This is a genomic window from Agrobacterium sp. 33MFTa1.1, from assembly GCF_004328495.1.
Classification (GTDB): Bacteria; Pseudomonadota; Alphaproteobacteria; order Rhizobiales; family Rhizobiaceae; genus Agrobacterium; species Agrobacterium pusense.
In genome coordinates this window covers 1385001-1614869 of record NZ_CP036359.1, presented here as the reverse complement: position 1 = coordinate 1614869, position 229869 = coordinate 1385001, and the positions used below count along the sequence as shown (strand labels likewise).

The following is a 229869-nucleotide window of genomic DNA, read 5'->3' as shown; positions in this document are numbered from 1 at the left end:
CAGAAGCGTGATCCACGCCAGCGCCAACGTGACCACGGAGTAGTAGGGCCAGTCGATGACGCGATCTCGATCGAGCCACCAGATCCAGAAATAGGCGAGCGTCACCAGCCAGCCACCGATGCCAAGCAGGTAGGCAAGGCGGTTCCAGCCTGTAAAGATCGGCAGCATCCGCAACACGCCTGCAGCGGCGCGGGGGGATGCGACGGAGGGCGTGGAGCGCATCGTCATGACAGCACCTCCAGTCCAAAACCGGGACCGGCCGTGCGGATGATAGTGTCTATATCGGAGCGCCTGGGCGCAAAGCCGAGCGTCTGCCTTGCGCGTTCTATATCGGCAAAGAGCGCCGGAGGGTCTCCTGCGCGCCGTGCGCCAAAATGAACAGGGACTTCCTGCCCCGTCACGCGATGGATTGCCCGAATGATGTCACCGACCGATGTGCCGTGACCAGAGCCGAGATTGACACGCAACGTCTCGCCGCCATCGGCAAGATAGTTGACGGCGGCGACATGGGCATCGGCCAGGTCACTGACATGGATATAATCGCGAATGCAGGTACCGTCACTGGTATCGTAATCGGCACCGAACACATCGAGTTGCGGCAGCCTTGCGGCAGCGGCCATCAGCGCACGGGGAATCAGATGCGTCTCCGGTTCATGACGTTCGCAAAGCTCGCCATCCGGGTCCGCACCGGCGGCATTGAAATAACGCAGTGCAACGAAACGCAGACCATAGGCCGCGGCATAATCGTCTAGCGCCATCTCGAAGATCAGCTTGGTGCGGCCGTAAGGATTGACCGGCGTCTGTGCCGTCTCCTCACTGATGGGCAGTTGCGGCGGCACGCCATAGGTGGCGCAACTGGACGAAAACACCAGTCCGCCGATATTCTGGTCAAGACAGGCGTCCAGCAGCGAAAGACTGCCGCCGACATTGTTGCGGTAGTATTTGCGTGGATCCTCGACGGACTCGCCGACATAAGCGTTGGCGGCACAATGAATAACGAAGGCTGGCGAGAATTCCTGGAGCGTGGCTTTCAGGAGACCACGATCCAGAATGTCGCCTTCGATAAAGGGACCCCAGCGGACCGAATCCGCGTGACCGGTCGATAGATTGTCATAAGCTATGGGCTTGAAGCCGGATTGCGCCAGCGCCTTGCAGATGTGGCTGCCTATGAATCCGGCCCCGCCCGTGACGAGGATTGTGCGGGGCATCTCATACGGCCTCCGCCACTTTCCGGCCCGCCAGCAACGCATCGAAATAGACGATCGTTCTTTCAAGGCCGATTTCGAGCGGTACACGCGGCTGCCATTTCAGCAGCTCGTTTGCCCGCGAAATATCCGGACGACGCTGCTGCGGATCATCGATCGCGGCAGGCAGATGGACGATGCGCGAGCGAGAACCTGTCATCCGGATAACAATGTCGGCCAGCTGCCGCACGGGAATTTCTGTGGGATTACCGAGATTGATCGGCCCGGTGCAGTCTTTCGGTTTGGCCGAGAAGCGCAGGAAGCCATCGATCAGGTCATCGACATAGCAGAAAGAACGGGTCTGGCTGCCATCACCGTAAATGGTGATGTCGTCCCCCTTCAGCGCCTGAACGATGAAGTTCGAAACCACACGGCCGTCGTCAGGGCGCATACGCGGCCCGTAAGTGTTGAAAATGCGTCCGACCTTGATATCGACACCGAAAGTGCGGTGATAATCGAAAAACAGCGTTTCGGCGCTGCGTTTCCCTTCATCGTAGCAGGCGCGCGGCCCGATTGTATTTACATTGCCGAAATAGGTTTCCGGTTGCGGATTGACGTGGGGATCGCCATAGACTTCCGAGGTCGAGGACTGCACCACGGTAGCACCGCATCTGCGCGCGACTTCCAGCACATTGACTGCGCCGAGTACATTGGTGAGAAGGGTACCGACGGGATCGCGCTGATAATCAGGCGGCGAAGCCGGAGAGGCAAAGTTGAAGATCAGCGAAACATCGATGTCATAGGGTTTGCGCACATCGTGCTCGACCATCAGAAACCGCTTATTGTTCCGCAAATGCTCCACATTCGCGGTACGGCCGGTCGAAAGATCATCGAGACAGATCACCTCGTGACCGCTGCTCAGCAACCGCTCGCAGAGATGGGAGCCCAGGAAACCGGCGCCACCATTAACGAGTACCCGTTGCCCGGGTTTCCAATCTGAGTAAATGGTAACGCCGTTATCATGTTCGTTGGGAACGAAATTACGCATAACACACACCTCCCCACGGTGAATCAGCACAGCCGATTCAACTAAGTGAATTAAACTCTCCATTTGACGCTAACTGAATATCATCCCTCTATTTTTTCTTCTTCCTGAGGTTTTAATATTCACATCCGATAAATTTCCACTTTCATGATAAGCGCAGGCAAAAACAGGTCAACTTCAATTTATCGAAATATTACAATTGATTACCCAAAATTACTCAAAATAGCCCTTTGATTTAATACTTTTTAACTACGCCTCCATTATGCCTTTCTTATTGAGCATTAGCGCAAGCTTCGCTCAACCAGTCGGGGCTATCCTGGTTTTGTAAGGCTCGGTCCACCGGGAACAAAACCGCCCGGCGAGATGCGACAGACAGTCGATTTCAGGGGACACACATGATGAATGAAATGCCTTATTTCCGTGGCGGCAAAACAGTCCGTCAATGTCGTCTTGCACTCGTTGCCGGCGCACTTTTGACTTTCACTTTCGCGACCGCTTCATGCTCCGTCGTCGAAGACGCCGTTCTCACGACCGCATCGGCCAGCCCGACTACGATCAAGAGCCGCGTCACGCCGGCGAAGGCGGCCTATGGCTATCAAAAAACCGGCAACGCAGCCGTTACGCTTGTTGCAGATGCTTCGGACACTCCGACAGTATCGCGACCTTCCTACTCGGGCTCTTCTCCCTACATCTGCTCGCCGAGCGGATTTGGGCAAAAGTCCCGCTGCTTCCTGAGGCCCTGAGCCTCCTGCATAACGTCCGGGCTGCCTCTGGCAGCTCGACGCTCAGTTCTTCCAGCCGGAGAACGTCGCGCCTTCATCCTTGTTGAAGAAACGCGACGCCGCCTCCGTGCGGTTGCGAACGTTCATCTTCTTGTAGATGTTGCGAACGTGGACCTTCACCGTGTTCTCGGACAGATGAAGCCGGTCGGCAATGATTTTGTTCTGCGTACCCTTGCATAACAGGTCGAGGATTTGCACCTCCCGCGTCGTCAGCGTCGCCATGTCGCTCCTGCTCTCGGCAAGGGCGTCGGCACGGTTGGCGATGACAGGGCTGTTCTGCACGCTTTTACCACCGACTGCGGTGGGATAGGGCGTAAGCTTGCCTAGAAGGGCCGCCGGGAAATGCTCCCCGCCCTTCATGAGCAGGTCGACCGCCGCCATGAAGACGTCGAGCCGGAGATTAAGCGGCAGCACACCATCGATGATGCGCATTCCCACCAGCCGCTTCAGTGGCTCTTCAATTTTGTCGATCGTCTCCACGACGAGCGCAATCGGCGCTTTAGGATGTTTTTCACGGATCGCCGACAATACACTATTAAGCCGCTCACCCGCCAGGCGATAGGGCAATACGAGCCGGACGTCGGCGCCGTAATCATCATCAATCGTTGCTGACGATGTCACGCTTACCACGGAGAATGTAGGGAACTTTTTGCCCAACGCCTCCATGAGGCACTCGGAAAACAGGTCCGGATCCGCTACGATCAATAAAGTTCCATTTATATGTGTAACGGCGTTTTTTTGTTTTGCCGCATAATCTGACGTTCCCATGAACATTGACGCCTCCCTCAAGCGCTTACGCATTACTTTCTTTTGGTTGCGCAGTCTGTCATCCGCCCGGCGACTTACCCCTTAAAACTTGGAGGCGATTCTCCGCTTCATGTCATGTCAACTATTATTAATAACCCGTTAATTCGTACACGCTAATACGAAAAGCTGTGTAAATAAATGGCCCAAACGGGTTATTTTTTACAATTGACATACAAAATAGGTTAAGCCGGATCAGAATCAGTGATCCCGGAACCTGCGTAAAAACAAATATATCGGAAAAGCTTTCGTGCTGGTTTTGCGTTCCGACGAAATGTAACTTCCAGTTGATATCGCTCAACATAGCTCGCCTGCTGCACATGCCAAAGCCTGTGCCTTTTCGGGATGGGGACCTCTCTCTACCGAAATAAACCATGTTTCACGAAACAGCCGCTCTGCCCTGCCGAAGCGGCGTTTTTTTCGAGAATGAACCGGCGAACGATGCGCAGGACAACCGCTTGCGACGTATATATCCGGGTGGAACGCCGATAGGTTTAGCCCAAATTGATATCTAGGAAGCGCAATTTTTCTGCGGCACAGTCTAACCGTCGCTGAACGGCGGCTGATGGAAAGACACTCCCGGCCTTGACGTGTGTTTGAGAGCGCCGGACCCTTTTCAAGAAAACATGCAAGCGAAAAGACGAAGCCACCGCGCTCCCCTGCTGGAGCGAGGAACGGATTTGTGCGCCCTTTTTTACCGAGTAGCGCACAAGGGCTGAACAAAAAGAGCCCGTCCACGGGCCAATACCGAACCGCAGATGATGCGTAACCGAGTCCATCTGCAAAACATCAATCTTCATGCTATCCGGAGCAAGCGCGAAAAAATCCCATTTGAGATGAGAGGGATTTCGAAAGCTGCTCCGAGCTTTTTCGGAGGAAATCGAAATGGGTTATGATCACAAATCCGCTGGCAGCGACGACGATATCACCAAGATCGGCGCGCTTTCCGATGGTTTTGCCAACACGTCTACCAATGACGCCAAGGTGGAAGACAGCAACGTCGGCACCGCGAACGGTGAAAACCGCAACAACGACAATAGCGATAACAGCACCAATGTGGATGTTGATGCCAAGATCGATGTTGCAGTCGGCAATGGTGACAATCGCGATAACGACTATGACTGGAGCTATGACAGCAAGTCGTACAGCGATAACGACACGACGACCAAGACGAGCACCGAAACCAGCACCGAAATCAAGACCGATTACGACTGGAGCTATGAAAGCAAGTCGTACAGCGACAACGACACCAACGTGAAGACGATTACGGATACGGACAACAAGACGTTCTCCTATTCCGACAACGACACCTCCACCAAGGTCTCGACAACCACCGACAGCTTCAACTCCTCGGACAGTTTCTACAAGTCGGATGACGACTTCGGCAACATCACGGGCGTCAAGGATGTCGGCAATCTCGGCATCGCCGGCGGAGACCTCACCTTCAATCTGGGTGACGACTTCTCCTTTACCCTGGATGTCGACAGCATCCTCAACGACTCGCTCAACGGTGACGGCAACGACACGGGCTTCAGCCTCGTGCAGGCCAACCACCTGGCGGATCAGGATGAGGCTTACGACATCAAGATGCAGAACGGTGGCGCCGAAAACCACCTGAGCGCCAATGCAGGCGACGCCTATGGCGCAGAAGGCATCGACGGCAAGGGATGGGATCTCAAGGCCGGCGACGACGCAGCAGGCACCAGCACGGCCGACGCATCGGCAATCCTTGCAAATTCCGGCTTCCATCTGGAGCTGGTGCAGGGCGCCAACATGCTCTCCAATGCCGTTGACGTCACGGTCACAGGGGGCAACTCCAGTGTCTCGGACGTCGGTGAGGATCACTCCTGACAACCATCTCTTGACGAAAAGAGCTGCACCGGCGTCCGCCGGTGCAGTTTGCGGTTCATAGACAGGCCCGGCGACAAAGAAGCACCGCTTCAAGACGTGTGCCGCCCGACATCTGTGACGTACCGCAATGATCGGGGAGGGACCTCCAATGCATATTGACAAGATTTCAGACATGATCGCGCATTTCATCGGCCTGTTCGACACGATGGCCGAAGAAGCGCGTCTGCGAAACAACTATAGTGAAGGCCCCGCACGTTCCGGGCCTGAGCAACTGCCGGAAGAGGAAGCGGCAAGGCTGCTCGACAAGAACTATGACGTTGCACTTCAGGACTACGATCCTGGCGTCAAGTACCATGCAGGCTATTACGACTTCGATTATCTCCCGCCGCATTTCGCACGCACGGTCGAACATGACATGCAGCAGTTTGCGAATTCGATACCGGTCGATATTTCCGCTGCGAATTTCCGCTTTCCAGGTCGCCTTTCCTTCGAGGACGAACGTGAGCTGGTAATTCATACCGGCCCAGGCTCGGTTGTCGCCCATATCGCGCAGGTGAATATTCTTCAGGACGATGATTATCTGAATATGACGGACGGCCCCAACGTGGCCCGCAACACCAGCTTCGTCACTGAACGTACAGTCGAATTCTACAACGAAGCGTCCGTCTTCACCCCTTTTTCCGGTTTCCAGCGCACCGACAGCTATGATGCGCTGCAGGCTCTCGCCAAGACCGCGCATGATTATATCGAGCACGCCCGAGACAACGACGTTACCTCACTCGGGACCGGCGCAGATCAGGATTTCGTCCTGGCCGGCAACGACATCAATGGTCTTTATATCAATGGCGTTGCCGCCGCTGAGAAGCCGGCGCTGGACGACTACATGCCGGATCGCGGCATTGCCAAGCCTCCGGAAGAACCGGAACGAAGTGACGTTGCGCTGCATGAAGAAAGTCCCGCCGGCAACAGTCTCGATGTGGCCGCAGGCGCCAATGTCGTCGCCAACGTCGCCACATTGGTCAACACCGCCGTCATGACCTCCGTCACCGCCGTAATGGGTGACTACCACCAGATCGATGCGATCACCCAGGCCTATATCTATAGCGACAGGGACGAAATCGCTTCCGTTTTCACCCGTTCCGAGGATCAGGCCGACACGGCCGCCTATAACATCGCCAACTTCGAACGCAGCGTTTTCCCCGGCGCGGAAAATACGGCGACGGAGAGCCCTGAAACCGGCGAAATGCCGATTTTCCCCACCGCGTGGCGCGTCAGCGTATTGGAGGGTGACGTTTCCTTCGTGCATTGGATCGAACAATACCAGTTCGTCAGCGACAACGACACGATGATGATCACGACATCCGGTGCGAGCGTCAGTCTTTTGACAGGGGGAAATGCCGCACTCAATATTGCGAATTTCCTCGGCATCGGAATGCAGTATGACCTCATCATCGTTGGCGGCAATGTGCTGGACATGAACCTCATCAGCCAGATCGCCGTGCTTTACGACAATGACTGGGCCCGCGCCAATCCCGATGCACCGGGAGGCGCCACTATTCAATCCGGCAACAATCTCCTTTGGAATGATGCCTCCATCTATAACGTCGGGTCCAACGACCGTTTCGAAACGATGCCCGACTACATGGCGCAGACGGTGTCCGCGATCAATGAGCGCGATCCGAACATGCCGGATGCACTTGCGCATGACAGCAATTTTGCCGGCTATCAGGGACTGAACGTGCTCTACATCACCGGCAATCTCTACGATGTCAGCATCATCAAGCAGGTGAGTGTGCTCGGCGATTCCGACGACGTTACCCAGGCCGCTGCCAAGGTGCTCGAAAACAACGAGAATACCGACGTCCATATCGATACCGGCAGCAATGCCGTCATCAATCTCGCGCAGATCATTGATTACGACAGCTTCGGTTCCACCACCTATGTTGCCGGCGGCGTTTATTCCGACGCCATTCTGATACAGGGCGGCATCATCGAAAACGATACGTCGCAGCCGGCGCAACCGGGCCAACTTGCCAACGAGGTCATCGCCTTTCTTCACGACGATCCCGCCACCATCGAAAACGAATCCGACGGCGTCATCAATGCCGGGCACGACCTGTCGTGGTCCAATGCTCACTCATCCGACGTCATGCAAGCGGTCACCGCGTAGGTTTTGCCGGCGGTAGTTCCGCCTGCGTAACCGCAAAAGCCGCAAGATCACCGAGGGGACCGATAAAAATGGATCATATTTCAAGAAGAACGATTGCGGATGGACGCTCGCTGGATTTACCGCTGGATCAGGACGCGGAAGACAGCAAGCTGACAGACGCCTGTATCTCAGCCATCAATGAAGCCGTAGAGAACCTTCGCCAGTTGTCGGGTGCGGAACAGATCGCTAGGGCAACCCCGCCCTCTCCGGAGGTGGCCCCACCGCCCTCGCCTACGACTCCGCAATCCGGCACATTGCGGGATATGCCAGCGGGAAACCCCGCACCACAGCAGGAGCCACACCCCGCGTCGCGACCTGCCCCCAAAGCCAAGATCGACAATGCAGAACTGAAGAGCGCGCCCGACCTCCCCTTCGTCAAGACTATCGACAACAATGACGGTCCGATCCGTGAAACCGAACGCCGCCCGGCGACGGGCGGTGGCGGCGATGGCAAGGAGCCAACGGGCAATGGCGGCGGTGGCGGCGGCGGTGGCAGCAGCCAGAGCGGCTTTCATAAACGCAGCGAACCCATCAATTTCGCTGCAAGCCTTGCCAAGGGTATCGCCGCGGTACGCCGCAACATGATTGTGGTGATGCTGTTCACCGTCGCCATCAACGTCCTGCTTCTCGCCATACCCCTTTATCTGTTTCAGATTTCGGACCGCGTGCTGACGAGCCGCTCGATGGATACGCTCGTGATGCTGACGGTCGCGGTTCTCGGAGCGGTACTGCTGCAGGCTTTCATGGATGCCATCCGCCGCTTCATCCTGATGCGTACCGCTGTGGAGCTCGAGGTCCAGCTCGGCGCTCCCATCCTGTCTGCCGCCGCACGAGCCTCCCTGCATGGCAGCGGCAAGGATTACCAGATATTGCAGGATTTACAGCAATTGCGCTCATTCCTCACCTCGGGAACCCTTATCGCTTTTCTCGATGCGCCGCTGATGCCGCTCTTCATCGTGGTGGTTTATCTGGTCCATCCGCATCTCGGTATTATCATCATGGTCTGCTGCGCCGTGCTGTTCACCATCGCCTGGCTGAACCAGCGCTTCACCGCACGGCAATTCTCCGAAGCCTCGGGTTATCTGAGCCGCGCCAATTTCCATCTCGATTCCATGTCGCGCAATTCGCAGATCATCAACGCGCTCGCCATGATCCCCGAAGCGGTAAAAATGTGGGGCCGCGAAACGGCGGGCTCGCTGAAATCGCATGTGGCCGCACAGGATCGAAACATCATGTTCTCTGGCGTGTCCAAGGCCGCGCGTATGATCACACAGGTTGCGCTTCTCGGCTGGGGCGCGCATCTTTCGCTCTCCGGCGAGCTGACAGGCGGGATGGTGATTGCGGCCTCCATCGTCTCGGGCCGTGCGCTCGCGCCCATTGAAGGAGCGATCGAGGGCTGGCACCAGTTCAACAAATCGGCCGCCTCCTATGGCCGCATCAAGCAGCTCCTCATCAGCTCACCGCTCAATTTCCCGCGCCTGCGCCTTCCCAATCCGGAAGGACGCCTGGATGTTGAGCGCATTCTCTTCGTACCGCCGCCGCAGAAGAAAGTGATCCTGAACGGTATCTCTTTTTCGCTGAAAAAGGGTGAATCGCTTGCCATCATCGGCAATTCCGGCTCCGGCAAGACGACACTTGGCAAAATGCTGGTCGGCTCCATCCTGCCTACATCGGGCAATGTCCGTCTCGATCTCATGGACCTGCGCAACTGGGACCAGCGGCAGTTCGGGGAAAGCATCGGTTATCTGCCGCAGGACGTGCAATTGTTCCCGGGCACCATCAAAGCCAATATCTGCCGCATGCGCGACGATATAGAGGACAGGCAAATCTATGAGGCCGCAGTTCTGGCCGACGTTCACGAGTTGATTGCCGGTTTCCCGCAGGGTTATGAAACCGTGGTCGCCGCCGATGGCGCACCACTTTCCGGCGGGCAGAAACAGCGTATCGCACTTGCTCGGGCCTTCTTCGGCGACCCCAAATTCGTGGTACTGGACGAACCGAACTCAAATCTCGACACCCAGGGTGAGCAGGCCCTGGCCAAGGCTCTGCTGCACGCCAAAAGACAGGGCATCACCACTGTCACAATCACCCAGCGGCCGGCGCTTCTGCAATGCGTCGACAAGATCATGGTGCTGAAGGACGGGTCGGTCGCCATGTTCGGCGAAAGGATGGACGTGCTGAAAGCGCTCTCCGGCAATGGCCGCCAGGCCAGCCAGTCCCCGCAGATCGAGGGTTGAGGATCGTCATGTTCAGGAAAAAGAACGCCATTGCCGAAGTCAAACCACAGGGTCAGCTGGAATGGTACAGCGAGGTACCGCGCTCAATCCGCCTGCACAGCTCGATCGGTCTTGCCGTGCTGCTCGCCTCCTTCGGCGGGTTCGGCTACTGGGCTGGCACCGCGCCGCTCTCCTCCGCCATCATCGCCCAGGGCAGCTTCGTCGCCACCGGCAATAACAAGGTCGTGCAGCATCTGGAAGGTGGCATCATCAAGGAGATGATGGTCAGCGAAGGCGACACGGTCAAGGTAGGCGACGTGCTGCTCACACTCGACAAGACGACGGCGCTCGCCAACGAACGCATGTTGCAGCTGCGGCGGCTTCGGCTTGAGACCATCGTCACGCGCCTGCGCGCCGAAGCGCAGGGCGCAAAGAGCTTCAAGGTGCCAGACATCGTCATGAAGGAAGCCGGCGATCCGGATATCAACGCCATCATCCAGAGCCAGAACATCGTGTTCCATAGCAAACTCATCAAGCTCGAAGAGCAGTTGAACCTGATCGAGAAGAACATCAGGTCGCTGGAGTTTCGTTATGCGGGTTATGACGGGCAGAAGCAGTCCTTTGACCGGCAACTCGCGCTTCTCACACAGGAACGCGATTCCAAGGATAGGCTGGCCAAGGATGGTGTCATCCGCAAGACCGACATGCTGGCGCTGGAGCGCGCCATTGCCGATGCGATGGGAGACATTGCCCGTCTGAGCGGCGAAATGAACCAGAGCGAAGCGGAAATCGCCAAATTCAAGCAGGAAGCGATCATTGCAGTCAACGCCAACAAGCAGGCGGCGCTTGACGCGCTGGAGACGGCGGAGTCCGATCTTGACAGCGTGCGCGAACAGGTCCGTGGGGCCGCCGAAGTGCTGGAGCGCACCGTCATCCGCTCCCCCGTCAACGGAACTGTCGTGCGCGCTTATTATCACACGCCCGGCGGCGTCATCACGACAGGCAAGCCGATCATGGAAATCCTGCCAGCCCATGTTCCGCTGATCCTCGAGGCGCAGGTGCTCAGAACCTCGATTGACCAGCTGCACGAGGGCCAGACGGCAGCGATCCGTCTTTCAGCGCTCAACCGCCGCACCACGCCGGTCCTGAACGGCAAGGTTTTTTATGTTTCCGCCGACAGCATCGAGGAGAACGCCGGTCTGCAGGTCAAGGATGTTTATATCGTGCGCGTGCAGGTGCCCGATGAGGAAATCGCCAAGGTCCATAATTTCCACCCGGTGCCGGGCATGCCGGCCGACGTATTGATCCAGACTTCGGAGCGTACTTTCTTCGAATATCTGACCAAGCCGATCGCTGACAGCATGTCCCGTGCTTTCAAGGAAAGATGAAGAAATATCAGTAACCTACCCTGTCTTTTCCGCGGCAGTCGGCATATGATGTCGAAGGATGTTTTGTCGGGGCAGGAGAAGCGTCATGGCGGCGATGTCGGATGTATTGCTGCTGGTCGGCAGGCTGAACTATGTGTGGACCAACACCGAGAGCCTGATGATCTATCTGATCGTCCACCTTTTGAAAGTGGACAAGGAGGCTGCCATCGTTGTGTTCCTCACCCTCAACACCACGCGGGCGCGCATGGATCTCATCGAACGCCTGGCAAAGCTTCCCTCCACCGACGCGAAGGACCGGAAGACTGTCCTCTCCATCATGGCGCGGCTGAAGAGGGAAGCGAAGACGCGCAACAAATACAATCACTGCATCTATTCTTTTGACGAAAAGGGCGATATCGCCAGCACCCAGCTGATGCGTCTGGTGGAAGATGACAGCCAGGTCCGCTACGGCAAGGTCGAGCGCATGGACGAAAAGGAAATCGGCCAGCTCGAAAAATCAATCGCCGACATTGTCGAGGTCAGTAAGGACATGTGGAGCTTCATTCACGCCAGTCCACATGTCTCGGCGGATTATCTCTAGGGTCTGGTCTGCAGCCTCATGCCGATCGCGGGGTGAGTCTCACCGTTCCGCGCCGCCTTTACCGGAAGGCAAAGTTTTCCGGCCGCGAAATAAAGCAGGAACGAACCGATCTGATAGGGGAAGATGATGTCAATCTCCACGAAGGATCGCACCACGAACAGCGCGCAAATCGCAAAAAGGATAACGCCCTGCGGGTCGCTTCGACGCATCAGCACCGATCTCAGATGCCCCAGCAGCGTGCCGTAAAGCACCATGCCCAACAGGATCATGCCGACAAAGCCGTTTTCCACCACTGTCTCGATATAGGTATTGTGGAAATGGAAGCCGCTGCGGCCGGTGATGAAGAAGTCGTTCCACAACCGTTCGGCATCGGCAAACCCTGCGACCCAGAATCCCTGATAGCCGACCCCCAGGATCGGAGCCTGCTTTGCAGCCTCTATGCCCTGCTGCCAGAGATAGGTTCGGCCGGTCAGCGTCGAATCCTTGCCGAAGACACCGAGAATGGCATCTAACAGACCGAATTGCAGCGAAGCCACCGCAAGCAGTGCTCCGAGACCGCCGAGAGCAAAAAACATCATTTTACGGTTTGCGGGCGAAAGCATCCCGATCGGGATAAAACCGATGATGAGGGCGACAACGGCCGCGGTGGTGATGGCGGAGGTGGCAGATTGGGATGCGATGAGACTATAGGCCGACAAGAGTCCCGTCACGCCTGCAATCGGCAGCCAGATGCCCCTTTGCTTCAGTACCAGCACAGACGAGGCAGCAAAAATGACGCCCAGCGACGCATAGAAACCGAGCTGGTTTTTGGATGAGAAGGCACCGACGAAACTGTAGGTCCCATCAAGCGCGTCAAAAAGATAGATGCCGAACAGAAGCGAATAGAGCAGGACGACGCCTATGCCAATCAGAGCGCCCCGCGTCAGGGTGCGGATTGAAATCACGCGCATGGCAACCAGCGCGCAGACGATATGGGTAAGGTATTGAATGGAGGCGCGCATGGTTACAGACACCGCCTCCGACCAGAAGCTGGACAGGACGGTAAGAATGCTGAAGGCGAAAATCCACAGGTAACGTGGATAATTGCCGAGCACGCGCCGGTAGTCGACCGCCACTAACGGCAACCACATGCCATAATAGGCCAGAACCGAGACTTGCCCGAAACGCGACGAATAGGCGAAGACGAAGAATGACAGCGCAACGGCCGTCATTCCATAAATCTCATTGCGTTCGGGATCGATCAGCGCCGACTTGGCGATCCGCATTGAAACCTCACTGCATCAGGATTTTGGAAGAGACCTTGATGACGTCGCCGGGCTGAAGCAAGGCATTTTCATCGACTTTCAACTCCTTCGGCTTGCCGTTTTCTTCACGCACCACGACATAGCTTATCGTCGCGGACTTACCCGATGGATCGAAGCGGATCGCCTCGGCCGATTGCGCCAGTGCCTCCGACATCAGTTCGCGACTGGTGGTCAGCTGCAGATTGAGCTTGTCGAGTTCCGCTTCCGTATCCTGCAACTCCTTGGAGCGCTGCGCCACCCAGTCGTTGCGCAGGTTGATCTCGTCCTGGGTTGCCTTGTTGATATCCTGTTTTGCGCGCAGCGACTGCGTGTCGATATCGAGGAGGGTGGATTCCACCTCGGCCGCACGTTCTTCTGCCGAAATGCGCCGCTGCGACAAGGCAAGGCCTTGCTCGTTCAGCCTGTTGACGCGGTCGCGGTCTTCATTGGCGAGTTGAAGCTGCCGGTTCTGCGTTTCGGACTTTTTCTTCAGGGATTCGACTTCGCTCTGCAAAAGCGCGTGCAAGTCCGTCAGCGCTTTGAGCTGAAGTGTATAACGCTCGGTCCGCGATTTCATCAGCGCGCTTTCGCTGGCGAGAAGCGTGTCGATCTCGGCGATCTTTTCCATCTCCGGCGTCTTGGTAATCGTCTGATCGCCCTTTACCTCGGCGATCAACCGCGCCTGGCGGGCAAGCAGCCTTGCCCGCTGGTTATCATAGACCGCGGCGTCACCACGTGCATTGATGAAGTCGCGGGCAAAACGCTGTCCGGCGTCGGACCTCCGCAAGCCGCCTGCAAGACTGACAGCCTTCAGCACCGTAATGTTGGGGGCATAGGGATATTCACCCGGTGTCTGCACATCGCCACTCAGAAAGATCGGCCGGAACTGGGCGATCTCCACGGAGGCCGAAGGCAGGTTGCGGAGGGCGAACTTGCTCTGAAGCTGAGCACCGATCTGGTCGCTCACCTCGGAAGGCGTCTTGCCTGCGACGTCGAGCTGACCGATGAAGGGCAAGGACAGCGTACCGGAGGGCCCGACGGAATAGTCGCCGTTGATGACATCCCAGTTGCGGATGCTGCCGTCGGCCGGTTGCCATTCGGCAACGCGGATACGCAGCTTGTCCGCGGTACCGAGCTTATATTGAGCGCCATCCGCAGCCATTGCGGAAAGCGGCGCGGAAAAAGCGACGGTAGCAGCAAGAACGAGGGCCACAAACGGGCGGTGGGCGGCGGAAAAGCCGTTCATCGGGAAACTCCCTGTTAGCGGATCGCCATACAGGCGATCAGGCCGTCGCGCGACCGGCAAGGCGGCGCCGCAAGAAGCGGCCGGTATGATTAGCACCAATGACGCACCCGAAGACCGGACTTGGGATCCCGGTCAGGGTGCGTGTCGAAGCGAAGATCGATATAGCCGAACTCAATATCGGTTTTCAGTAGCTTCCGCGTGACAAGCACACGGCGGGAATGGTCTTGACGATGATGAATACATCCTGCCGCATCGACCAGTTCTGGACATATTGTGTGTCGAAGGCAACGCGGGTCTTGTAAGACACGTCGTTACGGCCGCTGATCTGCCACAGGCCGGTCAGACCCGGGCGGGTGCTGAGATAATAGGCGGCAGCGCTTTCATAGTAGCTCAGCTCCTCGTCCACGACGGGACGCGGACCAACCACACTCATTTCACCACGAAGGATGTTAATGAGCTGCGGCAATTCATCAAGGGAGAGCTTGCGCAGCACGGCGCCAACGGCCGTAACACGCGGATCGTTCTTGAGCTTGCGGGTAGCCCGCCATTCCTCGGCGGCCTCCGGATTGGCGGCAAGATATTGCCGCAGGATCTCATCGCCGTTCATCGCCATCGTCCTGAATTTCAGGCAATGGAAATAGCGGCCATTATGTCCCACACGACGGTGACCATAAAAGATCGGACCGGGGTCGGACATCTTCACCAGAACGGCGATCAGCAGGAATATCGGGCTGAAGATGAGCAGCGCAAGAGCAGCCGATGTCATATCGAAGCTGCGTTTTGCGATGCCCCCGATAGGGAAACTGACATCGAAATCTTCGGAGCTGCTGAGTGTCTGTTCAGCCGATTGGGTCGCGGACTTCATAGAGAGAACTCCATTTATGTTTTGCGATTGGTCGGTGCCCGGAGGCGCGTCTTTCCGTCTAAAGGAGATAACAAGTCTGTGTTCGGAATTTGATGCTAATGGATTTTTTGTAAGGCACTTTGCCCATAACCGTCTATGCGATTTCTTGCGTGAGCGGCCGATCAACGTCCGGGCAATATTAACAGTTGCATAAAAAAGCAACAAATGTGCTGGACGCCATGTCTTGAGAGCATGGGTGACGCCGTCGCATGTATTGGTTTTTGTGCAAGCGATCGCCTTTTCTTATGTGTTTCTTATAACTTGGCGAGATGAGACAGGAACGTTAAGAACAGCGCGGCATATAACAGACTATTAAATTTTTTTGCGGCGCAGCAAGATTGTGGCAATGCATATAAAATTTGACATATTGGCTGGGATTTTTTGCCCCCTACCTGCACCTCGCCAAGAAAAAGCGATAGAAAAATCGCTAAAAGGCGGCAAAGGCGGCAAAAGAGTGGCGAGAAACTGCATTATTGTCATGGCAGCCACGCAAAAACCGCATAGCTGACGGCCTCTTTTTTTGAACGCAGTCCTTCGAGCCTGTCCTGGAGGTGGTTCCAGGCCCTAATTTGGGGAATCAGAAGGTCGGCGGTGTGCAGGCGCTGATGACCTCACAGGCCACCGGTCCGACGCAGCGGAAGCGATGTGGCCTTCGACTTTCGAAATAATAGGCATCACCCGGGCCGAGCACTCGCCTCTCCTCGTCCACCGTCACCTCCAGTCGCCCTGAAAGGATAATGCCGCCTTCTTCGCCATCATGGACCAAGGGCACCTTGCCGGTATCGGCGCCGGGCTGGTAGCACTCTTTCAGTATCTGCAGGCTACGGCCGAAGACATTCTCGCCCACCTGGCGAAACGAGATCGGGCCCTTGCCAATTTCAACCAGCTCGTCCGCCCGGTAAAAAGCCTTACGGCTCGTCTCGGGCTCAAAGGCGAAAAATTCGGCCAACCCTATCGGTATGCCATCCAGAATGCGTTTCAGCGCGCCCACGGAGGGGTTCGAGGTGTTCGATTCGATCAGGGAAATCGTAGAATTAGTGACACCAGCACGCCTTGCCAGTTCCCGTTGGGAAATATTGTGGCGCAGCCGCAGATGGCGCAAACGTCCCCCTATATCCACCGACATCCCGTCGCCCCCGTTGCCGTTGTTCGAAATATCGAAAACCCGTCTTCACGCTTACAGTATTTTCAATCACTTCGCCACATGGAGAAAAGGGCTTGTTCGGTGAAGAAAATAGCTTTCAATCGTCGGCCATGAACAGGAGAACCGTGATGGACAACCCGAGCCGATCTAATTCCACATCGCTTGACAGCTACTGGATGCCTTTTACCGCCAACCGGCAGTTCAAAGCCAATCCCCGTCTGCTGGCGAGCGCCGAAGGCATGTATTACACCAGCAATGATGGCCGTCAGGTTCTCGACGGAACGGCTGGCCTCTGGTGCGTTAATGCCGGCCACGGACGCCAGCAGATTGCCTCCGCAGTGAAGCACCAGCTTTCCATTATGGATTACGCACCTTCATTCCAGATGGGTCACCCGGTCGCATTCGAATTTGCCGAACGGCTGGCGGAAATCGCCCCCGGCCCGGAAGGCGGCAAACTGGACCGCGTCTTCTACACTGGTTCGGGATCGGAATCGGTCGATACGGCGCTGAAAATCGCGATCGCCTATCAGCGCGCCATCGGCCAGGGAACGCGCAGCCGCCTCATCGGCCGCGAACGTGGGTATCACGGTGTCGGTTTCGGCGGCATTTCCGTGGGCGGCCTCGTCAACAACCGCCGCGTCTTCCCGCAAATCCCCGCCGACCATCTGCGTCACACCCACGATCTTACGAAGAACAGCTTCGTTAAGGGCCAGCCAGAGCACGGCGCCGAGCTCGCGGACGATCTGGAACGGTTGGTCGCCCTGCACGGTGCGGAAACCATCGCCGCCTGCATCGTGGAACCCGTGGCGGGCTCCACCGGTGTCCTCGTGCCACCGAAAGGCTATCTGGAACGCCTGCGCACCATCTGCGACAAGCACGGCATTCTGCTGATCTTCGATGAGGTCATCACCGGTTTCGGACGCATGGGCTCATCCTTCGCCAGCAATTACTTCGGCGTGACGCCCGATATCGTCACCACGGCGAAGGGGCTCACAAATGGAGCTATCCCCATGGGCGCGGTATTCACCAGCCGCGAGGTTCATGATGCCTTGATGCATGGCCCCGAAAGCCAGATAGAACTGTTCCATGGCTATACCTATTCCGGCCATCCTGTCGCCTGCGCCGCAGGCATCGCAACGCTGGACATCTATCGCGACGAGGGCCTCTTCACCCGCGCCTCCGAATTGCAAGACGCCTGGCACGATGCCATTCATTCGCTCAAGGGTTCGCCCAACGTCATCGACATCCGCACCATCGGTTTCATCGCCGGCATAGAACTCCAGCCGCGCGACGGCGCGATCGGCGCCCGTGCCTATGATGTCTTTGTGGATTGCTTCGAACGTGGCCTGCTCATTCGCGTCACCGGCGACATCATTGCTCTTTCGCCGCCGCTGATCGCCGAAAAATCCCATTTCGACGACATCGTTTCCATTCTCGGCGACGCGCTGAAAAGAGCAGAATAACTGCATCTATCAAGAAGGCTGCAATCTAAATTGCAGCCTTTTTCACTTTTCTACCAGTAACATGGAAAGTTCCTGAATCGAGCGCAGGCCGCCCTCGCCCGTGGGACGCTCATATGTGCCCTGTCAGATGACCATGCGGCCGGGACCGGCGCTTGAGCTTGGCCAGGCGGCTGGCGATGGACGCGCCTTTTCGACAAGGGGCTCTCTTTTCAGATCGTTCTGCTAGCGCCACGCCGGCGAAGCGTATCGGCAACCGTATGGATATGCGCAGCGCCAATACCGCAACAGCCGCCGATCAGGGTGGCGCCTGCATCTGCCCAGGAGCAGGCGAAGCGGGAATAGACATCATCCGTCAGATCCGCTCTCGTGCCGTGCAGCCCCTCATTGGCGGCGGAGTCGCCCTGTTCGCCTTCGAAGGCATTGGCATAGACGCCAATATCCAGAGCAACACCCTTTTCCTTGAAGACGGCGGATGCGGTTTCCACGGCAGCCCTCATCACTTCCGGCTTGCTGCAGTTGAAGAGCAGCGCTGCGGCACCTGATCCGGCGGCCCATTCGGCGGCGGAGCGCACGGTCTCGCCGGAACGCAGCTTCGGCTCCGCACCGTTCACTTGAGCAGGTTCGTCGTTCAGCGTGAAGGAAATCCAAAAAGGCTTGCCCGTCTCGGCCACCGCCTGCCGCACCGCCTCACCCTCAGCGATAAGGCTCAGGGTCTCTCCAAGCCAGACATCCACATGTGGCTGAAGATTTTCGACCAGCACCTTCAGATAGTCCTGAACGCGAGAGGGATCGAAATTTTCTGGCTCGTAGGAACCAAAGATCGGAGGAAGCGAGCCGGCCACGGTCACGTTACGTTTCGAAGCCTCCGCCGCTTCACGCGCCAGGCGACCGGAAAGGGCGATCAGTGAAGCACCTTCTTTGTCGAATCGGTATTCGCCGATATGAAAAGGGACCAGCGCATAGGAATTGGTGGTCACCACATCCGCGCCGGCCTCGATGAATTCCGCATGCACCTGGCGGACGATGTCCGGGGCGTTGATGAGCGCGAGCGCCGACCACTCGGGCTGCTTCAGCTCAGCGCCCAGCCGCTGCAATTCACGGCTCATGCCACCGTCCAGAATACGAATATCGCTCATGAGAACTCCTTGATAGCTATCGGCGCACCGGCACCTGCGCCTCGATTAAACCGAAGCAGCGGGCAATGATGGCGGTGAGGATGAGATAAAAAATCGTCACGACGAAAAGCGGCTCGTAGACCAGCAGCGTGTCCTGCCGCACCTTGTAGGCGACGGCATAAAGATCCATGACTGTCACCGTGAACGCAAGCGGCGTGGCTTTCAGCTGCATCACCACTTCACCCGCGATCGTCGGGAGCGCCGCGCGGATCGCACGCGGCAGCCAGATGCGACGCGCCAGCGTGAAGCGGCTCATGCCGAAGGCCCTACCCGCCTCGAGTTCGCCTTTTGGAACGCCCAGCAACGCACCACGAAGAACTTCGGCTTCATAGGCTGCGTAGTTCAGCGTGAAGCTGACCGCCGCAAAAAAGAAACCTTCGCGCAGCACCGGCCACAGAAAGCTTTGCCGCAGCCCCGGCACCATGGGCAAGAGCGACCCCACGCCGTAATAGAGCAGCCAGAGCTGTATCAGCAGCGGCGTGCCCCGAAAAAAGGTGCAATAACCACGCGCGAGAAGCCGGGTCATTCGGCCGCCGCTGACCTGCGCGAAGGCAAGTCCGATGGCGAGAACGAAACCGCAGCAGACGGAGATCACGAGCAGGGCGATCGTCTGCCATGCGCCGGAGAGAAGAAGCGGCCAGTATTTCCCGACCCAGGAAAAATCCATCGCCAATCTCCCTCACGCCAGACTGGGCTGACCACGGCGCACGTGCCGTTCGATCTGCCTGAAGATGAAATTGGAGACGAGGGTGATCGCCAGATACATCAGGGCCGCAGCCATGAAGAACAGGAAATACTGCTTGGTACTTGCACCGGCGAGCCGGGTCGCGAGCGCCAGTTCCTGATACCCCACAACGGCGACAAGCGCACTGTCCTTGGTGACGGCGAGCCACAGGTTGGAAAGCCCCGGCAGGGCATTGGGCAAAAGCGCCGGCAAAACGACACGACGAAACCGCAGGAGGGGAGACATGCCGAAAGCCCTTGCCGCTTCGATCTGGCCGTTGGGGATCGCCATTATCGCCCCGCGCAGCACTTCCGTCATGTAGGCGCCCTGCACGAAGCCCAGAACCGCCACTGCTGCTATGAAGCCGTTGACCTCGAGCACCGGCAATCCGGCCAGCTGCAGCAGGCGATTGAGCCCGTCGGTTCCGGCATAATAAAGCCCGACAATCAGGATCAGTTCCGGCACGGAGCGGATGAGCGTGGTGTAGAGATTGAGGACGGTTTCGAGCACGCGGTTGCCCGAAAGCTTGCCCAAGGCGCCCAACATGCCGATGACGATGCCGATGAGATAGGCCCCGGCCGAGATGGCAAGCGTCGCTGCAGCACCCGTCAACAGGGTACCACCCCATCCCGGAGGATAGGGCGACAGAAGCTGCAACATTGTATCCAGGCTTGCCATCTGCCGAACCCGACCCGGATTACTTCGCGCCGTAGATATCGAAGCTGAAGTACTTCCTGGTGATCTCATCATATTTGCCGCTGGCGCGGACGGCGGCGATGGCGGCGTTCAGCTTCTGCTTCAGTTCGGTGTCGTCCTTGCGCACGCCACCCGAAACGCCAAGTCCGAGGATTTCCGGGTCGTCAGCAACATTGCCGGCATCCGCGCAGCAATCCTTGCCGGCATCGCTTTTCAGAAAAGTGTCGAGAACAAGTGAGTCACCAAAGACGTAATCGATACGACCCGCAGCCAGATCCTGAAACGCCTCATCCAGCGTCTGGTAGGTTTTTTCGTCGGCTACATCCTTGAAATATTTTGCATAATAGGCAGACTGAATGGTGGCGACCTGGATACCGATGGTCTTGCCTTTCACGTCTTCAGCCGTTGCCCCCGGCTTTCCGTCCTTGGCCCCGATCAGCTTGCTCGGGGTATTGTAATATTTGTCGGTGAAGCCAATCACCTTCTGGCGCTCCTGCGTGTTGGACATGGAAGACCAGATCACATCGAATTTCTTGCTCTCAAGCGCGGGAATGAGACCGTCCCAGGATAGCGCGACGATGGAGCATTTCTCCTTCATCTCGGCGCAGACGGCATCCATCAGGTCGATTTCCCAGCCCTGCCACTTGCCGCTGGCGTCCTGCGCGAAGAAAGGCGGATAGCTTTCGTTCATGACGCCGAAGCGGACGTCTGCGCTGGCGGAGAGAGCGGACAGTGCGAAAGCCGCACCGGCCAGCATTGAGGCGAAGAATTTCATTTAAATCTCCTGTTACGAAAAAATCAGCTCGCGAGCGCGCCGGTGAATTCCCGGCACCTTGCACTCAGAGGATTGCCGAAGACCCGTTCCGGCGGTCCTTCTTCTTCCACGCGGCCTTGATGCAGAAACATGACATGGCTCGACACATCGCGCGCAAAACGCATCTCATGTGTCACCAGAAGCATGGTGCGGCCTTCCTCGGCGAGATCACGGATCACCTTCAACACCTCGCCGACCAGCTCCGGGTCCAGCGCCGAGGTGGGTTCGTCGAACAACATCACCGCCGGCTCCACGCAGAGCGCGCGGGCTATGGCTGCCCTCTGCTGCTGACCGCCGGACAAGAACGCCGGATAAGTATCCTTCTTCGCGTAAAGCCCGACCTTTTGCAGCAGCGCTTCAGCCTTCTCGATGGCTTCCGCACGTTTCACGCCCATCACATGCACCGGGGCTTCTATGATGTTCTCAAGTACAGTGCGGTGGGCCCATAGATTGAAATTCTGAAAGACCATGCCAAGACCGGTGCGCAAACGCTCCACCTGGCGCCAGCTCTGCGGCATGGCCTTGCCGTCCCGACCGTACTTCACGACCACTTCCTCGCCATTCACGATCACGCGGCCACGATCCGGAACTTCGAGAAAATTGACGCATCTGAGGAAGGTGCTCTTGCCGGAGCCTGAGGAGCCAATGACGGAAATGACGTCCCCTTTGTGCGCCTTGAGCGAAATACCTTTCAGAACCTCGTGAGAACCAAAGCTCTTGTGGATATCGTCAACCGCCAATGCGCAGGGAACGTCAGTAGTCATCAAAGGGTCCGGGTCATGTCAATAGCTGCGCACATCTAGCAAAATGCGCGTTTTCTGACGCGGAAATAACCGCTCTATTGCATCTCGGAAAGGAAAAAACATTCCTGCCAACGGAAAAGAAAGAAAATTGCGATCAACTGCCGATATCCGGCCACCGTTCTCCGCACAGCCTTACGGCGCAATCGGAGAGATATCACTGCGGAAATACCGCTATTGCGGGGATGCGCCGCGTCCTTCGGCCACGTCAACCGGCGGCGCCTGATTTTGCTGATCTCCTTTCACACCAAACTCGCATAACGCCAACCGGCGCATCGTCGCGAGCAACTCGAGGTCGATGGCTGCGCCATCATCCTTCAGCAGAGAATCCTGAAGAGTTTTGCGTATCGTCTTTTCCACGAGTTTGGCCTGCAACGTCTCATCTAATGTGAAACGGGCGGCCCACCGAACCAGAATTCGTCGTAGCAGACACTATTCGAAATTTGACGGATACAACATATGTGCATCTCCGCAAAAAGCAGGCGGGAGCACATAGTAACCCTCAGTTACCACCGCCTACGAATTCGGTTGGTGGCAATGTATGAACCATAGCATCATTCGGATGGAAGTCGACCCGTGAATTCTGGCCCGTACAGAGTGCCCGCCTCGCATGGACATCATCCCGAGGCGATGCGTCAACTCCTGCAACCGGCAAAGCCGTTCAAGCGGGCTTTTCTTTCGCCCCGAGGAACATTTCTTGCCCATCACGGTTGGTGGTGCCTCAACCATCAGGAGGCTCAACAATGAAGACCATTCTTTCCCTCGCGTTCGCGCTCGTCGCCGGAACTGCTTTGGCGCAATCCGCGACGGAATCCACTGGCGTCAATTCCGCACTCGGCGTCGCGCCAAAAACCGAGGATTTCATCTTGCAGGCCTCGGCAAGCGATATCTTCGAAATTGAATCAAGCAAACTCGCCCTCACCAAAGGAAACGAGGAAACCAAAGCCTTTGCGCAGCAAATGATCACCGAGCATGAGAAAACCAGTTCGGAACTGAAAACCCTGTTATCCGGCGGCAAGGTGAACGGGACACCGGTCACCGCTCTGACAGATGATCACAAGGAAGAGGTAGACGACCTCGCAAAACTCGACGGCAACGAGTTCAACGAAGAATATATCGATGACCAGGTCGATGCGCATGAAGACGCCGTTGATCTTTTCAAGCGCTACGCCGAAGGCGGCGATAATCCGGAGCTGAAGGCGTGGGCGGCAAAAACACTACCGGCGCTCCAGCATCATCTGGAAATGGCCCAGGGCCTCGACAAAAACTAACGATAAATGGCTGCTGGTGATCTTTGTGTGATGGAGAAGCTGGCGCGACACGGCTAGGCTCGCACCCAGACGTGCGAGTTGATCAGGCGGCGCGCCGGCGAAATTCTTCAGGCCGGATGCCGGCAGCAGAACTTCATAATCCTCCGCGCGTTCATCGCAAGAAGGACGGCTGAAAAATGAACGATGCGAACACCCGAAACTACACTATCGAACAGATTCAGGAAGTATATGCGTTGAGCTTGGTGCAGGCGGCAGAACTGTTTGAACGGTTTGCAGGTGATAAGGCGGCCATCGACAGAATGATGAAGCGCTGTCCGCACAGGGAGGATAAAGAACAACGCTAGGTGCCGACGCTTATCGGCGCAGCGAAAATTCGTGTTTCCGATCTTGATCCGGGGCGCCGCCGCCCCAATATTTTTCAGGCTTCTTGATCTGGTTGTTTAAGATTGGAGGTAAAGATGAACAGCCCGGAAGTTTTGTTTAGAGCACCTGTTCGGGTGCGCATGCAATGCGGCCTTGAGAGATCGTTTCTCAGCGTTTACGACGCCCTGGATTTTCTGGAAAACGAATGGCCGCTTCGCCGTGGTGAACGCTATAAGCGGGCCGTGCAAAAATGCCGCGCCGCGCTGTCCAGGCTCGAAGCCGCGGAAGTGGCACGGGAAGCATTCATCTCCGCCTGCCTTGAGGCGAGCATGCCTCTGGTTATGGCCGGTCCGGTCCATTTAGATGAAATGTTGCCCATGAGCCGCGCAGTCGGCTAGAGGGCTGTGCCAGAACACATTTCCTGGCTAAGTCCCGCTGTTCCGGCGGGGCACCGGTAGCGTGCTGCGTCGTTTACCTGCGAGGTGCAACGCCATGAATGATACCGACAGCGGACCGCCCGACGCGGTTGGCCGCCGTTGCCGGCGGCCCACATCTCTTGGGTCAGTAGGTCTGCATCGGCTGTGACAAACCGTCACCGACCGCGCCGTTGCCATATTGCGCGACAGGCACGCCTTCCTGACCAATCGGCACACCCTGCTGTGCGGGACCGAGCGCTGTCACCACAATCGGCGTCCCATCGGGCACGCGATTGTAGAGATCGACTATGTCCTGGTTCAGCAGGCGAACGCAGCCCGAAGACACGGATTTGCCAATTGTCCACCATTCGGGCGAGCCGTGCAGACGATAGATCGTGTCCTTACCATCCTTGAAGATATAAAGTGCACGCGCACCAAGCGGATTCTTGAGACCCGGCTCCATGCCGCCATTGCGGCTGCTATAAGGCTCCAGCTCCGGCTGACGGGCGATCATTTCGTCTGGCGGTGTCCAGCGCGGCCATTGCCGCTTGTACTGGATGACGCCGCGGCCCGACCACTCGAAGCCTGCGCGGCCAAGCCCCACGCCGTAACGCATTGCCTGCCCGTTTTCATAGGTCAGATAAAGGAAATGGTTGGCAGTATCGACCACGATCACGCCGGGGCGCTCGCCGGTAGGGTTCGCCACCATCTGCCGCAGGAACTGGCGCGGAATGCGCTTATAGGGAATTTCCGGCAGCGGGAACTGCTCGTCCGGTTTAGGGCCGTACATCAGCGCATACATCGGATCTTCCGCGGGAGCGGCCGGCCTCGCGGTTTCACGTGCCGTGGTGTTGCAACCCGCAAGTCCGGCAAGTGCCAAACCGCCTGCTCCAAGCAGGAAACCCCGCCGGGTCGTCATCGTCTCGTTCAATTGAAAAACCTCATTTACGTCATCTCACACTGGCAAAGGGATCTGCCAGCGCCGCCTCGGGGCGGCTTATAGGGTACTTCGTGCCGGAAACCTGCGATGCCATTGCCTTGGCGCCGCTCGATTTCAGTATTGCCCGGAAGCTCGGATGCATGCCGCCGTCTACATACGCGCTGAGGGGGGCGGAAGTTCCCTCGCTCATCGCCGCGGCAAGTTTTTGTTGCTCCTCGGCCAGCCTCGATGCCACCAGCGGGTCATTCTGGTTGACGGCCGGCGGGCAGGCTGCCAGCGGATCGGCAGGCTCGCCTTCGGCAAATTCACTATTGAAGACATAACGGCGGCCGCAGACGGAGACCTTGGGCTGGCGCCGCGTCACCTCGAAATAATCGTAACCTTCCTTCAGCGTCTTCCAGAAGGGCATGTTGGGATCGTTCCGGTGAGCCACCATGTTCCTTGCGGTCATGCGGAAGGGATAGGCCTGGACCTGGAAGCGGTCCTGCCCACCCTGCAGCGCACGCGCGACAATGGCATAGATCTCACCCACCTGCGCGTCTGTCATCGCGTAGCAGCCGGAAGACGAACAGGCGCCGTGCACCATCAGCGCCTCGCCGGTATAGCCGAGCGCGGATTCCAGCCGGTTGGGGTAACCGAGATTGAATGAGACGTAATATTGCGAATTCGGGTTCAACATGCCGGCCGACACATGATAAAAACCCTCCGGCGCCTGACGGTCCCCCGTTTTCATCTTCGGCCCGAGTTTTCCGGACCAGCGACACATGGGATATGTCTTCAGCAACGCATAATTGCCGGTCTTGTCGATCTTCCAGACCTCGAGCTCGCTCTCCTGCTTGAAGATGCGAACGAGAACCGGACTTTCCGGACGCATGCTTTTGGCTGACATCTGCGCCATCATCTTGGACGACAGCTTCGGCGGGTCTTTTTTCACGCTGTCGAGACCCATTGAGGTGCACGCGGCAAGGCTACCGCCGATCGCGATGACCGCAGCCACTCTTGCCCCCGTCTTGAACTTTTGCCTCAACCCCGCCACCGCGAAGTTCAGCACAGCCTGCATACCCATGGATATTGCTGCCCGCCTGATTTGCCCGCCTTTTCGGCAGACGCTTAACTATCGAAGGTGGCCACAACACGGCAACCTCATCCATGGACAAAGTCTCGTGAACAGACGTTACCCTTTCGTTAATCATAGGGACACAAGCCCGTGATGGTCTCCGGGCATGACGCCGGAGAAGCATCTAGCGGAGAAGCCCCTGGCCGCCATCGATCCAGACCGGTGTGCCGGTCACGTGGCGGGACGCATCGGAGGCGAGAAAACCGATCAGCTCGGCGACATCCTCGCTCGTTCCCGCCACACCCCCCGTTACCGGAATATCTCCCGCTGGGAAGCGAACCGGCACCTCGGTTTTTTCCCGTGCGCGTATCTTCGTATTCTCGTCGATTGCCGTTTTGATCGCACCCGGGCACACTGCGTTGACACGGATGCGGTGCCGCCCAAGCTCCAGCGCCAGTTGCTGGGCCATGGCAAGCTGCCCTGCCTTTGTAACCGAATAGGCGGTCGCGCCGGGCGAAGTGAAGGTGCGGGTGCCGTTGATCGAGGAGACAATGACGATGGAACCGCCGCCTGCCGCCTTCAGATGTGGCACGCTGGCATGAACCGTGAGATAGGTGCCACGGAGATTGATGCGTATCGTGTCGTCCCACTCCGAGGGTTTGAGTTCATCGATAGGCGCCCAGACACCGTTGACGCCAGCATTAGCCACCACGACGTCAAGGCGGCCAAAATCCTCCACAAGCGCTGCAACGGCGCTCCGCATGGCCTCCTCATCCGACACGTCGGCGATGAGAATTTTCGAGGCGCCGGAACGGGCGGTAATGTCGTCGGCAACGTCCTCCAGTTCGGATTGCGTGCGCCCGAGCAGCCCGAGCGAAAAACCCTGGCTGGAGAGATGAAAGGCGGCGGCGCGTCCGATACCTGAACCGGCCCCGGTCACGAGAGCGACTTTGCGAACAGTCAATGTCATAGCCCCCCTTTTCGCGAGGCGATGGAGGTAACGGTCGCCGAGACGGGATCACTGGCCGGAAAGCTGTCTTCCAGCCCCTCTTCCAGCTCCTCCTCCAGAACGTCGCGGTCCCTCGCGGTCCGGGCGCTCGCCTGCACGCGCTCACCCTGCTCGCGCGTTCCATCATTTTGAGCCGTTCCAAGGCGGGAAAATTGCGAGGGTGCGTCGGCACCCTGGCGCGTTCCAAATGCGGTAAGTTGGACCATCACGGCGCTCGCCCGTTTAATCGCTTCCGCGTCGTCGATCCCTTCCAGGCCGTCGGCAAGGCGAACCGAAACGTGATCGCCGTCGCTGCCGGCAAACTCGACGGAGATAGATCCGTCATTGCGTTTTACATAAGTCGTCGAAAGTTGCATGACATGCCCTCCGGCTGGATTCATCGACAAGGCCGATGCGGGAAATGAGTAAAAGCTCACTTCAGAACGACACAGCGTGGAAGGGGTTCCGATGAATCAGGTCTTTGGTCCGGAAATGGACAAGAGTTTTTTCCTTCGCGACGCAGTGGATGTGGCCCGCGCGCTCATCGGAGCGGAATTTCGCGTCGGCAATACCGGCGGCATCATCGTCGAGACCGAAGCTTATCATCCAGATGATCCTGCATCCCACAGCTTCAATGGGAAAACCCCGCGAAACGGGGCAATGTTTGGGCCGGCTGGACGTCTCTACGTCTACCGGTCGTACGGCATTCACTGGTGCGCCAACTTCGTCTGTTCCCCGGGTTCCGCCGTGCTTCTTCGCGCGATCGAACCGCGAACCGGTATCGACATGATGAAACTGCGACGGGGAACTGACAAACTCAGACTCCTATGCTCCGGCCCGGGAAGGCTTTGCCAGGCAATGGCCATCACGGGAGAGATGGACGGCGCCGCGCTCGAGGCGCCACCTTTTTTCCTGCAACTGCCGAAAACGGCAACCGCCGTCAGCATCGGCAGGCGGATCGGCATCAGCCGAGGGACCGATTATCCCTGGCGTTTCGGACTCGCGGGCTCACCTTTTGTGAGCAAAAAATTCGAGTCACCCGATCCGGCCTAAAACACCTTCGGGGGCTCGTCGTTTTCGTCGGGATTGGGTGTGGGCACCTCGTCCGGCAATCGGTCGGGCTCCGGCTCTTTGATCGGGGGGATGTCGGGCTGGGGTGGAACCGGCATCGGCGGCTCCGGGTAGGGCTCGACCGGAATTGTCGTCATTGCGGTCTCCTAATGTCAGCGCGGCGGACCTCACGGAAGTCGCTGCTCTTGATCTATGGCGACACTGCGTTGCAATGCTGCCACTCAGACGGCGCAACACCCAGTTCGCCCACCGGTCATAAAGCCGGGAAGGTCCTCTGGATCAGTTTGCGCCGCCCTGCGGGTCGTGGGAAGGAAACGCAGGCGCAGTCCGTCCGTTCCGTTTTTTTCGAGGAAGATTTCGTGATCGCTCAGGCAAAACCGAGAGCGCTACGGGAAATGTCGCGATTTTCACAATAATCGCGTGAATGGGCTTCATGCCCGTGTTCGCGGGCCGTGGAACGTGTCAATTCCGGGCTCGTTACGTTGAGCAACGCATCGGCATAGGTGCCGGTCGCCTCGACGTCATCGATTACAGGCTGCTGTTGCGGTTTTAAAAATTCAAACATCCATCGTCCTCCATCGACACGTCCCTCAACGCGCCGGTCCGGGTCTCTGTTCCATGAACCCGACACCCTTCCGATTATACATGAGATGATGCGGTCGTATAGATGACGAAAGGCGAACGTTCTCAATCGGCGTTCACAAAATGGAGTGGAATCAGTGAGCTATGGCCCAAAGCTCAGACAGGGCCGACCGATTCTCGCAAAATCAGCTCCACAGGCCACAGTTCCTGAACCTCACGGACGGGGCGACCGCCGATGATTTGCAGAAGAAGGTCCGTCACCCTTATTCCGGCCATGCGCATGGGCGAGCGGGTGGTGGAAAGCGGCGGCATCATGCTTTCAGGCGTGAGGTAAGGAAACACATCGTCATGGGCGATGACGGAAACATCCTTGCCGATTGTCAGCCCCATCTGGGTCGCAGCACGGTAGACGCCCTGTGCAGTCATCATCGCACCCGCAACAAAGGCTGTCGGGCGCGGTGTCTGCTCCAGCAGCGAACGGGCGAAGCGGAACGCGGTCTCTTCGCTGAAGTGCTCATTCATCATGAAGCGCGGATCGGGCGTAATGCCATGGGTAGCCAGCGCCTCGCGGAAACCCTGTTCACGATCCCGTACGAAGGTTCGTCCGACCGGCCCATTGATGAGGGCTATACGCCGGTGGCCGCGCTCGAGAAAATGGATCGTCGGACGATAGGTCACATCATGGTTGTCGATATCAAGCCAGGCATGTTCGAAGGGTGTCTTTGAGCGCCCGTGCACGATGAAGGGGACGCCGAGCCGGTTGAGCAGCGCGATACGCTCATCCTCCGGACGCGGTGAGTGCACGATAATGCCATCCACACGACCGCTCGCAGCCAGCCGGCTGAAAATAGCCAGCTCCTCATCGAGATTGTTGTCGACTGTCACGCTGACGAGAATGTCGGTCTCTTCCCGTTCCAGCCGGGTGGCCATGCCGCCCATGAATTCCGAAAAGAAGTGCCCTCCGCCCGACCGGCCCATAACGACACCGATGGCGCCGGCCCTGCCGGTTGCCAGCCGCACGGCATTGGCATTCGGCAAATACCCGTATTTGAGCGCAGCCTCCATGACCCGCTGACGCGTTTCCTCACGCACTTCGGGGTAGCCGCCCAGCGCTCTACTAACGGTGGTGGGCGACAGGCCGACCTTTTCTGCGAATTCCTTGAGCTTCATGTTTTTTTGCCAATTCGCCCCCTGCATGCGTCGCCGCTGCGGATTTTTCAAGTCGACAAAAATTGAAAACGATTTCAATTTCTTCCCGCCTGAAACCTTACAGTCCATCATCCTGAAAGGCAAATGGTGAAAATTTGCATGCAAAAACGCCCGATTTTCGCTCGATTAGAAAGAGTATTGACAGATTGCCCGGCTTTTGCGAGCTTCCTTTTAGTCAAAAGCGCTTTCAATTTTGAGGACAATCGGGAGCGTCAACGGAGGAGTTTGACAATGAATATTTCCATGAAGACTTTGTTCCTGTGCGGCAGCGTACTTTCCGCCGCCGTTTCCGCGCAGGCGGCCGAGATTTCCATCGCCGCCAATTCCACCGGCAAGAACGTCGCATTCTTCAAAGAACGCATTGCGGCTTTCGAAAAACAAACCGGCCACAAGGTCAATCTTGTCACCATGCCGTCATCCTCCAGCGAGCAGTTCAGCCAGTACCGGCTGTGGCTTGCCGCGGGCAACAAGGATGTCGATGTCTACCAGACGGACGTCATCTGGGCGCCGCAGCTTGCCGATCAGTTCGTGGACCTGACCGCGGCGACCAAGGATGTCATCGGAGATCATTTCCCCTCCATCGTCGCATCGCAAACCGTGGACGGCAAACTCGTCGCCATGCCGATGTTCACAGACGCGCCCGCGCTGTTCTATCGCAAGGACCTGCTCGAAAAATACGGCAAGCAACCGCCGAAAACCTGGAAGGAACTGAGCGAAACCGCGAAGGAAATCCAAGACAAGGAGCGTGAAGCGGGCCAGAAGGACCTCTGGGGTTTTGTCTTCCAGGGCAGCGCCTATGAAGGCCTCACCTGCAATGCCCTGGAATGGATTGCTTCCGCAGGCGGCGGCCATATCGTCGAAAGCAATGGCGATATCTCCGTCAACAATGAAAAGGCTGCTGCCGCCATCGAGACTGCCAAGGGATGGGTCGGCACCATCGCGCCGCAGGGCGTGCTTGCCTACAAGGAAGAGGAAGCGCGCGGCGTCTGGCAAACCGGCAACTCCGTCTTCATGCGCAATTGGCCCTACGCCTACGCGCTCGGCAATGGCGACGACAGCGCCATCAAGGGCAAGTTCGGCGTAACACCGCTCCCGGCTGGCGCCGAGGGCGAGGCACCGGCCTCAACGCTCGGCGGCTGGAATCTCGCCGTATCCAAATATTCAGCTAACCAGGAAGCTGCCATTGAGCTCGTGAAGTTTATCGCATCCAAGGAAACCCAGAAGATGCGCGCCGTTCAGCTTTCCAACATGCCGACGATCGCTTCGCTTTACGACGACAAGGATGTTGCGGCCGCGCAGCCCTTCATGCCGACATGGAAGCCGATCTTCCAGACCGCCGTCCCGCGTCCTTCCGCCTCGGCCAAGGTGAAATATAACGAGGTTTCGGCCAAGTTCTGGGGTGCGGTCCACAACACGCTCTCCGGCAACGGCACGGCCGCTGAAAATCTTGAGCTTCTCGAGGTTGAACTGACCGATCTCAAAGGCAACGGCTGGTAATCCGGCCCGCGCGGGAACGGTCTCGCCTGATCGTCTCCCGCGCCCCAACCGCGAGATATCCCCATGAACGACATCGCCCTTCAAAGACCGGTCACGGCATCCGGCACAGGTTCCGATCTACAGTCGGAACGCTTGAAATCCGCCTGGCTGTTCCTTGCCCCCACATTTCTCGTGCTGGCGCTGGTGGCGGGCTGGCCGCTCGTGCGCACCGTGTGGTTCAGCCTCACCGACGCCTCGCTCACCAATCTGGAGGGAGCACAATTCGTCGGCCTCAAGAACTATCTCACCTGGATCACGCTCAGCAGCGGCCGCACGATCTATCGGGGCCTTCTTGCCGATCCCGCATGGTGGGGGGCGGTTCTCAACACGCTGAAATTCACCATCGTTTCGGTCAGCCTCGAAACCGTGCTCGGCCTCATCGTCGCTCTGGTGCTGAATGCCGAATTCAAGGGACGCGGCCTCGTGCGCGCTGCCATTCTTGTGCCATGGGCCATTCCCACCATCGTGTCCGCGCAAATGTGGGCGTGGATGCTGAACGACCAGTTCGGCATCTTGAATGACCTGTTCCTTAATCTAGGCCTGATTTCCAACAAGATCGCCTGGACAGCCAACCCCGAGACCGCGATGATCGCCGTGCTTATCGTCGACATCTGGAAGACCACGCCCTTCATGGCGCTGCTCATTCTCGCCGGTCTGCAAATGGTGCCGAAGGACATGTATGAAGCGGCCAAGGTGGATGGCATCCACCCCGTCAAGGTGTTCTTCCGCGTCACCCTGCCGATGATCCGCCCTGCCCTGATGGTCGCCGTCATCTTCCGTATGCTGGATGCGATGCGCGTTTTCGACCTCATCTACATCCTGACGCCGAATAATGCCCAGACCCGCACCATGTCGGTGCTGGCGCGCGAGAACCTGTTCGATTTCGACAAGTTCGCCTATGGCGCCGCCGCCTCCACCATGCTGTTCCTCATCATCGCCTCGATCACGGTCATCTATATGTGGCTCGGGCGTGTCAACACCGATGGAGCCCAGCGATGACTTTGCCCAGCATCCTGAAGACCACCGCCTTTTATGCGCTGGTCGCCGTCATCATGGTGATTTCGGTATTCCCGTTTTATTATGCGATACTGACCAGTCTGAAATCGGGCTCGGCATTGTTCCAGGTTAATTACTGGCCGCGCGAATTTTCGCTCACCAATTACAGTTTCGTCATTGGCAACGGCACGTTCCTGCGCAATCTCGGCAATTCGTTGCTGGTCGCATCATCCGTCGTCATCTTGTCGCTGTTTCTGGCGGTCACCGCATCCTATGCGCTGGCTCGCGTCCGCTTCCGGGGCCGCGCGTTGCTGCTGCTCACCATTCTGTCGGTTTCGATGTTCCCGCAGATTGCCGTTCTCGCCGGCCTGTTTGAACTGATCCGCTGGGCGGGCATCTTCAACACGCCCTTGGCGCTGATCTTTTCCTACATGATCTTCACCCTGCCTTTCACGGTCTGGGTGCTGACGACCTTCATGCGCGACCTGCCGATCGAAATCGAGGAAGCAGCCATCGTTGACGGCGCGTCGCCCTGGGTCATTATCACCCAGGTGTTCATGCCGCTGATGTGGCCGGCGCTCGTCACGACGGGGCTCCTCGCCTTCATCGCGGCATGGAACGAGTTCCTCTTCGCGCTCACTTTCACCTCATCGAACGAGCAGCGCACGGTGCCGGTCGCCATCGCGCTGCTGTCGGGCGGCTCGCAGTTCGAAATCCCCTGGGGAACGATCATGGCGGCTTCCGTCATCGTCACTGCACCCCTCGTCGTCCTCGTTCTGATCTTCCAGCGACGCATCATCTCCGGCCTCACCGCCGGCGGCGTCAAAGGCTAGGAGAAACATCATGACCACCATTCAATTGCGCGATCTTCGCAAATCCTTTGGCGCCTTCGATGTCATCAAGGGCATCGACATGGATATCCGCTCCGGCGAGTTCATGGTTTTTGTCGGCCCCTCCGGCTGCGGCAAGTCCACGCTTCTGCGCCTCATCTGCGGACTTGAGGAAATCACAGGCGGTACGCTGTCTTTCGACGGCGAAACCGTGAACCGCCTGCCGCCCGCCAAGCGCGGCGTCGCCATGGTCTTCCAGTCCTATGCGCTATATCCGCACATGACCGTGTTCGAAAACATGGCTTTCGGCATGAAGTTGTCGGGCGCAGACAAAGAACAGCGCAAGAAGCGCGTCGAAGCGGCAGCGGAGATGCTGCAGCTCACGCCCTATCTGGAGCGCCTGCCGAAGCAGCTTTCTGGCGGCCAGCGCCAGCGTGTCGCCATCGGCCGCGCCATCGTGCGCGATCCGAAGGTCTTCCTGTTTGACGAGCCGCTCTCCAACCTCGATGCAGCGCTACGCGTGGCCACGCGTCTCGAGATCGCCAAGCTGCATCGCTCGATGCATGACACGACGATGATCTACGTCACGCACGATCAGGTGGAGGCGATGACACTCGCCGACCGCATCTGCGTCCTGCGCGACGGTCGGGTCGAGCAGATCGGCACGCCGCTCGAGCTTTACGAAAGTCCCGTCAACACCTTCGTCGCCGGCTTCATCGGCTCGCCGAAGATGAACTTCCTGGCAGGCAAGTATGCGGAATTAGAAGGCGCGACAACGATCGGTGTCCGGCCGGAACACATCACCATCGCCAGCGACGGCAGCGGGTGGAGTGGAGAAATCGTGCATTCGGAAATGCTCGGATCAGACAGCTACATCTATGTCGAGATCGGCGCCGGCGAGCCTGTTGTCGTACGTGAAGAGGGTGTGACCGGCCGCAAGGCGGGCGAGCGTATCACCATCGTGCCCGATATGGCGCAGATTCACCGTTTTGACGCCGAGGGCCGGGCAATCGCCCGCAACCCCGCCCGCGGCGCCGCCTGAACCCAACTTCCGCCGGGACAACCCAAGTAGCCGGCTTTCACCAAGGAGCATGAGAATGACCATCAACACCGTTGTATGGGGCGAGAATATTCACGAACACATCAATGAGACGGTGCGTTCGATCTATCCAAACGGCATGCACAACACCATCGCCGACGCGCTGAACCAAAATCCCGAGATCAACGCCACCACCGCCACGCTGCAGGAGCCGGAGCACGGCCTTTCACAGGAGCGTCTCGACAAGACCGACGTTCTCGTCTGGTGGGGCCACAAGGACCACGGCGCAGTTCAGGATGACATTGTGGAGCGCGTCGCCAAGCGCGTCTGGGAAGGCATGGGCCTCATCGTCCTGCATTCCGGCCACTTCTCCAAGCCGTTCAAGCGCCTGATGGGTACGCCCTGCGCGTTGAAATGGCGCGAGGCGGGCGAACGCGAACGCCTGTGGACCATCAATCCCCGCCACCCGATCGCCGCCGGCCTACCCGAGCATTTCGAGCTGGAAAACGAGGAGATGTATGGCGAGCAGTTCTCTGTGCCGGAGCCGCTCGAGACCGTCTTCATCTCCTGGTTCCAGGGCGGTGAGGTTTTCCGTTCGGGTCTCACCTGGCGTCGTGGTGCCGGCAATATCTTCTATTTCCGCCCCGGCCATGAGACTTATCCGACCTATCACGACGCCAATGTGCAGAAGGTCATCAGCAATTCTGTAAAATGGGCCTATAATCCTGTCGGCGCCCTGAAGAGTATTCACGACGCGCCGAATGTTCCCGTCGATAAGGCGCTAGAGCCTATCGAGGAACGTGGCCCCAAGCTGCATAAGGCAGGCGAAGCAGGTTACAGGTAAGGGCTTGGAGATACTGGCATGAGACTTCTCATTCTCGGAACCGGTGGCATGGCCAACAACCATGCCACATATTTCTCTCAGATCCCCGGCGTCGAACTGGTTGCGGCGGTGGATGTGGACGACGTGGTGGCACGGGCCTTTGCGCTGCGCCATAACATCCCGCTCTCTTTCACTTCGCTGGATGACGCCATTGCCTGGGGCGAATTCGATGCGGCGGCGAATGTCACGCCCGATGCCATCCATCACCCCACGAGCCTGAAGCTGCTTGCGGCGGGCAAGCACGTTTTCTGCGAAAAACCGCTGGCGGAAAACTACGCGAATGCTGCCGAAATGGCCGACGCGGCTGAAAAGGCCGGCCTCGTTGCCATGGTCAATCTCACCTATCGCAACGTCGCCCCCTTGCAGGCGGCGCGCGAGATGGTGCTGGCCGGCAAGATCGGCAAGGTTCGCCATCTGGAAGCCTCCTATCTCCAGAGCTGGCTCGTTTCCAAGGCCTGGGGTGACTGGATGACAGAGAGTAAGTGGTTGTGGCGGCTTTCCACCAAGCACGGCTCGAACGGCGTGCTGGGCGATGTCGGCATCCACATACTCGACTTCGCCTCTTATGGCGCGGGAAGCGATGTGCAACGCATCTTCACTCGGCTGAAGACCTTCGACAAATATGAGGGCAACAAGATCGGCGCTTACGATCTGGATGCAAATGACAGCTTCACCATGACGGCCGAACTGGAAAACGGCGCCATGGGCGTCATCCATGCCAGCCGCTGGGCGACAGGCCATCTCAACGAACTTCGTTTGCGCATCCACGGCGATAAGGGCGCACTCGAAGTCATTCATACGCCCGACTATTCCAGCCTGCGTGCCTGCATCGGCGAGGATGTGGAAAAGGCGATCTGGAAGACGATCGAGGTCGATCCCGTGCCGACGAACTACGAAAAATTCGCCAAGGCCGTGATGGAAGGCGGCGTCGCCGATCCCGACTTCCGCCACGCTGCCAATCTGCAGAAGGTACTCGATCTGTCGATCATTGCGGATCGGGAGAGACGCGAGTTGGCCGTTTCGGCTTGATGTGAAAGAACAACCTGCGGCATCACTTTGCCGCAGGTTTCTTCTCCCCGAGGGGAGAAGGTGGCCCGAAGGGTCGGATGAGGGGGCAACGTTGCCGGATTTCGGAGAGCTCGCCCCCTCATCCCGCTGCCGCGGACTTCTCCCCCTGGGGGAGAAGAAACAAGCGGCTTACACTCGCTCAATACATTGTGCGCGTCTTGAGGATGCAAACTACAGCGTAGAATTTCACTCCCGCGCAGCTTCAAACCCCGCGCTTGTTCCCCCATATCAACACATGCAGCTGCGGCAGCACGCGGGCGGAAAACCAGCGATCTTCGCTAACCTTGTCCACCAGCCACAACATCCGGTCCATCACCCCATCGATATCGACACGCGCATCGTCATCATCCGGCGGCGGCGGGGTGTGATTGCCGGGCTGGAGGTAAACCGGCAAATACGGGAAACGCGCGGATGCCGCTTTGGCATAGGCGTAATCCGCATCGTCAAAGACCACGATTTTCAGGGCCAGCTGCGGCCCCTCGCCGGCAGCGGCAAGACAGTCTTCGAAAGCCTGCCAGTCCGTTCCCATGCCGCTCGATGGCGGCTTGGGGCTCAGAACAAGATGGTCGAGATCGGCAAACCAGTCTTTGGCGATACTGCCCTGTGTTTCCAGCGCGAAACGATAGCCTTCAGCCTGCCCCTTGGAGATCAAAGGTCCGAGCGGCTGGACGGCCGGATTGCCGCCAGACAGCGAGACCGTCAGCGGTACGCCACCGGAAAGCCGCCGCACCTCCTGCCAGATTGCATCGACCGGCATCGGTTTCCACGTGTCGCGATAATCGCTATCGACCGCGTGCAGCGTATCGCACCAGGAACAGCGATAGTCGCAGCCGCCAGTGCGAACGAAAACCGTCGGCAGACCGATCAGCAGACCTTCGCCCTGAATGGTCGGGCCGAAGATTTCACTGATGCGTATCGTGGTGTCTTTCGCTGCGATCTTTTGTCCAGTCGCCGTCATGGCCTGTATTCTGCCCAGGTCTTGGCGGTTTCGCTGACGCGGATGGCACTGGTTTCAGGCAGACGATCCTTGCACCAGTCATAGAAATGCTTCGCCAGGCATTCCGCCGTGACCCGGTCATGGCCGAGGACATCATTCAGATGACGATGATCGAAATGATCGTCGATATAGCGCTTCAACGGTGCGAGCTCGTGATAGTCGCGCACAAAACCGTGCTCGTTCAGCTCTTCGCCTGACAGTTCGACTTCGACGATGTAATTATGCCCGTGCAGCCGATTGCACTGGTGATCCGACGGCAGGCTTTTCAACTGGTGCGAGGCGGAAAAGTGAAATTCCTTGGTGATGCGGAACATCAACGCACCTCCTGCGCCGCAAAGGCATGGGTCGCGGCCACCCAGAAATCCGGGTCCTCATAGTCTGTCGGATCGGTGACGCCGGCAAGATGGAAGGCTTCGCGCCGCTCCACGCAGGTTCCGCAGCGGCCGCAGTGACGCAAGCCGCCCTTGTAACAGGACCATGTTTCACCGAAGGGCGTTCCATATTTCGCGCCATCGGTCACGATGGCCGCCTTGGAAACGGTAACGTAGGGCGCAAAAAGGTTTACATCAGCATAGCCTTCAAGCGCATGCGCCTGCATGGCGTTGAAGCTGTCAATGAAGCCCGGCCGGCAATCCGGGTAGATGAAGTGATCCCCGCCATGAACGGCAATCGCCACTGCTTCCGCCTGTTGCGCGGCAGCCAGGCCGAAAGCGATGGTGAGCATGATGGCATTGCGGTTGGGCACCACGGTGGAGCGCATGGTCTCTTCGGCGTAGTGGCCATCAGGCACCTCCACATCGTCGGTCAGTGCGGAACCGGTGAGATGCGCGCCGATGGTTCTGATGTCGATGACATGATGCGGCACGCCGAGCCGTCTGGCGCAATCGGCGGCAAAATCCAGTTCCTTCCTGTGGCGCTGGCCATAATCGAAGGAGACGAGAGCGAGAAGTTCATGTTCCGCGGCGATTTTATGCGCAAGCGAAACGGAGTCCAATCCGCCGGAGCAGATGACGATGGTTTTCATAAGTTGGGATCCCTTGTTTTGACCGGGTGGGCTGCGACCGGATTACAGGGCGGCTTTAAAGCAAAGCGGGGAATTTGTGAAGGCCCTAGCTGAAAACACGAAAAGCGGCAAAGTTACCTCCACCGCTTTTCAAGGAATGATCTTCCGTCCTCAGCGCAGCAACGCCTGCGCCTCCTCAATGCCGAGCGCGGCCGGCTGCGTGCAGGTCGTCGTCATCTCGATGAAACGGCCCTCTTCGCCGGACTTCAGGATCGACGTCATCACGTCGATCCCGTGCAGGGACCGATCCAGCGAGCAGCGGGCGTCGCGCCCCTCCAGAATGGCAATCGCCATATCGGCAAGACCGGCCGTGCGGTAATTTGCACGCGGACCGTTCGGGCTTTCCTGATTGGCGATGCCGAAGGGGTGCGCCCAGCCTTCCAGCGGCTGGATATTCTTGTCGCGACCGCTGGCTTCGACAACACCGCCGAAGAAATTCGGATCCGGCACGTAGATCGAGCCTTCCGTGCCATAGAGTTCCATATTGGCATGACGATGTGACCATACATCCCAGCTCGCCGAAAGCGTGATCGTCGCACCATTCACGAATTCCAGCAGGGCATGGATATTTGTCGGGGTCTCGACAGGGATGATCTCGCCGTTCAGCGGCTGACTGGTCACCGTGCGGGTCGGATTTGCCATCGAAGTGAGCGCGCCGACACGTTTCACCGGGCCGATGAGGTTGATAAGATTGGCGATGTAATACGGACCGAGATCGAGGATCGGCCCGCCGCCCTTGAGGAAAAAGAAGCCCGGATTGGGGTGCCACATTTCCATGCCGGGGCTCATCACATGGCAGGTGCCGGACGTGATGCGCCCGACCTTGCCGTCATCAATATATTGCCGGGCAAGCTGATGCGCGCCGCCGAGGAAGGTGTCCGGTGCGCAGCCGACGGAGAGGTTCTTCTCGCGGGCGATGCGCCGCAGTTCCTCGCCCTCTTCCAGAGACAGCACCAGCGGCTTTTCCGAATAGACGTGCTTACCCGCCTCGAGAATGGCTTTCGACACCGGAAAATGCGCGGCGGGGATGGTGAGGTTCACCACCACGTCGATTTCCGGGTTGGCGAGCAATTCCTCGATGGACTGGGCGACAACACCGAATTCTTCCGCTCTCAGTTCCGCTGCATTGCGGTTGAGGTCGGCGCAGGCCAGCACCTTTATGCCCTTGAAAAGCGGTGCCAGCGAAAAATAAGCAGACGAGATATTGCCGCATCCGATGATGCCGACGCCAAGATCTCTGGCCATGATGAAACTCCGAAATCTGAGACTTAGTAGGTTTTGAACGACGCGATAGAACGGGTAATCAGCCGATCGATGTCTTTCGGGTTGTCGTGTTCGACCACGAAATGTTTCGTGGCGGATTTCGTCTTCAGCGCCGCGACGAGACCTTTCCAGTCCACCGTGCCGTGGCCGACATCGGCCCAACCATCTTCATCCTTATTCTCCCCTGCGGGCGCGATGTCCTTCACGTGCACGGCGGTGATGCGCTTGCCGTAGCTTTCGATCCAGGCGAGCGGATCGGCATTGCCCCTGATAATCCAGGCGATATCCGCCTCCCATTTCAGGTCGGGGCCACCGGCAAATATCTGCTCCTGCGGCGTTGAACCATCGGCAAGCGCCTTGAACTCGAAGTCGTGGTTATGCCAACCAAAGACCAGCCCGGCATCCACAAAGGGCTTTCCGGCTTCCTGCAGGCGCTTGCCAAAGGCGAACCAGCCGGCGGCATCGTCAGGGCGCTGGTCGGGCATAAGGTAAGGGCAATAGATCGCTTCCACACCCAGAGCGCTGGCAATATTCAGCGCTTTTTTGGGATCGCCTTCAAGAAGATCGAGACCGAAATGACCGGTGGGCATGGTCAGGCCGTTGGCGTCCAGTTCGGCACGCAGACCTTTCAGGCCGGCGTCATCCAGCGAAGCATACATGGCGCCGTAACCTTCCACGTGTTTATAACCCGCCGCCGAAAGCTTCTTCAGAATATCGGAAAAGGGTTGAAAATTACGGGCGCTGTAAAGCTGAAAACCGAGTTCTGTCATTGTCTCCTCCATAGAGATGTGGGTCCTGGGAATGTGTGGGAGTGGTCAGCGCCCTTTAGAGCCGTTCCTCGCTTTGCGCGTCGAACAGCGAGGCCATGGTCATGTCGAGGCCAAGGCGCACCTTGGTGCCGGGTGAAAACCGTCTGTGGCCGCCAACGCGCACGGACATGGTATGCCCGGCATGTTTAAGCCAGATCAGATTGTCGGCGCCCATCGGCTCCTCGATATCGACGACCGCCTCGTGCACCTCCCCGCCGACGATATCGGCATCAACGCGCACATGTTCGGGGCGAACGCCCAGAACCACCGCGCGACCGGCGGCAAGCGACGTTTCCGCATGATAACCGTCCAGTGCGAAAGTCACGCCATTGGTGGTGAAGACCACCTTGCCGTCTTTTTCGATCAGCTCGCCGCGCAGGAAATTCATCGAGGGCGAGCCGATGAAGCCTGCGACGAACAGGTTCCTTGGCTTGTTGTAGATGGTGACGGGGTCAGCCAGCTGCTGGATGACGCCGCTTTTCATGATGGCGATGCGATCAGCCAGCGTCAGCGCCTCGATCTGGTCGTGCGTCACATAGATCATGGTGTTCTTCAGCGACTGGTGCAGCCGCTTGATTTCGACGCGAAGCTCCGAGCGCAGCTTGGCATCGAGGTTGGAGAGCGGTTCATCGAACAGAAAGACATCCACATCCCGCACCAACGCCCGGCCGATCGCCACGCGCTGGCGTTGACCGCCGGAAAGTTCGGCCGGCTTGCGTTTCAGCAGCGGCTCGATCTGCAAGATGCCGGCTGCCCTTTTGACCCGGCGATCAATCTCCTCTTTCGGCACTTTGGCGACCTGAAGGCCGAAGGAAAGGTTTTTTTCCACTGTCATTTGCGGATAGAGCGCATAGGACTGAAACACCATGCCGATGCCACGATCCTTCGGCTCTTCCCAGGTAACGTTACGGTCCTTGATGAATATCTGTCCGTCGGTCGGCTCCAGAAGCCCGGCGATGCAGTTGAGAAGGGTCGACTTGCCGCAGCCGGAAGAGCCGAGCAGCACGAGGAATTCGCCGTCGTAAATATCGAGATTGAGGTCTTTCAGCACGGTAACGGCACCGAAGGACAGCGAAAGATCGCGGATGGAAACGCTTTTGTTCATATAGCTCAACCTTTTACTGCGCCTGCAGCAATGCCGCGGACGAAAAGCCTGCCGGAGAGGAAATAGACGATCAGCGGCACGGCCCCGGTCAAAAGGGTTGCGGCCATGTTGACGTTGTATTCCTTCACGCCCTGCACGGAGTTGACGATGTTATTGAGCTGCACCGTCATCGGGTAATATTCCGGCCGCGTGAACACCACGCCGAACAGGAAGTCGTTCCAGATGCCGGTCACCTGCAGGATCATCGCCACCACAAAGATCGGCAGTGACATGGGCAGCATGATGCGGAAATAAATCTGCCAGAAATTAGCGCCATCGATCCGCGCCGCCTTGAACAGTTCCTCCGGCAGTGAGGCGAAATAGTTGCGGAACAGCAGCGTCAGGATCGGCATGCCGAAGATGGTGTGAACGATGACGAGGCCGCTCAGTGTGCCGTAAATACCCAGTTCGCGAAGCACGATAACGATCGGATAAATCATCACCTGATAGGGAATGAAGGCGCCGATGATGAGGATGGAGAAGAACAACTCCGATCCCTTGAACTTCCAGTTCGCCATGGCATAGCCACTGACGGAGGCGACGATGATGGAAATGACGACCGACGGCACGAGGATGCGTACGGAGTTCCAGAAGCCCCGCGAAAGCCCGTCGCAATTCAGCCCTGTACAGGCATTCGCCCAAGCCTTGACCCAAGGCTCGAAGGTAATCTCCACCGGCGGTGCGAATATGTTGCCGAGCCGGATTTCCGGCATGCCCTTCAGCGAGGTAACGACCATCACGTATAGCGGCAGCAGGTAATAGGCCGCAGCCACGAACAATGTGCCGTAAAGAATGATGTTGCGGCGGGAAAAGGTTTTCCTTGGCTTCTTGCCGCGCGGGCCGGATAGCTCATTGGAAACCGCATCGTTGGCGGCAACAACCGTGTTCAATGTGCTGAGATTAGCCACGTTTCTTGCCTCCGAATTCAAGGTAGGCCCATGGAATGATGATGATCGCAACCGTCAGGAGCATCATCGTAGAGGCGGCAAAGCCCTGCCCCAGATTCTGCGCCTGGAACATGTAGTCATAGACATATTTTGCCGGGACCTCGGACGCGATGCCCGGCCCGCCGCTTGTCTGCGCCACCACGAGGTCGTAGACCTTGACGATGCCGCTGGCGATGATGACGAGCGTGGTGATGAAGACGGGACGCATCATCGGGATGATTATGAGGGTGTAGGTCTTCCACATCGGAATGCCGTCAACGCGCGTCGCCTTCCAGATGTCTTCATCAATACCACGAAGACCGGCCAGCATCAGGCACATGACGAGCCCCGTGCCCTGCCAGAGCGCCGCGATCAGAATGCCATAGATAACGATCTCGGAATTGTAGAGCGGGTCGAACGTGAAGTTTTCCCAGCCAAGCGAACGGACAACGGACTGGATGCCGAATTCCGGGTTCAGCAGCCACTGCCAGACAAGGCCGGTAACGATGAAGGACAGCGCGAAAGGATACAGGAAGATGGTGCGGAACGCGTTTTCAAAACGTATTTTCTGATCCATCAACGCCGCCAGCACGAAGCCGATGACAAGGCTGAAAATTAGCGACAGGATGCCGTAAATCGCCAGATTCTGGATTGAGACGATCCAGCGCGGCGCGGCCCACAGCCGCTCATATTGATCAAAACCGATGAAGTTCGCCCGCGGCAGAAGCTTGGAATTTGTGAAGGAATAAACCACCGTCCAGACCGTGCCGCCAAGAAAGATTACCACCGCGGTCAGTATCATCGGAATGGAGGCAATCTTCGAATTGAGATTGCGGAAAAGCTGGTTGGGCCGCCGTGAGCGCGCTTGACCTGCCATGTTACCTCCTCCTGTAACGTTACAGTCAACGGCCGAGCACGGGGCTCGCCGCGAGAAACTCCGGCCATTGCCTGTTATCCTGGCCTAGCCCGGACGTTGGAAGGGGAGCGGCGAACCGCTCCCGATCCGAAGAGATTACGATCAGTCAGCCGAACCGATAATGTCCGCGAAACGCTTCTGCCCGTCTTCCGCCGACATCGAGCCCGCGAAGAATTCCGCCATCAGATCTTCCTTCTGTTTCTGCGTATCGGCGGAAATCAGCTGGTCGGTGCTGGTCAGCGCATTGCCCTTGGCCAGAATTGCCAGACCCTTTTTCATGCAGTCATTGGCTGCATTCAGGTCGACGTCGCCGCGGATCGGCAGCGAGCCCTTCTTCAGGTTGAAGGCAACCTGCGTTTTCGGATCAACGATGGTCGCGGCAAGAACATCCTGCGCCTTGGTTTTCGCCTCGTCCTTCAAAACGGGGAAATAAAAGGCGTCGCCACCCGTGGTCAGGTATTCACTCAGGCCAAGGCCAGGAAGGCAGGAATAATCAGTGCCGGCTTTCTGGTTGGCGAGCTGGAATTCACCCTGGGCCCAGTCGCCCATGATCTGGCCGCCGGCCTTGCCGGTGATGACCATGTTGGTGGCCTGGTTCCAGTCCTGAACATTGGTGCCCTTGGCCATGTCGCGCGCCTCGACGGCAGCTGCGAAAATCTTTGCCATTTCAGGACCTGCCGCCGCTTCGGCATCCTTGTCGCCATAGACCTTCTGATAAAGGTCCTTGCCGCCGATCGAAAGCGTCAGCGTGTCGAACAGGCCGTTCGCCTGCCATGCCTGGCCGCCAAGCGCGAGCGGCTGGATACCGGCCTTTTTCAGCGCCGGCGCTGCCGCAACAAATTCCGTCCAGTTCTTCGGAACTTCGACGCCCGCTTTCTTAAACGCCGCATTGGAAAGCCACAGCCATTGCCACGAATGGATATTGACCGGCGCGCAATAGATCTTGCCGTCGATGGTGCAGCTGTCGAGCAGGCTCGCCGGCTTGATGACCTCTTTCCACTTACCCTTTTCGGCAACGTCGGACAGGTCCCGCATCAGGCCGGCCTGCACGAGTTCTTCCGCCTGCCGGCCGTGGTTGAACTGGGTGGCACCCATCGGATCGCCGCCGGTGATGCGGCTGATCATGATCGGCCGGGCCGTGCCGCCCGAACCGGCAATCGCGCCGTCCACCCATTTATTGCCGGTCGCGTCGAAAGCCTTGGCCAGTTCGGCCACCGCCGCGGCTTCGCCGCCCGATGTCCACCAATGGGTCACCTCAAGATCAGTGGCCCCGGCAAAGCCCGCCGGAATCATCACGCTGGCCAGAAAAGCCGCAGAAATAACACGCATTCGCATGAGTCTCCTCCCTCACTGAAACGTTGCAGTTGGAACGTATGCGAAGATTTTTGATTAGGCAACCGCCTAAAATACGAATCTCGTTACTGCATTCAGCGGCGTCTCGAAGGATGGCAAAATCCGCCTGACAGGCGGACCGTAGAGGGGCTTGAGCGCCGTAATCCACACGCAATGCCACCGGTTTAAAAACTCTGCGCAGCAAGTAAATAAGTGCAAGAGACAATGAAACGCTGGCATATTCTCCTGATCATCGGATTGATCGGTGTCGCATCGCTCCTACTCGCCGCGTTTGAGCAGATCATACCGGGACAGCAGGTTTCAATGGCGATGCGCCTGTTGATACTCCTCCAACCAGCAGTCCTGACCGTCGCCTCGGTCGCCACCGGCCAAGCCCTCGCCGCAAAAATCGGGCTCCATGCGCCTTTGATCGATAGCTGGCTGACGGGCGGCGATCCGCGTGCGGTACTGCGAAAACAAGTGCCTCCTGCACTTGCTGCGGGTGTTGCCGTTGCCACTGTGATGATCGTCTATTCGTCGGCGATCCTGCCCTTGGTCACAGATGCAGCAACCATGGCAAATATGACCAGATTTGGCATTCCCCTGGCCACCCGGCTTCTCTATGGCGGCGTCACCGAAGAGCTATTGACCCGATGGGGCATGATGTCGTTTTTCGCGTGGATTCTCTGGCGCTCTACAGGAGGCGGGCAGATTCGAGCGTTCATAATGTGCGCCGCCATCGTGATCGCTGCCGCTCTGTTCGCCGCTGGTCATCTGCCGTTTCTGTTTACCATTGCCGCGCAGCCCCGGCCGGCACTCGTCCTTGCGGTGCTGACCGGGAATTTTATTCCCCGACTCATCTCCGGATGGCTATTTTGGCGCCGGGGACTGGAGGCGGCAATTCTCTCTCATGGCTTTGCCCATTGTATAAATGCACTGGCGGCCTGAACCAAAAGGCAAAGCGTGCAGACGTCCGCTTCGCTTATTCTCTTGGCGTAGGTAACGCCTATTGCCTCTTGTAATCGTCCTCGATGCGGATGACATCGTCCTCACCGATATAGGCTCCGGTCTGGATTTCGACCAGTTCGAGCGGGATCTGCCCCTCATTGGCAAGACGGTGCGGCTGGCCGATCGGGATATAGACCGACTGGTTTTCCGTCAGCAGCCGGGTCTCGTCACCAATCGTCACGGTGGCCGTTCCCTTGACGACGATCCAGTGTTCCGAGCGGTGATAGTGTTTCTGGAACGAGATGCGGTGGCCAGGATCGACGGTGATATGGCCAACCCGATAACGCTCGTCCACATACATGTGTTCGATGTAGCCCCAGGGCCGGTAAACGCGCTTGTGGGTCTGCGTCTGTGGCGCATGTTCGCCGTCCTTCAGCGTCTCCACCAGACCCTTCACGTCCTGCACCCGGTTCTTCGGCACCACCAGAACCGCATCCTTGGTGGCCACCACCACCATGTCCCTCGCGCCCACCACCGTCGTCAGCAATTGCGTCGAATGGATGAGGCAGCCTTCGGAATCGATGAAGACGCCGTTACCTTCCAGCGCATTGTCATTGCTGTGTTTGTCGGCGATCTCCCAGATCGCGTCCCAGCTGCCGATATCCGACCAGCGAAAATGGCCGTGCACGACAGCCATGCGCCTGGTCTTCTCAATCACGGCATAGTCGATGGAATTCTTGGGCGAGGCTTCGAAGCTTTCCTGATGCAGACGCACGAAGCCGAGGTCGCTTTCATATTGCTCGACGGACTGCGTTACCGCGGCCAGAATTTCCGGCGCAAAGGCCTCCAGTTCGGCAATCATCACGTCGGAGCGGAACAGGAAGTTTCCGGAATTCCAGAGATAGCCTTTTTCGAGATAGGAGATCGCCGTCTTCATGTCAGGCTTCTCCACGAAGGCCTCGACCTTGCTCAGATCCTTTTCACCATCAATCGCCTCGCCCGGCTTGATGTAACCATAGGAGGTGCGCGGCTCCGTCGGCACCAAACCGAAGACGACGATATTGCCCTGATCGGCGGCTTTGGCGCCGAGTTTCACGGCATCGGAAAACTTGTCAGCATCGAGCACCACATGGTCGGCAGCAAGCGCCAGAACCAGGCATCCGGGTTCGCGGCGCTCAGCCAGCACGGCGGCGGCGGCCATGGCGGCGGCGCTGTCGCGGCGGGCGGGCTCAAGCACCACGGTGGCCGGCAGATCGATCTCCTCCGCCTGACGGCGGGCAAAAAAACGGAAATCCTCGTTGGTGATGACGAGTGGCTCGGAATAAAGCGTTTCGTCACCCACCCGCTGCAGGGTCTGCTGATAGGTCGAAAGATTGCCGACCAGCGGCTGAAACTGCTTGGGCAACTGATCGCGCGAGACCGGCCATAGCCTGGAGCCAGCACCACCGGCCAGAAGAACCGGCGTGATCTTTCGAGATTGTTCCTTCACAATAAAACCTTTCCAACATCAAAAAATTTCCCGGCGCGCCGGACAATATACATTTTTCCCAATACCGCCATCATCGGTTCATGGGCGGACAAGCGCAAGCTCATAAATCCCCCTTGTGAAAGCTTGGTGAACGGCTGGGCGTCTGCCCCGGCACGCTTTCCTAACGCCACGCGACAGGTGAGGTTCCGCTCGATTTCTTCGCGCGGATCGATGCGGAGCAAATAAAAACCCCGGGATTGCTCCCGGGGCCGGTTTCAAGTGAGGCGTGACGCAAGCGTCAGCCCGGCAATGCATAGGCGATGACATAGTCGCCACGGTCAGGAGACTGGCGTGCGCCGCCAGCTGAGATGACGATATACTGCTTGCCTGTCTTCGGAGACTTGTAGCTCATCGGGCCGCCCTGGCTGCCGACCGGAAGGCGGGCCTTCCAGACTTCCTTGCCGGTCGCCGTATCGAAAGCGCGCAGATAATAATCCTGCGTGCCGGCGATGAAGACGAGACCGCCCTGAGTGGCCAACGTGCCGCCGAGCGTGGGCATGCCGATCGGGATCGGAAGGCCCATCTTGATGCCGAGCGGACCGGTATCCTCGACAGTGCCCACGGGCACCTGCCACTTGATCTTCTGGGTCTTCATGTCGATAGCGGTCATCGTGCCATAGGGCGGGGCCTGGCAGGGTATACCGAGAGCCGACAGGAAACGGTTCTTGTTCACCGCATAGGGCGTGCCCTTCATGGGAACGACGCCCATACCGGTATTGACGCTTTCGCCGCCACTCGCGACAGCCTTGGTCGGTGCCGCTTCCTGCATCTGGATCCAGAGACCGAGGCGCATGTCGTTGACGAAGATCGTGTTCGTGGTCGGGTCCGTCGAAAGACCGCCCCAGTTCATGCCGCCGAGCGAGCCCGGGAACGAAAGGGAGAGGTCCGTGCCCGGCGCCGTATAAAGGCCCTCATAACGCATGCCCTTGAAGGCAATGCGGCAAAGAAGCTGGTCAAACGGGGTCGCGCCCCACATGTCCGCTTCCGTCAGGGTCTGCGCACCGATCTGCGGCATGCCGACCGAGCGTGGCTGTGTCGGCGCGTAGCGCTCGTTCGGAATATTGGCAGGCTTGACCGGAACTTCTTCAACCTTGGTCAGCGGCTGGCCTGTCGCCCGGTCGAGAACATAGATCTGCGCCGCCTTGGTGCCGAAAACCAGTGCCGGAACAGTGGTTCCATCCGCTTTCGGGAAATCGACGAAGCTCGGCTGCATCGGCACGTCGAAGTCCCAGAGGTCGTTATGAACCGTCTGGTAGACCCATTTTTCGCGACCGGTGGTGGCATCGAGCGCCAGCATCGAAGCACCATATTTATGGTCGAGCGGTGTGCGAGTCGCGCCGTACAAGTCCACCGAAGGGCTGCCGACCGGCATGAAGACGGTGTTCAGCTCCGGATCATAGGACATGGACGCCCAGACGTTGGGTGTGGAACGCGTGTAGGTCTGTCCCTCGGGCGGAAGTCCGGTAATATCAGGGTTACCAGGATCGAAGGCCCAGCGAAGCGCGCCCGTCACCACATCGAAACCGCGCATCACACCGCCGGGCATATCGACCTGAACGTTGTCGGCGATACGGCCGCCGACAACGACAGTCGTGCCGGCAAGCGTAGGTGCGGAGGTCAACACATATTGCGGGTCCGGCGCATCGCCGAGACCGATCTTCAGGTCGACGCGGCCATTGGTGCCGAAATCAGGGCAAAACGCGCCGGTGTCGGCATCAAGCGCTATCAGTTCCGCATTGATGGTGTTCATCAGAATGCGACGCTGGCAAAGCGCGCCCTCGGCCACCACAGCCGGGGTAACCGGCGTGGAGCCCGGCACGGTCGGCTGCTTCAGCGGCGCCTTGGCGTCGAAATAGGCAAGACCGCGGCAACGCATCCAGACGGAAGATTTCGCGTTGATTTCCGTCTTCCACTTTTCTGCGCCGGTATCTGCATCAAGAGCGATGACATTGTTATGCGGCGTGCACAGGAATACGGTGTCGCCAACCTGCAGCGGCGTTTCCTGATCTTCCGCACCATTCGCGCCGGGGCTGATCGGGGTATCGCCGGTGTGGTAGGTCCAGGCGACTTCGAGGTTCTTGACGTTGTCGCGCGTGATTTCATCGAGAGCGACAAAGCGGCTGCCGCCGGATGTATTGCCGTAATGTTCCCAGTTCTTCTGCTCCGTTTCCGGTGTGACAGGCGTCAGGGCTGCCGGTTCACCATTGAAGGCGACGGTGGGGTGCGGCACGAACATGCCGGCAAAACCCGCGCCGGTGGCGATGGCGAGAATGGCGGCAATGGCGAAAGAGGCGCCGTATGCCGGAGCCTTGCCGGCCGCGCGACGCAGGAGAGGATAGGAGAGCGCAACGACAATGGCACCGACGCCCATCGCGAGAAGGCGTGAAATGAGCGGCCAGAAGTGCAATCCGGCTTCCCACACCGCCCAGATGCCGGTGAGGACGAAGACAAAGCCGAAGAGAACCGCACCGGCAGGCTTGCGCAGCAGGATGAGCAGGCCCGAGACGATGAGCGCGATGCCTGCCGTGACGAAATAGAGGCTGCCGCCGAGGGCCACAAGCTGGCCGCCGCCAATGGCGAAGAACAGGCCTGCGGCAACGATGACAGCGCCGAGCACCAACAGCCACAATCTGGCTGGGAGCGATAACGAAGTTGCTGGATTACCCATGAAAGAATGTCCGGTTAGAAGAGCTGCCCCAAAAGGCTGAAGCCCGGTGATTGTTCAGTGTCCGGCGAAGCCGGGACAGCCTGCGGCCGCAATGGCCAGGCGAAGATGCGCCGAAGGCGGCGCGGCTGAACGGGGAACAATGGTGGGGAAGACTTCCGTCGTGACTGTCATGCGTGACCCATTCACTGCAGGTAACCGCCGGCCCCATGGACGGCGGGCAAGATGCTTGAACAAATCCTCCCCGGTCTCTCCCATCAAGGCCTGCAAAGCGGCAAAGACGATCAAAACACTGGCTGCGGTATAACGTCGCCTGCGACAAGATGACAATGCGCAAGCTGGGCAATTTCGATAAGCTATGCTTATATCACATCACACCTGACAAAACAAAGAAATCTCCCGATGGATATTCGTCAACTCACGATATTCGTGGAAGCGGCAAGGGCGAGGAACTTTCGTGCCGCCGCCCTGCAGCTCGGCATTGCCCAGCCCGCCGTCACCCAGCGCATTCGACAGCTGGAGGAAAATCTGGGCTTCAAGCTCTTTCACCGCATCAATCGCGGTGTGGAACTTACCCCGGCCGGTCAGTCCATGCTCATCGAGGCGGAAGAAATCCTTGCACGCACCAAAAGTGCGCTGGAAAGGGCGCAGCAGATCCGCCGCGGCCAGCTTGGCACGCTGCGCATCGGTTACGGCACCAGTGTCATGGCCGAGCGTAAACTACCCGCGCTCATTACCCGCTATGGTGACGAGTACCCAGACGTGACGCTTGAACTGTTGCCCGGCATGACAATGGAACAGCTAATCGAGCAGGTGACGACCCGCGAGACCGACGTTGCCTTCATCCGCGCGCCTCTTCCCACGCTGCCGCAGACCTTGCGAACCATGCCGTTCGACCGCTCGAGGCTTTGCGTCGCTTTGCCGGAACGTCACGTACTCGCCAAGCGCCCGCAGGTTTCCGTCAGCGATATCCTGCACGAAAAACTGCTGCTGCCGGTTGACGAGATTGGCCTCGGCCTCAGCAGCAGCGCGCTTTCGCTTTTCGAAGATGCCGGCTGCACGCCGCAAGTCGGCATGCGCATCGCCAACGTCAATACGATTCTCGCGCTCGTGGAGGCCGGTGCAGGCATTTCCATCCTGCCGGAAAGCACGGTGCTTTCCGCAAGGGGCACTGCCGCCGTGTCACTCGATAGCGCGGAGGCATGGTCCGACTGCGTACTACTCGTCAGGCGCGGCGCGCTTGCCCTGCATGTCGAAGCCTTCGTGAATATGGCCCGCCGAGCCTACAGACTGAGCCTTTGACAAGCAGGACGCGGAATTAATCGATTGAATCGGCCGCAAATTTCATCCCGCTTAAATTTGCTGCACTGAACAACATTCAAGGCTTGGCAGGCGCGCGAAAAATACAATAACAACGGCGGATATTTTTACATTGTTATAGACACGAAAGCACACACAGCCCATGTCCGACACGACCAAGCCCGCCAGCACAAGAACATCGGTTACGGATCAGGAAGCCCTGGATTTCCACGCGGAAGGCAGGCCGGGCAAGCTGGAAATCACCCCGACGAAGCCGATGGCAACACAGCGGGATCTGTCGCTCGCCTATTCGCCCGGCGTGGCGGTGCCGGTGAAAGCCATCGCCGAAAATCCGGCGACCGCTTACGATTATACGACACGCGGCAACATGGTGGCCGTCATCTCCAACGGCACCGCGATCCTCGGGCTGGGCAATCTCGGCGCGCTGGCCTCGAAGCCGGTCATGGAAGGCAAGTCGGTCCTCTTCAAGCGTTTCGCCGATGTCGATTCCATCGATCTCGAGGTCGATACCGAAGACGCCGATGAGTTCATCAATTGCGTGCGTTACCTCGGCCCCTCCTTCGGCGGCATCAATCTGGAAGACATCAAGGCGCCGGAATGTTTCATCATCGAAAGCCGCCTGCGCGAATTGATGGATATTCCCGTATTCCATGACGACCAGCACGGCACCGCCATTATTGCCGCCGCCGGCCTCATCAACGCCATCGAACTGACCGGACGTGACTTCAAGACCACCAAGCTCGTCTGCAACGGTGCGGGTGCGGCCGCAATCGCATGCATGGACCTCATCAAGGCCATGGGTTTCAACCCGGAAAACATCACGCTCTGTGATACCAAGGGCGTCATCTATCAGGGCCGAACCGAGGGCATGAACCAATGGAAATCCGCCCATGCGGTGAAAACCGACAATCGCACGCTGGCGGAAGCCATGAAGGGTGCTGACGTGGTGTTCGGCCTCTCACAGAAGGGCGCGTTCAGCGAAGAAATGATCCGCTCCATGGCGCCGAAGCCGATTATCTTTGCAATGGCCAATCCCGACCCGGAAATCACCCCGGAAGAAGTGTCCCGCATCCGCGATGACGCCATCATGGCGACGGGACGTTCCGACTATCCGAACCAGGTCAACAACGTCCTCGGCTTCCCCTATATCTTCCGCGGCGCGCTCGATGTGCGTGCCCGCCAGATCAACGATGCCATGAAGATAGCCGCCGCGCAGGCGCTGGCGGATCTGGCCCGCGAAGACGTGCCTGACGATGTGGCCGCGGCCTATCAGGGCAACCGCCCGCGTTTCGGACCGCAATATATCATTCCGGTCCCGTTCGATCCGCGCCTGATCTCCGCCATTCCTGTCGCCGTGGCAAAAGCCGCTATCGAAACCGGCGTCGCCCAGCGCGAAATTCCCGATCTCGACGCCTATGCCCGCGAGCTTTCGGCCCGTCGTGATCCGATGGCCTCGACCACGCAACGCCTTTACGAGCGTGTGCGTCGTTCGCCCAAGCGCGTGGTCTTTGCCGAAGCGGAAGAAGAACAGGTCATGCGCGCGGCGATTTCGTTTACCGCTCAAGGGCTTGGTACCGCCATCCTGCTCGGCCGTGACGATATCATCAAGGCCAATGCGGAGCGTGCCGGTATCGATCTCGACCGCGCCAATATCGAAATTACCAATGCCCGCCTCTCCAGCCGGGTCGATGCCTATATCGATTACCTCTATGCGCGGCTGCAGCGCGGCGGCTTCCTGCTGCGCGACGTGCAGCGCCTGATCCACAACGACCGCAACCACTTCGCCGCCTGCATGGTGGCGATGGGCGATGCGGACGCGGTGGTAACGGGCGTGACGCGCAATTATTCGACGGCGCTGGAAGATATCCGCCGTTGCATCAACACCAAGCCCGGCCATCGCGTCATTGGCGTATCCCTCGTTGTCTCGCGCAACCGCACCGTCTTCGTGGCCGACACGGCCGTGCACGACATGCCGAATGCCGAGGACCTTGCCGATATCGCGGAGGAGGCAGCCGGCCTCGCCCGCCGTTTCGGTTACGAGCCGCGCGTTGCCATGCTCGCTTATTCCACCTTCGGCCAGCCGGTCGGCGAACGCTCCGACAAGGTGCGCGAGGCGGTGAAAATTCTCGACAAGCGCAACGTCAATTTCGAGGTCGATGGCGAAATGTCGGCGGATGTGGCGCTGAACCATCACCGCATGCAGAGCCAGTATCCCTTCGCGCGCCTTTCCGGCCCCGCCAACGTGCTGGTCATGCCCGCCATCCATTCTGCCTCCATCTCCACCAAGATGCTGCAGGAATTGGGCGGTGCGACCGTCATCGGCCCTCTTCTCGTCGGCCTCGACAAGTCGGTGCAGATAACCTCGATGGGGGCCAAGGACAGCGATATCGTCAACATGGCAGCAATCGCGGCCTATAATGCCGGACGATAATTGAAACGCAGTGCGGCTTGCTTCTCGCCTCTTGGTTGAAACAAGCCGCACACCGCTAAAACCTAAAGAACAGATTCTACGATTTTAAATTATTGGGATATTTTTTCTGTCCGGCAACATTATTGGAACTCGTTTCTATTCATAGTATTTTTTGCGCAATGCCAATTCTCGCTCTCTGCAAGTCCGTCATGTAGGTTCCAGCCACAAGCAAAAGGAAATACCCATGGCCTTCTCCCTCCCCAAGTTTGCCGCGAAACTCATCGCCGGGACCGTTGTCATCGCCTCGTTGGCAACCACCGCCCACGCGGATGCAACGCTTGACCGCATCAAGGGTCGCGGCAAGCTCACCGTCGGCGTCATTCTTTCCGGCGCTCCTTTCGGCTTTATCGATCCAAAAACGCAGGAGCAGAAGGGCCTCAACATCGACGTCGCGAAGGCGCTCGCCGCAGGTCTCGGCGTTGAACTGGTGACTGAGACCGTGACCCCGCCAAACCGCGTGCAGTTCCTGCAGCAGGGGAAGGTCGATATTCTTATCGCCAACATGCAGTACACCGAAGAACGTGCGAAAACGCTCGACTACGTGCCCACTCCCTATGACCGTCAGGGCGGCGCCGCCATCGGTCGAAAAGACTCTGGCATCAAGGACTGGTCCGACCTGAAAGGCAAGATCGCCTGCGTGTCTCAGGGTTCCAACTACACTCAGCCGCTGATCGAGCAATATGGCGCGCAGGTAAAGGCGCTGCCGAGCCAGCCGGAATCGCTGCTGGCGCTGAAGGGTGGCAATTGCGATGTGTCCGTTCACGTCAACGGCACGCTGAGCCTGATGCTTCAGGACCGCGCTGATGAGTGGAAGGATTACGGCATCCTCATCCCCACAGATCTCATACCGTCGGATTCCGTGATCTGGCTGCGCAAGGGTGAAAGCGACACGCAGGCGGCTCTCGACAAGATCGTCAAGGAATTGCACGCTTCCGGCAAGATGCTGGAATTCGCCAAGGCAAACCGTCTGCCGAGCATCGGCTATATGGAAGAACAGCAGAGGAAGCTGTCCGCCGCGCAGTAAAGGTCAGGCGCAGGGCTTTCCTGTCATCCCCCGTCACGCCGCAACGTGGTGAGGACGATGGCATAGAGATGGTTCCCATGATCATCAGGAACGGCCGGTTCACCTGCCGTTCTTTTCTGCTTTATAATGGCAGGCCATTCTGGCGCCGCCCGCGTGGCGGCACCCGCAATAACAGCATGGATTTCCAATGCAGGATTCATTTACAGCGCGCTTCATAGAACTGGCCGCGCATCTTGGCCTCAACTATGATTTTCTGAACAGCGGCTATGAGGTTCAGATCTGGCTCGACGGCATGAAGATGACGCTGATCCTCGTTGCCGTCACCTTGCCGCTCAGCCTCGTCTTCGGCTTCATTTTCGCCGCAATGCTCACGTCCGGGAAGACCTGGCTCGCCGGTCCCGTGCGCGCCTATGTGGAACTGACGCGCAACACGCCGACGCTGGTACAGCTGATGTGCGGTTTCCTCGTGCTCAACATGCTGATTTCCAGTGCGCTGGGTGGCGCGCAGAACAATCCGCTGACACCGTTTTTCTGGGTCGTTGCGGTCACGGGGCTGCACATTGCCGCCTTCCATGCTGAAGCGCTGCGCGGCGGCATCGAGGCGGTGCCCGGCACCACAATCGAGGCAGCGCGTGCAATCGGTTTCAGTTCCTTCGAGATTCTGCGTTATGTGGAGTTTCCACTGGCGATCCGCACAGCGCTGCCCTCCATCATCAACAATCTCGTCAATCTGGTAAAGCTCACCACGGTCGGCTCTGCAATCGCCGTGGGTGAGATCACCTATGCCTCCATCCTGATCTGGACGCAGCGCGACAATGTGGTCGAGCTGATGATCGTTATCCTCGTTTTCTTCAGCGTCATCAATTTCATCGTCGCAAGGGCCGGTCTCTGGCTTGAACGGCGTCTTGCGGTTCCGGGGTTCGGTCAATGAGTGCGGTGGTTTCTCCAACACGGACGGTGAAGAAGCCGCCTTTCGGCACCATTCTGCTGCTGGGCGTCCTGGTGGCCGTCATCTTGTGGCTGGTCCTCGATCCGTCGCTCGGCCAGGTGCTGCTGGAATGGCTGCCCTATCTCGCCAAGGGTTTCGCCATGAATGTGCTGATAAGCATTCTGGCGATCGCCATCGGCACATTTATCGGCGTTCTTCTCGGCATCATGGAGCTTGCGCCCTACCGTCTGGTTCGCGCACCGGCACTGACCTATGTGCAGATTTTCCGCAATGCCCCGCATCTGGTGCTGATCTTTGCCGCGACTTACATCTTCCCCTTCGAGATCGTGGCCTTTGGCAACTACATTCCTTTTCCGGACTGGATCAAGGCGGTTGTGGGCCTTGCCATTCCGGCCAGCGCCCATATCGCCGAAATCACCCGCGGCGCCATCCAGTCCATTCCGACAGCGCAATGGGAAGCCGCTCAGGGGCTGGGCTTTTCGCGCAACCAGACACTGCGCTGGATCATCCTGCCGCAATGCATAAAACGCTCCCTGCCGCCGTGGATGAACCTCTACGCATCGATCACCATGGGTACGGCGCTCGCCTCGCTGGTCGGCGTGCATGAGCTTCTCCACGCCGCGACGGACGCGAGCACCGCCGTGCAGCGCAACGATTTTACCGTGGTGGTCTATCTCACCGTTCTGATGGCGTTCTTCCTGTTCTGCTATCCCGTCTCCCGTTTCACGCAGCGCCTCGAGCGGCGCTTCGCTTCCCGCTGATTGGAACAAGCCATGTCCGTATCCATCGCCCAAAACGCCCAGCCGCTTGTTGAACTCGAAGCAATCCATCTTGCTTTTGGTGACAACCAGGTCCTGAAAGGCATTGATCTCACCGTCAACAAGGGGGACGCCGTCTCCATCATCGGCCCTTCCGGCTCCGGCAAATCCACCATCCTGCGCTGCATCAACGGCCTCCTCATTCCGCAATCGGGCAAGATCACCGTTGGCGGCACGCGAGTAGACCAGCTGAAGACCGAGGCCGAGCGCATCGCGCTGCGCAAGCGGATCGGCATCGTGTTCCAGCAGTTCAACCTCTTCCCGCATCTGACGGTGATGGAAAACATCACCATCGCGCCGATCAAAATACTTGGTACGCCAAAAACGGAAGCGGAGCGCCATGCCCGCGAATTGCTGGAAAAGGTCCGCCTGTCCCAGAAGGTCGACGCCTATCCCGGCCAGCTTTCCGGCGGCCAGCAGCAGCGCGTGGCGATCGCCCGCGCGCTCGCCATGCGGCCGGAGCTGGTGCTGTTCGATGAAGTCACCTCGGCACTCGATCCCGAAACGGTTGGGGAAGTGCTCGCCGTCATCCGCGACCTCGTCAACGAGGGCATGACGAGCATTCTCGTTACCCACGAAATGCGCTTTGCCGAAGAAATCAGCGACAAAATTGTCTTCACCGAAAACGGCCTGATCGTCGATCAGGGCACGCCGGAGCACATATTCTACAAGTCGACCAATCCGCGCATCAACGCCTTCGTCAAGGGTCTCGGCGGACAGGGCGCGCGCGTGAATGACGGCGAAGGGATCTGATGCCATGGTCGCGGAGGAAAAACTCACACTTCGTCTTGCCGGAGCCATTGCCGCTTCCGATCCGCTACACGATGATGAGGCGGTCACCATTGCCCGCACGGCACTGATCGATTTCTTTGCCTGCGTGCTGGGCGGCGCTGCCGACAGGAGCACGAAAATCCTGATCGACACCTTCACCTCAGGCACGCAAGGCGCAGCCGGCATCGTCGGCCACGATCTGCGTACGGATGCCTTCACCGCCGCCCTTATCAACGGCCATGCCGGTCACGTGCTTGATTACGACGATGTCCATGGCAGTGTGCGCGGCCACCCCACCGTCGCCATTGTTCCAGCCCTGCTGGCTGTTGCGGTCGAGGAAGGCTCGACGGCCGATGCATTCATCGCCGCCTATATCGTCGGGCTGGAAACCATGGCCCGCATTGGCCTGTCGCTCGGCACCAGACATTACGAAAATGGTTTCCACGCCACCGCCACACTTGGCCCCATGGGTGCCGCGGCGGCGATCGCCCATCTGCTGAAATTCGATCCGCAGACAACGGCCGTGGCGCTCGGCCTCGCCGCCACGCAATCGGCCGGGCTTCGCCTGCAATTCGGTTATGACGCCAAGCCGCTCCATGCGGGGCTCGCCACGCGTGCCGGCCTCACCGCAGCACGGCTGGCACGATCCGGCTTTCAGGGCGCGCCGGATTTTATGGAAAATTCCATCGGCTTTTATTCGGCCTTCGCCTTCGGCGCCGAGCAGCCGAAGCGTGTTCTCTCCGGCTGGGGCGCACCCTGGCAGATCGTCTCGCCGGGCCTGACTCTCAAGGCCTTCCCGTGTTGTACCGCGGCACACCCCGTCGCCGTGGGCGCGCTGGCGCTGCGCAGCACCCATGAGCTGCAGCCGGAAGAAATCGAGGCGGTCACCATCACCTTCCCGCCCGGCGGCGATGCCGCGCTAGTCGGCCCTGCCACGCCCGCAACCGGCATAGACGCGCGCTTCAGCCCCGAATATGTCTTCGCTGCGGCGCTGACGGATGGGTCACTGGGGATCGGCCATTTCGACGAACGCCCGGCACGCGCCGACCTGCTCGGCGTTTCCGCGAAAGTCTCGCGCCGGCATGACGAGACCGCTCGCCGCCTGTCGCCAGACCCAACCACCCGTTTCGTGGTGATAGATGTCACGAAGAAGGATGGTACGGTGCTATCGCGCCGCGTCGACGGGCTTCCCGGCATTGATGACCCGGCCGAAAAATTTGCCGACGCGACCGGCGGCAGTGAAAAATTCGCCGGTATCCCGGCCTTGGTGCGGTCCATGAAAACCGCAGCCGACCTCAGGAAGCTCGAAATGCTTCTGGTATCGCCAATATAACTCGACTGACATGAAGGCATGATTCCCATGACCACCACGACCCGCAAAAGACAGATGCATCTCGGCCTTTTCCTGCAGGGTGCCGGACACCACGTTTCCGGCTGGCGTCACCCCGATGCGGAGGCCGGCAGCGAAAACCTCGATCTGCTCACCCGCGTGACGAAAATGGCCGAAGCGGCAAAGTTCGACATGGTATTCCTCGCCGACGGGCTGACCAGCGGCGTCGACGCCCATCCTTCGATGATCGCACGTTTCGAGCCGTTGACCCTGCTTGCCGCGCTGGCAATGGTGACCGAGAAGATCGGGCTGGCCGCAACCGCCTCCACCACCTATGGCGAGCCCTATCACACCGCTCGCGCCTTCGCCTCCATAGACCATTTAAGCCATGGTCGAGCGGCCTGGAACATTGTCACCACCTCTTACGCACGGACGGCAGCGAATTTCTCCAAGGACCACCCCGAGCATGACGAGCGTTATGCGGTGGCGGAAGAATATGTGAACGTCGTTCGCGGCCTTTGGGACAGCTGGGATGACGACGCCTTCATCAAGGACAAGCAGGCGGGCCGCTACGTCGATCCCGAGAAAGTCCATGTTCTCAACCACGAAGGCAAATATTTCACCGTCAAGGGACCGCTCAACATTCCGCGCTCGCCGCAGGGCCATCCGGTTCTCATCCAGGCCGGTTCCTCCGGACCGGGTCAGGATCTCGCCGCACGCACCGCCGATATCGTCTTCACCGCCCAACAGGCAATTTCCGAAGCGCAGGCTTTCTACACGAGCCTCAAGGCGCGCGTCGAAAAATTCGGCCGCGATCCCGCCAGCGTTGCCGTGATGCCCGGCTTCATGCCGATCATCGGCAGGAGTTTCGAGGAGGCGAGTGAAAAGCTGAAGGAACTGAACCGCTGGACGGACATCAAGAGCGCGATGCCGCTGCTCGAAGAACGCATCGGCCACAGCCTGGCCGACTATGATCTCGACGGCCCGTTGCCCGAACTTCCCATCTCCGACCAGTTGCGCAGCCGCGCCGAGTTGCTGACCGAGCTGGCACGGCGCGAAAAGCTCACGATCCGAGAACTGGCGCTGCGCGTCGCGGCCGGCCGTGGCCACCATATCGTCATGGGAACGGCGAGCGACGTTGCCGACAGGATGCAGCAATGGTTCGAGAACGGCGCAGCCGATGGCTTCAACGTCATGCCGCCCTTCTTCCCCGGCGGGCTGGAGGAGTTTAATCGCGAGGTGGTACCGCTCTTGCAGGAACGCGGCCTGTTCCGCCGGGAATATGAGGGCTCCACATTGCGCGACCACCTCGGCATCACGCGCCCGGCCTTGCGGGGTTAACCGCGCGCAGATGCCCTATCAAGGGCATCCGTATCAATTGATGATCAGCAATAAGCGGGGGCCGGCGAAAGCCGGCTCCCTTCATGCTGCTGCGCGCCCGACCTCCTGATCGTGCCGAGCAGCAGTCGAAAAATCAGGACGTATTGAGGCACCATCCTCACGCTGAACCGTGCGGCGGTTCAGTTTGAACAGGCTGACAAGCTGGGCTAATGCATCCGCACCCTGCGCGAGCGTGGTGCTGATTACGGTGGTGCGTGCGCTCATGGCGGCATTTTCCTGCGTCATCCGGTCCAGCCGGTTGACCGCCTTGTTGATCTCACTGATGCCGACAGCCTGCTCGTCCGCTGCCTTGGCGATCATGTCAACGTTGCCGTCAATATGCCTGACCAGCGCGTCGATCTGCTTCAGCGCTTCGCCCGTTTCACCCACGAGCCTTACCCCTTCAAGGACCTCGCTGCCGGAATTGTTGATCAGCGCCTTGATTTCCTTGGCGGCACCAGCGGAACGCTGTGCAAGCTCGCGCACCTCCTGCGCCACCACGGCAAAGCCCTTGCCGGCTTCACCCGCGCGGGCGGCTTCCACGCCCGCATTCAGCGCCAGCAGGTTGGTCTGGAAGGCGATCTCATCGATAACACCAATGATCTGACTGATTTCCCGCGATGCTGTCTCGATGCGCTGCATGGCATTGACCGTGCGCTCAACGACCTCGGTCGAGGCCGCGGTGGATGTGCGTGCACTGTGAACCAGCTTGCGGGTCTCTTTCATGTTTTCCGTGGATGAACGAACCGTCGCCGTGATTTCCTCCAGTGCCGCAGAGGTTTCTTCCAGCGCTACGGCCTGTTCGCGCGAACGTTCCGCCAGATTGACGGAAGCCTCGCTGACTTCCTGGCTGCTGCGGGTCAGATCGCCCGTCTGGCCGAGAACATTTTCCAGCGTCTTCTGGAATTCCGCGATGGACTTGTTGAAATCGCGCCGCAGGCTCTCAAATTCACCCACGAAGGGTTTGTCCAGCGTGACACGGATGTTGCATTGGGAGAGCCGCTCAAGCGCCGCGCCAAGCTCCTCCACCGCATGCATGCGGTCCGTCACGTCGAAGGCAAACTTCGCCACCTTCAAGACACGGCCCTGCTCATCCAGTATCGGATTATAGGACGCCTGGATGAAAACGCGTTTGCCGTCCTTGCCGAGCCGCATGAACTGCCCGGCAGAGAAACGGCCGCTCCTCAGCTCCTGCCAGAAATCACGATATTCCTGGGACTGGGCATAAGCTGGCTCACAGAACATCGAATGATGCTTGCCTACAATTTCCTGCGCCGTGTAACCAAGCGCCGCGAGGAAATTCTCGTTGGCGCTGAGGATCTTCCCATCTGGTGTAAATTCGATCATGGCCTGCGCGCGGGAGAGAGCAGCCAGCTTGCCGTCATCTTCCATGCTCTTGCGCTTGATCACGGTGATATCGGTTGCAACCTTGACGATCTTGTAAGGTTTACCGAAACGAAAGACGGGATTATAGGAAGCTTCGATCCAGATTTCGTCGCCGTTTTTTGCCCGGCGCCGATATTGACCCTGATCATATTCGCCGCGCGAGAGTTTCGCCCAGAACGCGTTGTATTCCGCATTGGCAGCCTCTTCGGGAGCGACAAACATGCTGTGGTGCCGTCCGATGATTTCGGACTGCTGATAACCCACCGCTTTGCAGAAATTATCGTTCGCCTTCAGAATTTTCCCGGTCAGATCGAATTCGATGATGGCCTGCGAACGGTTCAGGGCGTCAAGTACCGCAGATGCATCCAGACCGAGTTTGGAAAAGTGAGACATGCCTTTAAAACCCCCAAATTAACCGCTGCGCAGACCCACTGCCCCTCCGAATGAGAAGGGATGAACATGGATGGGCCTGACTGCACGCGAAACTAGCCAGACACTGTTAAATAGCGATTAATAATGGCTCATAACTATCTAAGCCGCGACCTAGCCGATGGGCAAAACGCACTGATGTGCATGGCGGCCTCCCCCACCGCGGAACCGCTTATTTGCCACAGTGCTGATATTTCTATCGCCGCAGCGTGATGCGACCTTTCATACCCTCTGCATTCATTGTTATGGCGGGCTTGAGAGATTTGTATTGCAGGAGCGCCGATGACCAAAACCCTGAAATGCGACGTGCTGGTGGTCGGCACCGGCATTATCGGTTCCATGGCAGCGCTTTATCTGCAGAATGCCGGGCGTGACGTCGTGCTTCTTGAGCGTGGCGACATCTCCCGCGGTGCGAGTTCCGGTAATGCCGGCATATTGGCCTTTCCGGAAATCATCCCCATTCCCGCGCCCGGTATCATGAAAAAAGCCCCGCGCTGGCTTTTTGATCCGCTCGGACCTCTCAGCGTGCCACCGGCCTATGCACCGAAGATCGCCCCGTGGCTTTGGCGTTTCTGGCGCGCCAGCGCCGAACGCAGTTTCCGTCATGGGCTGAAATCACTCATGGAAATCAACCGGCTGGCCGCCATCGAAATGGCCCACATCGCTGCCATGCCCGAGCTCTCGCCCTTCATCTCAAAAACCGGCACGCTTCATATTTATGACAGCGAGGCGAGCCTCAACGCCGCCCGTAAGGATTGGGACGAAAAGGAAAAAGCCGGCTTCGCATTCCAGCGCGTTGACCGCAACGAAATCGAAGAGCTGCAGCCGGGCCTGGCGCCGCAGTTCCGCCACGCGGTGTTTTCGGCGGATGGCCTGCAGGTCTCCGATCCCTATGATTTCACCCGCGCCATATTTGATCTTGTGATCTCACGCGGAGCCAGCCTTCGCAAAGGCGAAGCTCAGCGTATCGACGCAGTGGGCGAAAGTACGATCGTCACGCTGGAGAACGGCGACAAGATCGACGCCGACAAAGTGGTGATCGCCTGTGGAGCATGGTCCAAAAAACTTGCGGCGACGCTTGGCAACATCGTGCCGCTGGAAACGGAACGAGGATACAACACGACCCTGCCTGTCGGTGCTTTCAACCTGACACGCCAGCTTTATTTCAACGACCACGGCTTCGTTGTGACCCCCTTGTCGACTGGCATCCGCGTCGGCGGCGCCGTCGAACTCGGCGGGCTGGAACTGAAGCCGAACTTCCGCCGCGCGGAAGCCATGTTGAAAAAAGCGGAACGTTTCCTTCCCGGCCTCAAACTGGAAGGCGGACGGCAATGGATGGGGTTCCGCCCCTCCATGCCGGACTGTCTTCCCGTCATTGGCACCGCGCGGACGACACCCTCCGTTATCTACGCCTTCGGCCACGGTCATCTGGGGTTGACCCAGTCGGCGGCCACAGCCCGGCTGGTGACGCAGATGGCAAACGGCGACGAAACGTCCATCTCGGTCGATCCCTTCCGCCCGGGACGGTTTTCCTGAAAATGGGGTAGCACTGGCGACGCCAGGGCCCGGCCTCGCCAGCAATACGGGTTATTTCACCGTCTGCGTGGAATCGTCAGGGAATTCCACTGTCGCGAAGGACGGGTAGACCTTTCGCAGGATGGTCACCTGCTGCTGATCGCTCACCCGGAGCAAATACCAGTCCGAACCGTCGATCAGCGCCAGCGTGTGGGACTTCGCCTCTATGGTCTGACCGCCGGTTTCCATAACGGTTTTTGTCGGAATGAGCGCATAGGGCGTGCCATCCGGCGTCTCAGTCAGGCTGATCGCCCGCGCGTCCATGGTGAATTCGGTTATCTTGACCGCCGCGAGCGCCATCTGCATCTGCGCCGTCAAGGCGCTCCGCAACTGCTCCACGGTGACACCCGCATCACTGGCGATGAACTCGAAGATTTTCGGCGGCACAGTCTTGCCGACCGTTTCGAAATCCTGCGCATTCAGGGCGGTGCTGAAACGCTCTATCTGGGCATTCAGCCTCTCCTGCTCGGCAGGAGAGAGATCACGCGCGGAGACGGGACATGCAACCGCAATCAACAGAAACAGACAGGATAAAAGGCGTTTCATGCCCGGCCTTCCCGGTTGTCCGGCAGAACCCTTACCCGTAAGGGCAACAGCCCGCAAACCGTTCGATCAGCGCAGCAGAACGAACCCGGCCGCCGACAGAACGAGAAAGACAACGAGACCGCCAAGGAAGCCCGCGGATGTGAAAAAACCGGCAACCATGGCCAGCATCAGCACGCACAGCATCATGGTGCCGTATTTGGTCAAGGCCAGAAAACCGTTATAGGTCTTTTCGTGTTCGGCGTAGTTCATTTCAGCGCCAAGTTCGACCGGACCTGTATGGTGTTCGCTCATTCCACTTCCCCTTTGCTCCATCCGTCATTCCCGTCCTGCGGGGAAATCTGCCCCGCGGACGATCACGGGCCATGCCGGATTCTCCGGTGCCAGAGGTAACATGAAGTGGTCGAAAAGCGCAATGCGTTCCGCACGAAAGTGTCACGCCGCCATCCGTCGGACCGGCTCCCAAGGACAATACTTGCCTTCCGGGAACATTCTTTCGTTAATAGTTGAAAAGGGCCACCGTTCTTGCTCTTTGCGTGCGGTTTCGGTTGCTTTTCGAACCGCCTGCCCATACACGGATTCTGTGGGGAGGAACTCCGGAACCGATGGGTGCGGACGCGCGTGGAGGCGCGGCCGTTGCAGGGGTATCGGGCTTTGCTCTCCGCCATAAACCCGCAAAGGGCCCGGCAAGGGAAGAGGGGAAAGTCATGAAATCGCTTTTAAAAATAAGTGCGCTGATAGATTCTGCGAGCGAGGCACTGGGCAAGGTCGCCGGTTATCTCGTGCTCATCTGCTGCCTCGTCAGCGCCGGTAACGCGATGGTCCGTTACGCCTTGAACTACAGCTCCAACGGCTGGCTCGAAATCCAGTGGTACATGTTCGCCTTCATCGTGCTGATCGGCGCTTCCTATACTCTGCGCATGAACGAGCATGTTCGGGTCGACATCATCTATGGTGCGATTTCACCGCGCAGCCGCATCTGGGTGGATATTGTCGGCATTGTGCTGTTCCTGCTGCCCGGCTGCCTTTATCTAGCCTGGCTGTCCTGGCCCATGTTCACCCTGTCCTGGAATCAGGGCGAAATGTCTTCCAATGCCGGCGGCCTGATCCGCTGGCCCGTGAAACTCATCATCTTCGCCGGTTTCGCCCTTCTGGTTCTTCAGGGGTTTTCCGAACTCATCAAGCGCATAGGCGCCCTCAACGGGCTTTATGCGCTCGATACGAAGTACGAAAAACCCCTGCAATGATCGCGCCGATCTGAACCTTCAGGATATTCCCATGTTTGAATACGGTATTCTTCCGCCACTGATGTTCATCGGCATGATTATCTTCATGCTTTACGGATTTCCGGTGGCTTTCTCGCTTGCCACCGTCGGCCTCGTTTTTGGCGTCATCGGCATCTTCACCGAGCATTTTTCACCGGCTTTTCTTCAGGCCCTGCCCCTGCGCATCTTCGGCATCGTTTCGAACGACCTTCTGCTGGCCATTCCCTTCTTCACCTTCATGGGCGCTATTCTGGAGCGTTGCGGCCTTGCGGAAGACCTGCTCGAAGGAACGGGGAAGCTTTTCGGCGCTATACCGGGCGGACTTGCCTATGCCGTCATCATTGTCGGCGCGATCCTGGGCGCGATCACCGGCACGGTTGCGGCCTCGGTCATCACCATGGGCGTCATCTCGCTGCCCATCATGCTGAAATACGGCTATAATCCGCGACTTGCCACCGGCGTCATCGCCGCCTCGGGCACGATCACACAGGTCATTCCGCCCTCGCTGGTGCTGATCGTCCTTGCCGACCAGCTCGGTAAATCCGTGGGCGACATGTATCTCGGCGCGATCGGTCCGTCGATCCTGCAGGTGGCGATCTTCATGCTCTTCATCCTGCTGATGTCGATCGTGCGGCCCAAGGACCTTCCGGCTTTGCCGCCGGAGGCACGCGGTGAGCTTAACCGGGCGCTGGTGTTGCGTGTGCTGGCGGGCATGATCCCCTCCATCGTGCTCATCTTCCTCGTGCTCGGCACCATCTTTCTCGGCCTCGCAACACCGACGGAAGCCGGAGCGCTCGGCGTTGTCGGCGCGATGGCGCTGGCGGCGGCACATCGGCGGCTCAGCTGGGACCTCGTCAAGCAGGGAATGCATTCCACCATGCACATCACGTCGATGGTGGTGTTCATCCTGGTCGGCGCGACCTGCTTTTCGCTCGTATTCCAAGGCATGGATGGTTCGCTTTGGATCGAGCACATGTTGTCGGGCATTCCGGGCGGTCCTATCGGCTTCCTGATCTTCGTCAACATCTTCATCTTCTTCCTCGCCTTCTTCCTCGATTTCTTCGAGATCGCCTTCATCGTCATTCCAATGCTGGCGCCGATAGCCCAGTCGCTCGGCATTGACCTCATCTGGTTCGGCGTGCTGATCTGCATCAACATGCAGACGAGCTTCATGCACCCGCCCTTCGGATTTGCATTGTTCTACCTGCGTTCCATCGCGCCGCGCACCGTCAAGACATCGGATATCTACATGGGCGCCATTCCCTGGCTCGGCATGCAGCTCATCCTCGTCGCCATCGTGATATTCTGGCCGGAATCCGTCACCTACTGGATAGACAAGGCTCCCGACGTCGATCTGAATTCCATCAAGATCGAGGTGCCCGCCTTCGGTAATCAGGGTGGCAACACCATGCCCAATTTCGGCTTGCCAGGAGGCCAGCCAGGAGGAATGCCGGGCATGCCAAATCTGGGCGAGCCGCCGAAGATCGGGCCTTGACAGGCATCCTGTAAGGGCCGGAAACGCCTGTGATTGCGAAGACGGGGTACGCTCCCGCCTTCCGTTCATTCTCTTTAGAAACGGACCCGGGCAGTCACTATACTGCCTGTCCGGTTCTTCTTGATGACGAATGCAACGCTCAGCGTTTTCCACATCGCGTCACGTCCACGATTGAGACCAATGGCCGGGGCTGGGGGCGCCGATCTCAGCCGGCACTCCGGCTGGTCGCCCATCCTGCGATTGCGCTCTGAAGGACCCGATCATAAACCATCCTTTGTTGTCGAATGCATGAGGGTACGCGCACAACAAAAACCCCGGAGACCGAAATCTCCGAGGCCTTTGCCCGGTCCGCCGCCGTTACTGAATAATCAGAGCTTGCCGTTACGCTGCTGGATCATCATGAAAGTATCGAAGGTGTATTCCGCCAGCTGCATCCACAGATAGCCTTCGCGCTTGAAGGCGACCTGGTCCTCGTAAATCTTCTTGAAGTCCGGATTGGAAGCCGAAATATTGGCGTATACCTCAAGGGCCGCCTTATAGCACGCTTCCAGAATTTCCTGGCTGAAGGGTCTGAGTACCGCGCCTTCAGAAACGAGCTGCTTGATGGCAATCGGATTTTTGGCGTCGTATTTCGCCATCATGCTGGTATTGGCGAAGGCGCAGGCGTCCTGCAGCGCCGTCTGGTAGTTCTTGGGCAGGCTGTTGCACTTGTCCAGATTGACAAAAGAGTGAATGACCGGGCCGCCTTCCCAGAAGGCCGGATAATAATAGTACTTTGCGACCTTCTGGAAGCCGAGCTTGTGGTCGTCATAAGGGCCGACCCACTCGGCGGCGTCGATGGTGCCCTTTTCCAGCGCCGGATAGATATCACCGCCGGCGATCTGCTGCGGCACGACACCAAGCTTTTCAACCACTTTGCCGGCAAGGCCGGCAATGCGCATCTTGACGCCTTTGAAATCGTCAACCGTGTTGATCTCCTTACGGAACCAGCCTCCCATCTGCGCGCCGGTATTGCCCGAAATCATGCCGTAGAGGTTATGTTTGGCGTAGAATTCATTGAGCAGTTTGTTGCCGTTGCCTTCATAGAACCACGAATTGGTCAGGCGAGCATTCAGACCAAAGGGTATCGCCGTCCCGATCGCGAAGGTCGGATCCTTGCCGACATAATAATAGGAGCAGGTATGGCACATTTCCACAGTGCCTGACGATACGGCATCGGCCGCCTGCAAGCCGGGAACGATTTCCCCGGCGGCAAAGGGCTGGATGGTAAAATTGCCGTCGGTGGCGGCAGCGACGTGCTTCGCAATATCCTCGGCACCGCCATAGATCGTATCAAGCGATTTCGGAAATGACGACGTCAGGCGCCAGTTGATCTTGGTATTCTGCTGCGCAATGGCGGGCGCGGCAAGGGCTGCAGTGGCAGCTCCCGCGAGCGCACCTTTTTTCATAAAGGAACGGCGATCCATCTATATCCTCCCAGATATGAACGCTGCCTGCAGCTTTGAATTCCCCTCGTTGCTGTTCAGGCATTGTAGCGAAGTAAGCACGGTTATCGCCCGACTGACAAGCACCCGCACCAAGAATTAATCGCGGAAAAACGCGGTGTTTCCGGGAATTTTCTTCGCATTTTATATTCAACTGAAATATCTCGGCATCTCCTTATACTTTAGGCGCATGCCGGATCAGCAGGAGGCAAAGGCATGCTTGACTTGGTTCGCCGGCGGTCGCACATATTTCGAAGATTCGTTCCGGAGCCGCCATGCCAAAACCCATCATCGCCGTCCCCGCCGACATAAGGCATTTTACCGGAGCCGACTGGCACGCCGCGCAGAACCAGTATGTTTCCGCCGCCCTGAAAGTGGCTGGTGTCATGTCCTTCATCGTACCGGCCTTTGAGGACGGAAACGACGTGGACGCCATTCTCGACCGGGTGGATGGCCTGCTCGTCTCCGGCTCCGCCACCAATGTGCACCCTTCCCTCTACGGAAAGGAGGCGCGGGAGAGCGACGGCCCGTTCGACCAGGCCCGCGACGCCACCAGCCTGCCGCTCATTCGCCGTGCGATCGAGCGCGGCATTCCGATGCTGGCCATCTGCCGAGGAATACAGGAACTGAATGTGGCGCTGGGCGGAACGCTGGCGTCCGAAATTCAGGAGCAGCCGGGCATATGGGACCACCGCAAGCCGGAACATGACGACCGCGACGTCGCCTTTGCCATCCGCCAGCCTGTTCATGTGCGCGAAGGCTCCTGCATTGCACAGCATCTCGGCATGTCGGGCGAAATCCAGATCAACTCGCTGCACAGGCAGGCCATTGCCGAAACCGCGCCGCGCCTGCAGGTGGAGGCGACGGCCGCCGATGGCACAATAGAGGCGGTGTCTGTCATTGACGCAAAAGGATTTGCTGTCGGGGTGCAATGGCATCCAGAATACTGGGCCGAGACGGACGCGCCCTCCCGCGCCCTGTTCGAGGCCTTCGGCAAAGCCGTCCACGACTATCGAAACAGCAAAGCATGAGCCGCTGCTGATCCCCTCGCCGCATGAGGACACAAAAAAGGGGCAAGCCTGAAGGCCTGCCCCAAGGTCTGGGAGGAGGATTTAACGCTTGGCGCGTTTCTTCTGCCGGTAGACGTCGGCGACGACGGCCGCCACGATGATGAGACCTTTGACGATCTCCTGATAGTAGGCGTCCACTCGGAGGAAGGTGAAGCCCGATGTCATGACGCCGAGAATGATCGTACCGATTACCGTTCCGGTGATGCGGCCGGCGCCGCCGGACAGCGAGGTGCCGCCGATGACGGCCGCGGCGATGGCGTCAAGCTCATACATGACGCCCATGCCGGCCTGCGCGGTCTGAGCGCGGGCTGCGGTAACAACACCGGCGAGACCGGCGAGCATTCCGGCAATGGCATAGACCTTGATCAGATGTGCCTCGATATTGATACCGGATACACGTGCGGCCTGCTCATTGGCACCGATTGCATATGTGAACTTGCCATAGCGGGTGTAACGCAGCGCGACGTGGAAAATGATTGCCACGAGCAGGAACACCACGACTGGCCAGATGCCTGTGCCAATGAAATTGAAACCGTCGGTCAGGCCGGAGATCGGCTGACCCTTCGTATACCACTTGGAAATGCCGCGCGCGGTCACCATCATGCCGAGAGTGGCAATGAAGGGCGGGATTTTCGTGCGGGCGATGAGCTGCCCATTGATGAAACCGGCCAACATGCCGGCGAGAATGCCGACAGCAAGCGGGATGATGAACGGCAGGTCGGTGAGCCCGGGATAAAGTGCCCGCGGCCAGGTTGAGGACTGGGCCATGCTGGCGGACAACATCGCCGTGAGGCCGACGACCGACCCGGAGGACAGATCGATGCCGCCGGTAATGATGACCTGCGTCACACCTACCGCTATGATGCCGATCACGGAGACCTGCAGGATCATGATGGTCAGTCGCTGCTGGTTCATCAGGAAGCTCTGGCCGATGAATATCCAGCCGAGAATCTCGTAAATCAGCGCTATGCCGATCAGAATGAAGAAAATATTGGCTTCCGGCGGTATGCGCCGGTGCGGTTTGCGTCCGGATTTGGCATCCAGCTCCGGAGTGGCGGCGGCGTTGCTATTCATATCTGTTCCTCCTCGAGAAATCCCGGCGCGCCTCACCGCGATGCGAGATCCATCACCTTAACCTGCGTGGCTTCACTTCTATCAAGGAAGCCGGTCACCCGACCTTCATGCATGACCATGATGCGGTCGCTCATTCCCAGAACCTCCGGCATTTCGGAGGAAATCATGATGACGGCGACGCCCTGGCGCGCCATCTCACAAACGAGCTTGTGAATTTCCGCCTTGGCGCCCACATCGATGCCGCGCGTCGGCTCATCGAGGATCAGAATGCGCGGCTTGGTCAGCATCCAGCGACCGATCAACACTTTCTGCTGGTTGCCGCCCGAAAGATTTTCGATGCGCTCGTAAAGATGCGGGGTTTTCACCCTCAGCTTGCGGCACATTTCCTCGCAGGCGTCCGACAACGCGTTTTCCTGCACGAAACCATTGGCGACATATTTGTCCTGCAGAACGGCGATCTGCATATTTTCCAGAATGTTCAGGATCAGCAGACATCCCGTGTCCTTGCGATCCTCGGTCAGAAACGCCATGCGATGACGAATGGCTTCCGTCGGGCTGGTGACTGAAACGGGTTTGCCATCGATGCTGATCGTCCCGGAAGACGCGGGCGTCACACCGAAGACTGTCTCTGCAACATTGGAACGACCGGAACCGACCAGGCCCGCGACGCCGAGAATTTCGCCGGCGCGAACGTCAAAGGAAATATCGTGGAACACGCCATCAAGCGTCAGGTTTTTGACCGACAGCACAACGTTGCCGATAGGAACCTCTTCCTTCGGGAACATCTGCGTGATCTCGCGGCCCACCATCATGCGGATGATGTCGTCGCGCGTTACATCGGTAGAGGCATGCGTGCCGATATATTTACCGTCCCGGAAAACAGAGAACTCGTCGGCGATTTCGAACAGCTCGTTCATCTTGTGGGTGATGTAGACGATGCCGATACCGCGTTCCCTAAGATCGCGAATGATGCGGAAGAGATGCTCCACCTCGCGCTCCGTCAGCGCGGATGTCGGCTCGTCCATGATGAGAACGTCGGAATCGTAGGAAACCGCCTTGGCGATCTCGACCATCTGACGGCTGGCGACGGAAAGCTCACCGACCCTTGTTTCCGGATCGAGATCGATACCGAGGCGATCCAGCAGGGCTTCGGTACGGCGGTACATCTCGCCATGATCGATAAGGCCCAGCCGGTTCTTGGGTTCCCGTCTGATCCAGATGTTTTCCGCGACCGTCATGTAAGCCATCAGGTTCAATTCCTGATGGATCATGGCAATGCCGTTTTCCAACGCATCAAGCGGGGAATCGAGACGAATGTCGGCGCCTTTCAGGCGGATTTCGCCGCTGTCTGGCTGGTAGATGCCAGCCAGAATCTTCATCAGCGTCGATTTTCCAGCGCCGTTCTCGCCCATCAGCGCGTGCACGGTGCCGCGCTTTAGCTTGAACTGCACATCATCGAGCGCCACCACGCCGGGAAATTCCTTGCGTATGCCTTCGACGGCGAGAAGGTATTCCGCATTCGGCACGGCGCCGCTGGCGCGCACGGCGGCCATTGTCGATGGACTGACGACCATCTCATCCTCCACAATAGACAAAATTGACCGGAAACAGGCTTCGCCCAATGGCGCACCTTGCCTCCGGGGAGGCTTACAGCGCCATGTCGACCACAACATGCAGGGCGCTGCAACACTCTGAATTCCCTGGAATTCAATCACGATCCGCTCATGCGCCGAAGCTTGTTCGGCGCCGTCGGGAACCGGCATCTGCCTCCAATATCAATCTGAACGGGCGCAGATGCCGGAAGGCGGCCACTAGTTCTTGGCCACGTAGTCCTTGACGTTTTCAGGCGTGACGAGCTGGAAGGGGATGTAAACCTTCTTCTCGACCTTCTCGCCCTTGACGAGCTTCAGCGCGGCATCAAGTGCGCCCTTGCCCTGGCCTGCTGCATCCTGGAAGACCGTGGCGTCGAGATCGCCCGCCTGCATGGCGGCGAGAGCATCCTGCGTGGCGTCCACACCGGCGACGACATAATCCTTCATGTCCTTGCCAGCAGCCTTCAGAGACTGAATGGCGCCGATCGCCATTTCGTCGTTATTGGCGATGACGGCGTTGAACTCGATGCCGCTCGACAGCCAGTTGGTCACGAGGTCGGAACCTTGCGTGCGCTGCCAGTTGGCGGTCTGCTCTTCAACCACGGAAATGCCTTTGCATTCGTCGGTTTTCAAGACATCTTTCGCAGACTGCGTGCGCATGCGCGCCGCCTGGTTCGAGAGCTCGCCCATCATGATGACGGCATTGCCCTTGCCACCGAGGAGGCGGCAAACCTCTTTCGCCTCAAGCGTACCAGCCACCGTTTCGTCGGAGGCGACAAACGCCTGTCCGTCCGGCAGGCTGTCGACGTTCACCGGCTGGCGGTTGACGTAAACGAGCGGAATCTTGGCGTCGGCTGCGAGCTTGGACATGGCCGCTGTCGCATCCGTGTCCACAGGGTTGACGATGATTGCGTCGACCTTGGAAGCGATGAAGTTCTGGATCTGGCTCTGCTGCTTGGCGACGTCGTTCTGCGCATCCTCGACCTGCAGGGTGACGCCCTTCAGTTCCTTAGAATAATCCTGCATGCCATTGCGCAGCACGGTCAGGAAGTTGTCGTCAAACAGCGCCATCGAGACACCTACGGTCTCCGCATGGGCCGCCGTGCCGAGAAGCACAGACAAAGCTGCGCCGATGATAAATTTCTTCATTGTTTTTCTCCTCCGTGGCGTCCGGCGCCGCCTCTCCCAGCCGGAGGCGAACCCGAAAGCCCGCCGCAACCTCCTCACATCAGAAAACGGAATAATGAAACCGATTTTCTGGCTGTTCGATATATTTATTCCATTTTTGGTTCGAACGTCAATGTTTTCTTCGCAGCCCCGCGGCGGAGTGGTGCACAAGGCTGTGATGATGGGAAATTGCGGAGAAAGCGCCTTCCGGATCGCATAGCCGTGGAAGATGCAGAGGCTCGCTCGGCCTCGTTCCCAACCGGGAGGCCGGGCCCATAAGCCGTTGAAATTATGGTTTACGGCTGGAAATCGGGAGAACTCGGCCGTGATGGAAGATTTATTCCAAACCGGCATCCACCGGCTCTCCTTGGAGAAGGCCGGCCGCGCTCAGCTTTTCTTCCGCTCGATATAGTCAGGGGATTTTCCATGCCGCCTCTGGAAATATGGTGGCACGGGCAGCGGCAAAAGGAGGTGCGTAGCGCCTTACCGGTGGGAGCCCGGCATGACATCGGCGGGAATCGGGCAGACATATTTGCTGCCTTCCGTCTTTTCCTGCCATTCCTTCCTGGCACTGGCGAGCAGTTCCGGCGTTGTCATCAGTGAAAGACCTGTCGCTGCAAGCGTTTTGGCGGCATGCACCATGGCCTTATGGGCGGCAGGAGTTTTGCCTTGTGCCACCACCTGCCAGGTATGCGGATTGGTTCCGATCGCCCAGGCGGGTGTCCAGCATTGTGCCGTCGGTGTCACCCAGCTGACGTCACCGACATCGGTGGAGCCGGCCCGAAAATGCGAATGCCCCTCGAAATCCCGCAGGCCGAGATGCAGGGGCGTCGAGCCGTCGATCTTACGGTTGGAAAAGACATCACCCTTTATCTGGTAGAGCCGGATGCTGCTTTTGATCGCCTCGTCAGTAAAAGTATCCTGGATGCGTTTGGCAAAAGCGATATCCGCTTCATCGAAAGCGACAGGGCCAAGCGCCACCATGTTTTCATGCATCGCCGTTTCCAGCGCGATGTTGGGCAGCAGATTGGTGGAGGCGGTATCAAAGACGATCTCCACCTCGGTCTCGGTCATCAGTGCCGCACCGCGCGCCACCTTGTCCACCCGCGCGGCGAGATCAAGCGCCTGACGCATTTCCGGGGCGCGGATCAGATAAAGGACTTCCGCCTTGGCCTGCACCACATTGGCCGCCTTGCCGCCAGTGTCAGTGATTGCATAATGTACCCGGCAATCCTGCGGCATGTGTTCGCGCAGGAAATTGACGCCGACATTCATGAGTTCGACGGCATCGAGCGCCGAGCGGCCGAGATGGGCTGCATTGGAAGCGTGGGCCGCAACGCCCTTGAAACGGTAAAAATATTCCAGCACGGCCAGATTATTGGTCGAGCGTACCCCGTTGAACGGTGCCGGGTGCCAAGTCAGCGCAGCATCAACATCGTCAAACAGGCCGGCACGCACCATGAAGGTCTTACCGGAACCGCCCTCCTCGCCGGGGCAGCCGTAATAACGGACGGTGCCGGGCATATTATTCGCCTTCAGATGCCGGGCGAGCGCAATAGCGGCCATCAATGAGCCGACGCCGAGCAGGTTATGGCCACAGCCGTGGCCGGTGGCGCCCTCCTCTCGCGGCTGCACCTTCGCCACATCAGCCACCTGGCTCATGCCAGCCAGCGCATCGAATTCACCGAGGAAGGCGATAACGGGCTTGCCCCTGCCAAATTCGCCGATGAAGGCGGTTTCCATGCCCGCCACACCGCGCCGAACCGCAAAGCCATTTTCCTCAAGCGCGGCGGCCAGAACGCCGGCAGATTGCCGTTCTTCAAATTTGAGTTCGGCAAAATCCCAGATGCTGTCGCTCAAAGTGGTGAAATCAGGCTTCATCGCCTCGATTTCGGCGGCAATCGCCATCGCGGCATCACGGTTCATGGCTTTTCCTCGCATTTCCGCCCTTTTCGGGCACGCGCAGGCGCTTCGGCAGAGGCACCGCCAAATTACCGCGCTTAATAATGGAAAGCCCGCGCCGGGGTCAGCCGCCGGCGCGGGCAAGGGTGGGTCAGTTGTCGACCGAGACCTCCCAGAGGCGAGCGTTCGACTGCCAGACAGGCTGGCCCTTCAGCTTATTCGTCGCGCCCCAGACATCGACCATGTCATAGAGGAAGATACCCGGCATTTCCTTCAGCATCAGCTCATGGAACTCATCGAAAATCTTCTGGCGTTTCGTCTGGTCGGCCTCAACATAGGCGGCCTTCATCAGCTCGATCGCCTTCGGATCATCCCACATCAGGGAAGCGTTCTTGTCCTTGTTGCCGACATAAAAGGCATACATCAGCGCCGGGTCGAGGCGCGGAGCGACCGACTGCGAGATCACCTGATAATTGCCGGAGCGGCGGCGATCCACCTGGGTGGCATAGTCCAGCACCTCGATCTGCACGTTGAGGCCCGCCTGCTGCATCATCGCCTGCGCCATGACTGCGGCCGGGAAGCTCGGCACGTTGCCACGCTTGTTGGCGATGATCGAGATTGGTTCGCCCTTGTAACCGGCCGCCTCAAGCTCCTTCTTGGCTGCATCGATGTCATAGGCCGGACGCTTCTTCTGGGTCTCACCATAATAGACAGAATCCTGCGAAACCATCGAACCGTTGGCCTCGCCCGTGCCGTTGGATGCGGCGGCAACCAGTTCATCAAGATCGAGTGCCATCGCCATGGCGCGACGCACGCCGGGATTGCTCAGCACCTTGTCACGGGTCTGGATGTAGAACAGGTTCTTGCCGTTGTTGCGGGAAACGATGAGTTGCATCTTTTCGTTGGTCTTGAACTCCGGAATGAGATCGGGGGAAATCTCGGCCGTATCAAGCACGCCGGATTCAAGACCCGCCTTCACGGTCGATGCATCGGGGATGACCATGAACTTGACGCCATCGGCCAGCGGCCGCTTGGAGCCGACCATGCCGTCAGGCTTACCGTCATTTGCCGGAGAAACGTAGTCGGCAAACTTGGCGAGACGGATATACTCGCCCTTCTTCCACTCGTCCCACTGAAAGGGCCCGGTGCCGATCGGCTTGACGAAACTGCCATCGGAAGCAACCGATTCCGGTGAGATCATGCCCGTATAACCGCATTCCGGCCGTGACATGAGGCCCAGGAAAACGCCGGATGGTTTTTCCAGGGTGATCTCGACAGTGGAAGCGTCCGTGGCCTTGACGCCAGTGACGTGTGCTGCGCCGCCCTCGACGAAATCGTTGAGGCAGGCCCATTTGGTTTCCGGCTTCAGGTAACGCGTCCAGTTCCAGACGACATCCTCCGCGGTGAGCGGCTTGCCGTTGTGGAATTTCACGTCCTTGCGCAGCTTGAACGTATAGGTCAGGCCATCAGGGGCGACCTCGACGCTTTCTGCGAGAAGCGGCTTCACCTCACCGGCATTGTTATAGCCGACGAGACCCTCGACGATATGCAGGATGACCCCATCCGTATTGCCATCGCGGTTCACCCCCGGGTTGTTGCTGCGCAGATCCGAGCTCTGCGCAATGGTGATGTCGCGTGCTGCGGTTATGTTGGCCGTTACGAGCAGGGCAACGCCTGCGAGAAGAAGTTTTTTCACTGTTCTACCCTCTTTGTTGTCGTTGATTGTTATTGATGAAAGCCATCCCAGCACGCCTGCGCCAGTCGGCCGATCGTTTCGAGCGCGATGGTGTATCCCGGCGTGCCGTCGGGCATGGTTTGCGGCACCTCATCGGTATAGGCGGTGATGATGAAGGACGGCGCGCCGTTTCTGTAGACGATGCCCGCATCCATGCGACCACGTTTGCCGCGACCGCTCTTGCTCGCCACCACGGCCTCGAACGGCAGGCGGGAACGAATTCCATAACGCAAAATCTGGTTCTTCAGCGTCTGCATCGCCCATTCGCACAATTGCGCACTGCATCCGAGCTTCGCCTGCGCTTGCCGTGAGGACTGGGCATCGAGAATGGTCTGCAACAGCAACACCTGGTCCGCCGCCGACGTTGTGGTGACGGTTTTAAGCGGATGGTCCGCCGCCAGTGCCAATGGCGGAATGAGAAAACGATGATGGGTGTTGGACATGCCGAGCGATTTGCAATAGCCGTCCACCTCTTCCAGCGTCAGCCTCTCCAGCACCATCTTGGTGCAGACATTATCGCTCAGCACCATCATGCCGGCGACGGCATCGCGTAGCGAAATCACGATGCCCGGGGTCATGTAGCGGAACATGCCGCTCGCCACCTCTTCCGCCAGCCGTTTTTCATAGGTGACGGGCTGGTCGAGATCGATCCGCCCTTCGCTGGCGGCCGTGAGCACTGCCATCATGATCGACGTCTTGCGGGTGCTGCCCGATGGCGTCTCCTCGTTTTCTCCCCGGCCGATCTCTTCACCGGTCAGGAGATTGCGCACCATGAAGCGCGTCACGAAAGGCTGTGCATCACAGATCGCATTTAATTGGGCAGCCACAGTCATTGTCATCTTCCTGTTAAACTTCATCTTCCAGACGCCATTTCAGTGTCACGCCGCCCTTTTCATTCTGGTCGAGGGCGGGAATGGCCGAGAGCAGCCGGCGCGTATAGGCATCCTTCGGACTGTCGAAAATCGTGTCGCGGTCACCCTCTTCGATGATGCGCCCGTCCTGCATGACGACGACACGGTCGGCCACCTGCTCCACCACACCGAGATCGTGGCTGATGAACAGGCAGGAAAAGCCGTAACGTTTCTGCAAATCGGAAAAGAGATCGAGCACCTGCGCCCGCACCGTCACGTCGAGTGCCGAGACCGGTTCGTCGGCGATCAGGAACCGCGGACGGCGGGCAATGGCGCGGGCAATCGCCACGCGCTGGCGCTGGCCGCCGGAAAGCTCGTGCGGATAACGGGCGGCGTAGTCAGCGCCGAGCCCCACTTCCTCCAGTGTTTCCAGCGCCCGCTTGCGCTTGGCGGCCTGATCGAGGTCAGGCATGAGGCGCAATGCCTCCTCCACCAGCGCCTGAATGGTCATGCGCGGATCAAGCGAGGAATAGGGATCCTGAAACACCATCTGGCAATTCAGGCGATAATCCTTCCAGTCCTCGTTGCGCTCGCGGCCCTGAAAGCGGATATGCCCTTCGCTTTCCTTGACGAGACCGGCGATGGTGCGGCCGAGCGTCGTCTTGCCGGAACCGGAGCCGCCAACCAGCGCCACGACCTCACCCTCATGAATATCGATGCTGACGCCATGCAGCGCGCGCTTTGGCTTGGCTTTCTTCAGCAGGGAGTTGCGGCCGGCATAATCGACAACGATATCGCGGGCCGAAACCATCGGCGCTTTGGAGGTGTCGATACGGCGCGGCTCGCCACGGAACGGCAGAGAGGAAAGCAGCTTCTTGGTATATGGGTGCTGCGGCGCGTCCAGCAGGTCCTCGGTACGGCCCTGCTCGACAATCGCGCCTTTTTCCATGACCACGATGCGTCTGGTATAACGCGCCACCATCGGCAGATCATGGCTGATGAGCAAAACGGCGGTGCCTTCCGCACGTGTCAGCTCCACCATCAGTTCCATGACATCGCGCTGGATGACAGCGTCAAGTGCCGTCGTCGGCTCGTCGGCAATCAGCAAAGCGGGTTTCAACAGCATGACCGAGGCCAGCATGATGCGCTGGCGCATGCCGCCGGAAAACTCATGCGGATAGGCCGTCAACGCGCCTTCGGGATCGCGGATGCCAACCCGGCTCAGCATGTCGAGAATTCTCGCGCGGCGGTCTTCTCCCGACAGTTTCGTGTGAAGGATCAGCCCCTCTTCCAGCTGCCGGCCTATCGTCATTGATGGATTGAGGGAGGTCATCGGCTCCTGAAACACCACACCGATCTCTGCGCCGCGCAGACTTCGAAGCGCCTTCACCGGCAGGGACATCACATCCTGCCCCTTGTAGACGATCGATCCGCCGGTGACAGCGATGGCCGGTGGCAGAAGCGAGATGAGCGCGCGGGTGGCGAGCGTCTTGCCCGAACCGCTTTCACCGACGATGCCGAAGATTTCGCCCGCGGCTATATCGAAGGAAACATCCTTGACCACCCGATGGCCGGTTCTGGCGACTTCGAGCGAAAGGCCCCGAACGGTGAGAAGTGTATTATCAGTCATTTGAGACCTCTCATGCGCGGGTCAAGCCTGTCGCGGAGGGCATCGCCCAAAAGATTGATGCCGAGCAGCGTCAGCGCGATGCAGAGACCGGGGAAAAGACCCAGCCACACGGCCTGCTGGATGAAGGGTCGGCCGGCGGCCAGCATATTGCCCCAGGTGGGGGCCGGCGGCGGCACACCAAGGCCAAGGAAGGAGAGCGCGCTTTCCGACAGAATGGCCCAGCCAAACATGGAAGTGGCAAGAACCGTGATCGGCGCGATGCAATTGGGCAGGATGTGGCGGAACATGGTGTAGATTTCACCATTGCCCATCACCAGCGACGCCTCGATGAATTCACGCTCACGCAGAGAAAGCACGGCACCGCGCACCACGCGGGCCATGGATGGCGTATAAGCGATACCTAGAGCGAAGATGATGCCATACTGGTTTGCGCCGAACACCGCGAGAAGGCCCAGCGCCAGCAGAATGCCGGGAAAGGCGAGAAGCGCATTGTTGATGGCCATGATGACGCCATCCACCCAGCCCCGCGCATAACCGCTGACAAGGCCGATCAGCGTGCCGCAGATCGTCGCGAAGCTGACCGTCAGGAAGCCGATCCAGACGCTGGCACGTGCGCCGACCATCAGGCGGCTCAAAACATCGCGCCCGAATTCATCGGTGCCGAGAAGATGGCTGGCGCTTGGACTGGCCAGACGCGAGGCGAAACCGAGCTTCATTGGATCATAAGGTGTCCAGAACAGGCCGGTTGCGGCGGTAATGAGCAGGAGGGCGATGAGAAAGCCGCCGATAAGCCCGTTGAGTGTGAACTTTTTCATTCGGCAACCACGCGCGGATCGAAGAGGGGATAGAGGAGGTCGACGAACAGGTTGACCAGAACATAGGAGAGCGAGACGAACAGCAGGCAGCCCTGTATGACCGGATAGTCGCGGGCAAAAATACTGTCGACCATCAACCGCCCGAGGCCCGGAATGGTGAACACTGTTTCGATGACGGCGATGCCGCCGAGAAGATTGCCAAGGATGAGGCCGATCATTGTCCAGGTCGGACCGAAGGCATTCTTGAAGGCGTGCCGCCAGAGAACGGCGCTTTCCGAAAGGCCCTTGGCGCGGGCGTGGGTGATGTAATCAAGCCGCAGAACCTCCAGCGTCGAGGCGCGCGCCATGCGGATCAGAACACCCATTTCGTGGATTACCAGCGTCATGACGGGCAGGACGAGATAAAGCATGCCGCCGACGAGATTGTCGCTGATCGACACATATCCGAGCACCGGCAGCCAGCCGAGTTTCAGGCCGAAAAACAGAAGAAGCAGAAGGCCAAGCCAGAACGTGGGAATGGACAGAAGCAGCGTCGCCGTTCCGACCAGCGCGAGATCAGTCAGGCTGTTCTGTTTCCAGGCGGCGATCACGCCTGCCGGAACCGCAATCAGGCTGGCGAGAAGCACCGCGACCACGACGATCTCGGCGCTGACGAGAAAGCGCGAGACGACCAACGGCAGCACCGGCTCGTCATTGACGATGGAGCGACCGAAATCGCCCTGCACCACATTGCCGGCCCAGATGACGAACTGTTGCGGCATGGACTTGTCGAGGCCGAGCTCGGTCCTCATGGCTTCGATCTGTTCCGGTTGCGCCATGTCGCCCAGCATCAGGGCGGCCGGATCGCCCGGAATGAAGCGGATGAGCGCAAACACCGTGATCGACACGAATGCGATCGTCGGCAGCGCCATCAAAAGACGGCTCAGTATGAATCTTATCATCGGTTCCCCACGATTGATGGCAGGTAATGACAGCCCGCCTCTATCGGTTTCATTGCTGGCGACTATGACGGATTGAGAAATATCGCGCAATATTATGCATAAACGTCATACATCTATGCAGAATGACGGCGCGGTCATCCTGATGAGGACAAGGACATCTTCCGCCCAAAATCCCGCTTCAGACGATCTTTTGCGAGAGCTGGATTTCCCGCTTCAAGGCATCGCTCAGCGCCTGCGCAGCGATGGAGAGCGGTGCCCCGGAGGCGCGGGCAAGACCGAACTCCTGCGTCGCCTGCGGGACGAACGGCCTCGCGACAACGGGCAGGTGCCGATAGAGGTTGGCATAAAAACTGCTGATGATCGTTACCCCCAACCCGTGCGCCACATAGGCGCAGGCGGAACTGTTGGTGTGAGTCTCGATCTTCACCATCGGTTTGACGCCAGCCTTTTTGAACACCTGATCGAGCGCCATGCGATTTGGCCGCTGGCGGCCGATCAGGATGAGCGGAATGTTGCGCAGGTCCTTCACGGTAATTTCGTCAAGCGCTGCCAGCGGATGATCCTCCCGGACCACGCACACACTCTTGCCGGTCGCGACACGCTCGACATCGATGCCCGGCCCGATCTCACCTTCCATCCGCAGGAAACCGAGATCAATCACCCGCTCGCCGACAAGCTTGTTGATGGCGGTCGTCGTCTCGAAAAAAGTCTCGATGCGAACGCCGGGAAAATCCCGGACATAGTCGATCAGCATGGCGGGCGCGAAATTTTCCCACATACTGCTCGGCAGCCCGATGCGCACGATTTCCGGACCAGCCGCACCATTCCGCAAATCTTCCGCATGACCGGACATGCGGTCGACCGCAAGCAGCACGTTTTCCGCATCCCGCGCAAGCAGCACCGCCTCCGGTGTCGGAATGAGCCGCCCTTTGTCGCGGGCAAACAGCGTCAGAGACAGGTCGGCCTCAAGCTGCGCCAGAAGCCGGCTGATACCGGATTGGCTAAGCCCCATTGCCTTGGCCGTGGCGATGGTCGAGCCGGTGGAAAGAAGCGTGCGAAGAACTTCGAGCTGCTTGATGTTCATGAGGCCAGCACCATGGATGAAGAGACAAGCCGGTTTCGGTTCTGACGTTTTGCCGCCGATAACGCTTCATGTCACCGGTTTTTTATCTCGCACGCGGCAACTGCCTAAAGTTCCACCGAATACACGGTGTCATGGGTGGCCACGCAAGCATCACCCGTGGAGGTAACCCAACCGCGGAACATGCCGGGGGTATTGTAGGGCGCTGCAATCCCGCCTTCGGCATCGATAGCCACAAGACCCGCGCCAATATCGTAGGGCGCCAGATCCTTATGGACGAGATTGCCAGCAGCCGTCTCCAGATCCTGCCCGAGATAGGCGACGCGGGATGCGATCTCGTGACCGACGACGTAGCGGATGAAAAATTCGCCCTTGCCGGTGCCGGAAACCGCGCAGGCCCCATCCCGTGCATAGGTGCCTGCCCCGATCACCGGGCTGTCACCCACCCGGCCATCGGGCTTGTTGGTGTAGCCACCTGTCGAGGTGGCCGCGGCAAGATGGCCCGCCGCATCGAGCGCCACCGCACCCACGGTTCCGTGTTTCTCGTTTTCCGTCGCTTCCGTGCCAGCGGCGGCGTGGCGCTTCATCGCCGCCAGTGCTTCACGGCGCTTTTGAGTCGTGAAATAGGATTGCGGCTCGGTCGCGAGCCCCTTTTCCTCTGCAAAGCGGTCGGCCGCCTCCCCCGTCAGATAGACGGCACGGTCATCCGCCATCAGTGCGCGGGCGGCTTTCACCGGATTGCGAATGGCGCGGGACGCGCTGATCGCGCCCGCTGCCAATGTGGCACCATCCATGATCGAGGCATCGAGTTCGTGGATGCCGTTCTCGTTCAGTGCGGCGCCATGCCCTGCGTTAAAATGCGGGCTGTCCTCCATGACAACGACCGCCGCCTCGACCGCCTCAAGCGCGGTTCCGCCAGCCTTCAATACGCCATAACCGGCACGCAGCGCCGCTGCCAGATCATCGCGCGCAGCGGTCCACTCCTCTGAAGTCATGCTGTCTTCCGGCATAACGCCGCAACCACCGTGAATGGCCAGTGCGATCTTCGTCATGTTCTCTCCCCTCGTCGCCCCGCCCACCGCAGGGCCTCTTACCATCAATGAAAGGCGATATCGCCGATGACCCGCACGCGAACCCGCCGCGCGCCGCCAGGCAGATAGGCAATCGGGATATCTTCCACCTCAAGCGTCTTCAGGCTCGCTCGCTCCGCTCCAGAAGCAATCGCCGCGTTCTGCGCCTCGGTCTCTGCTTTCGCAAGCGCCTCCTCGCGGCTCAGGCCGGAAAAGACCTGGTCAACCTCGCCGGAAACCTGCGCCATCGCCGCGCCCAGCGCATTGGCAACGCCGGCATTTTCCACACGCAGCACTTCCGACGCACCCGGAACCGTCTCGGGAATCAAAAACGCCCCGCCGCCGACGGCAACGAGCGGCACATCTTCGGCCGAGGTCTTCATCTGGTCGAAACTGTCGGCCACCATGTCACGGATGCGTTGGAGTGTGGCCTGCACGAAAGCCGGATCGAGGCCTTTGACACGGTCGCGGTCACCCATCTCGATCAGCCCCGCCGCTACGGCGATGTCCGATGTCGTGAGCGTCTCGCCGCCGAAAACACGGGCCTGCGTCAGGATGCGATAACCGACCGAGCGTGGACCGATCTTGCCCGTCTCAGGATCAACGATCGTGCCGCCGCCGAGTGCAATCGGCAGAAGATCGGGCATGCGGAAGAGCGTGCGCACCCCGCCAATATGGACGATATTGTTCGCTTCCCGCGGAAAACCGCCGACAAGGCAGCCAATATCGGAAGTCGTGCCGCCGACATCCACCACCATGGCATCGGTTAGCCCGGTGAGGAAGGCAGCACCCCGCATTGAGTTCGTCGGGCCGGAAGCGAAGCTGTGCACCGGGTTGGCAGCGGCGACATCCGCGAGCGCCACCGTGCCGTCATTCTGGGTCAGATAGAATGGCGCCTTCACACCTGCTTCGCGCAACGCATCCGAAAATGCCTGAACGGTTGTCCTGCCAAGGGTTTGCAGTGACGCGTTCAGCAGGGCGACGTTTTCCCGCTCCAGAAGCCCGATGCGGCCAAGCGTATGGGAAAGCGTGATGCGTGCATCGGGAATGACCGAACGGACGATTTCCGCCGCCCGCACTTCGCATTCCGTTGTCAACGGCGAGAAGGTTGCCGAAATGGCGATGGAAGTGATGCCCGCATCGCGGATTTTCATCGCCGCCTCCCGAATTTCATCGGGAATCATCGGCACCAGCGGGCTGCCGTCATATTCATGGCCACCATGGACCATGAAAATCAACGGATCGACAGCATCGTACAAATCTTTTGGCCAGTCGCACATGGGCGGCAGCGAAGAACCGGTCGGCAGAGCGATGCGGATGGCTGCAACCCGTTCCAGCCGGGCGCGCTCCACCACCGCATTGGTGAAATGGGTGGTGCCGATCATCACCGCGTCGATCGGTCGATCCGTCGCGCCGAAATGGCCGGACACATGGGCGAGCGCTGCTTTTACGCCCGACAGGACATCCTGCGTGGTCGGAACCTTGATGGAGGCGACAATGGTGTCTCCATCGATCAAAACGGCATCCGTATTGGTGCCGCCAACGTCAATACCGATGCGTTTCATGGGAATACCGATCTGAAGTCAATGTCATAACCGAAGGCGTGCGGGCCGACGGCGGCGATGCCGGCAGGCGTCGTCAAAAGCTCGGGTGCCGGCAGGGCGACAACCGTCACGCGCTGGCCGTAACGCACCGATTCCGTACCGATGGCGCCGCCGGAAACCGTATCGAGAAGGCAAAGAAGGTCCGGCGTCATGGCGACTGGCTGGCCATCGCGGAAGGCAACGGCCCACTCATTCTGGAATGCGAGCTCCATGCGCGAACCACGGTCGGCATCAATGCCTTCAATAGTCGTGCTGCCACGCAGGAAACCACCCGTGGTCTCGCGGGCCACATCCACCACCTTGCCGCGAAACAGCTGCTTGCCGCCCTCGTGGTCGAGAACCGCCTGAACGGGATCGTCATGGCGCGCACGGGCCTCCATCAAGGCGCGCCCGAGTTCGGTCGCCTTGGTGACGGTATAATGAATGCCCCACTCCTTCACTTCCTTGCCGGTGCGCGGCGCCTTGCAGGTGGCGGCGGTGGAGCCGACTTCGGTGCAGACCTTACGCGAGATACGCTCCATCCATTTCCACGAGGCAGCCCGCGTTACGATCACCTCATTGTCGCGCACATCGACCAGCGACAGCGGAAACATCGGCAGGTTGCCGATGGCGAAGGATGTCATCTGCGCTTCCGGATAGGCACGTCCCATGGCGTCGGCATTAACGACCGGCCGGTCGAGGACGGCGGCAGCGAGGAAAGACGAGAGCGCGTTGGAGCCGCCGATCTCCACACTCATGATCGCCCGGAACGGCTTGCCGAGATAATCCTCCATGACCTCGACAGCGCGGGCAAGATGCACGGGGTCTCCCAGCCGTTCCTGACCGACAAGCGGGGCACCCATCTTCGAGACGACGGCGACCATGTCGTCATCGGCAAGCGCCATGGGATCCATGACCTTGACCCGTCGCCCCTCGGCATAGAGACGCCGCAGATTGAGCGTCGAGATATAGGGATTGCCGCCGCCCCCCGTTCCCAGAATCCAGGCACCGGTGGCCAGAGGTTCGATATCGTCTTCGGAAAATTCCTGGATCATGCGTCATCCTCGGGCATGCCGCAGCCTTTCCGGCCGCAGGCGATGCTCCTTCCCTTTGAAGTTCCAAGTCTGCCAACCCCGCCATCTGGGCGGGGTCGGTTTTCATGAGGTAAAGATCACTCGGCCTTGCAGTCCCAATGGAAGTTGGAGAAGTTCAGGTCCCAGCTCTGCATGGGGATGAACTCGTAACCCTGAAGGCACTTGTTCGCCGCATAACGGCGGTTCGGCGCAACCGCCCAGACGTCAGGCTGAAGATCAACGATCTTCGTCTGCAGCTCCTTGTAGGTAGCGTTCTGCTCGTTCACATCAGTGGTGGCGCGAACCTTGTCGATCAGCCCGTCGATTTCCGCGTTCTGCAGCCATTCCATCGACATCCAGGTACCGGATGCCTTGGAATGGTACTGGTTGTAGAACATCGAGTCCGGCGACGGATAGGTCGGCGAGATGTTCACCTGCGTCGATGCCGGCGTTGTTTCGGGCTTGGAAGAAAGCTCGACGATACGGTTCCACGGCTCAGGCTTGATATCGAGCGTGATGCCGATCTGCTCGAGGCTCGACTGCAACAGCAGCGCCACTTCCGCCTCGAAGGCGAGCGACGCGACATAGCTGTTGACGAGCGTGATCTTCTGGCCGGCATATTTCGACTTCGCCAGCTCTTCCTTGGCTTTTTCCAGATCGTAGACGCCCGGCTGGATATCGCCATTATGCGCGTCCTTGAACGCGTCAGAGAGCGGTCCCTTCATATCGAAGCCCGGATAGATCACTTCCTGGATCGTCTTGTAGTCGGTCGCATAGGCGATGGCGCGACGAACGTGGACGTCGTCGGTCGGATAGACCTTGGTGTTGAGCTTGATGACGAAGCCGCCGGCGGTGCGGGTCTGGATCAGCTTGTAACCCTTCATCCGGCCGATGGATTCATAGGTGTCGTTGCCGAGCCCGTGCGAGGAAAGGCCGAGCTCGCCCTTTTCCGCCAACGCCTTGACGGTGGCGTCGTCGCTGGTCTGCACGAAGCGCACTTCATCGATCGGCTTGCCCTTGGTCCAGCCGAGGAAATAATCGGCATTGCGGGCGATGACCATGTCGGCGGAGCGGTTGTAGCTGACCAACTTGTAGGGGCCGGAACCGGCGGAATGTTCCCCGACATAAGCCTCACCCCATTTGTCTTCGGGCTTGGCATTGGCTTCGATCAGCGTCTTGTTCATCGCCATCATCAGCGGCGTCGCCGCCATGAAGGGCGAGAACTGGCGTTCGATCTTCATGACCAGGGTTGCATCGTCAGGCGCGGTCACGTTTTCAGGTTTCAGCACGCCGACGATGAGGTTCGACGGGCCCTTGTTGATGCCGAGCAGGCGCTGGATCGACCAGGCAAGATCGGCCGCCTTCACTGCCGTACCGTCCTGGAATTTCGCATCGTCGCGCAGGTGGAAGGTGTAGGTCAGGCCGTCCTCGGAAATCTCCCAGGATTTCGCCAGATGCGGTACGATTTCGCCCTTGGCGTTTACCGTGGTCAGACCGTCATACATGTTCACGATGGCCATGTAGCCGGTGTAGTCAGTCACTTTCGCAGGGTCGAGAGAGCTGAATATCTGCATGGTGTTGACCGCGACCGACACCTTGTCTTCCGCAAGGGCTGCAGAAGAAAGGACCGGCAACGCGAGCGCCGTGCCGAGTGCCAGCGCGGCGAGACGGGAAGAAACTACAGGCATTTTCATTATCGTTCTCCTCTTTATTGCGGGTCATTGGGCCCGCTTATGGTTAGGAAGCCTTGCTGACCGGAACGGGCAGCGGTGAGAAAGGAATGTCCGGATAGCCGAAGGCCGCCGGCCCGACGACCTCAAGCGCGCGGGCGCTGCGCAGCAGGTCGTGGCAGGGGATGGCGATGACGGCCACGCGCTGGCCATAGCGCAGCACTTCGGTGGTGATCGGATAACCGGTGTCGACATCGAGCAGAACGATCAGATCGGGCACCGTCACTTCCACCTTGCCATCACGGGAAAAGAGCAGGAATTCGTTCTGGATGGCGACGCCTGCCGTCTGGCCGGCGCAATCATCGAAGCCGGAAAGCGTGAGATCGCCGACGGCGAAACCGCCGCGAAGATGGCGCTTCAGATCGGTGATCTTGCCGTTGAAGATGCGCCGCCCGCCTTCGAGCGCGCAGACTGCAGCAATAGGGTCTTCCTGTTGCTTGCGGGCACGGATCACCGCCTCACCGATGGCAATGGCCTTGGTGTAGGTTTTCGGAATGCCATACTGGTGCACGTAGTGCGCCTGCATCGGCGCGGTCGCCAGCATGGCGCCACCGCCCTGCGAGACGACGCAAGCGCGTGCCATACGCTCGTGCCAGACCTCGGAAACGGCATGGCTGAAGATGACGGCATTACCGTGCAGATCGCACATCACCGAGGGCGTGGAACTATGGCCATAGATGGAGAAGGTGGTCATCTGCATTTCCGGGAAAGCCCGGCCCATGCCATCGCAATCGAGGATCGGCAGGCCGCCCAGCGCCGCCGTCACCAGTGGGTTCATGGAATTGGAACCGCCGATTTCCTCGCAGACGATGGCGTCAACTGGCGTGCGGATCAGCTCTTCCATCGCCCGCAGGCAACGCAGGCCTTCACGGCCTTCGCGAATGCGCTCGACGCCGACGACAGGCGCGCCGATACCGCCGATGGACATGCAGAGCGCGTCCGGCTCGATGGCGTCGGTTGCGAGAATCTTCATCTCGTAGCCGGCCTTCATGGCCTCCAGCGCCAGAAGCTTGCCGAGATAGGGATTGCCGCCGCCGCCCGTGCCGAGAATGCCGGCGCCGATTTCCAATGCGTCCAGGTCCTCACGGGTCAGCGTCCGCAATGCCGCCTCGTCATATTTCAGCTTGCGTGTCTCAGCCATGATTGGCTCCCATTTCTCCAACAACTTTCACATGAATGCGGGTGGCGTTGCCGGGCAGGTAAGCCAGCGGCATATCCTCGCGCTCGATCACTTCGAGCGTCGCGGCAATCGCGCCGGCGGCAACCGCCTTTTCGCGGGCCTCCGCTTCTGCCTCCGCCAGTGCGCTCTCGCGCGTGCGTCCATCGACGAGTGAGAAGACCCGGTCGGTCTCACCGCTGATCTGCGCAATGGCCGCGCCAACGGCATTGGCCACCGCGAAATTCTCAGGCCGGATAACCTCAAGATCACCGATGCGATCCGGCATCAGGATGGAACCGCCGCCAACGGCGATAACCGGCACTGGTGACGATGAGATGCGGCTGCGCTCCACGCAGGCTTCAAGCATGTCGTTGATCTTGTTGACGGCCGCATCCACGAGCTTTTTGTCAAGGCTGGAAACCAGCTTTTTCTCGCCAACATCGGCCTTGCCGGAGGCAACCGCGATATCGGTCGCCGTCAGGGTCGAGCCACCGAAGCAGAGCGCCTCGCGGCGGACGCGGTAACCAACGGATTTCGGCCCGACAGTCAGGCCATGGTCGCCATTGACCACAAGCGAACCGCCGCCGAGACCGATGGAGAAAACGTCAGGCATGCGGAAATTGGTGCGCACGCCTCCAATATCCACCGTGGTCGAGGCCTGACGCGGGAAGCCGTGTGAAAGCGAGCCGACGTCCGACGTGGTGCCGCCGACATCCACGACCACGGCATCCTTGAGACCGGTGAGAAAGGCCGCACCACGCATGGAGTTCGTCGGACCGGAGGCGAAGGTGAGCACGGGGAAACCGCGCACCACATCAGCCGCCATCAGCGTACCGTCGTTCTGTGTGATATAGAACGGGCAGGTGATGCCCGCAGCCTTCAGCGCTTCGCCGAAAGCCGCAACCGTGCGGTCGGCAAGCGACAGCAGGCTGGCATTCATGATTGCCGCACTTTCGCGTGCAAGCAGGCCATGGCGGCCGATATCCTTGGACATCACCACCGGTAGACCCGGGCAGCGTTCCTGCAGGATTTCTTTCGCCCGAAGTTCCATCGCATCGTTGATGCCGCTGAAAACGCAGGTCACGGCGGCGGCCTTCAGGCCCTTGGCGCGAATATCGGCGGCGATGCGGACGATTTCGTCCTCATCGAGCGGCGAAATTTCGCGGCCGTCGAATTCATAACCGCCGCGCACCTGATAACCGTGGTTGCCGACGATTTCCTTGAGATCATCCGGCCAGTCGACCATGGGCGGCAGGCCGGCACCGGACGGCAGGCCGAGCCGGATGGCTGCAACCTCGTCCATATGCCGGCGCTCGATCACCGCATTGGTGAAATGTGTGGTGCCGATCATCACGGCACCGATGCGCGCCCTGTCTATGCCCGATGCCTCGATGACCTTTTCCAGGGCTTCGATGACGCCTGACGTCACATCCTCTGTCGTGGAGGCCTTCACCCCCGCCAGAACGGTCTTATCCTGCAACACAACGGCATCGGTATTCGTGCCGCCGACGTCAATTCCAACGCGATACACGTCAGGCTCCTCTTTCATCAATCGGTCGATTTAACGAGGAAGCGCATGCGCTCCTCCTCGGTCACCGTGGGTTTGAGACGTTCTTCCTCGTCGGTGACGACGGGGATGGCCGCGATCAGGGCGCGGGTGTAGGGATGGGCCGGTTCGGCGAAGACCGCCGACGTCACGCCCTCTTCGACAATCTCGCCCCGCAGCATGATGGCGATGCGCGAACAGAAATTGCGCATCAGCGACAGGTCGTGCGAGATCATCAGATAGGTCAGGCCAAGCTCCTCACGCAGCTGCAGCAGAAGGTCGATAACCGTCTTCTGCACGGACACATCGAGTGCGGCCGTTGGCTCATCGAGGATGAGAATTTTCGGCTCAGCCGCCAACGCCCGGGCAATCGCCACACGCTGCTTCTGGCCGCCGGACAGCTCATGCGGATATTTGCCAAGATAGGATTGCGGCAGCCGCACCAGCCCCATCAGTTCCTGCATGCGGTTCTCACGCGCCTGCCGATCCATGCCGATGGATTTCAGCGGCAAGGCAAGCGTCTGTTTCACCGTGCGCTTCGGATTAAGCGAGGTGCCCGGGTTTTGATAGACGATCTGCGTCAATCGCTTGCCGCGCGCAGGCGCGGGAGCGTCAATGACAAGATTGCCGTAGGTCGGGCGCGAAAGGCCCATGATCATACGGGCGACGGAGGTTTTGCCGGAGCCGGATTCACCCGCCAGGCCGAATACCTCGCCTTCCTTGAGCGTCAGATTCACATCCCGCACGGCGTGATAACCGTTGCGCCGACCATAAATCTTGTTCAGCCCTTCGATGGTGACGATGGGCGAACGCGTGCTCTGCGCCAGATCGGTCACGCGCGGGCCATAAAGCGGAGGCACGGCATCCAGAAGCGAGCGCGTGTAATCCTCGGCGGGGCTATGGAGGATTTGCGCGCAGGGTCCGGTCTCGACGATATCGCCGTGATGCATAACCACGACCCGATCCGCCACCTTGCGCACGACGCCGAGATTGTGGGTGATCATCAAGAGCGCCATGTTTTCTTCGGCGACCAGCTGGTTGATGAGATTGAGGATTTCATCCTGCGTCGTCACATCAAGTGCCGTGCCCGGCTCGTCCGCGATCAGGAGCTTCGGCTGATGCAGCAGGGCAAGCCCGATCAACACGCGCTGGCGCATACCGCCCGAAAGTTCGGACGGATAGGCGTTCATCACCCGCTCGGTGTCGGCAAGCTGCACCCGGCGCAAAACGGCTCCGATGCGGTTGCGACGCTCGGACTTGGACGAGTTGATTCCATCGCGCTTATCGGCAAAACGCATGACATCATCGAGATGCGTGCCGATCTTGAAGACCGGGTTGAAGGAGGAGAGCGGGTCCTGCATGATCAGCGAAAACGCGGTCCCCTTCAGGGCCTCACGCTCCCTGCGTGGCATGTACAGCACATCCCGGCCATCGATGATGATGGCACCTGATGTGATCGCGGCGTTTTTCGGCAGGGTACCGATGATTGCCTTCGCCGTGACGGATTTGCCCGACCCGGTTTCGCCGATCAACGCCACGCGTTCGCCGGCGGCAACCGTGAAGGCGACATCGCGCAGCACCTGCCGGGTGCGGCCGTAATTGGTGAAGGTGACGTTGAGGTTTTCGACCTTGAGAAGCGGTTCAGTCATGGCCTTAGCTTTCCACGTCGAACATGTCGCGCAGGCCGTCGCCCAGCAGATTGAAGCCCAGCGTCACGTAAAGCACGGCCGCGCCGGGGCAGAGCACTTCCCACCAGAAATCCGGCATGAACTGGCGCCCGTCGGCGACCATCGATCCAAGGTCAGGCGTCGGCGGCTTGACGCCGAAACCAAGGAAGCTCAGCGTCGCGCCGAACAGAATGACGAAGGCGGCATCGAGCGTCGTCTTGACCGAAATGACCGAAACGCAGTTGGGCAGTATTTCGCGGAAGAGGATGTGTAACGGGCCTGCACCGGCAAGACGTGCCGCCTCGATGTAATCTTCCGAAGCGATGGACTTCGATACCGAATAGATCAGCCGCGCATGCCAGGTCCACCACAGCAGCGTGATCGCGATCATGGCGTTCATCAGTGTCGGTTCCAGCAGGTTGGAGACCGCGAGCGCCATGACGAGCGGCGGCATGGCCAGCATCACATTCGTCAGGCCGCTGATGAGTTTTTCGGTCCAGCCGCCGAAATAACCGGCGATCAGGCCGAGCACAGTTCCGACCGGAACCGAAATACCGAGCACGCCGATGACGAGAAGCAGCGAGACACGCAGCCCGAAGATGGTGCGGGAAAAGATATCGCGCCCGGCCTTGTCGGTGCCGAACCAGTGTTCCAGATCCGGCGGCATATGGCGGGCGCGGAAATCGACGACCGCGCCGATATGTTTCGGATAGGGCGTAAGCCAGGGTGCGAAGACCGCCAGTACCAGCACCGACAGAAGGATCAGCGAGCCGATGACCGCCGCCGGATTGCGGCTGAAGCGATACCACATCATGTAACCGGCGCTTAAGCCCCGATCAGTGGGTTCGAGCATTTTCATATCGGCCATCAGCGAGCCTCCTTGCGGCGCATGCGCGGGTCGATGATCGAGATCAGAACATCCACGATCAGGTTCGCAACGATGAAGAACAGACCGGCCACCAGCACCACGGCGGTCACGGCGTTGAGGTCTTTCTGCAGGATGGCGTTGAGCCCGTAGGAAGCAAAACCACCCCAGGCGAAGACCATCTCGATCACGAAGGCATTGCCGATCAGCGACGCGAATTCGAGACCCATGATCGTCAGCGGCGCGATGGAAGAGAGCTTCAGCAGGTAACGGAAGATGATGACCCGCTCCGGCACGCCGAAGCTTTGCAGGGTCAGCACATGGTCCTTGCGCTGGTTCTCGATCATAGAGGAGCGCGTGATGCGGGTGATCTGGCCGATGCCGGCCATGGAAAGCGCAAAAGCCGGAAGCGCGAGATGCTTCAACGCATCGAGCACGACGTCGAAACGTCCGGCCAGCATGCCGTCGACAAGGATGAAACCGGTGGGGCCACCCTGCCAGCCAAGCGAATGATCGAGCCTGCCGATGATCGGCCAGCCGGAGAGAAAGCGCGCTGCCAGCAATTGCAGCGTGATGGCGAAGAGAAAGCTTGGGATCGTGACCCCGGTAAGCGACAGGATGCGACCGATATGATCCAGCGGCCGGTCGCGATAATGGGCCGTGATAACGCCAAGCGGGATCGCGACGAGGAACATGAAGATGACCGAGACCAGCACCAGCTCGACGGTCGCAGGAACAGTCTGCGCCAGATCGGTTGTAACGGGGCGCTGCGAAACCAGCGAGAAGCCCAGATCACCATGCAATGCATTGCCGATATAATCGAGATATTGAACGGCGAGCGGCTTGTCGAGGCCCATCTGCCCGCGCAACGCATCCACCTGCTCCTGCGTTGCAGCCGGCCCCAGCGCCATGCGGGCGGGATCTCCCGGCACCACGCGGGCCAGCACGAAAATCATGATGGACAGGGCGATCATGACCAGCACGAAGGTGCCGAGCCTGTTCAAAATCGCGACCAGCGGATGTTGCTGCATCGGTGGAACGTTCCTTGTGCATCGGTTGCCTGAGCACAAGTTTTCACCACATGGCCATTCGAACAATCGCTGAAAGGTATAGTTTTTTAAAGAATGAGTATAGGTTTTTTGAAACTGATATCCTATCCCTTTCCCATGATGCTTCTGCCCCGGACCCACCTCTGCAATCGCATTGCCAGCGAAACCGCGGGCGTGGTGTTTCTGCGCGCACCGGCGGGTGCGGGAAAAAGCGTATTGCTGGAGACGCTGGCAAAGGAGCTCGGAGCTCAGATATGCCGCACGCACCAGCCGCAAAGCGATGACGCGGTCAATGGCAACCTGCTGTGGGACATTCCAGTTTTTGCAAGGGCGGTACGCATGCCAGCCCCCATTCTGGAGTCGGTGCGTTTCGTCGTCATCGCCTGCCGGCCAGACCAGAGGATCAGCGGCATGGCGCGTCACATCCTGCATCACGGCTCGCTCACCATAGGACCGGAAGAACTCGCCTTGCGGCCAGATGAGGCGGACGACCTTCCACCCGGGCAACGACGGCTGGCGCTCGAGGATTACGCGGGATGGCCGGCCTTTCTTTCGCTGGCGCGCCTGCCGGATGACACGTTATGCGCCGACTATCTGCGCGAAAGCTATCTGCCCCATCTCACGCCCGCCCAGACCGTCGAACTTTCCTTCTGGCTCGAAAACCCTTCCGCCGCCCCAGATGCTGACTGGGCCATGCTTCTGCCGCCCTTTCTGACGGGAAAACCCGACAATCACCACACACTGATACGGCTCCTAACGGTCGCGGCAAGAGAACGCCTCGCCACCTTGCAGGCCGGCAGCGCCGTGGTGGAGGTCGCCTCGGCCTTCGAAAAGGCAGGGCATTCGCTCGCAGCCATGGCGATGCTGCTCGATCGCGGTTACGAGACCCATGCCGCGCAAATCCTCGAACGCGCCCATGGGCGGGAACTGATCTACCGAAGCAGCGTCGACAGGTTTCGCGAAATCATCATGCGGTTTTCGCAGGATATGATCACCTCCAATGAAACCGTCCTTTTCGCGGTTACCCGCGCCTTGCTGAAACAGGGCGAATTGCAGCGCGTGCGCCATCTGCTCGGCAAAAGCCTCGGCTCGGATTACCTTGACCCGCTGAAGGTGCTAGCCCGCGGCTCGCGGTTTTCCTTCGCAGCCCGCACCTTCCGGCTGAACCTGATGATCGCCGAGGACCTGACGCCCAATGACGCGGTGATAACGCGGCTTGGCGAGTTCATGGCGGATTACCCCATGGACGATCACGGGAAATGGGCGGCCTATTACAATGCGCTGCTTGAATTCGAAATCCGCCGTCGCAATTTCCGCGAGGCAGAGGCGGCCGCCGCCCGCGCGCTTATCTATCTGCGCAAGATGGGCGGGCAGCCTCTGCTCGAATTCTTCATCCATCTGCACCAGATCGTGCTGCGGCTGATGAGCGGCGATGTGCTTCTGGCGCGCCGGGCGGCGCAGGAGGCGCGCGCACGGCTGGAACAGGTGCCGCATGATGCCATGCAGGAGTTCCGGATGCTGCGACTGGCGGAAGCCTGCCTTGCCTATGAGGCCGGAAAACCGCGCGACCTGCTGCATTTCGTCGAACATGATTTTGATCATTTCGCCGCCGCTGAAATCTGGCCGAGTCTGATGCAGTTTGCACTGCATTACGCCTCGCAGGTGCTGATCGACCATTTTCCGATGACCGTTCGCCCGGGTTTTCTGGACGGACTCTGGATTCATCTGTCGGAGGGGTTGCAGTTTCATGCGATGATGGAGATCAGAACGGCCATCGCCTATCAGAACGCCAACCGTTGGGCAGATGCCGCAGCGACGCTTTCAGCAGTTCGCATGCCCATGGGCCGTAACTGGGTGGAGAGCGCCCACGAAGACCTCTCCCGCCTGACACGTCGTGATGAAATCGCCTATGTCATGGCCTGGCTGCGCGATGCGGTGCATCTGTTCACACCCCGCGCCTATCTCTCCCGGCAAATCGATGCGATGATCGCCAATCCAAAGGTCACCAATCGCGAGAAGGTCGCATTGAGAATCTGGCAGAGCTATGCCGCGCACCAGCGCCGTGACAACGCCGCCGCCCGCGCGCATATACTCACCGCGCTTGAATCGGCGACCCGCCTTGGCTGCAACGGTGTGCTGTCGGAAGAGCGCGTCTTCCTTTCGCCGCTTCTCAACAATCGCCGCATCCGCAGTTTCATCGAAACCTCATCCGATGTCCGCACCGCGCTGTCTATTTTCGCCGCCTCGGTGAACTCACCGCAGGCTCGGGCGCTGCACGGCGGCCTTTCTCAACGGGAAGCACAGATGCTGCAACTATTGGCCAGCGGCATGTCGAACAAGAAGATTGCTCAGACGCTCAACATCTCGGAAGTGACGGTAAAGTTTCACCTTGGCAACCTGTTCCGCAAGCTGGATTGCAAACGCCGCGCGGAGGCGATCCGCGCGGCGAAAGCACTGGGCTGGTTATGAGGCTCAGCGGTTATTCTTCTTGCGCCATTCGGCAAAGGCCGTCTGGTGCTCTTCCTTGGTGCAGGGGTAAAGGCCGATGATCGTCTGGCCGGCCTTGACCTGCTCTACCACGAAATCCTCATAGGCTGTCATTTCAACCGCTTCCGTCGCCACTTCATCGGCAATGCCGGCGGGGATGACGATGACGCAATCGGCATCACCCACAATGATGTCTCCGGGAAACACCGGTGCATCGCCGCAGCCGATGGGGCCGTTGATCTCGATGGCCTCGTGTTTGGTCAGATTGGTGGGGCTCGAAGGGCGGGTGTGGTAGGCCGGAATGTCCAGTTCGGCAATGGTGGCCGCATCCCGGAAACCGCCATCGGAAACGATGCCCGCACCACCGCGAACCATCAGACGCGTCACCAGAATATCGCCGGCCGAGGCGGCAGAGGCGTCCTTGCGGCTGTCCATGACAAGCACGTGGCCCGGCGGGCAGGTTTCGATGGCAACACGCTGCGGATGGGCGGGATTGCGGAATTCTACGAGCTGGTTGCGATCCTCGCGGGCCGGCATGTAGCGCAGGGTAAAGGCCGGGCCCACCATGTTCTTGCCCTTGTAGCCCAGCGGGCGAACGCCCTGAATGACCTGGTTTCGCAAGCCGCGCTTGTAAAGCGCTGTCGCTAGCGTGGCGACGGAAATCGTCATCAGTTTTTCGCGCGTTTCATTGTTCATGTCTGTTTCCTCGCAATGGCCGGATGGATGTATTTCAAGTCCTGTGAATGGGCTCATCGATAAAAATGCCGCCCTGATATTTTGCGATCGCTGCCTCGGGGCCGGGGCGCGGGACGTCGCGCTCGATTTCAGCCCGGTAGCGCGCGGCATTGTCGCGCCGCTGCCAGCCGAGAAAATCGACATGGGAATTATCCCACCAGCTGTCGTCATTGGCCGAAACGCCCCAGATAACCGGACAGCCGAGTTTTGGCACGCGGAAGGTCGCCTCTATGAGAGAGACGAAGTCACCGTAGCTGAGCCAGGTCGACAACATGCGCCAGTTCGTGGGTTTCTCGTCACAGGAGCCGATACGCACGATAGCCGTCTCCTGTCCGAATTTGGAATGGTAGAGGCTTGCCATGGCCTCGCCGAAAATCTTCGAAACCCCATAGAGGCCATCAGGCAGAAAAGGCGCCTCAGGGCTAAGTTGCTGCCCCTGCGGGTAATAACCGATCGTGTGGTTGCTGGAGGCGAAAAGGATGCGGGGATTGCCGTGTGCTCTGGCCGCCTCGTAAAGATTGTAAACACCACGCAGATTGGCAGCCTCGATCGGGTCAAAAGCCCTCTCGACGGAAATGCCGCCGAGATGGACGATACCGTCGCAATCCTTGACCAGATCGTAAACTGCCTGCTCGTCCTCCAGCGCGCAGCGGACGAACTCTTCATGAGGCGCTGGCGAACCGAGATCAACCACATCAGAAAGACGGATGGTTTCGGCAACATGGCCAAGCCGCCCGCGTAACATGCTGCCCAGCTTGCCGCCGGCACCGGTGATGAGCAATCGCTTCAACATGATGGGCCTCTTAGAAAATATCGGGCTCGCCGGCGGAACGGCCGAAATCCGTCTGCAGGAAGTCAAAGTCGCAACCCTGGTCGGCCTGCGTCACGTGCTTGGAAAAGAGATAGCCGTACCCACGTTCATAACGCGGCGCAGGCGCTTGCCATGCCGCCCGGCGCTGAGCGATTTCCTCTTCGCTGACCAGCATGTCGAGACGACGCTGCGGCAGGTCGAGGCGGACGATATCGCCCGTTTTCAGGAGCGCCAAGGGACCGCCAACGAAGCTTTCCGGTGCGACATGCAGTACGCAGGCACCGTAGGACGTGCCGGACATGCGGGCGTCTGAGATGCGCAGCATATCGCGGTGGCCTTTTTTGATGAGCGCCTTTGGAATGGGCAACATGCCCCATTCCGGGAAGCCGGGACCGCCGAGCGGACCGGCATTGCGCAGCACCAGCACATGATCGGGCGTCACATCGAGATTTTCATCGTCGATGGCGGCTTTCATTTCCGGGTAGCTGTCAAACACCAGCGCCGGACCCTGATGTATATGGAGTTTGGGGTCGCAGGCGGCGGGCTTTATGACGGCACCGTCAGGGCAGAGATTGCCGCGCAGCACCGCAAGCGAGCCTTCCGCATAGACAGGATTGTCCAGCGAGCGGATGACGTCGTCGTTGTAGACCTTTGCACCCTCGAGGTTTTCGCCCATGCTGCGGCCGGTCACGGTCAGCACGGAACAGTCGAGACGACTTTCCAGCTGCTTCATCAGCGCTCTCAGGCCACCGGCGTAAAAGAAGTCCTGCATCAGATAGTTCTTGCCGGAGGGGCGGACATTGGCGATGAGCGGTGTAACGCGGCCAAGTTCGTCCAGCTCATCCAGCGTCATCGGCACGCCGGCGCGGCGCGCCATGGCGATGAGGTGGACGACGGCATTGGTGGAACAACCCGTCGCCATGGCGACGATGGCGGCATTGCGGAACGCTGCCGCCGTCAGAATAAGGTTAGGGGTCAGATCTTCCGAAACCATCTCGACAATGCGGCGGCCACAGGCTGCGGACATGCGCTGATGTTCGGAATCGACTGCCGGAATGGAGGAGGCCCCCGGCAGGGTGATGCCGAGCGCGTCGGCAATGGCCGTCATGGTCGAGGCCGTGCCCATCGTCATGCACACACCGGCAGAACGGGCGATGCCGCCCTGCACGCCACGCCATTCCTCGTCCGTAACATTGCCTGCGCGGCGCTCATCCCAATATTTCCAGGCGTCCGAACCCGAGCCCAGCACCTTGCCGGCGTAATTTCCGCTCAGCATCGGGCCGGCGGGCAGATAGATCATCGGCACACCGGCCGAGATCGCACCCATGACGAGGCCCGGCGTCGTCTTGTCGCAACCGCCCATCAGCACCACACCATCCAGCGGATGCGAGCGAATCATTTCTTCCGTCTCCATCGCCAGCATGTTGCGGTAAAGCATCGATGTCGGCTTGGTGAAGCTCTCATCCACGGAAAGCGACGGCATCTCGACGGGGAAACCGCCAGCCTGCAACACGCCGCGTTTCACATCCTGCACGCGCTCTGGAAAGTGCGAATGACAGGTGTTGAGCTCCGACCAGGTGTTGAGGATGCCGATGACGGGTTTGCCGATAAAATCCTCCTCCGCATAGCCCAGCTGCATCATGCGCGAGCGGTGGCCGAAGCTGCGCAGGTCGTCGGGAGCGAACCAGCGGTCGGAGCGGAGTTTTTTATCGGTCATGTCATTGGTCCTACGTTGCGGGTGGTGCCTAAGGCTGTCAGTCCTGCCGGAGCGTCAGCCCGCTCGTCGTGTCGAAAAGGTGGACGTGTTGAAGTGGCGCCGACAGGCGGATGACTTCTCCCGCCGATGTCGAGGTCTGGCCGGAAAGATGCAGCGTTACAGGAGTGCCGTCACCGAGATTACCGTAGAGATAGGACTCGCCGCCCAGCTGTTCCGCCGTGCGCACCGACATGGTCAACGCGCCGCCCTCGCCCGGCTCCACATGGTTCGGGCGGATGCCGAGCGTCACCTTCTGGCCGGGCTTATAGGCAAAGCCGGTCTGTGGCAGCGGGATCAACTCGCCCGTCGCGATCTTGAGCGCGGGCGTTGCGTCCGAGGTCACTTCGCCTGCGAAAAAGTTCATTTTCGGGGAGCCGATAAAGCCTGCCACGAAGAGATTGGCCGGGCGGTTGTAAAGGTCGAGCGGCACGCCAAATTGTTCGAGTTTACCAGCGCGCAAAACGGCAATCTTGTCGGCCATCGTCATGGCTTCCACTTGATCATGCGTGACATAGATCATGGTGTTGCCGAGACGCCGGTGCAGACTGGAAATCTCACCGCGCATGTCGACGCGCAGTTCCGCATCAAGGTTGGAAAGGGGCTCGTCGAAAAGGAACACGCGAGGTTCCCGCACCACGGCGCGGCCGATGGCGACACGCTGGCGCTGCCCACCTGAGAGATCCTTGGGACGACGCTCGAGAAGCTGATCGATCTGCAGCATCTTGGCGACCTGCGCGATCTTATCGGCGATCTCCTTCTTCGGCGTGCCGATATTCTCAAGACCGAAAGAGAGGTTTTCGCGGACCGTCATATGCGGATAAAGCGCGTAGGACTGGAACACCATCGCAAGGCCGCGGTCCGCAGCGGGCACCGTATTGACCACATCACCGCCGATGACGATATCGCCGCCGCTCAACTCTTCCAGGCCCGAGATCATGCGCAGCAGGGTGGACTTGCCACAGCCGGAAGGGCCGACGAATACGCAGAATTCGCCGTGCTTGATATCGAGATCAACGCCTTTGATCACATCGAGGGCGCCATATGTTTTTTTGACCTGACGAAGCTCTATACTTGCCATTGTCGTATTTCCTCCCTGAGGATTATTTGCCGCCCGTGGACGCAATGCCGGTGGCGATATATTTTTGCAGGAACATGAAGACCAGCGCGATCGGGGCGAGTGTCAGCACCGTCATGGCCAGAAGATTGCTCCATTCCGTCGTCATCTCGCCCTGGAAGGAGTTAAGTGCCAGCTGCAGGGTGAAGTTGTCGTTGCGGGTCAGCACGATCAGCGGCCAGAGGAAGTCGTTCCAGCGCCACATGATCGCAAGGATCGCGAGAACCGCGAGCGCGGGTGCCGAGAGCGGCAGGATGATGCGCCAGTAGATTTTCCACTCGCTGGCCTTGTCCATGCGCGCCGCATCGAGGATCTCGTCCGGTATCGTCAGCATGTATTGCCGCAGCAGGAAGACGCCCGTGGGTGTCGCCGCACCGGGAATGATGACGCCCCAGAGACTGTTGATCAAACCGAGCTGGCTGGTGATGAGAAACAACGGCACAAGCACGACGGTCTGCGGGATCATAAGCGTACCGACCACCAGCGCCAGCACGGCGCCCCTGCCCTTGAACTGATATTTCGAGAGCGCGAAGGCCGCCATGGAATTGACGATCAGCATGATGATGGTCGAGGTGACCGTGATGAAGGTCGAGTTCCAGAAATAGAGCGGGAAATTGAAGCGCTGGAAAAGCTCGGTGTAGTTTTCCGTCGCGAGCGCCACCTTTTCAGCCGGCTTCAGCTCGTTAAACTGCATCTTCAGCACTTCCGCCGGCTTGGCGGGATCAACCACCTGCGCCACGAGGCCGATACGCCTGATCATGCCGAGCTTGCGGCCATCCTTGTCGACATAGGCCGGCAGCGGATTTGGCTGCCCGTCCACCACCATGGTTTCCTGGCTATAGGGCAGCAGCCGTGGCGGAAAGCGCTGGAGATCGGCTTCCGTCTTGAACGACGAGAGCACCAGCCAAACGACAGGACCGAACATCATCAGCACGGCCAGGCCGAGATAGGCGTAGGACAGCCAATCGGTCCAATGCAGTTTGCCGTTACGGCCGCGGGTACGGGTCAGAAATGCGCCAATCCTAGCCATCGACCTTGCTCCTGTTTGCCCGGAATTGCAGGGCGGTCAGCACCACGAGCACCACGGCGAGCAGCAGCGAAGCGGCAGCCGCAAGTCCGAAATTCCGGGGCGTCCCGGCAAAGCCGGTCTGATAGATGAATTGAATGATGAAGGTCGTCGCCGAACCCGGGCCACCGCCGGTAAAGGCAAAGACTTCATCGAAAGTCTGCACGCCCTTGATGACCGACAGGACGAGAACGACGAGCATGGTGGGCGCAAGCAGCGGCAGGGTGATGCGCCGGAAGATGCGCCATGGGCTTGCCTTGTCCAGCTGCGCCGCCTCGTAGACATCGCGCGGGATCGCCTGAAGGCCGGCGAGGAGAATGAGCGTGTAAAAACCCATATGCGCCCAGACCGACAGGAAGACCGACCAACCGAAGGCAAGATTGGCTTCGAGCAACCAGTCCACCGAACCGAGGCCCAGGCCTTCCATCGCCGCATTGAGAACGCCGAAACGCTGGAGTATCCACTTCCAGATCAAGGCCACGACGACAGGCGACAGCAAAACAGGGAAGAAGAACACCGCACGGAAAAAGCCGCGCGCCCTGATATCGCGGTTCAGCACGATGGCCGTGATCAGCGAAAAGCCGACCATGAAACCCACCTGCAGCACGACGAAGAACAGCGTGTTCCAGACGGAGCGCCAGAACAGGTCGCGCGCACAGGAATTGGGATCGAGATAATTCTGACAGGAGAGAAGGACCGAAAAGTTTTCGCCGCCCACCGAAGGGCGCTCGGAAAGCAATATGTGTTCGCTGCCGGTCACGGAATAGGCCATGTTCAGCAGGATCGGCAGGAAGGCGAAGACCGCAAAGAGGATCAGGTTGGGCGTCAGAAACACCCACGCAATCCGCCTGTGGCCAAGAACCTTCTGCAGGAAGGAAAAGGGCAGTTCGACAATGCCCATGACGGGCGCAAGAAATTTATACATGAGGGTCCTCCTTCGATCCGGCGCGGCGCGGCATGCACCGCGCCGGAAGGCGATGGATCACTTCGCCTGTTTCAACGCTTCCTCAAGGTCCGTCTTCGCACGGGCCATGGCCTCATCAACGGTGCTTTCACCGACGATAGCCTGCGTGATGCGCTGGACTGAGATGTTGAACATGGCGCGGTTGTTCTTGTAGCCCTGGTAGGCGTAGGCAATCGGGCTGAGGCCGGGGATCTGGTCGAGCCAGGCATTCATGGCCTTCTGCGTCGCAGGCGTCGCACCGGTATAGGTCACGCCCTTGTCAGCCACCGACTTGTTGGCCGGAACGTTGCGGGTGCGCACCGTAAAGTCGAGATAGTTTTCGTCCTGAGCAAGGAAGTTCAGGATGTCGGCAACGATCTTCGGGTTTTTGGTCTGCTTGAAACCGACGATGCCGGTGCCGCCGGGCATGCCGGTGCAGGCTGCGCCACCGCAGGGCTGCGGCACGACTTCCCAGTCAAAGGCATCGCCGACCTGGCTGTCGAAGCGCGCTGTCTGCCAGCTGCCGGAATAATAATAGACCAGCTGGCCGTTGATGAATTCCTGCGCGGCGTCGCGGTAGGTATTGCCGCCCTGACCAGCCCAGACGTCACGCGCCATGGTGCCGTCCTTGTTCCACTCCACGAACTTCTTCACGAACGTGGTGAAGCCTTCATCGACGAGGATCGGCTTGCCGTCAGCGTCGAAAATCTTCGCGCCGTAAGAGATGGCCGGGCCGGCGATGCGGTGGCCGGAACGGTCGATCGCCATCGGGTAAGGCGTGCCGGTTGCCTTCGCAACGGCATTGGCGGCCTTCGCCCAGTCGTCCAGCGTTGCATCCTTGCCGGGAACGGCGACGTTTGCCTGATCGAACAGGGTGCGATTGATGAAGGCGCCGGTGATGGTGAGCTGCGTGTGCATGCCGTAGATGCCCTTGTCGTCAGGGCCGCTGCGGTACCATTTCAGCACGTTGGAGAAATTGTCCTCCCAATACTTCGCGTCCACATAGGGCGTCAGATCGAGATAATAGCGGTTGAGACCGCCAAGATCGGTCACGGTTGCGAAGTCAGGACCGCTGCCGCCGGCGAGCTGCACGGGCAGACCTTCCAGCAGCGCCTTGTAGGGCACGACATCGGTGACGATCTTCACATCAGGATGCTGCTTTTCGTAACGTGCGAGAATATCCTTCAGGATTTCGCAGCCGTTGCCGTCATAAGCGCAGGTGAAGCGCACTTCCTGGGCCGCCTGCGCGGCACCGGCAAAGGACGCCGCGCCAATGGCGAGCGCCAGCGCCATGCTGTATTTTCTGGTCATCTGGTTTCCTCCCGTTAGATGATTATGCTTTGGCGGATGCGCTCGGAGCCCAGCCCTTGATCCACTCACCTTCGGCGGCATCGGACAGACGAACCGGCTTTCCTTCCCGGACGGATCGGTAGATGGCTGTCACGAGTTCGATTGACTGCAAGCCGTCATGAACCGTCACTTCCTTGCCGCCGCGTCCTTCCATCGCGTCGGCAATAGCTTCGACAAAACCGGCAAAGCCGTTTTCGCCATCAGCCACCGTTGCCAGAACAGAGTCGATCTGATCCTGCGTCGTCGGGGCGCGGGCAATGAAACGCCAGGTGTCTTCCGCCGGACGATACGGCAAGGTGCCGCTTTCCGCCGTGAAGCCCTCGAAGCAGAAACGCAGGCGCGAGGTGTCTTCGGCCGCGCCGAGCGTGACCGAGCTTGTTGCGAGCGCACCGCTTTTCATGCGGAAGCTGAGTGCTGCGCAATCTTCGGTTTCGATTTTGTTGACCCGCGTATCGGCCATGGCGAAAACTTCCTCGACCGGACCGAGGACGTGGCAGAGAAGATCATGGGCATGAATGGCATGACCAAGGATTGCACCGCCGCACTCACCCTTCCAGGTGCCGCGCCAGGGAATGTCGTAATAGCTGGCACCACGGTTCCAATGGACTTCCGAGCTCGCGACAAAGGCCTTGCCGGCAAGACCGGCATCGATGAGCGCGCGCATCCGCCGCATGGCGTGTCCGAAGCGGTACTGGAACACGGGAAACACGCCGCGACCGGTCTTCTTGACGGAGTCGATCAGCGCATTGGCTTCTTCCAGAGAGCGGACCAGCGGCTTTTCGCAGACCACATCCTTGCCCGCCGCATGCGCCTTCAGCGTCACCGGAAAATGCAGGTGCGGCGGCAGGCAGACGTCGATCAGCTGGATGCTCTCATCGGCCAGAACCTCATCGAGATCGGTGGTGAGATGAATGGAGGTATCACCGCCGGCGACGGAGCGGGCGCGCTCCAGATCGAGATCGCAGATCGCCTTGACGACGAAGCGATTGGGTAGCGCCCGATAGCCGCTCAGATGCTGGGCGCCGATGCCGGCGCCGATGATGGCAACACCAATCATTTCGAGGCTCCCTCAGCCTTGGCCTGTGCCTGCAGCGACAGGTCGCAGACCTTGAAGACGTGTTCCTGCGTCATTGCCGTTTCCGTGCGGTTGCGGATATCGTCGCAGATGCGAGCGAAATAGGGCAGGCCAGCACCGGAAGCATCGATATACTCGCAGCGGTCACCATTCACGAGAACGAGGCGGTCGGTGCCTTCGGTGTTGCCGACGTCAACATATTTACGCAGCTCGATGTAGCCCTCGGTGCCGAGAATGGTCAGACGACCGTCACCCCAGGTCGGCAACGCATCCGGTGTATACCAGTCGACGCGGATATAGCCGTGGCCCTTGTCGCCGCGCAGCACGACCTCGCCAAAATCCTGAAGGCCAGGATCGTGCGGGTTGGCGTAATTGGCAACGGTGGCGGACACGATCTCAACCTCGGTCGAACCCGTGAAGAACATGAACTGGTCGATCTGGTGGCTGGCAATGTCGGTGATGATACCACCGTAGGCTTCGCGCTCGAAGAACCACTTCGGGCGAATCTGGCGGTTCAGGCGGTGCGGGCCAAGGCCGACAGTCTGGATGACGCGGCCGATGGCGCCCTGCGCAACGAGTTCAGCAGCCTTGGTCACGCTTGGGACTTCGAAGCGCTCGGAGAAATCCACGGTCCAGATGCGCTTGGTCTTTGCGACTGTCTGGCGCAGGCGGTCGAGCTGTTCGAAGGTGGTGCAGCCCGGCTTGTCCGACATGACATCCTTGCCGGCTTCCATCGCTGCGATCGCTAGATCGGCGCGCTTGGAGGGAATATCGGCGATCACGACGAGATCGACGGTGCCGTCAGCCAGCAGCGCCTCTTTCGATGCTGCGCGCGGCACATCCGGGAAGCGCTTGACGAAGCCTTCCACGACATCGGGCTCGCCTTCCGTCCACCAGCCGGCAAATTCGGCGCCAGCATCCAGCAGGTTCTGGGCCATGCCGAAAATGTGCCGGTGCTCAATCCCGAGAGCGACGAACTTGATTGCTTTACTCATCCTGCAGTTCCACTTCCTTGCCGGTGTCGGCCGAGTTGATGATCGCGTCGATCAATCTGTGAGACAAAAGAGCCGCTTCACCGGTGACGACCGGCGGGCGTCCTGAAGAGATGGCGTCTGCGAAATCATCGAAGACGCCCTGATGCCATTCATGCGTGAAAGCCATGGGGTCGGCGCCGCCGCCCGTGCCAGCGGCAGCGCCGCCAAAAGTCTCCTGCCGGCCATCGCGCCAGTCGAGATGCAACAGACCCGAAGCAAGCCGAAGGCTGGCATTGTCGAAATGCAGCAGGATCGATTCCGCAGCGCCGGGGAAACTTGCGGTACTTGCAACGAGCGAGCCAACGGCACCATTCTTGAAGCGCAGCCCGGCAGAAACATAATCTTCGGTTTCCATGCGATGGAACCGCGTCGTCGCAGCCATGGCCTGAACACGGGCCACTGGCCCCGTCAGGCTCAATGCCAGATCGATCGTATGAATTGCCTGGGAGATCAGGACGCCGCCGCCATCGCGCGCCAGCGTGCCGCGACCCGGTTCGTCGTAATAGGATTGCGCCCGCCACCAGGGCACGGAGATTTCGCAGAGGCCTAGCGCGCCGAGCGTGCCGCCATCAACGAGCTCACGGGCTTTTTGCGATGCAGCCCGCATGCGGTGCTGGAAGATGATGCCGAGAGTAACACCTGCCTCGCGACAAAGGGCAACGAGACCGTCTGCTTCCTGCGTATTGCGAGCGACGGGCTTCTCCATCAGGATGTGCTTGCCCGCCTTCGCCAGTTTCCCGACGATATCAATACGGGCATTTGGCGGTGTTGCGATGATGGCGAAATCGACATCCGTATCGCGCGCCGCCTCCTCGACTGAGGAATAAACCGCAACTTCATATCCGGTGTGTTTCGAGGCTTCGGCGGCCAGCGCCTTGGCGCGGCCGGAGCCACCATCGACTATGCCTTTCAGGCGAATTTTTTCAGGGCTTGCCGCGCAGGCAAGCACATGCGTCTTCGCTACCATTCCGGCACCAACGATGACGCAGGTCTTGATATTTTGCATTTCGGGAGCCTCCTTCCCAATGCGCAATCATTTGCATACCGGTATGCCGGTTGTCAACAGACTTGTGTTCCGGTATACCGGTTATGAGAACGCTGGAGGGTATATGCCGAAAATTCCCGTGACAGGCGGCACCGTGCCGACAATGGAGCGACTGGACCTCAACCGTCCGGTCGTGGACCAGATTTATTCCGCGCTGAAATCCGCAATCCTTTCACGGGAGCTTTTTCCCGGTCAGGCAGTCTCGGAAAACGAAATCGGACAGTCGTTCAATTCCAGCCGAACCCCGGTGCGGGAGGCGCTGAGCCGTCTGCGCGACGATGGTTTGATCGTGACGCTGCCAAGCCGCGGCACCTATGTTTCGAGATTATCGGAAAAGAACATCCGCAGCGCGCAATTCATCCGCGAGGCACTTGAGGTGGCGGCAGTCTGCAGGCTGTGCCAGATAGGTCTGACAGCGGAAGCAGAACAGGAGATCGAACACGCCCTGAACGGCCAGCGGGCAGCAATGCGCAATGGAGACAGAAAGGCTTTCCGCGTTCATGACGACCAATTCCACAGCGCGCTTGCCGCCGCGACGGGGCTTGAAAGACTGGAATCCCTGCTGATCCGCGAGAAGGCGGGGCTGGATCGCCTGCGCGCACTCGCCATAACCGACGAAGCGCATATGGCACGCCTGCTTTCCGAACATGAGGCGGTATATGACGCAATCAGGGCAGGAGACGAAGCCCGCGCTACCGATAATTTGCGCAAACATCTGAGACGTGTCCTCGGCATTCTTTCGCAAGTCTTCGAGAACCACCAGGACTATTTCGAGTAATTCTGCGGCATCTTTTTCAACGGTTCGAACATCATGAATACGGCAAATCCCGGACAAGCGCTTGCCATGTCGCAAACGAAACTTCTGTGCGACACGATGAGTACACTGGCGGAATCCCCTGTCTGGGACGAGCGGCGACAGGTGCTTTTCTGGTGCGATATTCTCGGAAAGACCGTGCGGTGCGCAGGTCTTGAGTCCGGCGTCTATCAAGAATGGCCGTTCCCCAGGACGGTTTCAAGTCTCGGCCTTTGCCAGAACGGCGAACTCATCGTCACTTGTGGCATGGACATCGTCATCCTCGATCCGGAAAGCGGCAAAACGCGTCTCCTCCATTCCATTCCGGCACCCGAAGGCATCCCCTGCCGGCTGAATGACGGACGGATCGGCCCCGACCGCGCTTTCTGGGTGGGAACAATGCACAATGTGCCGCTTTCGGACATGGAGCCCCATGGCGAGCTTTGGCGGATCACCGAAAAAAGCGCCGAGCGCATGCAGACCGGGCTGACATGCCCGAACGGCCTCGCTTTTTCTGCCGACGGATCAATCATGTGGCAAAGCGATTCCGTCCAGAAATGGATACGCCGGCGAAAATTCGACCGCCTGAACGGCACCTTCGATGAGGGCGTACAGGTGGCCCGGATGACCGAAGAAACAGGAAGACCCGATGGCGGCTGTCTCGATAGCAGCGGCAACTATTACAGCGCGGGCGTTTCCTCTGGCGTGTTGAACATTTTCTCGCCCGACGGCAAGCTGACGAACGCGATTGCGGCTCCTGTCCCTCACCCCACGATGCCCTGCTTCGGAGGGCCTGATTTCAGCATCCTTTTCCTGACATCACACCGCCACAACATGTCCAAAGACCGACTTAACAAAGCGCCATTTTCGGGCGGCGTCTGGGCTATCCCGACGCAAACGAGAGGGTTCGCCGGCTTCCGTTTTGGCGAAGGTGGATAACGCCCTCAGGTCGGGTTCGAATTCCTAATCCTCCCGGAAGGCGCGGCTGATCTGGTCCGTCAGCGGTTTGGCGATGTAGGACAGTGCCGTTCTTTCGCTGGTCTGGATAAAGGCCTCGGCGGGCATGCCCGGCACCAGCGGCGCATTGTTCAGCTTCTTCCGCTCGGTAACCGGGACGGAAATCCGTGCCAGATAATAGGAGAGCCCGGTGCGCTGATCTGTCGTGATATCCGCCGCAATGCGGCTGACATGACCTTCCAGCTCCGGCGTGACACGCTGATTGAAGGCGGTCATGCGCAACATGGCCTTTTGCCCCACCTGAAGCTGGTCGATGTCTTTCGGCAGGATCTGCACCTCGAGTGCAAGGTCATCTCCGTCAGGTACGATCAGCATGATCGGATCTGCCGGCGTTACGACGCCCCCCACCGTATGCACAGCCATTTCATGCACCGTGCCTGATTGCGGCGCGACGATATCAATGCGTTTCAATTGATCTTCGGCGGCAACCTTGCGCTCGACGAATTCGCCCATCTGGGCCTGTATTTCGCGCAGTTCCCTCCCGACCTCGGTCCGCAATTCCTGATCGATCTGAAGGATCTGCAGCTTGGTTTCGGTGATGCGCCCCGCAGTCTGTGCCTGATAGGCGATTTTTTCGCCGCGCTCCCCGCCGAATGTCGCGGCCTGAGTCTGCAGGCTGTTCAGCCGCTGCACGGAGACGACGCCCTGTTCGCGCAGCGATTTCTGCGAGGCAATTTCAGCCTGCAACACCGCAAGCCCGTTATCATAGGCCACTTCCTGCGCCTTCAGACCTTCGATCTCATGTTCGAACTGGGTGATGCGCTCGGATAGCTGCGCTTTCCTGCCCTCTCGATAGGACTTGCGGAATTCGAACAGCTTCGTTTCACTGCGCATGGCAGAAGCGACATTCGGGTCATCCATGCGCGCGATCAGAGTCCGCGGAAAGGCGAGTTCAGGCAAATCGTCCCGCTCGGCTTCCAGTCGGGCCATCCGTGCAGTCAGTTCGTCCAGGCGCTTGGTCACGATGGCGAGATTGGCACGGGTCTGCGTCGCATCGAGACGCATGACCACATCGCCGGCCTTCACCCTCTCGCCCTCATTCACAAGAATTTCACCGACGACACCGCCGCTCGGATGCTGGACCTTTTTCGTGTACGAATCCACAACCAGATGACCGGAGGCGACGACTGCACCGGCAAGACGGGTCGTCGCGGCCCAGCCGCCGACACCGGCCAGAAGCGCAATGCTTGCGGCGAGTCCCGCAAAGAGATGCTTGCGGATGGAGCGGGAAACGCTGCTGCGCTGATCAATCTTTGACATCCGTCTCTTCCTGCCGGCTATTCTCTTCACGGCCGTCTTCCAGCCCGGCGGGTCGGGCCTGGGTATTGGCCACGACGCGCAGCGGTGAGACCGTTTGCGCGGATGCGGTGAAACCTTTGCCGCCCTGCCCCTGCGGAACACGCAGCACCTTGGACAGCACCTCGTCGCGCGGGCCAAAGGCCTTCATCCTTCCCTCTTCCATCATCAGGATGAAATCCACCGCACCGATGGCACTTGGCCGATGGGCGACGACAACGGCAATACCACCGCGCGCCTTGACGGAGGCAATCGACCGGACCACTGCCGCCTCGCCTTCCGCGTCAAGATTGGCGTTGGGTTCATCCAGCACCACGATAAAGGGATTGCCATAAAGAGCGCGGGCCAGACCGATGCGCTGGCGCTGCCCGGCCGAGAGAGCTGAACCCGCCTCGCCTATATCGCTGTCATACCCCTTTTCGAAACGCAGGATCAGCTCATGTGCGCCGGCAGCCCTAGCTGCAGCGATGATGGCTTCGGGATCTGGGTTGTCCGCGAAACGGGCGATATTCTCGCCGATGGTGCCTTCAAAAAGTTCCACGCCCTGCGGCAGATAACCGATGTAGCGGCCAAGCGCTTCCCGGTCCCACTGATCGAAGCTTGCGCCATCAAGCCGCACCTTGCCGGCGGCAGGCATCCACGCGCCGGTGAGAATGCGCGATAGCGTCGATTTGCCCGAACCTGACGGACCGATGATGCCGAGCGCGTTTCCGGCTGTCACGACGAAACCGAGCCCAGCAACGATGGGCTTTTTTCCGCCCGGCGGAACGATGGTGACATTCTCGACCCGTAATTCCTTCTCTGGCTTCGGCAGGGCCATGGCAGCGGCATCGGCCGGCATTTGCGAAAAAAGCTCTCTCAGCCGTGCCCAGCTCTGCCGGGCGGCCGCGAAGGACCTCCAGTTGGAAATGGCGAGATCGACAGGCGCCAGTGCCCGGCCCATCATGACCGAACTGGCGATCATCACGCCGCCGGAAGCTTCCTGCTCGATGACGAGCCAAGCGCCGACAGCAAGAATTGCCGATTGTAGAACGGCCCGAAGCGATTTTGCGATATTGCCGAGGCCGCCTGCCACATCGCCCGCCCTGCGATTGGCGGCGAGATAGGCCTCGTTGGAATTTTGCCAGCGTTTACCGAGCCGGCCACCAAGCCCCATGGCCTGCACCACCTCTGCGTTGCGGCGGGAGGCCTCCAGCTGCCGGTTGCGGACCATGTTTTCCACCATGGTGTCGCGGATTGGTTTTTGAGAAAAGATATTGGTGAAAATTGTGAGCGAGACCAGCAGCACAGCGCCGCCAAGCGCCGTTACACCGATCCAGAAATGGAACAGGAAACATATGCCGAGATAAAGCGGCATCCACGGCAGGTCGAAAAAGGCAGTCGGACCCGTGCCGGATAAAAAGCCGCGTACATTGTCGAGATCACGCAGCGGCTGAAGGCCGTCACCCGGCATGCGGTTGACGAGCGGCAGGCGCACCACGGCGTCATGCACTCTGCGGCAGTAGCGCAAGTCGAAGTCTTCGCCGATACGGATCAGGACACGGGCACGGATGATATCGAGCAGGCACTGGAAACCATAAAGCCCGAGAGCAAGAAGCGCGAGCCCGACCAGGGTCGGCAGACTGCCGCTTGCCAGTACCCGGTCATAGATCTGCAACATGAAAAGCGGCGACGTCAGCGCCAATATGTTGACGACACCGCTGACGAGCGTGAGGCCGAAAAACGTAGTCTTGAGGGGCGAAACGACCGCCGCAGTGAGGGACTGCGGCGGTGTCTGCTGCTGGTTTTGAAAGCCCACAGCCGGTTTTTCCTTTACGCGGCAAGCGCCGATGCGCTGGCGAAAATGAAGTCCGATGCGTCGAGTACATTGACATCGACCCCGTTCAGCGTGACGGAGACGGACGTGTCTGGCCAAGAGGATAACGGCATTTCCATTATCATCATACCACAACAAATCGTCCACCGATGTTGCGCCCCAGGCGGATACATCGAGCTTGTCCGTACCATCCTCATCATCGAGAATTAGTGCGCCGACGCGGGCCCATGGCCCGAGTTACCAGGGAACCCGGCAATTTTTGCAGCCGGGTTCTTCCATCGTCAGATTGCCCCGTCGACGATGACCATCGGCCTCCCCTGCGAGCAGGGTTCGACACGTGCATCGATGCGATAGATTTCGCGCAGCATGTCGGATGTTATCACCGCTTCCGTGCTGCCGCTCACCACCATTTCGCCCTGTGCGATCACCATCGTCTTCTCGCAATAGCGCAGCGCGTGGTTGAGATCATGCAGCGCAATCAGCACGATCATGCCTGTCTTCTGCGCGAGTTCGGTGACGAAGCCCAGAACCTCGATCTGCCGGTGGAGATCGAGTGCGGAAGTCGGCTCATCCATCAGCAGCACCTCCGGCTTGCGGGCAAGCGCCTGTGCCAGCGAGACCAGCTGGCGCTGGCCGCCTGACAATTCGCCAAGCCCGCGGAAGGCAAGGTCATGGATTTTCAGCGCCTTGAGAATGGCGTCGATCTCGAACAGCTCATGATCCTGAACGCGCCAGCCGCCGCCCTGCTTGGCCGAAAGCAGAACGGATTCATAGACCGTCAGCACCGCGTTTGCACCGGTGTCCTGCGGCATGTAGCAGATGGCGCGGTCTCCACGGGCGGTATCGGAAAGTTCCACCAGCCCCGGACCGGAGATCAGGCTGGCGATGCGCTTGAAAAGCGTCGACTTGCCGGCGGCATTCGGGCCGATCACCGCCGTCACGCTACCGCTTTCGAGCGTATCGATGCCCACCTTGGAGAGAACCGTGGTGCGCCCATAGGCGGCGCCAACATCCTTCAATGCGAGGGCTACCATGCGCGTCTCCTGTTACCGAAAATAAGCGCGAAAAAGAAAGGTACGCCCACCAGCGCCGTGATGACGCCGATCGGCAGAACAGCGCCGGGAATGAGTATCTTGCTGATGACCGAGGTTGCAGACAACAGCAATGCTCCGCAGATCACCGAACCCGGCAGGAAGAAGCGCTGATCTTCACCCACCAGCATGCGGGCGATGTGCGGCCCCACCAGCCCGACAAAACCGATTGTTCCGACGAAAGAAACCGGAATGGCGGCCAGCAGGCTGACCGTCAGCATCGTCTGCAGCCGCAGACGGCGCACATTGATGCCCATGCTGGCCGCCTTGTCATCGCCAAGCCTGAGCGCCGTCAGCGCCCAGGCGTTGCGCATGAACATCGGCACGGTAACGAGAAGAATGGCGGCGGTGACATAGACCTTGTCCCAGGTCGCCTTCGTCAGGCTGCCCATGGTCCAGAAGACGACGGCGGCAAGCGCCTGTTCGGAAGCGAGGTATTCGAGCAGCGACAGCGCCGCATTGAAGGTAAAGACCAGTGCGATGCCAAGCAGCACGATCGTTTCAACCGTCACACCGCGAAGGGTCGACGCGAAATGGATGAAAAGGGCCGCAACCATTGCCATGATGAAGGCATTGATCGGCACCATGTAGTGCACGGCGCCCGGAAAGATCGCCACCCCGCCGACGAGCGCCAGCGCCGCACCGAAGCTTGCGGCGGCCGAGATACCGAGCGTGAACGGACTGGCGAGCGGGTTCGACAGGATGGTCTGCATCTGAGCGCCCGCCACCGAAAGCGACGCGCCGACGGTGACCGCCATCAGCGCGATCGGCATGCGGATGTCCCAGATGACCACACGCAGCTGGTTTCCCACCGCGGCCGGATCGGCGATGGTCGCAAGCACTTCGGAGAGGGTGTAGCGAGCCGGACCGAGCGCCATGTCTGCGGCCATGCTGAAACACAGGGCGATGAAAAGCCCGAAGAGGATGACGATCCTGCGCGCGGCAAGGGCGCGATATTGATCGCGCCCGCTGACGCCAACGGCGCTTTCATTCAGCGAACTCATTGGTTCAAACCTTTTTCGAGCGAGGCGAAATAGCCGGGCTTGTAGGTGACGGGAAGGAATTTCCGGTGAAACTCCTCGAAATTCTTTTCCGGATCGAGATCGGCGAAGAGGTCCGGGTGAAACCACTTGGCGAATTGCTGGATCGGGAAAAACTCGTAAGGCGCACCATAGAACTGGTGCCAGACGGCGTGCACGTTGCCTTGCTTGACGGCCGTCAGTTCCGGAAACGGCGTGCGCTTCATCAGGTTGGCCAGTCGCTCACGGGAAAGAGCCATATCCGCACCGCGTCCTACGGGAACGAACTGATTGATGTCGGATTCAGCCGCCCAGTTCGAACCTGTGACAATCACGTGCTCGGGATCGGCAACGACGAGTTGTTCGGGATTGAGGTCGCCAAAGGTCGTCTTGATGATGCCATCCGCAATATTGCGACCACCGGCGAGATCGACCATGGCACCGAAATTGGCCGGGCCAAAAGTGCGGCAGCAGTTGTTTTCACCAGAAATGCCGGGCGAACGCTCAATGAAGACGTTAGGGCGCTTCAAGTCCTTGACGCTGGCGAGCCGGTCGGTCACACGGGCGATTTCGGCACGGCGATAGGCGATGAACTCCTCCGCACGCTCTTCGGCGCCGAAGAGTTTGCCGAGGATTTCGACCGAGGCTTCACTGTTCTTTTCGGGATCGATGCGAAAATCGAGATAGACGACCTTGATACCGGCAGCTTCGGCTTTTTCTTCGAAACCGCTTTCCTTGGCTGATTTCTCCGCTTCGAGATTGAGTGTGATGACATCAGGCGAAAGCGTGATGGCCGACTCGAGGCTGAAATCCCCCTGTGGCACGTAACCGAAGCGCGGCAGTTTCTCGATCTCGGGGAAACGCTCGACGTAGGCGGCGTAGCTGTCCGGGTCCTTCTTGAGCAGGTCGTCACGCCAGCCAACAATAGTATCGAAAGTCTGGTCGCCCTTCAGCGCCGCGATGACGTGAACCTGGCGCGCCTCGCCAACGATGACACGCTTGGCCGGCAGGTCCAGCTCGATCTTGCGTCCGGTGACATCGATGATCTCCCCCGCATGAGCCGCGACGGCGAGAAGGGAGAAGGCCAGCATCGCAAGATGCCTGAGGGCGTTGAGCCGCATGAGAAGGTCCTCATCAAGTTCAAAACAAAACGATGAAGCCGCGTGGCTGCGGCTTCATCCATCGAGTGGACCGGCGCTCCTCCTTCACCGTCCCTGTCTTATTTCGCATCCTTCAGCGAAACGAAGTAGCCGGGCTTGTAGTCAAGCGGCAGGAAGCGGGCGTGAAGTTCCTTGAACGTGGCTTCGGGATCGAGATCCTTGAAGAGATCAGGGTGCAGCCACTTGGCGATTTCCTGAATGGCCACGAACTGATAGGGATTGTTATAGAACTGGTGCCAGATGGCGTGGACATTGCCATCCTTCACGGCCTGGACGCCTGTGAAAGCCGGGCGTTTGGTCAGGTTTTCCAGCTTGCGACGGGCCTCCTTCACATCCGCGCCGTAACCGACGCCGACCCAGTTGCCGCCGGGAACATAACCGTTCCAGTTGCCGCCGGTGATGATGATCTGCTCCGGGTTGGAAGCGATGATCTGCTCAGGATTGACGGTGCCGAAGGTGCCCGGAATAATATCCTTGGCCAAGTTGATGCCGCCCGCCAGCTCCACCATCTTGCCAAAATTCTCGTTGCCGAAAGACATGCAGCAATCGTCGGAGTAACCGCCGGCACGCTCCATGAAAACAACAGGTTTCTTCGGATTTGCCTTTTCAAGCGTGTCCGTTACCTTCGCGATGGATTCCGCCCGGAACGTGATGAAGTCTTCCGCGATTTTTTCCTTGCCGATCAGCTTGCCCATCAGACGCATGCTCGGCTCGGTGTTTTCCATCGGCTTTTCGCGGAAGTCGACATAGACCAGCGGAATGCCGACCTTTGCGAGCTTTTCGATGTAACCTGCCTCTTCGGTCGCCGTCTTCGCGTCGATGTTCATCAGAATGACGTCGGGCTTCAGGGCAACGGCCTGCTCGACATCGAAGGTGCCATCCTTCATGCCGCCGAAAGTCGGCAGCTTGGCGATATCGGGGTATTTGGCGAGATAGGCGTCGTAGGTTTCCGGATCGGCCTTCGACAGATCGTCACGCCAGCCCACCACGTGCTGGAAAGGGTTTTCCTTGTCGAGCGCCGCCAGGAAGTAAATTTGCCGGCCTTCGCCGAGAATGACGTGCGAAACGGGAACGTTGACTTCGACATCCCGGCCGGTCACATCCTTGACGGTGACCTTTTCGGCCAATGCCGGCCATGCGGCAGATACGAGAAGGCCAAGGGCAAATGCCGCAGATTTGGCTGAGATGCGCATCGGATATTGCTCTCCAGTGTTAACTGGCGCGGCTGTATTATTTTCTGACTGTACTAGTCAACATTTATGTTTTAGAGCCATTCTTAACTGACCGGTACATGAGCTGAAGACCAATGATCGACACCATAGAATATGGCAAAAACGACAGCCTGAGAGACGAAATCAAAGCCTACTGGTCCGGCCGCGCCGCGACTTTCGACCTGTCCCCCGGCCATGAAATTTTTTCCGAAGAGGAGCGAGAGGCGTGGCACGCGCTGATCTTGAAACATCTTGGTCCGGGTGAGGGGCGCAGCGCGCTCGATCTTGCCAGCGGCACCGGCGTCATCTCTCACCTCATGGACGATCTCGGATTTCAGGTTACCGGCATGGACTGGTCCGAAACAATGCTGGCGCTTGCCCGTGAAAAAGCAAAAAGCCGTGGGCGTAGCATCCGTTTCTTCGTCGGCGATGCCGAAAACACGATGGAGCCGGATGAGAGCGCCGATATCATCATCACCCGCCATCTGGTCTGGACGCTGGTCGATCCACGGGCAAGTTTCGCGGAGTGGTTCCGAGTGCTGAAACCGGGTGGACGCCTGCTGATCGTGGATGGCGATTTCGTCAATACCAGCTGGCGCGAAAAACTGGTAAAGAAACTTGCGGCAGGTCTCGAAGGCTTGGGATTGGTCAAACAGGATCAGCCGCACAAGCCAGCGGATCCGGAAAATACCTTCACCAGCATCCTGTCGCGTGTCTATTTTTCAAACGGTGCGAGAGCCGGCGAAGTTGCAGCGCTTCTGCGACAGACGGGTTTCGAACCTGTTGCAATCGATCAGGAACTCCAGGCCATTCACCGCGCCCAGGCGAAAAATTTCAGCCTGCTGAAAGGTATACTCCGGGGGCTGCAGCATCGTTATGCAGTCTGCGCGGTGAAGCCGGACATCACAGGCAAAACCTGAGGCTCCGTCTGTGTCCTCAGGCCAGATTGTGAGATCCAGAGCATCAAGTCCCTGACCGTAGAAGACTGTCTTCTGATGACCAATGCGCAACGGTGACTGGGGGGGCGGATCATTCCCTGCCCTGTTGCACGGACTGACCGGCACCTCATTTTTCCGCGCGCTCGAAAAGTTCCTCGAAGCGCGGTTTTGCCCGAGCTGGCATATCGACCGTCCGGTAGCTCTGCGGCAGGGTCGCATCGCCGACCTTGATCAGCATGACCATGCCCATGCCATAATGCGGTGAACATTTGATACCGTAGAAACCCGGCTTGTCGAAAGCGGTCTCGAATTCATCATTGATCCGGCTTTTGAAACCTTCCACACCTTCAGGAACCATCCCCTCAACGGTCGCGGCATTGTGACTCTTGTGGGTTGGCACGAAGCGTACGCGATCACCGGCGGTGATCTCCAGAAAATCGGGCTCGAACACCATTGGGCCCTTCTCGCCCCTGTTCAGCATTTTCACCTCGAAGGTTTCTGCCGAGGCATGTACGGATAAACCCGACCCCATGAGCACGGCAACGCCTGCAACTCTTGCAAGCCTCAGCAATTTCATCATGCCATGACCTTTCTTGCATGATCGGCCCGTCCGTGGGCCGGCAGAAAACGAATGTGCGATAAGCCTCTTCCATCAACCGTCACAACGCATTCCACTCCGAAGACAGACGCTATCGTTGCCGGCGTCAGGACTTCGCGCGGCGCGCCGATGGCGATCATCTCACCGCGATGCATAATGGCGATGCGGTCGCAGAACATGGCGGCGTGATTGAGATCATGAAGGGCCGCCACAACGGTCAATCCCTGCCGGCGCACCAGATCGAGCAAGCCGATCTGGTGGCCGATGTCGAGGTGATTGGTCGGCTCGTCCAGCAGCAGAATATTGGGCTCCTGCGCCAATGCGCGGGCGATATGCAGTCGCTGGCGCTCACCACCGGAAAGGTGGTGCCAGCTGCGCTCCGCCTTGTCGGCCATGTCGACATTATCGAGCGCGGCCTCGACGATCGCGTCGTCATGCGCAGACCACGTAGAAAGTGGACCGAGATAGGGCGTGCGCCCCAATTCAACCGCCTGTCGTGCCGTAATGCGCTCGGTGGTTTCGGCCTGCTGCTCCACAAAAGCCAGCCGGCGAGCGAGTTCACGCCGTCCGAGGGAGGCGAGCGGATCGCCGCCGAGCATGACGTGACCATGGCGCGGCTTGCGGATGCCGGCCAGCATGGAGAGCAGCGTGCTTTTACCGGACCCATTCGGGCCGATTATACCGAGAAACTCTCCGGAGCCGACATCGAGCGAGACACCGCGTACGATGTCGATATTGCCTGCGCGAAATTTCAGGTCATGAGCGGATAGCTTCACGAACGTCCCCTCTTCTGTCCGAGGATGAAGGCGAAGGCGGGCGCGCCGACAAGCGCGGTGATGACACCGATGGGCAGCACCTGCCCGGGAATGACGACGCGGGAGAGAATATCGGCGATGATCATGAATACCGCACCGGTCAATGCTGTCACCGGCAGCAGCAGCCCATGGCGGACGCCGACGAAGATGCGTGCCGCGTGGGGAATGACGAGGCCGACAAAGCCGATGGACCCGACCAGCGAGACCATCACCGCCGTCATGATCGCCGAAACCGAGATCAGTACTGCATACGTCCGCCGCACCGGAATGCCGAGCGAGGCAGCCGCCTGCCCGCCGAAGGCAAAAGCATCAAGCGCCCGGGCGTGCCAGAGGCAAACCGCAAGACCGGCAACACTGACCGGCAGGGCCAGCCACACATCCGGCCAGCGCACGCCCGAGAGGTTCCCCAGCAGCCAGAACATGATACCGCGCGCCTGTTCGGCATTGGCGGATTTGGTGACGATGAAGGACGTCATGGCATTGAACAGTTGCGAACCAGCCACCCCGGCCAAGATGATGGCACTGTTGCCGTGCCCTGCACGCACCGCCAGAAGACTGACAAGCGAGAATGCGACGAAGGCACCGATCAGTGCCCCCGCCGGCATTGTCAGAAAGCCCGCCCCAAAGCCGAGAAGGGCCACGCCCACCGCTCCGGTGGAGGCGCCCGCGGAAATACCGAGGATATAGGGGTCGGCAAGCGGGTTGCGCAGCAGCGATTGCAGAACCGCGCCGGCAAGCGCCAGTGAAGCCCCGCAGCAGGCGGCCACGACGGCGCGGCTGAGACGATAACTCCACACAATTCCCTCATCCAGCGGCTCCAGCGGATAACCGGCGTCAAACACCCGGTTGGCGATGGTTTTCGCCACCACATCGAATGGAATGGCGGTTTCGCCGATGGCCGCCCCGGCCATCAGCGCGCCGAGCAGCAGGGCGAGCGCGGCAAAAACCAGCCCTCCTCTGCCGAGATGGATTGAAAACCCGCTCACTTGGCGAGACCGGCAGCCGAAATTGCCTCAGCCAGCGTTTCAATGCCTTCGATCGTCCGGATGGTCGGGTTCATCGCCTGGGCATCCATCTCGAAGACGTGACCTTCCTTGACAGCTGGCATGATGCTGGCCACGGGATCGGTGGCGAGGAATTTCTGCTTGACAGCGATGTCGTCAGCCGGGAACCGGCGGCGGTCCATCTTTCCGGCCACAATCACCGAAGGATTGGCCTTGGCGATGGTTTCCCAACCGACCGTTGGCCATTCTTCGTCGCTCTCGATCACATTCTTTAGGCCGAGCGCCGACATGATGTAGCCGGGCGCGCCGTTGCGGCCCGCCACATAGGGATCGATATCCAGTTCCGCGCTGGAGAACCAGAAGACGGCGGAAAGCTTGCCGTTTGCGGAAGCAATCTTTGCGCGGGCAGCCTCTTCCCGTTTTTTGAGATCATTGACCACTTCTTCGCCGCGATCCTGGACGTTGAAAATCTGCGCGAGGTCGCGGATTTCCTGATAGATCAAATCCATTGTGAAGCCGGTCTTGCGCACGCCGTCGCCGCCCCCGGAATTGTCCTTGCCCACGCAATCTGCCGGCGAGGTGTAAACAGGAATGCCGAGTTCGGCGAATTGCGCCGGCGTACCGACAACGCCCTCGGGGCCGATCTGCCACTGGAACTGCGTTGTGACGAGGTCCGGCCTCTTTCCGACGACGGCCTCGAAGCTTGGATCATTGTCGGCCAGACGCTCCACCCTGGAATTGGCCTCCTCATAGCCCGCAAGGACCGGGCCGATCCACAGGGCCGTGCCAACGACCTTGTCGGCCAGCCCGAGCAGATAAAGAACCTCAGTCGTGCTCTGGCCGACGGAGACGGCGCGGGCGGGCGGCTGCTTGAAAGTGATGCCGTGACCGCAGCTTTTGATTGTCAAGGGATATACCGTTTCCGCGGCATTGGCGGTGGCGCCGGGCAGAACTGCAAGCGCAGCAGCGAGAAAGCCGGCGCGGACCGGCAGGCGTCCAGAATGAAACATGTGTTCTCCAATCGAAATGAAATCGCTTGTTCCAGAGCAGCGGCGTCAGAGCGCGCAGCAACCACGGAACGTCTTGTACGGAGAACGGTAACAGGACGCAAACCAAATGTTATGAAATAACATTACAATCTCCTCTTCCGGGCTTCCCCGCCCGTAACGATGGTTTATATTTTGACGGCAGGTCTCCTGACTCACGGATTTGCGCCTTTCATCTGCCTTCCCGCATTCCGGAGAATGCAGTGGCATGACGCCATCTGCGTCACGAGGATGAGCGGCAATCCGCTTACAGTTGCGGGGGCAGCCACGGCATTGGGCGATAATCATCACCCGCACCGTGTTCCCTATTAATCCCTTCGCCTTTCGGCTGCAGGAACCGTCGCTTTCTCACATAAGGGTCAAGGGGCAGTGCGTCAATCATCAAAGCATGTTTCTAGCGCAGCGGAACGCATCGCGTCGAGCGACGCCCGAAACAGGACCACCACATAATCAGTCGAATTGAGGCGGTTCAAAACTGCGCTTCAGCACAGCGATGGACCCGCAATGGCGAAAATCCTCGCCGGACCCGAACCCGCAGGCTGCGGCGCCTGTTTCGACATGGTGGTAAGAGTTTCGATCACGACCAGGCCGGATTGAGTCAGAAAATCGGTCAATACGCCCTGGTCTTGCACGGCATCCAGACGGACGAGCTGATCGTCCAGATCGGCAAAATGCCGGCTCACCAGCGCGACCGCATCTTTCTCCTCAACTGCGACGACCGGACCGACGATGTGACCTCGCCCGGCCGCCCGGCGCAGTGCGAAAGCCACCAGACGATCGACCTCGAAAAGGCCATAGCCATTATCGTCGCGCAGAAGACGTTGCAGCACGCCCCGCCTCGATACGCCCAAAGCCACCCGGTCAATCGTCACGACCGCTGACAAATGATCTTCCGAGAGGGGCTCGATCCGTTGCTTTCTGCCAAGCCCCGGTGTCTGCACGGGGGAGCGCGCCCTGCCCCTGAACAGCTGCACCTTTTCCGCATCTCCGGAAAAGCCTAGCCCTGCAAAAAGACGACGTGAAACGTCCGTGGCGTTCAGCCGCAAGACGGTTGACGGGTATTTTGCCAGAAGCTGCCGCACCAGCCAGGGCGCCACGCCACGCCCCTGCAGACGTGGCGATACGATGACCATGCCGAGCGTCGCGAAACCCTGATCATAGGGAAAGAGCATCGCTGTCGCGACAACACGGTCGATCTCGTCCAGCGCAGCGAGACCGACACCGCATTGCCTCAGGAAACACCATTCATTGGCGTGATAGCGCCATCCGACCGCCATGGAGAGGGCGTGCAGACGATCTGCCTCCACATCGGCAATATCCACGGTCCGCAACTCGAAACTATCGACTTTGAGCAGCTCCATCGCAAACGGCTCTCACTCCCTCCAGCGCGGGGAACCAGCGTTCCCGGCGTCCAAGCCATGACGTCCGAGGATAACGAGCCATGCCAGCACGAATTTTCTGAAAGCACTGGAAGGACACAACAATCTACCGAAATACCTCGCTTTTCAGCAGATAAACGCCTTCGGCCGTTCTAAGCTTTTGCAATGAGCAATGCGGCCATCATAACGGGCCAACGGGGACGACCATGAACGCAATCGAAATCCTTGAGCGTCTCGTCGCCTTTCCGTCAGTGGTGGGAACGGCCAATGGCGGCATTGCCGGATGGATTGCCGAATATTTGGAAAGCCATGGCGCAAGAGTATCCGTGATTCCGGGGCCGGAGGGAGACCGCGCCAATCTCTTCGCCACCTTCGGACCAGCCGATCGGGCCGGTTACATTCTGTCCGGGCACATGGATGTGGTACCCGCCGGAGAACCGGAATGGTCTTCCGATCCTTTCCGGCTGAGAACGGAAAACGACAGGCTTTACGGACGCGGGACGACCGACATGAAAGGTTTTCTGGCAACCGTCCTCGCCGCAGCCCCTGCCTATTCGCGCATGACGCTTCAGCGCCCCGTGCATATCGCCTTTTCCTACGACGAGGAGGCAGGTTGCCGCGGTGTTCCCCATCTCATCGCGCGCCTGCCGGAACTGTGCGCGCCACCGGCGGGCGCCATTATCGGCGAGCCCAGCAATTTGCGTTCCGTGCGTGCCCACAAGGGAAAAGCCGCGGCGCGGGTCAGCATCCGTGGCAGGTCAGGCCATTCTTCACGGCCCGATCAGGGAGTGAACGCCATTCATCTGATGGCAGGCATCATCGCGACGGCGGTGGAGGCGGCAGACGCGTTGACCCGGGGTCCTTTAGAGAAGACCTTCGAGCCGCCCTACTCGTCCCTGCAGATCGGTACCGTCAACGGCGGACAGGCGATCAACATCATTCCCGATCATTGCGCCATCGAACTGGAGGCAAGGGCTATTTCAGGTGTCTCGCCAATCGACCTGCTGGAGCCGGTACGACGTCGCGTGGAGGCGCTCACCGCGACAGGTGTCGATATCGAATGGCTGCCGATGAGCGCCTATCCGGCGCTGTCGCTTTCCCCCGAGGCCCCGCTCGCCTCGCTTTTGGAGGAACTGACCGGCACTCCCGGTCTCGCGGCCGTCAGCTATGGCACGGAGGCCGGGCTCTTTCAGGCTGCGGGCATCGACGCCATCATCTGCGGCCCCGGCGATATCGGCCGCGCCCATAAACCGGACGAATTCATAACAGCGGGCGAACTTTCCGCCTGCCAGTCGATGCTGGAAATGCTCGGCCGGCGCTGCACGGCTTGAACCCTCGAAACCACGGATCAGATGACATTTCTCTTTAACTCCGACGCCAGACGCGGCGAAATCTTCCGGCAGGCCCTGGCTGACGAATTGCCGGATCTGCCCTTCGCAATGGATACCTCCAAGGTCGATCCCGATGCAGTCCGTTACCTCATCACCTGGACGGTGCCGGAGGATATAGCGCGTTATCGTAACCTCGAAATCCTCTTTTCGATCGGGGCCGGTGTGGACCAGTTTCACATCGATACGGTCCCGCAGACGGTGAAAGTCGTACGCATGGTGGATGAGGGGATCATCCGCATGATGCAGGAATATATCTGCCTCGGCGTGCTCGCCCTTCACCGCAATCTCCCCGCCTATCTGAAACAGCAGCGGCAGCAGTTGTGGAAGGCGCTGCCGCAACGGCAGGCAGAAGACTGCCGGATTGGCGTTCTTGGCCTCGGCATGCTGGGCGTCGCAGCGCTGGAGCGGTTAAGAACTTTCGGCTTTCCGCTCGCCGGCTGGAGCCGGTCGCCGCGCGAGATCGATGGCGTCACCTGTCACCATGGCGATGACGGGCTGAAAGCCATGCTCTCCACCAGCGACATCCTCATCTGCCTGCTGCCGCTGACGGACGAGACCACCGGACTTCTCAACGCCCAGCGCCTGAGCCTTTTACCCGATGGCGCGGGACTTCTTCACGCCGGACGTGGCAGACAGCTCGATCACGGCGCACTCCTCGATGCGCTCGATAAAGGCCGGCTCTCGGGTGCAGTGGTCGACGTTACGGATCCCGAACCGTTGCCCGAAGACCATCCTTTCTGGACCCACCCCAAAATTCTCCTGACGCCGCATATCGCCAGCGTCACTCAGCCCCATTCCGCGGCACGCACCGTTGTCGAAAACATCAAACGTCACGAGTCCGGTCTTCAACCGCTCGGCCTTGTCGACCGCCGCCGCGGATATTGATCATCACGCCTGTTTCAGAAAGGAAAATCCATGCCGCTTCTCAAGCCCATCGATACCAACCCCGATTTCGAGCCCAAGGCCTCCAAGGCGCTGCCAGAACGCCTCATTGCAGGCGACCCGTCGTTCAAGACCTGGGCGCTTGACGAAGCTCGCGACGGAACCGTGAAGACAGGCATTTGGGAGGCGACACCGGGGGAAAGCCGTTCCATCAAAGGTGAGACCTTCGAGTTCTGCCATATTCTGGCCGGCGTCATCGAAATCACCCCTGATGGCGGCGAACCGCAACGTTATACGGCGGGCGACAGTTTCGTAATGAAACCCGGTTTCGTCGGCGTCTGGAAGACCATTGAGACGGTGCGCAAAATCTACGTCACAGTGAACGGATGAGGCGTATCTCGCCGGTTTTCCAGGTTGCCCGCGACAACGGGAACCGGCGAGAGACCACGGGCAGCACGCACCAAAGATTGCGCTGTCTGGCAACGGTAAAACGGGATTTTCGTTCACTGCCACGGCTGCAGTCGGTCGATTTCGCTTGCCGACAGGAATTAGCTTTGAGGGCATATTCAAAGGGGATTTCCCATGACGCTCAGCTTCGATCCAGACAGCCTGTCCCTGCCAATCGGCCACTTCATCGGCAGCAGGCTCGTCACCGCTGAAAACGGTATCGACATGCACCGCCCATCGGACGGGGCCCCATATGCCGGGTGCCCGAAGGCGGATGCAGCCCTGGTGGATGAAGCGGTGCAAACGGCCAAGGCCGCACTGAAAAGCAGCAACTGGGGCGGGGTGCGCCCGCGCGAGCGCACCCGGGTCCTGCAACGCTGGGCTGACCTGATAGAGCAGGAAGCCGAGACGCTGGCAAAGATCGAGGCGCTGTCCTCGACCCGGCCGGTCGGCCAACTGATCGCCGGCGATATCGCCGTGACCGCCGAGCAAATCCGCTTCTTCGCCGAATTCGCCGACAAGGAAGGCGGCGATCTGGTGCCGACCGACGACACGAGCCTCGGCATGATCATGACGGAGCCATATGGCGTGGTGGGTGCGATTACACCGTGGAATTTTCCGGTCTCCATGGCTGGCTGGAAGCTTGGCCCGGCGCTTGCGGCAGGCAATGCCGTGGTGCTGAAACCTTCGGAGATGACGCCCTTCTCCAGTATTTTCATGGCGCAGCTGGCGATCAAGGCCGGGTTACCCGCCGGCCTCATCAACATCGTGCTGGGCGACGGTCCCGTCACGGGCAACGCCATCACCGGCCATCCCGAGATTTCCAAGGTGAGCTTCACCGGCTCCACCGCCGCGGGAGCCGCCATCATGGCCAATATCGCCCGTACAGGGATCAAGCCCATGACGCTGGAACTTGGTGGCAAGAGCCCACAGATTGTCTTCGCCGATGCGGATATCGAAAAGGCGGCGACGGCCATCGCCGCCAATATTCTCTCCAATGCCGGGCAGGCCTGTGTGGCCGGCTCGCGCATCCTCGTGGAGGACAGTGCGGCAGATGCCCTCTCCGCCGCGATCATCGCCCGCATGAAGGCGGTGAAGCCCGGGCCCACCTGGGACGAGGCAACGCAATATTCGCCTATTATCTCCGAGGTGCAGCGCAAGCGCATCGACGGTATCGTGCAGGCGGCGGTCTCCCATGGCGGCGAATGCCTTACCGGTGGCGCGATCATGGACGGCCCCGGCTATTTCTACCAGCCGACACTGATCGCAAACGTCGACCAGACCTCCCCCGCCGTGACCGAGGAAATCTTCGGGCCGGTGCTGACGCTGCAGACCTTCCGCACGGAAGAAGAGGCTCTTTCGCTTTCCGATCATCCGACCTACGGTCTGGCGGCGGGTCTTTTCAGCCGTGACGTCTCACGCGTCATGCGCCTGTCCCGCGCCATCCAGGCGGGTACGATCTGGGTCAACCGTTACGGCCGCTCGCGCGACCACATTCTGCCTACCGGCGGCTACAAACGCTCCGGCATCGGCAAGGATCTCGGACGGGAAGCCTATCTCGCCAACCGCAAGAGCAAGAGCGTCCTGATTGGACTGTGACAGGGGAAATTTCTTGAAAACGCATCGCATCGCACTCATTCCCGGCGACGGCATCGGCAAGAGCGTCACTCATGCCGCATGGCAGGTACTCAACGCCGCCGCCAGAACCTCCGGTTTTGCGCTTGAAGGAACGGAGTTCCCCTGGTCCTGCGCCTTCTATCAGGAAACCGGCGCGATGATGCCCAAGGACGGTATTGAGACCCTGCGCGGTTTCGACGCCATACTCCTCGGGGCGGTAGGCTGGCCGGCCGAAGTTCCGGATTCGGTATCTTTGCACGGCCTGCTGCTGCCGATCCGCAAGGCCTTCGTGCAATATGCCAATATCCGACCGCACCGATTGCTTCCCGGTGTCGAAGGTCCGTTGAAAGCCGATGGATTCGATATCCTCTGCATTCGCGAAAATACCGAGGGCGAATATTCCGGCGCCGGTGGACGGGTGCATCAGGGCACGGACGATGAGGTGGCCGTGGAAACCTCGATCTTCACCCGGACGGGCGTGGAGCGCATCCTGCGTTTCGGCTTCGAACAGGCGCAGAAACGTCGCGGCAAGCTGGCCTCCATCACCAAGTCGAATGCCCAGAAATATTCGATGGTGTTCTGGGATGAGGTAACGCACAGGCTTGCCGCCGAATATCCCGGTGTCGAGGTTTCCAGCTACCACATCGACGCCATGGCGGCGCGCATGGTGATGGCGCCGGAAAGCCTCGATGTCGTCGTCGCCTCCAATCTTTTCGGCGATATTCTGACCGACCTGGGCGCGGCCATTCAGGGCGGTCTCGGATTTGCCGCCTCCGCCAATATCAATCCCGACCGCAGCGCGCCCTCCATGTTCGAGCCGGTGCACGGTTCAGCGCCTGACATCGCCCATCTCGGCATCGCGAACCCAATCGCCGCCATCTGGTCGGGGGCGATGATGCTCGAGCATCTCGGGGAAAAGAATGCCGCGGCTCGGATTATGGCCGCACTGGAAACGACGACCGGCCGGGGTATCGGCACCGTGCCGGGCAGGGATGAGACGGACGCCATAACGGCTGCAGTTCTCGCAGCGCTCGACTGATTTCGGAGACAGATGATGCAAGGTTTGAAGGATAGGGATCTCTTTCGCCAGGCCGGCCTGATCGGCGGCGCATGGAAGGCAGCGGCATCGGGCAAGGCGGTCGACGTGATCGACCCGGCAACGCAGGCAGTCATCGGCAGCGTGCCGGATATGGGCGGAGGGGAAACCCGGGCGGCGGTGGAGGCCGCCGATGCGGCCTTCGGCCCCTGGAGAAAAAAGACCCATGCCGAGCGGGCGGCCCTTCTCGAAAAATGGTTCGCCCTGATGATCGAGCATATGGACGATCTTGCGCTGATCCTGACCACGGAACAGGGCAAGCCGCTTGAGGAGGCGAAGGGAGAAATCCGCTATGGCGCATCCTTCGTCAAATGGTTCGCGGAAGAAGCTCGCCGTATTGGCGGCAGCACCATCCCTTCACCGACACCGGACCGGCGCATCGTGGTGCTGAAAGAACCGGTCGGCGTCTGCGGCATCGTCACCCCATGGAACTTCCCGAACGCGATGATCACGCGCAAGGTGGCACCCGCGCTTGCCGCCGGCTGCACCGTCGTCATCAAGCCTTCCGAATTCACGCCCTATTCGGCACTGGCGCTCGGTGTTCTCGCCGAACGGGCCGGTATTCCCGCTGGTGTCATCAACATCGTGACCGGCATGCCGACCGATATCGGCAACGAAATCATGGCGAATGAGACGGTGCGGAAAATTTCCTTCACGGGCTCAACCCGCGTTGGCTCACTCCTGATGCGAGGCGCTGCCGACAGTGTAAAGCGGCTCTCGCTGGAACTGGGCGGCAACGCGCCCTTCATCGTTTTCGACGATGCCGATCTCGATCTGGCCGTGGAAGGCGCGCTCGTTTCGAAGTTCCGCAATGGTGGGCAGACCTGCGTCTGCGCCAACCGCATTCTCGTTCAGGCAGGCGTTTATGACGCCTTTGCAAAAAAACTGGCGGATCGCGTTGATGCCATGCGGGTCGGTCCCGGCACGGAGGCCGGTGTGTCCATCGGCCCAATGATCAATGAGCCGGCCATAACGAAGATCCGCGCCCATGTGGAAGATGCCGTGGTCAAAGGTGCGAAGATCATCACCAGACCCCGCCCTCTACCGGAAGGTCCGCAATACACCGCCCCCATTGTGCTGACCGGCGCAACGACCGGCATGCGTCTGGCAAGCGAAGAGACCTTCGGCCCGGTCGCTCCCCTCTTCCGTTTTGAGACGGAAGAAGAGGCGATCGCCATCGCCAACGGCACCCCGTTTGGGCTTGCGGCCTACTTCTACACTGAAAGCCTCAGACGCGCCTGGCGCGTGGGTGAAGCGCTGGAATTCGGAATGGTGGGCCTCAACACCGGCGCGATTTCCACCGAGGTCGCGCCTTTTGGCGGGGTCAAGCAATCCGGCCTTGGCCGCGAAGGCGCGCAGGTCGGCATCGAAGAATATCTGGAAATAAAGACGTTCCATATCGGCGGACTTGCCTGATACTTCTTTCCCATCCCCGACTAAAGGGTCGCTCAGCGACCCTTCTTTTTTTGCAGATCGACAAGAAACGAGATACCTGTGCGGAATGGAAGCGCGGCCCGAATGAGCGCCTTCTTCAGTGGGCCGCGTCGATCATCGCGATCCAGCCGGCAGCCCGGCGGGCGGCTTCGGCCAGGACGGGTTTCGGAGCCTTATACCACTCATTTTCCGGCAGTTCTCGTTTCAGACGAACGAAGCTGATCGCGTCGTCCAGGGTCGGAAACTCCGCTGGCAGTGTGAGATGGAGGAAGAGCGCGACGACGGCGACAGAGCGGGAACGACCCCCCCGGCAATTGATGAGTACATTGCCGCGCTCCCGTCGGGGATAAGATGGTTTTTCCGGCAGAATCTGCTCCAGCGCCGCCCGCAGAATATAATGGGCTGCCACCATTTGGGTATCAGGATTTCCGGCCCCGTCGATCAGACCGATCTTGTAATATCGGATTTCGCCCGGCCCATAGACGCTGCCTTCATGATCTGAAACCACATCGGACTGCTCCACGAAATTGAAGTCCAGATTGACGGCACAATTGACGACGGTGGTAATGCCGTTCAGACGCAGAAGATTGAGATCGCTCGCACCCTCTTTGCCCGAAATGAAGAGATCGACACCATAAAGCGGATGCCGTTCATAGATGCGGCTGAGCTTCGGCAGTTCGCCGCTTTCCTGCTCTCGGGCTATGGTCTGTTGCGGTTGCGGCATGTCATGTCTCCCCGGCACCGGTACGGCAGCCGTCATATCTTTGCTTTTTCAGTTTCTGCGGCGGTTGGCCCGTGTTGCACCGACGTCTTGGCGCTGCGGCTTGCGGATATGGCTCGTGCCACCCGCTGCAATGTCGGATAGTTGGCCCCCTCACCCGTGGCTATATAACCCGGACAAAGGAATTCGGCGGCGCCTTCCGCCACCTTTCCAAGAGTGAGAGGTTCATAGGCGCCGCCGGCATTTTTGAGAATGAGGATGGCGGCTGCCACATCCCAGGCGTTGACGCCGAAACCAGCGGCCGCATCCGTCCAGCCCGCCGCGACGTGAGCAATGCTGAGCGCAGCGCTGCCGGGCCGGCGCAATGTAGAAAAGGTCTCAGTAAGAGTACCGAAATTGGCCAGCGCCGCTTCCCGCCCATCCAGCCGGAAATCGCGCGAGACGGGATAGCCGGTGATGAGCGTCGCCCGTGTCTCGTCCGAGACGCTACGCGAACGCAGCCTTTCGCCGTTCACATAAGACGCCTGGACATCGGCCGAAAACATCTGCTCCGCGACAGGGTCATAAACCACGCCGGCAACAACCTTCCCGTCGATAACGGCGGCAATGGACACGCACCAGAAGGCAAGGCCGCGGGCGAAATTTGCCGTGCCGTCGATGGGGTCGACATACCATTGCACCTCACCGCTACCGATCTGGCCGCCCTCCTCACCCATGATGGCCGAGTTGGGTTCCCGTTCGAGAATGATGGTGCGAATGGCGGCCTCGGCGCGCTTGTCGTGGATAGTCACGATGTCGTGGAGATCGACCTTGTAGTCCACCGTCATATCCGATCGGAATGCCGCAAGCAGGGGATCGCGCACGGCACGCGCCGCTGTTTCGGCGATTTTCATCAACCGCACGGAGCGGGAAAAAGCGCCCTCATCTCCAGGATTTCGTTCGCTCAATGAGGTCTGCATCGGCATGTCCATTCCGTTCATTCGCAAAAAGGAGGAGGCGGCGCGGCCAGGACCGCGCCAGCCGGGATTACTTCGTGTAGTTGACGCGCCAGAAATCCTGCCACTCCTCGCGCCGATCGAAATCATCGAGACCCGTAGCAGAATTGTATCCCATCAACCGATCGGCAACCTTCATCAGCCCCGAAGGCTCATCATCCGGCATCTTGATGTCGGTATTGGTCGGCAGCTTACCGTCCTTCATCTGCGGGGCGATGCCCTCTTCCGTCAGGATATAGTGGATAAAGAGCTTGGCCGTGTTCGGGCTTTTGGTCTTGGAGGCCATCAGGCCGAGCTTGATATAGGTCCAGCCGACCCAGGGATCGAGGTCGGTGCAGAGGCCGAGCTTGTAGCCCTTGTCGGCATTGTCGCGAAATTTGGCTGAACTTAGCAGGCCGAAGAAGGGCTGGTTCTGGCCGGGCGCGCCGACCGCTTCCGCAACCGGGTCGTCGCCGTCGGTGGCGAGCGGGCCATTCGCAGCCAGCGCCTTTATCCACGCAGCTGCCGCACTCTTTTCCTCCGTCTCCCTGCCGAAATGAGCCTTATAGGCCGCCGCTATCTTTTCATTACCGTGGGCTTCAAGCTGGTTGAACCAGTCGGTATAGGTGCTCTTGCTGAGCGGATCGACCATGGCGACCTTGCCTTTCCATTTCGGCTCGGTCAGTTCCCAGATATTCGTCACGGGGCATTTGTCATAGGCTTCGGTATTATACGCCCAGACGTTGGCGTTGGTGGAAATGGCCAGTGGGTTTTGAAACTGCGCCGGAATTTTCGAGTTCATGTCGCCCGGCAGGTAATTTTCCACAAAACCCGCCGGCAGAAGCTGGGCAAGTGCAGAGGGCGCATCGGTAATCAACACCACATCCCCCTGGACATTGTTCGACTGGCTTTCGCGGATGATCATCTCCAGCTGGCTATTGGCGGAAACCTTTACGCCCGTCGCCTTCAGCCCGTATTTGGCGCTGAATTTATCCGCCATCTCAACGATCTTGCCGGTGCTGTCATAGATGTTGATCGGCTTCTCCTGCTTTGCCGCCGCGAGGACGGCGTCGAGATCGAATGGTTCTTCAGTCGCGGTGGCCAGAGCAGAAGCGCCTATAATCATTGCACCTGCGGCCATGGCCGAGGCAGCCCTCAGTTTCATTTTTCGCATCGTTTCCCCTCCCAAGGAAAGACAGGCGGGTTTGCACCCCGCCTTCCGTTTATTTTTTGTAATTCACACGCCAGAAATCCTGCCAGCCTTCGCGCTTGTCGAGATCGTCGGCCGCCGTTGCGGCGTCGAAAGCCATCAGCTCATCGAGATGATCGGCGACCCTCGAAGGCTCATCCGCCGGCAGGGCGATTTTCATGTTGCCGGAAAGCTTGCCGTCAGCGGTCTGAGGCGCGATGCCGTCTTCCGTCATCAGATAATGCAGGAAGAGTTTCGCGGCATTCGGGCTTTTCGTTTGCCCGGCAATCAGGCCGAAACCGGGATAGAGGAATCCGGAAAATGGCTTTACACCGCTGCAAAGACCGAGCTTCAGCCCCTTGGCTTCATTGTCACGATACTTCGCGACCGAGGTGATGACGAAGAAGGGATCGGTCTGTCCCGGAGCACCGGCAGCGTCCGCCACCGAACCGGAATCCGTTAAGAGCGGCGCATTTTCGGCAAAGGCTTTCACCCAGGCAGCCGTTGCGCTTTTTTCGCCCGTTTCCAGCTTCTTGCCGTAGAGGTCCTCGTAGGCTTTGGCGACATCGGCATCGTGGTGGGTTTCGATCTGGTTGAACCAGTCGGCATAAAGCGGTTTGTCGAACAGATCGAGCATGGCAAGCTTGCCCTTCCAACGCGGCTCCGTCAGCTGCCAGATGTTGGTGACCGGGCATGTGTCATATTTCTCGGTGTTGTAGGTCCAGACATGTGGGTCTGAGACGACCACGAGCGGATCCCGCAGCTTCTGCGGAATATCGCCTTCGATATCAGGCGGCGTCCAGCTGGTAGCGATACCTGCCGGCAGAAGCTCGCCCATGGCGGAGGCAACATCCGTGGCCACGCTGACATCGCCGACGACATTGCCAGCCCGATGTTCGCGGATCATCAACTCGACCTGCGTCGCCTCGTTCACCTTCTTGCCGCTGGCCTGCACGCCATACTTGGCCGTAAACGCCTGCGCGGTATCCACGATCTTACCGGTGACCGCATAAACCGTAATCGGCTTTTCCTTCTTCGCGGCAGCGATGAGCTCATCGAGATTGAAGGCTTCCTGCGCATGCGCGGCCCCGCTAAGTGCCAGCGAGACGCCGAGGCAAAGTGCGGAGGCGGTCCCCCGCCGCCTGCGCACTTTGCCATTATTATTCCTAGCCACGATCCTCACGAGTTGATCCCCCATTATTTTTTGTAGTTCACACGCCAGAAGTCCTGCCAGGTTTCACGCGCATCCCAGTCTTCAAGACTGGTCGCCATGCTGTAGGGCAGGATGTTATCGAGGACGGCGCCAATACCCGATGGCTCGTCAGCGGGCAGACTTACCTCCCTGTTGGTCGACATTTTGCCGTCGATCGCCTGCGGCGCGATGCCTTCGGCGGTCATGATGTAGTGAATGAAAAGCTTCGCCGCATTCGGGCTGTTCGTGCCCTTGGTGATCAGCCCAACGCCCGGATAGAGCCAGCCGACCCAGGGTTTCAGCTCCTTGCAGAGGCCGAGTTTCATGCCCTTCTCGGCATTGTCGCGGAACTTGGCCGAGCTGATGAGGCCCATGAAGGGTTCTTTCTGACCGGGAGCACCAACGGCTTCGGCAGCAGCCGCATCGGCGTCGGTCAGAAGCGGAGCATTGGCGGCAAGCGCCTTCACCCAGGCTGCCGTCGCGCTCTTTTCCCCGGTTTCGAGGTCCTTGCCGTAAAGCGCCTTATAGGCCGCTTTCACTTCACCATCGCCGTGGCTGGCCATCTGGTTGAACCAGTCGACATAGGATGCCTTGCCGAGCGGATCCTGCATCGCCACCTTGCCCTTCCACTTCGGGTCGGTCAGTTCCCAGATGTTGGAAACGGGGCATTTGTCGAAGAGTTCGCTATTATAAGCCCAGACATTGGCGCTGGTGACGACGGTCAGCGGGTCCTGATACTCCGGCGGAATATTGCTGGCCATATCCGGCGGCAGCCAGCTTTCGACAAAACCGAGCGGAATAAGCTGCGCCATCGCGGCCGGCGCATCGCTGATGATCGAGACGTCACCCTGAATATTGTTGGCGCGCGCCTCGCGGATGATCATCTCCAGCTGGGCGGAGGCCTTCACCTTTGCGCCCTCAGCGCCGACACCGTATTTCGCGGCGAAGTTCTTCGCCATTTCAACGATCTTTCCCGTGCTGTCATAGACGGTGATCGGTTTTTCCTTTTTCGCCGCCTCGATCAGGGCATTGAGGTCGAAAGGCTCTCCCGCTTTCGCCACGCCGCCAAGCGTTGCGGCAATCGCCGTTGCGCATAAGAGCCGGCTCAGGCCCGCTGTTGTCCGCTTCATCCTGCTTCTCCTTCAGCCGTCTCGGCGGCGTTTTCAGTTGTAGGTGCTGTGGCGCAGAACGGCGTCCGCCTCGGTGATCCTCTGCCCCCTGGCATCGAAGGCGTGAAGGGCTTCAGGCGGCACGTGAAAGAACACGCGGTCGCCGCTGTCGATACGCGGCAGGAAGTGGGTGGTCAGGAACAGCGTGTGGTTCTCGCTTCTGAGTTCGAGAATCCAGCTGCCGCCGGTCGGCAGCACGCCGGTCACCGTCATCTCGCCGGCGAAGCTGCCTTGCGGCACATCCTCGGACTTCATCACATAGCCCATGGCTTCCGGCCGCATGCCGATCGAGGCAATGCCGCGCAGTTGCGGATAACGGGTTGCGAAATAGGCTTCCGCCCTGTCCGCTATGTCGGACACCCCGGGCTGGCCGAAAGTCAGTATGTTGATCGGCGGGCTGCCGACGAATTCGGCGACGAAACGATTGGCCGGACGGTCGTAGATATCGTTCGGCGTGCCCATCTGCTGCAGCGTGCCTTCGTTCATGACGGCAATGGTGGTGGCAAGTGTCATGGCTTCCCACTGGTCATGCGTCACGAAGACGATGGTCGTCTTGAATTCCTTGTGCAGCCGCTTCAGCTCGGCGCGCATTTCAAGCCGCAGCCGGGCATCCAGATTGGAGAGCGGCTCATCGAGAAGCAGAACGCCCGGATTGACGGCGAGCATGCGGGCAAGCGCCACACGCTGCTGCTGACCACCGGAAAGCTGCGACGGATAGCGGTCGCGATATTTGGCGATGTCGAGCGCCTGCATGACGCGCTCGACACGGGCTTCACGCTCGGCCTTCGGCAGCTTGCGCAGGCGCAGGCCGAAATCGGTATTGCGCTCGATGGTCAGATGCGGCCATAGCGCGTAGCTCTGGAAAACAAGGCCCATTTCACGTTTTTCCGGCGGCACAAAAATGCCTTCGGTCACGGAATCGATCACCCGGTCGCCGACGCGGATCTCTCCGCCCGAGAGGTTTTCGAGGCCAGCTATCATGCGAAGCGTGGTGGTCTTGCCGCAGCCGGAAGGCCCGAGCAGGCACATGAACTCGCCGTCGCGGATTTCTAGATCGAGATCGGAAACCGCATTCGCGGAATTCACGCCGTAGTTTTTCTGCGCACCGCGCAGGTTGATGGTAGGCATCAGCTTCCAAGTCCTTCTGCAAGATTTGTGCGGGTCAGCTTCTGGGCCAACAGCGTGCCGAAATAGGCAATGGCGGCGATGATCAGCACCACGGCGTTGGCAGCCTGCGTGTAGTGGTAGTCGACCAGCCGCAGCGAATAGGTGGTCAGAACATCCGTGCTCGGCACGGCGAGGATCACGAAGAGGCTGAGACCCTTGATGCCCGAAATGAAGGGCAGGAGAACCCCGGTCACCAGCGACCCTTTCTGGATCGGGATGACGATCGAGGTCATGCGGCGGAACCAGCCTGCACCGGCGATCTGGGCAGCCTCTTCCGGGTCCTTTCCAAGCTGCGTCATGGCGGAAATGCCGGCTCGCGAAGCATAGGGCATCTGGTCAGCGATCAGCGCCAGGATGAGGATCGTCACCGTACCATAGAGCGCCGGCATCGGCCCGCGCGGAACGGCGAAGAGCGACAGATAGGCGGCGGCAAAGGCAATGCCGGGCACGAGATAGGGCAGGAACGTCACCTGTCGCAGGTAGACGGACAGGGCACGCACCGGCGTGCGGATGACGACATAACCGACGAGCAGGCCAAGAATGCCCGATGTGAGCGAGGCAAACCCGACGATCATCATCGTGTTTTTTGCTGCAGCCCATAGGTCGGGGCTCAGGAGCACGCCGGTCTGCAAGGCGACGGTGTTGAGGTTGCTGCCAATCCAGTAATCGAGGGTGAAGTTGTCGAACGTGAAGCGGGCCGGCATTTTCATGACCGTCGAGAGCGCCAGGGTGAGAAGCGGCAGGCCGACACTGAGGACGAAGATGGCAGCCGCGAAGCCCGTCGCCGGAAGACGCATCTTGCCGAGACGGCTCTGCCTGTTCATCGAGCCTTTCGAACCAATGGTCACGAAACGGCGGGCTTCGCGAACGAGGCGGGCGTCGATCATGAGCGTGATGATGCCGATGAGCATGATCGAGGCCGCGACGACACCGGCAACGCCCGTCTGGCGCGACGCAATGCTGCGGAACAGCGATGTGGAGAGAACCTCGAACTTCACGGGCAGCCCGAGAACATAGGGCACGCCGAACTCGCCAAGGCATTTCGCAAAGATCAGCACCATCGAGGACAATAGCGCCGGGCGCATCAGCGGCAGGATGACCTGCAAGGCGACCTGATAACGATGGGCACCGAGAATGCGGGCGGAATCTTCGAGCTGCGAGTCGAAGCGGCGAAGCGCCGAGCCGAACAGCAGGATGACGAAAGGCGTGTAATGCAGGGCAAGGATTATGGTGATCGGGAAACGCCCGTAAGCCACCCAATCCGGCGGCGTGAGGCCTATCGCCTCGAGCCAGCCGGGCTGGCCGCCAACGGTGCGATTTTTAAACAACGTCGTCCAGGCGAGCGCGAAGGTCCAGGCCGGCAGCATATAGGGCACGATCAAGGCGGTGGCGAACCAGCGGCGGCCGAACATGTCCGTTCTGCTGATAAGCCAGGCAAGAACGGTGCCGATGACGAGCGAAAGCGCAATCGCCCCGAATGCGACGGTCAACGTATTGAAGAGCGGACGCCAGAAAATATCCGATGCGACGGGCGAAAAAAACGCCCTGTCGAGATAATAAAGCGTGAGATCGCCGACATCCTTGCCGAGGCGCCGTTCGTGGCCGAACTGGACGCGGACGGCATCGAGAATGATCGAAATGATCGGAACGACGATCAGATAGGTGAAAAGCAGAGCCGTCAGAACGCCGATCAGCGTCGTCGGCTCCCTGAGTGCGACCTTGAGACGATACCGCCAGGCCTGCCATGCCGAAGGCGCGGTCGTCGGGGGACTTCCCAGCGCCTCCGCCTTCGTCGTTTCGCTTAAAAGAGCCATTCTCTCTCCCCATATGGCCACGCTTTGCCCTCACGCGCTGGCAAACACCTGCCTTCGCGCGACCCGTAGAACAGGCGGCGCGTGCGTAACCTTCAGCAATGCATCTATGCTTCAGAAGCGGGTGTTTCACCCGCTCACAACGATGATCCCAGCTCCTCCCGAAAACATCGCGGGCAAAGCGATTATGGAATAAAAATTCCATCTATCTCTCTACCTTGGAATGCATGATCCGTCTTAAAAGACGTTTTGTCAATGAAAAAATGCACACGTGATCATTAACTTATTTATTTGTTTTCAAACGTGTTTTTGTCACAAAACTGTAATTTTTGAACGACGCCGGGCACGAAATGTTTTTCCTATCCCGACGCCTGTGGAACGGATTGGATATTTCCTGAAACGCCAGAGAGCTTTTCTCAAGGGTGACGGGGTGCTGGCGAAATTGGAATAGCCGACATCCCGTAGCCTGTGATATCAGGCATTGGATTTCGGAACCGGGGGAGTCGGATGGCAAGAGGGTTCGTGACGGCCGAAGAGGTGGCGAAAAAGGCCGGGGTTTCACGCTCCGCCGTCTCTCGTACCTTCACACCCGGCGGCAGCGTATCGAAGGCCGTCCGGCGCAAGGTGCTGAAAGCCGCGCAGGAACTCGGCTACCGCGTCAACCGTCTGGCGCAGGGCCTCAACAACGACCGCTCCAATCTCATCGGGGTCGTCGGTGCCAATCTCAGCTCACCATTCATTTCAAAACAGCTCGATCTCCTCAGCATCGGCCTCCTGCGCCGGGGCTTGCAATGCCTGTTGCTGAATGCGGCAGATGCCCGCAAGGACATTGCGCCGCTGATCGAGCTTCTCTTCGAATTCCGCGCGCAGGCAATCGTTGTCCTTTCCGGCGAACCGCCGGCCTCGATCGTGGATGAATGCATCGCCAATGGCGTGCGCCTCATTCTCATAAATCAGCGTCTTGATCGCACCGACACGAATATGGTGTTGAGCGACGATTCCCATGGCGCCGATCTTGCCGCCAAGCGGCTTGTGGCGGCGAAATGCAGGAAAGTCGCGGTCGTTTCCAGCGGTAGCCAGACGCCGGCTCAGCTGCGCCGCGCCGGTGCCTTCACCCAGCGCATGACGGTTGAAGGTATCGAGGTCGTGCCCTGGTCCGGTGGCCCGACCAGCTATGACAGCGGCTATCAGGCCGGCTGCGAATTGCTGGCGGACAAGTCCATCGATGGCGCTTTCTGCGTGACCGATCTGCTCGCGCTCGGCTTCATGGACGCCGCGCGTCTTGAAATGGGCCGCCGGGTGCCGGAAGACATTTCGATCGTCGGCTTCGACGACATTCCGCAGGCGGGCTGGAAAAGCTACCAGCTGACGACCGTTGCCCAGTCCTTCGACGCGTTGACGGAGAAGGTCCTGACCGCTCTTGACAGCGACGAGCCGGAAACGCGGCTCCAGGTCGTGCCCGTTTCCATGGTGGAGCGCATTACCGCACGCTAACCCGCCTGCCGGATCCGGCTTTCGATCAGCAGCCCGCTCTCATCGAGGATCGGGTGGGCAACGGCTGCAAGATGGGCGTTGATGCGCTTGAGATCACGCAACATGTCCAGATGCACCGAACTCGTCTGAATGCTGTCAACCCGGCCGTCGCGCAGGCGCTGGAGATGGCTTTCCGACGATTGTTTTTCCAGCCGCCGCACATCTTCCTTCACTTCCACCAACCGACGGGCAAGATCGGCGTTGCGAGTGGCGAAAACGGACTGTGCCATGCGGATATTATCGAGCGTGACGGCAAAAAGACGCTCAAGTTCACTTTTCCCATCATCGGAAAAGCGGAGGCCGAGATCGATCTTCTTGGCGATCTCCGGACGGATGCCTTTCTCGATGATATCGCCGATATGTTCGAGATTGATGGCATATTCGACAATATCCATCGCACGGCGCTGGTCCTTGCGGGCCAGGCCATTCTGTCCGACCTTCGAGACATAAACCTTGATTTCATGCTGCAGGCGGTCGACCCGGCCCTCCAGGCTGCTGATATCGTTGAGCTTTGCGGCATCGCTGTCCCGCATGGCCTCACTCGCCTGCCGCAGCATAAGCTCGATCAGGTCGCCGACCAGCAGCACCTCGCGGCTTGCGCCGGCAAGCGCCGCAACCGGTTGATCGAGATCGTGACTGTCGAGATAGCTGTGATTGTTTTCGGTGCTGTCTCTGTCCGGCAGCAGCATCGTCGTTATTCGCAGAAGCACTGGCGAGAGCGGCCACGCGAAGGCGGCAACAGCGAAATTGAAGGCGAGATGCGCATCCACCGCTAGATTCGCATGCGAAAAGGGTGACATGTCCAGCAGGGCCGCGGCATGTCCGGCGAGCGGCAGCGCTGCGAGGCAGCCTATCGCCCTGACGACGAGATTTCCCACCGTCACCCGGCGTGCCGCGATCGGGGCTTTCAGCGTCGCCAGTACCGGCGGCACCGCGCCGCCGAGATTGGCGCCGAGCACCAGAACGATCACGAGGCTCGTTTCCATGCCGCCGCTGGCGGCAAGCGACAGGATCAGAACGACGATGGCGAGACTGGAGGAGGCAAGAACAGCAAGGACGGCGGAGAAGATCAGCGCCACAGGCCAAGCATCACCGAGCATGCCGATAAAGAGACCCAGTGCTGGCGACTGCCTGATGGGATCAGTTGCAGCCGAGAGAAGATGAAGGGACAGCAGCATGAGACCGACACCGGCCACCGCCGCCCCGCCTCCCTGCCGCTGCACCGATTTGCCACGCGACAGGATGACACCCGCAAGGATGAGCAACGGCGACAGCCAGCCAAGCCCGAGAGCGACAATCCACGCCGTCATCGCAGTTCCGACATTGGCGCCGAGCAGGACGATCTGCGCCATGGCCGGCGCGATGAGGTCCTTCTCGACGAAAGAGGCGACCATCAGCGCGGTGGCAGTGGAACTCTGCAAGGCGATTGTCGCCACGAGACCAGCGAAGAAGGAACGATACCGGCCGCGCGTGCCGGCGGCCAGACCGATGCGGAGCCTCGCACCAAAGGCGCGTGACATGCCATCCTTTATCTGCGCAAGCCCGAAAAGCAGCAAAGCCACGGCGCCGAACAGGTTGATGCCGACAACGACCGATTCCATTCAATCCCCCCGCCTGCCGTCCCGGCGGCCGGACAGCAATCAACCCAGCCATGATAGACCGCCCCTTCCGCAAATCGTCGGATCAAACCGCAACGCGTTCACGCTGCAACCCGAGCCGAAGCGTAATGTCGCGCGGGCTGCCTTCTGCACGCTCAAGAAACAGGCCGAGCGCTCCGAGGAAGATTTCGATAAAACTCGTGACTGACCCGTCGTGACGATCCGGCGCGCGGCCGAAACGCTGCGCCAATTTCCGATAGAGGCAGAGCCGCTCATGCGGGATATGCGGCAGGGCTAGACCCGCCGCCTGTCGCAGGCAATACCAGTCGGCAATCAGCTCGAACATGGGCAATTCGAATGACAGCGCAAGTCCATCAGACAGTTCGTGGCCATCCTGCCCAAGCAGGAGGAGAACCTCCTGCACGGTTTTGTCGGAGATTGCCGCAACGATCTCTGCCGGCCATTCCTTGCTGAAATAGCGATGCCTGATCAGCGCCCGCTTGTGGCCAAGCAGGAACCCACCATAATCACCGGCTGCAAAAGACGGGTCGTCCTCTTCACCTGCCAGTACCGTCTCCTGCGCGTAACCTTGGCAAATACGGTCATTGACCGGCAGAGCGGTCATTTCCACCGTTTCCACGCTGATGTCCTGCCGGGCTGGATGGATGACCTTGAATCCGGGAGGAAAGGCGACGAGCGAAGGGACGGCAACATTGGTGAGCGACCTATCACCCTTCCCACCCTGCGTGACGCCCTCGACATGCAGGTGCCCGCTGAAATGGACGGTTAACCCAGCCCGCACCAGCGCGTCTTCCACCGCTTTGCGTGGCGTACGGCGCACGACATTGGTTTCACCGAACAGGGCACCCTCGGCACGGCTTGCTCCATCGAAGGGATCGAGCACCGGATAATGGGAAAAGCCCAGCAAGGTCTTGCCGAGCAGCTCCGCCCTGTGGCGCACGTCGGCAATCCAGTCAATGATGAAGGGCTTGCAACGCAGGAGCGCGTTCCAGCCACCCGAAGTGCTGTCGGTAAAGGCGGCTTCCTCACCTCGCTGAAAGACACCGTCGAGCGGCTCGAAAATATTCGCATCGATCATCAGGAGCCAGAGGCCCTCTTCCGGCTCGACAAGATAGGAGGCGTCCATCAAGCGATAGACATTCCGCCCATCGGGAGAGCGCACGTCGTAGAGCCGGTCTTCCGGCGCGTCGGACGCGCCGAAGGGCGTCTCCCAATGCAGATAATCCGGCTGGCGGAAATAACCGAAAGCCCCCATCGGATCGAGGCCGGCGGGATAACCTTCGCAGTACATGCGGTCGGTTATGACGACCCCTTCCCCGGTGCGGCGCGCATCGCTGGAAACCAGGACGCCTTTGCCGTTCTCCGTCAGGAATTCCTTGGTGTGATTTCGGCCGCAAGGGCCGAAAATGTCATGGTTCCCGGGCAGCGCATAAAAAGCGGTGCCATGGGTATCGCGATGGCGTTCCAGAATACCCTTCAGCGTTTCAGTCGTCACCCGCTGGCCGTCATCGGTATAATCGCCGAGCAGCACCACATGGCGAATGCCACGCTGGCGCACCTCTTCCAGCGCCGCATGCAATGCATCCGCGCTCTCGTTGAAAACCCGGGTGGATTCACGCGTTTCCGACCAGCTGCGCATGGTGATGCGCTCGCCATCGATTTCGATGCCGGGAAACCCGAAATCCGCTGAAGTATCATGAAAATGCGCATCGGCAATGACGGCAACGGAAGGCAGCATATGTGTCAGCATGATTGCGCGATCTTTCTGCCCTCAACCAAGTCGATCCATTCGGAAGCGCGGCGGGCGGCGGCATAAAGCATCGGTTTCGGCGTCTCGAACCATTCGTCAGGCCGCAATTCCCGTTTCGTGCGGATCACGGCCAGCGCATCGTCGAGGGTCGGATAGAGGTCGGGCTGCTGCTTGTGCAGGAAAAGCGCCACCAGCGAGACGGAACGGCTGCGGCCGCTGCGGCAGTTGACAAGCACATTGCCGCCATCGACAAAGGGATAAGTCTCCCGCTTCGGCATGGTCTGGCGAAGTGCGCCATCGAGTATGTAATAAGCGCCCAGCATCATGGTGTCAGGGCTGCCATCGCCGTCGATCAGGCCAAGCTTGTAATAGCGGATGTCACCATAACCCACAGCCCGCCGGTCGCCTTCTTCGGCCATCGTCTGCACGAGATTGATATCAAGATTGACGGCGCAATTAACGACGGTCGTAATGCCGTGCCGGCGCAGAAGCTCCCGGTCGCCAGCACCATCGCTGCCGCCGATGTAAAGGGCGGCATTATGCGGACCGAGCCCTTCCGCAATCAGGCTGATTGCCGGGCGGGCATAAACGGGTCCATCCATTTCATTCCTCCACATGCGCGAACACCCCGAACAGGTGTTCGCCTGAAATCAGGCCGAGGCGGCGCGCTGCCGGTCCGACGGCGTCCTTTCGGCAAGGGGTATATTCGCTGCCTGGCTAACGCCTCTGGCGACACCGCGGGCCGCAGCCAGAACAGGCCCGCCATCCCGAAGACTGCCAATCTCCAGAAATGGGCAGACATCGCCGCCAGCTTCGCTGACGAGTAGCAAGCCTGCAAGACAATCCCATGAATTCATATGTAATTCGAGATAGGCGTCGGAACGACCGTCGGCCACATAGGCAAGCGCCAGCGCTCCAGAGCCTGCACGACGAACATTGCTGCCCATATCGAGCAGGTTCCTGACGATATCGAGATATGTGGAATTCGCGACCCGGGTCGACCAGCCCATCTCGATCGATGACGCATCAAAGCGAGTCGTTTCCGCGGTTTGAATCGGCTGCCCGTTGCGCGTTGCTCCTTCACCGCGACGCGCGAAATAAAGCTCGTCAAGCGCAGGATTATAGATCGCGCCGATTTCCGTTCGCCCCTTCTCGACATAAGCAATGGAGATGCAGAAATGCGGGATGCCACGCGCGAAATTCGCGGTGCCGTCAACGGGATCGACGACCCACACCCGATCGCCGATCTTACCGCCGCCTTCTTCACCAAAGAAACTATCGTCTGGGAAACAAGCCGAGATCGCCCCGCGAATATGCGCCTCGGAAGCCGCATCGGTCACAGTCAGAAAATCCTGCGGCCCCTTCATGGAGAAGCTTCGTGTCGCCTCACCCTGAAAACCTTTGAGCACCAGTTCGCCGGCGGATAAAATAACGCTGCGGCACAGTTCAGCGCGAGCTGCCAATGTATCCGGATAGGGCATCGAGTCCATGCGCAAAACCATTTCTTTTGAGTGAACGCGTGTTCATATTGCACACGCGTTCATTAATTTCAAGAGGGTTTTCTCGGTCAAACATAACTATCGAATGACGAAGTAAAGGCCTGTTCATTCCGGAAGCTTGCAGGTCTGTTCGCAAGGCAGCGCAATGATTGCGACCAACAGCCAATGGAACGGTTTTGCAACGCGGGAGTTTCGTTCCTGTAAACCACGACAGGAGGAAAAAATGGATCACAGCAATCACGTACGACTGGTTGAAACCGAACTGACGCCGTCGGTTCTAGAAGGCGCGACCGTCTATGGCGCCGATGACCACAAGGTCGGGAAGGTTGACCACGTACACGGCGTCGGCGCCGGCAGCACGGCGATCATCGATGTCGGCGGCTTTCTAGGCATCGGCGCAAAGCCTGTCGCAGTTCCGCTCAGCGATCTTGACTTCATGCGCGATGAGGACGGCGATGTCCACGCGGTGACCTCATGGACGAAGGATCAGTTGAAGGACATGCCCGAGCATCGTCACTGAATACATCCCACCAGATTTCAGAAGCGCCCGGCCATTGCCGGGCGTTCGTTTATTGGGGCACACCCCGCCCCCGCACCGCTTCCGCCTGCAAATGGAACACATGCGCATGTCACGCATTTTCACGTCGCGCAATAAATGGTTGCAAGGCATTCAAGGGGAACAACAATTGAACAGTCAGATTCAGGCCAGCCCGCTGAGCATTGACGACGTGACCGTCATCGATGACGAGAAAGTCAAAAAAGCCGTGACGGCAGCCGCCCTCGGAAATGCCATGGAGTGGTTCGATTTCGGTGTTTACGGCTTTGTCGCTTACGCCGTTGGGAAGGTCTTCTTTCCGGAGGCTGCCCCCGCCGTTCAGACAGTGGCGGCACTTGCGACATTTTCGGTGCCGTTTCTCATTCGTCCGCTAGGTGGCGTTTTCTTCGGGGCGATGGGCGACAGGTTTGGGAGGCAGAAAGTCCTCTCTCTCACCATTATCATCATGGCGGCCAGCACCTTCTGCATCGGCCTCATTCCGGGTTATGCGACCATCGGCATCTGGGCCCCTATCCTCTTGCTGCTCTGCAAGCTCGTTCAGGGCTTTTCCGTGGGCGGAGAATATACCGGTGCGGCCATCTTCGTGGCGGAATATGCGCCCGACCGCAAACGCGGTTATCTCGGCAGCTGGCTCGATTTCGGCTCGATTGCCGGTTTCGTGCTTGGCGCGGGACTGGTGGTGCTGCTCAGCACCGCCATGGGCGAGGCGAAATTTCTCGACTGGGGCTGGCGCATTCCGTTCTTCCTTGCCGCTCCGCTCGGACTGATCGGCCTTTATCTTCGCCACGCCGCGGAGGAGACGCCGGCTTTCACCGAACGCCTTCACCGCGCTGAAGAGGAGGACCGTCAGTCGCTGAAGGAACGGCCGATGGTCCCCATCGCGGAGATCACCAGCAAACATCTCCGTTCGCTGGCAATCTGCATCGGCATGGTTCTCGTCACCAATGTCACCTACTACATGCTGCTGACTTACATGCCCACATATCTGTCAAAGACGCTGAATTACAGCGAGGATCACGGCGTCCTCATCATCATTGCCGTCATGGTGGGTATGCTGTTCGTCCAGCCGGCCATCGGGCTTTTGAGCGACCGGATAGGCCGCAAACCTTTCCTCGCCGTCGGCAGCACGGCGATCTTTTTTCTCTCGCTACCGGCTTTCCATCTCATCGCCAGCGGGCAGGTAGTCCAGATTTTCTTCGGCTTGCTTATTCTTGCCGTCGCGCTGAACTGCCTGATTGGAATCATGGCCTCGACCTTGCCCGCTCTGTTTCCGGCGCGCATACGCTATAGCGCCCTGGCGATCGCGTTCAACATCTCGATCATCGTCGCCGGTCTGACTCCAACGGTCGCGGCCTGGCTGGTGGAGGCGACCGACAACATCTATATGCCGGCCTATTACCTCATGGTCGCCGCTGTCTTCGGCATTGTCACGACCTTCTTTCTGAAAGAGACGGCGAACCGGCCTCTCTATGGCGATACGCCCAACGCCTCCAGCCGCAAGGAGGCGAAATCGCTTCTCGCCGCGCAATATCTGCACATCGAAAAAAGCGTTGAAGAGATTGACGAGGAGCTTCTCAAACTGGAACAGCAGAAGGAAATTCTGCAGGCGAAACGCAGTCAGCTCGTCGGCCGGCACCCGGACCTGAACTAACTCCATCCGTCATAGATGAAATGCGCGGGCAATGCGTATCGCACCCCGCGCATCGATTTTTTCAGGTTTCAATAGGCCTGCGCCGAGAGCAGCTGTTGTTTCGCTCAAACGGCGAGGAAGCCGCCGTCCACTGGCAATACGGCGCCGGAAATCATCTTGCTGTCATCGGAAAGCAGCAGCGCGATGCTCTGCGCCACCTCTTCGGCTTCTGCGAAGCGATTGAGCGGATGACGCACCATCATAGGCTGGCTTTTGACCGGATCGTTCCACGCTTCCGCAGCCAGTTCAGTGAGTGTGATGGTGGGCGCGACGGCATTGACGCGAATACCATGCGGGCCAAGTTCCTTGGCAAGCACGCGGGTTGCGCCCTCAAGCCCGGCCTTGGACGCCGCATAACACAGGTGATCCTGAAAGCCGCGATGCCCTGCAATCGAGGTGATGTTGACGATGGCGCCGCCGCCGCCCCTTGCAACACGCGCGCGGGCAAATTCCTGGCAGGTGACGATGGCTGCGCGCAGATTGATGCCCAGCACGGCCTCGTAGCCTGCATCGCTCATGTCAAGCACACTTTCCAGCACATTGATGCCGGCGCTGTTGATCAGGAAATCGCAGGTGCCGGCTTCGGCCATGGCGGCGCGGGTGGCGGCGACGTCGGCAAGATCGGCACGGATCGAACGTCCGCCGATTTCGCTTCTGAGGCTGTCGAGATCGGACTGCGTGCGGCTGATCGCTACGACCTCCGCACCACGTGCGGCCATCAGCTGCGCGCAGGCGCGGCCGATGCCTTTGCCTGCGCCGGTGATGATGACGGATTTTCCGGAAAACTGCATGGAATCCTCGTTATTTGCGGCCAATGCGGCCGGATGATCTAAGTTTTTTTGACGGCGCTCAGGAATGGCTAGCGGAACGAATGGCGCGGGCCGCATTCTGCAGCGTCAGAAACGCGTCGTAACGTGCTTGGTGAACCCTCTGAAAACCAGGATCGGGCGTTGCACTGCTGCCAATACGCGACATCGCCGGCATCGCCGCCATCAGGTCCGGATAAGTCCCTGCGGCGACGGCGCCCAACATGGCAGAGCCGAGAAGCACCGGCTCCTCGCATTCGGTCAATTCGACGGGAAGTCCGGTCGCATCGGCCAGCAACTGCCGTGCAAGCGGGTGGGCACCCGCACCGCCGCTGACACTAATGGTTTCCACCGGTGCGCCGTTGCGGGCCTGCGTTTCGATGATCTGACGAAGCCCGTAACCAAGGCCGAGAAGCCCGGCCACATAAAGCGCGACAAGGGAATCCACGCCAGTTTCCATGCCATATCCGGCAACGACCGCGCGGGCATGGGGATCGGCGAAGGGTGCGCGGTTGCCGAGAAATTCCGGCACCACATGAAAATCCTCGGCGATATCAACAGCCGCAGAAGCGGATGCGGCAAGGCTGATGGCACGGTCCGCGAGCCATACCGGCAGGGCTTTGCCTTCCTTGTCGGCAACCGCCTTCGCCTCGGCAAAGGCCGGGTGCAGTTGCACCAGATAATCGATGGCCGCACCGGCAGCGGACTGACCGCCCTCATTCAGCCATGCGCCGGGAACCATCGCGGAGTAATAAGGACCCCAGACACCCGGCACGAAAGCGGGTTCGGCAGTGGTGGTCATGGTGCAGGAGGAAGTGCCGAAGACATAACCAAGGCATTTCGAAGCATCACCACCGGCAGCCACCGTGCCGACACCACCGGCATGGGCATCGATGAGGCCCGCCGCAACGGCGGTACCAGCAACCAGCCCCATAGCCTTTGCCGCATCTTCGGTTAGCCCAGCGCCCAGCGCCGTACCGGGATGGACGACGCTCTCACCGATGCGGCGAAAGCCCTGCTCCGCCAGATCTCCTAGGCCGATCTTGGCGAAATACTCCGCATCCCAGCGGTTTTCGTGGGCGAGATAGGTCCACTTGCAAGTCACCGTGCAAGCGGAACGATCGAGCGCGCCGGAAGCCTTCCATGTCAGAAAATCCGTCAGGTCGAAGAAATGCTCGGCGCGCGTATAGATTTCCGGCCTGTTTTCGCTGAGCCACAGCAGCTTGGGCGTCTGCATTTCCGGGGAAATGCGGCCGCCGACATATTTCAGGACGGCATGTTCGCCCGCATTGATGCGCTCCGCCTGTTCAACGGCGCGGTGGTCCATCCAGACGATGATATCGCGTTCGGGATGATCGGCAGCGCCGACCGGCAGGGTCTCATCATCTGGCCCGCGGACAACGAGCGAGCAGGTTGCGTCAAAACCGATGCCGGCGACCTCAGCCGGATCGATACCAGCGCGCGAAACGCTTTCCCGCACGCTATCGCAAACCGCCTGCCAAACCTCTGCGCTCGATTGCTCGGCTATGCCGCCGTCTTCTCGATGCATGCTGATCGGGCGCTTGGCGGTGGCCAGGAGCTTACCCGCCGCATCGAAGACACCGGCCCGCGCCGAGCCGGTCCCGACATCGACGCCAACAAGATAGGAAGCCATTTGCGATACTCCTCGGAGCGGATCATCCGGTGCTTGAACAGATTTGAGCGGCGGAACCGTTTCAGGCTTCCCGCCGCTCCAGACGTTTTTAAACGCGGTCAAAGTTGGTCGGCAAGACCAGCATGTCGCGGATGGTGACGGTGCGCTTGCGTGTCAGCATGTAGACAACGGCATCGGCCACTTCGCTCGCATCGATGAGGCTGCCCGATTCCTTGGCCTTTCGGAGGTTTTCCTCCGGCCAATCGGCCAGCAGTGCGGAAACGACCGGGCCGGGGGAGACCTGCGCAACGCGCACGCCGTGCGGGATCATCTGGCGGCGCATGCCCTGCACGAAGCTGGTTATCGCCCATTTCGAACCCGAATAGACCGGTTCCCAATAGGTCGGGAAGTGGCCGGCAATCGAGCAGGTGACGATGATGTCACCCGTCTTGCGCTCCGACATGTGCGGCACGACGGCATGAACATTCTTCATGACGGCGTTGACATTGAGATTGAGCATCTTGTCGATGGCTTCCGGCGTCGTCTCGGTGAGATCGCCGCCGATATAGGTGCCGGCATTGCAATAGAGAATGTCGATATGATCGACCTTCTTGAGGATCTCAGGGATCATTGCGTTGCAGCTGTCGGCATCGAGCAGATTGGTGACCTGCGGGATGGCGCGGTCGCCAAGCTTGGCAACCAGATCATTGAGGGCCTTCTCGTTCCAGTCCACCATGACCACGGTCGCGCCCTGTTCCAACAGCGCTTCTGTGGTGGCAAGCCCGATGCCGGATGCGGCGCCGGTGATGACCGCAATCTTGCCTTGCAGCGATTCAGACATTTAATTCTCCTGCGTTTATGAAGATATTTCCGGGCCGGCTCAGCGCCATTCCCGTCCGATATAGATGGCAAGCAGGATGATGCCGCCCTTGATGACATCCTGCAGATAGGGGTTGATGCCCATCAGGTTGAGGCCGTTATTGAGAATGCCGAGCAGCACCGCACCGATGAGCGTGCCGAGAATGAGGCCCCTGCCGCCGGCAATCGCCGTGCCTCCAAGAACAACGGCCGCGATGGCATCGAGTTCGAAGCCGACACCGGCATTGGGCTGACCGCTCATCAGGCGACCGGTGAGGATCAGTGCCGCAAATGCTGCCGTGACGCCCGAGATGCCATAGACGGCAAGCTTGACGCGCTGGGTCTTGACGCCCGAAAGACGGGCTGCCAGCTCGTTTCCGCCGAGCGCATAGACGTGGCGGCCGAAAGCGGTGCGCTGCAACAGCACCCAGGCGATGGCGTAGATCACCACCATGATGACGACTGGGACGGGAACCACACCGATACGGCCGACACCGAACCAGGAAATCCAGCTCGGAATACCGCTGACGGGGTAGCCACCGGAATAGATAAGGCCAAGGCCACGGGCCATGCCCATGGTGGCGAGTGTGACGATGATGGCGGGCATCTTGCCCCAGGCGACAAGCGCCCCGTTGAAGATGCCGATACCGAGACCGATGAACAGGCCGGCCGGCAGCGCAATTGCAGGCGAGAGGCCGGTGTTCACCATCAGGCCAGCGGAAAGCGTTCCGATAAGCGCCATGACCGCCCCGACCGACAGGTCGATGCCGCCGGTCAGAATGACGAAAGTCATGCCAACGGCCAGAATGCCAACGACGGAAACCTGCCGCAGCACGTTCATGATGTTGTTGAGGCTGAAGAAATTGTCGCTCGCAAGCCCCATCAGGATGGATACGACAATCAGACCCGCCAGCGGCAGGGCGAGCGGCGAGCGCAGCATGGCACTGAGACTGAAACCGCCCGTTTTCGCGGCAACGCCGGTGTTTGCATCAAGCGACATGTTCAACTCTCCCGGTGGTGGCGTTTGTCATTATTGTTTCTGAATTGATGTCGTCTCCCTCGACCGTGGCAACGATGCCGCCGGACCGGAAAACGCAGACCCTGTCGGACATGCCGATGACTTCCGGCAGTTCCGAGGAGATCATGATGATCGAATGGCCCCTGGCAGCAAATTCGCGCATCAGCGAATAGATTTCTGCCTTCGCTCCGACATCGATGCCACGTGTCGGCTCATCGAAGATCAGCACGCGCATGTCGTGGTTCAGCCAGCGCGCGATAACGATCTTCTGCTGGTTGCCGCCGGACAGCGTGTCGACGCGGGCGTAAGGCCCTTGTGCCTTCACCTGCACCTGCGCCATGGCCTTTGTCGTGTACTCCAGTTCCTTCTTGAGATCGAGGAACCAGTGCGCCTTGCGGTATTTGCCGTAATTGTTGAGCGAGATATTCTGCAGGATGGAGAAGCTGGTGATCAGGCCCTCTTCCTTGCGGCTTTCCGGCAGCAGGCCAATGCCGCGCATCAGCGCATCATCGGGGCCTGACAAACGCGTATCGACGCCATCGAGCTTGATCTTTCGGCGCGTCGCGGAATGCGCGCCGAGCATGGCGAGAACTGTTTCCGTACGGCCTGAGCCAACGAGCCCGGCAAAACCAAGAATTTCGCCCTTGCGCAGCGCGAAACGCGAGACAGGGCCGCCCTTCTTCAGTTGCAGCTCCTCGACTTCGATCACCTTCGCGGCGGAAGGATCGAGTTGCGGCTTCGGCGGGAAGCTGGCTTCGATGCGCCGGCCGACCATCATTTCAACCAGGCGGTCATTGTCGACCTCCGACGTCAGGCAGGAGCCGATCAGTTCTCCATCGCGCAGGACGGTGATGCGGTCGCAGATCTCGAATATTTCCTCGAGGTGGTGCGAAATGAAGATGATCGCGACACCCTGACGTCGCAGTTCGCGCATGACCTTGAACAGATGTTCGGTCTCGGAAGGCGTCAACGTGGCGGTCGGCTCGTCGAGCACGAGAATGCGGGCATCAAGCGACAGCGCCTTGGCGATTTCGACAAATTGCTGCTGGGCGACGGAAAGGCGGTGCACCGGGACGTCGAGCGGAACATCTACGGCGAGCCGGCCCATGATTTCGGCTGCACGCTTGCGCATCGCGCCCTTGTTCAGAAGGCGCAGCGGCCCGCGGATTTCGCGGGCAAGGAACATGTTTTCAACGGCGTTGAGATAAGGGATCAGGCTGAATTCCTGAAACACGATGCCGACACCGGCGGCAATCGCCTCATCGTAATTGGCGAAGCGGCGATCCTTGCCGTCAATGCGGATCGTTCCTTCCGAGGGCTGCAGGATGCCGCTCAGGATCTTCATCAGAGTCGATTTGCCGGCGCCGTTTTCGCCCAGAAGCGCATGCACCTCGCCGGCGCGCGCCTCAAGGTCGACGCCACGCAGGACTTCGATCTTGCCAAAGCTTTTTCTTATTCCATTCAGTTCCAGCATTTCACCCTCCTCGATGGTCGGGATTTAACCCCGCCCCCGCATAAAGCGGGGACGGGGCCTGGGAGGAGTTCTTACCAGCTGAACTCGCCGGCGTTCTTGCTGTCGACGACCATGACGTCGATCGGGACTTCCTTCGGCACGACGCGAGCGCCCCACTTCTGGGCGAGCGCCATGGCAAGGCCGACACGCACCTGGTCACGCGGGAACTGCGCGGTGGTTTCGATGAACGGGCCACCCTCAGCAATCGCCTTCACAGCTTCCGGAGCACCGTCGACCGAGGTCAGCTTGATGTCCTTGCCGGAACCCTGAATAGCAGCCAGAGCGCCCATCGCACCGCCATCATTCACCGAGAAGATACCGGCGAGGTTCGGACGCGACTGGATCATGTTTTCAACGACGCCCAGAGCGACGGAGCGGTCCTGACGGCCGTTCTGTGTATCGACCAGCTTGATCTCGGGGAATTCGGCGAGTGCGGCCTTGCAACCTTCGACGCGCTGAAGGATCGGCACGACCGGGATACCGTCGAGGATCGCGACTTCACCCTTGCCGCCGAGCGCGTCACCGAGATGCTTGCACGACTTGTAGCCCGCGTCACGGTTCTTCGAGCCGACGAAGGTATCGACCGGGCCATTGGCGTTGGCGTCAACTGCAACGACGATTGCGCCGGCAGCCTTGGCAGCGTGCACCGCGGCTTCGATGCCGGCGCTATCCGTCGGGTTGAGGAGCAGGATGTCGATCTTCTGCTGAAGCATGTCTTCAACGTCGGAAATCTGCTTGGCCACGTCGTGGCCGGCATCGGTCACGACAACGTCAGCGCCGATGCTTGCCGCAGCTTCCTTCAGCGCTTCCTGCATCGACACGAAATAGGGGTTGTTCAGCTCCTGGAAGGTCATGCCGATCTTCAGCTTTTCCTGCGCCAGCGCCGGAGCGGCCATCATTGCAATTGCGGCTGTCGCCATCAGAAACTTGGATTTCATTTTCATCTCACTCTTCCTCCCATTAGGAAAGTTGGGGCAACAAGTGCCCGTTTCCGGACAGACCTCTGCCCGAATTGGTAAAAATCGGCGATGTGTCGCTGGTTTACTCCGCCATAACAGCTGCCTTCTGGGCCGCAAAAATGGTTCGGAACCTCGACGGTGACATTCCCTTGAGTTTCAGGAAATGCCGGTTGAAATTGGAAAGATTGGAAAAGCCAACATCGTAGCAGACCTCGGCCACCTTCACATCCTGATCCGCCAGCAACATCTGGCAGGCAAGATCGATCCTTAACTGATTGCGATAGCGCACCAGCGTCGTGCCGGTATGGCGCTTGAAGGCCCGGGAGAAGGCGCTCGGGCTCTGGCCCACCATGTCGGCGAGATCGATTTCCTCCACCTGTTCGGTCAGATGCTCGCGCAGATGAGAGAGGGCGCGATTGATGCCGCTGTCGCCAATCCCGGTCAGATCCAGTTCGTAGCTGAGGCTTGCCAGCACCTCGGATGTCGGCGCATTGACCAAGAGATCGAGAATTTCCCAGAAAAGTGCCAGACGCGTCAGGCCCTGCGCCTCGATAAGCCGAAGGATCAGCGGACGAACGCGATCGCTCGTCTCGTCGTCAAAGAGAATACCGCGACGGCTGCGGTCCAGCAGGCCGCGCACCACTTCCATCTCGGACATGTAGGCGCAGGCATCCTCGATAAAACTCTCCGGAAACTGGATCACGAGGGAACGCGTCGGCACGATTTCGTCCGGCTCGATCTCGCTGATCCAGTTCTGGGGGAGATTGGGGCCGGTCATGATGAGCTGACCGGGGCCGAAACGGCCGACGAAATCACCGATATAGAAGGTGCCTGACGTCGCGACGACCAGATGAATTTCATATTCGGGATGATAATGCCAGCGCACGGTACGGAACGGATAGCCATGCCGCCAGGCAGCGAAAGATTCGCCCTTGCGGATGTGCACCAGTTCCAGATCGGGCTGCATCATGGTTCCTCCCATCAGTCACGTCCGCCGCATTTGCGAAGCGAAGCCATTCCTCTTTATGGCTCGTCCCAGGCGTTGACGAGGAGCATAGGGCGGGCCGCGGCTAAACATCCACATCACGCCGGAGAAATTACCGATACTTTTTTGACTGTTTTTTGCCAGAAATTGAATAGTGCCTCAACGTGATTGACAGCCAACGTTGCGGATAGCCTGTTTTTTTTGCTCAATTTGCCGTGATGCGCCCAAACAATTCTCAACAGGAGGCGATCTGTGATGAATTTTTGGAGTAGGGCCTGCCTGTCACAGGCAGGCCCTACTTATACTTTTCCGCGCACGTTTCGCCGCTTATGCATCAGCGAGCGAATGTCTGGCACTTATTGCGGCATCACTATCTGCAGTTTGACGTCCGTTTCCCGCGCTTCCACCGCACGGTCGAAACCGGCAATACTGTCTTCAAAGGGAATGGTCGCAGAAATCAGCGGCTTCAGATCGACCTTGCCGGATGCGATGAGCGCCACGGCGCGATCATAGACATTGGCGTAGCGGAAAACCGTCTCGACCCGAAGTTCCTTGGCCTGAAGGCCGACAATATCGACCGGAACCGGATCGACCGGCATACCGACGAGCACGATTGCGCCGCCCGGTCGTGCGAGGGCGGCAACGCCAAGAATGGCGGGGGCAGCGCCCGAGCATTCAAAGACGATATCGCAGCCCCAGCCGTCCGTCGCCTCAGCGATCGCTTCAGCGAGGTTGCGCTCGCGGATATTGACGGTCTCGATGCCATCGTAAGAGGCGATGATATCGAGCTTGGGCTGGGCAAGATCGGCGACGATGACCTTCGCGCAGCCGCCCGCGAGCGCGGCAAGCGCCACCATCATGCCGATCGGACCGGCGCCTGTTACCACGGCGACATCGCCCGGCTGGATGCGGGCACGCAGCGCCGCCTGCATGCCGATGGCAAAGGGCTCCACCATGGCGCCTTCCGCAAAGGAGACATTGTCCGGCAGCTTGTACGTGAAAGCAGCGGGATGAATGACTTCCGGCGTCAGGCAACCATGCACAGGGGGCGTCGCCCAGAAACGGACGGCCGGATCCACATTGTAGATGCCGAGCTTCGACGCGCGCGATGTTGCGTCGGGAATACCCGGCTCCATGCAAACACGGTCGCCAGCCTTGAGATGCGTTACCTCGGCGCCGGTTTCGATCACCGTTCCAGAGGCCTCGTGCCCGAGCACCATCGGGGCGTTGACGACGAAATGTCCGATTTTGCCATGTGTATAATAATGGACGTCGGAGCCGCAAATCCCGACCGTGTGGGTGCGGATACGCACATCCTTCGGTCCGAGTTTACCGGGAATGTCAAAGTCCCTGAGCGCGAGCTTCCCTTTTTCTTCCAGCACCAGTGCCTTCATCTCATCCTCCGTGGTTTACGATACGCCTGGCAGCGAATTCAGTCAGCGTGATGGCGCGCAACCTCGGCAAAAGTAAACAGAAATCCGCCGGAATAACCGGTTTTTCTTCACACAGGAAAAACTGTATCAAGGAGCCTGCAATTTCTCATCACCGCCGCGATGTCGTGTCCTTTCCCGAGCCGGACATGAGGACTGATTCGTCTGCCGGAGCTATTCGCCCGGCACGGCGGCGATCTGGAATGCGGCGTGCTGATCGCGCGTCGGCAGCCAGAAGCAGGCCGGAACCGCATCTGGCTTGCCTGGGGATCAGGCCTGGATCAAAGCGATACCGCGGCTCCTGAAGCCGAGTGTGACGTCGCTTGCCGGCGGCAGGCCGGTTTCCGCCATATGATCGATGATGAAAAGCGTGCCGATCTCGGTTTCCACCTCGTATTCCACGTGGCCGCCCAGATAGGCGCTGTGCAGCACCCGCCCGGCAACCCCCTGCCCGCCGGGCTGACCGATTGAAATCGAGCCCGGGCGAACCGCAAGCTTCGCCGGCCCCAGCCTGGCGTTGCCTGCGGAAAGCCGATAATCGATGCCCCCAACGCGGACCATTGCGTCCGGCCCATCCAGCCTTATCACTTCGCAGCCCACGACATTCGCCTCACCCATGAAATCGGCAATGAAGGCGGAGGCTGGAGCCTCATACAGCTCGCGGGGGGCGCCAGACTGGGCGATCTCTCCATCCTTCATCACGATGATGCGGTCGGAAACGGCAAGCGCCTCATCCTGATCATGCGTCACGTAAACCGCAGTGAAGCCAAGTCTTTGCTGCAATTCACGGATTTCGGTGCGGACCCGGCGACGAAGGCGGGCATCGAGGTTCGAAAGAGGTTCGTCCAGCAGCAGCACCTGCGGCTCCAGTACCAGGGCACGGGCAACCGCGACACGCTGCTGCTGCCCACCGGAAAGTTCGGCAGGCAGGCGATGCCCCATGCCGGCAAGGCCGACAAGCTTCAGCCCCTCTTCCGCCTTTTCCCGCGCTTCCGCCTTGCGTAGCCCGGAGGATTGCAGGCCATAGGCAACATTGTCGAGCGCCGTCATGTGCGGGAACAGCGCATACGACTGGAAGACCATCGAGACATCGCGCTCGTTGGCTGGCAGCATCGTGACATCCTGATCGCCGATGAGAATGCGGCCGGACGTCGGGTGTTCGAGGCCCGCCAGCATGCGCAACGTCGTCGTCTTGCCGCAGCCGGATGGGCCGAGCAGAGTTACCAGCGTGCCTGGTTCGATGGTGAGCGACAGGTCCGGTATGGCGGTGAAAGCACCGAAGGTCTTGCGGACATTCTTGAAGGTAACGGAGCCGGGCTTAACGGAAATCATGCGGTTTTCTCCTGGGCAAGAGGAACGGGGGAAGCGGATGGTAGGCCAGCGACGCGGTTTTCGCGTCGCAGCCGACGCTCGCCAACGAGGAACTGGAAGCCGGCAATGACGGTGATCATCACCACGATCAGCATGGAGGAATAGGCAATCGCAACCCCATATTCGCCGTTTTCGACGAGGCCGACGATGTAGGACGTCGCCATGTTGTATTCGGCGCTGACGAGGAAGATGACGGCGCTGATGGAGGTGATGGCGCGCACGAAGGAATAGACCAGTGCGGCCGTGATCGCGGGCCTCAGGAGCGGCAGGATGACCTTGCGAATGGTGCGGAAACTGTTGGCCCGCAGCGTCAGCGAGGCCTCGTCGAGGCTCTTGTCGAGTTGGCTCATCGCCGCAATGCCGCCGCGCACACCGACCGGCATGTTGCGGAACACAAAGCAGGCGATCAGGATCAGCGCCGAGCCGGTCATTTCTACCGGCGGCAGGTTGAAGGCCATGATGTAGCTGACGCCGATGACTGTGCCGGGAATGGCAAAGCTCATCATCAGCGCAAATTCAAACAGGTTCCGCCCGGCAAATTTCTGCCGCACGATGATATAGGCCGTCAGGAGACCGACTGCGGCGGTGAGCGGAGCGGAAATCAGCGCGATCTTCATGGTCGTCCAGAACGAGTTCCAGGCAACGCCGGTCCACGCGATGGAGCCGTTGGAGAAACTCACGGAAAATGCGCGGAGGTAATGGTCGAAGGTGAGGGAATTGTCGAGACCCCAGGTCTTCACGAAACCGCCCACAAGGATCATGCCATAAACGACGATTGTGAAGACCATCCACGGCACGACAACGGCATGAACGCCGATGGACAGGCCACGCGGAAGCGCGATATGCGCGCCGCTGTCGCCCTTTCCCGTCACCGTGGCGAAATTCTTGCCTGCCAGCCAGAAGCGTTGGGCAAGGAAGGCCGAAAGCGTGAAACACAGCAGGATGATCGCCAGGACCGCGGCGCGCGACGGATCGTTCTGCGAACCAACGACAGCAAAGAAGATTTCCGTCGACAGGACGCCGTGTGTGCCGCCAAGCACCAGCGGGTTGCCGAAATCCGCCATGCTTTCGATGAAGCCGATGAGAAAGGCATTGGCGAGACCGGGCTTCATCAGCGGCAGGGAAACCCGCCAGAAAGTGCGCCAGCGGTCGGCGCGCAGCGTCTGAGAGGCTTCTTCCATGGAGGGGCTTACCCCTTCGACTACACCGATCAGCACCAGAAACGAGATGGGCGTGAACGAAAGAACCTGCGCGATCCAGATGCCGGTCATGCCATAAAGCCAGCGACCCGGCTCGATGCCGAAGAGATAGGAAAGCCATTCGGTGACGACGCCGGCGCGGCCGAAGAGCAGCGTCAGGGCAAGACCGATAACGAAAGGCGGCGTTATGATTGGCAGCACCGTCAGGAGCCGCAGTCCCTTCTTGAAGGGAAAGCGCGTGCGGGTGGCGATCAGGGCAAAGCCAAGGCCGAGCACGGTCGAACCGAAAGCGGTCATCAGCGCGAGGAAGAGCGTGCGCCAGGCAACACCGCAGCGCTCCTCACCCACGACGCAGCCAAGGCTCCATATGCCGGGATCCTTGATATTGCGAATGAATCCATCGGCATTAAAGGAGCCGTCGAAATCCTGAACGGACGCAACCAGCATACTGCCGATCGGATAGAAGACAAAAACCGTAACGAGGAAAACCAGAACGGAAATGGCGCCGACGACAAAGGCATCGCCCTTCATGACACCACGTTCGGCAAGCCCGAAGGCAAAAAGAAGCACGAAGACGAACGACATGACGACGGCCCCCGCCCCCATGGACGGCTGGCCATCGGCGAGCATGCCGAAGAGATTTTCGCTGATTGTCCAGGTCCAGCCGGTAAAGCCGATGGCCAGCCCTTGCAAGGCGAGGAAGACGAGACCAGCAGCGCCAATGAATGCAAGCAAACCGCCCCGGCGCATCGGATCACGGATCGGCCGGACAAGGCATGCGGCAAGGAAGAAAATGACAATGCCGACCAGCCATGGTTTTCCATAAGACAGTATCTGCAACACACCTGGCGCATTGCTGGCGGAGGAGAAAAACCCGGACAGCCAGCGGAAGCTGTAAAAGCCGCCTTCGATGCGATACCAGGGAAGAAGAATGAGGGCGAAAGCCCCGAACGCCAGGACGATGTCCAGCCTGCGATTGCCACGTGTCATGGCCGACCTCGCTTGTTTCATGCCGATGAAAGAGTGGCGGACACCCCGGCTTCAAAAGCCGGGATGCCGATCGCCGGAGTTCAGATCAGTTGGCGACCGCACCAACTTCGCGATCCCAGCGTTCCAGCAGCGCCTTGCGCTTGGCAGGATCGCCATAGGTCTTGAAGTCGTAGTCGATGAGCTTGATGTCCTCGAACTTCGGTGCCTCTTTCGGCACTTCCGCCGTTTTGTTGGACGGCAGCTGGAAGGACTTGGCGTCCTTCATGCGCGACTGGACCTCCGGCTTCAGCGCCCAGTCGTACCAGGTCTTGGCATTGTCGAGGTTGCGGGCGCCCTTGATGATCGACATCGAGCCGATCTCGTAACCCGTGCCCTCGCACGGAGCGATTGACTTGACCGGGAAACCTTCCGCAGTCTGGGCCACCGCATCATGCATGAAGACGATGCCGAGCGCCGTCTCGCCGCGCGCCGCCGCCTTGACCGGTGCGGAGCCGGACTTGGTATATTGCGAGATATTGGCGTTGAGCTTCTTCAGGTAATCGATGGCCTGATCCTCGCCCATGATCTGCACAAGTGAGGCAAGCGCGGTATAGGCGGTACCCGAAGAGTTCGGATTGGCGATCTGGATTTCGCCCTTGAGTTCCGGCGCCAGAAGGTCGGCCCAGCACTTTGGCTCCTTGTAACCCTTGGACTTGAATATCTCGGTGTTGTAACCCCAGCCCAGGGCACCGGCATAAACGCCGACAGTCCGGTAACCCGTGCTCTCCGCCTGCTTGACCGCCCAGTCCTGCAACTGGTCCAGCATCGGCGACTTGTATTCGAGCGTCAGGTTTTCCGAGGCTGCCTGCATGTGCGGGTCGCCCGTGCCGGCCCACCAGATATCGGTTTTCGGGTTGCGGGCTTCCGCGCGCACCTTGGCATAGGTCTCGCCCGAAGACAGGCGCACCATATTGACCTTGATGTCATGAGATTTTTCAAAATCGCCCTTCATCTGTTCGCAGATGACGACATCGGCCGAGCAGATCAGGTTCAGTTCGCCGGCCGCCTGCGCGGAAACGGCGCTCAGTGCCGTACCGGCAAAAAGCAGAGTGGAAAGTATCGTCAGTCGCATGGTTATCCTCCTGTAGCTTGCGTCTGAATTTCGGGGCGCGCGCAGACATGGCGCTGCCGGTCGCGGCACCTTGTGGCGCGCGTGCTGTCGTTTCGGGGTTTTTGGTATTTGGCCCTACTGGGTCTGGCTCGGGTGAATCTCGCTGTCGAAGCGGCTCAATAATCGACTTCGCTCTTCCGGCTGGCCGAAGGTGGCAAAGTCGTAATCCACCATCTTGATCATCGATATATCAGGTGCCGTCAGCGGCAATGTCGCCCGGGCGTTGGACGGCACCTGGTTCTGGCCGGCGATGGCGCCGGTTTCCTGTCCTTCAGGGCTCAGCGCAAATTCCACGAAGGTCTGCGCAAGCGCCGTATTGTGGTTGCCCTTGACAATGCTGACCGCCCCGATCTCGTAGCCGGTGCCCTCGCAGGGCGCGACGATGACCAGCGGGAAACCCTCGATCTTCTGGGTCACGGCATCATGCATGAAGGAAATCCCGATAAGAACCTCACCCCGCGCCGCCGCCTTGACGGGTGCCGAACCGACCTTGGTATAGCCCACGACATTGAGGTTCAGCTTCGTCATGAAACCAAAGGCTTCTTCCTCGCCGAACAGCTGCACCAGCGTGGCGAGCATGGTGAAGGCCGTGCCGGAATAGTTCGGATTGCCGGTCAGGATATGGCCGCGATAGACGTCCTTGGCCAAATCCTTCCAGCAGGTGGGAGCGGGCAAGCTGTTTTTGGCAAGCAGTTCCGAATTATAGGCAAAACCAAGCGCGCCAGCATAAATTCCAGCCGATTTCGACCCGGACATCGCATTGAAGTTCTGCGCCCAGGGCAACAGATCCTGTTGATTGGCGGGCCGATATTCGTCCAGCAGGTCTTCGGAACCTGCCTGCAAATGTGTATCGCCGGTGCCGCCCCACCACACGTCGACTGTCGGACGGGATCGCTCGGCGCGAATCTGGTCGAGAATTTCGCCGGTGCTTTTGCGGACCATCGAAATTTCAAGTCCGGTCTTGGCTTCGAATGCCCGCTGCATGGTCACGCACCAGGCCTCATCGACGCCGCACAGGACGTTCAACTTCGGTTCGGCCATGCCATGCCCTGCGCCGCACAGCCAAAGGACCATGCTCGCCGCAAGTGCGGTCAGTGCTTTCAATTAAGCCTCCCTGCCTGGAACCTCCCCGTTCCAGTCTCCATCAACAGCATGTCACATCCTGTCCGCACCGCAATCGAAGAATGGTTACCAATCTTTCACCGCACTGCCGAACAAGATTACAGATATTACAATTATGACAGGAGAGATAACCAGCGAGCCTTTGAAGATAGCCGCCACCATGCCTATGATGGTGGCGGGAGGAAGTTGCAGTGCTTAATCAGAAGGTTCGCATTCTGATCGTCGAGGACGATCCGGATATGGCCGAGCTTATCTCGGATCTCGTCGAGGCCGAGGGCTGGCTGCCCACCTGTGCGCGCTCCGCAGAGGAGGCCGACGAGATATTGGCAAAGGACAGGATGCAGCTCGTCCTCGTCGATCACAATCTGCCTGGCACGTCCGGGCGCACCTTCGCCCAGCGGCTGCGCAGCCAGATCGACATCGGCATCGTCATGGTCACCGCCGCCGGCAGTGCCGCCGACCGGGTGCTCGGCCTGGAAACCGCCGCCGACGACTACGTGGTCAAACCCTTCGAACCAATCGAGCTCACGGCGCGGATCAAGGCCGTCCTGCGCCGGACAATTCCCTCGCTAAAACAGGAGAAGGACAGCGAGCGTGACCACGGGCGCGCGGCGCTGCGGCTTGGCGACTGGGCGATCGATCTTGATGCACGCCGCGCTGTCTGCCTCGCGGACCGCAGCCGGACACTGACGAGCGCCGAATTCGCGCTCCTGGAAATTCTTGCCGAGACGCCCAACCAGCCCGTCAGCCGTTCCCAGATTCTCGACAGGCTGGGTTCGGAGAGCGACCGTTATATCGACAGAAATGTCGACGTGCTGGTGCTGCGGCTGAGGCGCAAGATCGAGATAAACCCCGATCTGCCGCGCCATATCAAGACCCGGCGCGGCAAGGGTTACGTGCTCCACACCGATGAGGGCGAGCCCTACCCGTGATCAGCCGCTCCTTCCTTTCCTCCATCGCCTTTCGCCTGCCCTTTGCGATCGTCTTTACCTGCGTCCTCGTCTTCAGCCTGTCCGCCATCGCGATTTACGGATTGCAGCGCGCCCGCGATGAAATGGCGGCCTATGGATTGCAGGCCTTCTCCAGTCTCGCCAAGGCCTCGCTGGTCTCGCGGCAGGTCTCCGATCTCGTCTCCAGTGCACCTTTCCTGATGAATGCCGCCTCGCCCTATCGCGTTTCCAGCGAAAGCCGCTCCGTTGTCCAGCAGGTCGATCTGCTTCTGCAGATGACAGAGCCGGGCAGCGGCGAGCGGGCAGCACGCGGCTTTGCGAGTGAGCGTATCGTTGAACTGCTGCAGCGTATCCGAGCGCAGACACTCGATCTCGCTAAGGATGCCGATGCCGCGCAGGGCCACAAGGCGGAGGCGGCAGCCGCGCTCGGCGAAATCGCCACCGGTCAGGGTATCCTCGATCCGGAGCTGCGCCGGCGGATGAATGGCATCGTACAGGCCGCGTCCGCGTCCGACAGTCTTTTTCAGCTTGGCGAACTGCGCCGCCGCTATGTGGCGGAAACAACGGCGCGTCAGCAGGGTTATCCTGGCGAGCGCCTGCCCATTGCCGAGCTTCAGCCCTACGAGCGGGTTTTCGAGGCCCAGAGCCGTTACCTTCTGGAGATGTTCGCGATCCGCGCCTCTGTCTCGCGCCTTCACACCGTCTCGCGCGATCTTTCGCATGTGACCGAAACGCAGGGCGACGCGGTCGCGCGCAGTCTGAACGAAGACCTTATCTCCACCTCCGATGCTCTCAACCGGCTGCTGATCATTGTCGCCGTTGCCTCGCTGTTGGTTCTCATCGTGGCGATCTTTTCGATCCGGTCGGTGATGCGTGTCTCGCGCGGGATCGTGACGCTCTCCAACGGCATGAATGCCCTCGCCAAGGGGGAAACGGATGTCGGGCCGCCCTCCTATACGGGTCCCGAGACGGAGCTCATCCGCCTGCTCGACGCGTTTCGCGCCTTCCACGACAGCGTCGACCGCGTCTCTCGCCTCAGGCGTACGGCCGAAGCCGCAGCCCGCACCATCCGCTCCACATTCCGCAACATGAATGAGGGAATAGCGCTGTTCGATCCGGCCGGGCGGCCTATCACCATGAACCGCCGCATCATCGAACTTGTCGGGCGCTCCGGCTCGTCCCGAAAGCTGCCGATCCGCCGGTTCGTCGAGCCCATTCCCGAAATCGATTCGACGCTGCTGCCCTTCGATGGTGGGCATGGGAACCTGCTGGAGCGCGCCGTGGTGCGGCATCGAACTGCCGACCAGCGGGTTATAGAAATATCGATTTCGCGCCAGCCGGATGGCGGCATCGTGCTGCTTGCCCGCGATGTGACCGCGCTAGACCGGCAGGAGGCGGAAGCAGTCAAGGCCCAGCGGCTGGACGGCATCATGCGCATGACCCACCAGGTCAGTCACGAGGTGGGCAACATGATCGGCATCATCACCGGCAGCCTCGGCCTTCTGGAGCGAGAGGCCGGTTTCAATGACCGCCAGAACCGGCATATTGCCCGCATTCGCAAGGCAGCTGATCGCGGCCGCTCCCTGGCCAGCAGCATGCTGACCATCGGAAGCCAGCAGCCCATCCATCCAAGCTGCATTAACGTGGCCAATCTCCTGCGCGGCATGGCCGATATTCTCGAGATCGCGGTTGGCCCCAAATGCCGTATTGCACTCGATCTCGATGATGATCTTCCCGCCATCCCGCTCGACCCCGCCCTCTTCGAGCAATCCATCCTCAATCTCTGCCTCAACGCCGCGGCCGCCATGCCGGAGGGCGGCCTGATTTCAATCGAGGCGGCCTGCGAGAAGGATACTCTGGCGATAACCGTCTCGGACGAGGGCATCGGCATGACGCCGGAGGCCGTGGACAAGGCCTTCGAACCCTATTTCACCACCCGGGGGGACCATGGAGGCGCAGGCCTGGGACTTGCCATGGTCTATGGTTTCGTGCGCCAGAGCGGTGGCGAAGCCCACATCCATTCAAAGCCCGGTGAGGGCGCAAGGGTACAGCTGCTTTTCCCGATTCATGCCGGGCAGGCGAGATAACATTGCAGGATCGGGTGTCGGGGCACTGCCGCCCGGGGATCAGCCCTTGCTGATGCGCAATCCATCCAGAAAGGTCCGGAAACTCCTTACGGCCCGTTCCGACGTTGTTTCCGGATCGTCAGAATTGGCAATCCACTGGGCTGCGCTGCTGCTCGCGGCATTGATGAAACGGGCACACGCCTCGGAATCGATATCGGCGATCGTTCCCTCCTGCTTGAGCGCATCGAGACTGCGCGAAACAGCGGAAATACAGCCATTGGCATTTGGCCAGCGGGATGGATCGCCAAGGACGGCCGGTCCATCGCGAAACATGATCCTCTGGATTTCCGGTTCAAGCGCCATACGGACATAGCCGACATTCTCCTCGACAAACCCTTCCCAACGCGTCGAGGCTCTCGAAGAAATCTCGCAAAGCCTTTTTGTCATCTCCGCGTCGATCTCGGCGACCACCGCCAGCAACAAACCCTTTTTGTCCCCGAAATGATGGTAGAGCGCACCACGGGTCAGCCCTGCCTCGGCGGTAAAATCATCCATGGAGGCCTCAGCATAACCAATACTGCCAAACGCCCTGCGTCCGGCAGCCAGCAGCTTTGCCCGCGTTTCAGCAATCATTTCACTGCGAGGTTTGCGCATTTTTGCTCCAGCATCCACATACGTCGCGTATATTAGTTGACATACGCCGCGTATGCAATTATTTCATTTACATACGCCACGTATGTGTGTGGTGGATACTCCCTAAACAAGGTGCATCCGATGTCTAATCCATACAGAGAAATTTTCCGGGTTCCAGGCGCCAAAGGCTTTTCAGCTGCAGGTTTCTTTGCCCGCCTCCCCATCGCCATGGCGCCGATCGGCATCGTGGCCATGTTGTCGCAGACGCATGGCGAATATTGGCTGGCAGGCGCCGTATCGGCAACCTTCGCGCTGACCAATGCCGCCGTCGCGCCGCAAATCTCGCGGCTGGTGGACCGCCGGGGCCAAAGCAGCGTTCTCATCCCCGCGACCATTCTATCCGTCTTCGCCTTTGCGGCGTTGATCATCGCCACCAATCAGCGATGGCCGGCGTGGACGCTGTTTCTTTCCGCTTTCCTCGCCGCCGCCATGCCAAGCATCCCCGCCATGATGCGGGCCCGCTGGACGGAACTATTTCGGGACCGGCCGGAACTGAATACGGCCTTTGCCTTCGAATCCGCGGCTGACGAACTTGTCTACATTGCGGGTGCATCGCTTTCCGTCGGGCTTGCGGTTTCGCTTTTTCCAGAAGCGGGCATGATGATCAGCACGGCATTTCTGGCGGTCGGAACATTTGTCTTTCTTCTGCAGCGATCCACAGAACCCAAAGTGCGTCCGGTCGAGGGCGGCCGTCGGCAGCGTTCTGCAATATGGCTGCGTCCGGTACAGATCATCACGGTCGCACTCATCTTCGTCGGCTCGACTTTCGCCACCGCCGAGGTGAGCGCCGTCGCCATCACCAAGGAACTCGGCCAGCCGGAAGCGGCCAGCCTCGTCATCGGCGTCTATGCCATTGGCTCCTTCGTCGTCGGCCTGCTTCTTGGTGCGCTCAACCCGAAAACGCCGCTGCACCGGCAATTGCTGATCGCTGTCAGCGTTCTTGCCCTGACGGCGCTGCCGCTCCTCGTCGCGGCATCCAGTGTCGCCCTGCTTGCCTTTGCCGTGTTCCTCAGCGGTGTGGCAATCTCTCCCATTTTCATCACCGCTTTCGGCCTGATTGAACGCCGGGTGCCGGAATCGATGCTGACGGAAGGCGTGACCTGGGTCATGACCGGTATCGGTATCGGCATGGCGCTGGGCGCTTTCGTCTCGGGATGGGTGATCGACAATTTCGGCCCGGACAATGGCTTCTGGGTGTCGGTCGCCGCAAGCCTTTCAACGGTGACGATCATTGGGCTTGGTCAGCGCAGCCTCTCGGCGGAGCGAAGGCATCCGGGTGGGTCTCCGGCAGCGCAGCCCGCCGAATGATCCGGGCTGGCGGACACTGAAACGGACGGACCGCACCGCTTCTCATGAGTAGACGCTTCAAAAACGCTTCTCCGCGCAGGATATGCGGAGAAGTCAATAACCGCCCGTCAGGAAAATACTCTCGCCGGTCATAAAGCTGCAGGCCTGCGAAGACAGGAAGATGGCGGCGCCCACCATTTCCTCCGGCTGACCGGCTCGTCCCATCCAGTTCAGGGTCCGGACATATTCAGCCCAGCCTTCGGGGTCTTCGTCCCGGCGATGGGCATTGCGATCCGTATCGACCAGACCGGGCGCTAGAGTGTTGAGGAGAACATTGTCCTTCGCATAGTCGCGCGCCTGACTCTGGATCAGATTATGCTGCGCAGCCTTGGTGGCGGCATAGGCGGTGACGATGCCCTTCGGCCGCAACTGGTTGACCGAGCCGATGGAAACCACCCTTCCCCATTTTCGCGACGCCATGCGCGGCAGGATCGTCTGCAGCATGTCCACTGTCGACCCGAGATTGACCGCCAGCTGAAACGCCAGATCATCGGGGTTCAGCTCCGACAGTACCGCATTGATCTGGGCGCTCGCATTGATGACGAGAATATCAACCGGTGCGACCGTCTCGGCGCGCTCTACAAGATCGCGCCCGGCGCCCGGTTCGGAGAGATCACCGGCCAGCTCTTGGGCCAAGCCACCGCCGTCCGCGATGCGTTTCCGCACGGCGATTGTCGCACCCGGCTTCACGCCATGCAGGATGACATGCGCGCCGGCCCCCGCCAGCCCTTCCGCTATGGCCGCCCCTATGCCGCGGCTGGAACCGGTGACGAGCGCCGTGCGGCCTTTCAAACCAAAGACGCTTTCAAGACGCATAATTTATCCTTCGAACAGTGAAATGCGCGCGCCGGCAATTCCGGGGCGGCAGGAGAACAGGCCACCAGACAGCGGGGCGTCGGCGAGCGTGGATGCCGGCAGGCGCGTGCGGGCACTGGTGATGAAGAGCGTCGACAGGTCCGGCCCGCCGAAGGCCACACTCGACGGGCGCGGCACCGGCATCTCGATCACCTGATCCAGCTTGCCGTTCGGAAGATAGCGGCGCACGCACCAGCCGTCCCAGATCGCACACCACACCCCGCCTTCCGCATCCACGGCGAGGCCGTCCGGACGGCCGTCGGCCACGGGAATACGGGCAAATTCACGGCGCTGCGACAGGGCGCCGGTCGTCGGATCACAATCATAGGTATGGATAAGGCCGGGCACCGTATCGACGAAATAGAAGGTCCTGCCATCGGGGCTCCAGCCGAGACCGTTGGAGACGACGATGCCGCCTTCCTTGCGTTCGAATGCCCCATTGGCATTGATCCGATAAAGCGCGCCGGTGGGCTTGGAGGCATCGATGCGCATCGACCCGACCCAGATGGCGCCGTCCGGCCCGCATTTGGCATCGTTCAAGCGGTTATCGCCAATGCCAGCCTCCGGGCTGACGAAGGGTGTCAGCCGGCCCGAAGTGAAGTCCAGCCATTCGACGCCATCCTGCGACGCCACCAGCAATCGCCCTCCGGAGACTGGAATGACGGCACTGACCAGCTTACCTGTCTCGCAGGTTTCGTTACGGCCGGTGGCGGGATCGAAACGATGGACGGCGGGGTGCAGAATATCCACCCAGTAGAGCGCGTTTTCGCCTTCATGCCAGACCGGGCTTTCCCCAAGCTGCGCCCCCCAGGGAAGAATGCAGCTGAGTTCGGCGCTGGGGCGTCCTGTTGCCGAACGCGGACGTGGCCGCGAGCTGATGGCGACAGCCCCGGCGGCGCCGGTAATCCGGCGTGCAGCGGCAATCAGTTCACGCCCGGCAGGATGAATGTTGGACGCATCGAGCCGCGACGACGGCCCGAGCGCGACAAGCACACCCATCGGCGTATTGTCACGGCCCATGACGGGTGCGGCAACGGAATTCACCCCTGGCAGGTGCTCCTCATAGGAGATCGAGTAACCCCTCGCCCGCGTCAGCGTCAGATCGGCCTGAAGTGAATCGAGCGCGGTAATCGTCCGCGGCGTCTGCGCATCGAGCGTCAGCCGATCGAGCAGGGAACGGCCGACAGCAGGGTCCTGAAAGGCAAGCAGCGCCTTGCCCGGCGCGGTACAATGCAAAGGAACCCGGCGTCCCACTTCTACCCGCACGGAGAGACCGTTTGGAGAACGTTCCGCGAGATATTGCGTCATGATGCCGTCCAGCCGGCAGAGCGCTACGGTCTCGCCCAGTTCGGCAGCCAACCTCTCGAGTTCGGGTGTCGCGGCCGATACCAGATCGAAGCTCTCCCATACTTTGTGGGACATTTCGAGAAAGCGCTGGCCCAGAACATAGGTTCCACGCGCCTCATCCTGACGGACGAGCCCATAGGCTATGAGGGTGCGCAGGATACGGGCAAAAGTCGGCTTGGGCAGGCCGGAGGCGCGCAACAGTTCTGCAAAACGCGGCGGCTCCGGCGCATCGGCCACCATGTCGAGCAGGGTCAACCCCTTCGCCAGCGCAGCGGTGCCGCCCGGTGTCTCGGGTTTCATCGCGTCTCCTTCGCGAGACGCTGCCGCCTTGCGGCGGCCGCCTCTTCCAGCATCCGGTCCATCGTCCATTGTGCCTCAAACCCCAGGGTGTTTTTGATCCGCGCGTTGGACGTATGGTAATAAACGCCGTCGCCGGGAAAATCGACAGTCACGATGGGGAGGCCGGTCACCGCGGCAATTTTCGGCAGAAGCTCGGCGAAATCGGAGGGCTCATCCGCGCCGAGATTGAAGATGCAGCCCGCCGCATCAGGGTGATCGAGGGCGAGCAGGATCCCCGCCACCATATCGCGTGTATCGGTTATGTGCATGCGGTATGGCCGGCCGTTTTCATTGCGCGCCAATATATGCGACGCTTCGCCGATATCCCGGGACTGTAGCAGTTCGGCAATCGCAACGTTCCCGAAATTCCGCTGCTGTCGAATGCGCGGCCGCAGGAAAAAACGCGGGCCGGAGAAGAAGCTGTCTTCATCCAGCAGCTCAGCCGCATCCTGCGTATGAGAAAAGCGCAGGATCACGGTTTCCATGCTGCCAGTCCGCTGGTGAAAGCGAACCAGTTCCTCGCCCAGAAGCTTGGTCAGGCCATAGGGCGAATTGGGGCGAAGCGGATGATCCTCGGTGACCGGCAGGAATTCGGGGCGGTTTTCCGGATAGACTTCTCCTGACGAGGCGAAGACGAGCCGCTGCACGCCTGCGGCTGCGGCCGCATCCAGAAGACGGCGCGTGCCTTCGACATTGACCGCAAACATGCGGTCCCGGTCCTCCGGCGCCCATGACATAAAGGCCCCGAGATGCAGAACGGCGCTCACACCTTCCATGGCTTTGGACAGCGCCTGCCCGTCCTCCAGCGATCCGACGACCTCCTCACCGCCCGTACCCGACGGACGAAGGTCAAAGCCGCGGACCGCCCGAGCGTCCATACGCAAGGCAGCGGCGACAGCACGACCCACACGGCCTGCCGATCCGGTGACGAGGATCATAGCCGTGCTCCGGTCTTTGCGTCGAAGAGATAAAGCTGTGCCGGATCAAAGCCGAGCTGAAGCGCTTCGTCAGCCCGAAGGTTGCCGCTATGCGAGACGCGGGCGATCAGCCCTTTGGATCTGCCCTCCTCGCCATCTGCGACCCTTGCGCCTTCCGCATCGAAATAGACGTATTTTTCCGATCCCAGACTTTCCACCAGCGTCGGACGAACGCTGAAGGTCACCGGCCCATCGCCCAGAACGAGATGCTCTGGCCGCAAGCCCACGATCACGCTACCCTGCCTGGCAGATGCCGCCGGCAGGTTAACCTTCTGGCCAAAAACAGTCAGTGCGCCGTCACGCAGTTCCGCGTTGAGGAAATTCATGCCGGGCGATCCGATGAAACCGGCGACAAAGAGGTTGGCCGGATTGTTGAAAAGCTCATCGGGCGCCGCGATCTGCTGGATGATGCCGCCCTGCATGATAACCACCCGGTCCGCCATGGTCATGGCTTCCACCTGGTCATGCGTCACATAAACGGTGGTGACACCGATACGCTTGTGCAGGGCGCCGATTTCGGCACGCATGTGGACGCGCAGCTTGGCATCGAGGTTGGACAGCGGTTCGTCCATCAGAAAGGCCTGCGGCTGACGCACGATGGCGCGGCCGAGCGCCACGCGCTGCCGCTGTCCGCCCGAAAGATCCTTCGGTTTGCGATCGAGATAGGGCGTTACCTCGAGAATGCGCGCCGCGTCATCCACCCGGCGATCAATCTCCGTCTTGTCCGTGCCGCGCATCTTCAGGCCGAAGCCGATGTTCTGCCGGACCGTCAGGTGCGGATAAAGCGCGTAATTCTGAAACACCATGGCGATGTCGCGGTCACCCGGCGCCAGATCCGTGACTTCGTTTTCGCCGATGAAGATCTGCCCTTCGCTTGCCGGTTCGAGGCCCGCAAGGATTTTCAGCATCGTCGACTTGCCGCAGCCGGAAGGCCCGACCAGCACCACGAACTCGCCGTTTTCGATCTCGAGCGAAAAGGGCCTGAGCACGTTGAGGGCGCCATAGGACTTGCTGACATTGCGAATGGAAATATTGGCCATGCTTATTTCTCCGCGCCAGCGGTGAGTCCGCCGACCAAATAACGTTCCAGAAACAGGTAGATTGCGATGATCGGCAGCGCGATGAACACGGATGCGGCGGAAATGTCGTTCCAGTAGGTGACGTATTCGCCCTGCATCGTGGTGATGCCGAGATTGGCCGTCCAGTTGTCCGGCGAGTTGACGAGGAAGGTGCGGGCATAGGCGTAATCCGCCCAGCTGAGCACGAAGGCATAAAGTGCCGTGGCAGCAAGACCGGGTGTGGCGATCGGAAGTACGACCCGGACCATTGCACCGATCGGCGAGCAACCGTCGACCATCGCGGCCTGCTCCAGTTCCTTCGGAATGGTGTCGAAATAGCCTTTCAGCATCCATGTGGCGAAAGGAATGATCATGGTCGAATGCGCCAGCACCAGTGTCCAGAGGCTGCCGATCAGACCGAAGCTGGAAAAGATCGAAAACAGCGGAATGACGAGCAGCGTTGCAGGAAGCATCTTCGCCGTCAGGACGAAGAGACCCATGGTCGCGCCGCCCCGCATGGAATAACGCGACAGCGCATAACCGGCGCTGACGGAGACGAGCATCGACAGCGCCACCGAGCCGACGGCCGCAAGCATCGAGTTCCACAGCCATAGCAGGATCGGCTTCGCCGCCCAGACCCTGGCGAAAATGTCCCATTGCGCATCATCCGGCCAGAAGGTCGGCGGCAGGCGGTACAGTTCATCGGTGGTGGAGAGCGCCGTGACCAGAAGCCAGTAGACCGGGAACAGGATCATCACCAGCGTGAAGATGACAGTCGCGTAAAGGGCAAGGCTCTGTAAAAATGTCCGTTTCATCAAAGCCTCCTCAATAGATCGATTTCGAACGCCGACCGAGCATCAGAAGGCTCGCGACGATACAGATCACCAGTGTCAGCACGCCGACGGCGGCGGCGCGGCCGAAATTGTGATACTGGAAGGCCTGGTCATAGGTCATGATCGACAGGGTCTGGGTCGACCTCAGCGGTCCGCCACCGGTCAGAACCTTGATGATGGAAAAGTCGCGGAACACCCACAGAAGCGTCAGCACCAGCGTCACGCCCAGCACCGGCATCAAAAGCGGCATGGTGATCCAGCGGAAACGCTGCCAGACGCTCGCGCCATCCACCTTCGCGGCCGCATAATAATCGGCCGGAATGGATTGCAGACCAGCGAGGCACATGATCGACACGAAAGGAAAACCCTTCCAGACCATGGTGATAGCGACAGCCCAGAAGGCGGCTGTCGAACTGCTCACCCACGGGATCATCTGGTCGGTGAACCCGAGCTTTATCGCCAGCCATCCGAACAGCCCGAAGGACGTATCGAACATCCACGCGAAGATGACGACCGCGATGATTTCCGGCACTGCCCAGGGCAGCGCCATTCCCAGCCGCGCAACGGTTCGGCCCTTGAAGCGGTTATTGGCCAGAAGCGCTGTGCTGAGGCCAACGGCCACGCTGCCCGCGGTGACGACGACAACCAGCTTCAGCGTCACCCAGCAGGCGAGCCAGAATTCCGGCGATGAGAAAAGCCAGGTGTAATTGCTGAGTGAAAACGGCCGGCTTGCGCCACCGAGCCGCGGTATCTTGACCTGCTGGAAAGACAGGTCGATGGCCAGCACAAGCGGCCAGACGATGATGGCGGCAACCATCAGGACCGCGGGTGCGATCAGAATATAGCCGAGGAGATGTTGCCGGCTGGGACGCGCAAGATCAAAGAACTTGCGGCGCCCGGCCCGAGCGGGTGCGGTCATGGATGGTCCTCCTGCCGGATGCGGATGGTAACCACGGCCCGCCAGGCGGGCCATGGCAAAACGGGATCAGCCCTTGATGGCCTCGGCCTTCGCCTGCATCGTCTTTGCCACCTCCGCGGGATCGAGGTCCTGAATGATCATCCGCTGGCTTTCTTCCATCACCATCTTGCTGAATTCATTGTAGAAGAGCTCAAGCCCGGTCGGAATGCGGTCGATACCCGCCTCGGATGCGGCCTTCATCGTCTCGATCAGTACCGGAAAATGCGGGATGGTCTTTTCGACACCCGACACGTCGGCCTTGGGGCTTGGCGGGGTGTTGCCGCCAAGGGTGGCATAACTGCGCTGGAACTCCGGCGACATCGTCAGCTTGATGAAATCCCAGACGAGCGCCTTCTGGTCGTCGGGAATATCGGCCGGCATGGCGAGCACGTTGGACGATCCTCCCAGCGGCGGATGAAGCGGGGGTGCCGCGTAAACGATGTCAGCCTTGGCTGAACCCTTCTCGGTGGTGCCGTAAAGCCAAGGCCCGTCGAGCCGCATCGCCATCTTGCCATCGGCAAAGAGCTTGCGCACGTCGCTGGCGCTCATGTCGACCGGGCTGATCCCGCTCTTCATGACGGTTTTCCACCGGGTCAACCCCTCCACCATCTGTGGCGTGTCGATGGTTATGTTGCCATCCTTGTCGGTCCAGTATGCGCCGGCATCGAGGACATAGTTCAGCATCTCCGTCAGATATTGCCCGGGACCGCCCTTGGTCTCGTGGCCGGTCCCGAACTGGTCGATGATACCGTCACCGTTCAAATCCTTGGTGGTGGCTTTTGCGGCCGCCAGAAACTCGTCATAGGTCTTCGGAACCGCGACCCCCGCCTCATCCAGGATCTTCTTGTTATAAGCCATGACGAAGCCGAAGTAGTTCGTCATGATACACACGGTCTCACCGTTCCATTCGCATTTCTGCTGACCGGCCCAGCCGGTCATGTCGATGCCGTCCTTCTTAAGCCACGGGTCGAGCGGCTCCAGCCAGCCGCTGTCGGCGAACATCTGGAACTCGAAGGATGCGAGATGCACGATCTGCGGCGGCTGGTTGGCAGCGAAAAGCGTGGTCATCGTATCCGCGTAGGAGCTGCGTTCCGCCTTGGTGAACTCGATCTTCACGCCGGGATGCTGCTTCTCGAAGGCGGCGATTGCGGAACGCCACCATTCACCCGTTCCCGCGTCATCTGTTTGCCAGGAAATGAATTTCAGGACGGTATCGGCCATGGCAGGGGCAACGGCGCTCATCGTCATCAAAACGGCGGTCGCCGTACCCAGCGCCAGATTCTTCATTCTTTTGGTCATGGTTTCCTCCTCCAAAGAACCAAATCAGATACGTTCAATAAGGGCGAGCGCCGCCTCCGACGGTCTTACGCCCAGTCCCGGACCCGACGGCAGGTGATACCTGCCTTCGCGGCAATCCATGTCGCCCTCCAGCAGGCGGCGGTTCGGCTCGAAGATCGAATGCTGGAATTCGTGCCCCTTCAGCGTCGGCAACGTCGACGATGCCTGCAGGCTGGCGGCAAGGAATATGCCGGCGCCAATGGTAGCGTGCGGTATGACGTCGATGCCGTGTTCGGCTGCGAGAGCGCCGATACGGATGAAATTGGTGATACCCTTATGGCCCATTTCCGGCTGCACGATCGCAATACGGCAGCGTTCGATGCGGGCGCGCATATCCCAATGGGTGCGCCATTCCTCGCCCACCGCGATCGGGACGTCGGTATTCTTCGAAACCTTTTCCAGCCCGGCAATGTCCTCCGTCCAGACGGGCGCCTCGGCGAACCATGGATCGAATGGCTGCATTTCTGCGATGAGCTCCAGCGCCCGCTCCGGTGTCTGGTTCCAGTGCATATCGGCGGCGATCTTCGCCTGCGGGCCGAGCACCTGCCGGAGATTGGCAAGTTCCGCCGCCGGCCCATCATCGGCAACGGGCGTGGCGAATTTAAAGGCGTCGAAGCCACGATCCTGCCAGTATTTCGCCAGTTCTCCGCGCGCCTTCAGCGTCTTCTCCGGCAGGCCGGAAACATAGGCCGAAAAATTGTCCACGCGGCCACCCAGCAGGTCTCGAATGGATTTTCCGGCTTCCTGTCCGGCAATATCCCAGAGGGCGATATCGATTGCAGCAAGCGCATCCACGTAAAAGCCACCGGTATAACCGCGCACGCGCATCATATCGTAAAGATCGTCGTAGATCGCCGATGGATCGGATGCATCGCGGCCGATCACGAAACCGGCCAGCAGGTCGTTGATGAGAGCCGCCACCGCACCGGGCGCAACGATGCCATAGGTCTCACCCCAGCCGACGGTGCCGGCTTCCGTCGTCATTCGCAGAAGCACGCTGCGGTCGAAGGTTGGATAGACCGTGCGGTTGCCCTTTCTGACGATGTATCCATTGGGATTGACCACTTCACCTTCCCGCAGCGCCCCGAGATAGGGAACCTTGCGTGGCTGGGTCAGCATGAAGACTTCGATTGTTGCAACTGGGCTGTTCATGCGGCCTCCGGGGCGACAAGGCCGAGCTCGACGAGGTTGGCGTCGATATCGGCAATCGCCGCCTTGTCGAGTTCCGGGGTGGGCGCGCGGACACCGAGACCCTCGATCACCCCACGGCGGGCCAGCACGTACTTGGTCAGCCGCATGCGATAAACCGCCTGCAGAACCAGAAGCGGAAGAGTGCGGACATAGATTTTCCGGGCCTCATCCTGACGGCCTGCGCGGAGAGCGTGATCTATTGCCACGTGTTCCTCGACGATCTCCAGCGCCGGCATGGCAGCGGTCGCGCCACGCGCATATTCATCCAGAATGTAACGGGCGCCGCCGCCGCCGATGATACCCTTCAATGTTGAGGGCGCATGGGCGATGATATGGCTGATGGCGGGACCGGCCGGCAGCGTTTCTTCCTTGACGTAGGCGACCTGCGGCAGAGACCGGACGATCTCGACAATCGCCTCCGGCGACAGATCAGACCCGCGCGGCGCGGGCGCGTTCTGCAGGATGATTTCGACACCGGGCAGCGCCTCGACAACCTTACCCAGAAACTCGATCAGCGCCGGCGCATCCGTCCCGACCGATTTTGGCGGCTGAACCATCAGGTGGCGAATACCGAGATCAGATGCGGCGCGGCCATGTTCAACCACGTCTCTCCAGTCTGCCGCGCTCGCGCCCGCCACGACCGGCACCCGGCCAGCAACAGCATCAACAACGATCTTCAGCAGCGACGCACGCTCTGCAGCATCCAAAGTCTCAACCTCACTGGCAAAACCCGGGAACACCACACCATCCACGCCTTTTTCGAGCGCGAAGATCACCAGTCGCTCCATACCCGCTTGGTCAATACCGCCATCCGCCAGAAAAGGCGTTGGCAAAACGGGCAAAATTCCCTTCAGGCCAGCCACCATCTTACTCCTCCCAATTGAGTATCATATATTGATACCTTGAATTCACTAATTGACACTACATAGACTTGAGCCCTATGACAAGCCCCCAGATGAAATGAACGAGGAGGTTCAGGGAAATGGCAGCACGGGCGACATCGATCATCGTCGATTGGGGAACGACATTATTGCGAGCGGCGCTTGTCGGTAACGACGGGGCGGAACTTGAACATCTGGAAACCGCCGACGGCATTTCGAGCCTTGCCGAAGGGCAACATGAGCCTGCCCTCATGAACGCACTCGCCCCCTGGTTTTCAAAACACGGCGCTCTGCCCGTGGCCGCGCTTGGCATGATCACCAGCCGCAACGGCTGGGTCGAGGTGGCCTATGTGCCCTGCCCGGCGGGACCGGCGGAACTTGCCGCCGGCACGGTGCGCAGGACGTTGCCCAATGGGTCCGACCTTGTATTCCTGCCAGGCCTGAACGACCCCGGCCGCCAGCCGTTTCCGGATGTCATGCGCGGCGAGGAAACCCAGATCGTCGGCCACGGCCTTACAGAAGACGCCACCCTCATCATCCCCGGAACCCACAGCAAATGGGCACGGGTGAAGACAGGGCGGATCGATGGTTTCCAGACATTCGTGACCGGTGAAATCTTCAACCTACTCATCAATCACTCCTTCATCGCGCGCGGTTCCGCACAGCCGCCGGTCGACGATCCGGAGGCATACCTGTGGGGTTTGAAAGAGGCCAAAAAATCCGCAGCCATGCTGTCGCTGTTGTTTTCCGCACGCACAGGCGGGCTCGCCGGCAAACTGTCGGCACAGCAGCTGCGGTCTTATGTCCGTGGGCTGGTCATCGGACAGGAATTTCGGCAGGCCCGCGATGCGGGATGGTACGCAGAGGGAGACGATGCGGCGATTGTGGGCAATGATGGGCTCAACGATCTCTATCTGATTGCCGCTGGCGAATTCGGCCTCAGAATATCAATGGGCGATGACGACGCGTTGACGAAGGGAGCCCTGGCGGTTCTGCAGAAGACGCTTTCCTGAATGGAAACGCCGGCTGGACACCTGGTGTCCGGCCTTCACAATACCAGGGACCAACATGTACGATTACCCGGCCAGCATCGGCACCAGCCGTCACGAAAACGATATCCTCACCATCCTGACGCGCCTTCAGCGACTCGGGCTGCCGGAGGACCCGATTGCCTTTTATGGCTCCTCATCTTTCCGGATATGGAACTCCATCGCCGAGGATCTGGGCACGCTCGACATCGTCAATCTCGGCTTTGGCGGCGGCACCTGCCTCTCGGCCGTTCACTACATGGAAAAACTCCTGCTGCCGCTGAGACCCCGGAGAGTGGCGCTCTATTTCGGCGAGAACGACATAGCCAGCGATGGCTTAAAGGCGGCCACGGCGCTGCAACATCTGCAGGCGCTCAGGCATTGCATCCTGCAGGCGCTGCCGCAGACGCAGGTTTTTGTTCTGGCCATCAAGCACAGCCCCGCGCGCTGGATTTATCGTGGCGAATTCGACCTTTTCAACCGCATGGCGCAGGACTGGTGCGAAAACTCCAACGACGCCGTCTGGCTGGACCCGAATGCCGGCCTTATGGGGGAAAACGGCCTGCCGATGTTCCGCTATTATCTTCCCGACCTGGTTCACCTTAACACCGCAGGTTACGCGGTCTGGGCGGAAGCACTTCGGAAGACGCCGGCGCTTCTCGCCTGATTTTCAGGAAACAAGCCCGGCATCGACATGCTACCGCGTCGCCTGGGCGGATTCGATTGAGTCCGCCAGTATTTCCAGCCCGAGGTCGATCTCGGCATCGGATACGGTGAGCGCCGGCGCAATGCGGAAAACACCGCCCATGCCGGGCAGTTTGACGATGTTCATGCTGAGCCCTCGCAGCATCGCCTCCTGCATGATGCGGGCGCCCAGCTCGAAACCGGGCGCTTTCGTATGCCTGTCGACCACGACCTCAAGCCCCAGCAGAAGCCCGCGGCCGCGCACGTCGCCGACACACTCGAACCGCTGTTGAAGTGACAGAAGGCCTTCCTTCAGGCGGTTGCCACGGGCGATTGCCTGCTCGACAAGGCCATCGCGGGCCACCACGTCGAGAACCGTAACGCCGACAGCCGCAGGCAACGGATCCGACACGTGGGTCGTATAGAAGAGAAAACCTCTCTCAAAGGCTTTCTGCTCCACCTCCTCGCTGGTCATTACCGCGGCGAGCGGGAGGCCGGCCCCCAGCGTTTTTGACAGCGTCATGATGTCGGGTGTAACGCCATCCCGCTGAAAGGCGAACATGTGCCCGGTCCTTCCGACCCCGGTCTGGGCTTCATCGAGGATGAGCAGCATGCCGCGCTCGACACACTTCTTCTTGAGCGCAGCAAGATAGCCGACGGGCAATTCGAGGATGCCACCGCTCGACAGAATTGGTTCGGCAATGAAGGCGGCAAGATTGCCGGTGGACTGGCGGTCTATCAGTTCGAAGGCGTCATCAAGCTCCGCCTTCCAGTCATTCGATCCATCAGGATTCCTGAAACGCGGACGATAGGCATTCGGTGCCGGGATGACGAGCGAGCCAGCCGTTGCAGGGCCATAGCCCCTGCGGCCGGCGCTATAGGTCGCGGAAGCCGCTGCGCCGGTCATGCCGTGCCAGCTCTGGGCGAAAGCGACGATCTCGTGACCACCGGTGACGAGCTTCGCCATACGGATGGCCGCCTCGTTGGATTCGGCGCCCGTAGTCAGCAATTGTACCCGGTCGAGACCCGGCGCGAGGGCTGCCAGCCTCGCCGCGAGCTCGACCACGGGACGGGACAACATCCCGGAAAACAGATGCGCAACCGACGCCATCTGCCGGTTGACGGTGGCGACGATGTCGGGATGGGTGTGCCCGAGCAGGGCGCTCATCTGGCCGGAGGTGAAATCGAGGATGGCACGGCCATCCGCATCATAAACGAAACTCCCCTCGGCCCGCTCAACGATGATCTCCTCGAAGGCAGGCCCATAACGGGTGAGATGTCTGTTGGCCGCCGCCCAGAAGGCCGGCTCCTCATTCAACGATGTGAAGTTCTTCGAAAGATCGTCCATGCCGAGGTTCCCTGTGTTTGATTTTGCCGGACGATAACAGGCTCTTGCAGCGGCAGTCCAATTGATAGTATTTCAAGCGGATATAGATAATTTTGATATCGCCATGCTTGATCTCACACTTCTGAAGAACTTTGTCACCGTTGCGCGCGCAGGCTCCATCAGCACCGCAGCGACGCAGGTGGGGCGCACGCAATCGGCGCTCAGCACACAGATGCAGCGGCTGGAAGAACAGGTGGGGCAACCGTTGCTGCAACGAACCGGTGCGGGCGTACGGGTGACGGCAGCGGGCGAAAAACTGCTGGCCCATGCCAGTACCCTGCTGGCCCGTCATGACGAAATCCTCGCCGACATGAACGGCGCCACGGTCCAGGGCACGGTTAGCCTCGGATGTCCCGAAGATTATTCCATCGCCTTTCTTCCCGAATTGCTCAGGGGCTTCTGCGCCACCTATCCGGAAGTCGATTTGCGTATGGTCTGCGCGCCGACGATAGAGTTGCGCCCTCTCCTTCAGCGCCGTCAGATCGACATGGCGCTGGTTTCGCGCTCGGAACCGGATCACTCCGAGGTTCTTCGAAGAGAAAGCTTCGTCTGGGTGGCCGACAGGCCGGACACGGAACTTCTTGCCAAGGATGTGCTGCCGCTCGCTCTTTCGGCGCCAGCGACGCTGGATCATCGCGCGGCGTGCAACGCCATGGAAACAGCCAATCGCCGCTACAGGATCGCCTTTGCCAGCAACAGCCTAGCGGGCCTCATCGCAATTGCGCGATCCGGCCATGCCATCAGCGTGCTCACGAGAACCGCTGTTCCACCGGATCTGCACGTCGTTAAAAGCTGGCTGCCTCCGCTGCCGACAATCGGCATAGCAATCGAATGCTCCGGCCCGCAGAGCTCCCCGGCGGCCAGGGCCTTGGGTGACCACGTCCGTGCCGTTCTTCCAGGGTTGACCCCTTGAAACATTCCACCCAAGGCCACCGCATTCGCGCGGCTTTTGGATGAACGCAATGCAGTTTTGCCCCAGAACCAAAAGAGGCCCGTTGTTCTTTTCAAACAACGAGCCTCTATCGTGCCGCTTGGCGGAGCGACCGGAGACAAATTCGCCTCCTGCACATGAACCTCAGATGAACAGCGACCCTTAACAAAGCCCGAGAAACCACCCGTAAGAATCCGGCGTAACGGCAGGCCGGATCGTTGAGATAATTCCGACAGAGCTTGGAAATTGCGTCGAGGGATCAGATCGGATCAAGACCCGCTCAACGAAAACGTGTATCCAGCGATGAGGGCAGCCATTTGGTCAAACCTTCGGACCCCCCTTCCGGGTGCACGTCGGCAGGCGACCATCTGCGGCAGGAATATCTCATGGGGTTGATGGCTATGGGGCCAGCATTGCACATGCCGAGGGACCGGTGATGGAAACAAGACGAAACCGCGTCATCACGACTGGAATAATTCTGGGGCTTCTCGGCGCGATGATACCGATCGCCACCATGGCCTACGCATCATGGATCATCGCGGTCAGGAAGGATCAGGACATTTTGAAGACGCTTGCCGATCAGGCTATTCAACGGGCGTCGGACACGTTCAGGGACGCAGAGAATGCGCTCGATGAGGTGGAGGCTGCCCGCTTGCCTTCCTGTTCCAACGACCACATAGAACTGATGCGCAGACTGACGATAAATGCACCCTCAGTGGAAGAAATCGGATATTTCGAAAACGGCGTCCTGAAATGCACCTCCTGGGGAGCCACCCAGGAAACGATACGCCAATCGCCGATCGATTTTACGACCGGGCAGGGATTAGAGGTGGCTATTCGCGTGGAGCCAAGCGCCAGTCGCGGCACACGGATGATCGCCCTTCACCACGGCGCGCACGGCGCACTTGTCAAACCCTCGCGTTTTGTCGACATCCTCATGGATGACAGCATGTCCCTGGCTCTTACGAACGACCGGGGCATTTTGATAAATGAACTGAATGCACCTGACCGCGCCCTGGTGCCGGCACCGCTCGGCAAGCCCGAAAAGGGCATGACGGAAGACACCATCTATGCTGTCAGCCGCCGTGACGATCTGGTGGCGATTGCGATGGAGCCACGTTCCAACGTCGCAGAGCAGGTGCGGCGTGAACGGATCTTGTTTCTTCCCGCCGGGGCAATTGTCGCGGCCTTTGTGGTCGGCATCGTGGCATGGTTGTCGAAGAGGCGCCTGTCGCCACTCGCGGAGCTCGAGATAGCCGTTCGCAAACGGGAATTCATCGTTCATTACCAGCCGATCGTGGAATTGAAGACGGGCATCTGCGTGGGGGCGGAAGCGCTGGTGCGATGGAGGCGGCCGGACGGTACGCTTGTCCGCCCCGACCTGTTTATCCCCCTGGCGGAAGAAAGCGGCCTGATCATGCCGATCACCGATCAGGTCATCGACGCCGTCATTGCCGATCTTCGCAAGGTGCTTGTCGAGGACCGAACCCTGCACATCGCCATTAATCTCTGTGCCGACGATATCAAGTCTGGGCGTGTTCTCGCGGTCATCGCCAGCAAGCTTCGGCATACGGACATCCGGCCCGAGCAGATCTGGCTTGAGGCCACCGAGCGCGGCTTCATCGACATCAACGCGGCAAAGGTCACCCTTGCCGAGGCGCGCCAGCGCGGCCATTCGGTGGCGATCGACGATTTCGGAACCGGCTACTCCAGCCTTCAATATTTGCAGGGCCTTCCCCTGGACGCGTTGAAGATAGACAAATCCTTTGTCGACACGGTGGGCAAAGATACCGCAACGAGTTCGGTCACATCACACATCATCGGCATGGCGAAAGCTCTTGGCCTGTTCACCGTGGCAGAAGGTATCGAGGCGGAAGACCAGCGGGACTATCTGGAAGGTCAGGGTGTGGACTTCGGTCAAGGATGGCTGTTTGCGAAAGCGCTTCCCGCCAGCGAATTCCTTGCCTACCACCGTCACACGAAGCAGAAATACGGCGCCTCTCCCGAAATCATCAAGGCGGCGGGCAAATAGGACATGGTCGTGTGCGAGGTCGAATCCCGGGCTGACAGGCAACACAGGTTGAAACTGCGATATCTCAAAAAGAGACCTCCTCAAAAGCATCTTGGAGGAGGCCAGTTGGGGAGGTCGTCCACGGTGACCAAGCCAGGGGCAGTTTCGGAGCGCTTGGCCACACAGCCCATCGGACGGGCCGCTCTCGAACCGGGCACTGCGGCAATTGTTCCCTGACAGGCGTTTTTTGACTTCATGCGCATCCCAGGGGCAGCAATTGATGCCCCTGAGAGAAAAGCGCGAACCTCAGCCGGCGGGAACATCATCTGGCGAGGCGAGTTAGGGGCGGTTCAACAACAGGAGAAACGCGATGCCCCGCGGCGACAAATCGTCCTATACGGACAAGCAGAAGCGCAAGGCCGAACATATCGAAGAAGGATATGAGGATCGTGGCGTACCCGAAAAAGAGGCCGAACGCAGGGCCTGGGCCACGGTGAACAAGGAGAGCGGCGGTGGCAAGAAATCCGGCGCCGGCCGCGGACACGCGGAAAACCACGCGCCATCGAAAAAGGGTGGCCGCAAGGGCGGCGAGGCCGCGGCTGCGAGACCCAAGACCGAACGGTCCGCCTCCGCCAAGAAAGCTGCGGCCACCCGCAAGCGCAATGAACAGCATGCACAGCATTGAACCGTAAACCGATCGTGTGTTCGCCAACCAGAGGCGCTGATGACGTCCATGACGTCATGACATCCGATGCGTGCAACATGAATGCCGGGGAAACCGTTCAGGAGGCTTGCGTGGCTGAACAATCAGCCAAGGGCGGTCACCTGCCTTCCCAACCGGCACCGATCAGTCCCCGTCGGTTTCAGCGTTCTCTCCGCCCCGCATCATCGTCAGCAGCGGTTCGCGCGCGATGTTTTCTTCGATCCGCTGATGGCCAGAGGTTTCCGGTAGAGCCTTCTTGAAGTTTGCTGCGTAATCCTTCGGCATTTTCGGTGGCATCATCGGTTCGTATCTATCGACATTGGTCTGGATAATGACCGGTCCCTCCACCGCGAACGCCTCGTCAAGAACCCGCTCGATCTCATCAAATGTGGAGATCGTGAAACCTCTTCCCCCCATTGCATCTGCCGCCGCGGCAAAGTCGATCGGCGCGAGTTCGCAGGCGAATTGCGGGTGGCCGAGGAACATCATCTGCTCCCAGGCGATCTGGTTCAACATTCCATTGCATATGACCAGGATCCTGAGCGGCAGGCGATGCCGCACGGCGTGGAAAATTCGCCCAGTTGCATTGCAAGGCCGCCGTCGCCCACAACCGCATGCACATGTCGGCCGGGACACGCCAGTCCTGCGGCAATGGCATATGGCAAACCGGAGGCCATCGAAGCGAGTGCACCCGAAACGGAAAAAGCGTTTGTGGTCCTAAGATCGATGTGGCGCGCCGCCAACTCGGTATTCTGGCCTGAGTCGGTCACGAGCATTGCGTCCGAACCCATGCGTCGCCCGAAGGCATGAGCCACCGGCTGCGGCTTCAATGGGTGCGAGCGGTCCGAGGTGAGAAGCGCCATCTGATCACGCCACCCGCGCATCTGGTCCTGTGCGGCTTCAAGAAAAGACCGGTCGCCCTTTTTGTCCAGCATGGCGTTCAGGCGGCGCAATATGTCGCCCGCATCGCCCACAAGGCCACACTGCACCGGATGACGAAGCCCAATGCGTTGCGGGTCGAGATCGATCTGGACTGCCTTGACTGCCCGGGGATCAGGGTAAAATTCGATATAGGGAAAAGTCGATCCGACAATCAGCAACGTGTCGCAGTTTTTCATGATTTCCTGGGATGGTGCAGTGCCCAGGATACCGATACCGCCGGTGGTGTATGGGTCGTCATCATCCAAGGCCGCCTTGCCGAGAAGCGCCTTCGCCACCGGTGCGCCCAGCAGTTCCGCGCTTTGCTTCAGCTGGTCGCGCGCTTCGATAGCACCGCGCCCGGCCAGGATAGCCACCCTTTTTCCGTCGTTGAGCAAGCCGGCGGCCTCTCGGACAAGATTGTCAGTGGGTTCGTGGCGGTAAGAGAACCATTCATTCGGAACGTGCCTCGGCAGGTTTCTCCGGGATCGGCCTTCCTCTTCTGCCGGCTTTTCCTGCGTGTCGTTGGCGACCGAAAGATGCGCCACACCGCGGCGGGCGAGAGCGGTACGGCAGGCAAGGCTGGCGACATTTTCCATATGTGCCGCGTCGCTGACAGCAGTATTGTAGACGCTGACATCTTCAAAGACCCGTGTCAGGTCAACATCCTGCTGCGTAAAGGTTTCGACTAGGTCATGATATTGCATCCCGGTGATCGCAAGGACAGGAACCTGATCGAGTTTGGCATCATAGAGGCCTGTCAGCAGATTGGTGCCGCCGGGTCCCGAGGTCGCGAGACAGACCCCCAGCTTTCCCGTCCATTTGGCGTAGGCCGTCGCCATGAAGGCCGCAGACTGCTCATGCCGGGTCTGGATAAACCTTACGGCGTCCTGACGCTTGCGCAGCGCTTCCATCACGCCATTGATACCATCGCCCGGAAGACCGAAGACGGTATCGACGTTCCATTCGATCAATGTCTCCACCAGAATATCGGCTGCTGTGGTCATTGTCCGTTCCTCGCTCCTGTCGCACCCCACCGATTGCCGTCGGGATGCTCATTTTCCAAGAGAGTCGTATTCGGCTCCACGATACGACGCTGTCGGGGTCATCGCCGCGGCCGAAGCGAGCCCCAAGGCAGCTGACCCGTCGCCCAGGCACGCGCCCCTCCACACGGCTTGCCCACCGGGTTCAGATGATCGGCTTGCCGCCGGTCACGGCTATGGTTGCGCCGGACACATAGCTCGAAAGAGGATCAGCCAGCATGACATAGGTTGTCGCCAATTCGGCCGGCTGGCCCGGGCGCTTCATCGGCACCTGCTTGCCAAACTCGGCTACTTTTTCCGCGGGCATGGTGGACGGTATGAGGGGTGTCCAGATCGGACCGGGCGCGACCGCATTCGCCCGGATGCCTTTTTCCGCCAGCAGCTGCGCCAGGCCAGCCGTAAAATTCTGGATCGCGCCCTTCGTGGTCGCATAAGCAAGGAGAGTCGGATTGGGACTGTCGGAATTGACGGAGGCGGTGTTGATGATTGCCGCCCCGGCCTTCATATGTGGAACGGCTGCCTTTGTCAGGTAGAACATTGCGTGGATATTGACGGCAAAAGTCATCTCCCACTCGTCGTCACTGATGTCTTCTATTTCGGTGAAGGTGTTTTGATGGGCCGCGTTGTTGACAAGGATGTCGATGCCGCCCAGTTCCGTACGGGCCTTCTCGACAATCTGGCGGCAATGGGAGGATGACTGGATGTCGCCCGCCACCAGAACCGCCCTGCGTCCGGCTTCCTCCACCAGACGCCTCGTTTCTTCAGCGTCATCGTGTTCGTCGAGATACGCTATCAATATATCGGCGCCCTCGCGTGCATAAGCGATGGCGACTGCCCGTCCGATACCGCTGTCGCCGCCGGTAATGATCGCCTTTTTTCCTTCCAGTCGGCCAGACCCGACATAGGTCTTTTCACCATGATCAGGAACAGGTGACATCTCATTGGTACGGCCTGGGATTTTCTGTTGCTGTTCTGGAAAAGGGGGCTGCGGGTAACCGGTCATGGAGCTTTCCTGTCTTTCACAAAATAAACAAAGAAATCCCCGCGGCGTGCGCGGGGATCTTTCGGCTATCGGTAGTCACTAGGAGTTTTTATGGCTCTGCTGGCCGGCCTTCACATGCTGCTCATGCGTGCCGCCGCGGGTTTTGCCGTTGTCACCGCTGCCGGAGGCCGATGCAGACTGCGAACGCTTATCGCTGCCTTTATGGCTCTGCTGGCCTGCTTTCACGTGCTGTTCGTGCGTACCACCCTGATTTGCCATGGTATGTCTCCTCATGTTGGTGATTTATCACTCGCGCGCCTCATGGCCCGCACCAGTCGAACTGCGCGGCCCGAAAGGAGTTCCGAGATTTAACATTTCGTGAGGACGTATTTCAGGGACCGGCGTGGAACGCTGGCTCGCGGCCCTTGAGCTTTTGGCCCAGATGGTCGGCAAGCCGCATGGCAAGCGCCACGGCCGGCAAGGTGGGATTGGCGTGCCCGCCCGTCGGGAACACGCAGCTCCCGGCGACATAGAGATTGGCGATACCGTGGACCTTGCAGTCACTGTCGACCACGCCCGCATCGGCTGTTGCGGCCATCCGGGTCAAGCCGATCTGATGGAACCCGTCATAGGCCTGAACACGAAGAGCCTGCCGCCGCTCCGAAGAGGGGTGTAGAAAGTCGAGCTTCCCTACCCCATTTTCCCGCAGCCACTGATCCAGAAAAGCATGGGATTTTTCGATCGACTCCAGATCTTCCTCGCTGACCCGATAGTCTATCGCAACAGCGGCGGGCCGATCCTCCACGCCGGCGGGAGGCGGCAGAACCGTGCTGGCGTGATCAGGTATCTGCTCTGCGTGATAACGCAGGAGATAGCGCCGTGCCGGATTCACGAGCGGTTTATTGCGATCGCGGCGGCGGAGGAGCTGGCCGACTGTGGCCTGCAGATCGCGAAAAGCCGACAATGTAGGGACCAGATTCCGGAAATGCTCGCGATAACGAACGCCTGTGGTCAGGCGGGACCCTGCGGCCTTACCCTTGGCCAGAAGACCGTAAAGTCCGGTTAATTGCAGGGCGAGAAAGAGGGCGGAAAGACCGGCAGAATGGTGAATCGCGTTCGATATGGAGATAGTATCAAGCCAGAAGACGGAATTGAGCAGACCTAGACGCTGCTGAACATGCCCGGAAAGCTGGAACCTTCGACGGAAAATTCCGCCGGAAGGCGCTCTTTGAAAAGACAGCTGTTCCACCGTGGCGTCATTCTCAAGCTCGATCACGGCAATATAACCGGTAAGATGGCCTTGATAATAATGCCCGAGCGTCGGAGAAATACGCTCGGGCTGTTTCTTGCGTAGTTCGTGAAGCAAGCGGACATTGCCCACGCCGCCGCAGGCCAGCACAAGCGTCGTTACCGGAACACGCATGTCGCCATGCCCGTTGCTGAGCCGGACATCCGTAACCGCCCCCGTGGCGTCGACATCGATTGTCGTTGCGGATGTATCCGAAAGAAAATGTATCAAACGGGATTTTTCAATTCGCTCCCGGCATGTCACGCCAAGGTCCGGCTGGCTGCTCCACCACTCGATAGAGTCAAGATGGACATCTCCTGCCGGTGACGCACCGACGCCCGGCGACAGAGCCGAAGCCCTGACATTTAGGAAGTGCAGGGCATCGGCATAATAGCGGCTTATACTCTCATGACCGATCGGCCATCCGGAATTGGGAACATGCGCACGCTCGAGAAAATCAATGTCATCGAACGGCACACAACGCCCGCCCCACAGTGACGTGGTTCCTCCGAGCCCTCCTGCCGTCGAAGAAGCCAGAGGCGCATGGTGGTGGTTTGTAATGCTGGCAAGCCGTCCATCATGGCCATTTCGGCCCGCCTCCACCAGCAGAACACTTACGCCCTGCCTTTCGAGGGCAAAGGCAAGCGCGAGCCCGACCGGCCCCGCCCCAATAACGCAAACCTGAAACGATATCGAAGACGCGCCCGGATTGTATTCGACCATCACCCCTCGCTTCCACGGATCATTTTCACACTAACGGATGGTGGGGGGGGCCTTGCAACGCCAAGTTTTCACCGTTCACTTCGCGCCACTCACCCCCCCGGGCGGGAGCGCCGTACAGGCTAGCCAGAGAGCTCGCCGGACGCAGACCCGAGTGCAAGAGAAGAGCTTATGCGGCAGCGGCTTCGGAACCATGCAGATGAAGAGCAATTTCAAAGCCTCGCCGTTCCAGCCAACGGGCCACGACCCGGGCGCGAGCTTCCAGCGGCTTATCTACGGGAACGGTGCGAGCGGCATGATTCACCGGCAACACACATGTCTGCCGCTGAGTTTCCGAAACGAAGCCAGCGTTAACGGTCGCCCCGCGCTCAGGCCGCGCAGAATTTTTTCTTGACATCGTGATTGCTAACTGGGGCAGCCCCCCTTTTCACCGACTTGGGCGAAAGACAGTGCGGGGCGATTTCTCTTTCAATTTCAAACGGTCACGTTCCTCACACCCCACGTATATCGCCCAAAGAATTATCAAAATCGCGACACGCGAAATCTTTAGGCACACCCGCTTGCGAAATCGAAAACTTCGTGATTGTATAGACAACTTGAGGGCATCAATAGAGGGTGGTCAAAAACCCCGGCTACAGAGGATTGTGTGCGTGATTACGTTCGATCAGGTCAGCAAGCATTACCGTGGCGCGACAACGGCTGTAGACAGGTTGTCGCTCACCGCGCCGACAGGAAAATTGACCATTTTCGTTGGCCCCTCAGGCTGCGGCAAGACCACATCGTTGCGCATGATCAACCAGCTGATCACGCCTTCGTCCGGGTCGATCCTTCTTGACGGCGAACCCACGGACAAGATGGACGTAGCGCTGTTGCGGCGTCGGATAGGGTACGTCATCCAGAACGCGGGTCTCTTTCCCCATCGAACGGTGGTGCAGAATATAGCGACGACAGCGCGCCTGAACGGCACCCCCAAGCAGCAGGCGCTTCGCACCGCGCACGATCTGCTGGAGCGCGTAGGACTGTCGGCTGCCTTTGCCGATCGGTATCCGTGGCAGCTATCCGGTGGACAGCAACAGCGTGTTGGCGTTGCCCGGGCTTTGGCGTCGGATCCGAAATTCATGTTGATGGACGAGCCCTTCAGTGCGGTCGATCCGGTCGTTCGCGCGCAGTTACAGGATGAATTCCTGCGTCTTCAGCGCGAAATCGGCAAAACCATCATCATGGTGACACATGATATCGACGAGGCACTGAAGCTTGGGGACCAGGTGGCGGTGCTGCGCACCGGCGGTACGCTGGCGCAAATTGCCACGCCACGGGAGTTGCTTGCGCGGCCGGCGGATGAATTCGTCGCAGACTTCATCGGCCGCGATCGCGGCTACCGGATCCTCGGTTTCGCCGAGTTCAAGGAAGGCATTTCTCTTGGCAAGGAGCCGACGGCGCCCCTCGGCACCAGTCCCGAGTCACTCCGTCAGATTGCTACAGACCGCTGGGTCCTGATAACCGACGCCGCAAATCGTCCGCTCGGCTGGGTGGACGTCGAAAGCACTGGAAATACCGTGCGCGAAGGCGACCTTAATCTCAGCGGAACCCTCGCTGTCGAGGGGAGCAGCCTGCGCCACGTCCTCGACGCGGCGCTCAGTTCACCTTCAGGCCGGGGCGTGATTGTGAGGCCGTCCGGCGAACTCGTTGGCACTGTGACCTTGCCTGATGTTGTGGCCGCGATTGAGGCCACGCGCAACGGCCGTCAGGGGACGAGGTCATGAGGTTCGACTGGTTATACCGCGAATCCGGCCGCATCGCCGAACTGTTCGCCTGGCACGTATGGCTTTCCGTCATCCCCGTTGTGATCGGACTCATCCTGGCGCTGCCCCTCGGATGGCTCGCGCAGCGGGCAGGTCTTTTTCGCTCTGCAATGCTCGGCGCAGCCGGGCTGCTTTACACCATTCCTTCGCTGGCGCTCTTCGTCCTTCTGCCGCTCGTATTGGGTACACGCATCCTCGATCCTCTGAACGTCGTCGTCGCGCTGACGATCTATGCGCTGGCTCTTCTGGTGCGAACCGTCAGCGACGGACTGGAGTCGGTGTCGCCGGATGTTGTCCAGGCCGCAAATGCCATGGGGTATCGCCCCATGCACCGTCTGCTCTTCGTCGAACTTCCCCTCGCCGTTCCCGTGATTGCAGCGGGCCTGCGCGTAGCCGTGGTTTCGAATGTCAGCATCGTCTCGGTCGCGGCGCTCGTGGGGACACCCCAGCTCGGCCTGCTTTTCACACAGGGACTGCAACTGCGCTTTCTGACACCGATCATTGCAGGCATTATCCTGTGTATTGTTCTGGCGGTCCTTCTGGATGGCATTGTGCTTTTCATCGCGCGTCGTCTCACACCGTGGCAGGCTGGAGGTGCTGAAAGATGATCGACTGGTTTTCAAACCCGGCACACTGGACCGGCAATGACGGTGTCTTCGCGCTTATTGTGCAGCACCTGGTGTATAGTTCCATCGCCCTCTTTTTTGCGTGCCTGATCGGCCTGCCGGTCGGCCTCTATGTCGGACACACCGGCCGTGGCGTTTTCCTGATCGCCGGTCTTGCCAATGCCTTGCGTGCACTTCCGAGCCTTGGCCTGATCGTTCTGCTGGTAATCCTATTCGGACCCGTCTTTTCGTCAGACATGGCCTTTATTCTCCCCAGCATCGTCGTTCTGGTGCTTCTGGCGGTGCCGCCCATCATGAATGGCACATATGCCGGCGTGGCGGCGGTTGATCCGGCCGCTGTCGATGCGGCGCGCGGCATGGGCAAACGCCCGCTCGACATTCTCTTCGACGTGGAACTGCCATGCGCACTGCCGCTGATCTTTTCCGGCCTGCGCAGCGCCACATTGCAAATCATTTCAACCGCAACGATCGCCGCTTATGTGTCACTCGGCGGACTGGGCCGCTTGATCATCGATGGGCGGGCGCAAAACGATTATTATCAGATGGCAGCGGGCGCCGTGCTTGTTGGCGCTCTGGCGCTGGCCGTCGACCTGACTATAGGCATCATCTCGAAGCTGACGATCTCACCCGGACTGTCGCGCCGCCATTAGGCGCGACATGCCTGAAAGACCGACGCATTTTCACCCAGTAAAAAACAAGAGGAGCAGCTGCATGGCATTCAGGATTTTAAAAGTCGCTGGCGCATTGGCCTTCATGGCGCTTTCGGCGACCACATCGTTTGGCCAGACCGACCCGCTGGGCGCGGCCCCGGCGGCGCGGACGGACACCTCGACCATCATCGTCGGCTCTGCCGACTTCCCCGAAAGCCAGCTTCTGGCGACCATCTACGCCAAGGCGCTTGCTGCAAAGGGCATCAAGGTGGAGACGAAACTCAGCATCGGCAGCCGTGAGGTCTACATCCCAGCCCTGCTCGACGGCTCGATCGATCTCCTGCCCGAATATGCGGGTGCGACGCTGAGCTATCTCGACAAAAACGCCACGGCGCACGCACCGGCGGACGTGGCGGCTGCGCTCAAGGCCGCTCTGCCAAAGGGCGTGTCGATGCTGACGCCATCTGAAGCACAGGACTCGGACGGCGTCGCCGTGACACGCACAACCGCCGAGAAATACAAGCTGAAGACAATTGCCGATCTGGCACCGGTCGCCTCAGAATTGGTGCTCGGCGGTCCGCCGGAATGGAAAACCCGTAAAGAAGGCATCATCGGCCTCAAGGACATTTACGGCCTGGAGTTCAAGTCCTTCAAGTCGCTCGATGTCGGCGGTCCCTTGACGCTGTCTGCGCTGGTGAACGATCAGGTACAGGCGGCAAACCTTTTCTCGACGGATCCCGCCATTGCCGCCAATGATCTCATCATTCTTGAAGATGTGAAGAACCTCTTCCCGGCACAGAACATCGTCCCGGTTATCGCGACGCCAAAAGTCAGCGATGTCGTAACAACGACGCTCAACGCCGTGTCCGCAGCCTTGACCACCAAGGATCTCATCGTCATGAACGGTCGACTGGCCAATCATGACAGCTTCGACGTCGTCGCCGAAGAGTGGCTCACGGCCCACAAGTTGAACTGACCATCATTTGCGGGTATGGCACACCCATACCCGCATACATGCATTTCCCTATGTCAGACGCCGAGATTTCGGGCTGTGACGACCAAGCGACTTGGAACCCATGCACACGGTAAAGAAACAGGTCGAAAATCGGCAGGATGAAGCGGCAATTTCCCCGCCGCTTTACGTCAAACTCAAGGACTACGTTCGCAGCCGCGTCGAAACGGGCGAATGGTCGATCGGCCAGCGTGTACCATCGGAGAATGAACTGGTGGACATGCTCGGTGTCAGCCGCATGACCGCCAACCGGGCGCTGCGCGAACTCGCGGACGAAGGATTTCTGGTTCGTGTCCGAGGCAAAGGCTCGTTCGTTGCAAGTAAAAAGCGAACGTCCCAATTCCAAAGTGTTCCCAATATTGCCGACGAGATCAACCAGAATGGCGGCATTCATACGGCAAAGATCGTTCTGCTTCGCATGGAGACATGCGATGCCGAACTCGCCGAAGCGCTCTCTGTCGATGTGGGCGCGACGGTTGCTCATTCGATTATCGTCCACGCGGAAGATTCCGTCCCGATGCAGATCGAAGATCGTTTCGTAAACCACGGGATCGTCCCGGATTACGTCAATCAGGACTTCAGCACCAGAACGCCGAACGGCTATCTCACCGCCGTGGCACCGATCATCAGGGCTGAACAACATATCGAGGCCGTGACGGCGCAGCCTTGGGAATGCAAGCTTTTGGCGATCTCCAAAGCAGAGCCCTGCCTTCTGGTGCGACGCCGGACATGGTCTGACGTTGGCGTCATCTCGTCGGTGCGCCTGCTCTATCCCGGAAGCCGCTACCGCCTGTACAGCACCTGATACACAGGCAGGCGTACAAACCGGATCAGTCAATGGCAACACAATGTCGTCGTCTTCCGTCTAGACGGCGTTCCTCGAGGAGAACCTCATGACGGTCATGCTGGACAAGGCCCTGAGCTGGCACGATGTCGCCCTTGTGAGCCAAGGCGATCATCTCGTCCTTTCGGACGAAGCCTACCGGCGGATCGATAGGGCAAGCCGAATTGTCGACGGCATCGTTGAAAACGGTATCCGTGCCTATGGCGTCAACACAGGTGTTGGCGCTCTGGCTGACACGGTGGTCGATCGCGCTGCCCAGGGAAAGCTTTCCCGCAGTATCGTTCTCAGTCACGCCTGCGGCGTCGGCCCATTGCTTGGCCGTCACGAGGTACGCGCAATCATTGCCTCACAAATAGCCAACTTCGCCCATGGTTACTCCGGTGTCCGCAGGGAGATCGTTGCCCATCTGACGAGGTTCCTGGAATGCGACTGTATCCCTGATGTGCCCTCAAAAGGGTCAGCCGGATATTTGATACATAATGCCCATATTGCGCTCGTGTTGATTGGCGAAGGCAGGGCAAAGCTCGGTGGCAAATCATTCAGCGGTCGGGACGCTTTGGCGGAAATGGGCCTTCAACCGCTCGTTCTTGGCGCCAAGGAAGGTTTGAGCCTTGTCAATGGCACGTCATGTGCGACGGGCCTCTCCAGTGTCGCTCTGGCACGCGCAGCACGGCTGCTTGATTGGGCGGATGCCATTGCCGCGCTGACGCTGGAAGCGGTCGGTTGCCAGATGTCGGCCTTCGAAGAAGCCGTGCTCTCGCTACGCTCCTCACCGGGCATGGCAACGGTGGGAAAAGCCCTCAGGACGCGTCTTGAAGGCAGCGGTCTCATCGAAGCGTCGCTTGGCAAGCGTACCCAGGATGCCCTCAGCCTGCGCGCCATTCCCCACGCGCATGGCGCGGCACGCGATGTGTTCGATAGCTGCGCGACCATCATCGACCGAGAACTGGCCTCCGTGACAGACAATCCGGCGCTCGCCGGGTCACCGGAAGAGCCCATCGTATGGTCGCAGGCTCACGCAGTGGCCCCGGCCCTCGGACAGGCAGCCGATAGTCTTGCCATCGCACTCTCCCAGATCGCGGCGATGAGCGAACGGCGGATCGACAGGCTCGTCAACCCTCTCGTGAGCGGGCTTCCTCCATTTCTCGCTTCCGATCCCGGCAGCCATTCCGGTTTCATGATCGCGCAATATACCGCAGCTGCGCTGTCCAACGAAAACCGGCGACTTGCGGCGCCCGCTTCCACCGATGGCGGGCTGACCTCCGCTCTGCAAGAAGACTTCCTGGCCCATCCAACCGCCGCCGCCAACAAGCTCCTCGCAATTATCGAAAATGCCGAATATATCCTGTCGATAGAATGGATGGCGGCGACACAGGCGCATGATTTCATTCAATCCGTTGCGGCAAGGGCGCCCGGTACCGACGCGCTCTACGGTCTGCTCCGCACCCATGTCGCCCCTTACTCGGATGACCGGCCGCCTTCGGCGGACATCGAGGCTATCCGATCCCTTATGTCGCAAAACACGCCGCCAAACTGATATGAGGCGGCGCTACAGGCACATGCAAAACCGATTGACGGCCACACTGTTTCCAGCTTCTCCGTCACATGGCGAGTTTAATATCCATACCCTTAGCGCGGATGAAGGGCAGGCCTCTGCGCCGCGCGGTCCAGCCGACAACGTGAAGGCCTACTGCTGCCGGCTCATATCGTTGGGCAATCATCCAGGATTTGCAATCAATCGCGGCAATATCGGCATCACCGTGGGCAACGGCAATCACCGAAGCGCGATGTGAGCCAGTCTCAACCAGTTCCCGGAACATATCGAGGCCTTGACCGGCCGCCTGTAAATCGCGTTTGAGGCTGAGATAACCGGACAGGGACCGGTGCTCATTAAACGCCAGCCTTTTCTGACTGAAAAATCCGAGCGGCAGAATTGCCTCGCCTTCCTCGGACGGGGCGACGTCGTCGCCGCCTTCACCAATCCGGGCGATGAGGGCACTTGAGTAAAATGCACCCGCGCCGCCTGTGATCCCGTCATAGTTGCCCTGACCGATGACCTCGACGTGTTCTTCGAGGCCAAGCTCCATAGGACCCCAGCATGTCTGGGAAACGAGAAGGTTTGGATGGCGCCACAAGACTGCGAGATCGAGGGAGAAAGGATCAAGCGTGGCAGGATCCGGAGCGATGACGGATCCTGCCTCATCACGAATGCCACCGGGAACAGGCGGCATATCTGCGTTGCGCCGGACAAGACGCTCGGGAGCACCGATACCTTGCGCAAGAAATCTTACGCGCATTCCCGCCCACACGGCATCGGTCTCAGCACGCAATTCCGGCCAGTCATACATCGGCAGCGCCGCTATCAAGGTCACGTCGAGGCGTCCGATCTCAAGGAATTATCGGGCATCACGTAGGCTACGAAATCAGTTGGCACATAGGTCACGGCCGTTGTTGCGGGAACTAATTCGGGCCGTCCCAATACGGGATGCACTACCGGCTCTTTCGCACGGAATGCAAAAGCGCGGAAAACCTCGAAGTAATTGGCAAAAACATAGCCCTCGTTCATCGTCTGCCATTCGGCGCGTCTGGCTTTATAAAGCGATGGCAGCTTATACCACGCCGCAGTCGGCAGCTTGTGATGCACGAAATGCAGGTTGTTGTAGAGAAACAGGGGGGCCAGAACGGAGTTCTCGACGATGATCGTCCGCCCGTCCGGCCGCTCGGCCCACTGGTGCTCACAATAGGAGCGGATGGCTATGATGGAAATGCCGAGATAGGCAGCGACACCGATATATTGCCAGAGCGAAATACCGAACAGCAAGGATATAACCAGCAACGTGGGAATGAGACCAGCCATATGCAGGACCCAGGCATAGATGACCCGCCGGTCGCCTTTGGCGATCTTTCGCCACTCCGATATCGTGAATCCGACGACCATCAGCGGCGGACCGATCAGAAGGCGTCCAATCAGCGTGTTGTTCCATCCGAGCAATGTCTTTAAAAATCCGGGCAAAGTCTCCCAGTCGCCCATCGCGCGGTAATAGCTTTCCGGGTCATCGAACGGGTCCGTCAGCCGCTCATCCGCATGGTGCTGCAGATGTGTCCGCTTGTAGCTGCGGTAGGGATAGAAAATCCCGAGCGGGGCAAACACCAGTGCTTCATTGAGCCTTGCGTTGCGGGTCGGATGCCCATGCAGCACCTCGTGCTGAAGTGATGAATGCAACGCGACAGCGATGCCCATCAAGACAAGCGCTGCAAACGGATAAAGCGGATAGAGGGCGTAACCAGCGCCGGCCCAGAGACCATAACAGACGATCAGCAATCCTATCGTCGGCCACTCGATCCTGAGCGACTTCGGGCGAGGCCGGCCTACTGCGTTGGATTCACTGGCAATGTCACTCATAATATCCCTCGATTAGAATGTAATGAGAGATTTTCACCCCAGGGCGCGGTACACAACGGGATTATGGTTACCAACCGTTGATTTTGATCACAAAAAGTAGAATATGGTGATAATTGTAAACAACGAGGTGAAAAGTGGACAAGCGCGCGCTTTCCAACCTGTTTCGCATCAGGCTGACGGAGCTGGTTTCCCGCTCCGGATTAAGTCATTCGGCCTTTGCAGCCGAGATCGGGATCGACCGATCGGCTCTGTCGCAGCTTCTATCAAGCGATTCGGCGCGGCTGCCGCGCGTTGAAACGCTTCTGAATATTGCCGAACGTCATTCCGTTTCACTGGACTGGCTGCTTGGCATTTCGCACGATCCGGGGCTGATGGGCGAACTGCGCCCGAGCTTCGAGATAGAGGAAGGTGGCGAAGACTACACCGACACCCTCCTGATGAAATGGCATGCAGAGGCCGCCGGCTCCAAGATACGCTACGTGCCGGCCCGTATTCCCGACCTGCTCCGCACGCCACAGATCATCGCATTCGAGGCGAGATCCGCGCATCAAAGCGTCAAGGCGCAAGCAAGCGAAACGGCATTCAGGCTCGATTACAATCGTCAACCCGGCACGGACATGGAAGTGTGTATGCCACGCGAGACACTTGAGGCCTTTGCCCAGGGGAGCGGCATGTGGCGGGGACTGAAAAGGGAGATACGTGCCGAGCAGCTTCAGTACATGTCAAACCTGATCAATGAACTCTATCCGTCGTTCAGACTGTTCCTGTTTAATGAGAAAGAACGGTTTTCTGTGCCCTACACGATCTTTGGATCGCAACGCGCTGCGATTTTCGTCGGCGGCATGTATCTGGTGCTGAACAATGCTGAATCCATCCGAAAGATGCAGCGGCACTTCGATGAGTTGATCCGCTTCACGCGTGTTCACGCACATCAGACTGCCGACTTCGTCAGAACGCTCGAAGTTTCGTGAAGCGAGCCCTCGGCATCCGCCGTCCAGAAATCATCCGACACAAGGCCTGCAACGCCGTCTAAATCCGGACTGAGCCGCCGCGTCGTTCACGCTATGCCCGCCTTTGGGATCATCCTCACACACTCCGGCTGCTTCCGCCGTTCCGGGCTCGCCCTGTTCCCAAAATACCGGGCGCGCCGTCCGCCTCAGTGAGATCGCCATGTTCGCGGACAACAATGGTGACGGTTGCCTGATGCCCACGCGGCGCGACCGGAACTTTCGTTGGTGGCGAAGGTTGGGGCAGGACAATATTGCTTCACACCTCAAAGGGAGAATGAAATGGGCACCGATCGCGAGGAATGGATTTCGAAGCGCGCTTACGAACTGTGGGAGCAGGCCGGTCGTCCGGAAGGTCAGGACGAAGAGCAGTGGCATGCCGCAAGTGCCGAGTGGGAAAGTGAATTCGGTCCGGTCGACGCCCCGGTCCCGGACGGCGCAGCGGAGGAAAACCTGTCACCGCAAACGTAACAGAAGCTCGATTTCACCACAAAACTGCCAGACTGTTCAGGAGCGGCGCAACGTCCTGAACAGTCGCTCATCTCCGGGGCGATAATACCAGCGCCCGTCGGTCTTTGTCTGTTCCGGCCGACATCGAAGAACTCACTCGCGAAACCGAATGGCCCATGCCTCTGGCTGCAAGATTGTCGCCATACGGGAGGGAACGTTCCTGACGCATCCGTGTTTCTCATGCGACGAAAACACCGCGTCTCCACTCACCCGCAAGATCCCACCCGTTTTCCAGAGGCATCCATGATCAGCAGAAACTCCCGTATTCTCGCCGGTGACCACCGTCAACTCGGCGCGACCGTGGACCGAGATGGCGTGAATTTCGCGCTGTTCAGCGCCCATGCGGAGCGGGTGGAACTCTGCCTGTTTTCAAACGATGGGACCGCGGAGATCGAACGCCTCGAGCTTCCGGAATACACCAACGAGGTCTGGCACGGCTATGTACCGGGCCTGAAAGAAGGCGCACTTTACGGTTACCGCGTTTACGGGCCGTTCGAACCCGAAAGCGGGCACCGGTTCAACCCTAACAAGCTTCTGCTCGATCCCTATGCGCGCGAAGTCGTGGGCGACATAGAGTGGGGGCAGCCGCAATTTGCTTACGTGACAGACAGTCCGGACAAGGACTTGTCCTTCGACGACACTGACAGCGCGCCGTTTGTGCCAAAGGCTCGCGTGGTCGCCAGGTCCGACGCGCCAAGGGGTCAACAGCGCCCCGACGTTCCCTGGTCGAAGACAATATTTTATGAGACCCACGTCAAGGGTTTCACGCAGCTTCACCCCGCTGTTCCGGAAGCTCTCCGAGGCACATTTGAGGGCCTTGGGGAGAAAGAGATCGTCGACTACGTCAAAAGTCTGGGGGTTACCTCCATTGAGCTGCTCCCGGTACATTGGTTTCCGGACGACGCCCATTTGCTGGAAAAAGGTCTGAAAAACTATTGGGGATATAATACGCTTGCCTTCTTCGCTCCGGCGAACCGCTACATGGGTCCGCGGGGCATCCAGGGCTTTCGGGACATGGTTCGCGCTTTTCATGGTGCCGGGATCGAAGTCATCCTGGACGTCGTCTACAATCACACCGCCGAAGGCAATGAGATGGGGCCAACCCTCTCTTTCAGAGGCATCGACAACTTCTCCTATTACCGCACAATGCCGGACGAGCCGCGCTACTACATCAACGACACCGGCACCGGAAACACGGTAAACACTTCCCACCCGCGCGTTTTGCAGATGGTTACGGACTCGTTGCGCTACTGGGCGCAGGAGATGGAGATCGACGGGTTCCGATTTGATCTCGGCACGATCCTGGGACGCGAGCCGGAAGGGTTCGACCAGCGCGGCGGATTCTTCGATGCCGTCGGGCAGGATCCCGCGCTGTCACGCCTGAAGCTTGTTGGAGAACCATGGGACATTGGGCCGGGCGGCTATCAAGTCGGCGGGTTTCCGCCAGGCTGGGCCGAGTGGAACGACAAGTACCGCGATACCGTGCGGGATTACTGGAGAAACAGGGATGGCACGACCAGGGATTTCGCGGCCCGTATCCTCGGCTCCGGCGATGTTTATGACTTGCGCGGCCGTCGTCCCTGGTCCGGCGTAAATTTCCTGACAGCGCATGACGGCTTCACGCTCAACGACCTCGTTTCATACAACGACAAGCACAATGAGGCGAACGGCGAGGATAACAAGGACGGTCATGGCGACAACCGAAGCTTTAATTTTGGCGTGGAAGGACCATCCGATGACGAGGGAGTGATTACTCTCCGCGACCGTCAGAAGCGAAATTTTCTTGCGACGCTTTTTCTTTCTCATGGAACACCGATGCTTCTGGCTGGCGACGAGTTTGGCCGCAGCCAGATGGGCAACAACAATGCCTACTGCCAGGATAACGAACTGAGCTGGGTGCATTGGGAGGACCTGCCCGCAAGCGCCGCACAACTGCGCGATTTCGCCCGCAGATTGATTTCGCTGCGTCACGAACATTCGATTTTGAGGCGCGACGACTGGCGCGACGGAATGGTCATAACGTGGTACAACCCGGCGGCCAGCGAGCAGACCCGGGAACAATGGGATGATCCCGGCGCCACCACCATCGGGCTGCGTGTTGGCCGCGATCACGATGAGGAAGAAGGTTGGGATGATATCCTCATCCTGTTCAATCCCCATGACGGGCCCGTTCCAATCGCTCTTCCGGAGGTGAGCGGAGGATGGGTGGAAGTCCTCACGACAGTCGATCCCGAAGCGACCGACCGAAAAATCGAAGCCGCCGAATATGTTCTGATTGACCGTAGCCTCGTGCTATTGCGTGCGGGAAAACAACCTTAAAGCTGAATCAGAGCGCTTCACAGGATAGTATCCTGTTCGGGGCCGGCGCCGGCCCACCGGGACCGCAAATCGGAGGAGAACCAGAACGACGCAGCGGTGCTCCAAAAATGTCAAGGCCGGAGCACCGTAGCGGCTGGCCTGACAAAACTCTTGCGCCCCCGCTTGAAACCCATGACGGGCTCGCCCAACCCGCCGAAGACCTCGGTTTCGTCTTCGCCTTCCATTACGAGGATGTCGGCCATCGCCCCGACAACCAGCCCGTAACCGTCGATCCGCATCAGCCGGGCTGCATCCTCTGAGATGAGATCCAGGCAGGCCGCGAAATCCTCCGGCCCGAGATGCATCACATTGGCGTAGAGATTGGCCATGCGCAGAAGTGAACAGTCGCCAAAGGGCGTGAACGGGTTGAGTATGTTGTTGCTGGCGATCGATGCCGTGACACCCCGATCCTTGAGGATATGCACGGGTGCTATGCCTCGCACGGCGCGAAAACCGGCTTCCCGACCGTTCAGATAGAGATCGGTCGAAGGCAGCGCCGTTACCGCGACGCCCGCTTGGAACAACCGCGCGACCCGACGTTCAAATATTGCTTCGTTCATGGTTGCAAGTTTGGTCACGTGGCCGACAGCCACCCGCCCGCCCCAACCGGCCTTTTCCGTCCGGTCGCAAATCTCCTCAAGATGCCCCCAGCTTGGATCGAGGTCAAAGTCCAGATGGAAATCCAGGTCCACGTCATGTCGCGCGGCCAAGGCGAAAAGCCGTTCCATCTGGCCGGACGGATCGCTGTCGGTATAGGGGCAGCCGCCGAGAAGGTCCGCACCTTCGGCAAGCGCCTGTTCGAGCAATTCCTCCGTGCCCGGATCATTGGTCAGCCCTTCCTGCGGAAACACGCAGATGGAAAGATCGAGTGCAAAAGCATAATCCTGTCTCAACCGCTTCATCGCCTCGAAACTGCGCAAGCCCACCCGCGGATCAACCTCCACATGGGTGCGCATGTGCATCGTACCCTTGCCAATTGCCATCTCTATCGTCCGGGCTCCGCGGGCATAGACGTCCTCGACCGTATAGTCCCGCTTCAGACGGGCAACCGCGGCAATCGCGCCCTTCAGCCCGCCTCCTGCATCGCTGCAACGGCACAAGAGGCACGACTTGTCGAGATGAACATGGGTATCGACGAAACCCGGCAGCACCAGCCTCCCACCGACTGCCTCATCCTTCCGGCCTGCTCCCGTCGCGATCTGACCAATAGCGGCAATGCGGCCATTGGTGACGCCTATATCCTGCAGCGCGGCGCATCCGTTCACGCGTGCATCGCGCAGCACAAGATCGAAGGATTCTTGAAATGACATATTGCAACTCGATGGGTAGTTTGCGTAACAATAACTGTATGCACTTTTGAAGAAACATTCGCAACAGATTTGGAGATTCCCATGAACGAGGCAACAGAACGCGATCTGCAATCGGTGAAGGACTATCTCGCTGCCTCAATGGCGCGCGATCCTGCTCGCGCCGCGACCTATGTCGCCCCGGGCTTCATCTGCCGCTTTACCGGCAATCGGCTTTTTGACACACCGAGCGGCCCAACCGACTTCAACACGGCTCGCTATAAATGGGTGAAGAAGCGTATCGAGCGTTACGACGTTGTGCCTGGCGAAACGGAAACCATCATCTATAGCCTCGGCTATCTCTACGGCGAATGGCCGGACGGCACCCCTTTCGACAACAACCGATATATCGACCGATTCACCGTGCGTGACGGCCTGATCCTGGATACAGACGTCTGGAACGACAGCGCCGAATGGATACTCGACCCATCCGTCGCCCGCTAAACGTCAGAGGAGCCCGGCTCCTTTCAGTCTGCATAAGGCGCCAGGATATCCATCAGGTCGCGTGGCTTGGCGCCTGAGCTTTGCAACAGCGCCCGCGAGGCAACCGCCTCGAGATGCTCGACCATCATCGCCTCAGCCTTCTCCGCCGGCCCGGTGCGGATCACCTCGATCAGGTCAAGATGCTCGCTGACCGCGCAGTCGGAAGAGTGTGGCCGCCCGAAGGCAGCAAGCGACAGGCCTGCACGATAACAGATTTCCGTGACATATCGGATCAGGATAGGCTTGCCGGTCATCTCTGCCAGAAGCACGTGGAAGTCTGTGGCGAGGCGGATCGAAGCGCCTTCAGGCCCGTGCCGGGCCTCATGCTCGGCCTCGACGATTGCCTTCAGCTGCTTGGCCTGCGCGTCCGTCAACTTGCCCGCGAGACGTCTCACCACCTGCTTTTCCAGATCAAGGCGGATGTCAAAAATATCCCGTGCATCCTCGAAGGATGGCGTAGCGACCACGGCGATACGGTTTCGCCGAAGGTCGACGAGACCTTCGGCCGCAAGCTGGCCGAGCGCGTGACGGGCAATAGTGCGACTGACACCGAACCGCTCACCGAGCGCATCCTCCGGCAGCCGGTCACCCGGCTGCAGCGCCCGCTCGATGATGGCACGGCGCAGAGCCGTACAAATCGCTGCGACGCGATCCCCTTCACCTCTTACCGAACGTTTACTGCCGGTCATTGCCAACCCTCTTCTACGGCCAATCGATAAGCGAGGCGACGGGGAAAATCAACTCGGCGCGCTGCCGCATTTAAATGCAAGGCAAATCAAAAATGCCCAAAACACATGCATACAATTAGTGCATTCATTTTACACGTCGGAGATATCGCATGCAGAACAAGACAATTGAACATGCATGTATGTTGGCACGTTGATTGCATACAGTTATCGAAACGCTTTTCACGGTGACCTAATGCTGACTGTGCCTAAACTGACGACATCCGCCGCTCCCGCCGTGGAGCTCTCGCAAGCCGCGGTTTCCTTCGGCCGCAAGGAACAGGCAGTCGTTGCGCTGCAAGAGACGAATCTGCGCATTGCCGACGGGGAATTTGTGGCACTCGTCGGCCCCTCCGGCTGCGGCAAGTCAACGATCATGCGGCTTACCGCCGGCCTGCTGCAGCCGACCAGGGGCGCGGTCATCGTTGGCGGGCGAGAAGTTGGCGCCAAGGCGCTGCGCATCGGCATGGCCTTCCAGAACCCGACCATGCTTCCCTGGCTGACGATAGAGCGCAACGTGATGTTGCCACTCAAGATCGTGAAGCCGTTCCGTGCCGAATACCGAGCGAAGAAAAACGGTGAATTCCGCGACCGGGTCCGCGCCTTGCTTGCAGATGTCGGCCTGGACAAGTTCGCCAGCCATTACCCATGGCAGCTCTCCGGTGGAATGCTCCAGCGCGCCAATCTCTGCCGAGCGCTCGTTCACGAACCCAGCCTGCTTCTGCTCGACGAACCCTTTGGCGCGCTCGATCAATTTACCCGCGAAGAACTATGGGGCACGATGCAGTCGCTCTGGATGAAGCGCAAGCCGACCGTCCTGCTCATCACCCATGACCTGAAGGAAGCAGGTTTCCTGGCATCCCGCATCTGCGTCATGAGTGCGCGGCCCGGTCGCATTATCGATGATAGCCCCGTCGATTTCCGGCGCCCCCGCACAATCGAAATGACCTTCGAGCACGATTTCGTCGCGCTCAACCAGCGCCTGCGCGAACTCATCATCGATGCCCGGTCTGACACCGCTATCCAGGGAGCCTGACCCATGACCTACGAATTGCGCCGCCGCTTCTGGGCCGCCGCTCTCATCCTCGCGTTCTTCGTCCTTTGGGAAATCCTCTGTATCGCCTTGCAGGTGTCCGATCTCGTCGTGCCTCGTCCAAGCCAGGTCTTCCAGACGCTGGTCGAGCGCTTTCCGATCCTCGTGCCACATATAATACAGACACTCTGGACGACGATGGTTGGCTTTGTCCTCGGAGTGGCGGTCGGCGTTGCCATTGGGGCTGCAATCGGCGTGTCGCGCGTGGCTTACGATACGGCTTACCCCCTGTTGATCGGTTTTTCGTCGATCCCCAAGGTAGCGGTTGTGCCAATCTTCGTTCTGTGGTTCGGCTCCGGCTCCGTGCCGGCAATTCTCACTGCGCTCGCCATGTGCTTCTTCCCGATCGTCGTTAACATCGCTACCGGCCTTGCAACGACCGAGCCGGAGCTGGAGGACGTGCTTAAATCGCTGGGCGCAAGCAAGCTCGACATCCTCTGGAATGTCGGACTGCCGCGCACGATGCCCTTCTTTTTCGCCTCGCTGAAGATCGCCGTCACCTTCGCCTTCGTCGGCTCCGTCCTGTCGGAAACCGTGGCCTCCAACCGCGGGATCGGCAATGTCATGATGTCGGCCTCGTCTAATTTTGATGTGCCGCTGGTCTTTGCCGGCCTTTTCATCCTCGCCCTTCTGGGTGTGCTTCTCTACGTCGCCTTCTCCCTTATCGAGGCACGCGTCACGGGCTGGGCCGCCCGCGGCCAGGATTTCACTGCCGCCTGAACATCTACTCAAAACAAATGGAGCCAGACATGCTGAAGAAACTGATCTCGACTCTTGCACTTAGCCTTTGCCTCGGCGGTGTCGCCCGGGCTGACACGGATATCAAGTTCACCCTCGGCTGGAAGACGCAAGGCTCGGACGCCCCCTTCCTGCTCGCCTTGCAGAAGGGCTACTTCAAGGACGAGGGCCTCAATGTCACCATCGATCAGGGCGAGGGTTCGGCGGCAACGGTCACGCGTATCATGTCGGGCGTCTACGATGCCGGCTTCGGCGATATCAATGCCATCATCCAGAATGCCGCCACACGGCCGAACGACGTGCCCGTCATGGTCTACCAGCTTTGGAGCAAGCCGCCCTTCGCCATCGTCAGCAAGAAGGAAACCAACATCACCAAGCCGGCCGATCTGGAAGGCAAGAAGCTGGGCGGTGCGCAGGGCACACCTACAACCCGCCTCGTCAACGTGCTGGGTACGATCAACAAGGTTGACATGACCAAGGTCGCGATCGAGAACATGGGTCCCAACCTGCAGGAGCCGATGCTCATCAAGGGCGATATCGACGGCGCCCTCGTGTTCAACATCACCAGCTGGTTCAACCTCATCAATAACCGCCAGGACCCGGCAAAGGACTATAACTGGCTATCCTTCGGCGATTATGGCCTTGATCTCTACGCCAACGGCATGATGGTGTCGCAGAAACTCGTCAAGGAAAACCCGAAAGCGGTGGAAGGACTGGTACGCGCGGTGAACAAGGCCACCAGGGAAATCGCCGAAAATTCCAGGGCAGGCATAGAGGCCGTGTTGGCCTACGACAATCTTGCCAAGGAAGAACTCGAACTTGCGCGCATGAAATTCTCCTACGAGAACCTGATCATCTCGCCGGAAGTCGAAAGGCTCGGCCTCGGCGACGTTGATGACGCTCGTCTTGCGCGTTCGATCGATATCGTGGCCGAAGGCTATCAGCTGCCTTCCAAGCCAAAGCCCGACCAGGTATTCACCCGCCAGTTCCTGCCGTCCTTGGACGACCGCAAGCTCGCCTACAAGATCGACTGAGCGAGCCACGATGTGCATCCCTGGCCGGAAGTTTTCGGCCAGTCCGTCAAGAGAGGAAATATCATGTCGCTACCTGTGCCGGAAGCTGCCCTGCCGGGAATGGTCACCAGTCCACATCCCCTGGCAAGCGAAGCCGGCGCAGCGGTACTAAGACGTGGCGGCAATGCTATCGAGGCGGCCGTTGCGATCGCTGCGGCACTTGCGGTGGTGATGCCGCATTTTTGCGGTCTGGGCGGCGATGCCGTATGGCTGGTCGCCGACAAGCAGGGCCTCCGCCGGTCCTTTCTGGGAATAGGTCAGGCCGCGGCGGTCCTTCCCGACTATCAGACGGCAATCCCGCTGCGCGGCCCCTCTTCCATGATAACGACCGCCTGCGCGGTAGATAGCTGGGGTCATGCCCTGGCGTTTGGACAGCAGCATTGGCAAGGCCGCGAGCAGCTTTCCGATCTTCTGATGCCCGCAATAGCTTTTGCGGAAAACGGATACCAGCCGGGCAACACACAAGATTTCTGGCTTGAATTCAGACGCCCCGAAATAGCCCAATGGCCGGGTTTCGCAGCCGCGTTTGATCATCCAGCAAGCATGGGCATTTTCACGCAACATCCGCTCGCTCGAACCCTTCGGCACATCGCCGAGCATGGCTATCGGTCCTTTTATGAGGGAGAGTTGGCGCGCCGCCTTGGAGAGGCGATGGCTTCGCTGGGCTCGCCGATCACTGCTGTCGACTTGCAACTCACCCGCACCCGCGATGCGGAACCCGTGTCGCAGGACTATCGCGGCGTAACGCTTTTCGCCCCGCCCCCGCCGACGCAGGGGCTTTCCACACTTGCGATCCTTGGCATTCTGTCCCGGCTGGATTTGGCGTCACTACCGCCATCAAGCGCAGCGCGGTACCATCTTTTGGTTGAAGCCGTGAAACAGGCGTTCCTCGATCGCGAACATATCGCCGACCCGGATTTCGCCGACGGCAACTCTCCCGGCTTTCTTGACCCAACCCGGCTTGAGAAGAAAGCTCAGGCCATCGACCACGAGCGGGCGCTCGAATGGCCTCATGCTTACCAGCATGGTGACACGGTCTTCTTCGCGGCAACCGACGAGCAGGGGCGCTGTGCAAGCGTGCTTCAGAGCACATATTTCGACTGGGGCAGCGGCGTGGTCGTTGGCGACACCGGCGTCATCTGGCAGAACCGCGGCGCGGCGTTTTCGGTTGCAAGCGGCCATCCGAACGCCATAAAGCCTGGAAAGCGGCCCTTCTATACCCTCAACCCGGGCATCGCGTTCAAGGATGGATCCCCCTATTTGCTTTACGGAACGCAAGGGGCAGATGGCCAGCCGCAGACATTGTCGCTGGTGCTCACAGGCCTGCTCGACTACGGCATGACGCCCGAACAGGCTTTGGCACAACCTCGTTTTCTGCTTGGCAAGACATTTTCCGACGTGCATCACAGCCTGAAAGTCGAGCAGTCGCCTGACGCGAACATTATCGGGGGACTGACTGCGCTTGGGCATGACGTCTTGCCACTGCCGGCACTGTCGCCGATTTTCGGACAGGCGGGCGTCATCTGCATCCAGGATCAAGAAACGATTCTTGGATCCCACGATCCACGTGGTGAAGGCGTTGCCATGTATGTTTACACCGATCGAAAATCAGCAACGTAGTTTCCGTGATCAAGCAGCAGCTCTCATGGCGTCCTCCTTGGTCTCAAAGAGTATCGAATGGTTTTCCTGCCATCGGCGCGATTTTCGTGAAGAGCAAATCCTGATCTTGCCACTGTTCTTCGAAACTCGTGATTGAGCGGGCGCTCATTTCGGGATCGAGCGCACCCAGTTCTACCGCCGTATCCGTCGATATCGAGCGGAGTGTTCACTGCCTTGCTCCAAAGCAGGTCTGTAGCATCTGGCCATTGCTTTCGCGTCCACGCGCAAAGGCCGCGCGGAGCGCGTTTCGCCGTCGAAACCGTCGCGTTCAGACCGCGCTGGCTATACGGGACAAGACGACGCTCCTCGGCGGTTTTTGCACGCCGGACGGGTTGGTCAATCCAATTCAAAACAGTTTATGCCACTCCTTGCATTACTGGTGGACGGATATCGTGTATTTCTGGGGAAAGTCGGTGAAGGAGGGAATAATGCGGGTCAAAGCAGCTGTGTTGCAGAGGATGAATGTGTCTCCTCCTTACCGCGAAAGCAGGCCTCTTGCGATTGAGGAAATCGAACTTTCGCAGCCCGGCCTCGGCGAAGTCCTCGTTCGCATCCGCGCCGCCGGCCTTTGTCACTCCGATCTTTCCGTCATCAACGGTGACAGGCCCCGGCCAATGCCGATGGCGCTGGGGCACGAGGCAGCCGGCGTTGTCGAGGCCCTTGGGGATGGGGTCCGGGACCTCGAACCGGGTGATCACGTCGTAATGGTCTTCATGCCGAGCTGCGGGCATTGTCTGCCTTGTGCGGAAGGTCGGCCAGCGCTTTGCGAACCGGGTGCTGCGGCCAACGCAGCAGGAACACTTGTCGGCGGCGCGATGAGGCTGAATTATCGCGGTCAAGCCGTCCATCATCATCTCGGGGTATCCGCTTTTGCCGAATATGCCGTCGTTTCGCGCAATTCACTTATCAAGATCGACCGCGACCTGCCATTTGTGGAAGCCGCGCTTTTCGGCTGCGCGGTTCTGACGGGCGTGGGCGCAGTCGTGAATACGGCCGAGATAAAGGCCGGCTCAACTGCCGTCGTCATCGGGCTGGGTGGCGTCGGTCTTGCCGCAGTGCTGGGAGCCCGGGCGGCTGGCGCCAGCAAGATCGTCGCCGTCGATCTCTCAGAGGAAAAGCTGGCGCTTGCCGGTGAACTTGGCGCGACAGCAGTGGTGAACGGCCGCGATGAAGATGCCGTCGAACAGGTTCGACAGCTTACCTCCGGTGGCGCTGACTACGCATTCGAGATGGCCGGTTCCATTCGCGCTCTCGAAAATGCCTTCAGGATGACCAAACGCGGCGGCACGACCGTGACCGCAGGCCTGCCGCCGCCGTCCGCGACCCTGCCGGTGAACATCGTGCAACTGGTTGCCGAGGAGAGGACACTCAAAGGCAGCTATATCGGCACCTGTGTGCCCGTCCGCGATATTCCGCGGTTCATCGCGCTTTACCGTGATGGGCGGCTGCCGGTGAACCGTTTGCTCAGTTCAAGGCTCAAGCTCGAGGATATCAACGAAGGTTTCGACCGCCTGCATGACGGAAGCGCCGTACGCCAGGTCATCGAGTTCTAGGAGCTGCGACGGGATGCCACTGCCACCGAGATCGCTTCGGAAACCCGGGCGACAAGCCCGGATCCGCTAATTTGAAGACACGCCATCCGATGATCCTGACAGCCCGCATCGCAGAGCACGATCTCATGCCCTTCGATCTGCTTCGTCAGCAATATTTCCCGCAGGACCGGAATTTCCTGCGGGCGCATCTGACGATGTTTTACCGCCTGCCGGGCGAATATGTGGACGTAATTGGCGAGAGCCTACGATCCATTGCGAAAGGTACCAGCGTGATTTCGGCCCAAGTCAGCGGTGTCCGTCATCTCGGTGCTGGCGTCGCGTTCACGATTGAAAGCGCGACGCTGAACTCGGTTCGTGGTGCCCTGCGGAGCGATTTCGTCCAATGGCTTGGCTCCCAAGACATGCAGGCGTGGCGACCGCACATCACGGTTCAAAACAAGGCTTCGCGAGCGAAGGCAAACGAGCTTTATCGCACGCTTACAGATGGCTTCTCGCCCCACGACATCACGATTGTAGGGCTTGACCTGTGGAGATATCTCGGTGCCCCCTGGGAAAGGGAGGCCACCGTGCCGTTCACCGATTGACACGCTGCGACGAAGATTCCGAATGTCTCAAACCATAAAGGGCGGACGTTTCAGGCTGCCGCGATCAGACGCGTTGCCGGCCGGGTGGCGGAAAGCTGAGGGCCGAGCGCGAGACGTGCCGCCTCATAGGCGTGCCATAGCTCGACATCCCTGAGCGCGGGAATGGTGCTGGTTTCCCCCTGATCGAGCCCGGCCAACGCGGCATCGACCATATCCTCGGCCTGCATGACGATCTCGTCGGGAAGATGTTCGACCGGCAGGCCTCCGATTGCCCAGAAGTCGGTCCGGGTGGCACCGGGCAGGACGGCCTGCGCCCGGATGCCACGGTCTGCGAGTTCGTGATTGAGCGATGTGGTAAACGCCTGCACAAAAGCCTTGGTACCACCGTAAACGCCGTTGAGCAGTTCTGGCGCAACCGCAACGATCGAAGCGATATTGATCACCGTGCCGCCGCCGCGCGCCACCAGGCCTGGCACTGCCGCGTATGTCAGGCGCATCAAAGCGGTCACGTTGAGCCGGATCATGGCTTCCATGCGATCGACATCGCTTTCCAGCAGCGTCGTGTGGGTGCCGATACCGGCGTTGTTGACCAGCGCCGTGATGCCGGCGTCTTCACGCAGCACTTTTTCAACGCGGGCAAGATCGGCCGTATCGCCCAGATCGGCGGCAAGCACTTCAACCACACGATCCGTCTTGTTCGATATCTCAGAGGCGAGCGACTGCAGCTTGTCCCCGTTTCGGGCTACAAGGATCAGGTCATAACCGCGCGCGGCTAGACGGTCAGCGTAGATTGCGCCGATGCCGGTTGAGGCGCCGGTGATGAGTGCAGTTCCCTTTGTGGTCATTGGTCTGTTCCTTGTTCGGGGGAAAGCGCCATCGCTTTCGACACGGACGTTATGGACCAGATGACATTTGTCCGATATGACGTATAAACTACGTTTTTAAGACACAGGATAGGAGGAACGGGTGCCTCATATTTCCATGGTGCTGACGCCGGGTTTCCAGTTTCTCGCGCTGGGCGTCCAGGCAGCTTTCGAGTTGGCCAATGTGTTGAGGGATGAAGCCTATTATACGCTCTCGATCACCTCGGTCGAAGGTGGCCCCGTCATGTCGTCTAGCGGTTTTTCCGTGCCGACCACAAAACTCGATGAGGTGGGACAGGTGGATACACTGCTTCTTCTGGCAGGCCTCCTTCCGCCTCCGCAGCAGGATGAAGCAACGCTTGCCACCTTGCGCGCAATGGCCAGGGCATCGCGGCGGGTCGCAGGGCTCTGCACCGGATCGTTTCTGCTTGGGCAAATGGGATTTCTCGACGGACGGCGCGCAACCACCCACTGGTCCTATGCGCAGGAGATGCGCAGGTCCTTCCCAAAGGTGCGCGTTGAAGACGATCGCATCTTCATCAACGAGGGACCGGTCTGGACATCGGCCGGCCTGACCGCCGGCCTGGATCTCGCAGTGGCACTGATCGAAAAAGATCTGGGACGCGATGTGGCAGGCGCGATAGCCCGAAGACTTGTAATGCATCATCGCCGTGCCGGCGGTCAGTCGCAACATTCTGAATTGCTTCAACTTGCACCCAGCAGTGACCGCATCCAGAAGACGCTGATCCATGCGAAGACACATCTTGCCAACCCTTTGACCGTCGAGGAACTGGCTGAGGTCGCGGCACTCTCGCCCCGCCAGTTCAGCCGTGCGTTTCATGCCGAAACCGGCCAGACACCCGCCAAGGCCGTGGAGCAAATCCGCCTTGAGGCAGCTCGCCTGATGATCGAGGAGACCCGGCACCCGATGGATCAGATCGCGCGCGAAAGTGGCTTCGTCGATCTTCGGCGCATGCGCGATGCCTTCATGCGGCAGTATGGACAACCGCCGCAAACCATCAGGCGGCTTGCAAGGACCGCCTGATTAAATAGTCTGAAGAGAGATAAGTGCCCTTTCCCCCCGGGTGAGACCCCGGACGCTTTAGAGCCGAGTTCAATAACCGGTCATTTCCAGGTAGCCTCGTCCCGAGGCCGTTCCCGTAAATTCGACTGGTCCCTCCCAGTAAGGGGTCGAGGTCGCCATCCATGCCTGCTCGTTCAGCGCCGTCGTTTTGATGTCGAGACCCCGGCTTGGAATCTTCAGGTTCCATTCCACCGGAACCGCCTTGCCGTTCACCGTTTCGGTCCGCAAGGGCGAAATCTGTATCTCCCGGGGATCGACCGGCGAGGTCGTGCCATCGGCCGAAATCCAGTTGGCAGAAGTATAAGCTCCTTCGTCATCTCTCAGCCGGAACGCCATCACCTTTTCGCCGGATGCGAGGTGGAGGGAAAACCAGTCCCATCCCGTCTGATTGGAAGCGAGGGGCTGGGATGACCACTCACGATCGAGCCAGGCTTTGCCTGTCACCTGTAGGACCCGGCCCTCAAGAACGACGTTGCCGCTGACCTCGTAGAAGGGCTGGGAATAATAATAGCTGGCCTGCCCGGCGGCTGATTTGACCGAAAAGCCCCTGTCCCCCTGCAGAACAAACGGGCCGTTCGCCTGAAGTTTGAGCTGATAATGAAAACCTTTGCCGCTGGCGTTCAAATCAATTTTATCGAGAGGGTCGGCATGTCCGGTCACTGCCGTCTTCATCTCCCAATTATCTATCCACGCCTTAAAAGGAGCGACCCCGACACCCGCCTGTCCAATGCCGCCGCGCGCCAGTCTTTCGGCAACATAATGGCGGCTGGCGGTTGTCACGGCGGCGTGGCCCAGCCAGATCTGCGGATCCGCCCATCCTGCCCGCTCGCCGGGCTGGAGCGCCGAACGAAAAAGCGTCCATTGAGCCCCTAGCTGCTCACCGTCGGCGGTCTGGAGATTTGCGGTGACGTACCACCATTCGATCCTGAAGTCCGGATGCGGCCCATGCTCCCGTGGAAAAACCAGCGGCACGCCTCGTCGTGGAACGCTGAAGCCTTCCGCATTCGACCCCAGTCCGGCGAAACCCTGCGCTACCGATGCCACCGGCGCGAGAAGACAACAGACGAAAAAAAGACGAATGATGGGCCTAGCGTTCATTGGCAAATATCCTGAGAAGGTCCGTGGGTGTCGTTTTCGCCAATCGCCGGACCGGGATCAAAACCGACATGATGGCGGCCACGAGGGCGACAAGGCCCAGTTTCAGCCATTCCATCGGGAAGACGATCATCGGCAGCCGCCATCCGAACGCTTCCACATTGATGATCACGAGGAGAACCCAGGCCAAAGCAAGCCCGACGGGAATGGCGGCCACGAAAGTTATGAACCACAAAGCGAGTGTGCGGATAAACTCCAGCCACGCCAGATCACGACGGCGAAGTCCGAGCGCCCAGACCGGGGCCAGTTGCGGCAACCGGAGTGAGGCGAGCGTCAAGAGGCTTGAAAACATCGCAAAACCGGCAACGCCGAGCGTCAGGACGTTCAGGGCGCCCGTCACCGTAAAGGTCTGCTCGAAAATGGCTGCGGATTGCCGCTTAAGAGATGCCTGGTCAACGATATTGGCTTCCGGCAGGCCGAACTCGTCCATCAGGCTGCGTCGAAAATCCGCCACCTCCTCCGGCGCAAGGCGAAGGCCATATCGCAGTTTTTCGACATCCGGATAGTGCTCAACAAGAGCATCAATGCCGATAATCACCTGTCCGGACGGATTGCCGTAATCCGAAAATACGCCGACGACGGTGGCGCTCCAGCCACCTGGCAATTGGATTTTCTGGCCAGGTGAAGCCTTGCCGGTCCGCCACAACTGCTCATTGACGATTGCGCCCCGGCCGCTCGCAATTTCATCCCAGGTCGCAGGCGAGCGAAGGATCAACGGCCAATGATCCCTGTAGGTAGGATCATCGGCGACACCAAAAATCTGCACCTGTTCGCCTGAAACGTCACCACGGCTGCTCCAGATGGGCAGAACCGCGCGTGTATGTTGAGGAAACCACTGGCGTAGCTTCTCGGCTTCCGTCTCGTCTCGCGCTGTCACGTAAACCTCTGCTGCAAGTCGCTGATCGAGCCAACCCAGAAATGTCTCTCGAAAACTCGAGACCATCGTGCCGACGCCGATATTGGCCGATAGCGCAAGCAGCAATGCCATCAAAGCAAGGGAGAGCCCGGGCAATTGCTGACGCGTATCTGCAAAGAACCATCGCACCAGTATGTGTCGGGAAACGTGTTCGCCTGCCTTCATGGCAAAGGAGAGAAAAGGAGGAAGAATGAATGCCGCGCCGAGCAGCAGCGCGGCCAGAACCGCAAATCCGGATAGGAGCCCACTGCCAGTCCAGACAAGCAGGCCGGACAGCACGATCAGAAATGTGCCGATTGTTGCCTGTAGCACCAGCCCCCTGACCGATGCCATTGTCCATGCCCGGCTATGCGCCGCGGACAATATCGGCATCCGCCAGACACGCCATAGATGTTGCAGCGAGGAAAGCCACGTCCCGATCAGCGCCATGCCTAGACCAGCCAGCCACCATTCAGGCCTGATGGAAAGTGAGCCTGAAACGCTCGCCCCGTAAAGCCCACTGAGCGTCGCGGCAACCCCTGGCAGAAGTGCAGAAGCGATGACATAGCCGAGAACGACGCCAAAGGCGCCGGACAAGAGGGCAAAAAGCGTAATTTCAAAAACGAGCATCACCGTGAGTGAGCCGAGCGAGATGCCGAGCGATCTCAAGGTTCTGAAGGTGCCTCGCCTCTGCTCGAATGACAGACCGGTTGCGGAATAGGCGATAAACAGACCAACGACAAAAGCAAGGAAGCCGAATGCCGTGAGGTTGAGATGAAAACTGTCGGTGAGCCGCGCAACGTCCGATCGCCCGCCCGCTTCTCTTATTGTCAGGTCCGGTGCGAGAACCGCGATTGCCTGACGATCAACTGCTTGTGAGGGTGAAATGACGATCCGGCTGAGATCTCCTTTGCGTTCGAGGATGCGGGCGGCAGTGGAAATGTCGACAAAAGCCGCCCCGTCGGGAATATTGGCCGTCGGTCTGACGGCAAGACCCGCCGTATCCTTTAAGGCGCTGGCCGTCGCCGGTGAGACGATCATAACGCCGGGCGCGGTCATGAAGTCTATAAGGCCGGATCGGTCCGAAGGGGGAAGTACCGATCCATCCGAGGGCATCGTCAACGGGTCAATCCCGATCAGCCTGATACGCGTCGTCCCGAACCGGTGTTGACCTTCGATGACCGGAGAGACATCCAAGCCGGCCCGGCGAAGTCTGGCGTAGGTTTCCAAGGCTATCATGCCGCCGTCTTTGGCGACCAGCTGATCCAGCTGGTTTTGAGACAATAGCGAGGCCGCCCTGTCATAGCTGGCACGCGCTTCGGAATTGATGGCCTGTACGGCAGACCATAGCGCTGTCGCGAGCGCCACGCCCATGACGAGCATCAAGAATTGCAGTGGTCTGTAGCGCCAGTGCGAGAGCAGCGCACTGAAGGCGGTCGCGTTCATTGCGACACCTTTCCGCCGCTGAGGGCAATGCGCCGATCAAGTTTTGCGGCGAGCCGGCTGGAATGGGTGACGAGCAGAAGCGCGATTTTCGCTGACGTCGTCAGTCGCAGCATGATGTCGATAACGATATCTGCGGTGTTCTCGTCGAGATTGCCGGTCGGTTCGTCGGCAAGGATCAGCGGCGGCCGGGCCGCAAGCGTCCTTGCGATCGCAACCCGCTGCTGTTGCCCTCCCGAGAGCTGCTCGGGATAACGGTCGAGGAGCGCCGCAATTCCCAGGGCTTCGACCAGTGTCTTTTCCCACGTCCGATCAAAACGGCCCGCGAGCTTTGCGTGGAAAGAGACATTGGAGCCGACATCGAGGCTCGGAATCAGATTGAACTGCTGAAAAATCAAACCGACGTCATGCCGGCGAAATGTTGCGCGGTCTCTGTCGTTAAGATCGGTGATCGTACGGCCGTTCACCCTGACGGTGCCGCTGTCGGGCAGATCAAGGCCGCCAACAAGATGCAGGAGCGTGCTTTTGCCGCTGCCGGATTCTCCCGTCAATGCAAGGCTCTCTCCCGCGTCAACGCTCAGATCAACGCCATTGAGAACCGGTATCGTCCCTTCGGCGGTCTGATAGGTCTTTCTGAGGCCGGAAATTGATAGGATCATGGGAGCTTTGGTCTCTAACTGATCTTATATGATCGGATGTGGTCACAGATTTCAACCAAGCTGACCCGACGATGTTCCCTTGGCGCGAGACAGAAGCCGGCCCCGATTTTGTCTACCAATACGATGTCCACCACTTCCACGGGTATTTGGAATCAATGACCAAGTCGGATAAGCCTGTTTGCGGATGTGGTTGCGATTTGCTGCGGATCATTCGAGGTTTGAGGTGACGGACGAATTTTCTGCTGAACTTGATGACTTGCATCGCACTACCTTCGACTACTTCTGGTCCGGCAGCCATCCCGAGAGCGGACTTCCGAGGGACCGCATGGGATCAGATGGTCAGACGATCCACGAAATCACATCCATATCGGGGGTGGGGTTCGGATTTCTTGCGCTCATTGTCGGCGTTCACCGGTCCTGGATTACGCGGCAGGAGGCGATCGATCGGGCGAACCTTATGCTGCGATCTCTCGGCGCGGTGAAGCGATTTCATGGCGCTTTTCCGCATTTTGTCCACAGCTCCGGCGGAAAGACAATTCCATTTGCGAAGTTCGATGACGGCGGCGATCTCGTTGAGACTGCACTTCTGGTTCAGGCACTGATCTGCGCCCGCGAGTTCTTTGACGAGCCGACATCAACGGAAATGGATCTGCGCCGGTCGGTTACCGACATCGTGGAGGCAGTGGAGTGGAACTGGTTTACACAGGGAAAGCCCGGCCCTCTCTACTGGCATTGGAGCCCCCGCTTCGGCTGGGCGAAGAACCTGCCGATTGCGGGATGGAACGAGGCTCTGGTCACTTACGTTCTTGCGGCAGGATCGGCCGCGCATGCAATAAACCCGTTCTCCTACCACTCCGGCTGGGCGCGCGATGGCGAGATCAGAAACGGCGCGAGATATCTTGGCGTCAGGCTGCCGCTCGGCGAGCCGTATGGAGGTCCGCTCTTCCTGTCGCAATATTCATTCTGCACTCTCGATCCGCGCGGTTTGGGTGATGCCTATTGCAGTGATTATCTCGAGCAGGTCCATGCCCATAGCCTCATCAACTATCGGTATTGCAGCACCCGTTATGCGCCGGAAGACGGATGGGGTCTATCGGCCTGCGACGGGCCGAAGGGGTATGCCGTCAATTCTCCAACCGATGACCATGGCATCATTGCCACGACGGCTGCGCTCTCCAGCATGCCGTTCCTGCCGGTTCGATCGATACGGGCGGCTGTGCGCTTTCTGCAATGGCGTGGCGGCGCACTAAGGGGTCGTTTCGGCCTGATGGATTCCTTCCAGCCGTCCACCGGCTGGGTTTCAAAAACCCATCTCGCCATCGATCAGGGGCCTGTGGTTGCTATGATGGAAAACTATCGCAGCGGCCTGATCTGGGATTTATTCATGAATGCGGCGGAGGTCAGCCGTGGCTTGATAAAGCTGGGCTTTCACACGGACAGGTACCGGGAAACAGATGATCTCCTGGCGTCGCGGTAACGGAGACCTGCCAGTTCCTATGATCGGCTGCAGCGGACCCCGGGAGGTAGAGTTTAATCACTTGACGGAGGTGTTTTGCGCCTCCCTTCGCCGCTGTCACGGCCCTACCACTCTATCCTGCGGCCGTCATAGGCGAAGAACTGCCCTGTCTGGGCGGGCGTAAGTCCATCTATCGTTGCCAGGAGACTTTCTGCGGCGTGTTTCGGTGAAAAGCGCTCCCGGCCCTTTGAAAAGGCCTGCGAGAGGTCAGTATCCACCGTGCCCGGATGGAGCGCCACCACGATGGACTGCGGATGGGTACGCGCGATTTCGATCGCCGCCGTTCGGATTATCTGGTTCTGGGCGGCCTTCGATGCCCTGTAGGAAATCCAGCCGCCCAGTCTGTTGTCTCCTATCGATCCGACGCGTGCGGACAGCGAGGCAAAAACGCACCGTTCCTCCCGTTTCAGAAGCGGCGCAAAATGCTTCAGCAGCAGGGCTGGTCCGATCGAATTGACAGCGAACTGTTTGGCCATTTGGGAAGGATCAATCGCCTTGATCGTCTTTTCCGGTCCGACGCCATCGATCGTCAGCGCACCCGTTGCATTAAAGACCAGATCGAACGAGCCGCGCTGATCTGACAGACGGCTGACAGCCCCGGCGACACTCGCCTCGTCGATGGTATCAAGATCACCTCCGCTGCGCGAGAGTGGCAGGGCGAGCGCGCAACGAGGATCTGTCTGAAGAAGAGACAGCAAAGCCCCTCCTATGCCGCCGGATGCCCCTATCACGATCGCCCTGTAACCATTTGCGAGGGAATGCAGCATCGTCAGGGTCCTTTAGCGCTGAGCTGGAAACTCAAGCTTGTTGACGTCGTAACCCAGCTTGCGCGTTTCTGCGATCATTCTTTGAAGTTTGCTTTTGGAGGGAACGCTTCTGGCGTAGATCCACACGTCATCCGTGGAGGGATTGGCGCTGATGAACCACGATTTGTCCGGGGATTTATACAGGACCCAATAGTTGAAAGTGATGAGGAGAGGATAGCGAACCCGCATCTTTGCATTCGCAGAACCGAAGTCCTCTATCTTGCCGACGCCCCTGATGGTTTTCAGCCGGCCCTGCGGAGTGTCGACCCGGCAGCCGTCTTCCACCAGAACCTCGTTTGCAGCCCTGCCCTGCCGGTATGTCGAATAGCCGGCGACGCAGCCGTCCGTGAGCAGCATCGGCATACGGCCAATCTCAAGCCACTTGCCGCGGTAATGATCGCTCCCAACCGGCACCGGCTTTGGGCTGGCGGCGGAAGCGGATTGCGCCGATAGCGCAACCGCAAGCGTTAGCGCTGCGATCAGCTGCTTGACACCTGTGTGCATGAACTCCTCCTCTTGATGGCGCCCATAGGTCCAGGTATCCGCCCGCCTTTGCGGCATACCCCACAGCGATGAAAGACGAACGCTGGCGGCATAGAACGCATCCGCGTCAGAAAGCGTTGCACACGCAGGCCCGTTCAGGCCATCGGCAAACCCTATTTCGCTGATGGTCCTGCGATAACGGATTTCGCCCTGATGCGAGCGGCCTTTCTGTAGGCTCGAGGTGTAAGCCCCATCTCCATCCGAAAGTAGCGATTGAAGTTCGACAGGTTGTTGAAGCCCGCCTCGAAACAGACATCCGTAATCGATGTCTCGGTCTCCGCAAGCAGGGTTCTCGCGCGCCACACACGCACCGAACGGCTATAGTCGGAGAAGTTCATGCCGGTCAGGCGCCGGAAGGCACGCGAAAATGCGGAGGGCTCGAAGCCGACCAGTTCTGCCACTTCCCGCATTTGCGCGGCAGGATTCGATTGCAGTATCTGGATCGCCTGATCGATCCTGCGATGTCTGCGGTCAGACACCTGATTATAAACGGATATGAAGTGTTCGCTGGCGAGCAGCCGCTTCTCGGCGGCTGTTTCGATATCCTCGAGGATTTCCAGAAAAAGGCCCAGTCCGCCGCGGTGTCCTGCCGAATGCAGCCTGAGGATCTTTGCCCCGATAGTGAACGCGTCTTCCCCCAGAACCTCGATCCCGCGTTGCGCCAGGGGTTTCAGTCGGTAGAGCACGTCAAATTCCGGACAGACCGAGCGGACGCCAATCAAGGCATCCGCGTCGAACTGCAGGACCATGTCACGGCCGGGCAAGGCCGGCGCGCCCGGTGTAATCCAGTTATGGGGAAGGTTTGTCCCCGTGAGCACCAGATGCCCCGGACGGAACGAACCGATGTAGTCTCCCACATAAGCGAAGCCGGTAGCATCAGGTATGAAGTGAATTTCCCATTCGGGATGATAGTTCCAGATGCAGATCGGGTTGGGATAGTCGTCCCGGCGGATCAGATAGGAAGCGCCTCGGGGCAAGACGATCTGCTCGCGCGTGGCGGTGAAGGTCTCAGATACTGATTGAGGAAAGTCTGATGCAATACGCATTCATCTGCTCATGTTATGGCGCACAAATGTCAAGATAATACCAGTTCTGTGACTGACGCCAACTAGTTTGCGCCCGTCGCTTGCGCAAATCTGGACGCGTCGATGGCACGGGAGTTGCCACCAAGGGAGGACATCATGACACTCAATGCTCTCCGCGCAGGCTGCGCGGTTGTTGCCCTATTTGCCGCGTCCAGCGCGTTTGCCGCCGCACAATGCACGAGCGACGTGCGTGTTCTGGCACAGCCGCGCGACGGACTGACCCTTCTCGAAAAATATGTCGATGAGTTCGAAGAACTGTCCGGCGCAGGCTTCGAGATCAGCTATCTCAACGAGAATGATCGCCGCGCAAAGTCGCAGGCCGACGCCTCGACAGTCGGTAGCTTCAACGTCTATTACGTTGACGAAGCCAATCTGGCGCTTTTTGCCTCGTCAAAGTGGATCGTTCCGCTCGAAGGCTTTTACCCGGCAGAATACGACTACAAGGACTTCGACGCCGGCATGCGCGCCGCTGCGACCTACGACGGCAAGGAGTGGTTTGCACCGGTACAGGGCGGCGGCGACCTGATGGTCTATCGCACCGACCTTCTGGAAAAGGCGGGCATCGCCCCGCCAAAGACATGGGACGAATATTTTGCCGCCGTGAAGAAGCTGCATGACCCGGCCAATGGCGTCTACGGCACTGCCCTGCGCGGTCAGCGCGGTTCAGGCGCCAATGTCTGGCGCTGGATGCCCTTCTTCAAGGCAAATGGCGGCGAGTGGTTCAAGGATGGCAAGCCTGCCTTCAATTCCGATGCGGCCGTAAAGGCGACCGAGACCTATCTCGAACTCTTTAAATATTCCGCACCGGGCACGCAGACCGGCTCCTGGGACGAGTCCACCGGCGCTTTCCGCTCCGGCAAGGTGGCGATCATCATCGAATCCGCACCTCTTGGCGGCATGTCCGTCGATAAGGCCCAGAGCCAGGTTGCGGACAAGGTGGCATTCTCGGTTCCGCCGTCGCCGCTGCCCGGCGCCGGTTACGCCCATGGTTTTGCGATTGCTTCCAAGGCCAACAAGACTGACGAGGAGAAGGCCTGCGCCGGTCTCTTCGTTGCCTGGGCGACATCCAAGGAACAGGAAGCACGCCGCCTCGCCGCCGGCCAGCCGGGCGAACTGACGCGCACCAGCACCTACCAGAGCCCGGAATATGCCAAGACCTTCGGCCAGAACCTTGCCGATGCCATGGCCGCGACCGGTGAAAAGACCACCGTGACCTTCTGGCAGGATGCGCGCTGGCAGGAACTGGGCAACCAGTGGGGCATCATGCTCGAAGAGCTGATCACCGGCAGCCGCACCGATATCAAGGCGACGCTCAACGAACTCGAAGCTTTCGCCGCCAAACTCTGACGCCTCCCAAGCCGTCTGAAGGGCGCGTCCAGTGACGCGCCCCCTTTTCCCCACCCGAGGATCTGCCATGCGCCGCGGCCGCTCGCTGCCTTACGTCTTTCTTGGACCCACTCTCAGCATCCTGATCGTTCTGGCGCTCGTGCCGACGGTCTACGCCATCAACATCTCCTTGCAAAACCGCACGCTGTCTGCGCCCGACGCGGACTACGTCTGGTTTGCCAATTATGCCGCGCTGTTTTCAGATGCACGTTTTCTGAACGCGCTTTGGGTGTCGTTCAAGTGGGAGGTCATCAGCGTCTCAATGACCATGGTGACCGGGCTTGCTCTCGGGATTGCGATGTTCGAGGCCGCAAGCCCTCGCGTACGAAACGTTCTCTGCGTGCTTTTCATCATTCCCGTTCTTTTGCCACGGGTTTGCGCCGCTTTCGTCTGGAAATTCGCCTTTCATCCGCTCTACGGCGCCTTGACCTGGCCGGTCAGGGAACTCACCGGCATTACGCCCGATATTCTGTCGACACCCCTCGGCGCCCTTCTTGCCGTTGCCTTCGTTGATGTCTGGCAGTGGGGTTTGTTCTTTGCAGTCATCATCCTGAAGCTTCTGGAATCCCTGCCGCCGCAGCCGCTGGAAGCCGCACGTATCGATCGCGCGAGCCGCTTCGAAATCCATCGTTTTGTAACGCTTCCGATGCTGAAAGCGCCCTTGATCAGCCTGCTCCTCGTCAAGGCTATCGAGAGCCTGCGTTCCTTCGATCTCGTCTACGTCATGACGCGCGGTGGTCCCGGCATCTCTACCGAGACGCTGGACATGTACGCCTATTCGCAGGGCTTCATCGAAGCCGGCAAGATTTCGTACGCCTCCTCCATGGCTGTCATCATGATGGTCCTGACCATTGTCACCTTTACCTTTACGTGGAAGAGGCTGAACCGATGAAAGTCTCCACTTTCTTCCTCAGGGTGTTGCTGGTTCTGGCCGCCGCACTTGTCGTGCTGCCGCTGCTTTGGACCCTGCTCAACGCTTTCAAGACCAATGCCGACCTGCTGGTATCGACGCCTAAACTCGTCTTCCAGCCTGTCCTCGACAATATGAGCTATGTGCTCAATCGCCGTTCGGTCGCGCGCGCGCTCACCAACTCGTTGATCATCTGCTCGAGTGCGGTCGTCCTCGGCGCAGTACTCGGTGTGCCCGCCGCCTATGTGATTGCCCGATTCAAGAACAGGATCACGGCGGAAGCGCAGTTTTTTGTCCTGTCGCTCCGTTTCCTGCCGCCCGTCGCGATCGCCATTCCCATGCTGGTCATCTGGCTTGGTCTTGATTTCTACGACACCAGACTTTCGCTGATCGTGACCTATCTCATCGTCACCGCTTCAATAACCATATGGCTTTCCGTGCCGGCTTTTGAGCGCGTCAGCCTACACGTTGAAGAGGCTGCCCGGGTGGATGGACTTGGTCCCTATGCGACGTTCTTCCGCATCGCCCTGCCAATTGCCCGTTTCCAGGTCTTTGGCGCGGTCGCCTTCTCATTCGTTCTTGTATGGAACGAGTTCCTGCTTGCCATGATGCTCACGACCTCGAAGGCGAAGACCCTGCCGATCATCGCGTCGGAAATGTCGCAGCTCGGCATGAACGTGCCGTGGGGCATCCTCAACGCCGCCGTCGTCCTCTTGTCGCTGCCGCCACTGATCCTGCTCGGCGTGCTTGCAGGTGGCCTCAATGCCGCATTTTCCAAGAAAACTGATCAAGGTTGACTGACCCATGAAAGCACTTGTCCTCGAACGTGTCGGCGAACTTTCCCTGCGCGACATCGAAATTTCTCAGCAATTGGGGCCGGATGACGTTCGCATTCGTCTGCATACCGTCGGTGTCTGCGGCAGCGACGTGCATTATTATACGCACGGGCGCATCGGTGACTTCGTCGTCAATGAGCCAATGGTGCTCGGCCACGAGGCCGCGGGGACCGTCATCGAGACCGGAGCCAATGTAACGCATTTGAAGCCCGGCGACCGCGTCTGCATGGAGCCCGGCATTCCCGATCCTAAATCTCGCGCGTCGCGGCTCGGCCTCTACAATGTTGATCCCGCTGTCACCTTCTGGGCGACGCCACCGGTGCACGGTGTGCTTTGCCCCGAAACGGTTCATCCGGCGAGTTTCACCTACAAGCTGCCGGACAATGTCTCCTTTGCCGAAGGGGCGATGGTCGAACCATTTGCCGTGGGCATGCAGGCGGCCGCCCGGGCCAACATCACGCCTGGCGATACCGCGGTCGTTACCGGCTGCGGGACGATCGGCATCATGGTGGCGCTCGCCGCTCTGGCCGGTGGCTGCTCTCGGGTGATCATTTCGGACATTTCCGCGACCAAGCTCAAACTTGCCGAAAGCTATGGCGGCATAACCGGTGTCAACCTGAAGGAGGCCGATCTCGTTCAGACGGTCAATGAGGAAACCGAAGGTTGGGGAGCGGACATCGTCTTCGAATGCTCGGGCGCGCCGGCTGCGGTCCGCGATCTCTTCAAGGTCGTCCGCCCAGGCGGAACGGTTGTTATCGTCGGCCTGCCGCCGGAACCCGTCGCCGTGGACCTTGCAGCAGCCTGCTTCCGCGAATGCCGTATCGAGACGGTTTTCCGCTACGCCAACGTATTCGATCGCGCATTGGCGCTGATTGCCGCCGGCAAGGTTGACCTGAAACCATTGGTCTCCGGCACCTATGCCTTCGATCAATCGATTGCCGCTTTCGAGAGGGCGGCCGAAGGCCGGCCTGAAGATGTGAAGCTGCAGATCGTGATGAATGGGGAGACGCATTGATGGCCACCGTCGAGTGCCGGGGAATCCGGAAAGTCTATGGTTCGCTGGAGGTCATGCGGGATTTTGACCTCAAGATCGATAACCACGAATTCGTCGTCTTTCTCGGACCGTCAGGCTGCGGGAAATCCACTATGCTGCGAATGATTGCCGGGCTTGAGGAAATTTCCGGCGGAGATCTTCTCATCGGCGGCGAGCGGATGAACGACCGCGACCCCGGCGACCGGGGCATCGCCATGGTGTTTCAGAATTATGCGCTGTACCCTCATATGAGCGTACGGGAAAACATCACCTTCGGGCTCGAGAGGGCCGGTATTGGAAAGTCTGCAATCGAACAGCGTCTTGCACCCGTGGTCGATGCGCTGGGACTTGGCGTCTACCTTGCGCGCAAGCCCACGGAACTGTCGGGCGGACAGCAACAGCGTGTGGCGATTGCCCGCGCCATGATCAAGACGCCGGAAGTTTTTCTCTTCGACGAGCCGCTTTCGAACCTCGACGCCAAGCTCCGGGGCAGTCTGCGTGTTGAGATCGCACGGCTCCATAAGGACCTGAAAACGACGAGCATCTACGTCACTCATGACCAGCTCGAAGCCATGACGCTTGCCGATCGTATCGTCCTCATGAAAGACGGACGGATCGAGCAGATGGGCACGCCTGAAGAGATTTACCAGACACCCCGAACCATCTTTGCCGCGGGCTTCATCGGCACTCCGAACATGAATTTCCTGCAATTGCAGATGACGCCGGAGGGCGTCGGCGACGATCTCGTGAAGTTTGCAGCCCCTGCTGGTCTGCGCTCCGGTGAGGTCACCGTTGGGATCAGGCCGGGATCATTCCGCTTGAACCACGATGCCAAGGCGTTTCGCGGAACAGTTGAGCGCAATGAGTTCCACGGCGAGACACGCCTTATCTGCCTCAAGAATGATCGCCACGAGATCAACATTTCCGTGCCCGCCGAGATACGACCAGCAATTGGCGAAATAATCGGAGTCGAAGTCGCCTCTTCTGATATTCACGTCTTTGATCCCGGATCGGGCCTGAGACTGAACTAACCGTGGTGAGACTGGCCCAGGATGGCGGCGTGCCGCGCAATGGAACGCCTGTGATGCAGCGCAGGCGGTCCATCGGGTTCCACTTTCTCCCATCCATCCGTCGGTCGATCACCCGGAAAGCACCCGGATTTCAACGAAGTGACGCAGAAAGAGCGAAAAGCGAAAGCGTCGTCCGGGCGCACAGGGAACGCATGGATGTATCCGAAGCCAAGGCTAAAGACGCTGTAAGACGAGGACACGAAGCTGAAACGGCTCCTGGCGGATGCGATGCTAGACAATGCGGCTTTGAAAGACCTTTTGGCAAAGAAGTGTGACGCCCGCAGCGAGCCGGAAAGCTATTGGAAATCTCATTGATCACCACGAGATGAGTGAATGGCGGACGTGTAAAGCCGTGGGCTTCTGCCGAATGACGACCCGTTTCGAAACCAAGCGCAGCGAAGGCGCTGGCGAATGAACGCCGCCGTTTTGGGTATCGGCGGCTTCATGTGCTGCTCAGGCAGAAGGGGTACCTTGTCAACCGCAAGCGGCTCTTCCGGCTTTATCGGGGGGAGAAGCTGACCGTGCGCAAGCGCGGTGGCCGCAAGCGCGCGATCGGTGCAGGTGCACCGATGCTGATCCCGCTTGCCGCCGATGATCGCTGGTCGCTGGACTTCGTCTCGGCTCAACTCACCGATGGCCGCAGGTCCCGGGTGCTGACCGTCGTCGACGATTGTACCAGGGAGTGCCTGACACTCATCGCCGATACTTCTCTTTCCGGCTTGAGGGTCGCTCGTGAGGCGGAGCAGATAATCGAGGGACGGGGCAAGCCGAAGATGATCGTCAGCGACAATGGCAGCGAGTTCACCGGCAAGGCGATCCTGCAATGGACAGATCGGACCAAGGCTGCCTCACTATATCGCGCCAGGCAAACCGATCCAGTACGCCTTCATCCGTGAGCTTCAATGGGCGGCTGCGAGACGAGTTCTTGAATGAAACGCTCTTCTCGTCACTGATCCAGGCCCGATCTGGGTCTTCAAACTGGCGCAGCGATTACAACGATCATCGACTAAACTCTGGACTCGTGTGGCTGACACCCGCCGAGTTCTTCGCTCAGACAATCAACCCGCGACGCGACGTGATGCGGTGCTGCGCAGCCGGAATGGCTCCGCACCGCAACCCGCCGCTACCTCCCAGAATACAGCAACCCAAAAACGTTGGAGCAAACCCAACACTGGATAAAATTTGGGGGGCAAGGTCAAAGGTCATGGAAGCTGGGGAGATCGACACGCAGCAAAAACAAAAAAAGCTCCTCGACGGCTACGCGGAGGAGCTTTTTGAGAAGCGACTTGAATGGGCGAATTTGCAAGTTTCAGTGCGGGTGCTTGTGCGTGAAGGGTGGCTTTGGGTGTGGTTTATCTGTTTTGTTTTGGATTGTTGTATTGGTTGCGGGGGCAGGATTTGAACCTGCGGCCTTCAGGTTATGAGCCTGACGAGCTACCGGGCTGCTCCACCCCGCGTCCAGCGCATTCGGCAAGGCCGAATGTCGCGGTTACGTCGTTGCTTTAGCGACGACGGATCTTTGCCGGAGTAAATTGCGGAGCAATTTATCTCCTGTAAGGGACGCACTTGGCGTTTTCCTTAAGTTTTGTCTTAAACTGCAAAAGGCCGCTTTTGGCGGCCCTTTTTTTTCGGCTGGGCCGAGGGATGTGATGAGAAGATTTTGATGCGTTTTGCAGACCTGGCAGCGACCTACTCTCCCGCGTCTTGAGACGAAGTACCATTGGCGCTGGGGCGTTTCACGGCCGTGTTCGGAATGGGAACGGGTGCAGCCGCCCCGCGATAACCACCAGGTCGGCAAAACGCAACATTGTTCATGTTTTCACATGAACGTTGTTTTCGAGAAGCTGGAGAGCTCAAGGCTCTATTTAATTTACACGTCGTTTCTGTGACTTATCCGTATGTTGCCTTGCTCGAGGTCGAGCGTGGCGCCCATACAGGGCGCTAGTCCGTCGCCAATCGTTTGGCGCGCCGTCTGCAGCGTAGTGGCCGAAGGCCACGTCAGCGTGAAGACAGAACAGATCATCAAGCTTCGCTTGATGAGCATGAACAATGGGAACGAAGAAGTCGATCGAGCTATTAGTAACGGTAAGCTTCACACATTGCTGTGCTTCCACACCCGTCCTATCAACGTGGTCGTCTTCCACGGCTCTGATAGGGAACACTCGTTTTCAGGTTGGTTTCCCGCTTAGATGCCTTCAGCGGTTATCCATTCCGTATATAGCTACTCTGCTATGCCCTTGGCAGGACAACAGATCCACCAGAGATACGTCCATCCCGGTCCTCTCGTACTAGGGACAGATCCTGTCAATATTCCTACACCCACGGCAGATAGGGACCGAACTGTCTCACGACGTTCTGAACCCAACTCACGTACCGCTTTAAATGGCGAACAGCCATACCCTTGGGACCTGCTCCAGCCCCAGGATGCGATGAGTCGACATCGAGGTGCCAAACAACCCCGTCGATATGGACTCTTGGGGGTCATCAGCCTGTTATCCCCGGCGTACCTTTTATCCGTTGAGCGATGGCCCTTCCACACGGGACCACCGGATCACTATGACCGACTTTCGTCTCTGCTCGACTTGTCAGTCTCGCAGTCAGGCTAGCTTATGCCATTGCACTCGACGACCGATTTCCGACCGGTCTGAGCTAACCATCGCGCGCCTCCGTTACTCTTTCGGAGGCGACCGCCCCAGTCAAACTACCCACCATACACTGTCCCGGATCCGGATAACGGACCGCGGTTAGACATCCACGAAGATAAGGGTGGTATTTCAAGGATGGCTCCACAGAAACTGGCGTCCCTGCTTCAAAGCCTACCACCTATCCTACACATGCCTTGGCGAATGCCAGTGTAAAGCTATAGTAAAGGTGCACGGGGTCTTTCCGTCTGACCGCAGGAACCCCGCATCTTCACGGGGAATTCAATTTCACTGAGTCTATGTTGGAGACAGCGGGGAAGTCGTTACGCCATTCGTGCAGGTCGGAACTTACCCGACAAGGAATTTCGCTACCTTAGGACCGTTATAGTTACGGCCGCCGTTTACTGGGGCTTCAGTTCAGAGCTTGCACCCCTCCCTTTAACCTTCCAGCACCGGGCAGGCGTCAGACCCTATACGTCGTATTGCTACTTCGCAGAGCCCTGTGTTTTTGATAAACAGTCGCTACCCCCTGGTCTGTGCCACCCCATCATACTTGCGTACAAAAGGGTCACGCTTCTTCCGAAGTTACGCGTGCAATTTGCCGAGTTCCTTCAACATAGTTCTCTCAAGCGCCTTGGTATACTCTACCTGACCACCTGTGTCGGTTTCGGGTACGGTCTATACGGTGGAGCTATTTCCTGGAACCTCTTCGCCGCCCAACCAATCCAATAAGGTTGAACAACACACGAGATCCGTCACTACCACCAGGCCCACGAATATTAACGTGGTTCCCATCGACTACGCGTGTCCGCCTCGTCTTAGGGGCCGGCTAACCCTGCTCAGATTAACTTTAAGCAGGAACCCTTGGTCTTTCGGCGAGGGAGTCTCTCACTCCCTTTATCGTTACTCATGTCAACATTCGCACTTCCGATATCTCCAGCAGCCCTCACGGGTCCGCCTTCACAGACTTACGGAACGCTCCGCTACCACTTGCATTGCTGCAAATCCTCAGCTTCGGTGCATGGCTTTAGCCCCGTTACATTTTCGGCGCAAAGACCCTTATTTAGACCAGTGAGCTGTTACGCTTTCTTTAAATGATGGCTGCTTCTAAGCCAACATCCTGGTTGTTTTGGGATCCTCACATCCTTTCCCACTTAGCCATGACTTGGGGACCTTAGCTGGAGGTCAGGGTTGTTGCCCTTTTCACGACGGACGTTAGCACCCGCCGTGTGTCTGCCGACTAGTACTCCTCGGTATTCGGAGTTTGGTTAGGATCAGTAAGACGGTGAGTCCCCATAGCCCATCCAGTGCTCTACCCCCGAGGGTATTCGGTCGACGCTCTACCTAAATAGATTTCGCGGAGAACCAGCTATTTCCGAGTTTGATTGGCCTTTCACCCCTAGCCACAAGTCATCCCGAACTATTGCAACAGTTATGGGTTCGGCCCTCCAGTTGGTGTTACCCAACCTTCAGCCTGCTCATGGCTAGATCACTCGGTTTCGGGTCTAATGCAACTAACTCAATCGCCCTATTCAGACTCGCTTTCGCTGCGCCTACACCTACCGGCTTAAGCTTGCTAGTTACACTAAGTCGTTGACCCATTATACAAAAGGTACGCCGTCACCCTTGCGGGCTCCGACTGTTTGTAGGCATCCGGTTTCAGGTTCTATTTCACTCCCCTCGTCGGGGTGCTTTTCACCTTTCCCTCACGGTACTTGTTCGCTATCGGTCATGCACGAGTACTTAGGCTTGGAGAGTGGTCTCCCCATGTTCAGACAGGATTTCACGTGTCCCGCCCTACTCAAGGACAATGACTGTTCTACGCGTAAGGGGCTATCACCCTCTATGGCCGACCTTTCCAGATCGTTCCGCTTTATTCATCATTGCCACTGGCCTGGTCCGCGTTCGCTCGCCACTACTTGCGGAGTCTCGGTTGATGTCCTTTCCTGCAGGTACTTAGATGTTTCAGTTCCCTGCGTTCGCTTCTTACCCCTATGTATTCGAAAGTAAGATACCTTATCACAATGCTTGGAAACCCAGGCCGTTCGTTAAAACAGACTGGATTTTCCAAGCATTTAAGGTGGGTTGCCCCATTCGGAGATCCATGGATCAAAGCTTATTCGCAGCTCCCCACGGCTTTTCGCAGCGTATCACGTCCTTCTTCGCCTGTGCATGCCAAGGCATCCACCAAATGCCCTTAATTCACTTCTTCGTTCTCATTGTCTATGCTCATCCATAGCCGCTCCAAAGGAACGGCAACCTGATTACCTTTTACAATCAAGTCTTTCCTGATGACATCGACGTGTCGGTACGGTCTTCATTGAGGGCACGCCGGTGCACCTCGAAGCCATACCATTAAGACCAGCTTCTCGAGATATCATCCGGTGATGCGCGGTCAGGCAACATCAATCCAGCATTCCCATCAGATGAAGGCCTAAACCTTCAAACAACAAAAATGCCTCGGACAAGCTTTCCTACCTACCTCCAATCCCTCCACCAATTCCGGCCGACTAAGCCATCACATGGTTTCTCTGGGACTGGGCTCGGACGTTTCAAACCACAAGGGCTCAAAACACCTGGAAGCTTCCAGAC

The 229869-nt window shown here is 59.4% G+C and carries 200 protein-coding genes, 1 tRNA gene, 2 rRNA genes, 3 pseudogenes and 1 riboswitch (1 of these 207 cut by a window edge); of the genes and pseudogenes, 76 read left to right on the top strand and 130 right to left on the bottom strand.

Annotation, left to right across the window (positions count from 1 at the left end; all coding sequences use genetic code 11):
* The 3 genes in view from EYD00_RS21245 to EYD00_RS21235 are tightly spaced (at most 1 nt apart) and all read right to left on the bottom strand, a layout consistent with a single transcriptional unit that may run on beyond the window.
* Window positions 1-228: the start of a glycosyltransferase family 2 protein gene (locus EYD00_RS21245; RefSeq protein ID WP_034498235.1), read on the bottom strand. It extends 1704 nt beyond the left edge of the window; 228 of the gene's 1932 nt are visible here — the first part of the coding sequence; it begins with the start codon at window positions 226-228; the stop codon falls past the left edge of the window.
* Window positions 225-1208, bottom strand: a complete 984-nt coding sequence (gene galE, locus EYD00_RS21240; RefSeq protein WP_022563658.1) for a UDP-glucose 4-epimerase GalE — start codon at window positions 1206-1208, stop codon at window positions 225-227. Before galE ends, EYD00_RS21245 begins: the two co-directional genes overlap by 4 nt.
* Window position 1209: 1 nt before the next feature.
* Window positions 1210-2232: a UDP-glucuronic acid decarboxylase family protein gene (locus tag EYD00_RS21235; RefSeq protein WP_006698573.1), complete on the bottom strand. Its 1023-nt coding sequence runs from the start codon at window positions 2230-2232 to the stop codon at window positions 1210-1212.
* A 392-nt stretch (window positions 2233-2624) separates the two neighbouring features.
* Here EYD00_RS21235 and EYD00_RS21230 point away from each other — a divergent pair, with 392 nt between their 5' ends.
* On the top strand, window positions 2625-2972 hold the full coding sequence (locus EYD00_RS21230) for a hypothetical protein (protein ID WP_004438615.1): 348 nt from the start codon (window positions 2625-2627) through the stop codon (window positions 2970-2972).
* Between the two features lie 42 nt (window positions 2973-3014).
* Here EYD00_RS21230 and EYD00_RS21225 read toward each other — a convergent pair whose 3' ends face one another.
* Window positions 3015-3785, bottom strand: a complete 771-nt coding sequence (locus EYD00_RS21225; protein WP_034498238.1) for a helix-turn-helix domain-containing protein — start codon at window positions 3783-3785, stop codon at window positions 3015-3017.
* 915 nt (window positions 3786-4700) lie between these two features.
* On the opposite strand from EYD00_RS21225, the gene EYD00_RS21220 reads away from it, so the two are divergent.
* The 5 genes from EYD00_RS21220 to EYD00_RS21200 all read left to right on the top strand — a co-directional run bounded on the left by EYD00_RS21220 (window position 4701) and on the right by EYD00_RS21200 (window position 12059).
* A complete protein-coding gene (locus tag EYD00_RS21220) occupies window positions 4701-5666 on the top strand; it encodes a hypothetical protein (RefSeq protein WP_006698576.1) in 966 nt (321 codons plus the stop codon).
* A gap of 148 nt (window positions 5667-5814) precedes the next feature.
* Entirely contained in the window at window positions 5815-7836 is a 2022-nt protein-coding gene (locus EYD00_RS21215) for a hypothetical protein (RefSeq protein WP_034498241.1), read from the top strand.
* A 68-nt stretch (window positions 7837-7904) separates the two neighbouring features.
* Window positions 7905-10112 (top strand): type I secretion system permease/ATPase, encoded by a 2208-nt coding sequence (locus EYD00_RS21210; protein WP_022563652.1) that lies wholly within the window; start codon window positions 7905-7907, stop codon window positions 10110-10112.
* A gap of 8 nt (window positions 10113-10120) precedes the next feature.
* Complete coding sequence (locus EYD00_RS21205) at window positions 10121-11479, top strand: HlyD family type I secretion periplasmic adaptor subunit (RefSeq protein WP_022563651.1); 1359 nt, start codon at window positions 10121-10123, stop codon at window positions 11477-11479.
* Window positions 11480-11564: 85 nt separating this feature from the next.
* Complete coding sequence (locus tag EYD00_RS21200; protein WP_004438593.1) at window positions 11565-12059, top strand: hypothetical protein; 495 nt, start codon at window positions 11565-11567, stop codon at window positions 12057-12059.
* Here the strand turns inward: EYD00_RS21200 and EYD00_RS21195 are convergent.
* The 4 genes from EYD00_RS21195 to EYD00_RS21180 form a co-directional block, all read right to left on the bottom strand.
* Window positions 12056-13324 carry an O-antigen ligase family protein gene (locus EYD00_RS21195; protein ID WP_034498243.1) on the bottom strand — a complete coding sequence of 423 codons (1269 nt, stop codon included), beginning with the start codon at window positions 13322-13324 and terminating at the stop codon, window positions 12056-12058. The genes EYD00_RS21200 and EYD00_RS21195 overlap by 4 nt on opposite strands.
* Window positions 13325-13331: 7 nt before the next feature.
* Window positions 13332-14588 carry a polysaccharide biosynthesis/export family protein gene (locus EYD00_RS21190; protein WP_034498244.1) on the bottom strand — a complete coding sequence of 419 codons (1257 nt, stop codon included), beginning with the start codon at window positions 14586-14588 and terminating at the stop codon, window positions 13332-13334.
* Between the two features lie 184 nt (window positions 14589-14772).
* The gene (locus EYD00_RS21185; RefSeq protein ID WP_004438583.1) at window positions 14773-15453 is read right to left on the bottom strand and encodes a sugar transferase; all 681 of its coding nucleotides are present in this window, start codon (window positions 15451-15453) and stop codon (window positions 14773-14775) included.
* 616 nt (window positions 15454-16069) lie between these two features.
* A complete protein-coding gene (locus tag EYD00_RS21180) occupies window positions 16070-16618 on the bottom strand; it encodes a cupin domain-containing protein (protein ID WP_004438580.1) in 549 nt (182 codons plus the stop codon).
* A 146-nt stretch (window positions 16619-16764) separates the two neighbouring features.
* Between EYD00_RS21180 and aptA the strand changes: the two genes are divergently transcribed.
* Window positions 16765-18099 carry an omega-aminotransferase AptA gene (gene aptA, locus EYD00_RS21175; RefSeq protein ID WP_034498245.1) on the top strand — a complete coding sequence of 445 codons (1335 nt, stop codon included), beginning with the start codon at window positions 16765-16767 and terminating at the stop codon, window positions 18097-18099.
* A gap of 209 nt (window positions 18100-18308) precedes the next feature.
* On the opposite strand, the gene EYD00_RS21170 is transcribed toward aptA, so the two are convergent.
* From EYD00_RS21170 to EYD00_RS21145, 6 genes are all read right to left on the bottom strand, one after another.
* Window positions 18309-19235 carry a homocysteine S-methyltransferase family protein gene (locus tag EYD00_RS21170; protein ID WP_034498246.1) on the bottom strand — a complete coding sequence of 309 codons (927 nt, stop codon included), beginning with the start codon at window positions 19233-19235 and terminating at the stop codon, window positions 18309-18311.
* A gap of 16 nt (window positions 19236-19251) precedes the next feature.
* Window positions 19252-19941, bottom strand: a complete 690-nt coding sequence (locus tag EYD00_RS21165; RefSeq protein WP_022563646.1) for an ABC transporter permease — start codon at window positions 19939-19941, stop codon at window positions 19252-19254.
* Between the two features lie 12 nt (window positions 19942-19953).
* Window positions 19954-20676 carry an ABC transporter permease gene (locus EYD00_RS21160; RefSeq protein WP_034498247.1) on the bottom strand — a complete coding sequence of 241 codons (723 nt, stop codon included), beginning with the start codon at window positions 20674-20676 and terminating at the stop codon, window positions 19954-19956.
* A gap of 19 nt (window positions 20677-20695) precedes the next feature.
* Window positions 20696-21469 carry a transporter substrate-binding domain-containing protein gene (locus EYD00_RS21155; RefSeq protein ID WP_022563644.1) on the bottom strand — a complete coding sequence of 258 codons (774 nt, stop codon included), beginning with the start codon at window positions 21467-21469 and terminating at the stop codon, window positions 20696-20698.
* A 23-nt stretch (window positions 21470-21492) separates the two neighbouring features.
* Window positions 21493-22272 carry an ABC transporter ATP-binding protein gene (locus EYD00_RS21150; protein WP_022563643.1) on the bottom strand — a complete coding sequence of 260 codons (780 nt, stop codon included), beginning with the start codon at window positions 22270-22272 and terminating at the stop codon, window positions 21493-21495.
* Between the two features lie 210 nt (window positions 22273-22482).
* On the bottom strand, window positions 22483-22683 hold the full coding sequence (locus tag EYD00_RS21145; protein WP_022563642.1) for a hypothetical protein: 201 nt from the start codon (window positions 22681-22683) through the stop codon (window positions 22483-22485).
* Between the two features lie 368 nt (window positions 22684-23051).
* Between EYD00_RS21145 and EYD00_RS21140 the strand changes: the two genes are divergently transcribed.
* The 3 genes from EYD00_RS21140 (at window position 23052) to EYD00_RS21135 (ending at window position 24340) form a co-directional block, all read left to right on the top strand.
* A complete protein-coding gene (locus EYD00_RS21140) occupies window positions 23052-23579 on the top strand; it encodes a DUF4142 domain-containing protein (protein WP_004438555.1) in 528 nt (175 codons plus the stop codon).
* 176 nt (window positions 23580-23755) lie between these two features.
* Entirely contained in the window at window positions 23756-23923 is a 168-nt protein-coding gene (locus EYD00_RS26000; RefSeq protein WP_022563641.1) for a hypothetical protein, read from the top strand.
* A gap of 114 nt (window positions 23924-24037) precedes the next feature.
* Window positions 24038-24340: a DUF982 domain-containing protein gene (locus tag EYD00_RS21135; RefSeq protein ID WP_022563640.1), complete on the top strand. Its 303-nt coding sequence runs from the start codon at window positions 24038-24040 to the stop codon at window positions 24338-24340.
* A 163-nt stretch (window positions 24341-24503) separates the two neighbouring features.
* On the opposite strand, the gene EYD00_RS21130 is transcribed toward EYD00_RS21135, so the two are convergent.
* From EYD00_RS21130 to EYD00_RS25995, 4 genes are all read right to left on the bottom strand, one after another.
* Window positions 24504-25289 carry a L,D-transpeptidase gene (locus tag EYD00_RS21130; RefSeq protein WP_022563639.1) on the bottom strand — a complete coding sequence of 262 codons (786 nt, stop codon included), beginning with the start codon at window positions 25287-25289 and terminating at the stop codon, window positions 24504-24506.
* Window positions 25290-25308: 19 nt separating this feature from the next.
* Entirely contained in the window at window positions 25309-26364 is a 1056-nt protein-coding gene (locus EYD00_RS21125; RefSeq protein ID WP_034498248.1) for a L,D-transpeptidase family protein, read from the bottom strand.
* A 175-nt stretch (window positions 26365-26539) separates the two neighbouring features.
* Window positions 26540-27325 (bottom strand): SDR family oxidoreductase, encoded by a 786-nt coding sequence (locus tag EYD00_RS21120; RefSeq protein ID WP_034498250.1) that lies wholly within the window; start codon window positions 27323-27325, stop codon window positions 26540-26542.
* Window positions 27322-27720, bottom strand: a complete 399-nt coding sequence (locus tag EYD00_RS25995; protein ID WP_034498252.1) for a hypothetical protein — start codon at window positions 27718-27720, stop codon at window positions 27322-27324. Before EYD00_RS25995 ends, EYD00_RS21120 begins: the two co-directional genes overlap by 4 nt.
* Window positions 27721-27811: 91 nt before the next feature.
* Here EYD00_RS25995 and EYD00_RS21110 point away from each other — a divergent pair, with 91 nt between their 5' ends.
* Window positions 27812-28396 (top strand): DNA-3-methyladenine glycosylase, encoded by a 585-nt coding sequence (locus tag EYD00_RS21110; RefSeq protein WP_034498254.1) that lies wholly within the window; start codon window positions 27812-27814, stop codon window positions 28394-28396.
* Here EYD00_RS21110 and EYD00_RS21105 read toward each other — a convergent pair.
* From EYD00_RS21105 to EYD00_RS21095, 3 genes are all read right to left on the bottom strand, one after another.
* Window positions 28393-28551, bottom strand: a complete 159-nt coding sequence (locus EYD00_RS21105) for a hypothetical protein (RefSeq protein ID WP_004438532.1) — start codon at window positions 28549-28551, stop codon at window positions 28393-28395. The genes EYD00_RS21110 and EYD00_RS21105 overlap by 4 nt on opposite strands.
* Before the next feature lie 230 nt (window positions 28552-28781).
* Window positions 28782-28979: a hypothetical protein gene (locus EYD00_RS21100; protein WP_006698591.1), complete on the bottom strand. Its 198-nt coding sequence runs from the start codon at window positions 28977-28979 to the stop codon at window positions 28782-28784.
* Between the two features lie 173 nt (window positions 28980-29152).
* Window positions 29153-30166, bottom strand: coding sequence for a substrate-binding domain-containing protein (locus tag EYD00_RS21095; RefSeq protein ID WP_022563634.1), 1014 nt, complete (start codon window positions 30164-30166; stop codon window positions 29153-29155).
* Between the two features lie 270 nt (window positions 30167-30436).
* Here EYD00_RS21095 and EYD00_RS21090 point away from each other — a divergent pair, with 270 nt between their 5' ends.
* The 6 genes from EYD00_RS21090 to EYD00_RS21065 all read left to right on the top strand — a co-directional run bounded on the left by EYD00_RS21090 (window position 30437) and on the right by EYD00_RS21065 (window position 36518).
* On the top strand, window positions 30437-31702 hold the full coding sequence (locus EYD00_RS21090) for an ABC transporter substrate-binding protein (RefSeq protein ID WP_004438522.1): 1266 nt from the start codon (window positions 30437-30439) through the stop codon (window positions 31700-31702).
* Window positions 31703-31765: 63 nt separating this feature from the next.
* Window positions 31766-32740 carry a carbohydrate ABC transporter permease gene (locus EYD00_RS21085; RefSeq protein ID WP_004438520.1) on the top strand — a complete coding sequence of 325 codons (975 nt, stop codon included), beginning with the start codon at window positions 31766-31768 and terminating at the stop codon, window positions 32738-32740.
* The gene (locus tag EYD00_RS21080) at window positions 32737-33570 is read left to right on the top strand and encodes a carbohydrate ABC transporter permease (protein ID WP_004438518.1); all 834 of its coding nucleotides are present in this window, start codon (window positions 32737-32739) and stop codon (window positions 33568-33570) included. Before EYD00_RS21085 ends, EYD00_RS21080 begins: the two co-directional genes overlap by 4 nt.
* A gap of 10 nt (window positions 33571-33580) precedes the next feature.
* A complete protein-coding gene (locus EYD00_RS21075; RefSeq protein WP_034498255.1) occupies window positions 33581-34609 on the top strand; it encodes an ABC transporter ATP-binding protein in 1029 nt (342 codons plus the stop codon).
* 55 nt (window positions 34610-34664) lie between these two features.
* Complete coding sequence (locus EYD00_RS21070; RefSeq protein WP_004438513.1) at window positions 34665-35450, top strand: ThuA domain-containing protein; 786 nt, start codon at window positions 34665-34667, stop codon at window positions 35448-35450.
* A gap of 18 nt (window positions 35451-35468) precedes the next feature.
* On the top strand, window positions 35469-36518 hold the full coding sequence (locus EYD00_RS21065; protein ID WP_022563630.1) for a Gfo/Idh/MocA family protein: 1050 nt from the start codon (window positions 35469-35471) through the stop codon (window positions 36516-36518).
* A 241-nt stretch (window positions 36519-36759) separates the two neighbouring features.
* On the opposite strand, the gene queE is transcribed toward EYD00_RS21065, so the two are convergent.
* The 9 genes from queE to EYD00_RS21020 all read right to left on the bottom strand — a co-directional run bounded on the left by queE (window position 36760) and on the right by EYD00_RS21020 (window position 45010).
* Window positions 36760-37515 carry a 7-carboxy-7-deazaguanine synthase QueE gene (gene queE / locus EYD00_RS21060; RefSeq protein ID WP_034498256.1) on the bottom strand — a complete coding sequence of 252 codons (756 nt, stop codon included), beginning with the start codon at window positions 37513-37515 and terminating at the stop codon, window positions 36760-36762.
* Window positions 37512-37868 (bottom strand): 6-carboxytetrahydropterin synthase QueD, encoded by a 357-nt coding sequence (gene queD / locus EYD00_RS21055; protein WP_004438504.1) that lies wholly within the window; start codon window positions 37866-37868, stop codon window positions 37512-37514. Before queD ends, queE begins: the two co-directional genes overlap by 4 nt.
* Window positions 37868-38578 carry a 7-cyano-7-deazaguanine synthase QueC gene (gene queC / locus EYD00_RS21050; protein WP_034498257.1) on the bottom strand — a complete coding sequence of 237 codons (711 nt, stop codon included), beginning with the start codon at window positions 38576-38578 and terminating at the stop codon, window positions 37868-37870. Before queC ends, queD begins: the two co-directional genes overlap by 1 nt.
* Before the next feature lie 150 nt (window positions 38579-38728).
* Entirely contained in the window at window positions 38729-39862 is a 1134-nt protein-coding gene (locus EYD00_RS21045) for a Gfo/Idh/MocA family protein (RefSeq protein WP_022563627.1), read from the bottom strand.
* A 23-nt stretch (window positions 39863-39885) separates the two neighbouring features.
* Window positions 39886-40650, bottom strand: coding sequence for a sugar phosphate isomerase/epimerase family protein (locus EYD00_RS21040; protein WP_034498258.1), 765 nt, complete (start codon window positions 40648-40650; stop codon window positions 39886-39888).
* A gap of 55 nt (window positions 40651-40705) precedes the next feature.
* Window positions 40706-41794: an ABC transporter ATP-binding protein gene (locus EYD00_RS21035; RefSeq protein ID WP_034498259.1), complete on the bottom strand. Its 1089-nt coding sequence runs from the start codon at window positions 41792-41794 to the stop codon at window positions 40706-40708.
* Window positions 41795-41799: 5 nt separating this feature from the next.
* Complete coding sequence (locus EYD00_RS21030) at window positions 41800-42741, bottom strand: carbohydrate ABC transporter permease (RefSeq protein WP_004438490.1); 942 nt, start codon at window positions 42739-42741, stop codon at window positions 41800-41802.
* Window positions 42734-43636 (bottom strand): carbohydrate ABC transporter permease, encoded by a 903-nt coding sequence (locus EYD00_RS21025; RefSeq protein ID WP_022563623.1) that lies wholly within the window; start codon window positions 43634-43636, stop codon window positions 42734-42736. Before EYD00_RS21025 ends, EYD00_RS21030 begins: the two co-directional genes overlap by 8 nt.
* A 141-nt stretch (window positions 43637-43777) precedes the next feature.
* The gene (locus tag EYD00_RS21020) at window positions 43778-45010 is read right to left on the bottom strand and encodes an ABC transporter substrate-binding protein (RefSeq protein ID WP_034498262.1); all 1233 of its coding nucleotides are present in this window, start codon (window positions 45008-45010) and stop codon (window positions 43778-43780) included.
* 222 nt (window positions 45011-45232) lie between these two features.
* Between EYD00_RS21020 and EYD00_RS21015 the strand changes: the two genes are divergently transcribed.
* Complete coding sequence (locus EYD00_RS21015) at window positions 45233-45955, top strand: CPBP family glutamic-type intramembrane protease (RefSeq protein ID WP_034498263.1); 723 nt, start codon at window positions 45233-45235, stop codon at window positions 45953-45955.
* Window positions 45956-46013: 58 nt separating this feature from the next.
* Here the strand turns inward: EYD00_RS21015 and EYD00_RS21010 are convergent, their stop codons facing one another.
* From EYD00_RS21010 to EYD00_RS21000, 3 genes are read right to left on the bottom strand one after another with little or no spacing between them, the layout of a single operon-like run.
* Window positions 46014-47444: a mannose-1-phosphate guanylyltransferase/mannose-6-phosphate isomerase gene (locus EYD00_RS21010; protein ID WP_034498264.1), complete on the bottom strand. Its 1431-nt coding sequence runs from the start codon at window positions 47442-47444 to the stop codon at window positions 46014-46016.
* Window positions 47441-47665, bottom strand: a complete 225-nt coding sequence (locus EYD00_RS21005) for a hypothetical protein (RefSeq protein WP_034498265.1) — start codon at window positions 47663-47665, stop codon at window positions 47441-47443. The genes EYD00_RS21010 and EYD00_RS21005 overlap by 4 nt, the downstream gene beginning before the upstream one ends.
* 56 nt (window positions 47666-47721) lie before the next feature.
* Entirely contained in the window at window positions 47722-50151 is a 2430-nt protein-coding gene (locus EYD00_RS21000) for a glucose/quinate/shikimate family membrane-bound PQQ-dependent dehydrogenase (protein WP_045534382.1), read from the bottom strand.
* Between the two features lie 399 nt (window positions 50152-50550).
* On the opposite strand from EYD00_RS21000, the gene EYD00_RS20995 reads away from it, so the two are divergent.
* The 8 genes from EYD00_RS20995 (at window position 50551) to EYD00_RS20960 (ending at window position 60171) form a co-directional block, all read left to right on the top strand.
* On the top strand, window positions 50551-51450 hold the full coding sequence (locus EYD00_RS20995) for a LysR family transcriptional regulator (RefSeq protein ID WP_034498267.1): 900 nt from the start codon (window positions 50551-50553) through the stop codon (window positions 51448-51450).
* Window positions 51451-51610: 160 nt separating this feature from the next.
* On the top strand, window positions 51611-53899 hold the full coding sequence (locus EYD00_RS20990) for an NADP-dependent malic enzyme (protein WP_034498268.1): 2289 nt from the start codon (window positions 51611-51613) through the stop codon (window positions 53897-53899).
* Between the two features lie 223 nt (window positions 53900-54122).
* Window positions 54123-54962 carry a transporter substrate-binding domain-containing protein gene (locus EYD00_RS20985; protein WP_034498270.1) on the top strand — a complete coding sequence of 280 codons (840 nt, stop codon included), beginning with the start codon at window positions 54123-54125 and terminating at the stop codon, window positions 54960-54962.
* A 187-nt stretch (window positions 54963-55149) separates the two neighbouring features.
* Window positions 55150-55893 carry an amino acid ABC transporter permease gene (locus EYD00_RS20980; protein WP_034498271.1) on the top strand — a complete coding sequence of 248 codons (744 nt, stop codon included), beginning with the start codon at window positions 55150-55152 and terminating at the stop codon, window positions 55891-55893.
* Window positions 55890-56672: an amino acid ABC transporter permease gene (locus tag EYD00_RS20975; protein WP_034498273.1), complete on the top strand. Its 783-nt coding sequence runs from the start codon at window positions 55890-55892 to the stop codon at window positions 56670-56672. The genes EYD00_RS20980 and EYD00_RS20975 overlap by 4 nt, the downstream gene beginning before the upstream one ends.
* Window positions 56673-56684: 12 nt before the next feature.
* Window positions 56685-57482, top strand: coding sequence for an amino acid ABC transporter ATP-binding protein (locus tag EYD00_RS20970; RefSeq protein ID WP_034498274.1), 798 nt, complete (start codon window positions 56685-56687; stop codon window positions 57480-57482).
* Window positions 57483-57486: 4 nt separating this feature from the next.
* The gene (locus EYD00_RS20965) at window positions 57487-58833 is read left to right on the top strand and encodes an MmgE/PrpD family protein (protein WP_034498550.1); all 1347 of its coding nucleotides are present in this window, start codon (window positions 57487-57489) and stop codon (window positions 58831-58833) included.
* 18 nt (window positions 58834-58851) lie between these two features.
* Window positions 58852-60171 carry an LLM class flavin-dependent oxidoreductase gene (locus EYD00_RS20960; protein ID WP_022563613.1) on the top strand — a complete coding sequence of 440 codons (1320 nt, stop codon included), beginning with the start codon at window positions 58852-58854 and terminating at the stop codon, window positions 60169-60171.
* A gap of 81 nt (window positions 60172-60252) precedes the next feature.
* Here EYD00_RS20960 and EYD00_RS20955 read toward each other — a convergent pair whose 3' ends face one another.
* Complete coding sequence (locus EYD00_RS20955) at window positions 60253-61989, bottom strand: methyl-accepting chemotaxis protein (protein WP_034498276.1); 1737 nt, start codon at window positions 61987-61989, stop codon at window positions 60253-60255.
* Between the two features lie 318 nt (window positions 61990-62307).
* Here EYD00_RS20955 and EYD00_RS20950 point away from each other — a divergent pair, with 318 nt between their 5' ends.
* On the top strand, window positions 62308-63561 hold the full coding sequence (locus EYD00_RS20950; protein WP_034498278.1) for an NAD(P)/FAD-dependent oxidoreductase: 1254 nt from the start codon (window positions 62308-62310) through the stop codon (window positions 63559-63561).
* Window positions 63562-63612: 51 nt separating this feature from the next.
* Here the strand turns inward: EYD00_RS20950 and EYD00_RS20945 are convergent, their stop codons facing one another.
* Window positions 63613-64146 (bottom strand): hypothetical protein, encoded by a 534-nt coding sequence (locus tag EYD00_RS20945; RefSeq protein WP_022563610.1) that lies wholly within the window; start codon window positions 64144-64146, stop codon window positions 63613-63615.
* A 66-nt stretch (window positions 64147-64212) separates the two neighbouring features.
* On the bottom strand, window positions 64213-64437 hold the full coding sequence (locus tag EYD00_RS20940; RefSeq protein WP_004438441.1) for an aa3-type cytochrome c oxidase subunit IV: 225 nt from the start codon (window positions 64435-64437) through the stop codon (window positions 64213-64215).
* Between the two features lie 413 nt (window positions 64438-64850).
* On the opposite strand from EYD00_RS20940, the gene EYD00_RS20930 reads away from it, so the two are divergent.
* The gene (locus EYD00_RS20930) at window positions 64851-65390 is read left to right on the top strand and encodes a TRAP transporter small permease subunit (RefSeq protein WP_022563609.1); all 540 of its coding nucleotides are present in this window, start codon (window positions 64851-64853) and stop codon (window positions 65388-65390) included.
* Between the two features lie 31 nt (window positions 65391-65421).
* Window positions 65422-66903, top strand: a complete 1482-nt coding sequence (locus EYD00_RS20925; RefSeq protein WP_004438436.1) for a TRAP transporter large permease — start codon at window positions 65422-65424, stop codon at window positions 66901-66903.
* A 368-nt stretch (window positions 66904-67271) separates the two neighbouring features.
* Here the strand turns inward: EYD00_RS20925 and EYD00_RS20920 are convergent, their stop codons facing one another.
* Window positions 67272-68369, bottom strand: coding sequence for a TRAP transporter substrate-binding protein (locus EYD00_RS20920; RefSeq protein WP_034498281.1), 1098 nt, complete (start codon window positions 68367-68369; stop codon window positions 67272-67274).
* 293 nt (window positions 68370-68662) lie between these two features.
* Here EYD00_RS20920 and EYD00_RS20915 point away from each other — a divergent pair, with 293 nt between their 5' ends.
* Window positions 68663-69418, top strand: coding sequence for a gamma-glutamyl-gamma-aminobutyrate hydrolase family protein (locus EYD00_RS20915; RefSeq protein WP_004438429.1), 756 nt, complete (start codon window positions 68663-68665; stop codon window positions 69416-69418).
* Between the two features lie 81 nt (window positions 69419-69499).
* Here EYD00_RS20915 and EYD00_RS20910 read toward each other — a convergent pair whose 3' ends face one another.
* The 19 genes from EYD00_RS20910 to EYD00_RS20815 all read right to left on the bottom strand — a co-directional run bounded on the left by EYD00_RS20910 (window position 69500) and on the right by EYD00_RS20815 (window position 93969).
* Window positions 69500-70531, bottom strand: coding sequence for an ABC transporter permease (locus EYD00_RS20910; protein ID WP_022563607.1), 1032 nt, complete (start codon window positions 70529-70531; stop codon window positions 69500-69502).
* A 32-nt stretch (window positions 70532-70563) separates the two neighbouring features.
* A complete protein-coding gene (locus EYD00_RS20905; RefSeq protein ID WP_034498283.1) occupies window positions 70564-72105 on the bottom strand; it encodes a sugar ABC transporter ATP-binding protein in 1542 nt (513 codons plus the stop codon).
* Between the two features lie 237 nt (window positions 72106-72342).
* Complete coding sequence (locus EYD00_RS20900) at window positions 72343-73272, bottom strand: sugar ABC transporter substrate-binding protein (protein WP_034498286.1); 930 nt, start codon at window positions 73270-73272, stop codon at window positions 72343-72345.
* A gap of 501 nt (window positions 73273-73773) precedes the next feature.
* The gene (locus EYD00_RS20890; protein ID WP_034498288.1) at window positions 73774-75216 is read right to left on the bottom strand and encodes a M20 family metallopeptidase; all 1443 of its coding nucleotides are present in this window, start codon (window positions 75214-75216) and stop codon (window positions 73774-73776) included.
* Window positions 75217-75343: 127 nt separating this feature from the next.
* The gene (locus EYD00_RS20885) at window positions 75344-76888 is read right to left on the bottom strand and encodes an ABC transporter substrate-binding protein (RefSeq protein WP_034498291.1); all 1545 of its coding nucleotides are present in this window, start codon (window positions 76886-76888) and stop codon (window positions 75344-75346) included.
* Between the two features lie 29 nt (window positions 76889-76917).
* Window positions 76918-77760 carry a serine hydrolase gene (locus EYD00_RS20880; RefSeq protein WP_034498292.1) on the bottom strand — a complete coding sequence of 281 codons (843 nt, stop codon included), beginning with the start codon at window positions 77758-77760 and terminating at the stop codon, window positions 76918-76920.
* 13 nt (window positions 77761-77773) lie between these two features.
* Complete coding sequence (locus EYD00_RS20875) at window positions 77774-79408, bottom strand: ABC transporter ATP-binding protein (protein ID WP_034498295.1); 1635 nt, start codon at window positions 79406-79408, stop codon at window positions 77774-77776.
* The gene (locus EYD00_RS20870; RefSeq protein ID WP_004438408.1) at window positions 79405-80223 is read right to left on the bottom strand and encodes an ABC transporter permease; all 819 of its coding nucleotides are present in this window, start codon (window positions 80221-80223) and stop codon (window positions 79405-79407) included. Before EYD00_RS20870 ends, EYD00_RS20875 begins: the two co-directional genes overlap by 4 nt.
* Window positions 80220-81164, bottom strand: coding sequence for an ABC transporter permease (locus tag EYD00_RS20865; RefSeq protein ID WP_004438407.1), 945 nt, complete (start codon window positions 81162-81164; stop codon window positions 80220-80222). The genes EYD00_RS20870 and EYD00_RS20865 overlap by 4 nt, the downstream gene beginning before the upstream one ends.
* A gap of 178 nt (window positions 81165-81342) precedes the next feature.
* Window positions 81343-82248, bottom strand: a complete 906-nt coding sequence (locus tag EYD00_RS20860; protein ID WP_004438405.1) for a LysR family transcriptional regulator — start codon at window positions 82246-82248, stop codon at window positions 81343-81345.
* 104 nt (window positions 82249-82352) lie between these two features.
* Window positions 82353-83297, bottom strand: a complete 945-nt coding sequence (locus tag EYD00_RS20855) for an isoaspartyl peptidase/L-asparaginase family protein (RefSeq protein ID WP_034498298.1) — start codon at window positions 83295-83297, stop codon at window positions 82353-82355.
* A gap of 44 nt (window positions 83298-83341) precedes the next feature.
* Window positions 83342-84880: a hydantoinase/oxoprolinase N-terminal domain-containing protein gene (locus EYD00_RS20850; RefSeq protein ID WP_034498300.1), complete on the bottom strand. Its 1539-nt coding sequence runs from the start codon at window positions 84878-84880 to the stop codon at window positions 83342-83344.
* Entirely contained in the window at window positions 84877-85953 is a 1077-nt protein-coding gene (locus EYD00_RS20845) for an S-methyl thiohydantoin desulfurase family protein (protein ID WP_034498301.1), read from the bottom strand. The genes EYD00_RS20850 and EYD00_RS20845 overlap by 4 nt, the downstream gene beginning before the upstream one ends.
* Window positions 85954-86069: 116 nt before the next feature.
* The gene (locus tag EYD00_RS20840; RefSeq protein ID WP_034498302.1) at window positions 86070-87665 is read right to left on the bottom strand and encodes an ABC transporter substrate-binding protein; all 1596 of its coding nucleotides are present in this window, start codon (window positions 87663-87665) and stop codon (window positions 86070-86072) included.
* A 43-nt stretch (window positions 87666-87708) separates the two neighbouring features.
* Window positions 87709-88842 (bottom strand): S-methyl thiohydantoin desulfurase family protein, encoded by a 1134-nt coding sequence (locus tag EYD00_RS20835; protein WP_034498305.1) that lies wholly within the window; start codon window positions 88840-88842, stop codon window positions 87709-87711.
* Window positions 88835-90391, bottom strand: coding sequence for a hydantoinase/oxoprolinase N-terminal domain-containing protein (locus EYD00_RS20830; protein WP_034498553.1), 1557 nt, complete (start codon window positions 90389-90391; stop codon window positions 88835-88837). The genes EYD00_RS20835 and EYD00_RS20830 overlap by 8 nt, the downstream gene beginning before the upstream one ends.
* 17 nt (window positions 90392-90408) lie before the next feature.
* Window positions 90409-92055, bottom strand: coding sequence for a nickel ABC transporter ATP-binding protein NikE (nikE, locus tag EYD00_RS20825; RefSeq protein WP_034498307.1), 1647 nt, complete (start codon window positions 92053-92055; stop codon window positions 90409-90411).
* A 4-nt stretch (window positions 92056-92059) separates the two neighbouring features.
* Window positions 92060-92941 (bottom strand): ABC transporter permease, encoded by an 882-nt coding sequence (locus EYD00_RS20820; RefSeq protein ID WP_020813268.1) that lies wholly within the window; start codon window positions 92939-92941, stop codon window positions 92060-92062.
* Complete coding sequence (locus EYD00_RS20815; RefSeq protein WP_034498309.1) at window positions 92941-93969, bottom strand: ABC transporter permease; 1029 nt, start codon at window positions 93967-93969, stop codon at window positions 92941-92943. The genes EYD00_RS20820 and EYD00_RS20815 overlap by 1 nt, the downstream gene beginning before the upstream one ends.
* A gap of 135 nt (window positions 93970-94104) precedes the next feature.
* Between EYD00_RS20815 and EYD00_RS20810 the strand changes: the two genes are divergently transcribed.
* A complete protein-coding gene (locus EYD00_RS20810; protein ID WP_034498556.1) occupies window positions 94105-96456 on the top strand; it encodes a helix-turn-helix transcriptional regulator in 2352 nt (783 codons plus the stop codon).
* A 3-nt stretch (window positions 96457-96459) separates the two neighbouring features.
* Here the strand turns inward: EYD00_RS20810 and EYD00_RS20805 are convergent, their stop codons facing one another.
* The 10 genes from EYD00_RS20805 to EYD00_RS20760 are packed head-to-tail and all read right to left on the bottom strand — an operon-like array spanning window position 96460 to window position 107364.
* On the bottom strand, window positions 96460-97170 hold the full coding sequence (locus tag EYD00_RS20805) for a ribonuclease activity regulator RraA (RefSeq protein ID WP_003506768.1): 711 nt from the start codon (window positions 97168-97170) through the stop codon (window positions 96460-96462).
* 34 nt (window positions 97171-97204) lie between these two features.
* Entirely contained in the window at window positions 97205-98002 is a 798-nt protein-coding gene (locus tag EYD00_RS20800) for an NAD-dependent epimerase/dehydratase family protein (protein ID WP_034498311.1), read from the bottom strand.
* 10 nt (window positions 98003-98012) lie between these two features.
* Window positions 98013-99737, bottom strand: coding sequence for an L-arabinonate dehydratase (gene araD / locus EYD00_RS20795; RefSeq protein ID WP_034498313.1), 1725 nt, complete (start codon window positions 99735-99737; stop codon window positions 98013-98015).
* Window positions 99738-99774: 37 nt separating this feature from the next.
* The gene (locus tag EYD00_RS20790; RefSeq protein ID WP_034498315.1) at window positions 99775-100854 is read right to left on the bottom strand and encodes an ABC transporter ATP-binding protein; all 1080 of its coding nucleotides are present in this window, start codon (window positions 100852-100854) and stop codon (window positions 99775-99777) included.
* A 22-nt stretch (window positions 100855-100876) separates the two neighbouring features.
* Window positions 100877-101920 carry a carbohydrate ABC transporter permease gene (locus EYD00_RS20785; RefSeq protein WP_034498317.1) on the bottom strand — a complete coding sequence of 348 codons (1044 nt, stop codon included), beginning with the start codon at window positions 101918-101920 and terminating at the stop codon, window positions 100877-100879.
* Entirely contained in the window at window positions 101913-102881 is a 969-nt protein-coding gene (locus EYD00_RS20780; protein WP_004438359.1) for a carbohydrate ABC transporter permease, read from the bottom strand. The genes EYD00_RS20785 and EYD00_RS20780 overlap by 8 nt, the downstream gene beginning before the upstream one ends.
* 57 nt (window positions 102882-102938) lie before the next feature.
* Window positions 102939-104210, bottom strand: a complete 1272-nt coding sequence (locus tag EYD00_RS20775; protein WP_004438356.1) for an ABC transporter substrate-binding protein — start codon at window positions 104208-104210, stop codon at window positions 102939-102941.
* 22 nt (window positions 104211-104232) lie between these two features.
* Window positions 104233-105306, bottom strand: coding sequence for a Gfo/Idh/MocA family protein (locus tag EYD00_RS20770; RefSeq protein WP_034498320.1), 1074 nt, complete (start codon window positions 105304-105306; stop codon window positions 104233-104235).
* Window positions 105303-106319: a Gfo/Idh/MocA family protein gene (locus EYD00_RS20765; protein WP_034498321.1), complete on the bottom strand. Its 1017-nt coding sequence runs from the start codon at window positions 106317-106319 to the stop codon at window positions 105303-105305. Before EYD00_RS20765 ends, EYD00_RS20770 begins: the two co-directional genes overlap by 4 nt.
* Window positions 106312-107364 carry a Gfo/Idh/MocA family protein gene (locus tag EYD00_RS20760; protein ID WP_034498323.1) on the bottom strand — a complete coding sequence of 351 codons (1053 nt, stop codon included), beginning with the start codon at window positions 107362-107364 and terminating at the stop codon, window positions 106312-106314. The genes EYD00_RS20765 and EYD00_RS20760 overlap by 8 nt, the downstream gene beginning before the upstream one ends.
* Before the next feature lie 103 nt (window positions 107365-107467).
* Between EYD00_RS20760 and EYD00_RS20755 the strand changes: the two genes are divergently transcribed.
* On the top strand, window positions 107468-108181 hold the full coding sequence (locus EYD00_RS20755) for a GntR family transcriptional regulator (RefSeq protein ID WP_034498325.1): 714 nt from the start codon (window positions 107468-107470) through the stop codon (window positions 108179-108181).
* 33 nt (window positions 108182-108214) lie between these two features.
* Complete coding sequence (locus tag EYD00_RS20750) at window positions 108215-109135, top strand: SMP-30/gluconolactonase/LRE family protein (RefSeq protein ID WP_034498326.1); 921 nt, start codon at window positions 108215-108217, stop codon at window positions 109133-109135.
* Window positions 109136-109159: 24 nt separating this feature from the next.
* On the opposite strand, the gene EYD00_RS20745 is transcribed toward EYD00_RS20750, so the two are convergent.
* From EYD00_RS20745 to EYD00_RS20715, 7 genes and pseudogenes are all read right to left on the bottom strand, one after another.
* The gene (locus tag EYD00_RS20745) at window positions 109160-110473 is read right to left on the bottom strand and encodes an HlyD family type I secretion periplasmic adaptor subunit (RefSeq protein WP_034498328.1); all 1314 of its coding nucleotides are present in this window, start codon (window positions 110471-110473) and stop codon (window positions 109160-109162) included.
* Window positions 110460-112307, bottom strand: coding sequence for a type I secretion system permease/ATPase (locus tag EYD00_RS20740; protein WP_034498331.1), 1848 nt, complete (start codon window positions 112305-112307; stop codon window positions 110460-110462). Before EYD00_RS20740 ends, EYD00_RS20745 begins: the two co-directional genes overlap by 14 nt.
* Window positions 112308-112321: 14 nt before the next feature.
* A pseudogene (locus EYD00_RS26110) lies at window positions 112322-112520 on the bottom strand (hypothetical protein); the annotation flags it as partial.
* An 86-nt stretch (window positions 112521-112606) separates the two neighbouring features.
* On the bottom strand, window positions 112607-113359 hold the full coding sequence (locus tag EYD00_RS20730) for an ABC transporter ATP-binding protein (RefSeq protein ID WP_034498336.1): 753 nt from the start codon (window positions 113357-113359) through the stop codon (window positions 112607-112609).
* Window positions 113353-114420 carry a FecCD family ABC transporter permease gene (locus tag EYD00_RS20725; RefSeq protein ID WP_034498339.1) on the bottom strand — a complete coding sequence of 356 codons (1068 nt, stop codon included), beginning with the start codon at window positions 114418-114420 and terminating at the stop codon, window positions 113353-113355. The genes EYD00_RS20730 and EYD00_RS20725 overlap by 7 nt, the downstream gene beginning before the upstream one ends.
* Window positions 114417-115556, bottom strand: coding sequence for an ABC transporter substrate-binding protein (locus tag EYD00_RS20720; RefSeq protein WP_034498342.1), 1140 nt, complete (start codon window positions 115554-115556; stop codon window positions 114417-114419). The genes EYD00_RS20725 and EYD00_RS20720 overlap by 4 nt, the downstream gene beginning before the upstream one ends.
* 98 nt (window positions 115557-115654) lie before the next feature.
* Complete coding sequence (locus EYD00_RS20715; RefSeq protein ID WP_034498344.1) at window positions 115655-116788, bottom strand: ABC transporter substrate-binding protein; 1134 nt, start codon at window positions 116786-116788, stop codon at window positions 115655-115657.
* A gap of 113 nt (window positions 116789-116901) precedes the next feature.
* On the opposite strand from EYD00_RS20715, the gene EYD00_RS20710 reads away from it, so the two are divergent.
* Window positions 116902-117726, top strand: coding sequence for a class I SAM-dependent methyltransferase (locus EYD00_RS20710; protein WP_034498346.1), 825 nt, complete (start codon window positions 116902-116904; stop codon window positions 117724-117726).
* A 145-nt stretch (window positions 117727-117871) separates the two neighbouring features.
* Here the strand turns inward: EYD00_RS20710 and EYD00_RS20705 are convergent, their stop codons facing one another.
* The 5 genes from EYD00_RS20705 to EYD00_RS20685 all read right to left on the bottom strand — a co-directional run bounded on the left by EYD00_RS20705 (window position 117872) and on the right by EYD00_RS20685 (window position 122568).
* Window positions 117872-118324 carry a pseudoazurin gene (locus EYD00_RS20705; RefSeq protein WP_034498349.1) on the bottom strand — a complete coding sequence of 151 codons (453 nt, stop codon included), beginning with the start codon at window positions 118322-118324 and terminating at the stop codon, window positions 117872-117874.
* Window positions 118321-119118: an ABC transporter ATP-binding protein gene (locus EYD00_RS20700; protein WP_034498352.1), complete on the bottom strand. Its 798-nt coding sequence runs from the start codon at window positions 119116-119118 to the stop codon at window positions 118321-118323. Before EYD00_RS20700 ends, EYD00_RS20705 begins: the two co-directional genes overlap by 4 nt.
* A complete protein-coding gene (locus tag EYD00_RS20695; protein WP_034498354.1) occupies window positions 119115-120143 on the bottom strand; it encodes a FecCD family ABC transporter permease in 1029 nt (342 codons plus the stop codon). The genes EYD00_RS20700 and EYD00_RS20695 overlap by 4 nt, the downstream gene beginning before the upstream one ends.
* Window positions 120140-121171 (bottom strand): ABC transporter substrate-binding protein, encoded by a 1032-nt coding sequence (locus tag EYD00_RS20690; protein WP_034498357.1) that lies wholly within the window; start codon window positions 121169-121171, stop codon window positions 120140-120142. The genes EYD00_RS20695 and EYD00_RS20690 overlap by 4 nt, the downstream gene beginning before the upstream one ends.
* Before the next feature lie 159 nt (window positions 121172-121330).
* Window positions 121331-121564, bottom strand: a riboswitch (cobalamin riboswitch).
* 125 nt (window positions 121565-121689) lie between these two features.
* Entirely contained in the window at window positions 121690-122568 is an 879-nt protein-coding gene (locus EYD00_RS20685; protein WP_034498360.1) for a GNAT family N-acetyltransferase, read from the bottom strand.
* A gap of 224 nt (window positions 122569-122792) precedes the next feature.
* Between EYD00_RS20685 and argE the strand changes: the two genes are divergently transcribed.
* The 6 genes from argE to EYD00_RS20655 all read left to right on the top strand — a co-directional run bounded on the left by argE (window position 122793) and on the right by EYD00_RS20655 (window position 129435).
* Window positions 122793-123917: an acetylornithine deacetylase gene (gene argE / locus EYD00_RS20680; RefSeq protein ID WP_034498362.1), complete on the top strand. Its 1125-nt coding sequence runs from the start codon at window positions 122793-122795 to the stop codon at window positions 123915-123917.
* A gap of 21 nt (window positions 123918-123938) precedes the next feature.
* The gene (locus EYD00_RS20675; protein ID WP_034498363.1) at window positions 123939-124862 is read left to right on the top strand and encodes a 2-hydroxyacid dehydrogenase; all 924 of its coding nucleotides are present in this window, start codon (window positions 123939-123941) and stop codon (window positions 124860-124862) included.
* Between the two features lie 30 nt (window positions 124863-124892).
* Window positions 124893-125249 (top strand): cupin domain-containing protein, encoded by a 357-nt coding sequence (locus tag EYD00_RS20670; RefSeq protein WP_004438300.1) that lies wholly within the window; start codon window positions 124893-124895, stop codon window positions 125247-125249.
* 192 nt (window positions 125250-125441) lie between these two features.
* Complete coding sequence (locus EYD00_RS20665; RefSeq protein ID WP_034498365.1) at window positions 125442-126905, top strand: aldehyde dehydrogenase family protein; 1464 nt, start codon at window positions 125442-125444, stop codon at window positions 126903-126905.
* A gap of 13 nt (window positions 126906-126918) precedes the next feature.
* Complete coding sequence (locus tag EYD00_RS20660; RefSeq protein ID WP_034498367.1) at window positions 126919-127962, top strand: tartrate dehydrogenase; 1044 nt, start codon at window positions 126919-126921, stop codon at window positions 127960-127962.
* Between the two features lie 15 nt (window positions 127963-127977).
* Complete coding sequence (locus EYD00_RS20655; RefSeq protein WP_034498559.1) at window positions 127978-129435, top strand: NAD-dependent succinate-semialdehyde dehydrogenase; 1458 nt, start codon at window positions 127978-127980, stop codon at window positions 129433-129435.
* A 115-nt stretch (window positions 129436-129550) separates the two neighbouring features.
* On the opposite strand, the gene EYD00_RS20650 is transcribed toward EYD00_RS20655, so the two are convergent.
* The 7 genes from EYD00_RS20650 to EYD00_RS20620 all read right to left on the bottom strand — a co-directional run bounded on the left by EYD00_RS20650 (window position 129551) and on the right by EYD00_RS20620 (window position 137679).
* Window positions 129551-130177, bottom strand: coding sequence for a dual specificity protein phosphatase family protein (locus EYD00_RS20650; protein ID WP_034498563.1), 627 nt, complete (start codon window positions 130175-130177; stop codon window positions 129551-129553).
* Between the two features lie 32 nt (window positions 130178-130209).
* Window positions 130210-131139: an inositol monophosphatase family protein gene (locus EYD00_RS20645; RefSeq protein ID WP_193604420.1), complete on the bottom strand. Its 930-nt coding sequence runs from the start codon at window positions 131137-131139 to the stop codon at window positions 130210-130212.
* Between the two features lie 61 nt (window positions 131140-131200).
* Complete coding sequence (locus EYD00_RS20640; RefSeq protein ID WP_034498569.1) at window positions 131201-132289, bottom strand: ABC transporter substrate-binding protein; 1089 nt, start codon at window positions 132287-132289, stop codon at window positions 131201-131203.
* 82 nt (window positions 132290-132371) lie between these two features.
* Complete coding sequence (locus EYD00_RS20635) at window positions 132372-133535, bottom strand: ABC transporter substrate-binding protein (RefSeq protein ID WP_420093934.1); 1164 nt, start codon at window positions 133533-133535, stop codon at window positions 132372-132374.
* Window positions 133535-134659 carry an ABC transporter substrate-binding protein gene (locus EYD00_RS20630; protein ID WP_034498369.1) on the bottom strand — a complete coding sequence of 375 codons (1125 nt, stop codon included), beginning with the start codon at window positions 134657-134659 and terminating at the stop codon, window positions 133535-133537. The genes EYD00_RS20635 and EYD00_RS20630 overlap by 1 nt, the downstream gene beginning before the upstream one ends.
* Window positions 134660-134692: 33 nt before the next feature.
* A complete protein-coding gene (locus tag EYD00_RS20625; protein WP_034498371.1) occupies window positions 134693-135826 on the bottom strand; it encodes an ABC transporter ATP-binding protein in 1134 nt (377 codons plus the stop codon).
* A complete protein-coding gene (locus EYD00_RS20620) occupies window positions 135826-137679 on the bottom strand; it encodes an ABC transporter permease (RefSeq protein WP_034498373.1) in 1854 nt (617 codons plus the stop codon). The genes EYD00_RS20625 and EYD00_RS20620 overlap by 1 nt, the downstream gene beginning before the upstream one ends.
* Before the next feature lie 504 nt (window positions 137680-138183).
* Here EYD00_RS20620 and EYD00_RS20615 point away from each other — a divergent pair.
* On the top strand, window positions 138184-139170 hold the full coding sequence (locus EYD00_RS20615; protein WP_034498375.1) for a LacI family DNA-binding transcriptional regulator: 987 nt from the start codon (window positions 138184-138186) through the stop codon (window positions 139168-139170).
* Here the strand turns inward: EYD00_RS20615 and EYD00_RS20610 are convergent.
* From EYD00_RS20610 to EYD00_RS20595, 4 genes are all read right to left on the bottom strand, one after another.
* Window positions 139167-140810, bottom strand: a complete 1644-nt coding sequence (locus tag EYD00_RS20610) for a Na/Pi cotransporter family protein (protein ID WP_034498378.1) — start codon at window positions 140808-140810, stop codon at window positions 139167-139169. The two genes, EYD00_RS20615 and EYD00_RS20610, sit on opposite strands and share 4 nt — an antisense overlap.
* Window positions 140811-140892: 82 nt before the next feature.
* Window positions 140893-142578 carry a metallophosphoesterase family protein gene (locus tag EYD00_RS20605; protein WP_034498380.1) on the bottom strand — a complete coding sequence of 562 codons (1686 nt, stop codon included), beginning with the start codon at window positions 142576-142578 and terminating at the stop codon, window positions 140893-140895.
* The gene (locus tag EYD00_RS20600; protein ID WP_006698666.1) at window positions 142572-143180 is read right to left on the bottom strand and encodes a dual specificity protein phosphatase family protein; all 609 of its coding nucleotides are present in this window, start codon (window positions 143178-143180) and stop codon (window positions 142572-142574) included. The genes EYD00_RS20605 and EYD00_RS20600 overlap by 7 nt, the downstream gene beginning before the upstream one ends.
* Window positions 143181-143228: 48 nt before the next feature.
* A complete protein-coding gene (locus tag EYD00_RS20595; RefSeq protein WP_034498575.1) occupies window positions 143229-144068 on the bottom strand; it encodes an inositol monophosphatase family protein in 840 nt (279 codons plus the stop codon).
* Window positions 144069-144300: 232 nt separating this feature from the next.
* Here EYD00_RS20595 and EYD00_RS20590 point away from each other — a divergent pair, with 232 nt between their 5' ends.
* Complete coding sequence (locus EYD00_RS20590) at window positions 144301-144597, top strand: PRC-barrel domain-containing protein (protein ID WP_004438228.1); 297 nt, start codon at window positions 144301-144303, stop codon at window positions 144595-144597.
* A gap of 166 nt (window positions 144598-144763) precedes the next feature.
* Entirely contained in the window at window positions 144764-146284 is a 1521-nt protein-coding gene (gene proP, locus EYD00_RS20585) for a glycine betaine/L-proline transporter ProP (RefSeq protein ID WP_034498578.1), read from the top strand.
* 104 nt (window positions 146285-146388) lie between these two features.
* On the opposite strand, the gene EYD00_RS20580 is transcribed toward proP, so the two are convergent.
* The 12 genes from EYD00_RS20580 to EYD00_RS20525 form a co-directional block, all read right to left on the bottom strand.
* Window positions 146389-147114, bottom strand: coding sequence for an SDR family oxidoreductase (locus EYD00_RS20580; protein WP_006698669.1), 726 nt, complete (start codon window positions 147112-147114; stop codon window positions 146389-146391).
* A 58-nt stretch (window positions 147115-147172) separates the two neighbouring features.
* Complete coding sequence (locus tag EYD00_RS20575; protein WP_034498385.1) at window positions 147173-148783, bottom strand: FGGY-family carbohydrate kinase; 1611 nt, start codon at window positions 148781-148783, stop codon at window positions 147173-147175.
* Between the two features lie 88 nt (window positions 148784-148871).
* Window positions 148872-149603 carry an SDR family oxidoreductase gene (locus EYD00_RS20570; RefSeq protein WP_004438213.1) on the bottom strand — a complete coding sequence of 244 codons (732 nt, stop codon included), beginning with the start codon at window positions 149601-149603 and terminating at the stop codon, window positions 148872-148874.
* 39 nt (window positions 149604-149642) lie between these two features.
* Entirely contained in the window at window positions 149643-150620 is a 978-nt protein-coding gene (locus EYD00_RS20565; protein WP_004438211.1) for an ABC transporter permease, read from the bottom strand.
* Window positions 150610-152112, bottom strand: coding sequence for a sugar ABC transporter ATP-binding protein (locus EYD00_RS20560; protein ID WP_022563551.1), 1503 nt, complete (start codon window positions 152110-152112; stop codon window positions 150610-150612). Before EYD00_RS20560 ends, EYD00_RS20565 begins: the two co-directional genes overlap by 11 nt.
* A gap of 71 nt (window positions 152113-152183) precedes the next feature.
* Entirely contained in the window at window positions 152184-153095 is a 912-nt protein-coding gene (locus tag EYD00_RS20555; RefSeq protein WP_004438208.1) for an ABC transporter substrate-binding protein, read from the bottom strand.
* Window positions 153096-153192: 97 nt separating this feature from the next.
* Window positions 153193-154077 (bottom strand): AraC family transcriptional regulator, encoded by an 885-nt coding sequence (locus tag EYD00_RS20550; protein ID WP_034498585.1) that lies wholly within the window; start codon window positions 154075-154077, stop codon window positions 153193-153195.
* Between the two features lie 374 nt (window positions 154078-154451).
* A complete protein-coding gene (locus tag EYD00_RS20545; RefSeq protein WP_004438202.1) occupies window positions 154452-155489 on the bottom strand; it encodes an NAD(P)-dependent alcohol dehydrogenase in 1038 nt (345 codons plus the stop codon).
* A gap of 306 nt (window positions 155490-155795) precedes the next feature.
* The gene (locus EYD00_RS20540; RefSeq protein ID WP_034498388.1) at window positions 155796-156857 is read right to left on the bottom strand and encodes an ABC transporter ATP-binding protein; all 1062 of its coding nucleotides are present in this window, start codon (window positions 156855-156857) and stop codon (window positions 155796-155798) included.
* A complete protein-coding gene (locus tag EYD00_RS20535; RefSeq protein ID WP_006698675.1) occupies window positions 156854-159085 on the bottom strand; it encodes an ABC transporter permease in 2232 nt (743 codons plus the stop codon). Before EYD00_RS20535 ends, EYD00_RS20540 begins: the two co-directional genes overlap by 4 nt.
* A gap of 85 nt (window positions 159086-159170) precedes the next feature.
* Window positions 159171-160196, bottom strand: a complete 1026-nt coding sequence (locus tag EYD00_RS20530) for an ABC transporter substrate-binding protein (RefSeq protein ID WP_003503939.1) — start codon at window positions 160194-160196, stop codon at window positions 159171-159173.
* Window positions 160197-160310: 114 nt separating this feature from the next.
* Window positions 160311-161339 (bottom strand): ABC transporter substrate-binding protein, encoded by a 1029-nt coding sequence (locus EYD00_RS20525; RefSeq protein ID WP_205780926.1) that lies wholly within the window; start codon window positions 161337-161339, stop codon window positions 160311-160313.
* Window positions 161340-161548: 209 nt separating this feature from the next.
* Here EYD00_RS20525 and EYD00_RS20520 point away from each other — a divergent pair, with 209 nt between their 5' ends.
* Together EYD00_RS20520 and EYD00_RS20515 are read left to right on the top strand one after the other, a co-directional pair.
* A complete protein-coding gene (locus EYD00_RS20520; RefSeq protein ID WP_004438193.1) occupies window positions 161549-162289 on the top strand; it encodes a response regulator transcription factor in 741 nt (246 codons plus the stop codon).
* Window positions 162286-164394 carry a sensor histidine kinase gene (locus EYD00_RS20515; RefSeq protein ID WP_034498390.1) on the top strand — a complete coding sequence of 703 codons (2109 nt, stop codon included), beginning with the start codon at window positions 162286-162288 and terminating at the stop codon, window positions 164392-164394. Before EYD00_RS20520 ends, EYD00_RS20515 begins: the two co-directional genes overlap by 4 nt.
* 39 nt (window positions 164395-164433) lie before the next feature.
* On the opposite strand, the gene EYD00_RS20510 is transcribed toward EYD00_RS20515, so the two are convergent.
* Complete coding sequence (locus tag EYD00_RS20510) at window positions 164434-165027, bottom strand: TetR/AcrR family transcriptional regulator (protein ID WP_004438189.1); 594 nt, start codon at window positions 165025-165027, stop codon at window positions 164434-164436.
* A 120-nt stretch (window positions 165028-165147) separates the two neighbouring features.
* Between EYD00_RS20510 and EYD00_RS20505 the strand changes: the two genes are divergently transcribed.
* Window positions 165148-166374, top strand: coding sequence for an MFS transporter (locus tag EYD00_RS20505; RefSeq protein ID WP_034498392.1), 1227 nt, complete (start codon window positions 165148-165150; stop codon window positions 166372-166374).
* 93 nt (window positions 166375-166467) lie between these two features.
* On the opposite strand, the gene EYD00_RS20500 is transcribed toward EYD00_RS20505, so the two are convergent.
* The 9 genes from EYD00_RS20500 to EYD00_RS20460 form a co-directional block, all read right to left on the bottom strand.
* Window positions 166468-167229, bottom strand: a complete 762-nt coding sequence (locus EYD00_RS20500) for an SDR family NAD(P)-dependent oxidoreductase (RefSeq protein ID WP_034498395.1) — start codon at window positions 167227-167229, stop codon at window positions 166468-166470.
* 3 nt (window positions 167230-167232) lie between these two features.
* On the bottom strand, window positions 167233-168984 hold the full coding sequence (locus tag EYD00_RS20495) for an SMP-30/gluconolactonase/LRE family protein (protein WP_193604419.1): 1752 nt from the start codon (window positions 168982-168984) through the stop codon (window positions 167233-167235).
* Window positions 168912-169892 carry an NAD-dependent epimerase/dehydratase family protein gene (locus EYD00_RS20490; protein WP_034498399.1) on the bottom strand — a complete coding sequence of 327 codons (981 nt, stop codon included), beginning with the start codon at window positions 169890-169892 and terminating at the stop codon, window positions 168912-168914. Before EYD00_RS20490 ends, EYD00_RS20495 begins: the two co-directional genes overlap by 73 nt.
* A complete protein-coding gene (locus tag EYD00_RS20485) occupies window positions 169889-170971 on the bottom strand; it encodes an ABC transporter ATP-binding protein (protein ID WP_022563544.1) in 1083 nt (360 codons plus the stop codon). The genes EYD00_RS20490 and EYD00_RS20485 overlap by 4 nt, the downstream gene beginning before the upstream one ends.
* A gap of 2 nt (window positions 170972-170973) precedes the next feature.
* Window positions 170974-171804, bottom strand: a complete 831-nt coding sequence (locus EYD00_RS20480; RefSeq protein ID WP_004438176.1) for a carbohydrate ABC transporter permease — start codon at window positions 171802-171804, stop codon at window positions 170974-170976.
* Window positions 171805-171814: 10 nt separating this feature from the next.
* A complete protein-coding gene (locus tag EYD00_RS20475; protein WP_006698684.1) occupies window positions 171815-172741 on the bottom strand; it encodes a carbohydrate ABC transporter permease in 927 nt (308 codons plus the stop codon).
* A gap of 66 nt (window positions 172742-172807) precedes the next feature.
* A complete protein-coding gene (locus EYD00_RS20470; RefSeq protein WP_034498401.1) occupies window positions 172808-174079 on the bottom strand; it encodes an ABC transporter substrate-binding protein in 1272 nt (423 codons plus the stop codon).
* A 24-nt stretch (window positions 174080-174103) separates the two neighbouring features.
* Window positions 174104-175270, bottom strand: coding sequence for a mandelate racemase/muconate lactonizing enzyme family protein (locus EYD00_RS20465; RefSeq protein WP_034498403.1), 1167 nt, complete (start codon window positions 175268-175270; stop codon window positions 174104-174106).
* Entirely contained in the window at window positions 175267-176175 is a 909-nt protein-coding gene (locus tag EYD00_RS20460) for a dihydrodipicolinate synthase family protein (RefSeq protein ID WP_034498404.1), read from the bottom strand. Before EYD00_RS20460 ends, EYD00_RS20465 begins: the two co-directional genes overlap by 4 nt.
* A 116-nt stretch (window positions 176176-176291) precedes the next feature.
* On the opposite strand from EYD00_RS20460, the gene EYD00_RS20455 reads away from it, so the two are divergent.
* Window positions 176292-177203, top strand: coding sequence for a 2-dehydro-3-deoxygalactonokinase (locus EYD00_RS20455; protein WP_034498406.1), 912 nt, complete (start codon window positions 176292-176294; stop codon window positions 177201-177203).
* Window positions 177204-177258: 55 nt separating this feature from the next.
* Window positions 177259-177885, top strand: a complete 627-nt coding sequence (locus tag EYD00_RS20450) for a GDSL-type esterase/lipase family protein (RefSeq protein ID WP_004438162.1) — start codon at window positions 177259-177261, stop codon at window positions 177883-177885.
* Window positions 177886-177915: 30 nt separating this feature from the next.
* On the opposite strand, the gene EYD00_RS20445 is transcribed toward EYD00_RS20450, so the two are convergent.
* A complete protein-coding gene (locus tag EYD00_RS20445) occupies window positions 177916-179250 on the bottom strand; it encodes an aspartate aminotransferase family protein (protein WP_034498409.1) in 1335 nt (444 codons plus the stop codon).
* Window positions 179251-179353: 103 nt separating this feature from the next.
* Between EYD00_RS20445 and EYD00_RS20440 the strand changes: the two genes are divergently transcribed.
* The 3 genes from EYD00_RS20440 (at window position 179354) to EYD00_RS20430 (ending at window position 182916) form a co-directional block, all read left to right on the top strand.
* Window positions 179354-180202 carry a LysR family transcriptional regulator gene (locus tag EYD00_RS20440; RefSeq protein ID WP_034498411.1) on the top strand — a complete coding sequence of 283 codons (849 nt, stop codon included), beginning with the start codon at window positions 179354-179356 and terminating at the stop codon, window positions 180200-180202.
* Between the two features lie 454 nt (window positions 180203-180656).
* Window positions 180657-182252, top strand: coding sequence for an EAL domain-containing protein (locus EYD00_RS20435; RefSeq protein WP_034498413.1), 1596 nt, complete (start codon window positions 180657-180659; stop codon window positions 182250-182252).
* A 349-nt stretch (window positions 182253-182601) separates the two neighbouring features.
* Window positions 182602-182916 (top strand): hypothetical protein, encoded by a 315-nt coding sequence (locus EYD00_RS20430; protein ID WP_022563537.1) that lies wholly within the window; start codon window positions 182602-182604, stop codon window positions 182914-182916.
* Window positions 182917-183078: 162 nt separating this feature from the next.
* Here the strand turns inward: EYD00_RS20430 and EYD00_RS20425 are convergent.
* From EYD00_RS20425 to EYD00_RS20410, 4 genes and pseudogenes are all read right to left on the bottom strand, one after another.
* Window positions 183079-184859: pseudogene (locus tag EYD00_RS20425) on the bottom strand (thiamine pyrophosphate-binding protein).
* Between the two features lie 181 nt (window positions 184860-185040).
* Window positions 185041-185898, bottom strand: a complete 858-nt coding sequence (locus EYD00_RS20420) for an SDR family oxidoreductase (RefSeq protein ID WP_034498416.1) — start codon at window positions 185896-185898, stop codon at window positions 185041-185043.
* A 78-nt stretch (window positions 185899-185976) separates the two neighbouring features.
* Window positions 185977-186156: a hypothetical protein gene (locus EYD00_RS20415; RefSeq protein WP_006698694.1), complete on the bottom strand. Its 180-nt coding sequence runs from the start codon at window positions 186154-186156 to the stop codon at window positions 185977-185979.
* A 112-nt stretch (window positions 186157-186268) separates the two neighbouring features.
* Entirely contained in the window at window positions 186269-187888 is a 1620-nt protein-coding gene (locus EYD00_RS20410) for an FAD-dependent oxidoreductase (RefSeq protein ID WP_051674205.1), read from the bottom strand.
* A 647-nt stretch (window positions 187889-188535) separates the two neighbouring features.
* On the opposite strand from EYD00_RS20410, the gene EYD00_RS20400 reads away from it, so the two are divergent.
* From EYD00_RS20400 to EYD00_RS20375, 6 genes are all read left to right on the top strand, one after another.
* Window positions 188536-189648, top strand: coding sequence for an ABC transporter ATP-binding protein (locus EYD00_RS20400; RefSeq protein WP_034498421.1), 1113 nt, complete (start codon window positions 188536-188538; stop codon window positions 189646-189648).
* On the top strand, window positions 189645-190295 hold the full coding sequence (locus tag EYD00_RS20395) for an ABC transporter permease (protein WP_006698697.1): 651 nt from the start codon (window positions 189645-189647) through the stop codon (window positions 190293-190295). Before EYD00_RS20400 ends, EYD00_RS20395 begins: the two co-directional genes overlap by 4 nt.
* On the top strand, window positions 190292-190963 hold the full coding sequence (locus EYD00_RS20390) for an ABC transporter permease (RefSeq protein ID WP_034498423.1): 672 nt from the start codon (window positions 190292-190294) through the stop codon (window positions 190961-190963). Before EYD00_RS20395 ends, EYD00_RS20390 begins: the two co-directional genes overlap by 4 nt.
* Window positions 190964-191024: 61 nt before the next feature.
* Complete coding sequence (locus EYD00_RS20385) at window positions 191025-191939, top strand: ABC transporter substrate-binding protein (protein WP_034498426.1); 915 nt, start codon at window positions 191025-191027, stop codon at window positions 191937-191939.
* 100 nt (window positions 191940-192039) lie between these two features.
* Window positions 192040-192780 (top strand): histidine utilization transcriptional repressor HutC, encoded by a 741-nt coding sequence (hutC, locus tag EYD00_RS20380; RefSeq protein ID WP_034498429.1) that lies wholly within the window; start codon window positions 192040-192042, stop codon window positions 192778-192780.
* A gap of 88 nt (window positions 192781-192868) precedes the next feature.
* Window positions 192869-194356, top strand: coding sequence for an HAL/PAL/TAL family ammonia-lyase (locus EYD00_RS20375; RefSeq protein ID WP_034498431.1), 1488 nt, complete (start codon window positions 192869-192871; stop codon window positions 194354-194356).
* A gap of 64 nt (window positions 194357-194420) precedes the next feature.
* Here the strand turns inward: EYD00_RS20375 and EYD00_RS20370 are convergent, their stop codons facing one another.
* Both EYD00_RS20370 and EYD00_RS20365 read right to left on the bottom strand, forming a co-directional pair.
* Complete coding sequence (locus EYD00_RS20370; RefSeq protein ID WP_034498596.1) at window positions 194421-195167, bottom strand: phosphate/phosphite/phosphonate ABC transporter substrate-binding protein; 747 nt, start codon at window positions 195165-195167, stop codon at window positions 194421-194423.
* Between the two features lie 20 nt (window positions 195168-195187).
* Window positions 195188-196222, bottom strand: a complete 1035-nt coding sequence (locus EYD00_RS20365) for a fatty acid desaturase (RefSeq protein WP_034498433.1) — start codon at window positions 196220-196222, stop codon at window positions 195188-195190.
* Between the two features lie 134 nt (window positions 196223-196356).
* On the opposite strand from EYD00_RS20365, the gene EYD00_RS20360 reads away from it, so the two are divergent.
* The 3 genes from EYD00_RS20360 to glgX all read left to right on the top strand — a co-directional run bounded on the left by EYD00_RS20360 (window position 196357) and on the right by glgX (window position 200058).
* Complete coding sequence (locus EYD00_RS20360) at window positions 196357-197193, top strand: helix-turn-helix domain-containing protein (protein WP_006698704.1); 837 nt, start codon at window positions 196357-196359, stop codon at window positions 197191-197193.
* A gap of 318 nt (window positions 197194-197511) precedes the next feature.
* Window positions 197512-197700, top strand: coding sequence for a DUF2934 domain-containing protein (locus EYD00_RS20355; protein ID WP_004438121.1), 189 nt, complete (start codon window positions 197512-197514; stop codon window positions 197698-197700).
* A gap of 282 nt (window positions 197701-197982) precedes the next feature.
* Window positions 197983-200058, top strand: a complete 2076-nt coding sequence (gene glgX / locus EYD00_RS20350; RefSeq protein WP_034498435.1) for a glycogen debranching protein GlgX — start codon at window positions 197983-197985, stop codon at window positions 200056-200058.
* Between the two features lie 110 nt (window positions 200059-200168).
* Here glgX and EYD00_RS20345 read toward each other — a convergent pair whose 3' ends face one another.
* The gene (locus EYD00_RS20345; protein WP_034498437.1) at window positions 200169-201407 is read right to left on the bottom strand and encodes an amidohydrolase family protein; all 1239 of its coding nucleotides are present in this window, start codon (window positions 201405-201407) and stop codon (window positions 200169-200171) included.
* Window positions 201408-201488: 81 nt separating this feature from the next.
* Between EYD00_RS20345 and EYD00_RS20340 the strand changes: the two genes are divergently transcribed.
* Entirely contained in the window at window positions 201489-201887 is a 399-nt protein-coding gene (locus tag EYD00_RS20340) for a nuclear transport factor 2-like protein (protein ID WP_034498438.1), read from the top strand.
* A gap of 23 nt (window positions 201888-201910) precedes the next feature.
* Here the strand turns inward: EYD00_RS20340 and EYD00_RS20335 are convergent, their stop codons facing one another.
* A complete protein-coding gene (locus EYD00_RS20335) occupies window positions 201911-202615 on the bottom strand; it encodes a GntR family transcriptional regulator (protein WP_006698708.1) in 705 nt (234 codons plus the stop codon).
* Window positions 202616-202847: 232 nt separating this feature from the next.
* Here EYD00_RS20335 and EYD00_RS20330 point away from each other — a divergent pair, with 232 nt between their 5' ends.
* The 6 genes from EYD00_RS20330 (at window position 202848) to EYD00_RS20300 (ending at window position 209351) form a co-directional block, all read left to right on the top strand.
* Window positions 202848-203687, top strand: coding sequence for an ABC transporter ATP-binding protein (locus tag EYD00_RS20330; protein WP_006698709.1), 840 nt, complete (start codon window positions 202848-202850; stop codon window positions 203685-203687).
* 3 nt (window positions 203688-203690) lie between these two features.
* A complete protein-coding gene (locus EYD00_RS20325; RefSeq protein WP_006698710.1) occupies window positions 203691-204464 on the top strand; it encodes an ABC transporter permease in 774 nt (257 codons plus the stop codon).
* 29 nt (window positions 204465-204493) lie between these two features.
* The gene (locus tag EYD00_RS20320; RefSeq protein WP_034498598.1) at window positions 204494-205516 is read left to right on the top strand and encodes an ABC transporter substrate-binding protein; all 1023 of its coding nucleotides are present in this window, start codon (window positions 204494-204496) and stop codon (window positions 205514-205516) included.
* A 99-nt stretch (window positions 205517-205615) separates the two neighbouring features.
* Window positions 205616-207175, top strand: a complete 1560-nt coding sequence (locus tag EYD00_RS20315) for a gamma-glutamyltransferase family protein (protein ID WP_034498601.1) — start codon at window positions 205616-205618, stop codon at window positions 207173-207175.
* Between the two features lie 467 nt (window positions 207176-207642).
* Window positions 207643-208767: a zinc-dependent alcohol dehydrogenase family protein gene (locus EYD00_RS20305; RefSeq protein ID WP_034498440.1), complete on the top strand. Its 1125-nt coding sequence runs from the start codon at window positions 207643-207645 to the stop codon at window positions 208765-208767.
* 89 nt (window positions 208768-208856) lie between these two features.
* On the top strand, window positions 208857-209351 hold the full coding sequence (locus tag EYD00_RS20300; protein ID WP_034498442.1) for a 2'-5' RNA ligase family protein: 495 nt from the start codon (window positions 208857-208859) through the stop codon (window positions 209349-209351).
* A 50-nt stretch (window positions 209352-209401) separates the two neighbouring features.
* Here the strand turns inward: EYD00_RS20300 and EYD00_RS20295 are convergent, their stop codons facing one another.
* On the bottom strand, window positions 209402-210196 hold the full coding sequence (locus EYD00_RS20295; protein WP_034498443.1) for an SDR family NAD(P)-dependent oxidoreductase: 795 nt from the start codon (window positions 210194-210196) through the stop codon (window positions 209402-209404).
* A 121-nt stretch (window positions 210197-210317) separates the two neighbouring features.
* Between EYD00_RS20295 and EYD00_RS20290 the strand changes: the two genes are divergently transcribed.
* On the top strand, window positions 210318-211259 hold the full coding sequence (locus EYD00_RS20290; RefSeq protein ID WP_197483830.1) for a GlxA family transcriptional regulator: 942 nt from the start codon (window positions 210318-210320) through the stop codon (window positions 211257-211259).
* Between the two features lie 69 nt (window positions 211260-211328).
* Here the strand turns inward: EYD00_RS20290 and EYD00_RS20285 are convergent, their stop codons facing one another.
* Genes EYD00_RS20285 through EYD00_RS20275 form a run of 3 tightly spaced genes read right to left on the bottom strand, consistent with a single transcriptional unit; the run spans window position 211329 to window position 215450 of the window.
* Entirely contained in the window at window positions 211329-212396 is a 1068-nt protein-coding gene (locus EYD00_RS20285; RefSeq protein ID WP_034498446.1) for a lipocalin-like domain-containing protein, read from the bottom strand.
* The gene (locus EYD00_RS20280; protein WP_034498449.1) at window positions 212386-214794 is read right to left on the bottom strand and encodes an ABC transporter permease; all 2409 of its coding nucleotides are present in this window, start codon (window positions 214792-214794) and stop codon (window positions 212386-212388) included. Before EYD00_RS20280 ends, EYD00_RS20285 begins: the two co-directional genes overlap by 11 nt.
* Entirely contained in the window at window positions 214791-215450 is a 660-nt protein-coding gene (locus EYD00_RS20275) for an ABC transporter ATP-binding protein (RefSeq protein WP_034498451.1), read from the bottom strand. Before EYD00_RS20275 ends, EYD00_RS20280 begins: the two co-directional genes overlap by 4 nt.
* Window positions 215451-215775: 325 nt before the next feature.
* Here EYD00_RS20275 and EYD00_RS20270 point away from each other — a divergent pair, with 325 nt between their 5' ends.
* The gene (locus EYD00_RS20270; RefSeq protein ID WP_051674210.1) at window positions 215776-216927 is read left to right on the top strand and encodes a glucoamylase family protein; all 1152 of its coding nucleotides are present in this window, start codon (window positions 215776-215778) and stop codon (window positions 216925-216927) included.
* 104 nt (window positions 216928-217031) lie between these two features.
* Here EYD00_RS20270 and EYD00_RS20265 read toward each other — a convergent pair whose 3' ends face one another.
* The 3 genes from EYD00_RS20265 to EYD00_RS20255 form a co-directional block, all read right to left on the bottom strand.
* Complete coding sequence (locus EYD00_RS20265; protein WP_034498453.1) at window positions 217032-217733, bottom strand: SDR family NAD(P)-dependent oxidoreductase; 702 nt, start codon at window positions 217731-217733, stop codon at window positions 217032-217034.
* A gap of 12 nt (window positions 217734-217745) precedes the next feature.
* Window positions 217746-218276 carry a lipocalin family protein gene (locus EYD00_RS20260; RefSeq protein ID WP_004438060.1) on the bottom strand — a complete coding sequence of 177 codons (531 nt, stop codon included), beginning with the start codon at window positions 218274-218276 and terminating at the stop codon, window positions 217746-217748.
* 152 nt (window positions 218277-218428) lie between these two features.
* Window positions 218429-219361 carry an AraC family transcriptional regulator gene (locus tag EYD00_RS20255; protein ID WP_004438057.1) on the bottom strand — a complete coding sequence of 311 codons (933 nt, stop codon included), beginning with the start codon at window positions 219359-219361 and terminating at the stop codon, window positions 218429-218431.
* A gap of 135 nt (window positions 219362-219496) precedes the next feature.
* Here EYD00_RS20255 and EYD00_RS20250 point away from each other — a divergent pair, with 135 nt between their 5' ends.
* From EYD00_RS20250 to EYD00_RS26440, 7 genes and pseudogenes are all read left to right on the top strand, one after another.
* Window positions 219497-220747, top strand: coding sequence for an ABC transporter substrate-binding protein (locus EYD00_RS20250; protein WP_004438056.1), 1251 nt, complete (start codon window positions 219497-219499; stop codon window positions 220745-220747).
* Window positions 220748-220814: 67 nt separating this feature from the next.
* The gene (locus EYD00_RS20245) at window positions 220815-221678 is read left to right on the top strand and encodes a carbohydrate ABC transporter permease (protein ID WP_004438055.1); all 864 of its coding nucleotides are present in this window, start codon (window positions 220815-220817) and stop codon (window positions 221676-221678) included.
* Entirely contained in the window at window positions 221675-222493 is an 819-nt protein-coding gene (locus EYD00_RS20240) for a carbohydrate ABC transporter permease (RefSeq protein ID WP_034498455.1), read from the top strand. Before EYD00_RS20245 ends, EYD00_RS20240 begins: the two co-directional genes overlap by 4 nt.
* 7 nt (window positions 222494-222500) lie before the next feature.
* The gene (locus EYD00_RS20235; protein WP_034498459.1) at window positions 222501-223547 is read left to right on the top strand and encodes an NAD(P)-dependent alcohol dehydrogenase; all 1047 of its coding nucleotides are present in this window, start codon (window positions 222501-222503) and stop codon (window positions 223545-223547) included.
* Window positions 223547-224596 (top strand): ABC transporter ATP-binding protein, encoded by a 1050-nt coding sequence (locus tag EYD00_RS20230; RefSeq protein ID WP_034498460.1) that lies wholly within the window; start codon window positions 223547-223549, stop codon window positions 224594-224596. Before EYD00_RS20235 ends, EYD00_RS20230 begins: the two co-directional genes overlap by 1 nt.
* A 191-nt stretch (window positions 224597-224787) precedes the next feature.
* Window positions 224788-225814, top strand: a pseudogene (locus EYD00_RS26105) (IS3 family transposase); the annotation flags it as partial.
* 25 nt (window positions 225815-225839) lie between these two features.
* A complete protein-coding gene (locus tag EYD00_RS26440; RefSeq protein WP_045535705.1) occupies window positions 225840-226037 on the top strand; it encodes a hypothetical protein in 198 nt (65 codons plus the stop codon).
* Here EYD00_RS26440 and EYD00_RS20215 read toward each other — a convergent pair.
* The 3 genes from EYD00_RS20215 to EYD00_RS20205 form a co-directional block, all read right to left on the bottom strand.
* Window positions 226016-226092, bottom strand: a tRNA-Met gene (locus EYD00_RS20215). The two genes, EYD00_RS26440 and EYD00_RS20215, sit on opposite strands and share 22 nt — an antisense overlap.
* A 219-nt stretch (window positions 226093-226311) precedes the next feature.
* Window positions 226312-226426, bottom strand: a 5S ribosomal RNA gene (rrf, locus tag EYD00_RS20210).
* Window positions 226427-226690: 264 nt separating this feature from the next.
* A 23S ribosomal RNA gene (locus EYD00_RS20205) occupies window positions 226691-229489 on the bottom strand.
* Between the last annotated feature and the right edge of the window lie 380 nt (window positions 229490-229869).

What these genes read in the sequence shown, in the direction of transcription:
- EYD00_RS20910 (WP_022563607.1), bottom strand. Translation starts at nt 70,531, where the DNA reads ATGAATAGCAACGCCGCCGCCACTCCGGAGCTGGATGCCAAATCCGGA.
- EYD00_RS20505 (WP_034498392.1), top strand. Translation starts at nt 165,148, where the DNA reads ATGTCTAATCCATACAGAGAAATTTTCCGGGTTCCAGGCGCCAAAGGC.
- EYD00_RS21230 (WP_004438615.1), top strand. Translation starts at nt 2,625, where the DNA reads ATGATGAATGAAATGCCTTATTTCCGTGGCGGCAAAACAGTCCGTCAA.
- EYD00_RS20995 (WP_034498267.1), top strand. Translation starts at nt 50,551, where the DNA reads ATGGATATTCGTCAACTCACGATATTCGTGGAAGCGGCAAGGGCGAGG.
- EYD00_RS20265 (WP_034498453.1), bottom strand. Translation starts at nt 217,733, where the DNA reads ATGCTGCATTCCCTCGCAAATGGTTACAGGGCGATCGTGATAGGGGCA.
- EYD00_RS20410 (WP_051674205.1), bottom strand. Translation starts at nt 187,888, where the DNA reads ATGGTCGAATACAATCCGGGCGCGTCTTCGATATCGTTTCAGGTTTGC.
- EYD00_RS20790 (WP_034498315.1), bottom strand. Translation starts at nt 100,854, where the DNA reads ATGGCAAGTATAGAGCTTCGTCAGGTCAAAAAAACATATGGCGCCCTC.
- nikE (WP_034498307.1), bottom strand. Translation starts at nt 92,055, where the DNA reads ATGACTGAACCGCTTCTCAAGGTCGAAAACCTCAACGTCACCTTCACC.
- EYD00_RS20745 (WP_034498328.1), bottom strand. Translation starts at nt 110,473, where the DNA reads ATGTCAAAGATTGATCAGCGCAGCAGCGTTTCCCGCTCCATCCGCAAG.
- EYD00_RS20480 (WP_004438176.1), bottom strand. Translation starts at nt 171,804, where the DNA reads ATGAAACGGACATTTTTACAGAGCCTTGCCCTTTACGCGACTGTCATC.
- EYD00_RS20980 (WP_034498271.1), top strand. Translation starts at nt 55,150, where the DNA reads ATGCAGGATTCATTTACAGCGCGCTTCATAGAACTGGCCGCGCATCTT.
- EYD00_RS20300 (WP_034498442.1), top strand. Translation starts at nt 208,857, where the DNA reads ATGATCCTGACAGCCCGCATCGCAGAGCACGATCTCATGCCCTTCGAT.
- EYD00_RS20365 (WP_034498433.1), bottom strand. Translation starts at nt 196,222, where the DNA reads ATGAGTGACATTGCCAGTGAATCCAACGCAGTAGGCCGGCCTCGCCCG.
- EYD00_RS20635 (WP_420093934.1), bottom strand. Translation starts at nt 133,535, where the DNA reads ATGGGGGATCAACTCGTGAGGATCGTGGCTAGGAATAATAATGGCAAA.
- EYD00_RS21225 (WP_034498238.1), bottom strand. Translation starts at nt 3,785, where the DNA reads ATGTTCATGGGAACGTCAGATTATGCGGCAAAACAAAAAAACGCCGTT.
- EYD00_RS21110 (WP_034498254.1), top strand. Translation starts at nt 27,812, where the DNA reads ATGAATCAGGTCTTTGGTCCGGAAATGGACAAGAGTTTTTTCCTTCGC.
- EYD00_RS20850 (WP_034498300.1), bottom strand. Translation starts at nt 84,880, where the DNA reads ATGAAACGCATCGGTATTGACGTTGGCGGCACCAATACGGATGCCGTT.
- EYD00_RS21025 (WP_022563623.1), bottom strand. Translation starts at nt 43,636, where the DNA reads ATGGCAGGTCAAGCGCGCTCACGGCGGCCCAACCAGCTTTTCCGCAAT.
- EYD00_RS21165 (WP_022563646.1), bottom strand. Translation starts at nt 19,941, where the DNA reads ATGGATTTTTCCTGGGTCGGGAAATACTGGCCGCTTCTTCTCTCCGGC.
- EYD00_RS20785 (WP_034498317.1), bottom strand. Translation starts at nt 101,920, where the DNA reads ATGGCTAGGATTGGCGCATTTCTGACCCGTACCCGCGGCCGTAACGGC.
- EYD00_RS20235 (WP_034498459.1), top strand. Translation starts at nt 222,501, where the DNA reads ATGAAAGCACTTGTCCTCGAACGTGTCGGCGAACTTTCCCTGCGCGAC.
- EYD00_RS20615 (WP_034498375.1), top strand. Translation starts at nt 138,184, where the DNA reads ATGGCAAGAGGGTTCGTGACGGCCGAAGAGGTGGCGAAAAAGGCCGGG.
- EYD00_RS20435 (WP_034498413.1), top strand. Translation starts at nt 180,657, where the DNA reads ATGGAAACAAGACGAAACCGCGTCATCACGACTGGAATAATTCTGGGG.
- EYD00_RS20560 (WP_022563551.1), bottom strand. Translation starts at nt 152,112, where the DNA reads ATGCTGGAACTGAATGGAATAAGAAAAAGCTTTGGCAAGATCGAAGTC.
- hutC (WP_034498429.1), top strand. Translation starts at nt 192,040, where the DNA reads ATGCACACGGTAAAGAAACAGGTCGAAAATCGGCAGGATGAAGCGGCA.
- EYD00_RS20245 (WP_004438055.1), top strand. Translation starts at nt 220,815, where the DNA reads ATGCGCCGCGGCCGCTCGCTGCCTTACGTCTTTCTTGGACCCACTCTC.
- EYD00_RS20950 (WP_034498278.1), top strand. Translation starts at nt 62,308, where the DNA reads ATGACCAAAACCCTGAAATGCGACGTGCTGGTGGTCGGCACCGGCATT.
- EYD00_RS20385 (WP_034498426.1), top strand. Translation starts at nt 191,025, where the DNA reads ATGGCATTCAGGATTTTAAAAGTCGCTGGCGCATTGGCCTTCATGGCG.
- EYD00_RS21100 (WP_006698591.1), bottom strand. Translation starts at nt 28,979, where the DNA reads ATGTTTGAATTTTTAAAACCGCAACAGCAGCCTGTAATCGATGACGTC.
- EYD00_RS20395 (WP_006698697.1), top strand. Translation starts at nt 189,645, where the DNA reads ATGAGGTTCGACTGGTTATACCGCGAATCCGGCCGCATCGCCGAACTG.
- EYD00_RS21235 (WP_006698573.1), bottom strand. Translation starts at nt 2,232, where the DNA reads ATGCGTAATTTCGTTCCCAACGAACATGATAACGGCGTTACCATTTAC.
- EYD00_RS20330 (WP_006698709.1), top strand. Translation starts at nt 202,848, where the DNA reads ATGCTGACTGTGCCTAAACTGACGACATCCGCCGCTCCCGCCGTGGAG.
- EYD00_RS20945 (WP_022563610.1), bottom strand. Translation starts at nt 64,146, where the DNA reads ATGAAACGCCTTTTATCCTGTCTGTTTCTGTTGATTGCGGTTGCATGT.
- EYD00_RS20355 (WP_004438121.1), top strand. Translation starts at nt 197,512, where the DNA reads ATGGGCACCGATCGCGAGGAATGGATTTCGAAGCGCGCTTACGAACTG.
- EYD00_RS20465 (WP_034498403.1), bottom strand. Translation starts at nt 175,270, where the DNA reads ATGAACAGCCCAGTTGCAACAATCGAAGTCTTCATGCTGACCCAGCCA.
- EYD00_RS20870 (WP_004438408.1), bottom strand. Translation starts at nt 80,223, where the DNA reads ATGAAAAAGTTCACACTCAACGGGCTTATCGGCGGCTTTCTCATCGCC.
- EYD00_RS20990 (WP_034498268.1), top strand. Translation starts at nt 51,611, where the DNA reads ATGTCCGACACGACCAAGCCCGCCAGCACAAGAACATCGGTTACGGAT.
- EYD00_RS20905 (WP_034498283.1), bottom strand. Translation starts at nt 72,105, where the DNA reads ATGGTCGTCAGTCCATCGACAATGGCCGCCGTGCGCGCCAGCGGCGCC.
- EYD00_RS20640 (WP_034498569.1), bottom strand. Translation starts at nt 132,289, where the DNA reads ATGGCCGCAGGTGCAATGATTATAGGCGCTTCTGCTCTGGCCACCGCG.
- EYD00_RS20880 (WP_034498292.1), bottom strand. Translation starts at nt 77,760, where the DNA reads ATGACTGTGGCTGCCCAATTAAATGCGATCTGTGATGCACAGCCTTTC.
- araD (WP_034498313.1), bottom strand. Translation starts at nt 99,737, where the DNA reads ATGACCGATAAAAAACTCCGCTCCGACCGCTGGTTCGCTCCCGACGAC.
- EYD00_RS20780 (WP_004438359.1), bottom strand. Translation starts at nt 102,881, where the DNA reads ATGTATAAATTTCTTGCGCCCGTCATGGGCATTGTCGAACTGCCCTTT.
- EYD00_RS20985 (WP_034498270.1), top strand. Translation starts at nt 54,123, where the DNA reads ATGGCCTTCTCCCTCCCCAAGTTTGCCGCGAAACTCATCGCCGGGACC.
- EYD00_RS21120 (WP_034498250.1), bottom strand. Translation starts at nt 27,325, where the DNA reads ATGACATTGACTGTTCGCAAAGTCGCTCTCGTGACCGGGGCCGGTTCA.
- EYD00_RS20495 (WP_193604419.1), bottom strand. Translation starts at nt 168,984, where the DNA reads ATGGACGATGGACCGGATGCTGGAAGAGGCGGCCGCCGCAAGGCGGCA.
- EYD00_RS20575 (WP_034498385.1), bottom strand. Translation starts at nt 148,783, where the DNA reads ATGGCTTCCTATCTTGTTGGCGTCGATGTCGGGACCGGCTCGGCGCGG.
- EYD00_RS21205 (WP_022563651.1), top strand. Translation starts at nt 10,121, where the DNA reads ATGTTCAGGAAAAAGAACGCCATTGCCGAAGTCAAACCACAGGGTCAG.
- EYD00_RS20705 (WP_034498349.1), bottom strand. Translation starts at nt 118,324, where the DNA reads ATGATGAAATTGCTGAGGCTTGCAAGAGTTGCAGGCGTTGCCGTGCTC.
- EYD00_RS21170 (WP_034498246.1), bottom strand. Translation starts at nt 19,235, where the DNA reads ATGAGCGATATTCGTATTCTGGACGGTGGCATGAGCCGTGAATTGCAG.
- EYD00_RS20805 (WP_003506768.1), bottom strand. Translation starts at nt 97,170, where the DNA reads ATGAACAATGAAACGCGCGAAAAACTGATGACGATTTCCGTCGCCACG.
- queC (WP_034498257.1), bottom strand. Translation starts at nt 38,578, where the DNA reads ATGAAAACCATCGTCATCTGCTCCGGCGGATTGGACTCCGTTTCGCTT.
- EYD00_RS21035 (WP_034498259.1), bottom strand. Translation starts at nt 41,794, where the DNA reads ATGAACAAAAGCGTTTCCATCCGCGATCTTTCGCTGTCCTTCGGTGCC.
- EYD00_RS20545 (WP_004438202.1), bottom strand. Translation starts at nt 155,489, where the DNA reads ATGAAGGCACTGGTGCTGGAAGAAAAAGGGAAGCTCGCGCTCAGGGAC.
- EYD00_RS20835 (WP_034498305.1), bottom strand. Translation starts at nt 88,842, where the DNA reads ATGGCTGAGACACGCAAGCTGAAATATGACGAGGCGGCATTGCGGACG.
- EYD00_RS20960 (WP_022563613.1), top strand. Translation starts at nt 58,852, where the DNA reads ATGATTCCCATGACCACCACGACCCGCAAAAGACAGATGCATCTCGGC.
- EYD00_RS20240 (WP_034498455.1), top strand. Translation starts at nt 221,675, where the DNA reads ATGAAAGTCTCCACTTTCTTCCTCAGGGTGTTGCTGGTTCTGGCCGCC.
- EYD00_RS21040 (WP_034498258.1), bottom strand. Translation starts at nt 40,650, where the DNA reads ATGACAGAACTCGGTTTTCAGCTTTACAGCGCCCGTAATTTTCAACCC.
- EYD00_RS20390 (WP_034498423.1), top strand. Translation starts at nt 190,292, where the DNA reads ATGATCGACTGGTTTTCAAACCCGGCACACTGGACCGGCAATGACGGT.
- EYD00_RS20650 (WP_034498563.1), bottom strand. Translation starts at nt 130,177, where the DNA reads ATGCCGCAACCGCAACAGACCATAGCCCGAGAGCAGGAAAGCGGCGAA.
- EYD00_RS20865 (WP_004438407.1), bottom strand. Translation starts at nt 81,164, where the DNA reads ATGATAAGATTCATACTGAGCCGTCTTTTGATGGCGCTGCCGACGATC.
- EYD00_RS20280 (WP_034498449.1), bottom strand. Translation starts at nt 214,794, where the DNA reads ATGAACGCGACCGCCTTCAGTGCGCTGCTCTCGCACTGGCGCTACAGA.
- EYD00_RS20605 (WP_034498380.1), bottom strand. Translation starts at nt 142,578, where the DNA reads ATGCTGACACATATGCTGCCTTCCGTTGCCGTCATTGCCGATGCGCAT.
- EYD00_RS21220 (WP_006698576.1), top strand. Translation starts at nt 4,701, where the DNA reads ATGGGTTATGATCACAAATCCGCTGGCAGCGACGACGATATCACCAAG.
- EYD00_RS20470 (WP_034498401.1), bottom strand. Translation starts at nt 174,079, where the DNA reads ATGACCAAAAGAATGAAGAATCTGGCGCTGGGTACGGCGACCGCCGTT.
- EYD00_RS20260 (WP_004438060.1), bottom strand. Translation starts at nt 218,276, where the DNA reads ATGCACACAGGTGTCAAGCAGCTGATCGCAGCGCTAACGCTTGCGGTT.
- EYD00_RS20450 (WP_004438162.1), top strand. Translation starts at nt 177,259, where the DNA reads ATGTACGATTACCCGGCCAGCATCGGCACCAGCCGTCACGAAAACGAT.
- EYD00_RS20580 (WP_006698669.1), bottom strand. Translation starts at nt 147,114, where the DNA reads ATGCAGTTTTCCGGAAAATCCGTCATCATCACCGGCGCAGGCAAAGGC.
- EYD00_RS20270 (WP_051674210.1), top strand. Translation starts at nt 215,776, where the DNA reads ATGGGATCAGATGGTCAGACGATCCACGAAATCACATCCATATCGGGG.
- EYD00_RS20345 (WP_034498437.1), bottom strand. Translation starts at nt 201,407, where the DNA reads ATGTCATTTCAAGAATCCTTCGATCTTGTGCTGCGCGATGCACGCGTG.
- EYD00_RS21210 (WP_022563652.1), top strand. Translation starts at nt 7,905, where the DNA reads ATGGATCATATTTCAAGAAGAACGATTGCGGATGGACGCTCGCTGGAT.
- EYD00_RS21070 (WP_004438513.1), top strand. Translation starts at nt 34,665, where the DNA reads ATGACCATCAACACCGTTGTATGGGGCGAGAATATTCACGAACACATC.
- EYD00_RS20535 (WP_006698675.1), bottom strand. Translation starts at nt 159,085, where the DNA reads ATGACACGTGGCAATCGCAGGCTGGACATCGTCCTGGCGTTCGGGGCT.
- EYD00_RS21095 (WP_022563634.1), bottom strand. Translation starts at nt 30,166, where the DNA reads ATGAAGCTCAAGGAATTCGCAGAAAAGGTCGGCCTGTCGCCCACCACC.
- EYD00_RS20315 (WP_034498601.1), top strand. Translation starts at nt 205,616, where the DNA reads ATGGTCACCAGTCCACATCCCCTGGCAAGCGAAGCCGGCGCAGCGGTA.
- EYD00_RS21215 (WP_034498241.1), top strand. Translation starts at nt 5,815, where the DNA reads ATGCATATTGACAAGATTTCAGACATGATCGCGCATTTCATCGGCCTG.
- EYD00_RS21150 (WP_022563643.1), bottom strand. Translation starts at nt 22,272, where the DNA reads ATGACTACTGACGTTCCCTGCGCATTGGCGGTTGACGATATCCACAAG.
- EYD00_RS20925 (WP_004438436.1), top strand. Translation starts at nt 65,422, where the DNA reads ATGTTTGAATACGGTATTCTTCCGCCACTGATGTTCATCGGCATGATT.
- EYD00_RS20285 (WP_034498446.1), bottom strand. Translation starts at nt 212,396, where the DNA reads ATGAACGCTAGGCCCATCATTCGTCTTTTTTTCGTCTGTTGTCTTCTC.
- EYD00_RS20445 (WP_034498409.1), bottom strand. Translation starts at nt 179,250, where the DNA reads ATGGACGATCTTTCGAAGAACTTCACATCGTTGAATGAGGAGCCGGCC.
- EYD00_RS21045 (WP_022563627.1), bottom strand. Translation starts at nt 39,862, where the DNA reads ATGGCCAGAGATCTTGGCGTCGGCATCATCGGATGCGGCAATATCTCG.
- EYD00_RS25995 (WP_034498252.1), bottom strand. Translation starts at nt 27,720, where the DNA reads ATGCAACTTTCGACGACTTATGTAAAACGCAATGACGGATCTATCTCC.
- EYD00_RS20370 (WP_034498596.1), bottom strand. Translation starts at nt 195,167, where the DNA reads ATGTATGACTGGCCGGAATTGCGTGCTGAGACCGATGCCGTGTGGGCG.
- EYD00_RS20335 (WP_006698708.1), bottom strand. Translation starts at nt 202,615, where the DNA reads ATGACCGGCAGTAAACGTTCGGTAAGAGGTGAAGGGGATCGCGTCGCA.
- EYD00_RS20630 (WP_034498369.1), bottom strand. Translation starts at nt 134,659, where the DNA reads ATGAAGCGGACAACAGCGGGCCTGAGCCGGCTCTTATGCGCAACGGCG.
- EYD00_RS21195 (WP_034498243.1), bottom strand. Translation starts at nt 13,324, where the DNA reads ATGCGGATCGCCAAGTCGGCGCTGATCGATCCCGAACGCAATGAGATT.
- EYD00_RS20860 (WP_004438405.1), bottom strand. Translation starts at nt 82,248, where the DNA reads ATGAACATCAAGCAGCTCGAAGTTCTTCGCACGCTTCTTTCCACCGGC.
- EYD00_RS20690 (WP_034498357.1), bottom strand. Translation starts at nt 121,171, where the DNA reads ATGTTTCATTCTGGACGCCTGCCGGTCCGCGCCGGCTTTCTCGCTGCT.
- EYD00_RS20915 (WP_004438429.1), top strand. Translation starts at nt 68,663, where the DNA reads ATGCCAAAACCCATCATCGCCGTCCCCGCCGACATAAGGCATTTTACC.
- EYD00_RS21155 (WP_022563644.1), bottom strand. Translation starts at nt 21,469, where the DNA reads ATGAAATTCTTCGCCTCAATGCTGGCCGGTGCGGCTTTCGCACTGTCC.
- EYD00_RS21015 (WP_034498263.1), top strand. Translation starts at nt 45,233, where the DNA reads ATGAAACGCTGGCATATTCTCCTGATCATCGGATTGATCGGTGTCGCA.
- EYD00_RS20855 (WP_034498298.1), bottom strand. Translation starts at nt 83,297, where the DNA reads ATGACGAAGATCGCACTGGCCATTCACGGTGGTTGCGGCGTTATGCCG.
- EYD00_RS20930 (WP_022563609.1), top strand. Translation starts at nt 64,851, where the DNA reads ATGAAATCGCTTTTAAAAATAAGTGCGCTGATAGATTCTGCGAGCGAG.
- EYD00_RS20600 (WP_006698666.1), bottom strand. Translation starts at nt 143,180, where the DNA reads ATGGATGGACCCGTTTATGCCCGCCCGGCAATCAGCCTGATTGCGGAA.
- EYD00_RS20340 (WP_034498438.1), top strand. Translation starts at nt 201,489, where the DNA reads ATGAACGAGGCAACAGAACGCGATCTGCAATCGGTGAAGGACTATCTC.
- EYD00_RS21105 (WP_004438532.1), bottom strand. Translation starts at nt 28,551, where the DNA reads ATGACGACAATTCCGGTCGAGCCCTACCCGGAGCCGCCGATGCCGGTT.
- EYD00_RS20770 (WP_034498320.1), bottom strand. Translation starts at nt 105,306, where the DNA reads ATGATTGGTGTTGCCATCATCGGCGCCGGCATCGGCGCCCAGCATCTG.
- EYD00_RS20810 (WP_034498556.1), top strand. Translation starts at nt 94,105, where the DNA reads ATGATGCTTCTGCCCCGGACCCACCTCTGCAATCGCATTGCCAGCGAA.
- EYD00_RS21180 (WP_004438580.1), bottom strand. Translation starts at nt 16,618, where the DNA reads ATGTCGGTGGATATAGGGGGACGTTTGCGCCATCTGCGGCTGCGCCAC.
- EYD00_RS20720 (WP_034498342.1), bottom strand. Translation starts at nt 115,556, where the DNA reads ATGCGGCTCAACGCCCTCAGGCATCTTGCGATGCTGGCCTTCTCCCTT.
- EYD00_RS20940 (WP_004438441.1), bottom strand. Translation starts at nt 64,437, where the DNA reads ATGAGCGAACACCATACAGGTCCGGTCGAACTTGGCGCTGAAATGAAC.
- EYD00_RS20965 (WP_034498550.1), top strand. Translation starts at nt 57,487, where the DNA reads ATGGTCGCGGAGGAAAAACTCACACTTCGTCTTGCCGGAGCCATTGCC.
- EYD00_RS20320 (WP_034498598.1), top strand. Translation starts at nt 204,494, where the DNA reads ATGCTGAAGAAACTGATCTCGACTCTTGCACTTAGCCTTTGCCTCGGC.
- queD (WP_004438504.1), bottom strand. Translation starts at nt 37,868, where the DNA reads ATGTTCCGCATCACCAAGGAATTTCACTTTTCCGCCTCGCACCAGTTG.
- EYD00_RS21000 (WP_045534382.1), bottom strand. Translation starts at nt 50,151, where the DNA reads ATGGGTAATCCAGCAACTTCGTTATCGCTCCCAGCCAGATTGTGGCTG.
- EYD00_RS20755 (WP_034498325.1), top strand. Translation starts at nt 107,468, where the DNA reads ATGCCGAAAATTCCCGTGACAGGCGGCACCGTGCCGACAATGGAGCGA.
- EYD00_RS21080 (WP_004438518.1), top strand. Translation starts at nt 32,737, where the DNA reads ATGACTTTGCCCAGCATCCTGAAGACCACCGCCTTTTATGCGCTGGTC.
- EYD00_RS20955 (WP_034498276.1), bottom strand. Translation starts at nt 61,989, where the DNA reads ATGTCTCACTTTTCCAAACTCGGTCTGGATGCATCTGCGGTACTTGAC.
- EYD00_RS26000 (WP_022563641.1), top strand. Translation starts at nt 23,756, where the DNA reads ATGAACGATGCGAACACCCGAAACTACACTATCGAACAGATTCAGGAA.
- EYD00_RS20625 (WP_034498371.1), bottom strand. Translation starts at nt 135,826, where the DNA reads ATGCCTACCATCAACCTGCGCGGTGCGCAGAAAAACTACGGCGTGAAT.
- EYD00_RS21185 (WP_004438583.1), bottom strand. Translation starts at nt 15,453, where the DNA reads ATGAAGTCCGCGACCCAATCGGCTGAACAGACACTCAGCAGCTCCGAA.
- EYD00_RS20440 (WP_034498411.1), top strand. Translation starts at nt 179,354, where the DNA reads ATGCTTGATCTCACACTTCTGAAGAACTTTGTCACCGTTGCGCGCGCA.
- EYD00_RS20685 (WP_034498360.1), bottom strand. Translation starts at nt 122,568, where the DNA reads ATGGAGCTGCTCAAAGTCGATAGTTTCGAGTTGCGGACCGTGGATATT.
- EYD00_RS20550 (WP_034498585.1), bottom strand. Translation starts at nt 154,077, where the DNA reads ATGCAGCCCGATCTGGAACTGGTGCACATCCGCAAGGGCGAATCTTTC.
- EYD00_RS20570 (WP_004438213.1), bottom strand. Translation starts at nt 149,603, where the DNA reads ATGTCTGAATCGCTGCAAGGCAAGATTGCGGTCATCACCGGCGCCGCA.
- EYD00_RS20485 (WP_022563544.1), bottom strand. Translation starts at nt 170,971, where the DNA reads ATGGCCAATATTTCCATTCGCAATGTCAGCAAGTCCTATGGCGCCCTC.
- EYD00_RS20670 (WP_004438300.1), top strand. Translation starts at nt 124,893, where the DNA reads ATGCCGCTTCTCAAGCCCATCGATACCAACCCCGATTTCGAGCCCAAG.
- EYD00_RS20890 (WP_034498288.1), bottom strand. Translation starts at nt 75,216, where the DNA reads ATGAACCGTGATGCCGCGATGGCGATTGCCGCCGAAATCGAGGCGATG.
- EYD00_RS20655 (WP_034498559.1), top strand. Translation starts at nt 127,978, where the DNA reads ATGCAAGGTTTGAAGGATAGGGATCTCTTTCGCCAGGCCGGCCTGATC.
- EYD00_RS20875 (WP_034498295.1), bottom strand. Translation starts at nt 79,408, where the DNA reads ATGACTGATAATACACTTCTCACCGTTCGGGGCCTTTCGCTCGAAGTC.
- EYD00_RS20920 (WP_034498281.1), bottom strand. Translation starts at nt 68,369, where the DNA reads ATGGATCGCCGTTCCTTTATGAAAAAAGGTGCGCTCGCGGGAGCTGCC.
- EYD00_RS20460 (WP_034498404.1), bottom strand. Translation starts at nt 176,175, where the DNA reads ATGGTGGCTGGCCTGAAGGGAATTTTGCCCGTTTTGCCAACGCCTTTT.
- EYD00_RS20975 (WP_034498273.1), top strand. Translation starts at nt 55,890, where the DNA reads ATGAGTGCGGTGGTTTCTCCAACACGGACGGTGAAGAAGCCGCCTTTC.
- EYD00_RS20275 (WP_034498451.1), bottom strand. Translation starts at nt 215,450, where the DNA reads ATGATCCTATCAATTTCCGGCCTCAGAAAGACCTATCAGACCGCCGAA.
- EYD00_RS20305 (WP_034498440.1), top strand. Translation starts at nt 207,643, where the DNA reads ATGCGGGTCAAAGCAGCTGTGTTGCAGAGGATGAATGTGTCTCCTCCT.
- EYD00_RS20490 (WP_034498399.1), bottom strand. Translation starts at nt 169,892, where the DNA reads ATGATCCTCGTCACCGGATCGGCAGGCCGTGTGGGTCGTGCTGTCGCC.
- EYD00_RS21160 (WP_034498247.1), bottom strand. Translation starts at nt 20,676, where the DNA reads ATGGCAAGCCTGGATACAATGTTGCAGCTTCTGTCGCCCTATCCTCCG.
- EYD00_RS20420 (WP_034498416.1), bottom strand. Translation starts at nt 185,898, where the DNA reads ATGACCGGTTACCCGCAGCCCCCTTTTCCAGAACAGCAACAGAAAATC.
- EYD00_RS21085 (WP_004438520.1), top strand. Translation starts at nt 31,766, where the DNA reads ATGAACGACATCGCCCTTCAAAGACCGGTCACGGCATCCGGCACAGGT.
- EYD00_RS20725 (WP_034498339.1), bottom strand. Translation starts at nt 114,420, where the DNA reads ATGAGTTCGCTGAATGAAAGCGCCGTTGGCGTCAGCGGGCGCGATCAA.
- queE (WP_034498256.1), bottom strand. Translation starts at nt 37,515, where the DNA reads ATGACGGCGACTGGACAAAAGATCGCAGCGAAAGACACCACGATACGC.
- EYD00_RS20665 (WP_034498365.1), top strand. Translation starts at nt 125,442, where the DNA reads ATGACGCTCAGCTTCGATCCAGACAGCCTGTCCCTGCCAATCGGCCAC.
- EYD00_RS20815 (WP_034498309.1), bottom strand. Translation starts at nt 93,969, where the DNA reads ATGCAGCAACATCCGCTGGTCGCGATTTTGAACAGGCTCGGCACCTTC.
- EYD00_RS20820 (WP_020813268.1), bottom strand. Translation starts at nt 92,941, where the DNA reads ATGGCCGATATGAAAATGCTCGAACCCACTGATCGGGGCTTAAGCGCC.
- EYD00_RS20375 (WP_034498431.1), top strand. Translation starts at nt 192,869, where the DNA reads ATGACGGTCATGCTGGACAAGGCCCTGAGCTGGCACGATGTCGCCCTT.
- EYD00_RS21075 (WP_034498255.1), top strand. Translation starts at nt 33,581, where the DNA reads ATGACCACCATTCAATTGCGCGATCTTCGCAAATCCTTTGGCGCCTTC.
- EYD00_RS21125 (WP_034498248.1), bottom strand. Translation starts at nt 26,364, where the DNA reads ATGGGTATGCAGGCTGTGCTGAACTTCGCGGTGGCGGGGTTGAGGCAA.
- EYD00_RS20760 (WP_034498323.1), bottom strand. Translation starts at nt 107,364, where the DNA reads ATGCAAAATATCAAGACCTGCGTCATCGTTGGTGCCGGAATGGTAGCG.
- aptA (WP_034498245.1), top strand. Translation starts at nt 16,765, where the DNA reads ATGGACAACCCGAGCCGATCTAATTCCACATCGCTTGACAGCTACTGG.
- EYD00_RS20645 (WP_193604420.1), bottom strand. Translation starts at nt 131,139, where the DNA reads ATGCCGATGCAGACCTCATTGAGCGAACGAAATCCTGGAGATGAGGGC.
- EYD00_RS20430 (WP_022563537.1), top strand. Translation starts at nt 182,602, where the DNA reads ATGCCCCGCGGCGACAAATCGTCCTATACGGACAAGCAGAAGCGCAAG.
- EYD00_RS21140 (WP_004438555.1), top strand. Translation starts at nt 23,052, where the DNA reads ATGAAGACCATTCTTTCCCTCGCGTTCGCGCTCGTCGCCGGAACTGCT.
- EYD00_RS20295 (WP_034498443.1), bottom strand. Translation starts at nt 210,196, where the DNA reads ATGACCACAAAGGGAACTGCACTCATCACCGGCGCCTCAACCGGCATC.
- EYD00_RS20715 (WP_034498344.1), bottom strand. Translation starts at nt 116,788, where the DNA reads ATGCGCATCTCAGCCAAATCTGCGGCATTTGCCCTTGGCCTTCTCGTA.
- EYD00_RS20415 (WP_006698694.1), bottom strand. Translation starts at nt 186,156, where the DNA reads ATGGCAAATCAGGGTGGTACGCACGAACAGCACGTGAAAGCAGGCCAG.
- EYD00_RS20250 (WP_004438056.1), top strand. Translation starts at nt 219,497, where the DNA reads ATGACACTCAATGCTCTCCGCGCAGGCTGCGCGGTTGTTGCCCTATTT.
- EYD00_RS21020 (WP_034498262.1), bottom strand. Translation starts at nt 45,010, where the DNA reads ATGCGAATGCGTGTTATTTCTGCGGCTTTTCTGGCCAGCGTGATGATT.
- EYD00_RS20800 (WP_034498311.1), bottom strand. Translation starts at nt 98,002, where the DNA reads ATGTTGAAGCGATTGCTCATCACCGGTGCCGGCGGCAAGCTGGGCAGC.
- EYD00_RS20970 (WP_034498274.1), top strand. Translation starts at nt 56,685, where the DNA reads ATGTCCGTATCCATCGCCCAAAACGCCCAGCCGCTTGTTGAACTCGAA.
- EYD00_RS20565 (WP_004438211.1), bottom strand. Translation starts at nt 150,620, where the DNA reads ATGTCGCTTGATGCAAACACCGGCGTTGCCGCGAAAACGGGCGGTTTC.
- EYD00_RS20590 (WP_004438228.1), top strand. Translation starts at nt 144,301, where the DNA reads ATGGATCACAGCAATCACGTACGACTGGTTGAAACCGAACTGACGCCG.
- EYD00_RS20230 (WP_034498460.1), top strand. Translation starts at nt 223,547, where the DNA reads ATGGCCACCGTCGAGTGCCGGGGAATCCGGAAAGTCTATGGTTCGCTG.
- EYD00_RS21135 (WP_022563640.1), top strand. Translation starts at nt 24,038, where the DNA reads ATGAACAGCCCGGAAGTTTTGTTTAGAGCACCTGTTCGGGTGCGCATG.
- EYD00_RS20750 (WP_034498326.1), top strand. Translation starts at nt 108,215, where the DNA reads ATGAATACGGCAAATCCCGGACAAGCGCTTGCCATGTCGCAAACGAAA.
- EYD00_RS20500 (WP_034498395.1), bottom strand. Translation starts at nt 167,229, where the DNA reads ATGCGTCTTGAAAGCGTCTTTGGTTTGAAAGGCCGCACGGCGCTCGTC.
- EYD00_RS20255 (WP_004438057.1), bottom strand. Translation starts at nt 219,361, where the DNA reads ATGCGTATTGCATCAGACTTTCCTCAATCAGTATCTGAGACCTTCACC.
- EYD00_RS20845 (WP_034498301.1), bottom strand. Translation starts at nt 85,953, where the DNA reads ATGATCCAGGAATTTTCCGAAGACGATATCGAACCTCTGGCCACCGGT.
- EYD00_RS20840 (WP_034498302.1), bottom strand. Translation starts at nt 87,665, where the DNA reads ATGAAAATGCCTGTAGTTTCTTCCCGTCTCGCCGCGCTGGCACTCGGC.
- EYD00_RS20455 (WP_034498406.1), top strand. Translation starts at nt 176,292, where the DNA reads ATGGCAGCACGGGCGACATCGATCATCGTCGATTGGGGAACGACATTA.
- EYD00_RS20900 (WP_034498286.1), bottom strand. Translation starts at nt 73,272, where the DNA reads ATGAAGAAATTTATCATCGGCGCAGCTTTGTCTGTGCTTCTCGGCACG.
- EYD00_RS21065 (WP_022563630.1), top strand. Translation starts at nt 35,469, where the DNA reads ATGAGACTTCTCATTCTCGGAACCGGTGGCATGGCCAACAACCATGCC.
- EYD00_RS20475 (WP_006698684.1), bottom strand. Translation starts at nt 172,741, where the DNA reads ATGACCGCACCCGCTCGGGCCGGGCGCCGCAAGTTCTTTGATCTTGCG.
- EYD00_RS20710 (WP_034498346.1), top strand. Translation starts at nt 116,902, where the DNA reads ATGATCGACACCATAGAATATGGCAAAAACGACAGCCTGAGAGACGAA.
- glgX (WP_034498435.1), top strand. Translation starts at nt 197,983, where the DNA reads ATGATCAGCAGAAACTCCCGTATTCTCGCCGGTGACCACCGTCAACTC.
- EYD00_RS20765 (WP_034498321.1), bottom strand. Translation starts at nt 106,319, where the DNA reads ATGAGTAAAGCAATCAAGTTCGTCGCTCTCGGGATTGAGCACCGGCAC.
- EYD00_RS20540 (WP_034498388.1), bottom strand. Translation starts at nt 156,857, where the DNA reads ATGATTTCCGTTAAGCCCGGCTCCGTTACCTTCAAGAATGTCCGCAAG.
- EYD00_RS26440 (WP_045535705.1), top strand. Translation starts at nt 225,840, where the DNA reads ATGGAAGCTGGGGAGATCGACACGCAGCAAAAACAAAAAAAGCTCCTC.
- EYD00_RS20530 (WP_003503939.1), bottom strand. Translation starts at nt 160,196, where the DNA reads ATGCGACTGACGATACTTTCCACTCTGCTTTTTGCCGGTACGGCACTG.
- EYD00_RS21090 (WP_004438522.1), top strand. Translation starts at nt 30,437, where the DNA reads ATGAATATTTCCATGAAGACTTTGTTCCTGTGCGGCAGCGTACTTTCC.
- EYD00_RS21200 (WP_004438593.1), top strand. Translation starts at nt 11,565, where the DNA reads ATGGCGGCGATGTCGGATGTATTGCTGCTGGTCGGCAGGCTGAACTAT.
- argE (WP_034498362.1), top strand. Translation starts at nt 122,793, where the DNA reads ATGAACGCAATCGAAATCCTTGAGCGTCTCGTCGCCTTTCCGTCAGTG.
- EYD00_RS20730 (WP_034498336.1), bottom strand. Translation starts at nt 113,359, where the DNA reads ATGGTAGCCCTCGCATTGAAGGATGTTGGCGCCGCCTATGGGCGCACC.
- EYD00_RS20675 (WP_034498363.1), top strand. Translation starts at nt 123,939, where the DNA reads ATGACATTTCTCTTTAACTCCGACGCCAGACGCGGCGAAATCTTCCGG.
- EYD00_RS20555 (WP_004438208.1), bottom strand. Translation starts at nt 153,095, where the DNA reads ATGAAAATGAAATCCAAGTTTCTGATGGCGACAGCCGCAATTGCAATG.
- EYD00_RS20510 (WP_004438189.1), bottom strand. Translation starts at nt 165,027, where the DNA reads ATGCGCAAACCTCGCAGTGAAATGATTGCTGAAACGCGGGCAAAGCTG.
- galE (WP_022563658.1), bottom strand. Translation starts at nt 1,208, where the DNA reads ATGCCCCGCACAATCCTCGTCACGGGCGGGGCCGGATTCATAGGCAGC.
- EYD00_RS20775 (WP_004438356.1), bottom strand. Translation starts at nt 104,210, where the DNA reads ATGACCAGAAAATACAGCATGGCGCTGGCGCTCGCCATTGGCGCGGCG.
- EYD00_RS20325 (WP_006698710.1), top strand. Translation starts at nt 203,691, where the DNA reads ATGACCTACGAATTGCGCCGCCGCTTCTGGGCCGCCGCTCTCATCCTC.
- EYD00_RS20620 (WP_034498373.1), bottom strand. Translation starts at nt 137,679, where the DNA reads ATGGCTCTTTTAAGCGAAACGACGAAGGCGGAGGCGCTGGGAAGTCCC.
- EYD00_RS21190 (WP_034498244.1), bottom strand. Translation starts at nt 14,588, where the DNA reads ATGAACGGCTTTTCCGCCGCCCACCGCCCGTTTGTGGCCCTCGTTCTT.
- EYD00_RS20595 (WP_034498575.1), bottom strand. Translation starts at nt 144,068, where the DNA reads ATGGACTCGATGCCCTATCCGGATACATTGGCAGCTCGCGCTGAACTG.
- EYD00_RS20610 (WP_034498378.1), bottom strand. Translation starts at nt 140,810, where the DNA reads ATGGAATCGGTCGTTGTCGGCATCAACCTGTTCGGCGCCGTGGCTTTG.